The sequence below is a fragment of the Bradyrhizobium mercantei genome, assembly GCF_001982635.1.
GTDB classification, from domain to species: domain Bacteria; phylum Pseudomonadota; class Alphaproteobacteria; order Rhizobiales; family Xanthobacteraceae; genus Bradyrhizobium; species Bradyrhizobium mercantei.
Genome location: NZ_MKFI01000008.1, coordinates 55,576 through 281,771, shown reverse-complemented (window position 1 = coordinate 281,771; position 226,196 = coordinate 55,576). Strand labels below are relative to the sequence as shown.

Genomic DNA, 226,196 nt, shown 5'->3' with positions numbered 1-226,196 from the left:
ATGGCTTGGGGGTCCTTCAGATTGATCAGCCCGGACAGATCGGCGACCCAATCTGCACTGGCGACCGTCTTGACCTCAATCGGTCCCGGCTTGTCAATCAACGCCTCCATAGCCGACGCGCTGACCGGTTTGCCGAGGCTGGCAGACGTCGATGGATGGGACGTCTGTGCGCATGCGGAAAGCGCGATGACGGCAAGCGAACCAATGAAACACTGTCCTAACTTACGGAGCATGATCTTCCTCATTTCTGCTGCCGCTTTTTGCCGTGGACAGTGAGAATAGCAATCGTCTAAATTCCTATATGGCCATACATAAATGAATGGCCGGCCACGAGCCAAGGAGAGCGAATTTGGACCTTCAATGGGACGACTTGCGGATATTTCTCGCCGTAGCCGATGCCGGGAGTCTGAGCGCAGCGGCGCGTCACCTCAAGGCTAGCCAACCCACTCTGAGCCGGCGGATTGCAGAGATGGAGTACTCGCTCGGCGAGCCGCTTTTCGTTCGCAAGAATCAGGGCATCGCCTTGACGAAAACCGGAGCAAGGCTGCTTCCGGCAGCCCAAGGCATGGCGCAATGGGCGACTGAAGCCACTCGCGCGCTCGATGCGAAGAACTCGCCCGTGAGCGGCCGCGTGCGCATCACGGCGGCACCATCGTTCGCCTTCGATTTCCTGGCTCCAATGGCGGAAAAGCTCAAGAGAGGACATCCACAGATCACTCTCGAAGTTCTCGCCAGCACCGAACGGCTGAACCTCTCGCGCGGCGAAGCAGATATCGCGCTCAGGAGATATCCTTCGGATGATCCCGATCTCATCGCGGTCGATGAAGTTGTCGTTCCGATCGGCGCCTACGCGAGCAGGGACTACGCACGGAGATTGCCTGCGAAATATGATCTGCGAGACCTCGACTGGATCTCATGGGCCGGAGCGCTCGAGATGGTGAGCCCCAATCCGGAGTTCGCCGCCAGGATTCCGAATTTTCGTCCCGCCTTTGCGTCGGACGATTACAGCGTGCAGGTCGCCGCCTGCCAAGCCGGTGTCGGCGCGATGATCCTTCTGAAGACCTCCCATCGGCTCAAACGACCCGGCGAACTCGTGGAGCTGGAGGTTGCGCTTCCAACCTCACTACGCGCGGAACTCGCGATCATCTGCCACAAGCGTATGGTGGAGTTGCCCAAGGTCAGAACCGTCTTGGACCTGCTTCGGCAAGAGTTTGCTGATTTGAGAAAGCGCCAAGGCGCGCAGAAGCTCCGAGTGGCGACACTAACAATCCCAAGGAAGGCCAGAAAATAGCAAAGCAGCAGACTACGTGCGCGTCCCGTTACGGAACCAATATCGCAATCGATAAACTTCGATCTGCTCGGCAAGTCTTTCTTTGGAATGAGCCGATAAGACCTTCAGGCACGAAGGTTTACATTCATGTACTTCCTCGCCGCCTGTCTGATCGTGGTCGTCTTGAGTTTCCAGGTATCGTTTCGTCGATCCTGGAATCTGTCACGGAACTCTCGGATGGCTGCCCCGGCCCAGCGGCTCGCAGCGCGGCGGCGGGCACTTTGGCCCGCACTCTGCGCCATGATTTGTACGCTGCTGGTGCTGATCGGATTTGATCATGTTCAAGACAAGCTTGGACTCTCCGCAACGACCAATCTCATGATGCTGGGTGCCTCATTCTCCAGTGGCTGGTTTCTTGGCGTCATTGCCGGGATAGATTGGGATTGAAGCAGCGATCAACAGTTTGTCAGTCCCCGCTCCGGTCCCTCAGGACAGGTCGACCGGCGGATATGGCGTTCCCGGCGGCACGCCGAGATAAAGGTACTCCAGGCCGAATTTGGCGGCGAACGCCGAGGCCGTGTCATCGAGCAGGATCTGTCCCCCCGCATTGACGTGCAGCTCCGGCCGCGTGAAGCCATTGAGCGTGAACGCCGGCAGCGTCTTCTCGTTGATGAAGAGATCGTCGAATGTCTGCGACACATTGTCGAGGTCGGCGAGGTTGCCGGCGAGGTCGGTCACGACGGCACCGTTTGCATTGAAGCCGGTGATCGCCAGCGGCGACGTCGGCGGATCGCCGGCCGCCACGATGTGATCAAACACCAGCTTGCTGGCATCGCCGAGCAGGGCGGTGGCCGCGGCATCGAAGGTCGCGGTGCCGCCGTCGTTCAGCGAGAGCGTCGGCGATCCGCCCGCGAGTTGAACGGCCTCGTCGAAGTCGAGGGTGAATTGAATGAGCGACCCGGCGGTCTGCGTGCCGCTCGCGGGCGTTGCGGTGATGTCGGCCAGATGGGGCGCGATCGTGTCGATCTGCAGGATGCCGGCAGGGTTGCCGATCGCGCCGGCAAGGTCGGCGTCGTTGCCGGCCTGGTCCTTGATCGTGCCGCCGTTGAGGTTGGCGGCCGTCACGGCGAGATCGGCGGTGTTCTCGCCGGCTCCAACGGTATACTGATAGATCAGCGTGTTGCTGCCGCTGCCGCCGACATACTGCGCGATGCCGCCATCGTTGAGCGCCAGCGTCGGGGCGCCCGTGACATTGACGGCCTCATCGAATCCGAGCGTGAGCGTGATGAGCGATCCCGCCGCTTCGTGTCCGTCCGATGGCGTTGCCGCAACGCTGGTCGCGTGCGGCGCAAGGGTGTCGATCTGTAGCGTGCCGGCCGGATTGCCGATCGCGCCTGCAAGATCGGCGTCCTGATTGAACGCATCCTTCATGGTGCCGCCATTGAGGTCGGAACCGATGATGGCGAGGTCGGGCGTGTTTTCGCCGACGGCGACCGTGTACTGGTAGCTCAGCGTGTTGGTGCCGCTGCCGCTCACGAACGTCGCGATGCCGCCGTCGTTGAGCAGCAGATGCGGTTGACCGGTGACCGTGACGTTCTCGTCGAACGTCACCGTGAAGGTCACGACATGACCGGCATTCAAATCGCCGGACCCGGCCGTGATCCCGGTACCCGAGGTGGTCACCGCGGTCACGCTTGGTCCGCCGAAGATGAAATCGTCGGCGCTGAGGTCGGTCTTGGTTACGTTGTCCAGCGTCAGGACGTTGCCGCCGCCGAAATCGATGACCGTGTCGGTGCCGGCCTGCGTGGCCAGCGCGAGCACGGCCGCGAGATCGTGAATGCCGGCTGCCTTGAACGATCTGAGATCGACCTTGTCGTCGGTGCCCGCGCCGGCGATGAAGTCGGTGACGACGTCGGATCCGCCGCCGGCCTTGAAGACGTAGGTATCGTCGCCGGCTCCCAGGATGATCTGGTCATCGCCGGCGCTGCCGGTGATGACGTCGTCGCCCGCACCGCCGTCGATCACGAGCTTGATCGACGCGGCGCCGAGCCCGGAGGCGTCGATGACGTCGGCGCCGCCGAAGCCCTCGATCGTCAGCTCATCGTTGGCGGCTTCCTGTCCCAGGATCGCGACCTCGGCAGGCAGGCCGTCGACCAGAATGGTGCCGCCGCTTTGGGTCACCATGATCTGATCGACCCCGCCTGTGCCCTCAACCGTCACGGTATCGGCTGCGCCGTCGCCGGTGCCGCTGCCGGCGGTCGCCGAGAGGTCGACCAGAACCTGCTTGACGTCGGTGCCGGTCAGGTCATGGACGGTGACGTGATCCGCGCCGCCAAGGGCATGGAAGGCGATCTTCTCGATGCCGTTGAGGTCCATCGTGATGCTGGCGACGTCCCGGGTAAAGCGCACCCGTGCGCCGTTGGCCGAGATGTCGATGTTCTCGGCGATATTGGCGCCGTTGAATTGCAGCGTGTCGGTGCCCGCCTGTCCTTCGACCGTGTCGCTGCCGTCGCCGGGATTCCAGATGTAGGTGTCGTCACCGGCGCCGAGCAGCGCGACGTCGTTGCCTTGCCCGCCGGTCACCGTGTCATTGCCGGCGCTGCCGACGATGACGTCGTTTCCGGCGCCGCCATTGATGGCGAGCGCGATCGATCCGGCCGCGACAGCGGATGCGTTGATCTGGTCATCGCCGCCCTGTCCGTTGATCTGGAGCACGTCGGTTGCGTCCTGACCGTGCACCAGGATCTCAGCGGCTAGGCCGTTGACCAGGATGTCGTTGCCGTTCTGGGTCACGGTGATGGTGTCGGCGGCCGCGGTGCCGTTGGCGATCACCGTGTCGAGCGCGCCATCGGGGTTGCCGCCCGTGGCGGACAGGTCGATCAGAATCTGTTGCGCGTCGGTGCCGGTGAGGTCGTTGACCGTGATCGTGTCCGCGCCGCCGAGCGCGTGAATATCGATCTTCTCGACGCCATTGAGGTCCATCGTGATGTTGGCGACGTCGCGGGTCAGCCGGACGCGGGAGCCGTTGGCCGAGATATCGAACTTCTCACCGATATTGGCGCCGTTGAACAGCAGCGTGTCGGTGCCGGCCTGTCCTTCGACAATGTCGCTGCCGTCACCGGGATTCCAGATGTAGGTGTCGTCACCGGCGCCGAGCAGGGCGGTGTCGTCGCCGCGGCCGCCGGTCACGATGTCATTGCCGTCGCCGGCTACAATGAGGTCGGCGCCCTGGCTGCCGATGATCGTATCGTTGCCGTCACCGGCATCGATCGTGAGTGCGAGCTGTCCCGCGGGGAGCGCGGAGGCGTTGATGGTGTCGTCGCCGCCTGACGCATTGATCACCAGTGAATCATTGGCGCCTTCCTGCCCGATGATGGTGACGTCGGCAGTGAGGCCGCTCACGACGACGTTGGCGCCGACAAGCGCAACCGTGATCTGGTCCGCGTTGTTGGTGCCGTCGACGGTCACCGTGTCCGCGGCGCCGTCGCCGCCGCCTCCGCTGGCCTCCAGGTCGATCGTCACGTGCTTGACGTCGGTGCCGCTGAGGTCGTTGACGGTGACCTGGTCGGCGCCTCCAAGCGCCTTGAAATTGATGTTCTCGATGCCGTTGAGGTCCATCGTGATGTTGGCGACATCACGGGTGAAGCGTACGCGGGAGCCGTTGGCCGAGATGTCGATCTTCTCGGCAATGTTGGCGCCGTTGAACTGCAGCGTATCGTTGCCGGCTCCGCCCTCGACCGTGTCGCTGCCGTCGCCGGGATTCCAGATGTAGGTATCGTCGCCGTCGCCGAGCAGGGCGGTATCGGCGCCGCGTCCGCCGGTGACGACGTCGTTGCCGGCGCCGCCGATCAGGAGGTCGTCGCCATCGCCGCCGGTGATGGTGTCGTTGCCATCGCCGCCATCGAGCGTGAGCGAGATCAGCGCGGCCAGTCCGTTGCCGGCCGTGATGACGTCGTCACCGCCGCCGGCGTGAATCTCGAGCTTCTCCGTCGTGCTGAAGTCGACGGAGAACGGATCGGGGCTGGTCCGGTTGAGGCTGACGTGAGTGCCGTTGGCTGCAATGACGAAGACCTCGCCGGTGTCCTCACCGTCGATCACGGCGGTGTCGTTGCCCGTTCCTCCATCCAGCGTGACCGGCGGCAGCGCGCCCTGGCTTGCGTCGAGCGTGACGGTGTCGTTGCCGTCCTGGCCGAGGATGTTGATGGCTGTGGTGTTGGCCGTTGTCGCGGGGCCGCCGGTGATCGGAACTGCCCCGCCGTTGACTGCGATGACACCGGCTGCATTCCGGCTCGTGGTGATGAGGTTGTCGGCGGCGTCGCCGAGGACGGTGAGGACTCCCGCGGCGAGGTCGGCGGTAACGGCCATGAATGCACTCCCAGTAAAGATTGGCGTATCCGGGGCCGGACTCGCCGAACTGATGTGATCGGCTGCCTCAGGAAAAATTCCTGGATGCGAGCAACAGCAAATGAATGTGAAGCAGTTGGTTTTCGAACTCCTCGATCGCGGGGCGACAGACCGGTATTTCGCTAGGTCGCGTGGAACCGCGGATCGGTCGCGCGATCAGCATCATCAGCGGCAATTGGCCGCGCGATCAGCGTGACGCGATCACATGTTCAGTGTGACGCGATCGGATGTGGCGGACTGTAATGAGGATCACGTTGCGGCCCGCGTTCGGTGACGCGGGGGGCGATGATCCGGACGCTTCAGCGAAGCTGCAACACCACGTCCATCGCGCGCGCGAAACCGTCGTGCTCGTTGGTCTCGGTGACATGGGTGGCGCGCGCCTTCACGTCGTCGCTGGCATTGCCCATCGCAAACGAGACGCCGCTCTTCGCGAACATCGGCAGATCGTTCTGCATGTCGCCGATCGTGGCGACATTCTCGAGCGACACGCCAAGCCGTTTCGCGATGCCTTCGACGAAGGTGCCCTTGTCGTGGCCGGGCGGGGTGACGTCGAGATAGTAGGTCTGCGAGCGGACCGCGGTGGCATCGTGGCCGACCATCTGCTGCATCTCCTTTTCGCAGCGTTGCAGCAGGGGCGCATCCGAGCTCGCGCCGACGATCTTGCAGGCCTGGTCGAGATAGGGCGTGAAATCGTCGATGATGGTCGGATCGTGCTTGATCGTGTGCTGCTCGTGGGCGGTGTATTCGCCGTCCGGATTCCGCGTCAGCCAGCGGTCATTGGTGAACAGCCAGATGTCGACGCCGCGATCGCGGAGCAGATCGACGCAGCGCCTGGCCACGGCAGCGGGGATCAAATGCTGCTCGATCGGCTTGAACTGCGGATCGACGATCGAGGAGCCGTTGAAGGCGCCGATCGGCAGATTGATCGCGAGTGGCGGGACGAGGAAGCTCATTCCGATCGTCGGGCGGCTGGAAACGATGGTGAAGCCGATGCCGGCTTCATGCAGCTTGCGCACCGCAGCCCTGGCGCCGTCGGTCAGGGTCTTGTCCTTGGTGAGCAGCGTGCCGTCGACATCGGATACGACAAGGGCGATGCGGGTCGGGATACTGTTCATGGGCGGTCCAGCTTCAGTTGACTGACAATGTCTTCGATGATGCTGTCGACCGGACGGTCGATCGCAACGGTGATCGGGCGCTCGTCCGGGGTCGGCGGCTCCAGCGTCTTGAACTGGCTGGTGAGCAGGCCCGGCGGCATGAAGTGATCCCTGCGCGCGGCCAGCCGCGCCGCGATCAGCTCCTGCGTGCCGTCGAGGAAGACGATGCGGATATCGTCGCGGCCGTGCACCAGGATGTCGCGATAGGCGCGCTTCAGCGCGGAGCAGGCGATGACGGCACGCTGGCTGACGCCGCAGCTGCGGTCGATCTCGGCGGCGATCGCCCGCAGCCAGGGCCAGCGATCCTCGTCGGTGAGCGGCTGGCCCGAATGCATTTTCGCGACGTTGCTCGGCGGATGAAAGCTGTCGCCGTCCTCGAAGCGCCAGCCGATCCTGATCGCGAGGCGGTCGGCGATGGTGCTCTTGCCCGAACCGGAGACGCCCATCACGACCAGTGCGCAGGGGTTTTGCCCGTCACCCAAGAAAGTCACCCAAGATCCCCTTGTTTGAGCATGATCTCCGCGCAAACGCCTTTGGCGTTTGTCGCGAGAGAAAACCGGTTTCCACTTTTCCGGGTCATGCTCCAGCAAAATCCTCCGGCAGCGCGGCCTGGTCGATCAGCCAGACGGTCTCGCCCAGCGATCGTGCGCGGTTTGCCGGCAGGTTCTCGCCTGCGAATAGGCGCGTCAAGATCGCGCGCTTGTTTTCGCCCGCCACCTCGAACAGCATCTCGCGGCAGGAGGCGAGGGCAGGCAGCGTCAAGGAGACGCGCGGCACGAACGGCTCGACATTGGCCTTGGGCACCCCGACCACCCAGCGCCGGGTTTCCTCGACGGCGGGATAGCCGGGAAACAGCGAGGCGGTGTGGCCGTCGGGGCCGATGCCCATCAGCACCAGGTCGAACAGCGGCCGCTGCGAATCGAGCTGTTCGGCGCCGTAGAAGGCCATCAGCTCGTTCTCATACAGCGCCGCGCTGACGTCAGGATCCCTGAGGTCGGCGGTGTCAGTCGCGATCGGGTGGACATTGGCGGCCGGGGCGCAGCGGTCGAGGAAGGCCTGGCGCGCCATGCTCATGTTGTGCAGTGGGTCCTTGCGCGGCACCAGGCGCTCGTCGCCGATGAACCAGTCGATGCGGTCCCAGGGAATCCGCCGGCGATAGTCGGGCGTCGCCAGCAGCTGGTAGAGCGCCTTCGGGCTGGAGCCGCCGGTGAGGCAGATCGCGATCCGGCCGGGGTTCTCGTCGATCCTTGCGATCACCCGCTCGGCGGCCGCCTTCGCCAGCGCCGCCGGATCGGCGACCGTGATGATCTTGCGTTCGCCGCCCGCGGTCATGTCAGCCCAGCTTTCGCCAGCTGCGGCCGTCGCGCGTCAGCAACGCGTTGGCGGCCTCCGGGCCTTCGGTGCCCGCCTTGTAGGGTTGCAGGCCACGCCCGCCGGCATTCCTCCAGGCATCGAGAAAGGGCTGCACCGCTGTCCACCCGGCCTCGACGCTGTCGGCGCGCTGGAATAGCAGGTTGTCGCCGATCATGCAGTCGTAGATCAGCGTCTCGTAGCCGGTCGACGGCTCGGCCTTGAAGTAGTCCTTGTAGCGGAACTTCATCTCGACGCCGTCGATGTTGATGGCCGGGCCCGGCACCTTGGTGTTGAATTGCAGCTCGATGCCTTCGGTCGGCTCGGTGGAGATGACGAGGTAATTCTGCGACAGGCGGTCGACCGCGGTGTCGCGGAACATCGCGAACGGTGCCTGCTTGAACTTGATCGCGATCTCGGTGCGCTTGGTGGTCAGCGCCTTGCCGGTGCGCAAATAGAACGGCACGCCGGCCCAGCGCCAATTGTCGATGGTCAGCTTCAGCGCGGCATAGGTCTCGGTCCAGCTATCGGGCTTGACGTCCGGTGTCTTCAGATAGTCTTCGATCTCGTTGTCGCCGATCCGGCCGCCGCGATACTGGCCGCGCACCGAATTGGACAGCGCTTCCTGCTCGGTCTGGGTCTGGATCGCGCTCAGCACCTCGGCCTTTTCCGAACGCACCGCATGGGCATCGAACCGCGCCGGCGGCTCCATCGTCACCAGCGACAACAGTTGGAACAAATGGTTCGGCACCATGTCGCGCAGCGCGCCGGTGGCATCGTAGAAGCTGCCGCGATGGCCGACGCCGATCTTCTCGTCGACGGTGATCTGGACATGGTCGATGTGGTTGCGATTCCAGATCGGCTCGAACATGCCGTTGGCAAAGCGCAGCACCAGGATGTTCTGGACGGTTTCCTTGCCGAGGTAATGATCGATCCGGTAGATCTGGTGCTCGTCCATCAGCTTCAGCAGCGCTGAATTCAGCGCCCTGGCCGAAGGCAGATCGGTGCCGAACGGCTTTTCGACGATCAGCCGCCGCCAGGCGCCGTTCTCCTCCAGCATGCCGGTGCGTCCGAGCTGCTCGCTGATCGGCAGGAAGGCGCTCGGCGGGGTCGCGAGATAGAACAGGCGGTTGCCGCCGGTGCCGCGTGCCTGCTCGAGCTTGTCGAGCTGCTCGTTCATGGCATCGAACGACGCCGGATCGCGCGGGTCGGCCTCGATCGAGGTGACGCATTCGAACAGCCGCTTCGCGATTGCTTCATCCACCGGACGGGTGGCAAATTTGCGCAGGCCCTGCATCAGGCTGTCGGTCAGCTGCTCGCTCGAGATGCCCTTGCGGACAATGCCGACGACGCAGAATTTCTCCGGCAGCAGATTGCCGGCGGCAAGATTGTAGAGTGCCGGGACGACCAGCCGGTGCGTCAGATCACCGGTGGCGCCGAAGATGATGAAGGAGCATGGATCGGGTTTCTTCTGCACGTGACCTTCCGTGGTAAATTTCTCGACGCGTTCTTCACGCGAACCGGTGCCCACTTCGCTCGACAACGCTTTCAAGCCTTCTTCGGCGGCTCCTTGTGGCCGCCGAAACCTGCGCGCATCGCCGAGAGGATCTTCTCGGCGAAGGTGTGGTCCTTGCGCGAGCGGAAGCGGGTGTAGAGCGCGGCCGTCAGCACCTCGGCCGGCACCGCCTCGTCGACCGCGGCATTGACGGTCCAGCGGCCTTCGCCGGAATCCTCGACAAAGCCGGAGTAATTGTCGAGCGTGTGGTTCTGCGCCAGCGCCGAGGCGGTGAGGTCGAGCAGCCAGGACGGGATCACGCTGCCGCGCCGCCACACTTCCGCGATGTCGGCGATGTCGAGATCGAAGCGATGATCCGCCGGCAGCGCCTCGATATTGGCGTTCTTCAGGATGTCGAAGCCTTCGGCATAGGCCTGCATCAGGCCGTATTCGATGCCGTTGTGGATCATCTTGACGAAATGCCCGGCGCCTATTGGGCCGGCGTGGATGTAGCCCTGCTCGATGCGCGGATCGCGGCCGTCGCGGCCGGAGGTACGCGGGATGTCGCCGATCCCTGGCGCCAGCGTCTTGAAGATCGGGTCGAGCCGGTCGACGACGGGTTTGTCGCCGCCGATCATCATGCAGTAGCCGCGCTCGATGCCCCAGATGCCGCCGCTGGTGCCGACATCGACGTAGTGCAGCCCGCGCTCCCTCAGCGCCTTGCCGCGGCGGACGTCGTCCTGCCAGAAGGTGTTGCCGCCGTCGATGATGACGTCGCCGGGCTGCATCAGCTTCGACAGCGCCTCGATGGTGGCTTCGGTGATCTTGCCGGCCGGCAGCATCACCCAGGCGGTGCGCGGCGTCTCCAGCTTGAGGACGAAGTCCTCCAGCGACGCCGAACCGGTGGCGTTGTCGGCGACGAGCGCCGCGACTGCCTTCGGATCCTTGTCATAGACCACGGTGGTGTGGCCCTGGGTCATCAGGCGGCGGACGATGTTGCCGCCCATCCGCCCGAGGCCGATCATGCCGAGTTGCATCTTTGGCCTCCGTCAGTTCAACGCAGCCGAGATCGCGGCGTCGAGCGCCGCAAGCCCGGAGGTGAGATCGCCCTTGAGATGCACGCGCAGCGCCCGCCGGCCGCGCTCGGTGAGCACGTCGAAATCGCCGCGGGCCTGCGCCGCCTTGATCACGCCGAAGCTCGCCTTCTGGCCGGGCACCGCCAGGTCCTGGCTATCGTCGGTCGTGACCTGGAGGAACACGCCGCTGTCGGGCCCGCCCTTGTAGGCCTGCCCGGTCGAATGCAGGAAGCGCGGGCCGAACTCGGCGCAGGTCGCAAGGTGCTTGGCATCGCGGACCTTCAGCCGCATCGCCTGCATGGCGTCGATGGTGTCGCCGTCGCGCTCGATATAGGCGAGCAAGGCGACATAGTCGCCGCGGCCGGAGCGCGAGAGGTGCGCCTTGATCCAGGAATTGAGGTCGCCATTGGCGCCGGCCTTGCGCAGCTCCTCGGCGTTCTGCGCGTCGGTGTAGAGATCGACCCCGTCCGCCGACACGACAGGCTGTTCGGCGGGCAGCGAGCCGGTCTTCTCGAACGCCGCGGTGAGTTCCCGCGTCTTGATCTTGGCGGCCTCGACGTCGGGCTGGTTGAACGGATTGATGCCGAGGATCGAGCCCGCCACCGCGGTCGCGATCTCGAAGCGGAAGAACTCCTGGCCGATATGGTCGATCGACTTCATCACGATCCGGACCACGGGATGGCCGGCGGCCTCGAGCGCCGCGAGCTTTGCCTCATGCGCGGCGTCGTGCTCGCTCTCGGTGCGGAGGTCGATGAAGAAGCGGTCATTGCCGTAGACGGTGGCATCGCCGATCGTCTCGCCCTCGATCGGGATCAGGCCCTTGCCGTCCTTGCCGGTCGATTCCGCGATCAGCTGCTCGGCCCAGGCGCCGAAATCGGCCACCTCGGGCGAGGCGAAGATCGTCACCTTGTCGCGGCCTTCCAGCCCGGCGATGCCCATCGCGAGCCCGAGCTGGACGCCCGGGTTTTCCTGCGGCGGCACGTCGGCGCCGCAGGAGCGCACCATCGCGAGCGTGTGGCCGAGCAGGCTGCGGACGTCGATGCCCGCGGCCGCCGCCGGCACCAGGCCGAACGGCGACAGCACGGAATAGCGGCCGCCGATCGCAGGATCCCCGTAGAAGATGCGGGCAAAACCCTGCTTGATCGCGACCTTCTGCAGCGAGGAGCCCGGATCGGTCACCGCGATGAAGCGGTGGCCGGCCTTGTCCTTGCCGATCGCCTTGGCCACCCGGTCGAAGAAATAGTCCTTCATCACATTCGGCTCGGTGGTACCGCCGGATTTGGAGGAGACGATGAACAGCGTCTTCGAGATGTCGACATACTCCTCCATCGCGCGTACCTGCGCCGGATCGGTGGAGTCGAGCACATGCAGCCGCGGGAAGCCGGATTTGTGCGGGAAGGTCTGCGCCAGCACCTCCGGCCCGAGGCTCGATCCGCCCATGCCGAGCACGACGGCGTCGGTGAAGTTCTGCCCCTTCACGCGGCTGGCGAAATCCTCGTAGTCGGCGACGTCGGCGGAGGCGGCGCTGGTGAGCCAGCCCAGCCATTTGTCCTCGTCATCGCCGGTCCAGACCGACTTGTCCTTGTGCCAGAGCCTGCGGATCTTGGCGGAGGCGCGCCATTCCTCGGTGCTCTTCTCGACCGCCTTCTCGATGCCGGCGCCGAGCGCGAGCTTCTGGTGGTCGATGCCGCCGCCGAGCGAGGTGGCGCGCTTGTGGGCGACCGCGCCGTACAGCTTGTCGGCCGCGTCGGCGAACAGCTTGACGCCGTCCTTGACCAGCTCCTCGGTGATCGCGTCGAGCGAGATGCCGGACTTCTCCAGCTCCTCCAGCACGTGGCGGGCGTCCTCGACATTCTCCTCGAGGCTGTCGCGGACCTTGCCGTGGTCGCGGAATGCGTCGAGCGTTGCCGGCGGCACGGTGTTGACGGTGTCGGGGCCGATCAGCTCCTCGACATAGAGCACGTCGCTGTAATCCTTGTTCTTGGTGCCGGTCGACGCCCACAACAGCCGCTGCGGCTTGGCGCCCTTGGCGGTGAGCTTGTCCCAGCGCGCGCCCGCGAACAGCCGCTTGTAGTCCTGGTAGGCGAGTTTTGCGTTGGCGATCGCGACCTTGCCCTTCAGCGCGGCAAGCCGCTCCTTCTCTGAGGGGTCGTTGGCGCGCGCGATCTTCTCGTCGAGCTGCTTGTCGACGGCAGAATCGATGCGGCTGACGAAGAAGCTCGCGACGCTTGCGACATGGGAGGGATCGCCGCCCTTGGCGACGTACTTCTCCAGGCCCTTGAGATAGGCCTCGGCGACCTGGCGGTAGACCTTCTGCGAGAACAGCAGCGTGATGTTGATGCTGATGCCTTCGCCGATCAGATACTCGATCGCGGGCAATCCCTCCGGCGTCGCCGGCACCTTGACCATCAGGTTCTTGCGGTGGACGTCCTTCCAGAGCCGCTCGGCCTCCGCGATCGTGCCTTTGGTGTCCATGGCCAGATAGGGCGACACTTCGAGGCTGACGAAGCCGTCGCCGCCGTGGCTGTGGTCGTAGACCGGGCGCAGCACGTCGGCGGCATGCTGGATGTCCTCGACGGCAAGATGCTCGAACAGGTCGGCAACCGAGCGGTCGCCCTTCTTGAGGGCCTGGCCGATCGCCCCGTCATACTCGTCCGAGGAGCCGATCGCCTTCTCGAAGATCGAGGGGTTGGACGTCACGCCCTTGACGCCGTCGGTCTCGATCAGCCGCTTCAGGTCCCCGTTGGCGACGAAGCCGCGCGCGAGGAAGTCGAGCCAGACGGCCTGGCGGTGATTTTCGAGTGCTTTGACGGGGTTCATGGGTGCCTGTTCTCGTTCGATCGAGGGTCGATTTTTGGGTTCCCGGGCAGCTTTCGGGGACGGAGGCGGATTGTCAACATGACTGGGGGCCCGGGCGGAATATCAGCATTCCCAAGGGATAACGCCATTCACAACAGTTCGATCCCCTCGGAGCGCGGGTCCGAGCAGACCCCGATCTCAGCACATTTTTATGACGCGTCGCGGCGCAGCATGGCGCGTCAGGGTCGCAGGTAGAGATAGCCCCGGGATTGCAGCTCGGCGAGCCGCACAACGCCGCCGCGCTCGGCGACGACGAAGCCGGGGAGCAGGTCCTTCAGGCCGATGTTCTGCGATTTCATGGTGTTGGCGCAGGCGGCAAGCTCGATCCCGTCCCTGGAGAGCTGCCCGACATGCTTTGACAGGTCGGGATTGGCGGCTGCCGCATGAAACGCCTTCAGCGCCTGGCCATGCACCACCAGCGCGATCGTGACATTGCCGGGGCCGCCGACGCCGTCGAGATGGTTCTGGATGTTGCCGATCACGAAATTGACCTTGCCGAGGTCATCGAGGTGATAGACCACCTTCAGCTTCTGCGGCGGCGCCTCGGTGGCGGCGTTCGCCCGTGACGCCGCAAGTGCGGCGCCGATCGCCGAGAGACTGCCCCACAGGATGCTGCGTCGATGCATGGCGTCCCTCGCAACAATTATTGTTGACCCGGCGTTGGCGACCTGGGCGAGCCTATCACTTGTGGCGGAGGGCTGCGAGTTCCTTGCGGTCAGTCACAAGTTCGGCGCATTCGCGGGTGTCCGCGCGATCGACGCGGAAGATCTTGTCGTCGGCGCCGGCGATCAGCTCTTCGCTCGCGTCATCGTCGGGCTTGTTGCGATTCCACATCCTGATGCTGCTCAGGCGCGCGATCGCGGATTTGTCGTCCTTTGACAGCGCCACGCTGATACCGCCGCCTTCGCAATCCACGCCGCATTCGAAGCGGATTTCGTGTCCGGAGTCGGTCGCGATGGCGTGGTTGCAGAAGCCGCTGGAGTCGAAATTGCCGGAGCGGTGGCGGTAGGTGACGCCGAGCCGGAACGAGTAGTTGGTGGTCTTGTCCTCCGGCGCGTCTTCGGCTGTGACCAGAAGCTTCATCGCGCTGACCTTCTGCTTCGGGTGCTGCGCCAGATGATTTGCATCGTAGCGGCGCACGAAGCAGGCATAGGCTTTCGCGCCGGGCGGGCCTGCGAACATCCTGATGTCGAAGGCTGTGGCCCCGGCCTTGTCGACGCCGTCCTCCGCCTGGACGGTTACCGCCGCGCCGGCAGAGGCCGCGGCTGCGAGTGCGACAACAAGGAGCGTCTGCTTCATGACCGGCCTCGGGAATACCCCGCGCCTCCAGGTGTCATCTTTACAGCGCGGCAATGGTGCTGCGCGGAACTGCGCGGGCTCGTTGCCTTAGTCGCGGCGACAAGGTGGCACGTTCATCGGACATGAACGTTTGTTTATGCTGTCCGTAACCTTTGTTTATGCGGTTCGTGAAGTGCGCATCTTGACGCCAAGGCTGGACGGCCACACCTTTTAAGGGAAGCCCAACGTTCATCGCCGGACGGGGAAGTTGCCCCGTTCGGACGTCCACTTGGGAGGGCTCGGCCCCGGTAAACCACGGATGTGGCGGAGGGGTTACAGCCACCAAAAACAAGGGGATATTGATGAACCATTAAGCTTCCTGCCTGTTGATAAGGCAGAGGCTGCACGCGCCGTGCATTGCCGAAGTGAGTCGGTCGAGTGTCCAATGGACCCAGCGTGCCGACGCTGATTCGATCCTAGGACGCTCTTGTTACGACTCGTGTCAGTCGTGCGGCGATACATATCGTGGAGAGAGGGATCATGTACAACGATTCTTTGTTCAACGCCTTCGCAAGGTCGTTTGAAGCGCGAAGCCAGACCGACATGTCGATGGCCGAGTATCTGGAGTCGTGTCGAAGTGATCCGATGCGATATGCCAATGCGGCCGAGCGGTTATTAGCGGCAATCGGTGAGCCCCAGATGATCGACACGGCCAAGGACCCACGCCTTGGCCGTATCTTTTTGAACCGTACGATCAGGTCGTATCCGGCCTTCGCCGGCTTCTACGGCATGGAGGACACGATCGAGCGCCTGGTCGGCTTCTTCCGCCACGCCGCACAGGGCCTCGAAGAGCGCAAGCAGATCCTCTATCTGCTCGGACCGGTCGGCGGCGGCAAGTCATCGCTCGCCGAGCGCATCAAGGCGCTGATGGAAGTCCACCCGATCTACGTGCTGAAGGCCGGCGACGAGCTCTCGCCGGTGTTCGAGAGCCCGCTCGGCCTGTTCGATCCGGAAACGCTCGGGCCGATCATCGAGGAGAAGTACGGCATTCCGCGGCGGCGCTTGAGCGGGCTGATGTCTCCGTGGGCCTACAAGCGGCTTGAGGCTTTCGGCGGCGACATCTCGCAATTCCGCGTTGCTCGCATCCAGCCGTCGCGGCTGCGCCAGATCGCGGTTGCCAAGACCGAGCCCGGTGACGAGAACAACCAGGATATCTCCTCGCTGGTCGGCAAGGTCGACATCCGCAAGCTCGAGACCTACGCCCAGAACGACCCGGACGCCTACAGCTATTCCGGCGGCCTCAATCGCGCCAACCAGGGCGTGCTGGAGTTCGTCGAGATGTTCAAGGCGCCGATCAAGATGCTGCATCCGCTGCTGACCGCGACGCAGGAAGGAAACTACATCGGCACCGAGAATATCGGTGCGATCCCGTTCACCGGCATCATCCTCGCGCACTCCAACGAAGCCGAGTGGCAGAGCTTCAAGACCAACAAGAACAACGAGGCCTTCATCGACCGCATCTGCGTCATCAAGGTGCCGTACGTCCTGCGGGTGACCGAAGAGCAGAAGATCTACGAGAAGCTGATCCAGGGCTCCGAGCTCGCCGCCGCGCCCTGCGCGCCGGCCACGCTGGAGACGATGGCGCGCTTCTCGGTGATGTCGCGGCTGCGCAAGCACGAGAACTCGACGCTGTTCGGCAAGATGCGGGTCTATGACGGCGAAAGCCTGAAGGAATCCGATCCGAAGGCGCGCAGCGTCCAGGAATACAAGGATGCCGCCGGCGTCGACGAGGGCATGGACGGCGTCTCCACCCGCTTTGCCTTCAAGGTGCTGGCCTCGACCTTCAACCACGACACCACCGAGGTCGGCGCCGACGCGGTGCATCTGATGTATGTGCTGGAGCAGTCGATCCGCCGCGAGCAACTGCCTGACGAGACCGAGAAGCGCTATCTCGAATTCATCAAGGCCGATCTCGCGCCGCGCTATGCCGAATTCATCGGCAACGAGATCCAGAAGGCCTATCTGGAATCCTACTCCGACTACGGCCAGAACCTGTTCGACCGCTATGTCGATTATGCCGATGCATGGATCGAAGACCAGGACTTCAAGGATCCCGACACCGGCCAGCTGATGAACCGCGAGCTTTTGAATCAAGAGCTGACCAAGATCGAGAAGCCGGCAGGTATCGCCAACCCGAAGGATTTCCGCAACGAGGTCGTCAAGTTCTCGCTGCGCTCGCGGGCGCACAATAACGGCAAGAACCCGAGCTGGACCTCCTACGAAAAGGTTCGCGACGTGATCGAGAAGCGGATATTCTCGCAGGTCGAGGATCTGCTTCCGGTCATCTCGTTCGGCTCCAAGAAGGACGGCGAGACCGAGAAGAAGCACGGCGAGTTCGTCGAACGGATGGTGGAGCGCGGATATACCGAGCGCCAGGTCCGCCGGCTCGTCGAATGGTACATGCGGGTGAAGCAGGCCGGCTAGAGCATGATCCGGAAAGCCGGCACCGGCTTTCCGTCCCGTCGAAGAAAAATGCGATGCGACGTCACGATCGCATCCGGCGCGAGGCAGATGCAAAGTGGTCATGCATATCGTCGATCGGCGGCTGAACCCGGGTAGCAAGAGCCTGGAGAACCGCCAGCGCTTCCTGCGGCGCGCCAAGGCGCTGGTGCAGGGAGCCGTCAAGAAGTCGTCGCAGGACCGGGACATCAAGGATGTCCTGGAGGGCGGCGAAGTGACCATCCCGCTGGACGGCATGGATGAGCCGCGGTTCCGGCGCGAGGGCGGCACGCGTGACATGGTGCTGCCCGGCAACAAGAAGTTCGTCGAGGGCGACTGGCTGCAGCGTCCGAACCAGAGCGGCGGCAAGGGCTCCGGCGCAGGCGAGGGCGACAGCGAGGACGCCTTCCGCTTCGTGCTCAGCCGCGAGGAGTTCGTCGATCTTTTCCTCGACGATCTCGAACTGCCTGACCTTGCCAAGCGCAAGCTCGCGGAAACCGAGAGCGAGGGTCTCCAGCGCGCCGGTTATGCGACCTCGGGCTCGCCGGCCAACATCTCGATCAGCCGCACCGTGAGCCGGGCGCTGGCGCGTCGCGTAGCGTTGCGCCGGCCGCGCAAGGACGACTTCGAAGCGCTCGAGGCGGAGCTGGCGGAATGCGACGATCCCGCGCGCCGCCGCGAGCTGCTGGCGCTGCTCGAAGCGCTGAGGGCCAAGGCCAAGCGGATCCCGTTCATCGATCCGATCGACATCCGCTATCGCCGCTTCGAGACGGTGCCGAAGCCGGTGGCGCAGGCCGTGATGTTCTGCCTGATGGACGTCTCGGGCTCGATGTCCGAGCACATGAAGGATCTGGCGAAGCGGTTTTACATGCTGCTCTACGTCTTCCTGAAGCGGCGCTACAAGCACGTCGAGATCGTGTTCATCCGGCACACCGACCGCGCCGAGGAGGTGGACGAGGATACGTTCTTCCATGGGCCGGCTTCCGGCGGCACGCTGGTGTCGAGCGCGCTGGTCGCGATGAACGATATCGTCCGCACCCGCTTCCGTCCCGCCGACTGGAACATCTACGCCGCCCAGGCCTCGGACGGCGACAACATGACCTCCGACAGCGGGCTGACCGGGCTTCTGCTGACCGACAAGATCCTGCCGGTCTGCCAGTTCTTCGCCTATCTCGAGGTCGGCGAGGCCGCCAACTACACCTTCGACATGCCGGACTCCTCGCTCTGGACGCTCTACGAGCGCCTGCGCAACGACGGCGCGCCGTTGTCGATGCGCAAGGTGAGCGAGCGCGGCGAGATCTTCCCGGTGTTCCAGGACCTGTTCAAGCGCCGCACCAGTCAGGAAAGGGTATAGTTGATGGGATCTTCCGGCGAACGGCTGTTCGAGGGCGCCGATTGGGATTTCCAGACCTTGCAGCGGATTCACGACGCCTGCGAGGAGGTCGCGCGCAAGGAGCTCGGGCTCGACGTCTATCCCAACCAGATCGAGGTGATCACCGCCGAGCAGATGCTCGACGCCTACTCCTCGGTCGGCATGCCGCTGTTCTACAAGCACTGGTCGTTCGGCAAGCAGTTCGCCTTCCAGGAGGCGTCCTATCGCAAGGGCCTGATGGGCCTCGCCTATGAGATCGTGATCAATTCCTCGCCGTGCATCTCCTATCTGATGGAGGAGAACACGGCGACGATGCAGACGCTGGTGATCGCGCACGCGGCGTTCGGGCACAATCACTTCTTCAAGAACAACTATCTGTTCAAGCAGTGGACCGATGCCGACGGCATCCTCGACTATCTCGAATTCGCCAAGGGCTATATCGCGGTCTGCGAGGATCGTCATGGCCGCGAGACGGTGGAGCGGACCATCGATGCCGCGCATGCGCTGATGTCGCACGGCGTCGACCGCTATCCCGGAAAGAAGGCGCTCGACCTGCGCGCCGAGGAGAAGCGGGCCGGCGAGCGCCGGCAGCACGAGGAAGCCGTGTTCAACGATCTGTGGCGAACGGTGCCGAACACCAAGGCCAAGAGCAAGGCGACGCTGAGCGCCGAACGCCGCCGCGCGCTGCTCGGCCTGCCGCAGGAGAACATCCTCTACTTCCTCGAGAAGACCGCGCCGCGCCTTGCGCCGTGGCAGCGCGAGCTCATTCGCATCGTCCGCCACATCGCGCAGTACTTCTATCCGCAGGGCCAGACCAAGGTGATGAACGAGGGCACCGCGACCTACGTCCATTACCGCATCATGAGCCGGCTGCATCAGCAGGGCCGGATCACCGACGGCAATTTCCTCGAATTCCTGCAGTCGCACACCAATGTGGTGTTCCAGCCGGAGTTCGACGATCGCCGCTATTCCGGCTTCAATCCCTACGCGCTCGGCTTTGCCATGATGCAGGACATCGAGCGCATCGTGAAGAACCCCGAGGACGAGGACCGCGACTGGTTCCCCGACATCGCCGGCAAGGGCGACGTCGAGGGTGTGCTGCGCGAGATCTGGAGCAACTATCGCGACGAGAGCTTCATCAACCAGTTTCTCAGCCCGGCACTGATCCGGCGCTTCCGCATGTTCCACCTGCACGACGATCCCGCCGAAAGCCAGGGGATCAAGGTCGATGCGATCCATGACGAGCGTGGCTACCGGCGGGTGCGCCGCGAGCTGGCGCGGCAATACGATGTCGGTTTCGTCGACGCCAATATCGAGGTCATGGATGTCGATCTCGACGGCGATCGCCGCCTGTTGCTGCGTCACACCACCGTGAAGGGCGCGCAGCTCAACGAGACCGACGCACGGCGCGTGCTGCAGCATCTCGCCGATCTGTGGTCCTACGACGTTGTGCTGACCGAAGTCGACGGCACCGACAAGGTGCTGAAGGAATACGTGGTCAGCCCGCGCGCCGCTGCGGTCGCAGCCTGAGCATCACGTAATCGAGAACAGCAACGCGCGGCGGCCGCCGCGCGGAATGCGTGTCTCGCTCGGTGAACCTTCATGTCTATCGAAGGCTCACATCATGAACATCACGGCAACATTCGAGGCTCTCGAAGTCCATCATGTTCTGCTCGAACGTGATGGCCGGCATGCGGAGTGGTCTTGGTGATTGCCTGCGGGGGCGCGATTGATAAGGTGCGCCGCGTCAAGAAAACCAAGAAAAGGATATGCCCTTGTCAACTCGTTCTCGCCTGGCGGGCGTTCTCGCCTTCACCGCGCTGACGACCGCATCAATCTCAACGTCCGTTGCAGCGGACTCAGCGATCAAGATCGGCAACACCGCGCCCTATAGCGGCCCGGCGTCGGCCTACGGCACGATCGCGCGCGCCGAATCCGCGTATTTCCAGATGCTCAACGATCAGGGCGGCATCGACGGCCGCAAGATCGACTTCGAGAGTCTCGATGATGCCTATTCACCGTCGAAGACGGTGGAGCAGACCCGCAAGCTCGTCGAGCAGGACGAGGTGCTCGCGATCTTCAGCGCGGTCGGCACCGCGCCGAACATCTCGGTGCAGAAGTACCTGAACATCAAGAAGGTCCCCCAGCTGTTCGTGTCGTCAGGCGCGACGCGCTGGAACGACCCGAAGCAGTTTCCGTGGACCGTCGGTTTCAATCCGACCTACGAGCTCGAAGGACGGCTGTACGCAAAGTACATCCTGAAGACCAAGCCGGATGCGAAGATCGCGGTCATCACGCCGAACGAGGACGCCGGCAAGGACTATCTCAAGGGGTTCAAGGACGGGCTCGGCGAGCATGTCGGCCAGATCGTCGCGGAGACCACCTACCTCACGACCGACCCGACCATCGATTCCCAGATGGTGACGATGCGCGAGTCCGGTGCGGACGTGTTCTTCGCCGAGGCGACGCCGAAATTCGCGGCGCAGGCGCTACGCAAGGCGGCGAGCATGGGCTGGAAGCCGCTCACCATCCTGCCAACCGTCTCCAACTCCGTCTCCGCGGTGCTCGAGCCGGCCGGGCTCGAGAACGTCATCGGCGTCGTGACCGGGCTCTATCTGAAGGATCCGACCGATCCGCGCTGGGCCGACGATCCCGCGCAGAAGGAGTTTGCGGCCTGGATGAAGAAGTACCAGCCCAATGCGAGCGCGGGCGATCTGTTCAATGTGCAGGGCTACACGGTCGCGCAGGTGATGACGGCGGTGCTGAAGAACTGCAACGGCGATTACAGCCGCGCCAACATCATCAAGCAGGCGACCAACCTGAAAGCGCTCGAATTGCCGATGCTGCTGCCGGGCATCAAGGTGCAGACCGAGCCCGACAATGTGACGCCGATCCGCCAGATCCAGATGGCGCGGTTCGACGGCAAGTCCTGGGCGCTGTTCGGCGACGTCTTGAGCGACAAGTAGCCGTCACCGACTCCGCTGTCGTCCCTGCCTAGTGCGCAATTGCGCACGGGAGCAGGGACGACACAGAGGTCGTTGCGCATCCTTGCCGCGTCATTGCGACGGCAAGAATGAGTGCTCGGCTAAGCGACACCTGGCGGCCACCAATTCCGCTGTCGTCCCTGCGAAAGCAGGGACCCATACGCCGCGGCTGTTGTCGTGAACGGGACTCGTCGTTCGAGCGTAGCTCGACGATCTGCATCGGTGGTTATGGGTCCCTGCTTTCGCAGGGACGACACGGAGTCTGTTGCGCATCCTTGCCGCAACATTGCGACGGCGAGCATGAGTGCTCGGCTGAGCAACACCTAGCGGCCGCCAATTCCGCTGTCGTCCCTGCGAAAGCAGGGACCCATACGCCGCGGCTGTTGTCGTGAACGGGACTCGTCGTTCCAGCGTAGCTCGACAATCTGCATCGGTGGTTATGGGTCCCTGCTTTCGCACGGACGACACGGAGTCTGTTGCGCATCCTTGCCGCGCATCCGGCGAGAATGAGTGCTCAACGTAGGCTGGCGTTGATCTTGTCGAGCACGGCCGAACCGGGGCACAGCGCCTGCTCGTCCAGCGTGTTGAGCGGCGTCTCGACGGTGTCGAGATGGGTGTGCAGGTCCTCGGCGTCCGGATCAACGTAAAGCAGACCGGTGACGATCTGGCCCTTGGCCGCGTGCTTCTGCAGGAATGTCATCGCGCCGAGCCGGTCATGCGGATCGTAATCGGCATCGAGCTTGCGTAGTGCGAGCCTGGAGCCGTCATGCTGCTCGACCACCTGCACGGTGCCGGGCGCATAGTCGACGCTGATCGGCTCGCGGCCGACCAGCACGTCGAGCCGGTTCACCGCATCATTGTGCTCGCGAACATAATCGAAGCTTTTAGTCGAGCCGGCGTGGTTGTTGAAGGCGATGCAGGGGCTGATGACGTCGATGAAGGAGGCGCCCTTGTGCCGGATCGCAGCCGCGATCAGCGGCACCAACTGCGTCTTGTCCCCGGAGAAGGAGCGCGCCACGAAGGTGGCCCCGAGCTGCAACGCGATCGCAACCAGGTCGATCGCGTTGTCGGTGTTGGTGACGCCCTTCTTCGACTTCGAGCCGCGGTCGGCGGTCGCCGAGAACTGGCCCTTGGTCAGGCCGTACACGCCGTTGTTCTCGACAATGTAGGTCATGTTGACGGCGCGCCGGATCGAATGCGCGAACTGGCCGAAGCCGATCGAGGCTGAGTCGCCGTCGCCGGAGACGCCGAGATAGATCAGGTCGCGGTTGGCGAGGTTGGCGCCGGTCAGGACCGACGGCATCCGGCCGTGTACCGAGTTGAAGCCGTGCGAATTGCCGAGGAAATAGTCCGGGGTCTTCGACGAGCAGCCGATGCCGGAAATCTTCGCCACCCGGTGCGGCTCGATCGACAGCTCGTAGCAGGCCTCGATGATCGAGGCGGTGATCGAATCGTGGCCGCAGCCGGCGCACAGGGTCGAGATCTTGCCCTCGTAGTCGCGATGGGTATAGCCCAGCTCGTTCTTCTTCAGGCCGGGGTGATGAAACTTCGGCTTTGCAATGTAGGTCATGTCACGGCCTTGCGGAGAGGGGTCACCTTGAGGTGGTCCTGGTGGTCGCCGATCGCGTTGGCGATGAAGCGCGCGGTGATCGGCGTGCCGTCATAGTGCAGGATCGGCACAAGGCGGACGGGGTCGATGCCATTCTCGTTGACGATCAACTGGCGGAGCTGCGCATCGCGGTTCTGCTCGACCACGTAGACGAAATCGTGATCGGCGATGAAGCTCGCGACGCTGGAGTGGAACGGGAAGGCGCGGATGCGCATGCGGTCGAGCTGATGGCCGCGCGCCTCCAAAATCCCGATCGCCTCGTCCATCGCGGGCGAGGTCGAGCCGAAATACAGCACGCCGTACTTGGTCGGCTTCGCCGCATTGGCTTGCAGCGGGCGCGGCACCATGTCCTGCGCGGTCTCGAACTTGCGCACCAGGCGCTGCATGTTGTCGGCGTAGACGGCGCCTTCCTCGGAATAGCGCGCATAGCGGTCGCGCGAGGTGCCGCGGGTGAAGTAGGAGCCCTTGGTCGGATGCGTGCCCGGATAGGTGCGATAGGGGATGCCGTCGCCGTCGACGTCGAGATAGCGGCCGAAGTCGCGGCCTTCCTCGAGCATCTCCGCGGTCATCACCTTGCCGCGGTCATATTGCTTGGCATCGTCCCACTTCAGCGGGCGGCACAGCCGGTGGTTCATGCCGATGTCGAGATCGAGCATCAGGAAGATCGTGGTCTGCAGCCGCTCGGCGAGATCGAAGGCGGCGGCGGCGAACTCGAAGGCTTCCGCCGGATCTTCCGGGAACAGCAGCACGTGCTTGGTGTCGCCGTGCGAGGCATAGGCGCAGGCGATCACGTCGCATTGCTGGGTGCGGGTCGGCATGCCCGTCGAGGGGCCGGCGCGCTGGATGTTCATGATCACGGCCGGGATCTCGGCGAAATAGGACAGGCCGATGAACTCGGTCATCAGCGAGATGCCGGGGCCCGAGGTCGCGGTGAAGGCCCGCGCGCCGTTCCAGGAGGCGCCGATCACGATGCCGATCGAGGCCAGCTCGTCCTCGCCCTGCACGATGGCGTACTTCGCCTTGCCGGTCTCGGGATCGTGACGGTACTTCTTGCAGTGGCTGGTGAAGGCTTCCGCCACCGAGGATGACGGTGTGATCGGATACCAGGCGCAGACGGTGGCGCCGCCATAGACGGCGCCGAGCGCGGCGGCGCTGTTGCCCTCGATGAAGATACGGTCGCCGACCTTGTCGGACTTCTTCACCCGCAGCCCGAGCGGGCATTTCAGGTTCTGCAGCGCCCAGTCGCGGCCGAGATGCAGCGCGTGGACGTTGGAGGAGAGCAGCTTCTCCTTGCCCTTGTACTGCTCGCCGATCAGCTGCTCGACCAGCTTGGGATCGAGATCGAGCAGCGCGCAGAGCGCGCCGAGATAGATGATGTTCTTGAACAGCTGGCGCTGTCTCGGATCGGTGTAGGTCGAATTGGTGATTGCGGTCAGCGGCACGCCGATGACCGTGATGTCCTCGCGGAATTTCGACGTCGGCATCGGCTTGGTCGAGTCGTAGAACAGGTAGCCGCCGGGCTCGATCGAGGCGACATCCTTGTCCCAGGTCTGCGGGTTCATCGCCACCATCATGTCGACGCCGCCGCGGGCGCCGAGATGACCGTCCTCGGTGACGCGCACCTCATACCAGGTCGGCAGTCCCTGGATGTTGGAGGGGAAGATGTTGCGCGGCGAGACCGGCACGCCGTGGCGCAGGATCGAACGCGCGAACAGTTCGTTGGCGGAGGCCGAGCCCGAACCGTTGACGTTGGCGAAGCGGACGACGAAGTCGTTTACGCTGCTGATCGGGCTTTGGACTGACATGTTGATCCCGCTTGAACCATATCGATGAGGTACTTCTGCATGTCCCAGGCGCCGGTCGGGCAGCGCTCGGCACACAGTCCGCAATGCAGGCAGACGTCTTCGTCCTTCACCATGACGCGGCCGGTCTTCAGGTCGCCGGAGACGTAGAGCGCCTGGTCGTGATGCGGCGAGGGCGCCTTCAGGCGCTGCCGCAAATCATCCTCCTCGCCGTTCTCGGTGAAGCTGATGCAGTCCATCGGACAGATGTCGACGCAGGCGTCGCATTCGATGCAGAGCGGGGCTGCGAACACCGTCTGCACGTCGCAGTTCAGGCAGCGCTGCGCCTCGCCGAGCGCGAGCTTGAGGTCATAGCCGAGCTCGACCTCGGCGCGGATGTCCTTCAGCGCGACCACCTTGTCGCGATGCGGCACCTTGAAGCGCTTGTCGGCGGAGATGTCGTTGTCGTAGCTCCACTCGTGGATGCCCATCTTCTGCGAGGAGACGTGCACCTCGGGCAGCGGGCGCTCGTTGATGTCCTCGCCGGACAGCATCTTGTGAATGGAGAGCGCGGCATCGTGGCCGTGCGCCACCGCCCAGATGATGTTCTTCGGGCCGAACGCCGCGTCGCCGCCGAAGAACACCTTCGGATTGGTCGAGACGAACGTCTTGGGGTCGACCTTCGGCATGTGCCACTTGTCGAATTCGATGCCGCAATCGGCTTCGATCCAGGGGAACGCATTCTCCTGGCCTACCGCAACGAGCACATCGTCGCAGGGGATCGTCTCGTCCGGCTCGCCCGAGGGCACCAGATTGCGGCGGCCCTTTTCGTCATATTCGGCCCGCACCTTCTGGAAGATGACGCCGATCAGCTTGCCGGCGACAAGCTTGAAGGCCACCGGCACCATGTAGTTGAGGATCGGGATGTCCTCATGGATGGCGTCTTCCTTCTCCCACGGCGAGGCCTTCATTTCCTCGAAGCCGGAGCGAACCACCACCTTGACGCTCTCGCCGCCGAGGCGGCGCGCGGTGCGGCAGCAATCCATCGCGGTGTTGCCGCCGCCGAGCACGATGACGCGGCGACCGATCTTGTCGACATGGCCGAACGAGACGTTGGCGAGCCACTCGATGCCGATATGGATGTTGGCGGCGGCTTCCTTGCGGCCGGGAATGTCGAGTTCGCGGCCGCGCGGCGCGCCGCTGCCGACGAAGATCGCGTCGTAGTTCTCGGAGAGCAGTTGCTTCAGGCTGTCGACGCGCTGGCCGCCCTTGAACTCGACGCCGAGGTTGAGGATGTAGTCGGTCTCCTCGTCGATCACGCTGTCGGGCAGGCGGAATTTCGGAATCTGGCTGCGCATCATGCCGCCGGCCTTGGGATCGCCGTCGAACACGGTGCAGTGATAGCCGAGCGGCGCGAGATCGCGCGCCACGGCGAGCGAGGCAGGACCGCCGCCGACCAGCGCGATGCGCTTGCCGTTCTTCGGGCCCGGCTTCGGCAGCCGATGCTTGATGTCGTCCTTGAAGTCGGCCGCGACGCGCTTGAGGCGGCAGATCGCGACCGGATTGTCCTCGACGCGACCGCGGCGACAGGCCGGCTCGCATGGACGGTCACAGGTACGGCCCAGAATTCCCGGGAACACGTTGGACTGCCAATTGATCATGTAGGCGTCGCTGTAACGCCCGTCAGCAATCAACCGGATGTACTCGGGAACAGGGGTGTGTGCGGGACAGGCCCATTGGCAATCGACTACTTTATGAAAGTAATCCGGCGCCGAGATATCAGTCGGTTTCATTCCTACCTTTGACCCGCGCGAAAATGCCTACCCGCGCGGCCTTATCGTTGACGACGAACGCTCACGTGGCGTTGTTCTGGTTTTTGAATTGGATCATAGGTTTATCTTATTAGAGCCGTTCCAGAGAAGGCAAAGGCTAAATTGTCCGACCATCCGCTTTCGCGCGGCTGATGCGCGTGTAGCGTTAATCTCGATTGCGTTATGCGGCGGTGCAGCATGATCTGCATCGCCGCACTGCGCTGATGACACGTCACGCGCGCGGAAGATCGCTCTTCGCGATATCCCACAGCAGTCTGTAGACGCCGCTGGTGACCACGAGCGGCTTCAAGGCTGCATTGCCCGTGACGGCTGCCGCGGCGGCAGGGACCGCGCCAACGTCAGTGGCGTCGATCAGCACGAACCAGTCGCCGGCGCCGGGATCGGCCTTGTCGGCGTCCGGCGTCAGCGGCTTCGACAGGTCAGGGTCGTTCTCCAGCAGGTGCATCGAGATGATGCCGTCGCGCGCGGCTGGATCGAGTTGCTCCCGCAATGCAGCGCGGAGTTTGTCGGCGCCCTCGGCCGGCGGGCGCAGGCGGATGATGCCGAGCGCTGCACCTCGGCCGACGCCGCGGCTGATCGTGATGCGCGCCACGCCGCGGATCATGTTCTGAAAGCGCGCGATGTTGGCCTTCGACCAGTCGGTCTGGTTGGCGAGCGCCTTGCGGTAGGCCGGGCTCTCGAGCACCTTGAAGGTCGCGGTGGAGTAGAGGCTGAGATATTTCGGCTTGCCGTCACCACTTTTGCCGTCATGGGCGACATAGCGGCGGGCTTCCAGGAAGCCGTCGATGGCGACGCGTTCTTCGAGATGCTCGCGGTCGTACCAGCGATTGAATTCAGCCTCGTGTAAGCCGTCGATGTCCATCGATGTCAGCAACATGCCTTGTCCGGCGATCGGCATCGGGTGCTCCTTTTTTGTCAGTTTTATCCGCGCAATATCGCCTGATAGCGCGGGCCGGGGAAGCAAGTTCCACCGTGCCCGAGACCGGGCAAACCAAGGATTGCCACAATTGCCGTAATCCTGTTCAGCGCGGGTTCACAGAGGTAGCATTTCCATGCAACTCGCGAATTGCTGAAGAGAAAAGGACGACCGCTATGGCGCGCATTCTGTGGGCATTGATTGTCGCTCTGCTGTCGTTCGCATCGCTCCCCGTCCATGCGCAGGATCAGCAGGAGAAGCGCCTTGCCCTCGTCGTCGGCAATGGCGCCTACGAGGCCGGCGCGCTGCAGACCGCCGCCAACGATGCCGGGCTGATCGCACAGACCTTGCAGGCCGCCGGTTTCGACGTGATCGGCGCGCGCGATCTCGACGCCGAGACGCTGCGCAAGTCGTTCCGCGATTTCATCCAGAAGGTGCAGGACGCCGGGCCCAACGCCGTCGCCGTCGTCTATCTCGCCGGTTACGGCGTGCAGCTCATCGGCGAGAACTACTTCGTGCCGGTCGACGCCAAGATCGCCCGCGACACCGACGTGCCGGTCGAGGCGATCCGCATCTCGGACTACAGCCATCAGCTGTCGGCGCTGCCGATCAAGGCCGGCGTGATCGTGCTCGATGCGGCGCGCAGCAATCCCTTTGCCAAGGATGGCCAGCCGCTGGCCGGTGGCCTGGCGCTGGTCGATCCCGATCCCAAGATGCTGATCGCCTTCAACTCCGCGCCGGGCACCGTCGCGCCTGACGGGGCGCCGCCTTATGGGCCCTACGCGCAGGCCTTGGCGGAAATGATCCGCGCCGGCGGCCTGACCCTGCCCGAGGTGTTCGACCGCGTTCGCCTGCGCGTCAACGAGATGACCAAGGGCGCCGAGATCCCGTGGAACGCGCAGAAGGTCGACGCGCCCTTCATGTTCTTCGAGCGCAAGCCGGATGCGCCGCCGCAGCAGGTCGATGCCGGACTGCGCACCAAGCCGATCCGCGATTTCCCGGCGCAGGATGCCTACGCGGCGGCGCTGGAGCGCGACACGTTGCAGGGCTACGAGGACTACCTGCAGGCCTATCCGAACGATCCGCAGGCCAAGCGGGTGCGCGCGATCGTGGCGGCGCGGCGCGAGGCCATCACCTGGCGGCGCACCTACAACGCCGACTCGACCGATGCGTATTGGTCATATCTGCGGCGTTATCCGCACGGGCCGCATGCCTACGACGCAAGGCGCCGGCTCGCTTATCTGTCGGCCGCGCTGGAGCCGCCGGCACAGTTCACGGTGCTCGATTATGACGTGCCGCCGCCGCCGCCCGACGAGATCGTCTATGTCGACCGTCCGGTGCTCTACTACAGCGATCCGGTGTTCGCCTTCGCGCCGCCCCCGCCGCCGCCGGTTTTCTTCCTGCCGCCGCCGCCGCCGGACTTCGTCGTGCTGCCGCCACCGCCGCCGCCGATCGGCCTGTTCGTGCTGCCGACGCCGTTCTTCGTGGCGATGCCGGCCTATGTCGCAGCACCAGCCTATGTGGTGCCGCCGCAGAACAACATCGTGTTCAACAACATCCACAACACGACTGTCATCAACACGGTCATCAACAATCCCAACCCGACGCCGGCGCAACTCCATGCGGCCGGGGTGACGGCGGCGATGGGCGGCGCGCCGGTGACGGCGGCACCGCAACTGCCGGCCGCGGCGATGCAGCGCGCCAATCTGACGCGACCGGGCGCGCCGCAAGGCGTCACGCCTGCACAAGGCGCAGCCATGGGAGCTCCGGCTGCTGCACCGAACGCGGCCACGCCGAACGCGATGGGCGCGCCGGGTGCGCATACCTTGCCGGGCGCCAAGAATGGCCCGCCGCTGCCGCAGTCGGCGACCGCGCCGGCCAATGCCACGCCGCAGCATGGCGCCGTGCAGCCGGGCACCGCGCAGCCTGGTGCCGCGCAGCCCAATGCTGCCCAGCCTGGCGCAAAGCCGAATGCGGTGACGCCCGCCAAGCCGGCGACAGCCATGGCGCCGGCCAATGCGCAACCGGCCACTGCGGCCAAGCCGGGCGCTGCGCCTGCGACGAATGCACCGGCCGCGCCCGCGACCGCAGGCCGGCCGGGAAGACAACAGCTCAACCATGCCGCGACTGCGCCGACTGCAAACGTGAAGCCCGCAACGGCGCCGTCGCCGGCGAGCCGCGCGACCCCGGCCCGGCCGACGCCGGCTGCCCGGTCGGCGCCTGCGCGTGCCGCGGTGTCGCCGCCGCCGGTCTCTCGGCCCGCGCCGGCGCATGTTGCAGCGCCGCCGCCGCGCGCCGCAGCCGTTGCGCCGCGTCCGGCACCAGCGCCGGCTCCGCGCGCCGCGCCGCCGCCACGGCCGGCGATGCAGGCGCAGCGCGTGGCACCGCCGCCACGGCCGGCCGCTCCGCCAAGGCCCGCGCCGGCGCGGGCGGCGCCGGCATGCCCTCCCGGCAAATGCAAGCATTGAGGGCCTGACACCATGAGCCGAGCAGGTCAGCCTTCATGAGCATCACGGCCATACTCGGATCGCGGACAATCGCGAAACTCATCGTCGGTACGATCGCGGGGCTGGTGGCGTTGCACCAGCCGGTGCGGGCGGCCGAACTCGCGGCGCAGGACATCGCGCTGCTCGATCGCCTGACCTGGGGCGTCAACGCGTCCAGCGCGGCGCATCTGCGCGAGATCGGCACCGAGCGCTGGTTGCAGGAGCAACTGCATCCGGCTGGCGCCGCATTGCCGGCCGCGGTCCAGAAGCAGATCGAAGCGATGCCGGACGTGCATCGCTTCCCGTTCGACATCGCCGCCTCGTTCGACCAGCAGGGCAAATCCGCCAACCAGGTCGCCGATCCCGAGCAGAAAAAGGCGGCGCAACAGGTCTATCAGCAAGCCATGAACGACCGCGCCAGGCAGGCCGCGGCGCGCACCATCCTGCACGCGCTCTATGCGCCGGACCAATTGCGCGAGCGGCTGACCTGGTTCTGGTTCAACCACTTCAATGTCCACCAGTACAAGTCCAACATCCGCGTGCTGGTCGGCGACTACGAGGACCGCGCGATCCGCGCCAATGCGCTCGGCAAGTTCCGCAACCTGCTGTCGGCGACGCTGCATCATCCGGTGATGCTGCGCTATCTCGACAACGCCGATAACGCGGCCGGTCACCTCAACGAGAACTACGCCCGCGAGATCATGGAGCTGCACACCATGGGCGTCGGCTCCGGCTACACCCAGGCCGACGTCGAGGCACTGGCGCGGATCCTCACCGGTGTCGGCATCGACTTCAAATCGGAGGATCCGAAGCTGAAGCCCGAGCTGCAATCGCAGTTGGTCCGCGAGGGTGCGTTCGAGTTCAATCCGGCGCGCCATGATTTCGGCGACAAGACCTTGCTCGGCCATCAGATCAAGGGCCGTGGCCTCGCCGAGGTCGACGAGGCGCTCGACATCCTGTGCCGTCATCCTGCGACCGCCACGCATATCGCAAAGCAGCTGGCGACCTATTTCGTGTCGGACAATCCGCCGCCCGCGCTGGTGCAGCAGATGGCGCAGACCTTCCAGAAGACCGACGGCGATATCGCGGCCGTGATGTCGACGCTGGTTCATGCGCCGGAGTTCGCCGCGAGCCTGAAGGGCGGCGCCAAGTTCAAGGACCCGATGCTCTACGTGATGTCGTCGGTGCGGCTCGCCTACGACAACAAGGTCATCCTCAACACGCTGCCGATCCAGGGCTGGCTCAACCGGCTGTCCGAGGGTCTGTTCAACCACGAGACGCCGGACGGCTATTCGATGCTGTCGGCGGCCTGGAACGGTCCCGGGCAGATGATGCTGCGTTTCGAGATCGCGCGCGCGATCGGCTCGGGCTCGGCCGGGCTGTTCAAGCCGAACGAGCCCAATGCCGTCGACCAACCGGCGTTTCCGCTTGTGATGAACGGGCTCTATTTCAGCAACATCAGGCAGACGCTGAGCCCGACCACGCTCGCCGCGCTCGACCAGGCGGTCTCGCCGCAGGACTGGAACACGCTGTTTCTGTCGTCACCGGAGTTTATGCACTGAAAGGGAGGTTCGCCAATGAACCGCCGCGAACTGATCAAGGCCTTCGCCGCTTCCACCTCGCTCACGCTTGCCGGCCGGGTCTGGGCTGCGCCCGCGACCGACGCGCGCCTGCTCGTGGTGTTCCTGCGCGGCGCCTATGACGCCGCCAATGTGGTCGTGCCGGTCGGCAGCGAGTTCTATTACGCGTCGCGGCCGACGCTTGCGGTGGCGCGGCCCGACGCCGGCAATCCGAACGCGGCGCTGGCGCTCGACGCCGGATGGGGGCTGCATCCGGCGTTGCGCGACTCGATCTATCCGCTATGGGCCAGGCGCGAGATCGCCTTCGTTCCGTTCGCCGGCACCAGCGACGACCTCTCGCGCAGCCATTTCGAGACCCAGGACACGATCGAGCTCGGGCAGGCGGTCGGCGGCAGCCGCGACTATCGCTCCGGCTTCATGAGCCGGCTGGCGACCGAGCTGACGCGGGTGAAGCCGATCTCCTTCACCGATCAATTGCCGCTGATCTTCCGCGGCCAGACCCAGATTCCGAACATCGGCATCGCCAGCGTCAGCAAGCCGGGTGTCGACGACCGGCAGGCGCGGCTGATCCGGGAGATGTATGCGAAGGGCGATCTCGCCAATTCGGTGTCAGAAGGCTTTCGCGTCCGCGACGACGTCTACAAATCGGTCTCCGAGGAGATGATGGCGGCGAACCGCGGCGCGGTCTCGCCGCGCGGCTTCGAACTCTCGGCGCGGCGGATCGGCCGTCTGATGCGCGAGCAGTTCAACCTCGGCTTCGTCGACGTCGGCGGCTGGGACACCCATGTCAACCAAGGCGCGGCGACCGGCTATCTCGCCGACCGTCTCGGTGAACTGGGCAGGGGCCTTGCCGGCTTCTCCGAGGAGATCGGCCCGGCGATGTGGCGCGACACGGTCGTGGTCGTGATCTCCGAATTCGGCCGCACATTCCGCGAGAACGGCGACCGCGGCACCGATCATGGCCATGGCAGCGTCTATTGGGTGATGGGCGGCGGCGTCAACGGCGGACGCATGGCCGGCGAGCAGGTCCAGGTCGCACAGGCGACGCTGTTCCAGAACCGCGATTATCCCGTTCTGACCGACTACCGGGCGTTCTTCGCCGGCCTGATCCAGCACGTCTACGGCCTGCAGCAGGCGAGCCTCGAACGCATCTTCACCGGCATCAAGCCGAAGGATCTAAACCTGGTTTGAAGGGGCGCTGCCGAAATATCGAAAACAAACTCATGCAACGGAGCCGTCAGTTGCCGGTCTTCGACACGGCAACGTCAGGTCGGATTGTCGCATTTCCTCTCGTCGGTGCAAATTCCGACAACTCCGCGATCCCTCTGACCGCCGCAGGCAAATATCCGCAATTCAGGCACGTCTGTATTGGCCCATCGCGACATATCGCGCCGTGCACGAACTTGGTCGCTACAGGGGCAAAACAGACGTAACCTTGGTCGCGTCATAGGCCGGTTTATGGGTGCACGGCCTAGTTCCGGGCGCTGCTACCCTCGTTCTCCGCAGCGCCCGAGTTCAGTGAGCCAGGTAAATCGATACTCGTGGCTATGGGCCGACCTTGGTCACCTGCGGCACCTTCCAGCTCCCGTCAATGATCGAAGGCGGAGTGTCCTTCGGCCAGTACATTCGCAGCATCAGGACAAAATCGCCCTTCGGCGCCGGCAGCCAGTTCGATTCCTTGTCAGCACCCGGCGACTCGTTCTGGAAGTAGAGGGTCAGCGAGCCGTCCGGGTTGAACTTCGGATTGTCGCGCATGCTGACGGTGAACCTGTTCAGCGGATTGGGAACGAACCACCAGCCCTGGTCGATCATGTACATGGTGAACGACCAGAAGCCGTTGACAGGCGGTGTCGCATCCTTTGCGAATGTCAGCGTGTACTTGTTTGCACCGCTCAGTTTCTGTCCCGTCGAGTCCTTCTCCGTGTTCGGGTAGACCGCATCACGCTCTTGATTGGCGGGCCAACCGAAGGCCGCTACCACCGCTCGCTTCATGTAATCGGAGGGACCGTAGGTGCCGAGACCTTTCGTGATCGACCAGCCATCGACGATCCCGCCGAGGTTCTCCTTGTTGGCCTCGATCTTTTTCAGAGCTGTCTCGGGAATGTCCTTCAGCGCTGCCTGTACAGCCGGGTCGAGCTTGTTCATCTCGAACGGCTTGCCGGGCACGATGCCAATCTTCGCCATGCTCGCGAGCATCGGTGCGTCGGCCGCTGGCGCGGGCGCAGCCGCTGCCATGAGCTTGGCCATCAGGTTGAAGTATCCCTCCGTCCCCATGGCGAGAATGACCGTCTGCGGCTTGTCGGTCATGCTGAAGCCCGGATTGGGATTTACCGGCGGCGTAACTGGCGTGTACGCCTTGCCCCAGGCCGAAAGCGGCGTGATCTTGTATTGCGCCTGCAGCGCGTTAACGGTCTTGTAGTCAGCTTCGCTGCCGTCGGCGTAGGTGCGGCCGAGAATGACCATGTAGCGCGTCGCCATCGGGAAGTGCTTCATGTCCGCAGGCACTTCGCCTTTCCAGCCCGGGCCGGTGAAGAGGTAGTTGGCAGCCTTTCCACTGGCCGTGCGCTTGCTCGGCGAGTGCTCGGAATCCGACATCCAGAGATCAGTAATCTCGAAAAGATAGAAGCGGTCACCCATGTCGGGGTGGCTGAACACTTGCGGCTCGGTGAGATCGAGCCAGACAACGGAATACAGAGTGTCCGCGTTAGGTGCGGAAACGCCGCGATAATCCGCCGGCGGATAGCGGGGAACGTTGATGAACTGACCGGTGGGACTTGTGAATCCCTCTACCTTCGGCACGTTGCTCATCTGTACGCGGGTCACGTCAGTCGTGATCAACGAATAGCCGTAGACATAGGCATCGGTGGCAATCTGTTGCGCTTCCGCGGGCGATACGGATTGCGCCCTTGCCGGTGCAGCCGCTGTGAAGCAAGTCATTACGGCAAGGGCGACGGCGAGAAGGGAACGTCGATCAGTCACATTCATGAATGCACCTCTTTGCTTTTTGCCCGACTGGAAGCTCATGCCGGTAATTCGCTCCGCTGAAACCTGAAGCAAGTTAAGCGAACAACGGCGGAGACGAATGCCGATTGATTCAGATCAATGACGTTGGAGCCGCCATTGCGCTCGAAGCAGCCCCGGAACACCTGACGAGGATAGGCTCTCCGCGAAGAGAGCCCCTCGTCGCTCGACGCTAACCTGCCTCATGCGTCGGCTCTCTTCACTGCCGGAGGCTTCCAAGACCCGTTGATGATCGAAGGGTTCTTCTCGCTCGGCCAGTACAACCGCATCATCAGGATGAAATCGCCCGCCGGCGCAGGAAGCCAATTGGATTCCTTGTCCTTTCCGGGTGAGTCCTTCTGGATGTAGAGATCGGTCGAGCCGTCCGGATTCGTTTTCAGGTTTTCGCGTGCGCTGATCGAGTAACGGTTGATCGGGTTGGCCACGAAGAAATAGGAGGCATCGTACATGGTCACCGACCAGAAGCCCTGGGCCGGCGGCATCTGCCCCTTTGGGAAGTGCATGACGTATTTGCTACCACCGCTGTATTTGTGACCCTCGGCATCCTTCAGCGACGTCGGATAGACGGCGTCCTGCGGCCTGTTGGCGCCGAGTCCGATGGCGGTAACAAGTGCCCGCATCAGGTAGTCGGTACCGTAGATGCCGGTCTTGGTCGTGAAAGCCCAGCCGTTCTCGTCCTTCACGTCCTTGTTGATCTTGAACTGAAGCATGATCCGGTCAAAGCCGATTTCCGGAATCCGCTTGGCGAAATCCGCCTTGAGCTTGCTCGCATCGAAATCCTGCCCCGGCACGATTCCGATTCGGGCGAACTTGGCGAGCTGCGGTGCATCTGCCGCGGCGGGCGGATTGTCCTTCATGAGCTTGCAGAGCAGCGTGAAATAGGCCACCGCATCCATGCGGTTGACCTGATCGCGTACGGACGTCTTCATGTCCTGAGACGGATCGACCTTGCCCGGGGGCGGCGTGTAGGGTTTGCCAAAGGAGCTGAGCGGCACCAGCTTGCACTCGTCCTGCAGCTTGTGGACCGCGGCGTAATCCTCCGGCGTGCCGGTGCAATAGATGCGGCCGAGCAGCCACACGATGCTGGTCGGCGACTTGTATTCCTTCACGCCGGCCGGCAGCGTGCCTTTCCATCCAGGGCCCGTGATCGCATAGGTCTGCGCGCCGGTGCCGGTGGTCCGCTTGCCCGGCACCTGAAACACGGTGGTCCATCCGTCCAGCATCGGAAACAGGGCGTAGCGGCCCTTCATGTCGGGGATACTGAGTACCCACGGCTCCTTGCCGACGTCGAAGAACGACGTGGTGTAAAGCGTGTCGGCGTTCGGCGCCGTCACATCCCGGAATGACGCGTTGGGATATTGACGCAGCTTGATGATCTGGCCCATCGGCGCGCGCGTTCCCTCCGGCGCCGCAACGTTGGTGACGACCCTGCGCGTCATCTCCATCGTCACCAGCGGATAGCCGAAGATGTAGGCGTCGGTAGCGAGCGCGAAGTCCTCGAAGTCCTCACCGATGCCGAGAAGGTCACCGAACTCGGCCCGGCCCATTGTGCTCATGGAGGTGCTGGCGAGCAGACTGAGGCCGCCAATCGTTACGTTACGACGGGTGAGGTTCATGGGAACGATCTCCTTACATCTTGGTGGGGAAACGGTACTGAAACTGTACTGGTGTGATGTCGGGAAGCGATGGTCCTGGCAGGTCGGCGTGCCGATCGTCTTCGTGGTTGGCGGCGATGCCGCGTTTTGGGAAAGCGCTGCGTCAGTCCCGCAAAGCGGTGGTCAGCGCGAACAATCCGAAAATCTGATTCAATCTTGCGACGTGCATGGCATCGACTCCTTGTTCTTCGAGGAAGTTCGATCGTCGTCTTAGTACACTCGCTCCGATGCGAGAGATGGACGCGGAAATATGCAATATCGTGCAGTCAACGCGCAGGATGGTGTCGGCGGAGTCGAAAAGGGTCGCTGAAATCAAAGATCGTGGGGTTGCAGCCTAAGGTTGATATCGAAGGGGTGATGCTTCGGCTACCTCCGCGGGAAAGAGATTAGCACGAGCTAAAAATGGGGTCCAGCCGTCGATATATTCTGTGCCTCTACATCCTCGGGGTGTGATGCAGGTCTTCATATTTTGGAGTCGTTCAGTGGAGCTGCTGACCCGCGCATTCATTCCCGCGACATTGCTCGCGCTCTTACCCTCACGCAGTCGGACCGCGCGGCGGTAATCGGTAACGTCGTGGACGTGTCACTGACCGTGACATGACAAATTGTCGCAGTCTCGATCAAGCCGAACGTGCCGATGAAGAGGGACGTCGTGCTGTCTGCGATCGACCCGGCACCGTTCAGTACAGGGCCGCGAAGTCGCGATGAGGCAGCCGGCCCCCCGCTCTCCAGTCGCCGGCGCCGCGCTAGTCAGCCTATGATGTAACTCCAGCGCCACAACGTGGACCGATCTTTTCGGCGCGCTACTTTAGGGTGAGACGTCCTGAGGCACGCTAGTGTACCGTCGCAAGCGGACATGAAGGCAAGGGGGCGAGCAATGAAGCAGTGCATTGCGAAGCGGAAGTCTCGTCGTCGGCTGGTCTGCCCGGCCGTTGGAGTGATCCTGGCGATGTCCGCAACCTGGTCCGACTTCGCACGCGCCGATGAAGGCGGCGTTTCCTATTGGCTCCCCGGCCGCTTTGGCAGCCTCGCAGCAGCCCCCACGGTGCCGGGATGGTCGATGGCGGAGGTATACTATCACACCTCCGTATCGGCCTCAGGCGCTACTGCTGCGGCGAGAGAAATTACAATCGGCAAAATTCCCGCGAGCGTAAACGTCAACCTGAATCTGAACCTGAACGCGCAGGGCGATCTCGTAATTCTCAACCCTACCTACACATTTGCTTCTCCGGTGCTGGGCGGACAATTTGCGATCGGGCTGACCGGGTTGTTCGGCCGCTCGGCCGCCGACCTCAGCGGGACACTCACAAAGAGCCTGGGACCGGTCTTCATTACTCAAACTGGAAGTATCAGCGATTCCATCACCTCGGTCGGCGATCTCTATCCGCAAGCAACATTGAAGTGGAACGCCGGCGCCCACAATTTCATGACCTATGTGACCGGAGACGTTCCGGTCGGCGCCTATAGTCCGACACGCCTCGCCAATCTCGGGATCGGTCACGGCGCCATCGATGGCGGCGGTGGCTACACTTACTTCAATCCGGAGACTGGGCACGAATTTTCCGCGGTCGCGGGCTTCACCTACAATTTCAAGAATCCGGACACGCAGTATCAGAACGGTATCGACTTTCACCTCGACTGGGGTGCCTCGCAGTTTCTCTCAAAACAGCTCTTTGTCGGTCTAGTCGGATATGCGTATCAGCAGGTCACCGACGATTTCGGACAGAATCCTGTGCTGGGCGGTTTCCGCTCACGCGTCCTTGGTGTCGGTCCGCAAGTCGGATTCCTGTTTCCCGTCGGTGACATGCAGGGCTATTTGAACCTGAAAGGATACGGTGAATTCGATGCGGCCAATCGGCCATCCGGCTGGAATACTTGGTTGACGTTCTCGCTCTCTCCGGTGGCGCCGACCGGCACTGTGACACCAACACGGCGGATCGTGACGAAGTAGCAACGATCTATGAAGGGCTGCGAAGCGCCGTTCGCCGCTGTTGCATCAAATGATGGAGCCTTTGCGCGGCCAGGCCGAGGGCGGTCAATTCGCTGTTTTCGGCACCATCCCCGCTGGCGTTCCGGACAAGCTCCGCTTTCAGAATGTCGTCGATGCGCTTTTCAGTTTCGTCGAGCTCGGCCTCGCTCTTCGCATTCCTGATCTCATCGCCAAGCGCGTATAACGGCTCCAGCATGCTTTTCGATCCGCCCCCGGAATTCGCGAACCGCCATGCGGCCAGAACGATTGAGATCAGCGACCCCAGCAGGAGCGACGCGTAATAAAGCTTGTCGTCATATTTATCGAGGAAGCTCTGCTGGTTTCCGTTGTAATAGGTGGCTGCTCCCGGATGAATCGGAATCAAGGCGTTGGTATCTGTGCTGGGCGCGGCGGCTTGCGCCAGTATCGGGTATTGCGACAGCAGATCCCGCCGTACATCGACGAGGGACTGCGTCAGGTCGGTGATGGTGTCGGCGTCCACCGACTTGTTGGCGACCAGAAAGAATGACACCCGCAGCGACGTCAGGTCGTCAGATGGAACGGGCGGCGCTCCCCGCAAGGTGCCCTTGGGAATGTCATAGCTTTCATAATATTGCGCGACATTGGCGACCGCGCCGGCCGATTCGATTTCAATCAACCCGGGAGCGGCGCCTTTCGCGCCGGCCCCGCGGAAAAATTGCCGCGCCTTCGCCAGATATTTCTCGGTAACCGGCACGACGGCAAGGAGCGCCTGTACCTGTCCGGAAGATAGCGCCGCCGCGCCTTCTGTCACCGCAACATCATGGAAGCGAACCTTGGTGCGGTCGAATTGATAGACTTGCTTCAGCGCGTCGACGACTGGTCGATTGATCGGACCGCCGACAACTCCGATGGTGGCGTCGTGCAAATCGCCAAGATTATCGGCGCTTGCGTTCGAGGGCGCCATGATCAGAACGACGCCGTGCGTCAGCAGGAGGACGCTTCTTGCATCTGCGAGGCCTGCCGTGTCACCGCGGACCACCGCAAGATCCGCCTTACCCGAGGCCAATAGCTCCGATGCTCCGGCTGACGTCTGGCTGTCGACGACTTGCAACCGCGTGTGTGCGTTCGATGCCGCCAGGCGGGCTGCGATGGCAGAGATCAGCGACAGCGCCTCACCATCGACCGAGCCGGCGGCCACGGTGAGATGAACCGGCTTGGCGAAATAGCGATAGGCAAGCCATCCTCCGGTGATGCAGGCGGCGGTTGCGATCCCGATCAGGGCTATTCGCAGCGATCGGGGCCACAGATCGACGGCAAGGCTCGACATCGCGTTCCCCCTGGCGTTGAGCGAGCCGCCGCGTTCTCGCTGCTCCGATTTTACATAGGACATCGCGCAAAGCGAGCGTAAACTGCGAGCGACTACTCGGATGCCGAGGACGGCCGAACGGGAGGCCGATATGATACTGCCTAAAAATTGCGACGGGTCGCTAATCTCAGGTCGGAGCCAATGTTACCAGTCACTCCATCGGTCGGTCAGCTCTCGCACGTCATCTCGCAGGCAGCCGCTCCGGCGTTTCTTCTCGGAGCGTTGGCCGCCTTCATCGCCGTGCTGATATCTCGCATGAACAGGATCATCGACAGAACGATCTACCTGAACGGAATCCCCGACCAGGACGCGAGGTCAAGGCTCAAGACCGATCTGCCTCGTCTCATGCGACGCGCAGCCATGCTCAATCGCGCCATCTTCTGGTCAGTGCTGGCCAGCATTTCGATCGGCATCCTGATCGTCGTGGCGTTTGTGAGCGCGTTCTTTGAAATTCAGCACGAGCGTGGCGTTGCCATCCTCTTCATTGTCTCGGTGATCGCCTTCATCGTGTCGCTGGTTGATTTCGCGCGGGAGGTTCGAATTGCCCTGAGCGAATTCGACCATTACGGCTGATCTGCACCTGACGCGTTGGCTGGTACGCCAGTCTGATGCCGCATGTGTCCGCATCGGGTCGATTGCGTCGATCGTGCGGATGCTCGGTGGCGTCCGGTTTACCCTCGTGAGCCGACACGCGGAAGAATGCCGCGGTTCGACGATATGGGCCAAATGGGCGTGCGTTTTGCCGAGGAACGCCCTGGCGAATGCAGCGATAGGTCGGCAGCATTCAAGAGGAGAGTTCTCGCATTGTTCTCGGGCGAGCCTCACAAGGCCGTCTGTTGGTCAAGGTTTCGGCCTCGACCGACGAAGAACTTTTTCGCCACCTTCTTACTGTATGCCAAAGTCTTCTCCGGCCGCGCAACGGGATAAGGGAAAATCCGAAATCATGTTTATGGACCGTGGAATTGCCGACGCCGGCGCGATGGGTGAGGGGGCTCTGCCTGGTCATCGCTCGCGGCTTGTCAACCGCCGGGCGTTTCTGTTCGGCTCCGCTGCCGGTCTCGCCGCACTGAGCCTGGCTGGTTGCGCATCCGACTACATGACCCTTGCCGAGGCGGAGAAACTCTACGGGCCCGTGCCCGACGAGAAATTCCCGATCCCTGCGGTCGATGTTCGCAAGGTCGATCCGAAATATTTTCGCAAGACAGTGAAGTACGACAGCGATGAGGCGCCCGGTACGATCATCGTCGATCCCAGCAAGTACTATGTCTACCGCATCGAAGGTGAGGGAAACGCGACCCGCTATGGCGCCAATGTCGGCCGCGATGGGTTCCGGTGGAGCGGGGAGGCTTATGTCGGGCGGAAAGCCGAATGGCCGACCTGGACGCCACCCAAGGAGATGATCGCGCGCCAGCCGGAGGCGGGCAAATATGCTCGTGGCATGCCGGGCGGCCTCGACAATCCACTTGGTGCCCGCGTGCTCTACCTCTATCAAAACGGGGTGTACACGCTTTACACGATCTATAGCACCAGCGACCCCGAAACGATCGGGAACGGCATTACGAGCGGTTGTACCGGCCTCCTCAGCCAGGACATGCTCGACCTCTATTCGCGAACGCCGGTCAAGACGAAGGTGATCGTGCTGCCGGCATAGGCGGCGTCGGCCGGCGGTCCGGGCGCCGCCAGGCGGCGTTCAGCGGGCTGCCGTCTTGTTCGCTTGGAATTTCGCCCGCGCGGTCTCCATGGCGCGACGGTTGCGCTTGGCCCAGGCGGCGACCGTCTGCAACGGCGCGATCAGCGAGCGTCCGCGCCTGGTCAATTCATATTCGACCTTCGGCGGGATCGTCGGATAGACCGTCCGATTCACGAGCCCGTCCGCCTCCAGCGCGCGCAACGTCAATGTCAGCATGCGATGTGACGCGCCGATCAGGCGCTGGATGGCATTGAAGCGCATCGGCCCATCGGCCAGCGCGCCGACCACCATGACGGTCCATTTGTCGCCGATGCGGTCGAGCACCTGCAGCACGGCGCGGCAATCCTCCGGATCGTCCCATCCGGGTCTTGCCATTCCGGGCTGCAGCTTGGCGCGCTTCATCGCTGGTCCCATCATCGTCGCGGCACGATCAGATTTGTTCGTGGCGCACCTTATTGTGCATTCTTGCGAGGCTATCCGGTGCCGGCCATCTTGTAACGAACAAATTGTGCGTAACGATAGATGGGATATCGGAATGAAGATCGGCGTCAGTGGTGCAAGCGGTCATCTCGGCAAGGCCGTCGTGGCGGAATTGATGGCGCGAGGCGGTGGCCATGACATCGTCGGCATCTCTCGAACGCCGGAAGCCGTTCGGTCGGGCGCCGTGCGGCAGCATGGCGACTACGACCGGCCCGAGACGCTGGCGGAGGCCTATCGCGGCCTCGATCGCCTCCTGATCATCCCGAGTTCCGACACCAGGCCGGGCCTGCGCGACCGGCATTTCGTGACCGCGATCGATGCGGCGGTCGCCGCGGGCGTCGGCCAGATCGTGATGATGTCTTCGGCGGCGACCCGCGCCGTGGACGCAGCCGAGATGTTCGCGTCGTACTTCACCGGCGAGCAGCACCTGATGCGGACAGCGCCACGGTGGACCATCCTGCGGATGAACTATTACGCCGAGTCCTTTGCCCAGGTGGCGGCGATGTCGCTCGCGTCGGGAATCCTTGCGGGGCTCGGCGAGAGTCGTGTTGCCTTCGTGTCGCGGGATGACGTCGCGGTTGCGGCGGCGGGGATCCTGCTTGGCGAAGGGCATGCCGGCGCGATCTACGGTGCGACCGGGCCAGCCGTGGTGACCGGTGCGGAGCGCGCCGCGTTGCTGGCGGACATCGCAGGAAAGCCGATGCGTTTCGTCGTGCTCGACGAGGCCCAGCTGCGCCGCGGGATGGCGCAGGCCGGCGTGCCCCAGCAATACGTCCAGGCCATGATCGATATCGAGAAGCGCTTTGTGGCCGGCGATTTCGACGTCGTCACCGGCGATGTCGCTCGTCTCGCGGGCCGCTTCCCCCGTACGCTCAGCGACGTTCTGGCAAAGCAGTTGGCCGCTCTGGCGCCACGTTCCGTGCCGGTCTGATCAATCCTCGGTCAGGCGCGGGACGACGTGAAGTGTCAGCACCACCCCAAGCCGCTCGAGCATGCGCTGGAAATCGCTTGCCGTGTAGCGATCGTTCTCGGTGACCAATCCCAGAAGCTGGCCTTGTCCCTCGACAGCGACCGGGCCGATCGCACCTAGTGCACTCTCAAGCGGGTCGAGCAGCGGTCGCCCCGGCGCGGCGCGCTCGAGGAAGCTGCGCAGCCACGGAAGATGCGTGCTGGAGAGCGTCATCGCTCCGATATCGGCATGTTGCGAATCGAGTGCGGAGACGAACGCGTCGACCTGTCGTTGCACATCGGCCTGGTCGAAAATAAACGCGCCGCTCTCGACCAACTCCACCAGCGGAGAGGCGTTGACGAGGTGGACGCGATCGACGCCATCACCCGCCTCTGTCGCTGCGAAGGCGCGCATCTCCGCGCTTTCGACCAGCGACTTCACGCCGAGAACCGCGACGTGTCGTCCCTTCGCCTGTTGCAACGCGTCCCTCACCGGTGGACGCACCCCGAACACCGGCACGGCGATCATGTCTTTCAGATCGTCCAGAACGGTGATCGAAGGTGCATTGGATGCGACGAGGATCGCGGCGGGATCGAAGCGCGCCAGGAAGGCGAGGGTTCGCTTCATGGTATCGAGAAGCTCCTGCCGGTTCTTGCCGCCATAGGGAAAGCTTGCTCGATMGGCGAAATAGATGAGGTCCTGCTTCGGAAGCGCACGCTGCAAGGCAGCCACGGCCGCATAGCTGCCGATGCCGGCGTCGAACACGGCAACGGGCTTCCTCAGGATGGGAAAATCAGACATTTGATTCATTGGCTTTCGATGGAGTTGCCGGCTAGGCCTTGGCGGCGAGGTCGGCGATCGATTTCATCACGGAATTGCGGATGCCGGGATCGTAGAGGATGTGGCCCGCGCCATCGACGATGCGGACCTCGCTGCCCGGCCAGCGTGCGGCGAGCGCGTGCGACGTCGCGGGCGGGCACAAGAGATCGTAACGGCCCTGCACCAGGATGCCGGGAATTCCGGCGAGCTTGCCGGCTTCCTCCATCAGCTGGTGCGGCCGCATGAAGCAATCATTGGCGAAGTAGTGCGCCTCCATGAACGGCGTCGAGGGCAGGGCGCCTGATGCCTTTGGATCGAGCCGCGTCTGTTTCGGCGTGTGCTCCGATAGCACGCGCTCGGTGTCATGCCAGGCGCGTGCGGCCGGCGCATGCACGGCGGCGTCGGGATCGAGGATGCGGCGGTAGTAGGCCGCAAGCGGCGCCGCACGCTCGGGCTCGGGCAGGAAGTTGAGGAAGTCCTCCGAGAGGCCGGGGTAGAAGCGCGGCAAGGCGCGCAGGAACACGTCTTCCAGCTCCTCAGTCGTGCCGAGGAAGGTCGCGCGCAGCGCCAGCCCGCTGACCCGCTCGGGATGGGCCTGCGCATAGGCCAGCGCCAGCGTCGCGCCCCAGGAGCCGCCGACCACCATCCAGCGTGCGAAGCCGAAGCGTTCGCGGATCTTCTCCATGTCCGCGATCAAATGCTGCGTCGTGTTGTGGTCGCGGCTGCCCTTCGGCCGGCTGCGGCCGCAGCCGCGCTGGTCGAACAGCACCGCGTGAAACCGCTCGGGATCGAACAGCCGGCGATGATCGGGCTGGCAGCCGCTGCCCGGGCCGCCATGCAGATAGACGGCGGGGATGCCGCCCTCGCGCCCGACGCTCTCGACGTGCAAATTGTGACCGTCGCCGACATCGAGCCATTCCGATGTCAGCGGAGCGAAGGGATCGGCGCGCCTGGCAGCCTTGCCGGCGTCGGCGTCAGGCGCCATTGCGCTTGTCCTGGTGTTCGTCTGCTTCCAGCGTGCCGCCAGCGAAGTTGCGATAGAGGAAACGGTTCTGCGTGCCAGCGGATTCCCGCTCGGCCTGCTTGAAGATCTCCTCGTGCCGCGGCGACAGCGCGCAGGCCGGATCGGTATTCCCGGCATCGCCGGTCAGCGCAAAGGCCTGGCAGCGGCAGCCGCCGTAATCGACCTCGCGGAACTCGCAGCTCTTGCATGGCTCCGGCATCCAGCCCGTGCCGCGATAGCGGTTGAAGGCCTCCGAGTTCTGCCAGATCCAGGCGATCGAATGGTTCGAGCGCACCGACTCGAATTCGAGCCCGGTGATGCTTTCGGCGGCGTGGCACGGCAGCACCTTGCCGGCCGGCGAGATGTTGAAGAACTGGCGGCCCCAGCCGCCCATGCATTTCTTCGGCCGCAGCGCGTAATAGTCCGGCACCACATAGTCGATCGCGAGCGTGCCCTTCAGGCGCGCTTGCGCTTCCTCGACGATCCGGCTGGTCTCCTCGATCTGCTCGACCGTCGGCATCAGCGCGGCGCGGTTCTTCAGCGCCCAGCCGTAATACTGCACGTTGGCGACCTCGAGCCGGTCGGCGTCGAGATCGACCGCCATCTGGATGATGTCGGAGAGCTGATGCAGATTCTGCCGGTGCATCACGGCGTTCACGGTGAGCGGCATGTCGAGCTCGCGCGTCCATTTCGCGACCTCGAGCTTCTTCTTGTGCGCGTCCTTCAGGCCGGCGACACGGTCGGCAACTACGGGCTCGTTGCCCTGAAAACTGATCTGCACATGGCTCAGGCCGGCATCGGCCAGCGCCGAAAGCTTGTCCTTGGTCAGCAGCACCGCCGAGGTGATCAGGTTGGAATAGAGCCCGACATCGGACGCGTGCTGCACCAGTTCGACGATGTCCTTGCGCGCGGTCGGCTCGCCGCCGGAGAAATGGACCTGCAGCACGCCGAGCTCGGCGAGCTCGCTCAGCACCTTCTTCCACTCGTCGGTGGTAAGCTCGGTCGAGCCGCGGTCGAGCTCCACCGGGTTGGAGCAATACGGGCATTGCAGCGGGCAGCGGTGGGTGACCTCGAGCAGCACCGCGAGCGGGATGCCGTAGGTCTCGGCTGCCGAACGGGTTTGCTCCAGCACCGCGAGCCCATCCGTTGGGCCTGATGTCGTCGTCTTGTTGTCGGCGAGCGTGTCACTCATGCTGTGCTCTCGCGCGCTTCGGTGAGAAAGCCCTTGTCGGCCAGGTCCTGCAGCATCGCGATCACGTCGGTCGCGATCGCCTCGCGCGGGGCGGCGTATTTTTCCGCGAGCTGATCGACCATCTCGGCGACGCTGCGCACGCCGTCGCAGAGTTGCAGCACCTCGACCGCGATCTCGTCCGGCGCCAGCACGCGCTCCGGCGCCAGGATCACCCAGACCTGCCGCGTCTCGTCGAATTTCAGCTTGGTATGGCGCGGCAGTTTCGGCCGGCTGGTCTCGCTGACGCTGATGTTGCGGCTGGCCATGTTGTCTGTCTCTAACCTGTCTTCGGCACGAAGGCGCCGGGCGGAATCTGGCCGTCGACATAGGCATGATAGAGCGCGTCGAGCTGCACCCACAGCACGTTGGTCTTGAAGATCAGCGCGTTGCACACCGCCTCGCGCTCGGCGGGCGTCTTGGCATGCTGCTTGACGTAGTCGAGTGCAAAGCCGGCGTCGCGCGGCGCCTGGGTCAGGCGGCGGCTGAAATAGCTCATGATGTCGGGGTTGACGAAGTCGTAGTGCTTCAGCATCCCCGAGATGCGCTCCTCATGCAGGTTCGGCGCGAACAATTCGGTGAGCGAGGAGGCGATCGCCTCCAGCGGCGTGCGGTCGCGGCAGAAATGCACATAGGCTTCCACGGCGAAGCGCGTCGCCGGCAGAATGCCTTCGGTGGACTCCACATAGGCGGTGTCGAGGCCGAGGCCTTCGGTCAGCTTCAGCCAGCGCTCGATGCCGCCCTCATTGCCGAGGTCACCGTCATGATCCTCGATGCGATGGCGCCATTCGATCCGCGTGTTGCGGTCGCGGAAGCGCGAGATCACCATCGCGTCCTTCAGCGGGATCGTGCTCTGGTAGTAATAGCGGTTCAGCGCCCAGGCCTGGACCTGGCCCTTGTTGAGCTTGCCGCCGTGCAGCAGGCGGTGGAATGGGTGCAGGCTGTGATAGCGCGTCGCACCGATGGTGCGCAGCGTCGCCTCCATCTCCTCGGCGCTGTCGAGCGTGATGCCCTTGCCGATCGAGAGCGCGGTCATTCCGTTGGTAGGCACGACATTCACAGCACGATCTCCGTTCCGTCGGAGGGAATCTGCCAGCCCGCCTGTTCGGCCGCCTTGCGTTCGGCCGAGGTCCCAAGCAGCGCCGGGTTGGAGTTGTTGATATGCAAAAACACTTTTCGTCCGATGTCGAGCCCGGCGAGGCTGGCGATCGCACCCTGATCGCCCGACATCGCGATATGTCCCATGCCCTGGCCGGTCTTGTTGCCAAGGCCCGCCGCGATCAGTTCGTCGTCGCGCCACACCGTGCCGTCGAAGAACACCAGGGGCGCGCCCTTCAGCCGCGCCTTGAGGTCGTCGGTCACCCCTGCGCAGGCGGCTAGGAAATAGAAGTATTTGCCGCTGCGCTTGTCCGCAATACGCAGGCCGAGCGTATCGCCGACGCCGTCGGCGCCCGCCGGGTGCGCCTTGCCCTCCAGATACCAGGCACCCTTGCCGGGAACCTCGAACGGCAGCACCTCGAGCCCGGACGGCGATCCGTCGGGCAGGTCAGGTTCGAAGGCCCGGTCGACCGCGATCGGGCGGCGGGCGACGTTCTTCTCGCTCAGCACGTTGAAGATGCTGTTGGAGCGCAGGATCGCCAGCACCCGCTCATGCGCGTAGATCGCAAACGGCGAGCCCTCGCGCATCGACAGCAGCCCGGCGACCGCATCGATCTCGCCATTGGTGAGGATGACGCCCGCGATCGGGCTGTGGCGCAGGGCGCCAGGCTTCGGATGCAGTTGCGGCGCCGCGGTCACTTGCTGGCGCAGGTCGGGTGACGCGTTGACCAGGAACCAGTGTACGCCGTCGCCGCTGACGGCGATCGAGGCTTGCGTGCGCTGCAATTCGGGATGGTCGTTTCGCGCCGTCCTGCAGACGACACAGCCGCAGTTCCACTGCGGAACGCCGCCACCCGCCGCGGCACCCAGGACGACGACACGAAGCATGATCCGTCCCCTGGAGATGCTTAACTCGAAAGTCTGACTCGGACCCAAAAACGTCACGAGGTGAACCCCGGATTTGAAACACCCCCCCATGCTCGGGAGCGCGTTACGCCCGGATGTCCACCTGCGCTAAAACGCTAAACGTGTATAGGGCGCTGCCGCTTACTTGCGGGTGGCGCACATATACATGTTGATTTCCATGCCGACCGACACTTCGACGATCTTCGGTGCTTTCCAGGCCATTTGGCTCTCCTTGTTGCAACCGGACGAACTTTCCGCCCTGCAGGCTAAACTACTGCGGTTCGAAAAGTTCGCCACTTAAATTTTTCGCAAGGTGTCCCCGGGAACGGGCATGCTGCACTGCGGCGAGCGAATTTCGCCCACTCACAAATTTGTGCGCGCATTTCCCGTCAAAACCCGGTGCCATCAGACCTTTTTCCTGTTGTTCGCCACACAGCGAATGGTGATCTTGGATTAAAAGCAGGGGCCACGCGGTCCTCCGAAGGTCCTGGTGACGAGACTGTGCTTTCCCGCGAGGGGAGGCGACTAACCGAGCCGAGTTTCAGCCGATGCCACGCTATTTCTTCAATACCCGTATCGGCGACGAGCTGATCTCCGACCCCGACGGCGAAATCCTGCGCGATCCTGATCGTGCCTGGGAAATGGCGCGGGCGATGATTCGCGAACTGCTGAAGACCGAGGGCGCCGACGGCGCGCTGCTCAGCGCGGTCATCGAGGTGACCGACGACGAGGGCGAGATCGTGCTGGAGTTTCCATTCACCGAGGCGATCCTCGATCGCCCCGACCGCTCGATGACGCGGCACTGACGCACGCTGATCGGGCCGCGTGGCCACAACCATGCGTTGGCCGATGTCAGCATGTTTCCGATTGCAATTGTCCGGACAAATTCGCAAGACTATGAACGGAAAGCCTGAAGGCGCCGATCGACGTTAATGGCGCGATGAACAAAGGCTTCCACCCAGGGGAGATCATCATGAAAAAACACTCGTTCGCACCGCGCAGCCTGCTGCTCGCCGGTGCCATGCTGGGGGCGTTCACGCTCTCTGCTGCGGCGCAACAGCCGGCGGCCGCGCCGGCCGCGGGAGCCGCGCCTGCCGCCCAGCCGCTGCCGCCGGGCTCGCCCTTGATCGGCCGTCCGGACAATGAAGCCGCCGCCAAGCTTGCGCCGGTGGCGCCGCCGCCGCTGCCGTCCGCGCCCGACAAGCTGCCGCTCGCCAAGCTCAAGGTGCCGGCCGGCTTCAATGTCGAGGTCTATGCCGCCGGGATGGCCAATGCTCGCTCGCTGGCGCTCGGCGACAAGGGCACCGTGTTCGTCGGCAGCCGGCTTGTCGACAAGGTCTATGCAATCGTCAACAAGGACGGCAAGCGCTCGGTCAAGGTGATCGCCTCCGGCCTCTACCGCCCGAACGGCGTCGCCTTCAAGGACGGCACGCTCTACATCGCCGAGCTCTCGAAGGTCTCCAAGATCGACAAGATCGAGGACAATCTGGACAACCCGCCGAAGCCGACCGTCATCTACGACAAGCTGCCGAAGGACGAGGCGCATGGCTGGAAGTTCATCGCCATCGGTCCCGACAACAAGCTTTATGTTCCGGTCGGCCAGCCCGGCAACAACGTGCTGCACGACGCCGACCACGGCCAGATCCGCCGCATGAATCTCGACGGCTCCGGCGCCGAGGTCTACGCGCTCGGCGTGCGCAACTCGGTCGGCTTCGACTGGAATCCCGAGACCAAGCAGATGTACTTCACCGACAACGGCCGCGACTGGCTGTCGGAGACGGTGCCGGAAGACGAGCTCAACCGCGTCACCAAGGCGGGCGAGGATTTCGGCGCGCCGTTCTGCTACCAGGGCAACATCATCGACCAGGAGCTCGGCTGGGGCAAGAACTGCAAGGACTACACCGCGCCGGTCGGCCTGATGGGTCCGCATACCGCTTCGCTCGGCATGCGCTTCTACACCGGAAGCCAGTTCCCGAAGGGCTACAAGAACGCGATCTTCGTCGCGCGCCACGGCTCCTGGAACAAGTCGCAGAAGCAGGGCGGTGACGTCGTCGTCGTCAAGCTGAACAAGGACGGCACCGCGAAGTCGATGGAGCCGTTCCTGACCGGCTTCCTCGAGGACAACAAATATGTCGGCCGCCCGGTCGACGTGATGCTGCTGAAGGACGGCTCGCTGCTGGTCTCCGACGACTGGAACGGCGCGGTCTATCGCGTCAGCTACGGCAAGCCGAAGGTCGCCAACCAGTAAGCTGAAAGTCTAGTCACCGTCATTGCGAGCGAAGCGAAGCAATCCATTCCGCCACTTGCGGCATCAAGGATTGCTTCGTCGCTTCGCTCCTCGCAATGACGGCAATATGCCGGGAGCAGCCATGCATAAAACAATCATCGCAGCTTTGGCGCTCGCCGCTCTCAGCTTCTCCGCAGATGCCGAGACCATCCAGGAGCGCGCCGTGGCGTGCTTTGCCTGCCATGGCGAGCACGGCACCTCGGAAACCGAGAACACGCCTTCGCTCGGCGGCCAGCAGGCGCCCTATGCGTTGATCCAGCTGTTCATGTTCCGCGAGAAGCTCAGGGTGTTCGAGCCGATGAACGAGATGGCGAAGCCGATGACCGACGACGATCTGCGAACCTTCTCGGATTTCATCGCCACCCTGCCGAAGCCCACGCCGCCCACCGAGGCCGGCGATCCGGCGCGGATGGCGCGCGGCCAGGCGCTGGCGCAGCAGAACCGCTGCAACAGCTGCCACAACACCGATTTCTCCGGCAAGGACAACGTTCCCCGCATCGCCAACCAGCGCGAGGACTACCTCGCCAAGACGCTGGCCGAGTACAAGGACAACAGCCGCCACGGCTACGACGCCACCATGGCGGACGTGATGCAGACGGTCGCCAAGGAGCAGATCGGCGACCTTGCCTATTACGTCGCGCATTTCCGCTGACCGGCTACGCGGCGGACCGCTGGCCTTGTCCTTCGTGCGGCGCTAAAAACCTCCGTCACACGGAGTATCTCATGCAGGATCTTTGGCGTCTGTCGGCAACCGAGCTCGCCGGCCTCATCAAATCGAAGAAGGTATCGGCGAAGGAGGCGGCCGAGGCCGGGCTCGCCCGGCTCGACGCGGTCAACCCGAAGATCAACGCGGTGGTCGATCATCGGCCGGACGACGTGCTGGCGCAGGCCGCGAAGATCGATGCGGCAATTGCGCACGGCGATGCGGTGGGGCCGCTCGCCGGCGTGCCTGTTACGATCAAGGTCAATGTCGACCAGGAGGGCTACGCCACCACCAACGGGCTGAAGGCGCAGCGCGACCTCATCGCCAAGGCCGACAACCCGGTGGTCGCCAATCTGCGCAAGGCCGGCGCGGTGCTGCTCGGCCGCACCAACTGCCCGGCGGTCTCCTATCGCTGGTTCACCACCAACCTCATTCACGGCGACACCAAGAACCCGCGCGATCCCGGCATCACGCCCGGCGGCTCGTCGGGCGGCGCGGGCTCCGCGGTCGCGGCCGGCATCGGCCATATCGCGCATGGCACCGATATCGCCGGCTCGATCCGCTATCCGGCCTATGCCTGCGGTGTGCACGGCCTGCGGCCGAGCATGGGCCGCATCCCGGCCTTCAACGCCGCATTGCCGGAGCGTCCGATCGGCCCGCAGATCAGCGCGGTGTCGGGCCCGCTGGCGCGCACCGTCAACGATCTGCGCATCTCGCTCGCCGCGATGTCGGCGCCGGACTATCGCGATCCCTGGTACGCGCCGGTGCCGCTCGAGGGGCCGCCGCGCGAGAAGCGCGTCGCGATGTGCCTCAATCCCGATGGCCTCAATCCGGTGCCGGAAGTCGTCGCCGCGGTGGCCGATGCCGGCAAGCGGCTGCGAGATGCCGGCTGGATCGTCGAGGAAGTCGCCGACACGCCGTCCCTGCGCGAGGCGGCCGAGATCCAGACCCGACTTTGGCTCGGCGACGGCTATGAGGCGCAACTCGCCTTTGCCGAGCGCGAGGGCGATCCCGGCGCGCTGGCCTGCCTGCGCGGCGTCCGCGCGCGGGTGCACCCGTTCGACCTGTCGCAGGCGCTGACCCGCCGCGCGACATTGACGCGCGAATGGTTCGCCTTCCTCGACAAATATCCGGTGCTGCTGATGCCGGTGTCCGGCGAGCTGCCGTTCCCCGATCATCTCGACCGCAAGGACGAGGCGTCGTTCGCGCGGGTGTGGCACGCGCAGCTGCCGCAGATCGCGATCCCCTTCATGGGTCTGCCCGGGCTCGTCGTCTCAACGGGACTAGTCGGGCGGATTCCGGTCGGCGTGCAACTGGTGGCCGCGCGCTACCGCGAGGATCTCTGCCTTGCCGCGGGCGAAGCGGTCGAGGCCGGCGGCACGCCGTCGGCGGCCATTGATCCGGTGACTTGAGATGGCGACGGTCTACGATTTCATCGCCAAATCGCTCGCCGGCGAGGACCTGCCGCTGCGGCAGTTCGAGGGCCAGGTGCTGCTGATAGTCAACACGGCGAGCGCCTGCGGGTTCACGCCGCAATACAAGGGCCTGCAGGAGCTGCACGCCGGATTGTCGCCGCGCGGCTTTGCCGTGCTCGGCTTCCCCTGCAACCAGTTCGGTGCGCAGGAGCCTGGGACGGCCGAGCAGATCGCCACCTTCTGCGAGACCAACTACGCCGTGACGTTTCCGATGTTCGCCAAGATCGACGTCAACGGCAGTGGCGCGCATCCATTGTACGAACACCTGAAACGTGAGAAGTCGGGCCTGCTCGGGCCGGCGATCAAATGGAACTTCACCAAGTTCCTGGTCGATCGCGCCGGCAAGGTCGTGGCGCGGCATGCGCCGACCGCCCGGCCCGAAGGATTGAAGAAGGAGATCGAGGCGCTGCTATGAGCGACGACAACACCAACGACCAATTCCCCGACCGCCTGTCGGTCGATCCGAACAGCCCGTACTACAACGCGGAAATCCTCGCGCGCGATGTCGGCATCCGCTTCAAGGGCGCCGAGAAGACCAATGTCGAGGAGTACTGCATCAGCGAGGGCTGGGTGCGGGTCACCGCCGGCAATGCAAAGGACCGTTACGGCAATCCGCTGACCATCAAGGTGCACGGGCCGGTCGAGCCGTATTTCCGGGATAAGAAGTAAGTCCTGATCGGAAGTGTAAATCTCGCGCATCACACACCGTCATGCCCGGGCTTGGCCCGGGCATCCACGTCTTGACGGCACATCAGAAGAAAGACGTGGATGGCCGGGACAAGCCCGGCCATGACGAACACCAAGGGACCAAAGCAGCATGTCCGTCCGCATCGTCGACGTCCGCGAGATCACAAAGCCGATCTCCTCGCCGATCCGCAACGCCTATATCGACTTCACCAAGATGACCTCGAGCCTGGTGGCCGTGGTCACCGACGTGGTGCGCGACGGCAAGCGGGTGGTCGGCTATGGCTTCAACTCCAATGGCCGCTACGGGCAGGGCGGTCTGATCCGCGAGCGCTTTGCGCCGCGCCTCAAGGAGGCCGATCCGAAAGCGCTGCTCGATGCCACCGGCGAGAATCTCGATCCGGACAAGGTCTGGTCGACGCTGATGTCGAACGAGAAGCCGGGCGGTCACGGCGAGCGCTCGGTTGCGGTCGGCACCATCGACATGGCGGTGTGGGACGCGGTGGCGAAGATCGCCGGCAAGCCACTGTTCCGGCTGCTTGCCGAGCGCCACGGCGTGAGCGCCAATCCGCGCGTCTTCGTCTACGCTGCCGGCGGCTATTACTATCCGGGCAAGGATCTCGGCGCGCTGCGCAAGGAGATGCGCGGCTATCTCGACCGCGGCTACAACGTCGTGAAGATGAAGATCGGCGGCGCGCCGCTCACTGAAGACCGCGAGCGCATCGAGGCGGTGCTGAAGGAGATCGGCAGCGAGGCGCAGCTTGCGGTCGATGCCAACGGCCGGTTCGATCTGGAGACCGCGATCGCCTACGCCAAGATGCTGCGCGAGTATCCGCTGTTCTGGTACGAGGAGGCGGGCGATCCGCTCGACTACGCATTGCAGGCCGCGCTGGCCGAATTCTATCCCGGGCCGATGGCGACGGGGGAGAACCTGTTCAGCCACCAGGACGCGCGAAACCTGATCCGCTACGGCGGCATGCGGCCGGATCGCGACTGGCTGCAATTCGACTGCGCGCTGTCCTACGGGCTCTGCGAGTATCAGCGCACGCTCGAGGTGCTGAAGACCCACGGCTGGTCGCCGAGCCGCTGCATCCCGCATGGCGGCCATCAGATGTCGCTCAACATCGCGGCCGGCCTCGGGCTCGGCGGCAATGAAAGCTACCCCGATTTGTTCCAGCCCTATGGCGGTTTCCCGGACGGCGTGCGCGTCGAGGGTGGCCACATCGTGATGCCCGACCTTCCCGGCATCGGCTTCGAGGGCAAGTCGGATCTCTACAAGGAGATGAAGGCGCTGGCGGAGTAGGGAGCGCAGCCGTCGTTGCTACGCTCCCTGCTGTCACGGCGCGAGGTCTTGCGATCCTCGCCGTGACCGTCGCATCAATCGCAGACCCGCAGGGTGCGGATGCGCCAGCCGCGAGGGGTGTGCACCCGGCGCCGGACCAGATAGCAGCCGCCGCGATCGTAGGGATCGCCGTAATACGGATAGCCGCCGTAGTAGTAGCCGGCTCCAAAGTCGAACCCCGGTCCGAAACCCCAGCCATATCCGCGATAGAATCCGCCTCGGCCGAAGCCACCATGGAATCCGCCGCCGCCATGGAAACCGCGTGCCGAGGCCGTGTTGGTGGTGAGCATTCCGATCGACGCTATGGCGACAACGAGAATCGCTTGGCGCACCATTTTCAGATTCGGCATCCCTTGCAGTCTCCCCTGCAATCTCTCTTGCAGATCACGCGCTAGTACCCGATGCCCGGAGCGCCGAAGCGGTAGTTGATGCGCGCGGTGACGAGGTCGATGTCCTGGCTGATGTCTTCGTTGCGCGTGTTGACGCCGAGGTTGGCGGGAGCGACGCCGGTGAAGGCGACATTGCCGGTCCCCATGAAGAGGTGATCGTATTCGAGAGCCAGCGACCAGTTCGGTGCAAAGCCGTACTCGAAGCCGACGCCGACGGCGCCGCCCCAACGGGTGTCGTTGGCCGTGCCGAGTTCGATGCCGGTTGCGTTCGACCAGCCGGAATATTGATTGTCGGTAACGGCCGCACCGCCCTTCACATACAGCAGCGCATTGTTCCAGGCATAGCCGATCTGGCCGGTGAACAATCCGAATGCGTCGGTCTTGGTCTGGTTCGTGATGTTCGGAAACACCAGGCTCTGGCTGGATCCGGAGATGTCGGCCCAGTTGCCTTGCGCTTCGACGCCGTACACCCACGATGCGGACTGCCAGCGATAGCCGATCTGGCCGCCGACCGTGCCGCCTGAATTGCCGGCGCAACCTTCGCCGACGCTCGGGCTCACAGCCGTGCCGAACAGGCTGGTGTTATTCCAGCAATTCCGATCCCATCCGCCGCCCCCGTTGATACCGACATAGAAGCCGCTCCAATCGTAAGCGGGCGAGATCATCGGTGGCGCCTTGGTCGGTACGTATGTGCGCGGAGCGAGATCGGCTGCAAAGGCAGGCGTGCCGATTGCCGCGAGGCCGGCAATGCCGAGCAGAATTTTTTTCATGATGAAGTCCCCTGCGGTTTCACGACCAACCCCGCCGGCGAGCATAGGGAAAGCGCTGCCGATGTATCGTGAAATTGTCGCAAGCTCGATGAATGTCGGATTGTGAAACTGTTTCGCGCCGCGCGTGTTCGCGTTGTCAGCACGACGTCAGGAATCGACTTCGATGATTGCGATTGCTGTCGTGAATCCTGCGCACGTCGCCGGTTGCGTTGAGCTCAGTCGATCCGGCCGCCATCGTCAGCAGCAAAGTGCAATGTTCGAGACAAGTTTCGGACATGTGGGAGATAGCGAAGCGCGTTCGCGTTGACCCAAGTCGCATGTCGCGCAACCGACCTTCTTCGCTCTCGAACAACTTGTTGATCATGCGCGCGGCGATCATGTCCCCATTGTCGGGACACTCGTCGTGCCTCTCTCGCAAGATCGTCGAGGCGAATGCGGCAAGCGATGCGGGCCGGTTGGCGCAGGCCGATCGGACGTCCCGGTAACCGGGGCGCCCCCCAGTCGCGACTTGGCTGCGCTTCGGTCCCGGCGCGAGGGCGCCCCGAGGGACCGGTTCGATTGAATCGGCCGGTTCGCTCTCAAATATTTTGAGCGTCGCTCAATAATTTATTGAACGTTGCTCATATTTGCGTATACTCACGTGGGAAGGCGCCCATTCCCCAACCGTGGGGGAGGCGCGGAACCGGCCATAAGGGATAGCCGCATGCCATATTCAGCCAAGGATCTTCGGGAAGCCGCAGATGCGGGGGTGATCAGCGCCGCCGATCTGGAACGGCTGCTCGACTTTCTGAAGAGCAGCACCGGGCAGGACGTGGCCGCTGACGGCAGCCCGGCCGCCAAATTCGATGCCGCGCATGTGCTCTGGTACACCGGCGCGCTGATCGTGATCGGGGCCATGGGCCTGTTTTCGACGCTGGCCTTCACCCAGATGGGCGGGCGGGCGCTGACGGCCTGCGCGATCGCCTATGCGGTCGGCTTCAGCGTGGCGGGTCACTACCTCTGGCACGACAAGAATTTGCGCGTTCCCGGCGGCTTGCTGATCGCGATCGCGGTCTCGATGGCGCCGCTCGCGGTCTATGGCATCCAGGACGAACTCGGCTGGTGGGGCAAATTCGGCAAGCCCGGAACCGTGCATGACTTCTACGTCTGGGTGAAGGGCAGCTGGATATTCATGGAGATCGCAACGATTGCCGCCGGCATCGTCGCGCTGCGCTACTACCGCTTCGCCTTCATTATCGCGATTATGTCGGTGGCGCTGTGGTTCATGTCGATGGATCTGGCACCATGGTTCAGCGGCACGGCGCATGCCGACTTCGAGACGCAGCGCCGCGTGTCGGTCTGGTTCGGCCTTGCCGTCCTCGCGGTGGCCTGGATCGTGGACTATCGCAGCCGCAGCGGCGACTTTGCGTTCTGGCTGCATCTGTTCGGTCTGCTGGCGTTCTGGGGCGGGATCACCGCGTCCTCGAGCTCAACCGAACTCGGCAAGGCGGTCTACTGCCTGCTCAATATCGGTCTGGTTGCGATCGCCGTGATCCTGATGCGGCGTGCCTATGCGGTGTTCGGGGCGTTCGGCATCTGCATGTATCTCGGACATCTCGCCGACGTCGTGTTCAAGGACTCGCTGTGGTTTCCGTTCTCGCTGTCGCTGATCGGCATTGCCGTGATCGCCGCAGGCCTGCTCTACCATCGCAACGAGCGTGCGATCGCCAGTTGGATCGACACCCATCTGCCGAGGGGACTGCGGCCGCGATCGGCGACCGCGTGAGGAAGTGCTCGCTCGATAAGGGGTATCGTCATTGCGAGGAGCGAGGCGACGAAGCAATCCATCTATCCGCAAGTGGAGAAATGGATTGCTTCGCTTCGCTCGCAATGACGGGGTGGAAGCGGTGGCCTGCTAGGACAGCCGCATGTCCAGCAGCCGCCGGCCTTCGCCCTTCAAGAGCTTCTTCACCGCGCTCGAGGCGATCACCTCGCCGTTGTTGGCGTAGGCCTCGTGGTTCTTCTCGATGTCGTCGAGCCGGTAGAGATAGTTGACCATGATGCCGGCGGATTCGCGCAGGCCCTTGGGCGAGAGGTCGCCGAGCCAGTTGATCCGCTCCAGCCGTGCGCCGTTGCCGAGATGGAAGCGGGCGACCGAATCGATCAGCCGGCCCTTCGGCGTGCGCGCCTTCAGGAAGTAGTAGGCGGCGAGCGGCTCCAGCACGGCGCGGAGCTGCGCGGCGAGTTCGGCGTTCTCGAACCAGTCGGGCTTGCCGAGGCTTTCCAGCAGCTGGCGGTCTTCCTCGGTCAGCGGCACGTCGTCGGCCTGCTTGACCCACTGCATGAAGCCGGGCACCGGCGACAACGTCACGAAATTGTCGAGCTTGGGCAATTCGCGGCGCAGCTCCTCGACCACCTGCTTGATAAGGAAGCTGCCGAACGAGATGCCGCCGAGCCCGCGCTGGGTGTTGGAGATCGAATAGAACACCGCGGTGCGGGCGCGCTCGACCGGCACCGGCTCGCGCTCTTCCGCAAGCAGCGGCGCGATCGCGCCCGGGATCGCTTCGGTCAGTGCGACCTCGACGAAGATCAGCGGCTCGTCGGCGAGCGCCGGGTGGAAGAAGGCGTAGCAGCGGCGATCGATCGGATCGATGCGGCGGCGCAGATCGTCCCAGTCGCGGATCTCGTGCACGGCCTCATAGCGGATGATCTTCTCCAGAATATTGGCCGGCGACGACCAGTCTATCCTGCGCAGCACGAGGAATCCCCTGTTGAACCAGGACGAGAGCAGATGCACCACGTCGCGATCGAGCGCGGCGAGGTCCTTGTTGCCCTTCATCAATGAAAGCAGATCCGAGCGGATCGATACCAGCTCGCCGGTGCCGCCCGGCGCGCGATTGAGCCGGCGGATCAATTCCTGGCGGCGCGGCTCGGAGGCGAAATGCAGGTCGCTGGCGTCGTCGCCATTGGCTTTGGCGCGCCAGCTTTCGATCGCCTGCGCCAGCTTGGCGTGATCCGGTCCGAAATCGCGCGCCAGCGTCTGGAAGAACGACAGCCGGCCGGCCGCATCGAGGTGGTGGTAGCGGTCGAGCACCTCGCGCGCCATCGCGGTGCCGGAGGCTTCGCCCCGGCCGGACAGCAGCGCCTCGCACAATTCCAGCAGTTCGGACGCATCCTGCTTGTCGTTGGCCGGGCTGGCGCGGCCGAGCAGGACGCGGCCGCGTTCGGAAATCGTCGAGAGCAGATCAGAGAAGAAGGCGTTGGCCATTTACGATCGTATCCAGCGGGTCGTATCCAGTGAAGCCGGACCTTACACGGGATTTAAGGTCGGGAGCACTGCAATCAAGCGCATGGATCGTACGGAAATATGTCGCAGCGCGACAGCGGTATAATTCGTCATCGCTGCGCCCGGTGACAAACCCCGTTCACGTTTTCTCCGCGAACGCGGTCGGTGTCTTGCCGGTGACCTGGCGGAACGCATGGGAAAATGCCGGCACGCTGGCATAACCGAGGTCGGAGGCGACCTGCTTGACCGAAACGTTGGCGTTGGTCGACAGCCGCTCGATCGCCGCCGCGATACGGGCGCGCTGGCACCAGCTCTTGAAGGAGAGCTGCGTCTCCGCCGCGAACAGCCGCGACAGCGTCCGTGCCGAGGTGCCGACCGTGCGCGCCAGCGCGTCGATCTCGTGATCCCGGGTCGGATCGGCCAGCACGATGTCGGCGGCGCGGCGGCAGCGCGGCTCCTGCGGCAGCGGGATAAAGGTCGCGGAATCCTCGGCCTGGTGCAGCTCCAGCATCACGAGCCGGATCAGCAGGTCGGTGCGCTCGCGTCCGCAGGATGCGTCGAACAGCGCGAGGATCGCCTGGTGCACCAGCGGCGAGACCCGCACCACGAATTCGTGGTCGAGGCTGTCGCTGCGCTTCTCGCGCGCAAGCCAGGCCTGGTCGAAATACAGCGTGCGCATCTCGACGTCGGCGAGCACGTCGATCGCGTGCGGGAGCAGGGCGGGGACCCAGACCGCGCGGTCCGGCGGCACCAGCCAGCGGCCCTTCGGGGTCGTCACCTGCATGGTGCCGCTGGCGGCATAGACCAGCTGCGCCTCGCGGTGCATGTGCGGCTCGAGCCGGACGCCTTTCTCGTAGTTGCGCGCGACCATGTGCACGCCGTCGCCGGTGACGCGCCGGTCCTTGTGGAGGGCTCTGATTGGCGGTTCAGCGATAGTCATTGGCGACATCCCGTCAGGACAAGGACCTATAACCTATTTTCGAGCAATGGAAGAATCGCGTGAGAGACGTGTCCATGAACAGTCCAAAGAACAGTTCAAGCAACAGTCCGAGCCGGGTGATCAGCTTCGTCAACGCCGCCCATTTCATCGATCACTATGCGATGCTGATCTTCGCCGCCGCCGTCATCATCATGGGTCCGGCGCTCGGCATGGCCTATTCGGAACTATTGCCCTACGCGACGCCGGGCTTCATCGCTTTCGGCGCCGGTTCGCTGATCACGGGCTGGCTCGGCGACCGCTGGAGCCGCCGCCACATGATGGTGATCTTCTTCGTCGGCATCGGTCTGTCGATGATCTCGGTCGGCTTCGTGCAGACGCCGCTGCAACTCGGCGCCGCGCTGCTTTCAATCGGCGTCTTCGCCTCGATCTACCATCCGGTCGGCACCGCGATGATCGTGTCCTATGCCGAGAAGCTCGGCGCCCAGATGGGGATCAACGGCGTCTGGGGCAATCTCGGGGTCGCCTCCTCGGCTCTGGTCACCGGCGTGATCGGGCAGTATCTCGGCTGGCGCTGGGCCTTCATCGTGCCCGGCACGGTCACCGTGCTGATCGGCATCGCGTTTGCGATGACAGTGGTGCATGAGGACCGCAAGGGTTCCAAGCAGGCCGCAGCGCAGGTGCGGGTTGCCAAGCAAGACATGTGGCGCGTGGTGCTGTCGCTCCTGATCGTGGTGATCGCGATCTCGACCACCTTCAACGCGGTGACGGTGGCGCTGCCAAAGCTGTTTGCCGAACGGCTCGCCGATCTGACCAGGAGCCCGGCGCTGCTCGGCGTGATCGCGGCCGGGGTCTATGTGTTCGGCGCGATGACGCAGTATACGATCGGCAAGCTGCTCGACCGGCATTCGCTGAAGACGGTGGCGCTGCCGCTGTCGTTCCTGCTGGCGCCGTTTCTGTACCTCGCGGCAAGCCTGTCCAATCTGCCGCTGATCGTGGTCTCGATCGGCATCGTGATGGGCGCGTTCGGCCAGGTCACGGTGAACGACGCCATGGTCGGCAAGTACACGACCGAGGAATGGCGCTCCCGCGCCTATGCGGTGCGCTATTTCGTCGGCTTCACTGCGGCGGGCGCCTCCGTCGGCCTGGTGGCCTGGCTGTACGACCAGGGCGGCTTCTCGATGATGCTGCGTGCCTTCGCGGCGCTGTGCCTGCTGGCGATCGCGGCGGCGATCATCCTGCCGCGCGAGATCCGCACCCCGGCCACGCAGACGGGCTGACGCGGGGGCGTTCCTGCCGCCCGTTTGCCGTTGCGACGAGGCGCGTCCGCCCGACCGGCGGGCGGCTCGGCCAGCTGTGCAATCCGTGACATGGTCACGCTTGGTGAACTTTGTTCCAACCCGCAGGTGTGGTAGGTTTAAGCGGGCCTCGGGGACGAAGGCGCCGGTTGCGCCGCCAGCACGCATTTGGAGCAGCCGGAGCGCCATGGGAGAAATTCGCGACTTCAAGTCAGGCCGGTCACAGCCCGACAATCCGCAGCCTCCCGGCAACTCAATTCCGCGGCGGCTCGCCGCGATCGTTGCCGGCGACATCGCCGGCTATAGCCGGCTGATGCAGCTTGACGAAGAGGGCACCCATACCCGCGTCAAGCGGACGGTGCGCGATCTCATCGAGCCCACCATTGGCGAGCACCATGGCAAGCTGGTTAAGACCACCGGCGACGGCTTCATCGCGATGTTCGATAGCCCGGTCGAGGCCGTCCGTTGCAGCATCGTGATCCAGCAGAACATGATCGGCCGCAACGCGGCGATCGCGAGGGATCACTGGATCGAGTACCGGATCGGCGTCAATCTCGGCGACGTCATCATCGAGCCCGACGATATCTATGGCGACGGCGTCAACGTGGCCTCGCGCCTGGAGGGGATTGCGGCGCCGGGTGATGTCTTCATCTCGGGCGGCATCTACGAGCAGATCAAGCACAAGATGGTCTGCGGTTACGAATCGCTCGGCGACAAGAAGGTCAAGAACATCACCGATCCGGTCCGGGTCTACCGCGTGCTGCCGGATGCGGCCGCCTACCAAAGGACGCGCCGGCGTCGCGAGTCGATTCTGCTCACGCTGCTCGGATTGGCGATCACCATCATCGCGGGGGGCGTGCTGTGGTACCTGCTCGCGCAACCGCGCAGCAAGCCGGCCGATGTGGCGCAGGCGCCTCCGTCACCGGCGGCGTCGCCTGCCGTTCCGCAGCCGGCGCCGAGCCCGGCTCCGGCGCCAGGCCAGGCTGCAAGTCTGGTCCCAAGTGCCGCGCCGACGCAGCAGGCGTCGCCTCAGGCCGCCCCCTCGGCAAGTCCGGCCGTGTCGATGCCGCAGCCCGAAATGGTCTCGCTGCAAGGCGGCAGCTTCTCGATGGGAAGCAATGACGATCCCTCGGAGCGGCCGATCCGCAAGGTGACAGTCAAGCCGTTCGCCATGGGCAAATATCCGGTCAGCGTGCGGGAATGGAATGCCTGTGCGGCGGCCAAGGCCTGTGGCTTCACGGCCAGCGGCAAGGACGACGCGCCGGTCACCAATGCGAGCTGGAGCGATGCGAAGCAATATGTGACCTGGCTCGCCGAGCAAACGAAGAAGGCTTACCGGCTGCCGAGCGAAGCCGAATGGGAATATGCCGCGCGCGGCGGAACGCAATCGAAGTATTGGTGGGGCGACCAGGTGCAACCGGGCCACGCCGGCTGCAAGGATTGTGGCGGTGACGCTGCCGCCGAACAGCCGGTCAAGGTCGGCAGTTTCAAGCCGAACCCGTTCGGCCTCTACGACATGGGCGGCGGGGTCGATCAGTGGGTCGAGGATTGCTGGCACCGGAACTACCAGGGCGCGCCGGCCGACGGTGCGGTCTGGTCCGGCGGTGACTGCGCCTCCCATGTCATCCGCTCCGGCTCCTGGAAGAATGACGCGCGCTATGTGCGTCCGGCCAATCGCGACAATTACGACACCAATGTTCGTTACCCGACTCACGGTTTCCGGGTCGCGCTGTCGCCCTGAGAGATCGCCTGTGATCGCCAGGTTTCATGGAGGGGCTATGAAAAGTGCAGGCTTGATCATGCTCGCTGCGGCAGTGGCGCTGCTTGCGAGTCCGGCCGTCGCGCAGAACAAGCCGGCCGGCAAGGACACCAAGCTTTATTTCATCTGGCCGCACGACCGAACGACTCTCAGGAGCCCGTTCACGTGCCGCTTCGGGTTGCGCAACATGGGCGTCACCCATGCCGGCGACGACTACCCGAACAGCGGCCATCACCATCTTCTGATCGACGTGAGCGAGCCGTTGAACCCGAATGAGCCGATCCCGTCGGACAAGACTCATTTGCACTTCGGTGCCGGGCAGACCGAGACGCAGCTTGATCTGGCGCCCGGCAAGCACACCCTGCAGCTGGTGCTGGGCGACGCCAAGCACTATCCCTTCAACCCGCCGGTCGTCTCCGAGAAAATCACCATCCGGGTCAGATAGGCTGATACGGATAGCTCCCTTGCGCGAACCGGCGCTTGCACAAGCGCGCGCCGTGCGGTTTGTTGCGCGCCGCCGGGCGCAGATCCGGCGTGGAGGAGGTCCGATGTCGTCTCGACTGCTGCGTCTGGCTGGCCTCGTTCTGGGAGTGATTGTCATGGCCGCATCAGCCAACGCCGACGCCTTGAAGGATCAGATCGCGCCGACCGGAAAGCTCCGGGTCGCGATTGCGATCAGCCCGGCGGGCGGTGCGTTCTGGTCGACCAGGACCGGGAACGGCTATGCCGGCGTTCCCGTCGATCTCGGCCGCGAGATGGCCGCGCAGCTCGGCGTCCCCGTCGAATATGTCGTGCACCAGAACTCCGGTCAGATCACCGATAGCGCGGCCAGGAACACGTGGGACGTCACCTTCCTGCCCAAGGATCCCGAGCGCGAGACCAGGATGACCTTCGGGCCGATCTACGAGGTGGCCGACGCCACCTACATCGTCAGGCCGGGCTCGAAGATCACGAATTTCGGCGGCCTCGACCAGGACGGCGTCAAGGTCGCCGCCGTCAACAACACCACGACCATGCGCGGCGCGATCGCGCATCTCAAGCACGCCAAGGTCACCGGCTATCAGACCTATGACGAGATCTTCCATCTGCTGGAGAACGGCGAGGTGGATGCCTTCGCGCTGTCGCGCGACCAGCTGATGGCGATGGCGAAGAAGATCCCGGGCACCTGCGTGCTGGACGAGACCTTCAAGCAGACCGTGACCGCGGTCGCGGTGCCGCTCGACCGTCCGCTGGCTGCGGCCTTCGTCACCAAGTTCATGACGGAGGCGATCGCCAACGGCACGCTGCGCAAGGCCTATGACAACAATGGCCTGAAGGACACGCCGGTCCGCACCGAGGTGAAATAACTGCATCCTCCTGTCCGTCACCCTGAGGAGCGCGCACTTGCGCGCGTCTCGAAGGGTCGACGGCCACCAGCCTGGCCGTGCATCCTTCGAGACGCGCTTCGCGCTCCTCCAGCGACAACGGCGAAGCCGTTGCGAGGGGATGACGGGGATGGAGAGGGGCGTCCGGCGTGGGCGACATCTGTGCAAGCTGCATAAATCGGCGCCATCGCGCCGGCCGGCTCCTGTGTGGGCTAATTAACTCATTGTATCGAAAGAGATTTTAAGCCCGGCGCCGGGCGTCGCCGGTTGGCATATCCATTGCTTTTGATTGCATCAGTCAACGACGACTGCCGTCCTCCGGATTGCCGAAGCCAGTGCCGGCCGAGGCAAGGGGATCCAGCCGCCCCGCCCGGGCGTCTCGAGCGATCGTTGAACCCCGATTCCCCGGACGGACGAGCATTTCAATCAACCCGCGTCGCTTCCGGCAGGCAACCGGCGCGGCCGAATTGCGCAAGGGGACTTTACGAATGGCCTATCTCGCACCGTCCGAATTCGTCACCAAGATGGTGGACGCCGGCGAATCCAAGATCTTCATGTCGACGCGCGACACCGTGATCCGCGCCTACATGGCCGGCGCGATCCTCACGCTCGGCGCCTGGTTCGCCGTGACCATCAACGTGAACACGGGGCAGCCGCTGATCGGAGCGCTGTTGTTTCCAGCCGGCTTCGTCATGCTTTATCTGTTGGGTTTCGACCTGTTGACGGGCGTGTTCGTCCTTTCGCCGCTGGCGCTGCTCGACAAGCGTCCAGGCGTCACGCTCGGCGGCGTGCTGCGCAATTGGGGGCTCGTGTTTGTCGGCAACTTCCTCGGTGCGCTCACCGTGGCGTTCATGATGGCCTTTGTCACGACGTTCGGCTTCACGCAGGAGCCCGACAAGGTCGGCATGACCATCGGCAACATCGGCGAGAGCCGGACGCTCGGCTATGCCGCGCATGGCGCCGCCGGCATGGCGACGCTGTTCATCCGCGGCATGCTGTGCAACTGGATGGTCTCGACCGGTGTCGTCGGCGCCATGATCTCGACGACGGTCCCCGGCAAGGTGATCGCGATGTGGATGCCGATCATGGTGTTCTTCTACATGGTGTTTGAGCATTCCGTGGTGAACATGTTCCTGTTCCCGTCCGGCTTGATGCTCCACGCGAAGTTTTCGATCGTGGATTACCTGGTCTGGAACGAGATCCCGACGGTGCTCGGTAATCTGGTCGGCGGCCTCGCCTTTACCGGGCTCACGCTCTACACCACGCATGTGAAGACGGCGCCGAAGCGCCAGCGTCTCGCGGCTTGATCCAGGCCAGCTTATGGGGCTCTCCTGTCTTGGAGGGCCCCATTCGCATTGGGACGGTCGATGCCGCGCGCGCTGAAATTATCGGTCGGGCAATTCTCTGATCAGGGCCGCAAGGACACCAATCAGGATTTCCACGGCGTCTTGATCCCCGATGAGCCGCTGCTCGGCCTGAAGGGCATCGCCGTGGTGCTCGCCGACGGCATCTCCTCGAGCAGCGTCAGCCGCATCGCCGCCGAGTCCGTGGTCAAGAGCTTTCTGACCGACTACTACTGCACCTCGGAATCCTGGTCGGTGAAGAGCTCGGCGCAGCGGGTGCTGGCGGCGACCAATTCCTGGCTCCATGCGCAGACCAGACGCAGCCAGAACCCCTACGACAAGGACAAGGGTTACGTCTGCACGCTGAGCGCGCTGGTGATCCGGTCGACCACGGCGCACCTGTTCCATGTCGGCGACAGCAGGATCTACCGCGTCGCCGGCAATAGCCTGGAGCAATTGACCAACGACCATCGTGTCGTGATCTCCTCGCAGCAGAGCTATCTCGGCCGCGCGCTCGGCGTGAACCCGCAGCTCGAGATCGACTACCAGAATCTCCCGCTCGAGCGCGGCGATACCTTCCTGCTCGTGACCGACGGCATCTACGAGCATGTCCCGGCGCGGCAGCTGGCGAAGACGATCAAGGACGGCGCCGCCGATCTCGATGCTGCCGCGAAATCGATCGTCGCGCAGGCCTATGAGAACGGCAGCCCGGACAATCTCACCGCGCAGATCGTCCGGATCGACGAACTGCCCGACGGCGACGCCAGCGAGGTGTTCGGCCAGCCCACCGCGCTGCCGCTGCCGCCGCTGCTCGATGCACGGATGCTGTTCGACGGCTATCGCGTCGTGCGCGAGCTGCATGCCTCGCACCGCAGCCATATCTATCTCGCGGTCGACGAGGACAGCGGCACCACGGTCACGATCAAGATCCCCTCGATCGATCTGCGTGACGACGGCGCCTATCTGAAACGCTTCATGATGGAGGAGTGGGTCGCCAAGCGGATCGACAGCCCGCATGTGCTGAAGCCGTTTCTGCCGCAGCGCAAGCGCAACTTCCTCTATGTCACGATGGAGTATATCGACGGCCAGACCCTGACGCAGTGGATCACCGACAATCCCGCGCCTGCGCTCGAGACGGTGCGCGACATCACCGAGCAAATTGCCAAAGGGCTGCGCGCGTTCCACCGCAAGGAGATGCTGCACCAGGACGTCAGGCCCGACAACATCATGATCGACAGCACCGGAACGGTGAAGATCATCGATTTCGGCTCGACGCGGATCTCTGGAGTCGCCGAGGCGGTGCCGGCGGGGGTCGAGGATATTCTCGGCACCCAGCAATACACCGCGCCGGAGTATTTCCTGGGCGAGGGCGGCACCGCGCGCTCCGACCTGTTCTCGCTCGGCGTCATCACCTATCAGATGCTGACGGGACGCTTGCCCTATGGCGCGCAGATCGCCCGCGCGCGCACGCGATCCGATTTCAACCGGCTGGTCTACCGTCCGGCCGCGCATGGCGGCCGCGAGGTCCCGAACTGGGTCGACGGCGCGCTGGAGCGCGCCGTGCACGCCAATCCACTCAAGCGCTACGACAGCTTTTCCGAATTCCTGTTCGACCTGCGCAATCCCAACGCAAAATACCTGACGAATTCATCGACGCCGCTGATCGAGCGCAATCCGGTGCTGTTCTGGAAGTCGACCACGCTGGTGCTGGCAGTCGTCGTGGTGCTGTTGCTGGCCTACGGCGCGCATCACTGGCGGTAGCTTCTTCAGCGAGTCTCCATCCCCGTCATCCCGAGGTGCGAGCCTTGCGGGCGCACTTGCGCCGCTGGGCGAGCCTCGAAGGATGAATCGGCCCCCAGCCGGGCCGTGCATCCTTCGAGACGCGCTACGCGCTCCTCAGGATGACGGGAAGAGAATTTGGACGTCGCTAATGCGTCCCGCCGGCGGCGATCGGATCCAGCCCGCTCTTGACCAGCGCGTCGCGCGCATCCGATGAGGCGAGGAAGCTGATCAGCGCCTTGCCGGCCTCACGCTCCTTCGAGACGGTGGCGATCCCGGCCGAGAACACCGTGATCTTCTGCAGCGGCTCCGGTAGCGGACCGACGATGTCGATGCCGGCGACAGGCTTCAGCTCCGAGATCTGCTGCAGGCCGATCTGGGCCTCGCCCTTGGCGACGATCTCGCCGACCGGGGTCGCGGGGATCATCCGCGCCTTGTCCTTCATCTGATCGGCGATGCCGAGCTTCTGGAACATTTCGGTCGAGACATAGACGCCGCTGGCGCTGTCGGAATAGGCGACTGATTTCGCCGCCAGCAGCGCCTGCTTGACGGTGTCGGCGGAGCTGATGTCCGGCCTCAGTGCGCCTGATTTGACCGCGATGCCGATCGGCGACTTCACGAGGTCGACGCGGCTGTCGGCCACGACCTTTCCCTGCTTGATGAGGTCGCCGAGCGCATAGCCGACCATGATCAGGACGTCGGCGGGCTCGCCGCGCTCCAGCCGCACCGGAATGGCGTTGGTGGTCGTCCCCATCGATGGCCCAAAGGCGGTCACCACCTTGTGCCCGGTCTTGCGCTCGAACTCCGGCACCAGCGCCTTGTAGGCCGCGGTCAACCCGCCCGAGATCATGACATGGACCTCCGCGGCGGACGCGGCTGCCGTGAAGGCGAGGGCGCCGATGACGGCAAGCGTGAGGGCACGAAAGGCGGTGGCTGGTCGCATGGAGTTTCTCCCTGGACGATTCTTGGGGGCGGGTCGTCGTGGTGGGGGTTTTAGCTTGCCAATGCGGGCGCGGCTAGGGCCGCAAACGTCCGTCATTGCGAGCAAAGCGAAGCAGTCCATCGTTCCACAAACGCGGAGCCATGGATTGCTTCGTCGCTGCGCTCCTCGCAATGACGGGGAGGGAGCGTCGTCGTGCCGTCACGAATTCACATGCACGAAGTCGCGCAGCAGGGGGTAGATCTCGTTGTTCCAGCGCTTGCCGGAGAACACACCGTAATGGCCGACGCCGGCCTGCATGTGATGGACCTTGCGATAGGTGCGCACGCCGGTGCAGAGGTCCTGGGCGGCGAGCGTCTGGCCGATCGAGCAGATGTCGTCCTTCTCGCCTTCCACCGTCATCAGGCCCATGCGCCGGATCGCCGCCGGGTTCACCGCCCGGCCGCGATGCATCAGCATGCCCTGCGGCAACAGGTGCTCCTGAAACACGTCGCGCACCGTCTCGATATAGAATTCCGCCGGCAGGTCCATGACCGCGAAATACTCGTCGTAGAAGGTCTTGATCACCTCGGCCTTGTCGGTCTCACCCTTGGCGAGATGATCGGCGAGATCGATGTGCTGCTTGATGTGGCGCTCCAGGTTCATCGACACGAACGCGGTGAGCTGCACGAAGCCGGGATAGACCTGACGCAGCGCGCCCTTGCACTGCATCGGCACGTAGTTGATCAGATTGTCCTCGAACCATTTGATCGGCTTGCTCTTGGCGAATTCGTTCACCTTGGTCGGCTGGATCCGCGTGTCGATCGGCCCGGCCATCAGGGTCATCGACGCCGGCCGCGCCGGATGATTGTCCTCCGACATGATCGCGGCCGCCGCCAGCGCCGACACCGAGGGCTGGCAGATCGCCACCATATGCGCGCGCGGGCCGAGCTGGCCGAGGAAGTCGATCAGATGGTCGGTGTAATCCTCGAGCCCGAAGCGGCCCTCGCTGCGCGGGATGTCGCGCGGATTGTGCCAATCGGTGATGTAGACGTCGTGGTCCTGCAGCAGCGTCTTCACGGTGCCGCGGAGCAGCGTGGCGAAATGACCGGACATCGGCGCCACCAGCAACAGCCGCGGCTGCTCCGGGCCGTCCACCTTCCTGAAATGCAGGAGCGAGCCGAACGGCGTCGCGTAGGCGACCTCCTCGGTCACCTCCAAGTCCCGGTTGCCGACGGTCACATTGCCGATGCCGTAGTCGGGGCGGGCGTAACTCAGGCTCGAGCGCGAGATCAGCTCGAGGGCGGCGGCGAGCCGGCCGAAGGTCCGGCCGGACGTCCCCCGCGGCACCAGATTGAGATAGCGCAGCGCCGCCGCGGCGCCGGTCCGCCATGGCGCCGTGAGGTCCATATGGTTCTGATAGGCTTGGTACAGCATTGACATCATACGCATCCACCCGTGGCCCGGCTTGCCATGCAATATCGACGCCAGCGGCGGGCCGGCTGCCCGGCAAATTGGCACGTGGCTTGCTGCAAAAACGAACGGCCCCGGGGGGATCCGGGAGCTAAGGACGCGTTCAGGCGTGAGGGACCGATATGGCGAAGGCGACACTCACCATCAGCAGCAAGAACTATTCGTCCTGGTCGCTGCGCGGCTGGCTGCTGGCGAAATTCGCCGGGCTGGAGTTCGAGGAGGTGGTCACCGCGCCCGATGACCCCTCGGCACGGGCCGAGCTGCTGCTGCTGTCGGCGTCGATCCTGGTGCCCTGCCTGCGCCACGAGGGCGCGACCGTCTGGGATACGCTGGCGATCGGCGAGTATCTCAACGAGATCATGCCGCATGCCGGGCTGCTGCCTGAGGACCGGATCCAGCGCGCCCACTGCCGCTCGATCTCGGGCGAAATCCATTCAGGCTTCACCACGCTACGGTCCTCGCTGCCGGTCAATCTCAAGGGGCATTTCCCCGGCTTCAAGATCTGGTCGCGGGCGCAGGCCGATATCGACCGCGTCTGCACCATCTGGCGCGATTGCCTTGGCATGTCGGGCGGTCCGTTCCTGTTCGGTGAACGCCGCACCATGGCGGACGCGATGTATGCGCCGGTCGTGACCCGCTTTATGACCTATGACGTGAAGCTCGACCCTCTGCCGGCGGCCTATGCCAGCACCATCATGGCGATGCCCGAAATGCAGGAGTGGATCGAGGCCGCGAAGGCGGAGCCCGCCGACGTCGAGGAGCTCGAGGTCGAATATTAGGCAAGCCGCACGCCCGGCCTGCCTGTGCCGGCGGCTCAAGGTCCAGGCAAGCCTTGCTCAATGGACGTGCCGTCGGCGTCAGGCATTGGCGCCGCTCGGCGGATGCGCCCAGGGGACGCCGAACCCAAATATGTGCCTCGCTCCAAATGCTTCCGCTGCGATGGCGGCGCCTGACGAGACCGATCGCCGCAGCGCAACCGGGCTGGCAAGGATTTCGCATAGTCATGACCGAGCTGTGACCGCGACGATGCGACGCTGCCGAAAATTTGGACGCTGAGCCGCGCCGCGATCTCGCGAACACGAGAACCGTGGAGGCTTGAAATGAACCAGCATGCCGTCGTCAGCAAATTCTCCCACGTCAAACCCGGTGACACCGAGTTCAAGGGCGGAGGTCTGCGCGACTTCTTCCTGTATCGCGATCTCGGCATTGCCGATGCCACCAGCGGGCAGGTGATCTGCCATCTGGTCAAGGCCAATCCCGACATGCCGCCGGAAGAGGGCACCGGCTGGCACAAGCATCTGTGCGATTTTCAGATCGTCATCATGACCAAGGGCTGGGCGCGCTTCATGTACGAGGACAAGGAGACGCTGGTCGAGGCCGGCGACGTCATCCACCAGCGCCCCGGCATCACCCACTATCTGTTCGATTACTCGAAGGACATGGAATACCTCGAGATCGTCAGCCCCGCCGATTTCAAGACCGTCGATGTGCCGCCGGCGACCGAGACCGTGCCGCCGATCACGCCGTGGAAATGATCGCCGAGGAGATCAGAGAGGAGGGCTCGCAAATGTCGTCTGCTGAGGAATTAACCTTTGTTGTCGGCCGCTGGCTGCGGCCGATCGTCATGCTTCTGTATGTGGTGCGCCGCATCGGGCTGATGGCCACATCTAGCCGTGAACAACGGAGTACGTTGCTCAATCAGTGATTCGGACGCGGTTCGTTCCATCCGCGTTCCAAATCTTAAAACACGCCCGCGCGCGCGTCGCGTTTTGAAACAGCGCGCGCCAATGAGCGCTCAAGCCATTCCCGCCTGTTTGACGCGCGGCATCCGCCAGGCAATGACGTTGGCTTCCAGCGCACCACCGGTCGCGTCATTGCGCCACTGGCCGTCGATGAAGCGGCAGGCGAACGGCAGCTGATACGTTCCGCTGTGATCCTCGCAAAGCACTTCCACGCGTTGTTCCGGCGAAGGTTCGCCATTGCCATCGAATTGCGCCAGCCGTTTTTCGCGCGTTGCCATGCGATCTGTCTCCACTGCCCAAGGTCGAGCCAAAAAGGGGTCGAACCAAACAAGTTCCGAAGGCCCCCGTCCCCACGAGTAGTCCCCGTAATGGGTAGAGCACACCGCTCGAATACGGTTTCAGTGTGGTATGTCTGCCTTGCTTTCAGCGTCGCGAGCACAAAACTGTGAATGACGCTTTTGATGGGGACGCCGATGATCGCTCGTTTCGCTGTTGTCTTGCTCGTGCCGCTTGTGCTCGGCGTCGTCGGAACCGCGCATGCGCAGGACGTCCCCGGCATCGAGATCTGCACCGTCGAGAAAACCATGGAGCGGCGCACGAGCTGCCTGCAGAGCAATGTCGATTTCCTGCAGAAGACCATCACCAAGCTTACGACGGATCATCAGCAGAAGCTCGACGCCGCCAACCGGCAGATCGCGAGTTTGCAGAACGCGGCTGCAAATCTGCAAAAGCTCGTTGCCGATCTGCAGGCGGCGCAGGCCAAGCTGACTGAGGACATGAAGAAGAAAGCTGACGCGCCGCCGGCGAAGGATGCGGCGCCGGGTGCGAAGGATGGGAAGTAGCGATCGTCATTGCGAGCCAACGGGTCGCGCGAACGCGCGCCCGATGACAGGCTCCGCGAAGCAATCCATTGCGCCGCGGACGCGGATCGATGGATTGCTTCGTCGCTTCGCTCCTCGCAATGACGGCGGAAGGAGCTGGGCTCGTCACGCCACCCGATACTTCTCCATCACATCGCGATCCGGTTCGTAGCCGAGCCCGGGGCCCTGCGGCACGGCGACATGGCCGTTGGCGTCGACATCGATGCGGTCGCCCCACAGGCAGGCGGGGCGCTTCATGAAGAATACCTCGATCAGGCCCGCGTCGCGGATCGCCATCAGATGCAGCGTGGCGAGGAAGCCCGGTCCGAAATAGGGCGAGTGCGGAATCACCTGGACGCCGAACTCGTCGGCGAGCACGGCGACCCTCAGGAATTCGGTGACGCCGCCGACCTTGATCACCGACGGCTGCGCGTGGCTGACGGCACCCGCCGCCATCATCTGGCGGAATTGATGTACCGTGCAGGCGTTCTCGCCGGCCGCAATATCGAGCCGGCCTTCTCTGCGCACCTCCGCGAGCGTCGCGAAATCCTCCGGCGGCCAGACCGGCTCCTCCAGGAACATCGGCGCGGCCTGCTTGCAGTCGCGGGCGAATTGTATCGCCGCCGGCCCATCCAGCGGGCAGTTCATGTCGACCATCAGCGGCACGGTGGGGCCGATCGCCTCGCGCGCGGCGGCAACCGCAGGCACGGTGGTCTCGTGCAGCTTGATCGCTGAGTAGCCGAGCTTGATCGCCTTCTTGCATTCGGCGGCAATGTGGGCCGGATTGCCGATCCGCATCAGGCTCGCATAGGCCGGGATCGTGCTGCGCTTCGCGCCGCCGATCAGTTGATGCAGCGGCTCGTCCTTCACCTTGCCGGCGAGGTCCCACAGCGCGATGTCGAGCGCGGAGATCGCAAACATCGTGATGCCGTAGCGGCCGAACAGATGCAAATTGCGCTGGATCTGCTCCATCGCAGCGGGGATCCGGGCGGCGTCGGGCACCTCGAGGCCGCGTGCCTGCGGCGCGATCATCTCGGTCACCGCCATGCAGCTCGTCTTCGGGCAGACATAGGCGAAGGCGTCGCCCCAGCCGGTCAGGCCGGCATCGGTGGAAACCTCGACCAGCACCATGTCGAGCGCGGAGATCGCGGACGCTCCCTGGCGGAAGCTCGCAGGGCCAGCGTCATAGGGAATGCGGATGTGGTGGGCGCGGACGTCGGTGATTTTCATTGTTGTTGTCCTTCCGATCGCAGGATGTGCCTGGAGGGCCTGGTGGCGGACACCTTAGCCTGAATACGGCGAGGGTGGGTACGGCATCGCTTCGGTTCGCCTGGGTTCCGGCCGCTCTCACAAGCCGTCTTCTCACAAGTCGTGCTTGTGAAAAGCTTGCGCGTGAATCGTGTCGAAGACGTGGATGCCCGGCGCAGGGCCGGGCATCATGAAGCCCAAAGTTGTGGGAGGAAGGGCTCCTAGCTGCTCTTCTCGCCGCTCATGATCGGGCCGAACCGCTCCCAGCTCTCGCCCTTGAAGCGCATCATCTGCAACTGCTCGATCGGTGCATAATCGTCCGCCCCGGTCTTGATCTTGGTGCCGGGCAGGTAGATGCCGATCTCGAAGTTGAGGCTGGCCGCCTGCTTCATCAGGTTCTCACGGGTGAGGTTGTCGCCGCATTGCCGCAACACCTGCTCCAGCCCCTTGGCGACGCCATAGCCGAACACGGTCGAGGCGTCGTTCTGGTCGCCCTCGGGATACCACTTGGTCATGAAGGCGCGCCACTCGTTCATGGCCGGATCGTTCTTCCACTCGTGGTCCGCGGGATCTTTCAGATACTGGGTCGACAGGATGTCCTGGCTTGCCTCATAGCCGGCCGGCTTCATCACGCCGCCGATCGAGACGGAAACGTTGGTCAGAAACTGGACCGGATGCCAGTCGAGTTCGGCGGCCTTCTTGATCGCTTGCGCCGCGAATTTCGGCGTTGCGATGTTGACGAAGATGTCGGGGTTGGCGCCCTTGATCTGCACGATCTGCGAATCCACCGTCGGCGACGAGGTCTCGTAGGAGGATTCGACGATGATCAGTTTCTTGGCCTGATCGCCGAGCCCGTCATGCAGGCCGATCAGATAGTCCTTGCCGAAATCGTCGTTCTGGTAGAGCACGCCGATGGTCTTGCCGGGATATTTCTGCAGGATGTATTTGGCATAGATGCGCGCTTCGACCTGGTAGCTCGGCTGCCAGCCCATGGTCCACGGAAAATTCTTCGGATCGTTCCACTTGGCGGCGCCGGTGGAGACGAACAGCTGCGGCACCTTCTTGGCGTTCATGTATTTCTGGATCGCGGTGTTGCCCGGCGTGCCCAGCGGATTGAAGATCAAGAGCACCTCGTCGCTCTCGACCAGCTTGCGGGCCTGCTCGACCATCTTCGGCGGGCTGTAGGCGTCATCGTAGGAGATGAAGTTGACCTTGCGGCCGTTGATGCCGCCCTCGCTGTTGAGCTTGTTGAAATAGGCAGCTTCGGTCTTGCCGATCGTGGCGTAGGCCGATGCCGGCCCCGAATAGGGCATGATGTTGCCGACCTTGATCTCGGTGTCGGTCGCGCCCGGATCGTATTTCTTCTGCGCGTTGGCGGCGGTCGCCACGGCGATCGTCAACAGCGCCGCAAGCGCCGCAGATTTGACGCCGTGGGCATAGCTCAAGCGTTGGTGGTGCATCATTGTCCTCCCTGACATGCTGGCCGCGGCTCGTGCAGTCTTGATTTTCAGGCAGCTTGATGAGCCGTCGGATCGATGCAACTGCGAGTATGCACGATTGCGACGGTGTTGCCAGCGACGGCTTTGGGCTAAAATTTCGCTGAGCGGAACCACGGTTTCGCCGCTGCGCAGCAAGGACTGTCAAATGCCGCGCGTCGCATCCGTGCATGATGCCCGCGCTTTGCAGGAAGGCCGTCGTCCATGAATCCAGCCCAGAAGGCGCTCTGGTACATCGAAAGCCACCTGCGGAGGTCGCTGACGCTCGATGACATCGCCGTCGTCGCCGGAGTCTCGCGCTTCCATCTGGTGCGGGCTTTTGCGGAAGCCACTGGCTTCTCGGTGATGCGCTACGTGCGGGCGCGCCGTCTCAGCGAGGCCGCGCGCGAGCTCGCGGCCGGTGCGCCCGATATTCTCAGTCTCGCGCTGGACGCGGATTACGGCTCCCACGAAGCATTCACCCGCGCGTTTCGCGACCATTTCGGCGTCACGCCGGAGACGGTGCGCGCGACGACGTGCCTGACGAAGCTCAAGCTCCAGGAGCCGATCACCATGATCTCGACCGCTCTCGATCACATCGATCCGCCGCGCATCGCGACCGGCAAGGCCTTTCTCGTCGCCGGCGTCGGCGAGCGCTACAACCACGCCAATGACAGCACGGCCGGCATTCCGAACCAGTGGCATGGCTTCCACCAGCAATGCGCGCATATTCCCCGTCGGGTCGGTAATCTCGCCTACGGCGTCTGCTGCAACGGCGACGACGCCGGCAATTTCGACTACATCGCCGGTGTCGAGGTTGCCGATTTCTCCGACCTGCCGCGCGAGTTCGCGCGGGTGCGGATCCCGGCGCAGAAATACCTGGTGTTCACCCACGCCGACCACATCTCCACCATCCGCCGCACCGTCAACACGATCTGGAATCGCTGGCTGCCGCAATCCGGCATGAAGGTCGCGGACGCGCCGAACTTCGAGCGCTACGACGAGACATTCGACAAGAACACCGGCAATGGCGGGCTGGAGATCTGGGTGCCGGTGGAGGGGTAGTTCTCAGCGCCATCCGAGCCGCAACGAGATGTCGTCCCTGCGAAAGCAGGGACCCATACGCCGCGGCAAGACTTGTAGGTGGGACTCGTCGTTCTAACGTCGCGCAATCATCAGCATTTGTGGTTATGGGTCCCTGCTTTCGCAGGGACGACGCTGATGATGCGGCTGCGGGCTTGCCTTGCTAACTCAGTGCGACCTTGCCAGGCAGAACGCGACGACCTCTTCCAGCGCCGTCTTCATCGGCGAAGGCGGGAACAGCGCCAGCGCGTCGACCGCCATCGCGCCGTAGTGCTGGGCGCGGCTGATCGTGTCTTCCAGCGCGCGGTGCTTGGTCATCAGCCCGATCGCGTGGTCGAGATCGGCGGCGCCGATCTCGCCGCGCTCGAGCGCGCGGATCCAGAACTTGCGCTCGGTGTCGTTGCCGCGGCGGAACGCGAGCACGACGGGGAGCGTGATCTTGCCTTCGCGGAAATCGTCGCCGACATTCTTGCCGAGTTTTGCGGATTTGCCGCCATAGTCGAGCACGTCGTCGACGAGCTGGAAGGCGATGCCGAGATTCATGCCGACCGAGCGGCACGCGGTCTGCTCGGCCTTCGGCCGGTTGGCGATCACGGGGCCGACCTCGCAGGCGGCGGCGAACAGCTCCGCGGTCTTGCCGCGGATCACGGCGAGATATTCGTCCTCGGTGGTCGCGGTGTTCTTGGCGGCGGCAAGCTGCATCACCTCGCCCTCGGCGATGGTGGCGGCGGCCGCGGACAGGATGTCGAGCGCGCGCAGCGAGCCGACCTCGACCATCATCCGGAATGCCTGGCCGAGCAGGAAGTCGCCGACCAGCACGCTGGCCTCGTTGCCCCACAGCATCCGCGCGGACAATTTGCCGCGGCGCAGCTCGCTCTCGTCGACCACGTCGTCATGCAGCAGGGTCGCGGTGTGCATGAACTCGACCGCGGCGGCGAGCTTGATATGGCCGTCGCCGGAGTAGTCGGCGAGCTGGGCCATCGCCAGGGTCAGCATCGGGCGCAACCGTTTGCCCCCGGAGGAGATCAGGTGGTTGGCGACCTCGGGGATCATGGTGACCTCGGAGCCGGTCCGCGAGATGATGGTCGCGTTGACGCGCTCCATGTCGGCGGCGACCAGTCCCACCAGCCCGTCGATCGAAGCATTGGACGGGCTTTCGAAGGGTACAATAACCGCCACGCTGGTCTCCAATTTTGCCGAATACGCACTATGCTCAGCTATAACAATAGAAACTGCGCGGTGCAGCGGCAAGGCCTCGAAGTTGTTGACATGTGACGCATTCGCTGCACTGCCGGGGCGACAGGAGAGCGTATTTTGCGGGAATTGGTACGGACCAATGACATTGTGCTGGTCTCGGCCGTCGGCGCGCTGCTCGACAGCGCTAACATCCACCATTTGGTGCTCGACCAGAACATGAGCGTCGTCGAGGGCTCGCTCGGCATGCTGCCGCGGCGGATCCTGGTGCATGAGGACGACAACCAGGAGGCCCGCCAGCTCCTGACCGATGCCGGCCTCGGCCATGAATTGCGGGCCGATGATTAAAGCGTTTTCAAGCGAAGTGGACCCCGGTTCGCGTGAAGAAAGCGCGTCAAAAAAGCAGCCTGCGGCCGCCGAGATCACCGAGGACGGATTCCTTGGTGGCCAATTGCGCCTGCGGCAGCCCAAGAGCGGCCACCGTGCCGGCCATGACGCGATCCTGCTCGCCGCGGCAACGCCGGCGCGATCGGGCGACCGCGTCGTCGATCTCGGCTCAGGCGTCGGCGCGGCCGGGCTTGCGGTGGCGCGGCGGGTGAGGGGGATCGATCTCGTCCTGGTCGAAATCGACCCTGACCTGGCCGAGCTGGCCCGGAATAACGCCGCTGCCAACGCGATCAAGGCCGAGGTGGTCATCCTCGATGTCGAGGCCGGCGCAGCCGCCTTCGATGATGCCGGGCTTGCGCCCGACAGTGCCGACGTCGTGCTGATGAACCCGCCGTTCAACGATCCGTCGCGGCATCGTGCCTCGCCGGACGGCGTGCGCCAGCGTGCCCATGTCGCGACCGCGACCACGCTCGCGGCCTGGGTTCATGTCGCGCGGCGGATTCTCAGGTCGAACGGGCAGCTTGCGTTGATCTGGCGGGCCGACGGGATTGCCGAAGTGCTGGCCGCGCTGGACCGCGGCTTCGGCAGTCTCGAGATCCTGCCGGTTCACGGCGACGCCACGGCGCCGGCGATCCGGATTCTGGTGCGGGCCGTCAAGGGCGGCCGGGCGCCGACGCGGCTGCATGCCGCACTGCTGCTCAATGAAGAGTCAGGTGTGCCCAATAAATGGGTGCAGGAGGTTTTGGCTGGAAAGGGAGAATTGCCGCTGGCGCGGCGCTGACGGGCGGGGAAGCCCGCGTCGTCACTGGCACTAAATTACTGCGAAGCCGTTTCCGACTGGCGTTCCGGCGTCGACGTGAAGCGGATCGCCGTCAGGAGCGTACCGATCAGCATAATCAGCAGATAGATCTTCATGAGTCCCTCTCCGCCGCGAATTGCAACCCCAATGACAAAATGCAAAACGCGTTCCACGGAATCCAATGACAGTGGCGTGATAAAAAGTGGTTAATTCGAGGTAACGGCATGAGTGAACAAATAAGTGATCGCCAAGGACATCCTGGAGCACATTCCGGAGGACGTTCGGCATTGCTCGATCGCGTGCAGGGAATGTTGCCGGCACGTTTCCGGCGCGGCACGGCGGTGGTGCCGGTCGTGCGGTTGTCAGGCGTGATCGGTGCGGTGACGCCGCTGCGGCCCGGCATGACGCTCTCGGGTGTCGCCAAGATGCTGGAGCGCGCCTTTGGCACGCGTAATGCCAAGGCGGTGGCGCTGGTGATCAATTCACCGGGCGGCTCGCCGGTGCAGTCGCGCCAGATCTATCTGCGCATCCGCCAGCTGGCGGCGGAGAAGAAGCTGCCGGTGCTGGTGTTCGTAGAGGACGTCGCGGCTTCCGGCGGCTACATGATCGCGTGCGCGGGCGACGAGATCTATTGCGACCCGTCCTCGATCCTGGGGTCGATCGGCGTGGTCGGCGGCAGCTTCGGCCTGGAGGGGCTGATCAAGAAGATCGGGGTCGAGCGCAGGCTCTATACGGCGGGCAGCCACAAGGCGATGCTCGATCCGTTCCTCCCCGAAAACCCCGACGACGTCGCCCGGCTGAAATCGATCCAGCGCGAGATCCATGCGATCTTCATCGCGCTGGTGAGGCAGAGCCGCGGCAGCCGCCTGAAGGGCGCCGACGATGTGCTGTTCACCGGCGAATACTGGGCGGGCGAGACCGCGATCGGGCTTGGGCTCGCCGACGGGATCGGCGACCTGCGCGCGACGCTGCGGGCCCGCTATGGCGAGAAGGTGCTGACGCCGGTGATTGCGCCCGCGAGCGGGATGCTGTCCGGTCTGCTCGGCCGCAGGGCGGCGGGGGCGGGCTCGCTGGCGGCGCTCGATGGGCTGGCCGGCCTGCCGGATGATCTGATCTCGGCGGTGGAAACACGGGCAATTTGGGCCAGATTCGGGCTCTGAACACGGGGATGTGAGCGCGCCATTTAGCCCCAAAACCGTGATTGCGGCGCAGGCCGCCTTGCGCAAGAATGAGGGCATTGGGGGCCTGACAGACGTGAACGACAAGGATCGACCGATGCCGCCGCTGATTGCATTCGCAGGCGTCCTGGGTGGCCTGGCCGTGGTCCGCTGGGCTTACAAGACGGCCGTCCGGATCAACCAGGAACTTGAAGAGGCGCGATTGTCACGCGTGGCCGAAGCCTCGCGCGCGAGCGAAATCAAGACCCTGCGCCGCGACCCCGTGACCGGGGCCTATCGCCCGGGCTAGCCAGCTCTCAAAAACCGCAAGAAGGCGGTGCCGGATTTCCGGCATCGCCTTGATTCCATTGGCTGCCGCCGATACGGTCCCGCGCGTTTTCACACCCCCTCGCGAGATCGATTCCAACGATGGACGCCCTGCCTGACCACATGCGCCCGGAACGTTCGTTCCAGGGCTTCATCCTGGCTCTCCAGCGGTTCTGGGCCGAGCAGGGTTGCGTCATCCTGCAGCCCTACGACATGGAAATGGGCGCCGGCACCTTCCATCCCGCGACCACGCTGCGCGCGCTCGGACCAAAGCCCTGGAACGCGGCCTATGTGCAGCCCTCGCGGCGGCCCAAGGACGGCCGCTACGGCGAAAATCCCAACCGGCTGCAGCACTACTACCAGTTCCAGGTGATCATGAAGCCGTCGCCACCGAACCTTCAGGAGCTGTACCTGAAGTCGCTGGCCGCGATCGGCATCGATTCGGCCATCCACGACATCCGCTTCGTCGAGGACGATTGGGAAAGCCCGACGCTCGGCGCCTGGGGGCTCGGGTGGGAATGCTGGTGCGACGGCATGGAGGTGTCGCAGTTCACCTACTTCCAGCAGGTCGCCGGCGTCGAATGCGCGCCGGTCGCGGGCGAACTCACCTACGGGCTCGAGCGGCTCGCGATGTATGTGCAGGGCGTCGACCGCGTCTACGATCTCAACTTCAACGGCCGCGAAGGCGCCGAGAAGGTCACCTATGGCGACGTCTTCCTGCAGGCCGAGCAGGAATATTCCAGGCACAATTTCGAAGTTGCCGACACCGCGATGCTGTTCGAGCAGTTCAAGATGGCGGAAGAGGCCTGCCGCAAATATCTCGCCGCCGGCTGGCGTGACGGCGGCAACAGTAAGGAACATCTGATGGCCTTGCCGGCCTACGACCAGTGCATCAAGGCGAGCCACGTGTTCAATCTGCTCGACGCCCGCGGCGTCATCTCCGTGACGGAGCGGCAGAGCTATATCGGGCGCGTGCGCGATCTGGCGAAGGCCTGCGGCGAGGCATGGATCCACACTGAAACGGGCAGGGCGGTCTGATGCCCGATCTTCTCCTCGAACTGTTCTCCGAAGAAATCCCCGCCCGCATGCAGGCCAAGGCGGCGGACGATCTGCGCCGCATGGTGACCGACAAGCTGGTCGCCGAAGGCCTGGTCTATGAAGGCGCCAAGGCGTTCGCGACCCCGCGCCGCCTTGCGCTGACCGTGCACGGCATTCCGGCGCACCAGCCCGACCTGAAGACCGAACGGCGCGGCCCGAAGATCGGCGCCCCCGACGCGGCGGTGCAGGGCTTTCTGAAAGCGACCGGCCTCACGTCGCTGGATGAAGCAAAGATCCAGAAGGATGCGAAGGGCGATTTCTACATCGCGCTGATCGAAAAGCCGGGCCGCGCCGCGATCGACGTCATCGCCGAAATCCTGCCGGTCATCATCCGCACCTTCCCTTGGCCGAAATCGATGCGCTGGGGCGCGCGCTCGGCCAAGTCGGGCTCGCTGACCTGGGTGCGGCCGCTGCACGCCATCACCGCGACCTTCGGTCTGGAGACCGAGGAGCCCGATGTCGTGAAATTCTCGGTCGACGGCATCGAGGCCGGGCAGACCACCTACGGCCATCGCTTCATGGCACCTAGCGCAATCTCGGTGCGCCGCTTCGAGGATTACGAGGCCAAGCTGAAGGCCGCGAAGGTGATCCTCGATCCGCAGGCCCGCAAGGACATCATCCTCGAGGACGCCAAGGAGCTGGCGTTCGCGCAAGGCCTCGAGCTGGTCGAGGACCAGGTGCTGGTCGACGAGGTCTCGGGCCTCGTCGAATGGCCTGTGGTGATGATGGGATCGTTCGAGAAGGAATTTTTGTCGATCCCGGACGAGGTGATCCGCGCCACCATCCGCAACAACCAGAAGTGCTTCGTGGTCAGGGACCCCAAGACGGGGAAATTGACCAACAAGTTCGTGCTGACAGCCAATATCGAGGCGCCCGACGGCGGCAAGACCATCGTCGCCGGCAATGAGCGCGTGATCCGCCCGCGGCTGTCGGACGCAAAATTCTTCTACGAGACGGACCTGAAGACCAGGCTCGAGGACCGGCTGCCGAAGTTCGAGCAGATCGTGTTCCACGAGAAGCTCGGCACCCAGGCAGAGCGGATCAAGCGGATCGAGCGTCTCGCCGCCGAGATCGCACCGCTGGTCGGTGCCGACGTCGAGAAGACCAAGCGCGCCGCGCGTCTGGCGAAAGCGGATTTGCTGACCGAAGTGGTCGGCGAATTCCCCGAGCTACAGGGCCTGATGGGCAAGTACTACGCGCTGGCACAGGGCGAGGATGCTTCGGTCGCCGCTGCGAGCGAGGAGCATTGGAAACCGCAGGGTCCGACCGATCGCGTGCCGACTGACCCGGTGAGCGTTGCGGTGGCGCTCGCGGACAAGCTCGACACGCTGGCGGGCTTCTGGGCGATCGACGAGAAGCCGACGGGATCGAAGGACCCGTACGCGCTGCGCCGTGCGGCGCTCGGCGCGATCAGGCTGATTGTCGAGAATACGTTGCGCTTGCCGATCCTGAAGGCCGCCAAATCCGCGTTGCTCGGACTGTCGGTCAAGGCCGATGCCGAAACGCTGCCGAACGATCTGCTCGCCTTCTTCGCCGACCGCCTCAAGGTCCAGCTGCGCGACCAGGGCGCGCGTCACGATCTCGTCGATGCCGTGTTCTCGCTCGGCGGCCAGGATGATCTGCTGCTCGTGGTTCGTCGCGTCGAGGCGCTCGGCAAATTCCTCGACAGCGACGACGGCAAGAACCTGCTCGCGGGCACCAAGCGCGCCAGCAACATCCTCGCGATCGAGGAGAAGAAGGACAAGCGGACCTTCGATGGCGCCCCCGACGCCGCGCTCTACAGGCTCGACGAAGAGAAGGCGCTGGCGGCGGCGATCGACCAGGTGAAGGCAGAGGCCTCGGCTGCGGTCGCCAAGGAAGACTTCGCCGCCGCGATGAGTGCGATGGCCAAGCTGCGTCCGGCGGTCGATGCGTTCTTCGACAAGGTCAAGGTCAATGACGATGACCCGAAGGTGCGCGAAAATCGCCTGAAGCTGCTCAACGAGATCCGCGCCGCGACCCGTGCGGTTGCGGATTTCTCCAGGATCGAAGGCTGATCGATGGACCGCGCAACGCTCGCCGCTTACGACAAGGAAGCGGCGGCGTTTGCGCAGGACTGGCACGACCAGCCGGCCCCCGTCGATCTGCAGGAGATCGTCGGGCAATTCTTCATCAAGGGCGGGGCGACCGCCGATATCGGCTGCGGCAGCGGCCGCGAGGTCGCCTGGCTGAACGCCGATGGTTTTCCGGCCGAAGGTTATGACGCCTCAGAGGGCCTGCTTAACGAGGCCCGCGCCCGCTATCCGGCGCTGCGCTTCGCGCGCGCCGAGCTGCCCGAACTCCCGGACATCGCGGCCAACAGCTTCGACAATTTGCTGTGCGAAACCGTGATCATGCATCTCGATCATGCGCTGATCGCGCCGTCGGTCCGCCGCATGTTCGAGCTCGTGAAGCCGGGCGGCATCTTCTATCTGAGCTGGCGCGTCACCAGGGGCGACGACGCGCGCGATACGCACGGTCGGCTCTATGCCGCCTTCGATACCGCGCTGGTGCGGACCGAACTGGCCGCGGCCGAATTGCTGCTCGACGAGGAGGTCGTCAGTGCGTCGTCCGGCAAGGTCATTCACCGTATTGTGGCGCGGAAGTGCGGCTGATCGGGCCTTTCGGAAATATTTGGACACAATTTGCGATTTGTTAACCATGCCCTGCGAAGGTCCTGCCGGATCAACGATTTCTTAAGAAATCGCCCTTTGCGCCAATGCAGGGACCTCCCCGTTGACCTCGATCGGCACCACGCCCAATCCCTACGCCCAATATGGTTCGGCCTATGCGCGGGCCGCCGCGACGCCCTCCCTGGCGGCGACCTTGTCGGGCGACGGCACGGCTGGTGACCTCTCGGCGTCCTCGACGTCTACGGCTGCAACCAATCTCACGCTGTCGGATGCCGCGCGGGCGCAGCTCGCCAAGGCGCCGCTGCCGGATTTCGCTGCTGTCACCAGTGACGCGCGCACGACGCTTGACCGGCTCTACACCGTGGCAGGCGTCAAGGCGCCGATCGTCGACGGCAAGACCACGATCGATCTCTCGACGCTGGACCGCCGCTCGCTGTTTGCGATCTCGACCAACAATGGCGGCAAGTTCACGCCGGACGAGCAGGCGGTTGCCGCCACCGAGCTGAAGCAGCGCTTCGACAAGGCGTTGGCGCCGTCGCTTGCGACCACGCGGCTGACCGGTGACTACAGCGTCAGCTACAAGGCGGCGCTCGACTATCTCGATGGCGCGAGCGACGAGGAGAAGGCAACCGCGACCTGGGCCAGCCAGCGCGCCGCGGTATCGAAGGGCTATCAGGCGACGCAGCAGGATCCGAACACGGCGCCGACGGGTATTTCCGGCGATCCGATCGCGGCGGCGCTGGCGGGAGCCACGACGCCCACGAATGGAAGCACGCGCGACTTCTCTAGCGTGGCGAGCGACGTGCGCGCCTTCCTCGATCGGCAGAAGAGCGAGGCGGCGAAGAGCGGCAAGGAACTGGTCTATGATGCCAGGCGCAAGACCGGGCAGCTCGCCGATTTGTCCTCGCTGGACAACCGCTCGCTGTCGGCAATCTCGCTGAACCAGGACAAGAAGTTTTCAGGTGAGGAGATCTTCGCGGCCAAGCAGGAACTCAACACGCGGACGCGGCTTGCCGTGCTCGACGCGCTGAAGCAGAGCCAGTCTGCCGGCGATCCGCGCCAGTTCTCACTCGGCATCCTCAAGCAATATTCATCGATGAGCGCGGAGGAGCGCCAGGCGGCCAACTGGACGCAGGATTTCCAGGACGCCGCGATCAAGAGCTACAAGTCGACCTCGACGCTGCTCTCGATCCTGAAATCGTAAGCCGGCGCCAGACCAGAGGAAGATGAGTTTGGATCGAATCGGTTCGACCACTCACTTGCTTCACCTCTCCCCATCGGGGAGAGGTCGATTTGCGAAGCAAATCGGGTGAGGGGCCGCAACTCCGACGAGGGACCGGAACCCCTCACCCGGCGCTACGCGCCGACCTCTCCCAAGGGAGAGGTGAACCTCCGCTGTCGATCCAGCTCAACCATCACGTTGCCAGAATTCATCGCATCACAACAGAAAAGCCCCGCCTGGAGGGGAGGCCGGGCGGGGCTTTCTGGTCCGGTCGATCTTCGCGCACATCCGCTTGCACGGCGCCCGGACTGTTCGTTCAGGCCATCGCGCTGACGTTGCTCTAATCGACCACCTGAACGATCCGTCGCGAACGCGGCTCGACCAGAACGGTCTCGCCATTCACGACGGTGTAACGATAGGGCGTCGCGCCGAACCGCTGCGGCACGTCGTATGTGGTCACGCCGGCGTCCGGCAGTATGGTGCCGACCACGACGCGATCCGGAACGGTGTAGTTCGGCACGCGCTCGCGCACGATGTATTCGCGGAACGCCGGGCGCTGCTCGACCGCAATGCCCTCGTCATCATCGACTGCCACCGGCGGGCCACCGCGGACAACGCCAACGGTCTGGGCCTGTGCGGCAACAGCCGGCACCGTGATCGCAGCAGCAATGGCTGCAACGGCAAGTATTCTGTTTCGCATGGCTCGCTCCATTCTTTATGGCGCGCGCCGGCCTTCGCCGATGCGCACGTCGGGCCAATGCATCGGCTGCGGTGATGTTCCGGAAAAACCGCCGCCACATACGCGGCAATTTGGAGCAATTTTCATGAGTCGCGGGAACTCTCGGGCCGTGCAGGCGTCTTGATGTGGGAACCTCCTCAGCGGATAAACTGCCGCTCGATTCGCACCTCCAAAAACTCCCGGAGAACACTTCAATGACCATCACCGCTGGGCATCTGCCTGCCATCGTCGCATTGGTCGCAGGCGTCCTGATCCTGATCATGCCGCGGCTCCTCAACTACATCGTCGCGATCTACCTGATCTTCGTCGGGCTCGTGGGGATGGGTCTGCTGCGCTGGCTGCACCTGTAGCGGGAAAGCGGGGTTTCGCGGCTTGCGCGGAACCCCCCAAAATGGTGTAAGGCGCGCATCTTCGACCCCTCCTTCCGGATTGTTGTCTGACATGGCCAAAGCCGTCGCGAAGTCCAAGAAACCTGCTGCGAAAACTGCCGAGAAAACAGCAGCGAAATCAAAGCCCTCCGCCGCAGCCCGCAAGGCCGTTCCGGCGCGCAAGGCGCTGAAGAAGAGCGCCCCGAAGGCGGCGCCGAAAGCTGCCCCCAAATCGTCGGCAAAGCCGGCCGCAAAGCCCGCCAGCAAGGCGCCGGCGAAGGCCGTAGCGAAAAAGGCGGCCCCGGCTGCGATCAAGGCCGGCAAGTGGGTCTATACGTTCGGCGACGGCAAGGCCGAGGGCCAGGCGACCCTGCGCAATCTGCTCGGCGGCAAGGGCGCCAACCTCGCGGAAATGGCCAATCTCGGCCTGCCGGTGCCTCCCGGCTTCACGATTCCGACCTCGGTCTGCACCTATTTCTACGAGCACGACAAGACGTATCCGAAGGAATTGAAAGCACAGGTTGAGAAGGCGCTCGACTATGTCGGCAAGCTGACCGGCAAGACCTTCGGCGACGCCAAGAACCCGCTGCTGGTCTCGGTGCGCTCGGGCGCGCGCGCCTCGATGCCGGGCATGATGGACACCGTGCTCAATCTCGGCCTCAACGACCGCACGGTCGAGGCACTCGCCGAGCTCTCCGGAGATCGTCGCTTCGCCTATGACAGCTATCGCCGTTTCATCACGATGTATTCGGACGTGGTGCTGGGTTTCGAGCATCATCACTTCGAGGACATCCTCGACACCTTCAAGGACGGCCAGGGCTACTCGCTCGACACCGACCTCACCGGCGACGACTGGGTCGAGCTGGTCGGCAAGTACAAGGAAGCGGTCGCCAAGGAGACCGGCCACGACTTCCCGCAGGATCCGCACGACCAGCTGTGGGGCGCGATCGGTGCGGTGTTCTCATCCTGGATGAACGCGCGCGCGGTGACCTATCGTAAGCTGCACGACATTCCGGAATCCTGGGGCACCGCCGTCAACGTCCAGGCGATGGTGTTCGGCAACATGGGCGAGACCTCGGCGACCGGCGTCGCGTTCACCCGCAACCCCTCGACCGGCGAGAGCAAGCTGTACGGCGAGTTCCTGATCAACGCGCAGGGCGAGGACGTCGTCGCCGGCATCCGTACGCCGCAGGACATCACCGAGGAAGCGCGCCAGGAGTCCGGTTCCGACAAGCTGTCGATGGAAGCCGCGATGCCGGCCGCGTTCAAGGAGCTGACGCGGATCTACACGCTGCTCGAGAAGCACTACCGCGACATGCAGGACATGGAGTTCACGGTCGAGCAGGGCAAGCTGTGGATGCTGCAGACCCGCGGCGGCAAGCGTACCGCGAAGGCGGCGCTGCGTATCGCGGTCGAGCTCGCCAATGAGGGCCTGATCTCGCGCAAGGACGCGGTGACGCGGATCGATCCGGCGTCGCTGGACCAGCTGCTGCATCCGACCATCGATCCGGCCGCCAAGCGCGACGTGATCGCGACCGGCCTGCCGGCATCGCCCGGCGCGGCCTCGGGCGAGATCGTGTTCTCGTCGGACGAAGCCGCCAAGCTGCAGGCCGACGGACGTAAGGTCATTCTGGTCCGCATCGAGACCAGCCCGGAAGACATCCACGGCATGCATGCCGCCGAAGGCATTCTCACCACCCGCGGCGGCATGACCTCGCACGCGGCGGTGGTCGCGCGCGGCATGGGCAAGCCCTGCGTCTCCGGCTGCGGCACCATCCGCGTCGACTACGGCCGCGGCACCATGAGCGTCGGTTCGCGCACCTACAAGACCGGCGACGTCATCACCATCGACGGCTCGGTCGGCCAGGTGCTGGCCGGCCGCATGCCGATGATCGAGCCGGAACTGTCCGGCGAGTTCGGCACGCTGATGGGCTGGGCCGACGAGGTCCGCAAGCTCGGCGTCCGCGTCAACGGCGATACGCCCGATGACGCGCGCACTGCGGTGAAGTTCGGCGCCGAGGGCATCGGCCTCTGCCGCACCGAGCACATGTTCTTCGAGGAGACCCGCATCCGCACCGTGCGCGAGATGATCCTCTCCGAGGACGAGCAGTCGCGCCGCGCCGCGCTGTCGAAGCTGCTGCCGATGCAGCGCGCCGACTTCGTCGAGCTGTTCGAGATCATGAAGGGCCTGCCCGTCACGATCCGCTTGCTCGATCCGCCGCTGCACGAGTTCCTGCCGCACACCCAGGCCGAGATCGAGGAAGTGGCGCGCGCCATGAACACCGATCCGCGCAAGCTCGCCGACCGCGCCCGCGAACTGTCCGAGTTCAATCCGATGCTCGGCTTCCGCGGCTGCCGTCTCGCGATCGCCTATCCGGAGATCGCCGAGATGCAGGCGCGCGCGATCTTCGAGGCGGCCGTCGAAGCCGGCAAGCGTACCGGCAAGCCGGTCGGTCTCGAAGTGATGGTGCCGCTGATCGCGACCAAGGCCGAGTTCGATCTGGTCAAGGCGCGGATCGACGCGACCGCCGGCGCAGTGATGAAGGAAACCGGCGCCAAGCTGACCTACCAGGTCGGCACCATGATCGAGCTGCCGCGCGCCTGCCTGATGGCCGGCGAGGTGGCGGAGACCGCGGAATTCTTCTCCTTCGGCACCAACGACCTGACGCAGACCACCTACGGCATCAGCCGCGACGATGCCGCGAGCTTCCTCGGCACCTACGTCGCCAAGGGCATCCTCGAGATCGACCCGTTCATCTCGGTCGATCGCGACGGCGTCGGCGAGCTCGTCAAGATCGGCGTGACGCGCGGCCGCAAGACCCGGCCGAGCCTCAAGGTCGGCATCTGCGGCGAGCACGGCGGCGATCCCGCCTCGGTCGCGTTCTGTCACGAGGTCGGGCTCGACTACGTCTCGTGCTCGCCCTATCGCGTGCCGATCGCGCGTCTCGCCGCCGCGCAGGCCGCGCTCGGCAAGGAGATCGCGAGCCAGGCGTAAGCAATCGCGCAGTACAGAATGTGCAATGGCCGGGACCAAGTCCCGGCCATTTTTGTTGAGTGCCGTCGGCAGCCGCCGTCATTGCGAGCGAAGCGAAGCAATCCATCTCACGGCATATGCGGAGCGATGGATTGCTTCGTCCCAAGTGCTCCTCGCAATGACGGTTGAGGGACGCGTAACTCTTCGTTCACCATCCTCGTTGACCCCGTGTTTACGGCTTTCATGCGCCGCGCATTTACCAAGGCGCGCGATCTGCCGCGCGAAGACATTGGGATCGCTTGAGTGTAGCGCGCGGGCAACGCCGATTAACTCCGCGGCAACCTAAACAAGTTAGCAACGGGAAAGGTCGAATTGCGCGGATGTACCGCGTTCGATTGCACTCAGTAAGCGTTGCGTGAGCGTACGATGTTTGTGTCGCGTAACCAGCCGAAGGGCGCACGTCTCGCGCTCTTCGGTCTCGGTCTCAGCATCTTCGCCTTGATGCCGACCGAGCTCGGATATCAGGATATTGCTTCGCTCCTGGCCCGGCAGCCCGGCGTCGCCGAGCGCTGGCAGAAGCGCGTGTTCGCATCCGCGGTCGGCTCGATCCAGGTTGCGACCTACAGCTTCGGCCGCCCGATCGGAACCTCCGCACCGCAGGATCCGCAAATCCTGCTCGCAAGGCTCGACAGTTCGAGCGTCGACATCACCGGCACCGTGACGCGCAATCCGATCGCCGCACCGCCGCCGCGTTATGCGGCATCCGATTTTCCCAAGGTCGATCGCACGTTAAAGGGCGATCGCCTCGTCGTCAGGCGCCCCGACCAGGTTGATCCCGCGCAGCCGGCGAACACCGCGCCGGCGAACGAGGATCCCGCGACATCGAATTCGTCGGTCAAGGGCATGAAGACCGCGACGGCGCCGGCCGACAACGCGCCGCTCGATCCCGAATTGCAGGAGGCGCTGCGCGCGCCGCCCTTGCCGCAATATGCCAAGCCGTCGCCGCAGCAATACGACGTGTCGCTGTCGCTCGAGGCCAACCCGCTCGACGACTTGAAGCCCGCGCCCGCGAAGCCTGCGGCTGCGCCGGCCGATGCGGCGCGCGAGCGCGACCCGTTTGCATTCAAGACCGCGAGCCTGTTCTTCGGCTCGTCGCTCGGCACGCCCGAAAATCTCGAGCGCTGGCAGCCCGGCGAGGCGCCGGTCGTCGTGCTGCCGGCGGCAGCACAGCCCGATCCCGACATGAAGGTGATGGCGTCACTGCCGGTCGATGCCGACGGACCGGTCAAGGCCGGCGAGATGGGCGAGAGCATCGCGCCGAAGGGCGAGGTCAACGCCGACGACCAGCACAGCAAGACGCCGGCGGAGCGCCTCGGCCTGTTCGACGAGAAGTCGCGCGCCAAGTCGGAGAAGTGCCTCGCGGAAGCCGTGTATTTCGAAGCGCGCGGCGAAGCGGTGCGCGGCCAGATCGCGGTCGCCCAGGTGGTGCTGAACCGCGCCTTCTCCGGCAAATATCCGGAGACGGTGTGCGGCGTGGTCTACCAGAACAAGAACCGCCATTACGCCTGTCAGTTCACCTTCGCCTGCGACAACATCCCCGACGTCGTCCGCGAGCCCGACATGTGGGACCGCGCCAAGAAGATCGCGAAGGCGATGCTCGACGGCGAATTGTGGCTACCGGAAGTCGATCGCTCGACCCACTACCATGCCTATTGGGTAAGGCCGTCCTGGGTCAGCGAGATGAAGAAGATGTACAAGTTCGGCGTCCACACCTTCTATCGCCCGCGCGCCTGGGGCGACGGCAGCGACGCGCCGAGCTGGGGCAACCCGGCCGAGACCGCCAAGATCTCGGCGCAGCTCGCCGAGGCCGCCCAGAGCTCGGCCGAGCAGGCCAGCGCCAAACGATAGCACCGGCAGCCTCTTATTCCGGAGCCGCCATGCCCCGGAATGACGCCCATCATCCTCTCGGATTCTGCAGGGCAGCCCTGCGGGCGAATAATTTTCTCCGCCGCCTCTTGGGCTCTTCATGCAGATGCATTAATTCCCCGTAATGTTCGGCGGGGCGTGTTCCCCGCGCAGCGGTTGCGGGGGAAGAGACAGATGGCCGTTACGACAGGGGATCTTCGACCGACATCGGGCACCTGGCGCACGCCGCTCGTGATCATCGTCTGCGGCTGCGCGATCGCGCTGCTGAGCTTCGGTCCGCGCTCCAGCCTCGGCTTCTTCGTGCAGCCGATGAGCCATGAATTCGCCTGGGGCCGCAACGTGTTCGGCCTGGCGCTCGCGCTGCAGAACCTGCTGTGGGGTCTCGGCCAGCCGATCGCGGGTGCGATTGCCGACCGCTTCGGGCTGTTGCGCGTGATGGTCGTCGGCGCGCTGCTCTACGCCGCGGGGCTCTTGCTGATGCGCTATTCGACAACGCCGCTGTCGCTCGACATCGGCGCCGGCGTGCTGATCGGCTTCGGCCTGTCGGGCTCCTCGTTCAATCTGGTGCTGTCGGCATTCAGCAAGCTGCTGCCGCCTGGGCAGCGCGGCATTGCGCTCGGCGCCGGCACCGCCGCGGGCTCGTTCGGCCAGTTCTTGTTCGCGCCGTTCGGCGTCGCGATGATCGACAATTTCGGCTGGCAGACCGCGCTCCTGGTGTTCGGCGCGCTGATGCTGTTGATCCTGCCGCTGTCGCTGGCGCTCGCGACGCCGCCGGCGGAGACGAAGGATGCCGCGCCCGCGGACCAGCAATCGTTCAAGACCGCGCTTGCGGAAGCCTTCGGCCATCGCTCCTACGTGCTGCTGGTGCTCGGTTTCTTCACCTGCGGCTTCCAGCTCGCCTTCATCACCGTGCATCTGCCGGCCTATCTCGCCGACCGCGGCATTCCGGCCTCGACCGGCGGCTGGGTGATCGCGGCGATCGGCCTGTTCAACATCATCGGCTCGCTCAGCGTCGGCTGGCTGCAGAACATCTTCCCGAAGCGCTACATCCTCTCGGTGATCTATTTCACCCGCGCGCTGTCGATCATCGCCTTCATCTCGTTCCCGATCACGACCTTCTCGGCGATCGCGTTCGGCGCGATCTCGGGCCTGACCTGGCTCTCCACGGTGCCGCCGACCTCGGCGCTGGTGGCGCTGATGTTCGGCACGCGCTGGTTTGCGACGCTTTATGGCTTCGCCTTCGTCAGCCATCAGGTTGGCGGCTTCCTCGGGGTCTGGCTCGGCGGCATCGTGTTCGAGCAATATGGTTCCTATACGCCGATCTGGTGGCTGTCCGTGCTGTTCGGCGTGCTGTCGGCGCTGATCAACCTGCCGATCGTCGAGAAGCCCGTCGTGCGCCCGGTTGCGCAGCCCGCCTGATGGGTTAAACACTTCCCGAAACCAAAATCACGGGGAGTGCGCATCATGGCGACGTTCAAGGCAATCAGGATCGACAAGGCGGACAAGGGTACCACCGCCGCGCTCACCCAGTTCGACGAAGCCGAGCTGATGGACGGCGACGTCACTGTCCGCGTCGAATGGTCGACGCTGAACTACAAGGACGGCCTGGCGCTGACCGGCAAGGCGCCGGTGGTGCGCCGCTTCCCGATGATCGCCGGCATCGATTTCGCCGGCACCGTCGAGCAATCCAGTCATCCCGGCTGGAAAGCGGGCGACAAGGTCGTCTGCAACGGCTGGGGCATGGGCGAGACCCATCTCGGCGCCTATGCCGAGAAGGCCCGCGTCAAGGGCGACTGGCTGGTGCGGCTGCCCGACGGTATCTCGGCGCGCGACGCGATGGCGGTCGGCACCGCCGGCTATACCGCGATGCTGTCGGTGCTGGCGCTGGAGAAGCACGGTCTCACTCCGAAGAGCGGTCCGATCGTGGTGACCGGCGCCGCCGGCGGCGTCGGCTCGGTCGCGATCGCCGTGCTGTCGAAGCTCGGCTACCACGTCATTGCCTCGACCGGGCGGATGTCGGAGGCCGACTATCTCAAGGGGCTCGGCGCCACCGAGGTGATCGACCGCGCCGAACTGTCAGGTGCCCCCAAGGCGCTTGCGAAGGAGCGCTGGGCCGGCGGCGTCGACAGCGTCGGGTCGACCACGCTCGCCAATCTGCTGTCGATGACCAAGTACGGCGGGGCGATCGCGGCCTGCGGTCTGGCGGCCGGTATGGACCTGCCGTCGTCGGTCGCGCCCTTCATTTTGCGGGGTGTGTGCCTTCTCGGCATCGATTCCGTGATGTGCCCGATCGAGCTTCGAAGGACCGCCTGGCAGCGCCTTGCCAGCGATCTGGATAAGGCAAAACTGGCTGATATCACTCATGAAATCGCCTTGGACGATGTCATGGGTTACGGTGCGAAAATCCTCGGCGGCCAGGTCCGCGGCCGCATCGTGGTAAAAATAGTCTGAGGACGTTCAGACTTTACCAACCAAGCTGCTCCAATGTTGCCACTGTTGGTATGGTAAGCAGCGGGTAAAGAGGCTTGCAGCATGAATCCGGGGGGCCCGGTTTCCTCGCGCAGACGCCGAGAAGCGTTGGTGCGGGGATCATGCTCAACAAGGAGCGGGTGCCCGCGCTCGTAAGTGGAGTAGCTCATGCTTGCGCGTTTGGTGTTGGGGGCCGTCACGGCCGGAGCGATGGTCGTGCCGGCATTCGCAGGCATGATGAACGCAGATGAGGCCCGCAGGTTCGTCGCCGGAAAGGTGTTCGCGTTCACCTGTTTCGATGGCACCCGTGGCGCCGGCCGGATCCTCGACGATCTCGGCGCGGCAGGCTCGGTCCAGTTCTCCGGCTCAGGTCCGATCCGCCACGTGCGTCTGCCGGGCAATACGCTGCAGATCCGTGGTCAGAGCGTTTGCGCCTCGCTGAAGGGGATTCCGTTCGAGCCCTGCTTCAACCTCGAAAAACAGGACGAGCGCTCGTTCCGCGGCTCGGTCTCGGGCATGGGCTTCGCCTATTGCGAGTTTCGTCACCAGGGCGGCCAGCAGATGCTGATGGCGCGCGCGGTGGCACGTCCGCGCTCGCTGCATCCGCGCACGCGATCGGCGGATGCGTCGCAGACCGAAGTGTCGCGCGTTGAGACACCGCAGGTCGGCAGCGCGAAGCTCGAGCCGGTCAAGGCCGAGCCCGCGAAGGTCGAGAGCGCGCCGGAATTGCGCCGCTCCACCGACTAATTTCTCATCTGCGCGCTAACGGGAATACCGGCCAAGCCGTAGTCATACGGATGGCGGTGTCCACGCGTTGATCGCTACTCAATAGCCTAGCGTTTCGCCGAGACGCGAGATGGTGGGGACACCGATTTGAGTAGTGATATGGCGCAATATTTTTTCCGCATCAGCGATGGCGATTACGCCGGTGCATCCGATCACGCGACCGAGTTCGAGAGCCGCGACGTGGCCTGGGCCGAGATGACCAAGGTCTGCGGCAACTTCCTCGGCAGCATTTCGCGCAACATGAAGCAGAACAGCGAATGGCACATGGAGCTGCTCGACGAGGGCAGAAAGCCGGTGTTCAGGATTCGCCTGGTCGCTGAATCCGTCGACTGAGGCCCTCGCTTTCAGGATACGAGCTCTAAGCCTCAGTCTGCGGCACGGGCGGAGCAGCCCGCCTGCGAAACAGGATGCGCTGATACAGCCAGCCGATCGCAACCAGCACGATGCCGAGGCACATGAACGACAGTGCCCGGTAGACACCCGTGAGTGTCGACATATCGACCATGAACGCCTTCAAAATCGTCAAGCCGATCACCGCAGCGGAGGCGAGCCGCGCCCGCTCCGAGTTGACCACGATGCCGATGCCGAGGAGCGCGACGCCGAACATCAGCCACGCGATCGAGTAGGTGTATTGCTCGGCGCCCGTGGTCTCGCCGCGCGTCAGCACCGGTCCATGATAGAGCCTGCGGATTTCGAACGTGACATAGGCGAGCGCAAGCACCAGCGCGCCGGCCGCGATCGTGTTGGCGTAGCTTGCCGGACGATGGCCAGCCACCGCGTAGGACAGCAGCAGCGCCAGCACGGCGGGCAGTGCATAGCCGAGCAGCAGCAGGTTGATGAAGCTGCCGCCGACGTCCTGCCACCACAATATCGGGTTCTCCAGCCCCAGCAGCCCGAATAGGCTGGCAAGTCCGGCGAATGCGGTGAGCAGGACCGCGCCGACATTGTGCACGATGCTGCCGCTGCGCAGCCGCAGCCGCTCCAGTCCGATCGCCATCGCGAGCGTCACGTCGACTTGCAGCGCGACCTCGGTCAGTCCGGCGCTGGCGTAATAGACATCGCCGCTATTGACCGCGTGGCGGATCTCCACGAAGGCGAGCAATACCGTGAACAGGATCGCGGCGGACTCGACCGCGCGCAGCGGCACGTCGTCGCCGTTGCGGCGCAGGAAATGGCCTCCCACCCAGAATGACAGCGCCGGAATGCCATAGCCCCACAGCAGCCAGTTGAAGATCGGTGTGGTGCCGACGGCGTCGCCCGCGATCCGCGGCTCGTAGCCGATGCGCAGCACCACGATGCCGGCGAGGATCGCGGCGAGCCAGCGCAGGAACGGGATCGGCCGCTGCACCGACAGCCATGCCGTGCCCATCGACACCAGCGCCAGCGCGATGGTGAGCCATCCCCTGTCGAGTGCGAAGGTCAACGCAAGCGCCAGCGATGCGAGGGCGCCGGTCGCCGACAATGCAATCGATGGCGACAGTTCCGGCCGCTCGCCGCGCCGGGTCAGCGCTTCGGTCGCTGCCGCATAGGCGGCGGCCAGCAGCACGGCGAGGATCGCGAACGGGATCGAGCGATCGAGATGCGCAATCCGCGCATAGAGCGCGACCAAGAGCGCGACCGGCGTGAACACGGCTGCCGCGGCCCAGGTCACCGTGACCTTGGTCGTGGCAAAACGGAATTGCGCGAGGAAACCGGAGATGCCGAACGCGGCTGCGAACAGCGCCGCGGTGACGAGATGCAGCGACACCGAGCCGTCGGTCGCGGACGGGCCGATGCCTGGGATCGCGCCGCCCGGCAGCACCAGCATGTCGACGTTGCGGCGGACGGCCCATTCGCCGAACACGATGAAAACGAACGCCGACGCGGCGCCGATCACGCCAGTCGCGGCGGGGGCGCGCCAGGCGACGAAAAGGCTGCCTGCCGTCAGCAGCGCGAAGCCGATCATCGCGACGTCGGCATGGGCGCTGTTGAGCACGATCAGCATCGCGCCGAGCAGATAGGCCGCAAGCGAGCCGGAGGAGATCGGCTCGATCTCCTCGCCATCGCCGTCGGGGCCGAACATGAAGCCGCAGACCACGAGCAGCGCCGCCAGCACGAAGCCTGCGATGACGTGGAAGACGTGCGGCGCGATCATCTCCGGGCCGCATTGCAGGCAGGGGAAGGTCCACAGCAGTGCGAAGGCGATCGTCGTGACGGCGAGCCAGCGCCACAGCCGGATGCGGGCGAGGCCGAACGCCGCCGCCGTGACGATGGCGAGGTAGATGTAGAGCGACCAGAAGTCGGGCTTGTCGGAGGAGACCAGGATCGGCGTGACGAAGGCGCCGACGATGCCGAGCCCCGCAAGTGCCGGCCCATGCAGCAACGCGGCCGCGAGCGTGCCGAGCGCGACCATGCCGAGCAGGATGAAGGCGGTTGCCGGCGCGAGGAAGTCGTACAGCGCGTAGGCGGCGTAGACGGTCGCGAACGCCACCGCGGTGCCGGCCGCGGTGAGGATCGCCGGAATATTGGCGATCGGCAGCGCCGCGATATTGGAGATGCTTTCCTGGCGCCGGGTCCATTCGCCGGCGCCGAGCAGTGCCAGCGCGAACAATCCGCCGAGCATCGTGCGCACGCCGGGGCCGAGCAGCCCGGCCTCGATCGAATAGCGCACCATGAAGAAGCCGCCGAGCGCGAGCGTCAGGCCACCGATCCACACCACCCAGCGCGTGCCGAGCGTCTCCTCGAAACCGGGCGCCGGCTGCGGCAGGGCCGGCGGTTCTGGCAGGGGTGGTGGCGCGGCGGCGCTTGCCGCGGCCGCGATGGGCTCCGCCTGCGCCTCCGGCGCGCTGGGAGCGGTCTCCGGGAGTGGAGGCGGTACGATGGGAGGCGCTGTCGGGAGCGTCTGCTCGAATTCCTGGAGCGGCACCAGCGGCGGCGGCATCGCCGTCCGCGCCGCGCTTACGCCTGCGGCCTCGAGTGCATCCAGCCGGCGCTGCAGCAACGAGATCTGGCCCAGCGCTTTGCGCGCGAAGATGATCGCGACAATGGCGATGACGAGCGTCAGGAAATCGAACGGCGAATCGAACATTGGGCCTCCGGCAGGACGCGCCGGACCATCGGCCAGCCGGTGCCCCGTCGCAACCTAGTAGTGCAGTTGAGGGGACTGGAAGTTCAAGCGATCGGACGCGGCGGGTTCGCGCTATTCCAGATCGATGTGGAAAGGTCGGCCTTCGACGCTCATGCTGCCGGGGCCCATCGCATCGAGCGCGCGCAGCATGCGGCCCTCGCGTCCCAGCGCCTTGTCGGCGAGGCTGACGATCAGGCGGTTGGGGGCTGCGATCGGCGAGGCCGCGCGGATCAGCCGGGCGATGGACATTTCGTCGCGGTGCGGATTGAGCGCACAGACGGTGGCAAATGCGCTCGCGGTCGAGCGGCTGATGCCGGCGTAGCAATGAACCACCATCGGCGCGCGGCGATCCCAGCCGCGCACGAAGTCCAGCACGCGCTCGATATGCGTCTCGTTCGGCGCCACGAACCCGTCCATCTGTTCGACGATGTCGTCCATCGACACCTTCAGATGGTTGGCCGGAAGCACGGAGGGCGGCCGCTGCACCTGGTCGACATTGGCCATCACCGTCAGCACATGGCTGGCGCCGGTGGCACGAACCGTGTCGGAGAGCGCGGCAAGTGAGCAAACGTGAAGCATGATGGTCCTTGGGCGTCGGGTGCCCCGATTATAACGGCTGCTCCCGGGTGGGCAAAGGCGCGCGGCGCCATGCCTGGTGTTCGTTTTGCGGCGCAACCGCGGCACGGCGCGCGGTGTCGCGCCTATGACGCGTGTAGTGCGTTGAAGCGTTCGAGGAACTGCTTTTCGGCCCGCGCCGCGGTCCATGGCGTCAGATAGTCGCGCTCGGTCGCTTCGGGCAATTCCGGATCGCGGCCGAACAGCCGCTTGGCTTCGGCTTGCGAAAATCCCGCCAGATGCGTGGCCTCGAGATAGGCCGCGCCGCGGTCGGCGGCCTTGATCTGCTGGGTGATCTCGTCCGCCAGCACCGCGGGCAGGCCGAAGCGGATATGGATCGCCGACAGCAGCCGCCTCTCCACGGTCTTGTATTCGCCTGACAACACCGCCTTGAACGGCGAGATCATGTCGCCGATGACGTATTCCGGCGCGTCATGCAGCAGGGCCGCGAGCCGATGGCTGATGTCGACGCGCGGCGTCTGCTGGCGCATCACGGCCTCGACCAGCAGCGTGTGCTGGGCCACCGAGAAGATGTGCGCGCCCGAGGTCTGGCCGTTCCAGCGCGCGACCCGCGCCAGCCCATGCGCGATGTCGACGATTTCGATATCGAGCGGCGAGGGGTCGAGCAGGTCCAGCCGGCGCCCGGACAACATCCGCTGCCAGGCGCGGACCGCCACGTCCGGTTTGCGTGCCGTCATTTCTTCTTGAGCCGCGGCGTGCGCAGCTTGCCGCTGCAAGACTCGTGGCAGAAGCAGGTGACGAGGTGATCGTTGACCATGCCGGTCGCCTGCATGAAGGCGTAGACGATGGTGGGGCCGACGAACTTGAAGCCGCGCGCGCCGAGCTCCTTCGAGACCTTGATCGAGACCGGCGTCGAGGCCGGCACGCTCGCGGTGGTCTTGAACTGATTGACCTTCGGCTTGCCGTCGACGAAGTCCCACAGGAATTTCGAGAAGCCCGGGCCCTTTTCCATGATCTCGAGATAGCCCTTCGCGCTCAAAATCGCGCCTTCGATCTTGGCGCGGTTGCGGACGATGCCGGCGTCGTTCATCAGCGCATGCACCTTCTTGTCGGTGTAGCGCGCTATTTTCTCGGGCTGGAAATCGTCGAAGGCTTTGCGGAAGTTCTCCCGCTTGCGCAGGATCGTGATCCAGGACAGGCCGGCCTGGAAGCCGTCGAGGATCAGCTTTTCATAGAGCGCGCGGTCGTCATATTCCGGCACGCCCCATTCATTGTCGTGATAGGCGACGTAGAACGCATCCTCGCCCGGCCACGGGCAGCGTGTCTTGCCGTCCGGATGCAGTTTTGCGGTGCGGCTCATGCGACGGTCTGCTTGGGCGGGATGCGGACAACGTTGGGGTCGGCGAGATGCAGCGACAGCCCGCCCGCGGTCAGCGCCAGGCCCGCGTCGAGCGCATCGGCGACGCGGTCGATGCGCACCAGCGCGAGGCCGTTTTGTCCCGCGGTCGAGCCGACGGTGCCGACCTGCTTGTCGCCGGCGAGGATGGTCGCGCCCGCCTCGGGCGACGGACCGTCGAGAATGATCTTCACGGTGCGGGTGCGCGCGGTGCCGCGATGCTGCATGCGCGACACCACTTCCTGGCCGACATAGCAGCCCTTGTCGAAGTCGACGCCATGCAGGTGATCCATGTTGGTCTCGTGCGGGAAGGCGTCGCCATACATGAAGTCGAGCCCGCCGCGCGGCACGCCCGTCGCGATCCGGTGCGCTTCATAGGCGCTGGCGTCGACGAGATCGGCGCCGATCAGATCAGCAAGCTTCTGCTTCAGATCTTCCGGGATCAGGACGCGCCAGCCGAGCGCTGCGTTGCGCGGATCGACGAAAGCAAGATCGGGCGTCGCCGCTGGCTCGCCATCCCAGGCGGCGAGCACGCCGAGGCTGTCGGAGAGGTTTTCGACCACGACCTTGGCGCGCAGCTTGTAGAAGCCGAGCTTGTCGGCGAGCCCCTTGGCGAGCGCGCGCGGCGCGTCGATCAGGAAGCCGCCGCCATGGCCTGATGGCACCTCGGTGATCAGGAAATCGACGATGATCTTGCCCTGCGGCGTCAGCAGCGCGCCAAACCGGGCCTGGCCCGGCTGCAACTGTTCGACGTCGGTCGTAATGAGGCCGTTGAGGAAGTTGCGGGCGTCCTCGCCAGAGACCTTGACCACGCCCCGATCTGGAAGAAACGCTGCTTTCATTCGCAAAATTGGCTCTTTTTCCAAGTTCTTCCAAGTTCCTTGGGAAACGCGCCGCTCGCGCATATCCCCTGCCAAGCTAAGGCGCTAGAGTGCGCTGAACAAGGCCCGTACGACTGTGGAAAGCGGGCGTCGAGGACCGATGAATCAGCATTTTGACACCATTCTAAAATCCGGCACCGTGGTCAATCAGGACGGCGAGGGCGTCCGCGATATCGGCATCGTGGGTGGCCGCATCGCTGCGATCGGCTCGCTCGGCCAGGCCTCGGCCGGTGAGGTGATCGACTGCAAGGGCCTGCACATCCTGCCCGGCGTGATGGACACCCAGGTGCATTTCCGCGAGCCCGGCCTGACGCAGAAGGAAGATCTCGAGACCGGCTCGCGCAGCGCCGTGATGGGCGGGGTCACCGCCGTGTTCGAGATGCCGAACACCAACCCGCTGACGGTCACCGAAGAGGCGTTCACCGACAAGATCAAGCGCGCTCATCATCGCATGCATTGCGATTTCGCGTTCTTCATCGGCGGCACCCGCGAGAACGTGCAGGATCTGCCGGAGTTCGAGCGCGCGCCGGGCTGCGCCGGCGTCAAGGTGTTCATCGGCTCCTCCACCGGCGCGCTGCTGGTCGAGGACGACGAGAGCCTGCGGCGGATCTTCCAGGTGATCCGGCGCCGCGCCGCGTTCCATGCCGAGGACGAATACCGCCTCAACGAGCGTAAGCCGCTGCGCATCGAGGGCGATCCGCGCTCGCATCCGGTGTGGCGCGACGAGACCGCCGCGCTGATGGCGACCGAGCGCCTGGTCAATCTCGCGCGCGAGACCGGCAAGCGCATCCACGTGCTGCACATCTCGACCAAGGAAGAGATCCTGTATCTGCGCGACCACAAGGACGTCGCCTCCTGCGAGGCGACGCCGCATCACCTCACCATGGCCGCGCCCGAATGCTACGAGCGGCTCGGCACGCTGGCGCAGATGAACCCGCCGGTGCGCTCGGCCGATCACCGTGCCGGCATCTGGTACGGCATCGAGCAGGGCATCATCGACGTGCTCGGCTCGGATCACGCGCCGCATACGCTGGAGGAGAAGTCGAAGACCTATCCGGCTTCGCCCTCGGGCATGACCGGCGTGCAGACGCTGGTGCCCTTGATGCTCGATCACGTCAACGCCGGGCGGCTGTCGCTGGCGCGGTTCGTCGATCTCACCAGCGCTGGTCCGGCGCGGCTGTTCAACATGGCCTGCAAGGGCCGCATCGCGGCGGGCTATGACGCCGACTTCACCATCGTCGATCTCAAGCGCAGCGAGACCATCACCAACAAATGGATCGCCTCGCGCGCGGCGTGGACGCCCTATGACGGCGTGCGCGTGCAGGGCTGGCCGGTCGGCACCTTCGTGCGCGGCAGGCGGGTGATGTGGCAGGGCGAAGTCACAACGCCGTCGACCGGCGAACCGGTTCGGTTCCTCGAGACGCTGAAGCCCTAGCGCACTGCGTGCGCTAGATTCTTGTTTGACGCGTTTTCTTCACGCGAACCGGTGCCCGCTTAGCTCGAAAACGCTTTGGGATTACTGCCTGGCGAGCGCCAGCGAGAACTCACCGTTGCGCACGCGCGCGGCGAGGCCCTCGGCGAACTTCGCCACCGCGTCCTCGCCATAGGTACCGACGAGCTCGGCGAGCGCGGCAAACAGGCTCGCCTGCGCGAGGCAGTCGCCATCGACGCCGTCGTGACGCGCCTCAGCCCAGGCCTCGTTCAAATAGCCCAGCGCGGCCTGTTTCTGCTCGTGGTCGGGACGGGGGTCTTCTTGGTGATGGGGGAAGGACGCTGGATGGCGCATGAAACTCTGCAATATGAATGCGCGCGGTCCGAGGAGCGAACCACTGCGACGCGTGAGATGTATCACGCATGCGGATACCGCCTAGCCCACATCTTTCGAAAAGGTTAACGGCCGTCTCGGCATTTGAAGGGGAATTCCTGATATCCCCGCCGCGGTCAGCCAAATGAGCTGTGGATATGGTCCAGCACCGCGCGCGGCGAGGCGCAGAGATGGCTGGCGCCGGCCTCGGTCAGTTCCTCCGCCGTGCCGTAGCCATAGGTGACGCCGACCGCGCGGATGCCGTTGCGGGTCGCGCCGATCACGTCGTGGCTGCGGTCCCCGATCATCAGAGCGTTCCCCGGATCGGCGCCGGTCTGTTCCAGCGCATAGGCCAGCAGGTCGACCTTGTTGACCCGGGTTCCGTCGAACTCCGAGCCGAACACGTGGTCGAAATAACCGTCGAGGCCAAAATGCGCGATGATCCGGGTCGCGAACACGTGCGGCTTCGAGGTCGCTACGAACATGCGGCCCGGCCGCCCGCGCAGCTCGGCCAGCACCTCCGCGATATCGGGATAGACGGCATTCTCGAACAGCCCGACGTCGCCGAACCGCTCGCGGTACAGCTCGACCGCGCGGTCGGCGAGCTCCTCGCCGCCGAGCAGCATGGCAAAGCTCGCCCGCAGCGGCGGCCCGATGCACCAGGTCAGCTCGTCCTGCGAGGGAACCGGCCAGCCGAGCTTTTCCAGCGCATACTGGATCGAGCCGGTGATACCGGGCTTCGGGTCGGTCAGGGTGCCGTCGAGGTCGAAGAAGATCGCGCGGTCAGTTGGCATAGCGGGCCGTCAGGTCGCGCGAGATTTTCGAGCCTTCCTCGATGTAGCGGCGGATCGCGACGCTCGCGGCCGGCGTGCAGGTCCGGTAGGTCTGCTGGAAGCCGTTGTAGCCGCGGTTGAAGCCGGCGACCATGCGGGCGCGGCGGTCGCCGGAGGGGGTTTCGGCGTCGATCAGCGCCTGCATCTCGTTGCGCCATTTGGCGCCCTCATTGGCGTTGCAGATGCCGCGCAGGTAGTGCAGGGCGCCGAGGATCTCGGCCAGCCGCTGCAGATCGCCGTCGAACGGCGCGGCCGCGTCCTGCGCCCGGGCGGGCGTCGCAAGGCAAGCCGACATCAGAATCACAACGGCGAGAAAGGCTTTGATCATCAGGGGTTCCGGAATGGCCGTGGTATGCCCCCTCAATGCGCCCGAGGCAAGGCGGAGAACGCCCCCAAAGCCCCCGAAAAGGCGTCTCAAACCAGCCGCCGGGCGGCCGCAATCACCTCGTGCAGGCCGCCGGTGACCTTGAGGTCGCCAATCGCCTCCGGGGCCAGCCATTTGAAATCGTCGTGCTCGTCGTTCAGCACGGGCTCGCGGGAGGCCCACTTCGCCGCGAACGTCATGATCAGGTAATGCCCGGTGCCGGGGCCGGTCGGCAGCACCTCGCGCCAGCCGGCAAGGCCCAGGATATCGACCCTGAGCCCGGTCTCCTCGTCGATCTCGCGATGCAGGGCGACGTGCAGGGTTTCGCCGAACTCGACCCGGCCGCCGGGCAGCGAATAGAAGCCCTTGCCCGGCGAGCGGGCGCGGCGGACCAGCAGCACCTTGCGGTCGCGGAAGATCACGCCGGAGACGGCTAGCTGGGGGCGGATCGGAGCAGGTTCGGGAGAGGTCAAGGCAGCAACCAGTTTTGAGCACGATCCGGAAAAGTGGGCGCCGGTTTTCCAAAAAAGATCATGCTCGATAGAGAGATACAACCATGCCTGATAAATCAGGCGCCCGCCATGATGCTGTCGACATCGGCCTCGGCGGCGCCGTTGATGACACCGGCGGTCTGCATCACCAGCGGCTTGACCCAGACGATCGCCTGCTCGGCGAGCGCGACCCGGCTCTTGTCCTGCTGCAATTGCCGCATCGCCGCCCCGACCTCGGTCAGGATCCTGGTCATGCTGTCGGTCAGTTGGTCGAATTCGGCCCGGATACTGGCGTTCGCCATCTCATAGGCCTCGATCGCGAGGTCGCGGGCCTTGAAGTTGGACGCGGTGAAATGCTCGGCATAGGACAGGGGTTGCCATTCCAGGAAATCGTCGGCGCATTCCGGCAGGTCAGGCACCATCTCGAGCAGCATGATGGCTTCGTTGAAGTGATTGAGGTAGTCGGTCGCAAGCCCGGTGCGGGGATTGATGTTGGCGGCGCGCAACTGCGCCGCCCGCGCCTCGTCGGGGTACGTCGGTCGCGGAGAAGAGCCCGCTATGGCGGCCGTTGAGGTCATTGGCGGCAGTCTTTAACGGTCTGAGTTAAGGCTGAATAAACGGATACCACTCTGGACGGGATATGTGCGGACGCTTTGTCATAACCTCGCCGCCGGCGGCCTTGCGTGAGATGTTCGGCTATATCGAGCAGCCGAATTTTCCGCCACGGTACAATGTTGCGCCGACCCAGCCAATCCCGGTGGTGCTGCTGCAGAATGGCGGCCGGCATTTTCAATTGATGCGCTGGGGCCTGATCCCGTCCTGGGTCGAGGACCCCCGGACCTTCTCGCTGCTGATCAACGCCCGCTCCGAGACGGTGCGGGAGAAGCCGGCTTTCAAGAATGCGATCAAGCGGCGCCGCGCGCTGATCCCGGCCGACGGCTATTACGAATGGCAGGATGCCGGCGGGCGCAAGCGGCCGTTCTTCATCCATCGCCGCGACGGCCATCCGCTCGCCTTCGCAGCCCTCGCCGAGACCTGGATGGGCCCGAACGGCGAGGAGCAGGACACGGTCGCGATCGTCACCGCGCCGGCGAGCGCGGACCTTGCGCAGCTGCATCACCGCGTCCCCGTCACGATCCGCCCCGAGCAATTCGCGCGCTGGCTCGATTGCCTGCCCAACGACGTCGACGACGTGATGCCGATGCTGAAGGGCCCCGACGTCGGCGAGTTCGCCTGGCACCAGGTGACGATGCGCGTCAACGCCGTCGCCAACGACGACGCGCAATTGCTGCTGCCGATGACCGCGGAAGAGATCGCGGCGGAAGATGTGCCGGCGGCGAAGAAGGCCGCCCCGCGCAAGGTGACGCCGCGGGAGGATGACGGGCAGGGGTCGCTGTTCTAGGGGCTGGCTGAAGCCGCGTGATGCACAGCCAGTTTGTTCGCACCGTTCTCTCCACGTCGTCGTCCCTGCGAAAGCAGGGACCCATAACCACAGGGCTGTGTTTTTGAAACACGCTGTGGCTCCAGCTCGCAAACCAATTGGCATTTGTGGTTATGGGTCCCGGTCGCGCTGCGCTTGCCCGGGGCGACATCGAGTTTGTGGGTTCGCGATTGGGGATGTCAAACACGCGGTGTCATCACCCGCGAAAGCGAAAGCGGGGGATCCAGTATTCCAGAGACAGCAGTGCTCGAACCGAGAGGCCGCGGCGTGCTGGATCGCCCGGTCGAGCCGGGCGATGACAGGTGAGTATGAGGATGTAACCTCGCATTCTCACCTCTCGTCATTCCGGGGCTCGCCAACGGGTCGCGCGAACGCGCACCCGATGACAGGCTCCGCGAGAACCCGGAATCCATCAAGCCGCATCACGTGCGGTGAAGTGGATTCCGGGAATGACGAAGGGACTTTCACCCCTTCACGTGTGCCACGCCCTCGATCTCGATCAGCATCTTCGGATTGGGCAGCGCTACCACGACGCAGGTGGTGCGCGCGGGATAGGGCGCAGGGCCGAACGCGCCGGCATAGAGTGCGTTCATCGCGGCGACGTCGCTGGCGCGGGTCAGCAGTACGTTGACCTTGACGAGATCGCGCGTCGTCGCGCCCGCCTCACTCAGCACGCGCTTGAAATTGGTGACGACATTGGCGAACTGCGCCTCGAAGCTGTCGGGCAGCTCGCGGTTGGCGTCGAAGCCGGGAATGCCCGAGATGAACAGGAGATCGCCGACGCGGGCGCCGAACGAAAGTGGCGGCGCCTGGACGCCGGGCGGAGGAGGGAAGTGCTTGATCGCTGTCATGAGATCACCCGTCTGCGCGAGATGGAAGGGGAGAGGTTTCGATGGCGCGCGGCGCGGCTGCACGCCGACGCCAAAGATTCTTGTCGAAGACGTTCTGGCCGATCATCCCTACCAGCATCGCTGCGACGAAGACCACGATCGGCAGCGAGAGGCCGGCGAGGTTGACCAGCGCGGGACCGGGGCAGATGCCGGCGAGGCCCCAGCCGATGCCGAACAGGATTGCGCCGCCAACCAGCGGCGCATCGATGTCGTTGCGGTCGGGCCAGAGGAAGCGCGCCGCGAAGGCCGGCGCCGCGCGCCGCCGCGCGATCGCAAAGCCTGACGCTGCGACCGCAACCGCGCCCGCCATCACGAAGGCGAGCGTCGCATCCCAGGCGCCGAACAGATCGAGGAAGCCGAGCACCTTCTGCGGATCGGTCATGCCTGAGATCAGGAGTCCCGCGCCGAAGATCAGGCCGCAGACGAAGCTGGCGAGCACCGGCATGGCTAAAGCGCGATGAGGTTGACTGGTCATCGCGCTTTAGCTCCTTGTTTGAGCATGATCTTTTCGGAAAACCGCTTCGCACTTTTCCGGATCATGCTTAGCCTCCGATTCCGTGCCGGACGATCGCAACCGTTGCGACCGCCGTTGTCATGAAGATGAACGTGGCCACGATCGAGCGGCCGGACAGCCGCGCGAAGCCGCAGACGCCGTGACCCGAGGTGCAGCCATTGCCCGTCCGTGTGCCGAACCCGACCAGCACGCCCGCGATCGCGATCACGACGAGGCTCGCATTCATCGCCGGCCGCGGCAGCGGCGCGCCGAACAGCGCCGCAATCAGGGGCGCCGCGATCAGTCCCGCGATGAACGCGATGCGCCAAGAACGGTCGGCAGTGCGGCCGGTGGTATCGGGCTGGAGCAGGCCGCCGACGATTCCGGTGACGCCGGCGATCCGCCCGGTCAGCAGCATCAGGAGCGCCGCGGCGAGCCCGATCAGCGCGCCGCCGGCGAGGCCGGAAATCGGGGTGAAATCATGCATCGATGCAGATCCCTGTTGCGCAAACTCCTCAGCGATGGCGCAAAGCGTGGGCGCGCATGGGCCAATGGTCGCGTGGCTGCGGAGGCGATGATAGACTTCGCGGCATCAGGAACAAGCGCAATCCCGCATGTTTCGCGGCATTTCAACGGTGCCGCCCGTCGGCTGGATTGCAGCGATTTGCGTCTCACTTCGTCCGGAGAATTTCCCATGAGATTGTCGTCCGTCGCCCGCGCCGCGCTCCTCGCGCTGGCGATGCTCACCGGAACGTCCGCCGCCCTGGCTGACGAGGGCGCGGTGACGCTCGTGATCTTCAAGGGCGGCTGGATCTTCGGCGGCTCCGCCGGCAAGGGCGTGCTGACGTTCCACGGGCAGACCTATGGGCTGACGGCCGGCGGGCTGGACTATGGCCTCGTGTTCGGCGGCTCGCAGACCACGTTGCAGGGGCGGGTGCGCAACATCCGCCGCGCCCAGGATATCGCCGGCGTCTATGCCGCGGCAGGCGTGGGCGTTGCGCTCGGTGCCGGTGTGCGCGGCATCGTGCTGACCAACCAGAACGGCGCGGTGCTCGAACTGAGCGGCAAGCAGGTCGGCCTGATGGCCAATGTCGACCTCAGCGGGCTTGCGATCACGTTGAAGGAGTAGCGGGGCGCGGTTGAGTTGGTAGGGTGGGTTAGCGAAGCGTAACCCACCGGCTCGTATCCGCGATTGAAGATGGCGGGTTACGCCTTCCGCCTTCGCTCGTTGAGCTACGGCGGACGTAGTCGGCTAACCCACCCTACAATTCTGCAATCCACTGCGCGAGCTCGTGCCATGGCTGCAACGTCCAATGTCCGGACGCTGCGCCCGATGGCGACGGCAGCACGAACACGTCAGGAAATCCGCTCATCGGCGGTTGGCGGCCGAGCGCAAGCGTGCCGGTCGGCCTGTTGTAAAACAGGCTCGCCGCCTTCTTGCTGGTGAAGGCGATGGTCTTCGGCCGAAACGTTTCGACCTTCGTCCTGAAGCCCACGACATCGAACGACTGCCTGATGATCTCGTGATCCATCCCGGCGCCGGTCTTGGAGAGATCGGTGAATCCGATGCCGAGTTCGAGCAGGGCTGCGAACTCGTCCGGCCGATAGCGCCGCGGCGTGATGCCGGCCTCATGCAGCGCGCGCCAGAAGCGGTTGCCGGGATGCGCATAGTAATGCCCGACCGCGGCTGAGCGCGTGCTGGCCGCAGTGCCGACGAACACCAGGCGCAGGTCGGCGCGGAGCTGGTCGGGGAGTCGGTGGGTTTTACTCAAGGAGCGGCAAAGCCTCATCGTAGATTGGCGCGCAGTTCGCGGACGCCGCGGCCCAACCGTTCGCGCAGCAGCGTCCGCAGCGTGGCGCCGTCCTCGTAGCCGACTTCGGCCGCGATCGCCTCGATGTCGAGGCCGCTGCCATGCAGCAGCGACTGCGCGCGCTCGACGCGGAGATCCTGAAAGTAAGACAGCGGCGACTTGCCGAGCACGGCTTCGCAGCGGCGTTGCAGGGTCCGCGGGCTGGTCGCAAGTGCCTCGGCCGCATCCTGTAGCGAGAAGCCTCTTCTGAGGTGCTCGCGCGCCCAGCGTTCGAAGCGCTGGATCAAGGGGTCGGCCTGCGCCAGATGGTTGGGGATGATGAAGACCGATTGCGAGGAGCGCAGGTCGGCCAGCAGATAGCGCGAGACGACGGAGGCCAATTCCGGGCTCGCCTGCCGGATCAGCCACAGCGCGAGATCGAGATGGCCCATCGCTGCACCCGCGGTGACGCCGATGCCGGACGGCACCAGCATGCGCGTCTCGTCGAGCCGGACGTTCGGGTAGCGCTGCCGGAACAGCGGGGCGAGCCACCACGTCGTCGTCGCCTCCTGATGATCGAGCAACCCGGTCTCCGCGACGATGAATGAGCCGATGCAGGAGGCGGCAATCCGCGCGCCGCCGGCATGCCATTGCTTAAGCTGCTCTCGCGCCTGCCGCACGTCGCGTCGCTCCAGCGCGGGCACCAGTTGCTCCGGCAGTCCGGTGTTGAGCGCAGGCACGATCACCCAATCCGGGCTGCTGTTTGCCGTGATGGGCTTGACCGGAATGCCGAGGCCCTGGCCGGATCGCACGCGCTTGCGCAGGCCATAGACCGAGACGTCGAAGCGGACCGTTCCGCCCATCTGCAGCCTGGAAAACTTGTCGGCGAGGGAGAGGGCGTCGAGTATCGCCGTGAGCCCGGTGTCCCAAAGTCCCTCGAGCGCGAGGATCGCAATCTTCATTGGCGCAAATGCCTTCAAAGTTGTCGTTTGCGACAATCGTCGCCGGACCGGAAGCGGGCTAAGTCTCTTCCCGCGAGCGAGCTGAACGATGCCGCAGGCGATCGGAAAAGCCTCCTAAATTACTGATGGAACGTGGTTTCCGTCAATGATTGGTGGTCGTGCATATGGCGTAAATGGCATCAATATTGTCATTTTCGCCTTTCGCTCCGTGCGGATGCGGCGTCGGTTCGGTCGCGCCAACCCTCGACCCAACAGGAGAACAGTCATGAAAGTCTTCGCCATCGGATCGGCCCTCAAGCCCATCACCGACGAGCAGCGCAAGGAGATCATGCCGAAGGAAGTCCCGGATACGCTGCGGCTCTACCTCGACGGCAAGATCGAGCAATTCTGGTTCCGCGACGACAAGCCCGGCGTGGTGTTCCTGATGAATGTCGACTCGGTCGAGCAGGCCAAGGCGACCATCAACGCGCTGCCGCTCGCCGCCGGCGGCATTTTGGGATTTGAGATGATCCCGGTCGGTCCGCTCAAGCCGCTCGGGCTGCTGCTGCAGGGCAGGTGAGCGGCGCACGCTCGCAGGTTTGAAGAACACCGGGCGGCCCTCGCGGCCGCTCGGCCTCGCCTTGTGCAGCGACGTCATTGAACGGCTGCGATGCGATCGCTCCGGCTACCATCGCGGCCGCCGCCGTCCTATACCTCGGCGATGACCCGCGACGAATTGGTTGCCGCCTATACGGCGGCAGGCCGCCACTATCACAACCTCGCGCATATCGAGGACTGCCTCGCGGCGCTCGCGCGCGTCGACGGCCTCTCGGCGGCCGAGCGCGAGATCCTGTCGGAAGCGATCTGGTGGCACGACGTCGTCTACGATCCGACCCGGCCGGACAATGAAGAGCGCAGCGCGCAGCTTGCCGAGCGGCATGTCCGTGCCGATATCAGCCGCGAGGTCGGCCGCCTGATCCGTCTGACCAAGACCCACGACGTGCAGGCTGATGATCGTCTCGGCGCGATCCTGATCTCGATCGATCTCAGCATTCTCGGCGCCGAGCCCGCGCGCTACGAGGCCTATGCGGCTGCGATCCGGCAGGAGTTCATTCATGTCGGCGATGCCGACTACCGCGCCGGCCGTGGCCGCGTGCTCCGCCACTTTGCCGCTCGCCCGGTGATCTACCCCGACACCGGTTTTGCCGCGACATATGATCGCCGTGCCCGCGACAACCTCGCGCGTGAACTGGCGGCGCTGGGCTGAACTCGCGCGGCTGCGCGCGATCAGCGCTACCGCACCGGCTCCTTGATCTCGTCTTCGGCCGCAACCGCCTGCGCAGGCCCCGTCGACCGCACCATCAGGAACGTTCCCGAGAACCGTGTGCCGCGGATGCTCCAGCGGCCGTCGATCTCGGTCGCGTCGGCATTGACCGCGCCTTCATAATGCACGGTGTCATAGCCATAGCCCGGCGGCTCGTAGCGTTTGACGAAGGTGACCGAGCTGCCGGAGCGATGTCCGGCAAGCGAGGCATTGTGGGTGCTGAGCGGGCAGCCCGGCATCATGCAGGGCTCGGTCACGCTACCGCCGAGCGCGCCGCCGGCGTCGATCAGCGTCGCCAGGAAGGTGACCATGCCGCTGGGCTGAACATAGCTGCCGTCCCAGACGCCGGTGAGATTGTCGGTCATGCTGCTCGTCCGGATTGCGCGTGTCGAATCGCAACGATCGATGTGGTGCAGGCAGCGCCTCAACGCAAGTTGCGCGCAGCACGCCCGGTTGCCTGACCGGACAAAAGGGTCTGTAATCCCGCCCAACAGATCAAGAAGAATTTTGGGAGCTGATATGACGGGAGAGGCGAAAACCCATTTCGAGGTGATTGTCGTCGGCGCCGGCGTCGCGGGCATCTACCAGATCAAGCGGCTCGCCGATCTCGGCATCGACGCCACCGTGCTGGAAGCCGCGCCCGATCTCGGCGGCACCTGGTACTGGAACCGCTATCCAGGCTGCCGTTTTGACTCGGAGAGCTACACCTACGGCTTCTCGTTCTCGCGCGAACTGCTCGACGAGTGGCACTGGAAGGAGCGCTTTTCCGGCCAGCCCGAAAATTTGCGTTACCTGAATTACGTCGCCGACAAGTTCGATTTGCGCCGGCACATGCAGTTCAACTGCAAGGTCGAAACCATGCAGTTCGACGAGACGCGTGACGTCTGGCAATTAAAGCTCGGTGACGGCCGCGCGCTGACCTGCCGCTTCGTCGTGCTCGCGATCGGGCTATTGTCCGCGCCGACGATGCCGCGCGTGCCCGGGATCGAAGACTTCAAGGGCCGCTCGTTCCACACCTATTACTGGCCGCACGAGCCGGTCGATCTTGCCGGCAAGAAGGTCGCCGTGATCGGCACCGGCGCGACCGGCATTCAGGTCATCGGCGAGATTGCCGACAAGGTAGGCCAGCTCACGGTGTTCCAGCGCCGGCCGAACTGGAGCGCGCCGCTGAACAACAGCGAGATCTCGGAAGAAGAAATGGCCGACATCCGCGCCCGCTATGACGAGATCTTCGCTGCCTGCGCGCTGACGCCGGGCAGTTTTGTCCACGGCCCCGACAAGCGCGGCTTCTACGAGGTGAGCCGCGATGAGCGGCTGGCGCTGTGGGACAGGCTCTACGACGAGCCCGGCTTCGGCATCTGGCTCGCGAACTTCCGCGAGATCTTCATGGATGAGGCCGCCAATGCAGAGCTGTCGGAATATATTGCAGGCCGCATCCGCGGCCGCGTCAACGATCCCAGGGTCGCCGAAAAGCTGATCCCGCGGGATCACGGTTTTGGCGTGCAGCGCCTGCCGCTGGAGACGAAGTATTTCGAGGCTTACAACCGCGACAATGTGCACCTCGTCGATCTCTCCGAGACGCCGCTGGTCCGCGTCACGGAGACAGGCCTGCGCACCACCGCGCGCGACTACGAGTTCGACATCATCGTCTACGCCACCGGCTTCGACGCCATCACCGGCGCCTACGATCTGATCGACATCAGGGGCATCGGCGGAGCGCGTCTCGCCGACAAATGGAAGCAGGCGCCGTCGACCTTCCTCGGCATGCTCGTGCACGGCTTCCCGAACCTGTTGATGCCGACCGGCCCGCAAAGCGCCTCCGCGTCCACGAACTTTCCGCGCGGCATCGAGAACGGCGTCAACTGGTGCACCAACCTGCTGCAATACATGTGGGCCCGCGGCCTGACCCGCGCCGACGCGACGCTCGAAGCGCAGCAGCGCTGGACCGCGCATGTCGTCAAGATGTACGAGATCATGCTGATGCGCAAAGCCAAGTCGTGGTTCACCGGCTACAACTCCAACGTCCCTGGCCACGAAGAGGGGACGGTGCGCTACTTCGTCTACAACGGCGGCACGCCGAAGTTCTTGGGGATCATCAACGGCGTGGCCAACGGTGGGTATCAGGAGATCAAGTTCGAGGCGGGAGCGCGCGGTGATGCGCAGACGGCGGCGGTTGGTGCGTCGGCATAAGCATCGAACAGTCTGATAATTCGCATGAGGTTCGGCGCCTCTTGCGGGCGCGCGATAGTAAGGACATTAGTCTCTTATCCGCTGCACGTTTGTCGAAGACTAGAGATTAGCATCTCGAGAACCTCGATTGTATTGCGGTCTGGAACGCCCGCAAAGCCTTTGACGTCAGTGAGGGCTTGCCGAGCGACGCTTAGTAAGTTCTCTCTCTCTTGGGCAGTGGCGCAAATGTTTGCATAGCTCTGTAACGCGAGCGCCGCATGATAGAATAGAAAGGGTTGTTCGCTAGTGAAGCGATTTGCCAACCAAGTAAGGTCCGCGACACGCGGGACCATCTGCATCATTGCTATAGCAGCCAGTCGACTTCCAGGCGATTCGGAGCCCTTATAGACGCCCAGGTAATCGACGAGGCTCGGGGCTAAGGAGCGCATCTTGACGACCACTCGAGTCATAGCTCGAGTACGTTCTTCGCCCGATCGAAGCGAACGCCTTAGGCCGTCGTATTCCAAGCAAAGCTTGTCGAGTTCTCTCAGAACGGCCTGCTGGCCAATGTCTTGGGCCTGAATGGCTATTCGCGATGCGGCTTCGATCTGTCCAGGAGATATTTTCCCGCTCTTGTTTGCTCCATCTGCAGCTTCGGCATCAGCGACACGATCCAGCTCCACCGCAATCCCTGGAAGTGAAGCCTTTTTCACTCGTTCGAGCAGGGTTGGAACCTTACCGAGCGCCAACCGCAACTCCCTACGGAAAATAAAGACGATCAGAAGGATGGCGATGGGCCACGCAATGGCTCCAACGAGTGCGGCAATACTCGTGAGCAATTTTGCAAAATCTTCCATTCTTCTACCAATTAAGGTACATGTCCCCGCCTTCGAATTCGAGTAGGAGCGCTATCCTAGGTAGAAAGGCGAGCTAAGCAAGCCCTTTGCCACCATATACAAAAAGGCCGGGTTCTCGCCCTGCCTGTCCATTCCGTGGATGCCCCGGGTCAAGCCCGAGCAAGACGAGCGGTGAGGTGATGCCTCACAACACCCGATTGCTCTCCTTCACTTTCTCCGCGTCGAGTTACACGCTCTCGCCCGTTTCCTTGAACTGGCGCTCATCTGCGCCATGCCCTGCTGCTTGAGCTTCACGCCATAGTCGCGGGCGTCCTGGATCTTCATCAAGCAGAATTTCGGCCCGCACGTCGAGCAGAAATACGCGGCCTTGTGGGCTTTCTTCGGCAGGGTCTCGTCGTGGAAGTTCTTCGCGGTGTCCGGATCGAGGCCGAGGTTGAACTGGTTCTCCCGGCGGAAGTCGAAGCGGCATCGGTGGCTTACGCCTTTGGCTAAACCACCCAGCCGTTGCCACCGACGTCACATCGAGCAGCGAACATACGGCGTCTCCATTGGCACCGGTTCCTTGGAGCTGAGCGTGATCCTGTTCTCTCCAGTGGGTTTCACCTCGAATGTGACGTCTGATATCGCGACACCATCCGAGCACGACGCAATCATCCGTACACTCTGCCCGTCGTCGTGCAACGATTTGACGGTGCACTTTTGAAACGTGCCGGTGATCTGCTTTCCCTGCACGATCAGGCCGCCCGCGTTGAGATCGGCATCTGGCTTGAACGCGAGCTTATTGTTCTCCTTGGTGAACACCTTGTCGCAGGCCGCGGTATCGATCGTCCAGGCTCCGTTCAAATCCGCAGCCCGTGTCGAGGTCGATTGCGCAATGAGAAATACCAAAAGCACCGCATTGAAGGTTCTCATGAAACTCTCCAAACTAAAGGGCTATCGGGCTACCGACCCTTCGCGAACCGGATGTGGAATGGTTGCTTTTGAGCATCATAGCATGTGATGAGATGGAAGATATTCCGTTGATCCAAGTCAATGGTTCTGCGGACCATTTGGCATGGCCAACCCTCGACCATGGGCCGGTTGCTGTCGTGATCGGTCCTGTACGATCCGCGCACACACGATGGATTACGAGTACGCGCCCTCGAAGCAAAAAGACCGGGCTTTCGCCCGGTCTTTTGTTTTCCTATGGATGCCGGGGTCATCCAGCGCGAAGACGCGCTTCGCGCTTTTGCCCGGGCATGACGAGCAGTGAGGGTCACAACACCCGATTGCTCTCCTTCACCTTCTCCGCGTCGAGATACAGGCTCTCGCCCATCTCCTTGAACTTGGCGCTCATCTGCGCCATGCCGTCCTCGATGGTGCCTGACATCGATGCGCCGACGCCCGTCGGGTCGTTGAGCGTCGCGGCGTAGTCGCGGACGTCCTGGGTGATCTTCATCGAGCAGAATTTCGGGCCGCACATCGAGCAGAAATGCGCGACCTTGTGGGCTTCCTTCGGCAGGGTCTCGTCGTGGAAGTTCTTCGCGGTCTCGGGGTCGAGGCCGAGGTTGAACTGGTCCTGCCAGCGGAAGTCGAAGCGAGCGCGCGACAGCGCATCGTCGCGGAGCTGCGCGGCGGGGTGGCCTTTGGCGAGATCGGCGGCGTGGGCTGCGATCTTGTAGGTGATGACGCCGACCTTGACGTCGTTGCGATCCGGGAGGCCCAGATGCTCCTTCGGCGTGACGTAGCACAGCATCGCGCAGCCGAACCAGCCGATCATCGCGGCACCGATGCCCGAGGTGATGTGGTCATAGCCCGGCGCGATATCGGTGGTCAGCGGCCCGAGGGTGTAGAACGGCGCCTCGCCGCATTCCTTGAGCTGCTTGTCCATGTTGATCTTGATCTTGTGCATCGGCACGTGGCCGGGGCCCTCGATCATGACCTGGCAGCCCTTGTCCCACGCGATCTTGGTCAATTCGCCGAGCGTCTCCAGCTCGGCAAATTGCGCGCGGTCGTTGGCGTCCGCGATCGAGCCCGGGCGCAGGCCGTCGCCGAGCGAGAACGAGACGTCATACTTGCGCATGAGGTCGCAGATCTCGTCGAAATGCGTATAGAGGAAGCTCTCCTTGTGATGCGCCAGGCACCACTTGGCCATGATCGAGCCGCCGCGCGAGACGATGCCGGTGACGCGGTTCGCCGTGAGGTGGATGTAGGGGAGCCGGACGCCGGCGTGGATCGTGAAATAGTCGACGCCTTGTTCGCACTGCTCGATCAGGGTGTCCTTGTAGAGCTCCCAGGTCAGCTTGACGGGGTCGCCGTCGCACTTCTCCAGCGCCTGGTAGATCGGCACGGTGCCGATCGGCACCGGCGAGTTGCGCAAAATCCATTCGCGGGTGGTGTGGATGTTGCGCCCCGTGGAGAGGTCCATCACGGTGTCGGCGCCCCAGCGGATCGCCCACACCATCTTGTCGACCTCTTCCTCGACCGACGACGTCACCGCCGAGTTGCCGATATTGGCGTTGATCTTGGTCAGGAAGTTGCGGCCGATGATCATCGGCTCGAGCTCGGCATGGTTGATGTTGGAGGGGATGATGGCGCGGCCGCGCGCGATCTCGTCGCGGACGAATTCCGGCGTGATGAAGGCCGGCACCGACGCGCCGAAGCTCTCGCCGTCGGCCAACGCGGCTTCGGCGCGCTCGAGCTGCTGCTTGCGGCCGAGATTCTCGCGCTCGGCGACGTAGATCATCTCCTTGGTGATGATGCCGGCGCGGGCGAATTCGAGCTGCGTGATCTTGTGGCCGTCGAGGCCGCGCAGCGGCGTGTGATGCGCGGTGAACGCCTTGGCGGCATGCGCTGCGCCGACGTTGCCGTTGTCCTCCGGCTTGATGGTGCGGCCCTCATATTCCTCGACGCCGCCGCGCTCCCTGACCCAGGCGAGGCGATTGCGCGGCAGGCCGGCGTTGACGTCGATCGTGACGTCGGGATCGGTGTAGGGGCCCGAGGTGTCATAGACCGGCAGGTTCGGCTCGCCGGCGCCCTCCGACAGGATGATCTCGCGCAACGGCACGCGAACATCGGGTGCAGCCTCCGGCGTTGCAAAGATCTTGCGCGAGGCGGGCAGCGAGCCGGTGGTGACGGCGGGGCGGGTGGTGTCGGGGTTCGAGCGGATGTTCATGAGGGATCCTCCTTTTTAATTCGTGCGAAAGTCTTTGTTCTCGTCATCCTGAGGTGCTCGCGAAGCGAGCCTCGAAGGATGCACGAGCCGGGCCGTCGCCCTTCGAGGGCCGCCGAAGTGGCGGCCACCTCAGGGTGACGGGATGGATAGTGTGCGATGCCCAGCATCACGCGGCCTCCGCACGGATGCCGAGCCACTGCCGCACCCGCGCGTCGGGGTCGGCGTTCTGGGTGACGTCACTGACGACGGCGATTGAATCAGCGCCGGCGGCGAAGATCTCGGCGGCGTGCTCGAACTTGATGCCGCCGATCGCGACAAGGGGGATCGAGCCGATCCGCTTCTTCCACTCGGTGATCTTTGGAATGCCCTGCGGCTCGAACCGCATCGACTTCAGCGTGGTGAAGAAGATCGGGCCGAGCGCGACATAGTCGGGCCTGGCGGCAAGCGCGGTGGCGAGCTCGGCGTCGTCATGGGTGGAGACGCCGAGCGTCAGCTTGGCTTTGCGGATTTCGGCGAGGTCGGCCTCGGCGAGATCTTCCTGGCCGAGATGCAGATGCTCGGCGCCGGCGACGATCGCCGCGCGCCAGTAGTCGTTGACGACGAGTTTTGTCGGCGTGCCCCTGGTCACCGCGAGCGCGTCGCTGACGATCTGCAACGCCTCGGCGTCGTCGAGCTCCTTGGCGCGCAGCTGGATCGTGCCGACGCCGAGTTTTGTCAGTCGCTCGACCCATTTGACGCTGTCGACGACGGGATAGAATGGATCAGGATACGGCATGCCAGAACGGGGTCCCAACGACAGGGGTGGAGGGGGAGGCGAAGTCGCGGGCTTCCATCAGCCCGGCTTGATAGGCGGTGCGGCCGGCCTCGACGCCGAGGCGGAAGGCGTTGGCCATGGCGACGGGATCTGCGGCTTTGGCCACCGCGGTGTTGAGCAGCACGGCGTCATAGCCGAGCTCGAGCGCCTCGGCCGCGTGCGACGGCGCGCCGAGCCCGGCGTCGACCACCAGCGTGATGTCGGGCAGGCGGTCGCGCAACAGCTTCAGGGCGTCGCGGTTGGTGATGCCTTTGGCACTTCCGATCGGCGCGGCCCACGGCATCACCACCTTGCACCCTGCTTCGACCAGCCGCGCGGCGACCGAGAAATCCTCGGTGCAATAGGGGAACACCTCGAAACCGTCCTTGATCAGGATCGCGGCCGCCTCGACCAGGCCGACCACGTCGGGCTGCAGCGTGTCGTTGTCGGCGATCACTTCGAGCTTGATCCAGGGCGTGCCGAACAATTCGCGCGCGAGCTTTGCGGTGGTCACCGCCTCCTTCACGCTGCGGCAGCCCGCGGTGTTCGGCAGCACGGTGACGCCGAGCTCGCGGATCAAGGACCAGAATGCATCGCCGGTCTTGCCGCCCGCGGCCTCGCGCCGCAGCGACACCGTGACGATGCTGGCGCCGGACGCGCGGATCGCGTTCTGCATGATCGCAGGCGAGGGATACAGCGCCGTGCCGATCAGCAGGCGTGAGGGGAAGGATTTGCCGTAGAAGGTGACCATATCGTCTATGCCTCGTGGTCGTGTTCGCTGCCGCGCATACAACTCGTCATCCCCGCGAAAGCGGGGATCCAGTATTCCAGAGGCCGCGCTGTGATACGGAGAAGCCGCGGCGTACTGGATCGCCCGGTCCCGTCTACGCCAAGGCTTCGACGAGGCCATGGCTCCCTGGCGCGCCGAAGCTTTAGCGAAGGCGGCAAGCCGGGCGATGACACCGGAGTATGCGGAATGCGCATATTCATCATTATCACCCTCCCTGCCGCGGCGTGATGATCTCGATCTCGTCGCCGGCTTGTAGCCGCGTCTCGGCCCAGCGGCCCTTCGGCACCACGTCGAAATTCACGGCGATCGCGAAATGCGTGCCCTCGTAGTCGAGCTCGGCCAGCAGCGCGTCGACGCTGGCTGCGTTGATCTCCCGCTGCTCGCCGTTGACGATCACGCGCATTGCATCACCTCGTTGTCGATTTCACCGCGCGCGAGATAGGCGAGCGTCAGCTCGGCCAGCGCCGGCGCCAGCAGGAAGCCGTGACGGTAGAGTCCGTTCACCGTGATGCGTTCCTGCTCGATCCTGATTTTCGGCAGATTGTCGGGGAAGGCCGGGCGCAGACCGGCGCCGAATTCGACGATGCGCGCCTCGCCGAACGCCGGATGCACGACATAGGCCGCGCCCAAGAGCTCGAGCGCCGAGCGCACGCTGACGCCGTTGTCCTCGGCCTCGATCGAGGTCGCGCCCAGCATGAAGCGGCCGTCGCCGCGCGGGATCACGTAGAGCGGCCAGCGCGGATGGATCAGCCGCACCGGGCGCGACAGCTCGACCTCCGATGTCTCGATGATGATCATCTCGCCCTTGACGCCGCGCAGGCTCGGCTCGCGGTCGCGTGCGGCCAGTCCCCGGCAGTCGATCACGAGGCCGTCGAGATCATCCGCCTCGGCGTCGCTGCCGAACTTGATGGCGCCGCCGGCCTTGGCGATCGCGGCGTGCAGCCGCGGCAGCACGCGGCGTGGCTCGACATGGCCCTCGTCGGGATAGAACAGCCCCTCGCGGAAGCGGCCCTCGAGCGACGGCTCGAGCGCGCGGACGCCCTCGGCATCGAGCCTGTGGTGATTGGTGGTGAGGCGGGCAAAGCGCTCGAAATCGGCGCGGTCGCGCGGATGCGTCACCACCAGCGAGCCGTTGAACGCCGTTTCCGGAACATGCTGCCGCCACAGGTCGAGCGAGCGGATGCCTAGGCGCGTGATCAGGGGCTCGGAGGCTTCCTCCTCGCACCAGGGCGCCAGCATTCCGCCGGCCCAGTGGCTCGTGGATTCCGTCATCCCAGCGTCACTGCGCTCATGCAGGGTGACGGCACGTCCGGCCTCTGCGAGCAGCAACGCATGCCAGGCGCCGGCTATGCCTGCGCCGATGATGGAGACGGGGGAATCCCCCCGCGGTCTTGACGTCTGATACATCCCTGTCCCTTCGCCGGCATGACCCGGATCAGGTTCAAAGGGTCACCGCGGTCCCGGACTCTTTGCCTACTGGCGAAGTCCAAGCTTGCGGTATCTCAGCTCCTCCTTCGGAGCACCCCTCGGAACGCCCCTAATGTAGGCGGATGAGCTTGCGTGTCAACTTGTATGCCACGGGCCGCGCCACCGCGTGCGCAGAGCGCTCTTGCCCGGAACGCAGCGCAGCGCGACTGAGGTGCGTTGCTGAGCCGGGGCCTACCACCTGTCGGACAGGGGTCCCGGCTCTGCGGGGCAACGCTGCACGTTGCGCCACGTCCGCGACATGAAAGCACTTATTTGGAAGCTTGTTCCGGCTTCGGCTCGGCGGTATCGGCGGTGATTTGGTCCTGCTTGGCGAGCTCCTTCGGCGGTGCACCGGCGCCGCCATTCTTCGCCTCTTTCAGGTGATCGCCGCGCTGGCGCTTTGCGACGTAGTAATACCCGCCCGCGAAATAACGCACGGCTCGATCGAAATCGCCATGGGCGGCGCGATAGGCGCCGGCGAGGTATTTGACGCCGTATCGGAGGTTGGTCGCGGCGTCGCGCAGGCCCTCGGCGGTACCGGTGTAGCCGACCCCGCGGGCGGTCGCGAGCTTGATCTGCATCATCCCGATGGCGCCGCCGCGCCCGATCAAATGCGGCTGATACTTGCTCTCGCGTACGATGACGCGATGCACCAGCTCTTCCGGCACCAGATTGGCCTGGGCCTCGGCCGCGACCATCGCCTCATATTGCGCCCGCGATTGTGCGCTCGCGCCGGCGCAGGACGCAAGCCACGCAATGGCGGCAAGGCAGCTAAGGGTCTGAACGGTCTTCATCTCGGGTCGCTCGGAGTGATCAACGCGCGTCGGTTCTGCGGTCTCATTGGTACGGCGAGCGGGCAGGAATGTGGCAAAACCTTCGCATCAGCGAACGATCTGCGTCCATGATTTGTCGGGCTGTCGATGACCGCAGGGCGCGATTGCAGAACGCATGCTTCAAATTGTTCGCATCAATCGTCGCAGCTGAAAATTGTCGTCGGCTCTGATTTGGCCGCTCACTTCCTCGATCGATCTTGCCGCACGCGATCCACAACAGTTTTTCGTGCAAACGACTCAGCGAAGGTTTACACTCCATCTCACGGCAGAGTGGGGGCGTTCAGTCAACATATCTGTCCAGTCCAAAGCACGCAAAAAACAACATCACTCGGGAGATGCGCCATGGTCCGTCAGGACAAGGGCTATATGCCTCGCGAAAATCCCTGTGCGCAATGCGGCAAGCCGATCGCTCGCCCGGATTGGGTGGAGCACAGCGAGGGGCGCACGTCCTATCTGTGGAATTGCCGCGCCTGCAATTACCGCTTCGAGGCTATCGCGATCTATGAGGAAGCGGAGCTTATTACGCCGCTCGCCGCCTGACGCCGATCAGCTTCTCGTCGATCAAGTCAGATCCGCCTGATCAGGCCGCTGATTTGCGCAACGGCTGCTGCCGCGCCGGCAATTCGATCCGGACCACGAGCCCATGCGGCTTGCGATCGTGCAGCGACAGCGTGCCGGCATGCGCGAGCACGATGGCGTTGGCGATCGACAGGCCGAGGCCGAAGCCTTCGGCCTCGTCCATGTTGCGCGCCTGGTCGCCGCGCACGAACGGCTCCAGCACGCTGGCCTTGTGCGCGTCGGAAATGCCGGGGCCGTCGTCCTCGATGTCGACCACGAGGCGATCGGGCTTGACGTCGAGGCGGACGGTCACTTCGCCGCCGAAGCGGGCGGCATTATCGACCAGATTGGTGATGCAGCGATGCAGGTCGGCAGGCCGCGCGGTCGCCATCGCGTGCTGCGGGCCCTCGTAGTTGACCTTGTGCCCCATGTCGACGAACTGGTCGGTGACGAGGTGCAGCGTGCTCGCGATATCGACCAGCGTCATCTCCTCGAGCTTGCGGTCGTTGCGCAGGAACGACAGCACCGATTCCAGCATCGAGCGCATCTGGTCGAGGTCGCGCAGCATGCGGTGACGATTGGTCTCGTCCTCGATGAATTCGGCGCGTAGCCGCATCCGCGTGATCGGTGTGCGCAGATCGTGGCTGATCGCAGCGAGCATCTTGGTGCGATCGTCGATCAATGCGGTGATGCGCTCGCGCATCCGGTTGAGCGCCTTGGCCAGCGAGCGGATCTCCTCGGGGCCGCGCTCGGGTAGCGGGGCTGCGGCGCCGTTCAGGCTGAAGGTCTCGGCGGCCTTGACGAAGGACGACAGCGGCGCCGTCAGCGCCCATGCCGCCCACAGGCCGAGCAGGGTGACGCTGATGACGGCGAACAGCACCGTCATCATCCACGGCCCACCCCAGAACGGCCGCATGTGCTGATCCGGCATCAGGTTGGCGGCGAACATCGCGCCGTCGGGCAGCCGGATCGCGACACGGCGGATCTCGTTGTCACGCGGCGTCGTGCCCGCCTCGCGCGGCAGGGAATAGACGTGATAGCCGGCGCCGAGCCGGCGCAGCGCATGCAGGCTCGGCGGGTCGGTCTCGGTGAGCGCGCCGGCATCGGAGTTGAAGTCGCCGATCGCAAGCTGCGGGAAGGCGCGGGCGATGTCGGCCTGGAGCCGCGGCCGCTCCGATGCCGGGGTATGCCCGAGCAGCTGTGCCGTGGCGGCGAGCTGGGTGTGCCAGCGATCCGAAGGCTCGAGCCTGTCAGGGCGATGGATCAGGAAGGTGGCGGTGATGATCAGGTGCAGCGCGATGATCGAGACGACGACCAGCGCCGCCATCTGGGCGCCGATCCCCCGCAGACTCAGCACGCGCAGCAGCTTCATCGTCAGTTGCTCGTGGCGGCAACCGCCTCCACCCTCGGAGTGAACACATAGCCGCCGGAACGCACCGTCTTGATCATGGTGGCTTCCTGCGGGTCGGGCTCGATCTTGCGTCGGATACGGCTGACCAGCACGTCGATCGACCGCTCGAACGAGCCGGCGCTGCGGCCCTGCGTCAGGTCGAGCAGGCTGTCGCGCGACAGCACGCGGCCGGGCCGCTCGCAGAAGGTGCGCAGCAGGTCGAACTCGGCGCTGGTCATGGCGACGCGCGCGCCCTCCGGGTTACGCAGCTCGCGCAGGCGGATGTCGATGCGCCAGCCGAGGAAGGTCAGCGTGGTCGCGCCCTCGATCGCGCTGGCGTTGCGCGCGGCCGCCTGCCGGCGCAGCACCGCGTTGATCCGCGCCAGCAGCTCGCGCGGGTTGAACGGCTTTGCCAGGTAATCGTCGGCGCCCATCTCGAGGCCGAGGATGCGGTCGACGTCCTCGCCGCGCGCGGTGAGCATGATGATCGGCGTCTGCGACTCCGCGCGCACCTTGCGGCACAGGCTGAGGCCGTCCTCGCCGGGCAGCATGACGTCGAGCACCAGGAGGTCGACGCGGTGGTCGGTCATGGCCTTCGCCATCTCGCGGCCGTCGGAGGCGGTCGTGACATGGCAGGAATTGGTACGGAGATATTTTGCGATGAGGGACCGCGTCTCGCGGTCGTCCTCGACGACAAGGATATTGGGCGCAACCTGGGTCATACCGATCTTTTGTCCGTGATTCGGGGGAAGCGGCTGAGGAATTTTGTTTCAGTGTATTTCTGAAATCTTGCCCGGCAGAACGGGTTAACAGGTCGTCGCCGCCGAGAAAAGTTATCGTTCTGTCATCAAGCTAATGCGTTGAAATTCAGGCCGATCCCTCCCGGCCGGGGCGCCGGATCGCGACGGCGGGAAAGGGAAGGTTGGCTGTCATACCCGACCCGGGAACCGGTTTCCCCGGCGCCGCGTTGTTTCCCTTTCACGCCAGGAGGGAGAGATGGCTGTCGACGTCAGGACCAGACCGCATCAGCTCATTGCGAGCGACCGGGTCGAGGGGACGGCGGTGCGCCGGCCCAATGGCGACATGATCGGCCACATCGAGCGGCTGATGATCGACAAGATCTCGGGCAAGGTGTCCTACGCGGTGCTGAGCTTCGGCGGCTTCCTCGGCATCGGGACCAATTTGATCCCGCTGCCGTGGGGCCGGCTGCACTACAATACGAAGTTCGAGGCCTATGAGCTCGACATCGAGGATGACGAGCTGAAGCGCGCGCCGTCGTTCCGCGCCGACAAGGATTTCGACTGGGGCGACCGCTCGCAGGAAGTCGAGCTGCATCGCTTCTACGGCGTGCCGCCCTATTGGGGCGGCTTCTGATCGCGCGGTGATGCGCGCGCACGATCGACGCGTATCGATCAATGATGTGGTCGCGGGGCGGGCGCCGGCCTGTGTAGCGCGGTTCGCCGGACGACTTAGTGAGCCAAACATCGTCACATCAGGGACTGCGCATCCGGCGCAGTCGTGAGGCTCAACCGCAACTTGCTTGAGAGGCGACGATCGCTTCCGTCAAGCATCGCAAACGTTCCCAGCGTCGGATAGTCCACACGCTCAGATTGCTGCATCGCGTGTTCGGCGCTGCCACAAACGAAGCGGCGTTTGATCGCAGTTCCGTTAGGAACGGTTGCGGAGATGACGGGTTCTCCATGCATCGATTTTGCGAAATGAGGAGAGCCATCATGTTGGTCAAATCCATCATCGCCGGCGCCGCCGGTACCGCGCTGCTTGCAACCGTCGCCTTTGCGCAGGCACCCGCCGACAAGGGTGACAAGATGTCTCCCGCGGCGTCGCCGGCTCCTGCGGCATCGACGTCCGCCACATCGCCGACCGAGTTCAAGGGCAACTGGCGCGCGTCGAAGGTCGTCGGCCTCAGCGTGTACAACGACAAGAACGAGAGCGTCGGCTCGATCAACGATCTGCTGATGGAGAAGGGCGGCACCATCAAGGCTGTCGTCATCGGTGTCGGCGGCTTCCTTGGCGTCGGCGAGCATCTGGTCGCCGTGCCGCTCGACAAGGTGAAATTCTCGAGCGAGCCGATCGCCTATACCGGCGCCTCGAACACCGGCGCCGGCGCCAGCAGCACCAGCAAGACGACGACCACGGGCGCGGCGCCCGCGGCGACAACGTCAAAGCCCAATCCCTGGTATCCGGACCACGCCGTGTTCAACGCCACCAAGGATGAGCTGAAGGCGATGCCCGAATTCAAGTACTCGACCGACTAACGCGTATCGCATCCTGTGAAAGACGAACGCGCCCGGCAATGCCGGGCGCGTTTTGTTGTGCCTTGCATGAAACCCCCGGTTCGGCTGTCTTGCGAGACAACGCCACCGTTTCATACAGGACATTGCGCAAACCTCGGCCTGGTTCATACTGCCGCCAATCCCTTCCTCGAGGGGACCTCGACTTCACGATCCAATGGTCGAGGAACAATTGTCCGAAGCCTGCAAGAGGTGACGACCATGGACGTCGACAAGGCCACCGCGGTGATTTCCGCAGCCGGTATTGAGCTGACCGATCGGCGCCGGAACGGCACGGATGATGGCTGGTCCCTCAGTTTCTCCAATGGCGCCGTCCTGGAGATCAGGGACAATGGGGAAGTCTCCGCCTCCGGCAAGGGGGCCGAGGCGGTCACAAGCCTTCTCGGGTTGCCCAACAGATCTGCCTGAAGTGAGGCCACGACCCGGCGCAGGCGCCTGGCTCGGTGTGAGCCTTCACTTGGTGTGCTGATATCCGTCGGTCAATGTCCCGAGAAAGGAGACGACATCGTCGATCTCGGTCGCCGTCAGGGCTGGCGCGTCACCAGCCTTGCGGTCAAATGGCGGATCCAGGCAGACGTTGGCGCGTGGCCTGTCGGGCAGATCGTCATATTTGTCGATGCTACCGTCGGCCTTTCGCGGGTACCAAAGCTCGGGCCGGGTTTCCCGTTCGACATAGAACCGCACCGCGTCGCGCAGGGAATGCACCGCGCCGTTGTGAAAGAAGGTCTGGCGCAGCGCGATATTGCGGAGTGTCGGGGTACGGAAGAGGCCGCAATAGTCCTCGCGCTTCAGGAAATCCGTGCGCAGGGGTCCGCAGAGGCCGAGGTCGAAATAGGCTGGGTCCTTGTTGGCGGGAATGTCAGGATTGCGCGGCACCCCAAGTGCAATCAGCCCGTAATCGGTGAACTGGGGCGGGGTGCCATCATTGCCCCGGCGGCTGATATGGCAGGAGGCGCAATTGCCCTTGTTCGGTGCATTGAACAGGTCCAGCCCCCGCGTTTCCGCGGGCGTGAGTTCGGCCTTGCCGGCCAGCACGGCGTCATATTTGCTCGAATAGGGATAAAAGGTCCGGTAGTCCTGTTGGTACACTTCGAGCGCCTTGAGGGCCGTCTTGTAAACGGTGGCGGGATCGGCGGCTTTCTTGGGCCCGGTGATGGCAGCGATCTTCTTGCCGTGGCCTGCGGCAAGCACCTGTCGGGCCACGCTGGCCTCGTCCCGATTGCCCATCTCGAAATCCGAGAGCAGCGGAATCCTGGCCTGGTCGGCGCCACGGTCGACCCGCCCATCCCAGGTGAGGCCACCCGTCGGGCCGTTGTCGATGCTCTCGTCGGCCTCGTCCTCGGAGTCGTGGAAATGTTCCGTGAAGGGTGGCACCACCTGCAGATATTTCAGGGAGGGGACGGCACGCACCCCCGACTGGCGCAGGTCGCCACCTCCGAGTTGGACCGCCAGGGCATTGGCCGGGCCGAAACCGTGGGCCGGATCGTGGCAGGTTGAACAGGCAAGCTTGCCGGAAGGCGAGAGGGACGGATCGAAAAACAGGGCCTGGCCGAGCGCGCTGAGCCGCTCGGCCAGCCGGCGCGCCTCGGCACGTGACATATCCTGCCTCGCCCGGCTGGAACAAACGGTCAAAGCCAGCAGGACGATCGCGGACGCAAAAGCCGAATGCTTAATCCGCATGTTGCGAGCCGGGCCTATGGTGGGACGTCGTCATGGCGATCCGAAGGTGCCTTTGCTAAACGTCTGGGCTATGAGGGAGACCTAACGGAACGGCAGCAGCAGTCCGGTGAGTGCAGGGGGCTCGAATGCGAACGAAATCGGCGATTGTCCTTTTTGCATCGGGTTTCTTCATCTGTGTGTGCGGTCCCGCGCCGGCAGCCGCTGATAGTCCAGGCCTCAGGAAGGATGCAGCCGGCGATCTGGCGCTGATCGAAACGGTCGTGGTCATCTATGCGGAGAACCGCAGCTTCGACAATCTCTATGGCAGCTTTCCGCGCGCCAATGGCGTGGCGAAGGCGCCCGCCTCGACGCAGCTCCAGCGCGATCGCGACGGCAAGCCGTTCCGTGAGTTGCCGCCGATCTGGGAAGGCTTGACCGCCAAGGGCGTCACGCCGCCGATCACCCAGGCCGAGACCGAGCATCTGCCTAATCGCCCTTTCTATGCCGACGACCCGAAGGGCTTCAGGCTCAGCTACGGCACCATCACGCGCGACCTCTGGCACCGCTTCTACCAGAACCAGATGCAGATCAACGGCGGGCGCAACGACAAATTCGTCGCCCATGCCGACTCGGGCGCCCTCGCGATGAGCCTCTGGGACGGATCGAAATTGGCGATGTGGAAGCTGGCCGAGAAATATGTGCTGGCCGACAATTTCTTCATGGGAGCCTTCGGCGGCTCCTTCCTCAACCATCAATGGCTGGTCTGCGCGTGCGTGCCCTACTATCCAAATGCCGACACCAACCCCGCCAAGCCGTCGATCTCCGTTGTCGAGCGCGACGGCGTGACGTTGAAGGAGGCCGCCAACTCACCGAAATCGGCTATGGACGGCATTCCGAAATATGCCGGCGACGGCAATCTCACGCCGGATTTCTACGCCGTGAACACCATGCAGCCGCCCTATCAGCCGAGCGGCAACGATCCCGCGAAGGATGGCGACAAGGCCTATGCAGATCCGAACAACGCGACGACGCTGCCGCCGCAGATCGAACCGACCATCGGAGATTTGCTCAGCCTCAAGCACGTGACATGGGCCTGGTATAGCGGGGCGTGGCAAGATGTGCTCGACCATGGCAACCGGTCGCCGGTGCCAAACTTCCAGTATCACCACCAGCCTCTCAACTACTATGCCAGCTTCGCCCCGGGCACCGCAGCCCGCGCCGAGCATCTGCGCGACGGCGGCCTGACCGGCAAGGAGTTCATCAAAGCGATCGATGACGGCAAGCTGCCGCAGGTTTCCTTCTACAAGCCGCAGGGCGACCTCAACGAGCATTCGGGCTATGCCGATATCCAGGCCGGCGATAACCATATCGCCGATGTGGTCGCGCATCTCGAGAAGAGCCCGCAATGGCCGCATATGCTGGTCGTCATCACCCATGACGAGAATGGCGGCCTGTGGGATCACGTGGCGCCTCCCAAGGGCGACCGTTGGGGCCCTGGCTCACGCATTCCGGCCATCATCGTCTCTCCCTATGCACGCCGCGGCTATGTTGATCATACGCCGATGGACACGACCTCGATCCTGCGCTTCATCACGCGTCGGTTCGCGCTGCCGACGCTGCACGGCATCACCGTGCGCGATGCTGCGATCGCCGCTCACGGTCAGAAGCCGCTCGGCGACTTGACCAGCGCGCTGGTGCTCAAGGGGCAGTGAGGGGGCTGTGCATCTGAACTATGCCCTTCGCGTTGCCGGCGTCACCAGCCGAGTTCGCGCAGGTAGGCGGCGCGGGCGGCAACGCCGGTGTGGGTGAAATCGGTGAAGACGCCGTCCACGCCGAGACGGAAGAACTTCAGATACTCTTGGGCCGGGTCGCCGCGATAGTCGGCGGCCAGGTATTTCTTCTCGTTCCGGAACGTGAAGATGTGCACGAACAGGCCGAGCTTGTGGGCATCGGCAATGACGCTGGTTGCGTCCTGCGTCGAGGCCTCCGCCGTCGATCCCTTGTAGGGCTTGCCGTCGGCGCCGGCGTCCTTCCAGGGCGAGACCTTGTACGGCACGATATAGGCCTTCCACGGACCGATGCCGTCGGCATAGGTCTTGATCTCTGCGAGCCCCTCGGGCGTCAGCATCGCATCGAAGGTGCGGCCATCACCCGCAACCGTCCAGTCGTAGGGGCGGGAATTGGCGATGTTGTTGAGCAGCACCTTGCCGGTCTTGAAGTCGACGCCGTTGCCGTCGATGAGCTGGACCTGCCGGGTCTCCAGCCCATGGCCGCGCATGTATTTCAGGCTGCCGGGCTCGAAGCTCTGGACGATGATCGGCGCCTCCTTCGTGTTGAGGCCGTTCTCCTTGATGATCTTGATCAGGGCATCCTCGAGCGGGCGGCTGCCGGGCGCGCCGCAGCCATTGGCGATCGCCTGGGCATTGTTCCAGGTCGGATTCTTGGTTTCCGGATAGACCGAGATCGTGCGCCCCGTCGCCTTGCTCTTGGCCTTGGCGATGTCGATGATGTCCTGGAAGCTGATGATCGGAAACTTGCCGTTGAACAGCTTTGGCCGTTCGTTGGCCGCATCATAGGTGGTGCCGGCGATCCACTGCCTCAGCTCGGCCATGGTGAAATCGGTGATCGACCAGTCGTTGGTGTGGTCGTCGCCGTCGACGATCAGCGCTTTCAGCACCGATTTGGGATCGGCCGGATCGATCAGATCGGCGGGATATTCAGCGGGCCCGCTGGTCGGGGTCTGCGCCCATTTCACCTTGACCGGGACGCCCGGCGCCGTGCGCTTGCGGGCCGCGACTTCCGCGTTGGCCTTCGCCACTTCGGCGACGTTGGTGTTGTCGCCGAGCCACGGATTGTGCCGCGCCACCAGCACGCAATCCTTGGTCAGATGCAGGTCCTCTTCGAGCGAGTCCGTGCCGAGGTCGGCGGCGAGCTCGTACGATGCCTCGGTCTCCTCGGGCACCAGGCCCGGCACGCCGCGATGGCCGATCACGAGCGGCTGCTTGCCGTCGACGGTCAGGAAGGGTTTTGCACCTGATGGCGCCGGGCCTGATTGCGCCGACGCCAGCGACGGTGCGAGGACGACCAGGGCCGCCGCACCGAGCAGCATCGCTCCAACATGTAGTTTCCGTCGTGAACGATTCTGCTTCACGGCCAAGGCTCCATTTTTGTGCAGTCACGGGTCGAGTGCGCGGGCAGAGCCGGATCACGCCGGCCCCGCTGCCTTCTTAGTCTCAATCTCCTGACAGGGGGATGACTGCCGCGTGGTGTGCGCTTCAACGCTCGATCCGGACCGCCATGCCGGGTTCGAGACCTTCCGCGGCGCCGGCGGGATCGAGACGCAGGCGAAGCGTATTGCGGTCGTGATCGCCGATCACCCGCTCGGCCTGCCAGGTGGCGAACACCCCAAGCGGCCGCAGCTCGGTGACGAGCGCCTTGGTCGCGCCGCCGATGGCATTCCGCATCACGTTCACGGTGTTTCCGATCGCAAGACCGTTGAGATGGTCCTCGCGCACATTGAACGAGAGCCATTGCTTGCCGGCTGCCGCGACCGCCATGACCGGCTGACCCGCGCGAACGTTCTCGCCCACTTCCGCCGCGACGACACTGACCACGCCGTCGACCGGCGCATGCAGCACCATCTTGTCGAGACGGCGCTCGAGCACCGCGACGGTGGCCGCCGCGGCCTGCACCTGCGCGTCGGCGATGGCGCGCTCCTCCTTGGTCGGCCCCGCCACCGCGGCATCGTAATTCGCCTGGGCCGCGGCCACGCCGGCGCGCGCCGCGGCGACATCGTTCTGGGCCTGGTCGAGAGCCTGCTGGGTTTCGAAATTCTGTCCGGCCAGCGTGCTGATCCTGCCGAACTGGGTCTGCACGTATTCGAGGCGCGAATTGGCCTTGGAGATCGCCGCCTTCAGGGAATCGACCTGCTCGCGGCGAACGCCGGCATAGATATTGTTGCGGCTCGCCACCGCGGCGGCCAGCGCTGCCCGCGCCTGGTCGGCCTGCGCGGTCAGTTCGACTGCGGAGAGCCTGGCAACGACGTCGCCGGCGCGCACCTGGGCGCCTTTCCCGACTGCGATCGACACCAGCTGGCCGTTGACCTCCGGCTCGATCCTGACCTCGGTCGAGCGGACGACGCCGACGATTGCGGGCGCCGGCGTCGCGCGGCTCCCGGCATAGATCAGCGCGCCCGCGACGAGCACCAGCGGGATCGCGATCATGGCGACGCGGCTAGCGTTGGGCATGCTGCGCTCCTCTCCTGAACACCAGCGCGGAGATCACGGCGAGCACGAAATAGCCGAGCGCAAGACACCACAGCCAGAGCCAGTCGTGTCCGACCTCCCAAATGCTTGCGCCGAGCTGGTTGATGCGTACGAGGCCGTCGATCGCGGAGTCGGCCGGGAACAGCCGCCCCAGTGCCTTGGCCGCGTCGGGAATGGCCTCGCGCGGCCACGCGAAGCCGGCGGTGAAGAATTGCGGCAGGCTGGTTGCCAGCAGCAGGATGGTGGCGTTCTCCGGCCGCGTGAACCAGGCGCCGATCGCCTGTCCGAGGAAGCTCGTCGCCAGGATGAAGACGGTCGCGAGTGCGAACAGTTGCGGCAAATGCCCAAGCGCGGAAAAACCATACAGCCGCGGCAGCACGATCAGATAGAGCGCGAGCGCCGGCAAATAGATGGTCAGATGGGCGATGCCGCGCCCGAACACGCCTGACAACGCGCCGCCGGCGCCTGCCAGCGCCGTGCCGGTCAGCATCGCCGCGCCGATCAGCAGTGTCTGCTGCAGGATCAAGATGAAGGCGGCCGGGACGATGTAGCTCGCATAGCCGCCGACCGGATTGAAGATCGGTTGCAGCAGAACGTTGCCCGGGCTGAGGCTCGCCAGCTTCGCCTTGACGAGACTTCCTTCGGAACGCCCACCCCGCGAGGCCAGCTCCGATGTCAGGGTACCGATCGCGGTGGCGACGCTGCTTGCGGTCGATCTGAACACGAACAGATAGGTGGCGTCGGCGTAGACCGGGATGTGGGCGGTGATGCCCTTCAGCACGTCGCGCTCGGTGCCGGACGGAATCTGGACCGCGGCAAACGCGTCGCCGCGATCGATCGCGGTGCGCGCCTCGGCCAGCGTGCGGGCGCGCACCGTCACGCTCAGCGTGCCGCTCGCATCGAGCGTCTCGACGATCTGGCGGGAGAGTTCGCTCAGATCATTGTCGACGACCGCAATCGGCAGCTTGCGGAGGATCTGGTTCAGATAGGGTTGCGGATAATAGATGCCGTAGATCAGCGGAGCCAGGAACAGCAAGGTGAAGGCGCTGCGCGTTCCGAGCACACGTCGCCATTCCGCCAGGAAGGCGCCGCCGACGCCCGGCGGTGTGGCTTCATTCGCCGCCTCTTCGGCGGGCCGCGCCATCTCGAACCATCCCCTGCGCGTGAGGCTCGCCATGCGCAGCCATGCGAGGCCGGCGAACAGCAATGTGAGGCCCGCGAGTGCCGCAAAGGGAGGCGCGGATTCCGCGACCGGCAAGCCGCGCGCTGCCTGTCCCATCAGGACCGCCATGTACCAGCGCAGCGGCAGGATCGCGCTCCAGACCTGCGCAAACGTGTTCATGCCGATGGTCGGAAAGCCGACGCCCGCATAACCGAAGGCGGGGGAGGCGATCAGGCCGGCGAGTCCCAACCCGGTCGCGAGGTCGCCGACCAGAAGCTGCAACAGCGCGCCGATCGACAAATAGGCAATGATCAGGAGCGCGCCGGCGGCGATCATCAGCAGCGCATCACCCCTGAAGGGGATCTGCAGCACACCTTCCAGCGCAAGCGTCACCGCCAGCATGATCACCACGAAGATGCAGAACAGCGGCGCCAGCTTGCCGGCCAGCGCGGCGACCGGATCGCCGCCGGCGCTTGCGAGCCACTCCCTTGCGTTGCGGCGGCGGAATTCGGAGCCGACCGAATAGCCTGCGGCGAGCGTGATCACGACATGGATGATGGTCGGCAGCAGCGCGCGCAACAGGAATTGCGCGTAGTTCTTCTGCGGATTGACCAGCGCGATGGTCTCCGCGCTCAGCGTGCCGATCGAGGCCGGCGCCGGCGCGGCGCGCCTGGCCGGCGCGGCCGCGTTCGCCGCGGCGGTCAGCGCATCGCTCAAGCCCGAGGACGCGATCCCGGCCGCCGTCAGGAATTGCTGGTTGTAGAAGCCGACCACCTGCGGACGGCGATCGGCCTTCAGGTCGCGTTCGAAATTCGGCGGGATGAAGATCGCCGAAATCGCCTTGCCGGACCGGATGTCCTGCACGGCGGTCGACAGCGACCCGGAGTCGTCGACGATGCGCAGGCTCGGCGATGCCGCCACGAGCTGGGTCAGCGCGCGCGAGGCATCCGACCTGTCGGCATCGACGATCGTGACGCCGAGCCCGCGGATCACCGGCTGGCTGAACACCGTGGTGAGCACCACGAACGCAAACAGCGGCACGCCGAAGATCAGGAGCAACGCGACGCGATCGCGCAGCAGCCAGCGGCACTCGCGCTGTGCGACCCGCCAGAATCCCGGCTTCGCTGCCAGTCTCATTGCCGCGACTTCCAGTCGAGATAGGCGCTCATGCCCGGTCGCAGCTCGGGCACCGGCTGAACCGGATAGGCGCGGATCGAGAATGTCCGCAAGTCGAAATCGCCGGTGGCGCGCGTGGCCCGCCAGCTCGCATATTCGCCCTTGGTTGCGATCAGCTTGACCTCGACCGTGACGTGGCGATCATCGAGCGCGGGAATGCGGACGTCGAACTTGTCGCCGACCTTCAGGCCCTTGACCAGATCCTCGCGCAGATCGAAGTGGATCCACAGATCGGCGAGATCGATCAACGTCACCAGCGGCACGCCCGGCGATACATATTCGCCCGGCTCGACGTTGCGCTGATAGACCTGCGCCGCGACCGGCGCGTAGACCGCGAGCTGATCGACGACCGATTGGACGCTTTGAATGTCTGCCTCGGCCTTCTCGACATTCGCCTTCGCGATCGCGCGCTCCTCCTTGGTGTAGCCGTTGACCGCCTGCTCATAGGCCGATTTGGCCTGATCGAGGCCGCGCTCGGCCTCATGCAGGGCGTCGGTGCTCTGGTCGAGGCGGGCCTGTGGCGCGTTGCCTTGCTCGGTCAATGTCTTGGTGCGATCGAACGTCTTCTGCGCCAGCACCTGCGCCGCCTCGGCACGCTCCATTTCCGCCTTCCGCGCGGCAATGGTTTCGACCCGTGTCCCGACCAGCACATTGGCGAGCTGTGCATCGGCGACCGCCTTCGCGGCGCGCATCTGGTCCTGCTTGGCAAGCGTTTCCGGGTTGTCGATGCGCACCAGGACGGCGCCCGCCGTCACGTTCTGTCCGCGCTCGACCGGGATGTCCTTGACCCGTCCGTCGACGCGCGCCGCGATATCGAGCCGCGTCGCATCGACCTCGCCCTGCACGAGCAGGGGCTCCGGCCGCAGCAGATAGTAGACGGACAACGCAATGATGATTGCCGCAACGATGCCGACAATGATCGCCGGTGTGCGTGTTGCGGCGTGCACATTCTCCTGGCGCGCTGCCTGTGTCGGTCGCGACGTGCTTTGGTTCTCGCTACCGGAAGGAGACACGTCCATAGCTGACCCCGCGTTGGCTCACGACCAGGATAGTCATCCACTATGGCGCGGATGTTAAATCCTGCCAACCTCGGCAGCCTGTCCGATCCAGCTCGAATTTGACCGCTTCGGAAGCGCGCGCATCCGGAGCCGGCGAGGCCGCCTCATTTCAATGTTTCGCATCGACCGGCCGTTACGATCACCAGCGCGCCGGCTGACACGCCAGCGGCGCTCCGCGAACAGAGCGGCCTTGCCGGCCGCGCATGGCCGCGCGGACCACACGGATATTTGAAGCCCCGCACTCGAATAAATCGCATCCGATTAAATCGGGATACTTGAAGACCGGCCGCGCCGCGCCTTTATCAAGCGCGAACGAATTAATCGTACGCGATATAAATCGCAGGAGCGTTACCATGACCACCAGGATGTCCCATTTCGCACGCCCGTTCAAAGCCATCGCGCTGGCCGCGGCGCTGTCCGCCATTGCCGCGACGGCGGCATCGGCCCAGGCCGCGATCTCCGAGCCGGCCGCCTACCAGGCGCTCTATCCCTATCGCGACGTGCTCAACAACGGCGCGCCGACGCCGGCGGCCAGGCTCGTGCTGGAACCGCCCGCGGTGCTGCAGGCGCTCCAGGCGCAGGAGAGCGGCATCGGCACCGTTCACGTGGCGCGCCACCGCGCGCATCGCGCCGGCCGTTGAAGCTCGCGCGCCTGTGATTGAATGATCATTATCATGCTATTGACCGCAGGCGCGCCTCGACTACGTCGAAAGACAGTGACTTCCCCGACGACGGAGACGTACCATGACCAAGCAGATCGACGACCTCTCGAGGTACTATCGCTATGAGCTCGTGCACGGCGACCATGCCGATTTCATCGCCTATCAACGCAATCTCGGCGATGGCGTCTGGCAGACCTATGCGACCTGGATGATCCCGGGCGCGAACGGCGACTAGAGCAGATCCGGAAAACCGTGAAGCTGTTTTCCGAAAAGATCACGCTCGGACAGACAGCTGGCGCGCGATGACGATTCGAAGTGAACTCATCATCGCGCTCCGGCGCCGGCGGACAAGGAAAGCCGTCGACGACATGCATGCCCGATGACGGGCTTGAAATGCCCGCCCTTCGCAGATCGCAGCCGATTGGTGCGGCGCATCCTATCGGGAGGGAAATCCCGATGTTAGGCTGATCGCGGCGGGCGCGCTTGCGGCCCGCCTTGCAACATCGGGAGGACGACATGGCTGAGAGCGTCTACAAGGTGATCGAGCTGATCGGTACCAGCAAGGACTCCTGGGAAAAGGCGGCCGCAGCGGCGGTCAGCAGGGCCGGAGAGTCCCTGCGCGATTTGCGTGTTGCCGAGGTTGTTGAACTCGATCTGCAACTGGACGCCGCCGGCAAGGTCGAAGCCTACCGTGCCAAGCTGAAGGTCTCGTTCAAGTTCGAAGGTTCGTAGGCACAGGCGCGCTTCACGCGTTCGCGCAGAGCACACCACGCGACGACGCAACACGTCAGCCCTCTCCCGCAAGCGGGAGAGGGAACGCAGTCTCTTTGGCTGCAGCCAACGGAATCTCTACCCGCGTCAGTTCGACTTCACCAGCGGGCAGCCGCCCTTGTCGAGCGGGCGGAAAGCCTCGTCGCCGGGCACGGTGGCGATCAGATTGTAGAGGTCCCACTCGTTCTTGGATTGCTCGGGCTTCTTGGTCTCGAACAGGTACATGTCGTGCACCATGCGGCCGTCGATCCGGATATGGCCGTTCTTGGCGAAGAAGTCGTTGACCGGCGTCTTGCGCATCTGCTCCATCACCTTCGGCGCCTCGTCGGTGCCGATGGCCTCGATCGCCTTCAGGTAATGCATGGTCGCCGAATAGAGGCCGGCCTGGATCATGGTCGGCATGTGGCCGACCTTCTCGTTGAAGCGCTTCGAGAAGGCGCGGGTCTCGTCGTTCATGTCCCAGTAGAAGGCGTCGGTGACGATCAGGCCCTGCGTCGCCTTCAGGCCGAGGGCATGGGTGTCGGTGATTTCCATCAGCAGCGCGATCAGCTTCTGGCCGCCCTGGGTGAGGCCGAATTCGGCGGCCTGCTTCAGCGCGGTGGTGGTGTCGCCGCCGGCATTGGCCAGCGCCACGACCTTCGCCTTGGAGGCCTGCGCCTGCAGCAGGAAGGACGAGAAGTCCGACGAGTTGAGCGGGTGACGGACTTCGCCCAGCACCTTGCCGCCGCTTTCCTTGACGACGTTGGCGGCATCGCGCTGCAGCGCCATGCCGAAGGCGTAGTCGGCGGTGACGAAGAACCAGGTGTCCTCACCGCGCTTGACCATCGCCTTGCCGGCGACGTTCGACAGCGCATAGGTATCGTAGGTCCAGTGCACCGTGTTCGGCGAGCAGGCGGTGCCGGTGATGTCGGAGGAGCCGCCGCCGGAATTGATGTGGATCTTGTTCTTCTCGCGCGTCAATGCGGAGATCGGCAATGCGACCGACGAGGTCGGCACGTCGAGGATCGCGTCGACCTTGTCGTTGTCGTACCAGTTGCGCGCGATGCTGACGCCGACGTCGGGCTTGTTCTGGTGATCGGCCACGACGACCTGGATCGGCTTGCCCTTCACCTTGCCGCCGTAATCGGCGACCGCCATCTCGACGGCGGCGACCGACCCCTTGCCGGTGGCGTCCGCATAGAGGCTCGACATGTCGGTGAGCACGCCGAGCTTGACGACATCGTCGGAGATCTGGGCGTTCGCCGCGGTACCGGAGGCCGCGAGCGCGAGGCCGGCCGCCGCTGCGGCCAAGAGCGATTTCATCGTATATCTCTCCCTGACTTTTCGTTGGTTGCTTCCACGGGGCACCTTCTATCCGGTGCGGCAAGCTGTCGCAAAGACGACTTTTTGGGCATGCCTGGAGGGGCGCGGCGGCGCGGACGGGAACGCCTCGATCGAGCGGTGCGCGCCGCGATCTCCCGGCTAACGACTGCAAAGCCGGTAATCCGGAACGGAGCGCCCGGCCCGGCACTCGACTTCGGTTGCGGATCGGTTATAAATCTCTGGTTATCGTGTGGATTATATTCACTCTGAAATAGTATTTTTGCCGTCGCCATCATGGCGATCGGCCGGCACAGGCGAAAGCTTCGATTTCTGATCTTCAGTTCGTCGTTCCGACCGCGCCAATGCCGATCAAACGTCGTCTGGATAGGAGTAGCCAATGCTGATGCGCTTGTTGATCATCATGTTCGCGTTGGGAGCACTTGACGTCGGGGCAGGGGCTGCGGACCGCTGCGATCTGCCTGCCGCCACACTGGCTGGATTCGACGATGGCGCGCTGCTGGCACAGAACGACGCGGGCGACTGGCTTCTGTTCACCGGGTTCGAGAACCTCAAGAAGCCGACGCCCTTTTCGTTTGCGTTCGTCGTGAAGGACGGGATGGAGCGGGCGGGAGTGGTGGTCGTCAAGACCGCGCGCTGGGGATCGCGGCAGAGTGCCTCGCGATCCGGCCTGGTGAAGCTGGCGCGCGAAAATTCGTACCCCGATCGGCAGTGCTCGAGCCCCCCATTCAAATCAAGGAGCGTGACGGCGCGCGCCTATGAGGACTATCATGGCAGAGGATTCCTCGAATCGAGGGCGCTGGATTCAAGTCCCGATCCCGCCTCGCCCGAGACCAGCCGGCAGGTCATCGAGAGCTTTCATTCGAAATATCCGGGGGGAGGGAGCTGCCGTTCGAGCGACAGCACGGACTATGCCGGGTTCGAATATCGCAACAATCGCTCGCAATTTTCCTACGACATGACCGTGGTCGACAACGGCTGGAGCTACGCCACCGTCAATATCGCCCGCAGTTTGATCCCCGAGGCGCTGGCCGCGCCGTCCCGGCTGCAGCAGCAGCGCACAGAAATCTTCCACTACAAGGTGGCCCCAAACCGCCCGACATGCATCATGTTCAGCTTGGATTCGGCCGCGGCCGATCAGGTCCTCCGCGTCAACGACATCGAGAACAGGACGACGCTTTGGCGCGCCGGAGAAAAGAGGTGGCAACCGCTTGAGGTCAGATGACGGATAGCGAGTCCGGGCAAGACCCGAGAAGTGAGACCGGGCAAGCCGCACGCAGGCGCGGGGCGTCGGCCGGCTGGCTCGCCGTCATTGCCGCCGGGTGCACGCTGTTCCTGTTTGCCCGCGCGGTTCGCTGGACCGAGGGAGTGACGATCGACGATTCGATGACGCTGCTGCTGGGCGTCCTGCCGTTCGTGTTTTTCTACTTCTTCGGTTCGGTGGCGGGGCGTGACCGCGACAGCCTGTTTCCGATCTTCTCGCTGGCATGGATCATGACGCTGACCGTGTTCCTGGTGGTGAGGTTGACCCCGTTGGCCTACACGATGGATGCGTCGCTCCGTCTGGTCACGGCTCGCCCCGAGCTGGGGCGGCTGATCAGCTCGATATGCTTCTCGCTGCTCGGCACGTGCATCGCGATCGTGTTCTACCGAACCCGGTTGTGGCGGGATCGCTCCGCGGCAATGGTGCATCTGGGCGCCATGTGGGCGTTCAATGCGCTCTATGTGTGGACCTTCGTCTACATCCTGCCGCCGGCTTGACGGTCAACGGGCTGCCTTGGCCGCGGCCTAAGGCGAAGGCTTGGTCGGCACGCTCAGCTGCATCGCCGCAAAAACCGTGTCCAGTAGTTTCTTGCCGTCCAGCTTGAAGTGGTCGATCATCGCGGAGGCGCACACATGGCCCAATTCGCGGTAGGCTTCGAACTGCGCCGCATCGAAGAACTGGTCCGCCGTCGGCTGGTTCGGAAACTCCGCATTTGCGGCCCGATAGCCGCGAACGGTAAATCCCAGTCCCTCCACCATGCTCGCCTTGATGTAGAGCAGCGCCGCGGACTTGCGGTCCGGTGCGGGGTATTGGACCTTGCAGCAGAAGAACGGCTGCTGCGCAAACTTTGCGCCGAGCGGATAGCCGTTGCGCTCCTTCGCATACAGGATATCTGCAGCGTTCCCGATCTCGATCTCGGTGCCGAAGTCCTCGCGAATCCGCTGGCAGGCGGACACAAGGGCCTTCATCGCGGTGGAGGGATCCTCCTCCGCATCGATGATGATCATCAGGTCGGCGCGCCTGCGGACGAGCTCATAAAGGCCCAGATTGTCGAAGTGCCCGCCGTCGGAAAGCTCGACGAAGCGGCTGGTTCGCCGATACCCCCAGCGAAATATGCCGTGGGTCAGCGCCGGCCGGAAATGATTGGGTCGACCGGGGCGTCCGCTCGGCGAGCCGATCCAGATACCCAGCCTCATGTTCAGCATCATCATCAGCGCGGAGACGATCCGGTCCCGTGTGATGCCTGAGCCGATATAGGCCGCATTGGCGTTCGCGGCTGCCCCGGACCCGGCCATTGCCGATGCCAGGGTCAAGGGGCCATGCTGCTTGATGTGATCGGATGTGGTCTGCCAGCCGGTGGCGGAGGATCCCACCAGCAATGGGCTCAGGATGAAATTGTCGCCGCCGCGAATCTGGAATTTGAGCTCGGGGTCGTTGACCAGAATGACATTGGCATTGATCAGCGGATAGGGCCGCAGCGGCTTCGATTTTGCTTCCGTCGGGTCCGGCCAGATTTCCGACAGGGTGGTGCCTTCGGCATCCGTGAACAGCGACCGTTTGCCCTTGTCGTCATAGGTCGGCATGAACGCCTCCATCAGCCGGTCGCGATAGAAGCGATGCAGTCCAAGATGGTTCAGGTTGGAGAACCAGCCAAACACGAGCGCAAAGACGATCGAGCCGCAGACGACGACCAGCGCCTGGTAATACCAGTGAACGAGGGTCGGAAACGGACGAACGATCAGTGAAAGGGTGAACGTGTCGGCTGTGAGGAAATCCGCGACGATATAGGCGATGATCGCGAGCAGATAGAGAAAGGCGCCGGCGGCCGCGGCGGCGAGCCAGCGGCCGATCGGGCTGTCCAGCGCGCGTTGCGCCTGCACCAGGTGACCGTAAAGACCGGAGACGACGCCGCTCAGCACGGTGGCGGTCGCGGCAAGGGTCGTCGTCTTCTGATATTCGGCTCCCGCGGCGACGATGGCTCCGGCCACGAACGGAATGGATCCGATCAGGGCGGCGGTCGCGGAGAGGATCAGCGCGCTGCCGGCGTGGCTATCGAAGGACCTCCTCAGCAGGTAGTTCAGCCCGACCGGCAGTTTGCCGAGCAACTGCAGCAGCGTGATGAAGATCGTTGCCGCTGCAAGCAGTCCGACCAGGAAGACGGCGAGGTTCGAGAATACGGATTCGACCAGGCCTGCGTAGTCGGGAACGACCTTGGAATATTGACGACCGAAAAGTGCGATCCCAAACAGGACGACGCTGACAAGCGCACAGGTCACACCGCGCCTCAATCGTTCCTTCGCGTTGTCGCGGGTTTCAGGCGGGATGAGGATCGAGGTCCAGGCCAGCAGCACCCCGAATATCAGCAGAAGGCCGACCATCAGCGCGGCGAGGTACAGAAACACCATGAATGCCCGTGGATAGGCGATGTAGCCAAAATCGGCATTCCACGGAATGATCGGGTATGTGCCGGACACGACGAGCTTGGGCAGTCCGACAAGCGCGATCAGCGTGAGCACGAGAAGCGGAAACCAGACCGCCATGTTGAGAAATATCGTTCGCAATACGACGGCGATCCCGGACCAGAACGTGATGCCGTCGCCCGGCGTGAGGTAGCTGCCATGGTTGCGCAGGGACCGGAGGCGCCAGCTGTCGCTCCGCAGTTCGACGCCATAGGGAAACGCCGTGCCGGCGTTGGTCTTTCCATCGCGATGCCACCACCACTGCAGCGATGAACCGGTGTAACCGCCGCCGGATACGGTGGACAGATAATCTGCTTGCTCCAGCAGCCCCGCGCCGGCGAGCCGCTGAAGCGCCCCCAGACAGAACGTTGCCGACCTGATGCCTCCACCCGAACAGCCTATGCCGATCCATGACTCGATTTTCTTTTTGCGGCTGGCTCTGAGGCTGCAGCGCTCGATCTCGAGTGCCTCCGCCTCGGTGAGAGTGCCCGCGGGCACATTGAGCTTCACGGGCTCCGAGCTATCCGTTCGGGTGGCTCTGAGGTTGCGGCGCTCGATCTCGAGTGCCTCCGCCTCGGTCAGAGTGCCTGCGGGCACGTTGAGCTTTGCGGGCTCCGAGCTATCCGCGTGACCTTGGGCCGGATTCGGGCCCGCACCTGGAATTGCAGATTGCATGGCGATGCCACCCCGAAAATATCACGTCGCTCAAAATCGGTCGTAGTGAAACAATCGTCAATTTTAGATTGTATTTGCTGCCGCGCAAGGGTTTGTTACCAGAGGCTCGTCACAGCGCCGGCAATGCCGTCACGGCGGCCTTGATGGTGCCGTCGGTTTCCACGATCACCCGCAGCGTCTTCGAATCGAACGCGATGTCGGCGAGGCGGATGCTGTTGACGTCGGCGTCGACGCGGATGCCTTCCTCGTTCTTCTGCAGGTCGGCGATCGCGGCGGCGATCTTGCGCTGCGCGTTGGCCGCGAACGGCTTCAGGTCGACGACCAGGTGGTCGCTGAGGGCTTGCTGCATGTGCGGGATCGCGGCCCGCGCGGCGGCACCGAGCAGGCCGAACGCGGCTTCGGATTCGACCGCGAGCTCGACGTCGGCCAGCCGCAGCGTCTGCGCCTGCTGGTCGAGCCGCGGCCGGCCCCAGATGTGCACGGTCGCTTCGGCGCCCAAGCCGAAGAAGCTCTTCTTCTCCTTGGCGTGCACCAGCAGCGAGATCAAGAGCCGGTCGCCGGAGGCGGCGATGCTCGCGCTCTTGACGGTCACGTCGACCGGGCCGGAGCCGTCCTCAGGGAAGGTCTTGCCCTTCAGCTGCGCCTCGACGAGCTGCGTCAGCGTGGTGAAGGACATGTCGACCGGCAGGCCGATCGCGATCTGGCTCGACATCGGCGGCACGATCGAGAGCTTGTCGGGGAACGGGCAGTTCGGGGTGGTCTGCGCCTCGGTGATCCGCGTCTCGGCCTCGATTCCCATCGTCAGGATCACCGACGATCCATCGACCTTGGGCTGCGCTGCGATCGCGCGGATCGGCCGCAGCTCGAGCCACATCGGCGGCATCGACGAGGTGCCGCCGGTGCCCTGCAGCGGCATCGAGCGGCAGGCTTTGGCCCATTGTGCCCGGGCGTTGTTCTGGAACACCGGGTCGTTGCGCAACCGCGCCTCGACCGCGGAAATCTGGTCGGCGACCGCCTTGTCGATGACCGGCTTGACCTGGGCCGGCACGTTGATGCGGACGCCGGCCGCCGACAGGCTGGTGTCGCCGAGATTGACCTGCGCCTGCAGGTTCGGCTCGATCCGCCAGGACGCGCCGAGCTTGGGCCGCGCGGTCAGCGTGACGCTGCCCTTGATGTCGGCATTGGCGTTGATGTTCTTGATATTCACGGAGCCGATCTGCTTGGCGACATTGCCGCCGAGCAGGTTGCCAAGCGCGCTGGTGACGGCGCCGGTCGCCTTGTCCGACAGCGAGCCGGTGACCTTGAGCGTGCCGTTGATCGGGGTCGTCAGCGTCAGCACGTCCTGCGCGCCGGTGGCCGCGATCGGCCCGCGCGATGCGGTCCAGCCGATGTCGGCATTTTGCAGGATCTGCTGCACCGGATTGTCGGCCTTGCCGCCAAAGGTCTTCGGTGCGCCGCGTTCGGCGGCGTCACGGATCGCTGATAGCGCGACCGAGACCTGCGCCACGACCGTCGAGGAGCGCGGCGCCTGCGGCAGCGGCGGCAGCTCGGCGAGCTGCGGCTTCTGCAGCGTGACGCTCGGCGCGAGCCAGTCCATGGCTTTGAGGCTGATCACGAACGAGATCACCACCACAGTGAGCGCGAGCGCGATCGTCCTTGGATGCATCGGTAGACGCATCGTCCCCCCGGATGAAAATCAACTTGACGGGTTGTACAGGCCCCCCGACGAGGGCGCCAGTGTGGCGGGATCAAGCTGCTTCAGGGGCGGAAGCAGGCCGCACGTCCGGGGTCACCTGGACGTTAACGATTGTGAACGCGACAACGGCCCCGGCGGGGTGCCGGAGCCGTTGTCTGAGCCTTGGAGGAGGCTTGGGGAAGTCGGGTTTTCGTTAGCGGACGGCCGAGCCGAGGTCGGCGCGGCGGTCGGTCATCGGCAGCACGATCACCTTGGTGCCGACGCTGACCCGCGAATACAGGTCGGTGACGTCCTCATTGGTGAGGCGCAGGCAGCCGGACGACACGCGGGTGCCGATCGTCTCCGGCGCGTTGGTGCCGTGGATGCGGTAGATGGTGCCGCCGAGATACATGGCGCGGGCGCCGAGCGGGTTGCCGGGGCCGCCGGCCATTTGGCGCGGCAGATAGGGCTGGCGGGCAATCATTTCCGGTGGCGGGGTCCAATCCGGCCACTCCGCCTTCTTGGTGATGGTCTGGGTGCCCGACCAGGTGAAGCCCTCGCGGCCGACGCCGATGCCGTAGCGCATCGCCTGACCATTGCCGAGCACGAGATAAAGATAGGTGTGCGGGGTATCGATGATGATGGTGCCGGGCGCTTCGCGGGTCGGATAGGCGACGACCTGGCGGCGGAGCCGGGCGGGCAGCTCAACGGAGCGGTCTTCCTCCTGCGCCTGCGGCATCGACTGCACCGGGGGCTGCACGGCCTCGGTCGGCGGCGTCAGGATGAAGGGGAACATCGGCAGCGGAGCGGCCGCGGCGGAGTTCGAGAAAGCGACTGATCCAATCGCCAGCGCACCGAAGGCGGCGGCAGCGAGACGTGCGTTCAGCTTGATGGAATTGAACATTGTCGACCCCTGTTGTTTGCGCCCTGCGCGCCAGTTCCGGCGCGTCGTTGGGTCAAACCAGTACAGTTGAGGCGTTTCAGGACGTTTGCACGAAATCGCCAAAATGGTTTCGTGCCGTTAGGGAATTGTTTCGTCGGTGTTTCGTCGCAGGGTTAAGGGGGCGTTGCCGGGCGAGGGGGGCCCTCCCTAAGACATCTTTCCTGGCACGGCGCTTGCTGTCCCAACGCATTGTTTCGAAATGGAGTAGAAATGATGCAGGGTCGCTCGATCGGCAGCATGCTGGATCGGCAGAAGGGCTTTGGTCCGGGGTTCAATTTTCTCCGCATCGCGCTGGCGATTTCCGTCGTCGCCGCCCACGCGCCCTACGTCGCAAGCGGCGGCAGTGGCGGCGAGCAGGCGTGGATCGCCTGGTTTCCGCATTACGCCATTCTCGTGATGTTCTTCGCGTTGAGCGGATTTCTCATCGCGGCGAGCGGACTGCGGCTGAGCCTGAAGGAGTTCCTCACCAATCGCGGCATGCGCATCATTCCGGCGCTCGCGGTCGAGATCGTGCTCTCGGCGCTGATCCTCGGGCCGATCTTCACCGCGCTGCCGCTGTGGGACTACTTCACCAATTCCGGCACCTACAAATATTTCACCAACATCGTAGGCCTGGTGAACTACGTGCTGCCGGGCGTGTTCAGCGGCAACCCCGCGCCGGAGGTCAACAGCTCGCTGTGGACGGTGCCGTTCGAATATGGCTGCTACGCGCTGATGACGGTGTTCATCCTGCTCGGACTGTTGCGCAAACCGGCGCTCATCGTGGTCGGTGCCGTGGTGCTGGTCGGGATCGGCCTTGCGCTGTCATTCACCGGGCACATGGCGCAACCGTCGCAACTGCCGGCAGGTGTTGCCGGCACGCTGCAAGAAAGAATCTTCAGCACGGCGCCGTTCCTCGGACGCGGCGCGAAACTGCCGGTCGCCTTCATGCTCGGCATCGCGATCTTTCTCTATCGCGACCGTATTCCCTATGACGGGCGCGTCCTTGCCGCCTGCTGCGCGCTTTGCGCCGGCGCTGCGCTGCTCGGGCCGGCCGACTGGATGAGCCAGCCGGTGCTCAACGCCGTCGTTGCGCCGGCGCTGGTCTACATCACCGCCTATCTCGGCGTATCGAAGCTGCCGCGGCTGCCGCTGTTCTCGCGCGGCGACTATTCCTACGGCATCTATCTCTACGGATTTCCGGTGCAGCAGGTCGTGCGGGTCTGGCTGCCGCAGGTGCCTGTCATCGTGCAGTTCGCGGTCGCGCTGCTGCTGATCACCCTGTTCGCGGCGTTCTCCTGGCACTGGATCGAGAAGCCGATCCTGAAGCTGCGCAGCCGCTTCTCGTTCGTGGCACGCAAGCGCCTCGCGCCGGACGACACGGTCAGGGTGCCCGACGGGATCACGCCGCTTGCCGTGACGGCGAGCGGCCCGCGCAGCAGGCGATCCTCCTGACGACGCCCTACGCGCGCATCCGCGACAGGCCCGGCCGGTCGCCGGCGATCACGGCGCGGCGGTCGGAGACGGCGTGGTGGAACTGCTCGAGCGTCAGCCCGATCACCGCGAGATCGCCTTCCTCGATCGCGCCGTCGTCGTAGCAATCGAGCGCCTCGCGGAGCAGCGCATCGGCGTCGCCCTGCATCGCCGCGAGCTGTTCCGCCGTCTCGGCGCCGCGCACCCGCGAGATCAGCGTCAGCAGATTGTCGCGATGGGTGATGTAGTGCTCGCGCTCGTCGCGCTTCATGTAGTGGCGCAGCCAGGCGCCCGCCGAGCCGAGCCCGGAGATCAGCAGGATGCCGCCCCAGATGTAGTCGGAGTATTTTTCCAGGAAGGTGCGCTCGGTGCCGTCGATATAGGCGGCGGCGCCCTGATGTGCCGGCAGTGCAGCGTCCTTGTCGGTGTCGGGCTTCTCGATCTTGGCCGCCGCCGGCAGGTCGCGCGCGACCTGGAGCCGCAGCGTGAACAATTGCCGGTCGAGCGCGCCGACGGTCGCGTCGTCGAGCTTGTGTTGCGCGATCACGAGATGATTGACGCCGACGGTTTCGACCTTGTCCTCCGGTCGCGCCGGCGACGACGAGAAGATGCTGCCGGCGATCTCCTCGGACTCGTAGCGCGGATGTTTCTGCGCGATCGCTTCCGAGACGTCGACCGGAAGGAACACCGGCTCGCCGCGCGCGGCCGCCGTCGCCGTGATCGCCTCCGCGGTCACCTTGCTGTCGAGCGGGCCGACGGTCATGTAGGCGTCGAGCGAGGGATCGCGCGCGAGATCGGCAATCTGGTTGACCTTGAACTGGCTGACCGCGACCTTGTCGGGGTTGACGCCGGACTCGGTCAGGATCACGCGCAGCAACGTGACATTGGCCTGGGTGCTGCCGACCACGCCGACCTTGTGCCCGGCGAGATCGTCGATGGTCTTGATCTTGGCGGACCGCCGCTTGCCCTTGGCACCCGACGGCGCCCACAGCACGACGACATTCTTGCGCAGGATCGCAACCGACTCGGCGCTCGCGGGCAGATCGAGGTCGCCGCGCACGACGGCGAGGTCGACCTTGTTGGCGGTGAACAGCGCGATGCTCTCGGCCGAGCCCTGCGTCGGCACCGGCTTCAGCCGCACCGAACTGCCGTCGTGCGCAAAGGTCTGGGCGAAGCCCTGGATCAGCTTGACGTCCTCGCTGCCGGTCGGGCCGACCGCGATCGAGAGCGTCACCGGACGCAGCGCATAGAACAGCGCGCCGGCGGCGAGACCGAACACGAGCATTCCGGTCGCAAGGATCAGCAGCGACGAGTTTCGCCGTCTCAGCCTGCGGCGCGTGGTGCCGGGATTTTCGCTCTGCTCTGACATCTGGTTGTCATCTTACACGAGAAACCGGCGGTTTGCCGTGAAAAACAACCTAACATTTCGATGACGTCATACGTTTGAAACATCCATGTCAGAACGTCATGCGAGCAGAATCAAGATTAACGATTTGGATCTCCTGCAATGCGCATACTCGTTGCGACCGATGCCTGGCATCCGCAAGTCAATGGCGTGGTCCGGACGCTGACGTCGCTTGCGCGCAGCGCCGCGACCCTCGGCGCCGAGATCGAATTCCTCACGCCCGACGGTTTCCGTTCGGTCGGCGTGCCGACCTATCCGGGCCTGCGCATGGCGCTGCCGAACCGCCGCGAGATCGCGCGCCGGATCGAGGAGGCCGCGCCCGAGGCGATCCACATCGCAACCGAAGGACCGATCGGCTGGGCGGTGCGCGGCTATTGCCAGCGCAACAAGCTCGCCTTCACCACGTCCTATACAACGCGCTTCCCGGAATATGTTTCGGTCCGCACCGGCATTCCCGACAGCGTCGGCTATGCGGTGCTGCGCCACTTTCACGCCGCCGGATCGATGACCATGGTCGCGACCGACTCGCTGCGGTCAGAGCTTGCCGAGCGCGGCTTCCGCAGGCTCGGCTTCTGGACCCGCGGCGTCGACACCAAAATCTTCAATCCGGATCAGCCGGCGCTGCTCGATCTGCCGCGGCCGATCTTCATGACGATGGGCCGCGTCGCGGTGGAGAAGAATCTCGACGCCTTCCTGTCGCTGGACCTGCCGGGCTCCAAGGTCGTGGTCGGCGACGGCCCGCAAAGGGCGGCGCTGGAACAGAAATATCCCGACGCGATCTTCCTTGGCGAGAAGAAGGGCCAGGATTTGACCTCGCACCTCGCTGCCGCCGACGTCTTCGTGTTCCCGAGCCTGACCGACACGTTCGGCGTCGTGCAGCTCGAGGCTCTGGCCTGCGGCACGCCGGTCGCGGCGTTCCCGGTGACCGGCCCGAAGGACGTGATCGCGGATCATCCGATCGGCGCGATCGACAACGATCTGCGCAGCGCCTGCCTGCGCGCGCTGAACATGTCGCGCGCCGACTGCCGCAATTTTGCGTTGGAGCGTTCCTGGGAAAACAGTGCGCGTCAGTTCATCGGCAATCTGGCCACGTTGCAGCCGAGCCGCGCGCCGCGGCCCGCCCGTCGCGTCGCCGGCCGCAGTGCGGTTCCAAATTAACAGCTCAATCGAACGAAAGACGAGAGACTCTCTATGGCTGAAATCATCAAGCTGGGCGCCGACCGTTCCATGGACTTCGACCGCGAAACGGTCGAGCAGGCCTATGACCGCTGGGCCCCGATCTACGACCTCGTGTTCGGCGGTGTGTTCAGCAAGGGCCGGCAGGCCGCGATCCAGGCCACCAACAAGATCGGCGGCCGGGTGCTCGAAGTCGGCGTCGGCACCGGCATCTCGCTGCCGCTCTATAGCCAGAACGTGCGCATCTTCGGCACCGACATCTCCGAGGCGATGCTGGAGAAGGCCAAGAAGCGGGTGGCCGAGCAGGGCCTGAAGAATGTCGAGGGCCTCGCGGTGATGGACGCCGAGAAGCTCGAATTCCCCGACAATTCGTTCGACGTGGTGATGGCGCAGTACGTGCTCTCGGCCGTGCCGAACCCGGAAGCCGCCCTCGACGAGTTCGCCCGCGTGGTGCGCCCGGGCGGTGAGCTGATCATCCTGACCCGCGTCAGCGCCGATGCCGGCGTCCGCCGCTTCATCGAGCAGAAGCTGCAGCCGGTGGTGCGCCCGCTCGGGTTCCGGACCGCCGAATTCGCCTGGTCGCGCTACACCAAATGGCTCGCCGGCGCGCGCGGCATGGAGCTCGCTGAGCGCCGCCTGATCCCGCCGCTCGGCCATTTCTCGCTGGTCCGCTTCCGCAAGGCGGACGTTGCCAAGGCCGCCTGAAGCGGCTGCCTGAGGCCGCCCAGGCCTCACACCCCCAGGTGAGGTGGCGCACAGCGCGCCCCGAACCCGGAGGCTACGATCTCCTCCGCCTCATCCCCGCAAATCTCCGGGTGAGGCGAGACCCTTCTCCGGTAAGCGTCAAGGTGTCGCTCCGCATTGTCATATGTCATTATGATGATGTCACACGCGATACATCGAATCCCTGTAGATCCTGTCCCGAAAGATGTTGGGGGAACCAATGATCAAGAACTTTCTGCAAGAGCTGCGTACTCAGCGCTGGGATGACCATCGCTTCTACCATCACAGCCGGATCAACCAGAGCCTGCACTTCGTCAGCGCGCTGAGCTTCCTGTTCGCCTATGTGATGCTGTTCTTCGATCCGGTCGTGTCGGCGCTGGTCGGCTGGCTGGTCTCGATGACCTCGCGCCAGGCCGGTCACTTCTTCTTCGAGCCGAAGGGCTATGACCACGTCAACCAGGCGACCCACGAGCACAAGGAAGATATCAAGGTCGGCTACAATTTGCAGCGCAAGGTCGTGCTGATGGCGATCTGGGCACTGTCGCCGATGGTGCTGTACTTCGATCCGACCCTGTTCGGCCTGTTCAAGCCCTGGGTCACGATGGGTGACTTCACCCGTCAGGTCGCCAAGATCTGGCTCGTGGTCGGCGTCGGCGGTCTCTTGTTCCGCACCATCCACCTGTTCTTCATCCGCGACGTCGAAACCGGCCTCGTCTGGATGACCAAGATCATCACCGACCCCTTCCACGACCTGAAGCTCTATCACAAGGCGCCGCTGTTCCTGATGAAGGGCGAGCTTATCGATCCGGGTCTCGAGAAGCACGTCAAGCACGCCTGATCGTTGCTCCCAGCGTCTTCAAACTGCGTCATGCCCGGGCTTGTCCCGGGCATCTACGTTCTTAGGGCTAGGGCGGATACACTTTTGTTGAGCCACCTCGACCGCATTCCGACTTCACCTCGCCCCGCCTGCGGGGAGAGGCACAGGCCGCCTTTGGCGGCCGTCCGAAGTGACGCCGAAGCGAAGCTTCGGCTACGTTGCATCGCAGATGCGATCCGGGTGAGGGGGACTCTCGGCGAGTCCGTCTGTCAGTGTGATTGTGGAGAGTCCCCCTCTCCCCGCAAGCGGGGCGAGGGGGGGAGAGAGCAGGGCCGGCCGTCAGCGGCCGAACCGCACGGCGACCATCTCTTTCAGGATCTGCCGCTTGATGTTCTTGTTGGTGAGGCCTTCCTTGTGCCACCACCAGCCGTCGCGCTTCATCTTCTCGGCTGCCGCGACGAAGCGGTCGCTGACCTCGGCGAAATCGGCGTCGGTGTAGTTCAGCGTGAAGATCAGCCGGCCGGTGCCGACCCAGCTCAGCGCCAGGCCTTCGGCCCGCAGATAGTATTGCAGCATCCAGTTGTAGCGGGACGGCTCGGTGTAATAGACGGTCCAGATCGACGAGATGTTGCCGACGCGAACCGGAAGTCCCGCGGCGGCGAGCCGGTCGTTGAGCGACTTGGCGCGGCCGTTCCAGGTCTCGTCGAGCCCGTTATAGATCGAGCGGAAGTTCGGGCTGGCAAGCCGGCTCAGGAACTCGTCCATCGCCGTCATCACGTAGGGATGCGAGTTGAAGGTGCCGCGGGCGAAGCAGATGTCGGCCGGACGGTCGTCGCGGAAGCGGCGCATCAGGTCCTTGCGGCCGCACACCACGCCGATCGGAAGCCCGCCGGCAAGGCTCTTGCCGTAGGTCGCCATGTCGGCCTTGACGCCGAAATATTCCTGGGCGCCGCCGGCCGCGAGGCGGAAGCCGACGAACACCTCGTCGAAGATCAGCACGATGCCGCGCTCGGTGCAGACTTCGCGCAGCTTCTTCAGCCATTCGGTGTAGGCGGCGCGGTCGTACTTCGAGGAGCGCGAGGAATCGACCAGCGCGGAATCGCCGGGCGCATTGGAATTCGGATGCAGCGCCTGCAGCGGATTGACCAGCACGCAGGCGATGTCCTTGCGGGTGCGCAGCACGTGCAGCGTCTTCTCCGACATGTCGGCGAGCGTGTAGGTCTCGTGCGGCGATACCGGATTGCCGACGCCGGGCTGCACCTCGCCCCACCAGCCGTGATAGCTGCCGGCGAAACGCACGAGATGCGTCCGCTTGGTGTGGTAGCGCGCGAGCCGCACCGCCTGCATCACGGCTTCGGTGCCGGACATGTGGAACGAGACCTCGTCGAGGCCGGAGAGCTCGCAGAGCCGCTTCACATTGTCGGCAATGATCGGGTGGTAGGGGCCGAGCACGGGGCCGAGCGCATGCGCGCGCTTCTCACCCTCGGCGATGCACTCCTTGTAGAAGTCGTTGCCGAAGATGTTGACACCGTAGGAGCCCGTCAGGTCGTAGGCCACATTGCCGTCGACATCGGTGACGGTGACGCCGCTCGAGGCCTGCACGAAGGACGAGGTGCCGAGATGCTCGCGCACCAGGCGGCTGTACTGGAACGGCACGCGGTAGGTTTCGGTGAACTGCAGGTCGGAGATGCGCTCCGTCACCTCGGCGGTGAGGGCGCGGCCCTTGGGGTAGCGATCCGCGTAGAGGCCGGCGAGGCGGAAGAAGCCGTCCTGCCGCTGCATCGCGATGTCCTTCGGCGCTCCGTCGGAGCAGAAGAACTCGTCGATGTCGAATTCGTAGCGCGGGACCATGCGCGCGACCATCTTGGACATCTTGGAATGTCCGGTCAGCGAGCGGTGCTTGGCACGCGACAGCGCGATGCGGGCCTGAATTTTGGGGAAAGCTGCGGCGGCGCCGGCAAGGGCGGCGGCGGACAGCGAGAGAATCGGAAGGGATGTTTCCATGACAGAAGCGCTAGCCTCAGCACCTAACAGATTCATGACAATCAAGGGCCTGATCTCGGCATTCACCCAGCAGGAAGACCTCAATTTCCTGCTAACCAACCGGATTCCGCGGGCGGCGCTGACCCGCTTCATGGGCCGGTTCTCCAAGGTCGAGAATCCGCTGGTGCGCGACGCCTCGATCGCCTGCTGGAAGCTGTTCTCCGACCTCGATCTGTCGGAAGCGAAGAAGACCGAGTTCAAGAGCCTGCACGACTGCTTTACCCGCGAGCTCAAGCCCGGCCTGCGCCCGGCGGCGGCCGATCCCGCCATCATCGCCAGCCCATCGGACGCCATCATCGGCGCGCATGGCCGGATCGAGGACGGGCAATTGTTCCAGGTCAAGGGCGCGCCGTATTCGCTGCTCGATCTGGTCGGCGATCCCGCGCTGGTGGAGCAGCACCGGAACGGCCACTTCGTCACGCTGCGGCTGACCTCGAGCATGTATCACCGCTTCCACGCGCCCTATGACCTTGCGATCGACAAGGTCACGTTCATCCACGGCGACGTCTGGAACGTCAATCCGATCGCGCTGAAGCGGATCGAGCGGCTGTTCTGCAAGAACGAGCGCGCGGTATTGCGCGCAAAACTGCCGACCGGCGAGGCGCTGACGCTGGTTCCGGTCGCCGCCATCCTGGTCGCCAGCCTGCGCCTGCATTTCCTCGACGTCACACTGAATGCGCAGTCGCGCGGTCCGGTGGACTTCCCATGTGACGCGCGTGTGAAGAAGGGCGATGAGCTCGGCTGGTTCGAGCACGGTTCGACCATCATCGTGCTCGCGCCCGGCAATTTCGAGTTCTGCGACAATGTCGCTGAGGGAACGCGGATCAAATGCGGCGAGCCGCTGTTGCGAAAGCCTTCATAGCGCTGTCGAGCAAAGCGGGCATCGGTTCGCGTGAAGAAAGCGCGTCAAAATATAAGCTTTGAGCGTGCTTTTTTCTTTGTGTGTCATTGTTTGAGCACGATGTGCCCGCAAAACCGGTTTCCACTTTTCCAGATCATGCTTTAGAATGACTGCGATCGTCGTGCGACGATCCTAAATCGCAAACCTTTGGGACACGAGATGGCGCGGACGCCTGTTCTGGCGGCGGGAGGCATTGTGCTGCGGCGGGAGACACCGCCGCGCTTTGCCGTCGTGCGCCTGCGCAAGCGCAATGAGTGGGTATTGCCGAAGGGCAAGCTCGACGACGGCGAGACGGCGCGCGCCGCGGCCGAGCGCGAGGTGCTGGAGGAAACCGGCCACGACGTCGACGTGCATGAGTTCCTGGGCACGCTGGTCTATGATTCAGGCGGGCGCTCGAAGGTGGTGCATTACTGGCGCATGGATGCCGGCGGCAAGCCGGTGCGCGAGTTGATGAGTGACATCAGGGAAGTCGACTGGCTGCCGCTCGACGCCGCGCTCGAGCGGCTGTCGCGCGGCTATGAGCGTGCGTTCCTGGAGAATGTCGGCCCGATCGCGTTGCAGGCCGCGGCGAATGCCGAGCGCGAGCGGCGCGCGCGTCTGCGGGCTGCGGCCGCCGAGCGCCGCCGCGCGCGCCTGGCTGTTGAAGAGCCCGTCGTTGACACGCCTGCGATCGCTGAAGTGCCGGTTGACGCCGAGGTGCCGGTGGTCGCTGAGGCGCCCGTGGTCGCTGAGGCGCCCGTGGTCGCTGAGGCGCCCGTGGTCGCTGAGGCGCCGGTGGTCGCTGAGGCGCCCGTGGTTGCCGACGCACCCGTGGTCGCTGAAGCGCCCGTGGTCGCTGAAGCGCCCGTGGACGCCGAGGCCGAGACGCCGATCGTCGTTGACGCATCGGCGCCTGTTGCGGGGCCGGTCATGGCGGAGCCATCGGATATCGCGGCGACGCACGCGGATGCCGAGCCGGATCAGCCGGCCATGGTGCCGGAGCATGAAGCTGCGGATGCCGGCGAAGTGGTCGAGACCAAGCATGCCGTGGCGGCTTCGGAATCCGAAGCGCCGCATTCATCCGCGCGCGAGATCGAACCCGTTGTCACGGCCGTCCAGCCGATCCCGCGCAAGAACCTGATCGAGCGCGTGCGCGATTGGCTGCGCCGCGCAGCGTGATCAGCGGCACACGACCTGACGTCGCTCGGCCCGAGGCGTGGCTTGCTGCGAAGCGTCGATGTCGTGGCGCAAGGCAGTGCAATCGGCAACGAGCTTGGGCGAACCCAATTCACCCGCCACGAGCTGCGCCGCATGAACTTCGGCCGTGGCGCCGCGAACGTCGCCATGCTCGAGCTGAAGACTGGCAATCTGCAGCCTCAGCCTTACGATCTGGACCCGTCCGTCGATGCTGGACCACAGCTGGCGGGCGAGATGGAGATGCCGCATGGTCGCTTCGTGATCCTGCCGGGACAGGGCCAGGATCGCCTGCGCCTCGTTGGTGAGCGCGCGGATCGAGGGCACTGGCCAGCGATCCGGACTTCCCGAAAGTTCGCAGATCAATGCCTTTGCCTTGGCGGCCCGTCGCGTGTGGGCCGCAACCAGCGCCAGATGCGCAAGCAGGATTCCCCGCCGTTGCAGTGTCCACCAGGTCTTGCCGATCAAACTGCGTTCGAGGCTTGCATAGGCGGCTTCCGCTTCGCCTCTTGCGAGCAACAGCATGGCGCGGCCTGGCTCCGGGCACCAGCCCAGCGTGTAGGCCCTGTCGTAGGCTTCAAACGCTGCGTCGTCATGGCCGATCGCAGCCAGGATATCGCCCAGCACCCGGTTGGCATCGCCCATCGACCATGGCGCATCGCTCGTCAGGCGCGCGAGCGCGTCCTGAATGCGAGCCAGCGCCTCGTCGAGCGAGCCCCTGATGCCGAGCACCTCGGAGCGATGCAGCTGACACGAACCCGTCAATTCCATGCCGCTGCTCGAACAGAAATTCTGGTAGCTGCGCGTCCACTGGTCGGCCCGCGCCCAATCTCCGAACATCCGCGCTGCCCAGAGAATGTTGCAGTAGAGGCTACCGCCCGTGATCGGGTCCAGATTGTTGCTGGACAGTGCGACCGCGGCGGCGTGGTCCTGATCGGCCAGTCCGCCGTGCGTGTCGCCGAGGCATAGCCGATAGAAGCCGCGATAGGCCAGGCTCAGCGCTTCGATGTTGAGCGCATCCTTGTATTTGACGGCGGTGTAGGCCGCGTCGGCCAATGCGAGCGCCTGTTCCGGCTCGCCATCGAACGCAGCCAGTTTCGACTTCATCCACAACAGCAGGGCGGTCGTCGGAGGATCGTCGAGCCGTGAGGCCCAATCTTCCGCGCGCGCGAGCCAGCCCTTTCCGATCGCGGCCTGACCGGTCTCGAAATGCAGGCCCGAGAGCGCGATCGCGTCGACCGCAGCCCCGGCCGCATCGCCGGTTTCGCTGCGCGCAGCGACCGCGCGGACCAGTATCGGAATGGCGGCCGTGGCCCGGCCGAGGCATTGCAGGGCAAGTGCCCAATTGTGCAGATCTTCGGCGTTCAGCTTGCCGTCGTCATTGGCGCTCTCGAACAGGGTTGCCGCCTGCAGCCATAATTGCGCGGCCGCCGCGCGGCGGGCGAGACCGATGGTGCCGTCGGATTGCTTTTGGACAATACGTTCCGGCTGCCTGTTCTCGGAATCGACGAAGAAGCGATATCCCTTGCCCGGCAGGTTTCGGATCGCGCCGTCCATGTCGCCCTGGCGGAGCGCGGCGCGCAACGAGCTCACCGCCCGCTGCAGCGAGTTGTCGGTGACCGTGACGTCGGGCCACACGGCTTCGAGGAGTTCGTCCTTGGAGATGACGCGGTCGCGGTGTCGAACAAGGTAGACCAGCAAATCGAACACGCGCGGCTGCAATGGGATCTCTTGGCGCGCGCACAGCAGCACGCGTCCAGCTTCATCAAGCTCGAACAGTCCAAATGAGAATGCCATGTGTATAGGTCCGGGGCCGCCGGAAAAGGTTCAGGCAAAGATCAGACAATGATCAGCCCGCGGTAAGGACAGTTGGCGTTGACGACGTCTATAGCTGACCATGGCCGCGATCATCGCAGCCTGCTGTTCAACTGTCGCACCTCAGGAGATTTCGATGGAACTCTATGTCATTCGCCGTCCAAGCGCTTGGGCGAACATGGGCGAACTGGAACTCGCCGGCGCAACGTCCGCCAGGATCGGCGACGAGCAGATGCCGGACCGGGTCCGCTGGATCCGCAGCTATGTGGTGCATGAGGCGGATGGTCGCATTGGCACGTTCTGCATATACGAAGCGCGTGACGGTGACGCGATCCGCGAGCATGCGCGCTGCGTCGGCATGCCGGGCGAGGAATTCTACAAGGTCGCGACAACCGTGGTGGTGCGTGGTGATCCCGTCGAACCGCCCATTGCAGCCGAATGACGCCCAGCGAGGCGTCGCATGGCGCAATCACGGTCAAGTGAATCACGGCCAAGTGATTTTTCCGGTGCGCCATCACTACTCGATCAAGGAAACGATTATGCCGATTTCATTCATGGAGTCTGTTTCAGGTCCGGCGCGAAGGCATTTTTCCTTTCTGCTTTTGCGCTTCCGTCGAATCGTCAATCGATCGGTGGCGGGCATGCTCGCACACCGCGAGCGGCAAGCCATCAGCTTGCTGCCGCGTGAGCCCGGCGGCCGGCAGTCGAAGGCCGCCGGCATCCGCTGGTCTCGACCGATCATTCGAACCGCCGTCCTCGGGCTGATGATCGCGGGTCTGTCCTCACCCGTGTTCACGCGGGCGGAGGAGCCTGTCGTTCGAGAGCATCGTGCAGCTCTGACGCAGCACGCCGCCGCGCCTCAGCGCAGCAGTCACGGCTGCAGGCATCGCTCGGATTGGAGCATTGTTACCGCAGCTCATATCCCGGTCCTTCTCGACCGTCGCACCTAGCGCGCAGCACATTTGAGGTCATTGCATTGCACGACGCGCGTTAGCGCAACTTGCAGATATTCGGCGACGGCTGTGGCCTCGCACGACACTTTCAAAGGAGAAGCACATGAACGTTCAGACCGAAATGCCGACCGTGGACCTCGCCGCCGTCAAGGCGCGACAGCAAGCCACCTGGAGTTCGGGCGACTATGCGATCGTCGGCACCACGCTTCAGATCGTCGGCGAAATGCTCTGCGAGGCCGTCGACTTGCGCAGCAATCAGATGGTGCTCGACGTCGCCGCCGGCAACGGCAACGCGACACTGGCCGCGGCGCGGCGCTTTGCCGACGTGATCTCGACCGATTACGTCGCGTCGTTGCTCGAGCGTGGCCGCGAGCGGGCGGCCGCCGAGCGTCTCGCCGTCACGTTCCAGGAAGCGGACGCGGAGAAGCTGCCGTTTGCCGACGCGAGCTTCGACGTCGTTCTGTCGACATTCGGTGTCATGTTCACTGCCGACCAGCAGCAGGCCGCGAATGAACTGCGCCGGGTCTGCCGCATCGGCGGCAAGATCGGCCTTGCGAGCTGGACGCCGGAAGGATTCATCGGCCAGCTGTTCAAGACCATCGGGAAATATGTGCCGCCGGCGCCGGGCGTGAAATCTCCCGCGCTGTGGGGCACCGAGGCGCATCTCGGCGCCCTGTTCGGCCCGCAGGTGACGGTTGATGCCAAGCGTAGGCACTTCAGTTTCCGCTACAGGTCGCGTGAGCATTTCCTCGAGGTCTTTCGCACCTATTACGGTCCGGTGCTGAAGGCCTTCGGGGCGATCGATGCGGTCAAGCAGCAATTGCTCGCGACCGACATGTTCGGCCTGATGGACAAGTTCAATGTCGCCAAAGACGGCACGCTGGTCATCCCAAGCGAATATCTGGAGGCTGTGATCACCAGGCAGCACTGATCTGCCGCTCGCTCATCGTCGATCTGGGCGTGGCGCCGGCGTTCTCGCCGGCGCCACATTCGTTGGTTTGATCGCAGAAGTTGGTGCGATCGCTCAGTTGTGACGCTTGTCCTTGGGCTGCGGCCTCGCCACGCGCGGCGGTGCTGCGCGCCGTTGCTGGAAGCCGGGTCGCGCCTGCACTGCGGGTCGTTGCATGCCGGGGCGGACGCCCGGTGCCGCCTGCTGAATGCCGGGTCGCACCTGGCCGGGTGCCTGCGGCACCGGCTGAGCCGTGCCTTGTCGCGGCACATCCGGCTGTCCCGGTTGAGTTGCCGGCTGTCCTGGCTGACGCACGCCGCCCGGCGGCTGTGTGCGTCCGGGCTGCAGGCCGCCTTGACGCGCAGCCGGTTGCTGTCCGCCGGGCTGCGTCGTGCCGCCCTGACGTCCGGGCTGTTGTCCCGCGGGCTGCTGTCCGGCCGGCGTCTGGACGCCGGGCGCGTGCGGCAGCGTCGCGCCGCCGGGTTGGCCGGGCAGCGCATGCTGTGCGCCGCCTTGCTGCTGCGTACCCGGCTGCTGCGCGCCTGGCTGTTGTGCACCTTGCCGGCCGGGCGTGCCCGGTCGCTGCGGCTGGCCGGGACGGTTCGGCTGGCCGGGCTGCTGCAACTGGCCCGGACGGTTCTGCTGACCCGGTTGCTGCGGCGCGTTGCGGTTCTGGCCCGGCAGGCCGTTCTGCCGCTGCGGGTTCGGCTGCACCGGCTGGCCGCGGTTCGGATAGGGCGCCGCCGGATTGGCGCGGCGGAAATCGGGATTGGCGCGACGGAAGTCGCGCTGCTCGGTCACGACCTGACGGCCCAGCGTCTGCGCGGAATGCACCGCGCGCACGAAACCCTGGTCGCGCGTGATCTGCTGCGGCGAGATCGTCAGCGGCACCGCGGCGAAGCGGGCGCCGCCGGTGCCGGGGCGAATCGCAAAGCCGCTCGCGCCGCGCGTCAGCACGCCGAGCGAGGCACCACTGCGGTCGTTGACCTCGATGCGGCCGACATGCCCGTCGGCGTCGGGATAGAGCTTGATGCCGACATTGTTGCTGGTCGCATTCGCGCCCTCAGGCACTTCGACCAAGCCGGTGGTGCCGCGAATGCCCAGCGTTGCGGTCGGCGTCGAGATCTTCATGTCGCCGGTCTTGGCCACCGCAGCGGCGACGAAGGCCGCCGTTCCCTTGGCGACGTTGAACAGCGCGCTGTTCTGCGCGCCGCCGTCTTCGTAGACGTAGTTGTCGATCGTGATCCTGGCGTTGGCGCGCAGGTTGAAGGTGGTGGCGTCGTTGAAGGTGATGCCGAGCGAGGAGGTCGCCGATGTCGCGACGTCGTCATTGGCAAAGATGTCGTCGCGGATCTGCAGCGGCGTCGTGGTGTTGTTGCGCGTGACGGTCGCGGTTCCGGTCAATGTTGCGACGTTGCCGATCGGCTCGGGCGCCGCGGGCTGCGCACTCGCGGCCGGCGCTGCAGGTGTTGCAGGAGCAGGTGTGGCAGGAGCAGGCGTTGCCGGTGTCGCACTCGGCGCCGGGGCGGGTGAGGGCGCCTGCGCAGGCTGCGCTTGCGCGAGTTGCGTCAGCTCCGGCGCCGCATTGGCTGCTGGTTGCCAACCCATGGTGACGCCAGCTCCAAGCAGGAGCGCAAAGAGAAAGGTGCGGCGCATCACCATCGATTCCCGGGAGGCATTGGGGACCGGCAATTGAGCCGCGTCAGGCTGAATGCCGAATGAACGGACCCGCCTTGTTGTCATGGCGGACCGAAACGATCAAGCACCGCGCTCCGTTGCCGGAAGCGCGGTGCCTGGTCGCCGTTGGGGTTTTGGTTAGCCGCGCTTGTGGGGAGTGATGTTGAGTGGCTTCGCAGGCTTGGCTGCGGGTGAATAGCTCGCGGGCTGCGCGGTGGCGGCGGGCGGCACGTAGTGGAACACTGCCTTGCAACCGTCGCTGAGCAGCGCGCGCTGGCGGACCATGCAGGCGGTGACGCGATCGACGTCGGGAATTTCCGAGCTGCACAGCCGCATCGCGTCGCCGGTGCACATCTGCTGCTGCTCGTCGGTGTAGGCATGGGACGCCGAGGTCAAGAGACCAAGCGTGAATGCGGTTGCCGCCAGCAGTTTGCCGTGACGCAGCGCGGAAGCGGTGAAAGCCATGATGTCCCCCTTGTGATCGCGCCGAAGCAGCGCGTTGCCGGACGCATCACTAGGGGAGCTTGGTTTCGCCAATTCTTCGTCCGCACGGCAAAATGGTTTCGTCGCGCGCCGGTTTGTTTCGTCAACCACAGGCGGCCGGCCCACCCTGACGCCTACGGCGTCGCCGTCGCTGGCGCCGCCTCGAGGGCGAGCACGGCCTCGCGCTGGGCCTCGGGCATCGCGCGGATGCGGCGCCGGGCGGTGAGGCGCATCGCGGCAAAGCCCCCGACGAACACCACGATCTTGCTCACGATGCCGTAGATCGGCATCACGACGGCCCATGTCGTGATCTCGCAGGTCAGCGCGACGAAGGCGTTCACCGCGGCGGAGACGAACATCAGGGCTGCCCAGGCGTAGCCGACCATGATCGCGACATCGGGCACGACGTTCTGCGCGATCTCGGGCAGATAGCGGTTCAGCCAGCCGGGCTTCAGCATCACGACGCCGACGATGGCGTAGATCACGCTCGGCTTGAACAGCACGAAGCGCGGGTCGTGGGTCAAGAGCGTCGCGGTACCGGCGGCGAGGACCAGGAACAGGCTCAGCCATTCCATGGTGTCGATCCGCCTGCCGCGCACGATCTGGATGCCGATCTGCACGACCCCGAAGGCGATGCCGAGGCCGACCGCGAGCGCGGTGTTGTGCGTCAGCAGGAACAGGACAAGAAAGACCAGGGTCGATGCCAGGTCGAGGGCCAGCAGCCTTGCCGCGGTGAGGAAATGCTTCATCCTTGATTGAGCTCCGCTTTCGTTTGCTGCCGCATGACGATCAAGAGAACGTGCCGGGATACAGCGCGGGCGCGGTCTGTTTGATCAGCGGCAGGATCAGGACTGGCTGTGCGTTGAACAGGAAATGGGTGAGCCACGCCGGCGTGAGCGAGTTGTATCGCAGGCGGATCGCGAACAAGATCGCGCCGAGCCCGACCATCACGATGCCCCAGACGAGACCGAGCGGGAGGATGTGATTGGCTCCAAACAGCAGGCTGCCTGTCAGCCAGATCGTCGGATCGCCGAAGCCCGCGCGACGAAGCCAGACGACCAGCAGCCCGCGATAGAGGATCTCCTCGCATAGCGGAGAGGTGATCATAAACAGCAGGACGTAGACTGCGGTTGCATGCGCGGTGTGGAAGTCGATCCGCGCTTGCCCTGGGCCGCCGCCACCGGTGATATGCGACAACCAGTGTGTCGCAACAGGTGCGCCATACATCGCGATCACGAACCCCAAAAGGCTCGCGGCGAGGGCAGGCCAGGTCAGCCCGCGAAAGATGAAGACGTCGCGGCGCAATCCCCGGCGCGACGACCAGAACCACGCCGCCGCGACACTGATCCAGCTGCCGGCGACGTAGAACGCCATCCCGGGCAACTGGAACTCGGCGCGTGACGGCATGTCGACGGGCAGGCCATTGACGATCTGCCAGCCTGCGATCGCGAAGCCGACTGCCGTGGTCAGGATGAACGCCAATCCGACGGGCGCCAGGACGATGGCGAGAGCGAGAATTCCCTCGCGCCAGCCGGCTGTTGCCGCGCCGACTTGAAAAGCGCGGGATTCGATCGTCGCGGTCGCGTGGTCGGGCGTGATCCTGCTCATCTGCGATGTCCGGAAAAACGGCGTCGTGACCCCAGCAAACCCGATTCAGCGGCCGCAGGCCTATCGATTTCCGAAATCGAGGAGCGAAATGTCAGCTTGAACGGGCGATTTCCACGTCCTCAGCCGCATTTTGCCCGGCAATCGCCTGCCGGCGAAACTCGCTCGGCGTCAGCCCGGTGTCGGCCTTGAAGGCGCGGTTGAACGGCGCCAACGATTGAAACCCGGCGTCGAGGGCGATCGTGAGCACCGGCACCTCGGCCTGATCGGGATCGCCGAGCGCAGCCTTGGCCTCGTCGAGCCGGTAGCGGTTGACGAAGGCATTGAAGTTGCGGTGGCCGAGCCCGTCATTGATCAGCGTGCGCAACCGGTATTCCGGAATGCCGAGCCTGGCCGCGAGCAGGCCGATCGTCAGCCCTTCCTCCCGATAGGCCCGCTCGGTCGTCATCAGATGCTTGAGGCGATGCAGCGACGCACGGTCCGGAGCCGAAAGGTCGGCCGGCGCCGGCTCAGCGGCGACTCGGCCGGCCTGGCCGCCGGCGTCCGGCCCCGCCACGGCCGGCTGGCTCTCGGGCGGATCGAACAGCATCATCCAGATTGACAGCAGCCCGAATGCACCAAGGGCGAGCGCGCCGCTGAGGCCGATGGCTCGGGCCGGAATTGCGGCGAGCCCCGCCACGGCGGCGAGCATCATCTGGACGCCGATGCCGATCACCAGTGCGGTCAGGATCCGGCCGCGCGCCGTTGTCACCGCGACACGCCATCCCCTGGAAATTTGGCTGATCCCGAGCACGGCGAAGGCGATCGTCGCTAGCCCCAGCATGCGGCCGCAGGTCCGGGCGACATCGGGCCAGATCATCCAGCCGTTGTAGCTCACGAGGCCGAGGCCGGCGAGAAGCGTCCAGGCCGCCGCATGCCAGGGCCGCACGGCAAAGCGCTCGTTGAATATGGCGCCCGCCCACAGCCAGAAAATCACCGGCGAGCCCATTGCGAAGGCGACGAAGGGAGAGCTCCAGCCGAATGATGATGCGGGAAAGAACGGTGCGGTCGAGATCGCGTAGGCTGCGCCCGCGACACCCATGGCGGCGCCGAGATACGCGGCGCGATGCACCGCCGTGTAGCGCAGCAGCAGCACCGCGCAAACCACCAGGAACAGGGCGACCACCGCGCCGCGGAGACCGAGTTCAAGAGCCGTCATCGCCATCGCAAGCCGTCCGCAGGTTCAGATCAACCCTGCGACGCTTATAGCGCGTCCGGCGATCCGCATGAAGCGATCGTCGGACCATGAACCAGTTGTCTTGTCACGCCCGGCCTTGTGCCGGGCATCCACGTCTCTGTTTCAATTCAGCAGGAAAGACGTGGATGGCCGGGACAGGCCCGGCCATGACCGAAGTGATGGACGCCCTTAGCTGACCCGTTTCCAGGTCTGGCCGCCGCAGAACATCCCGCCGAAGGCGCAGCCCTGCACGCGCATCGCATTCGGGCCCTTCATCGCGATCGTCGAGTCGTAGTTGCGGCCGGAGTCGGGATCATGGATGCGGCCGCTCCATTTGCTGCCGTCGGGCTTCATGTTGATCAGGATGCGCTCGTTGGTCTTCTCGGAATAGCCGCAGAGATTGGCGCCGCAGGCTTCGACGCGGACATTGCCCTTGTTCTCCTCGGTGGCCCAGACGCCGATCGGTCCGGTCGGCGTGGCGGTCGGCGCGGCGGCCATTGGGGCGGCCTGCGGCTGCGGCGCAGGCGGTGCGGCGACCGGAGCCGGTGCAGCGGGCGCGGCGTCAACAGGCGCAGGGGCCGTGGTGGCAACAGTTGCCGGCGGGGCAGGGGGCGGAGGCGGTGCCGGGACCGCGGCGGCGATCGGTGCGGCCGGCTGCGGCGCCGTGGCCTGAACCGGCGCGGGCGCCGGCGGTGGCGCGGGGGGCGGCGAGTTCGCGGGAGCAACATAGTCATCATCGTCGGACTTCGAGCCGAGATTCTTGCTGATGCCGCCGATCGTGCCGTTATAGCCCGGCGCCGAGATGCGGATGCAGGACAGCGCGCTGCAATTGCGCGGCGCCTCGACATGGATGCGCTGGCCGTCGATCTGGAAGGTGATGCCGGTGCCGCCGGCATGCGCCGATGTGGTGGCCATCAGCAGCGCGGCGATCGCAACGAGCTTCTTCATCTGGGTCTCCGTGGGCGTTGGGCGGGGTTGCATCGATTGGTCCGGACGCTATGCGGCCTCGGGGGCGGATTCTGTGATGCACATCACGCTGGCCGATGCGGCCGAACGGCCCGCCACGGTGACCGAGATCACTGCGCCGTGAGCTCCACACCCTTAAGCCTCACCGGATGTCCTGGAGGCTTCCATGAAGCGCTGCTGCCTGCTCGTTGCGCTGCTGCTGTTCACGCCGTTCGCGCATGCCGGCGAGGGCGGCATCTCGTTTTCGATCGGTGGCCACCGCGTGCATCTCGAGTCCACGCGGTGCCGCACGCTGTCCTGTGTCTCGGTGTCCGATCGATCCAGGCGCGATGACGGCGGTGATAATGGCCGCACGTTGAAGCCGGTGCCTGCGCCGGTGACGACGGCGGCGATATCAGCTGCTCCGGCCGCAAGCACGCCGCCCGCGCCGCCGATTGCATCTCCCGCGCCGCCGCCGGTCATTGTGTACAAGCCCGCTCCGGCCGCGCCGCCGGCCGCCGCACCACAACCCTCCGTACCCCCGCCGCCGCGCGTCATGACGGTGCCGCCGGCGCCGGTCGTCGCCGCTCCGCCGCCGCCTGCGCGTCCTGCTCCGCCGGCGGTGCCCGTCTCGCGCGAGACCGACGAACCGGACGATGGTCCGATCGGCGATTGGCAGACCGAGTCCGGCAGCCTGGTGCGCGTTCGTCTCTGCGGCAACGCATTCTGCGGCTATGCGCTCGACAAGACCACGCGCGATCTCGGCGAGGCGGTGTTGATCAACATGAAGCCAAACAAGGACGCGCGCTGGAGCGGCAGCGTCTATCGCCAGGACAGCGGCAGCGTCCGTTACGGCACGATCGAATTGAAGGGCGCGGACAGGATGCGTGTCGAAACCTGCGTGTTCGGTCGCGTCTATTGCGCCGGCGTCGACTGGATCCGCGTCTCGCACTCACGGGCGCGCGTGATCACGCAAGGGCAGCTCCAGCGCGAGCCGCGCTCCTGAAGGCGCGGATGTCCAATTTGTAACCGAACGGCGTCGAACCAGGCGCCCCGTCGCGCGCGACCGATAGAGGTCAACGCTCTCTTTTCAAGCGATGGAGGCCGACATGAAACGCCTGAGCCTGGTCGCGCTGCTGCTCGCCGGCAGCGTCGCCGCCGCCCATGCCGACAACGATATCTACACCAACATGCTGAAGCAGCGGCGCGGCGACGACGCGCTGCATGCCGACGCGGCGTTCTGCGATGCGCAGTTCGGTGCGCCGCAGAACGGCACGCCGACCTCGCGGCGATACAAGAGCTGCATGCGCGCCCGCGGCTGGCGCTTCAGCCACACCATCCGCGAGCCGCGCCGTCGCGACGACGGCTATCCCGATCCCGATAATCCCGGTCTCGTCTGCCACGATTTCACGATCGGCGGCGTCACCGGCTCGAGTTGTTCGAATTTTTGAGATGCGCAATTGCATCTACGTCATTGCGAGCGAAGCGAAGCAATCCATCGCGCCGCATATGCGGATATGTGGATTGCTTCGTCACTGACGTTCCTCGCAATGACGTGGATGGAGCGGCGACCAACCAACAAAGCGCCCGGCGGGGGCGGCCGCCGGGCGCTGAACTCATTGCCTGTCGAATGGTCTAGAACACGCCGAGAATGATGGCGCCGACAAAGGCGAACGCGATGTACGCGGCCACAATGCTCAGCTTGCTCAGCAGAGGACTCGCGAAATCCATTGGGAAACTCCCTCGGTTCACAACGCTGCCCGCATTAACGCCAAAGCTAGCAAGTGGTTCCCGGCCGAAAAAGTCAGTCGTGCTGTCGGGCTCGATGTTCCCGGGCGATGCGGCATTGCGATGCGCGGCTCAAACAGACGGCAAATCAAGGCGTTGAAACGACCGCAAATATATTCCGCGGCGCCGCCGGTTCCGGACGCCGCATAACAATACCTTGCAATAGTCCGCCAGGTTGCTCTCGCGTCGTGCTGCACGCATCGCGTGGCTGTGTCGTTGCGCCGCAAGGCCGCGCGGTGATTTGTTGCAAGCCTGTTACAAACCACACCCAGATTGCCGCCCGCAATGACCGGGGCTCACCCCCGGTAATAAGTACTTGGGGGCGTTACGTGAAATCTGAGTTTCTAAGCCGCGCAAGCCGGCTTGCGCTGGCTATTTCTGCGACTTCTTTGGGGTTTTCCGGTTCGGCACTTGCAGCAAGTTTCAGCACGCCGCCGAACAGCACGACGGCGCAGAGCGTCTCCAATAATGACACCGGCTCCGTTGCCGCGGGCAGCAGCCTGTCGGTGACCGGCACGGCGATCAGCTGGGTGACCGGCCTTGCATCGCCCGGCGTGGTCATCACCAACAACGGCACCATCTCGGCGACGTCGCGCGGCATCGATACGTCCGGCAGCGCGATAAGCGGCAATCTCACGCTGATCAACAATGCGGGTGCGGTGTTCACCTCGGCCAATGATGCGTTCCGGATCAATGGCGGGCTGGCGAGCGGCTCGGTCACGGTCGACAACGCCGGCACGATCCAGGCGACCGGCAGCGGCCGGGTGTTCGATTTCGTCAATGCGACCTCGAACAGCACCGTGTTCTCGATCACCAACCGGAGCGGCGGCACCATCAAGTCATCGGGCAGCGACGTGATGCGGATCGGCGGCGGCACCACCACGATCACCAATTCCGGCCTGATCGACGCGACGACGACGGCAGGCTCCCGCGCGATCCGCGCCACCACCAACCTCAACAACGTGATCGCGCTGTCGATCGTCAACAATGCCGGCGCGACGATCCAGTCGGCGGACGACGCCATCCAGATCAACGGCTCGGGCTCGACCAACACCACCACGGCCGGCAAATTCTCGGTCGACAATGCCGGCACGATCAAATCGGCGACCGGCCAGGCGATCGACTTCGACAATCTCACCTCGACGGCTGCGAGCGTTCACATCACCAACCGCGCCACCGGCCTGATCACGACGGCCAACGCCGATGCGATCCGTCCCGGCGAGAACTTCACGATCGACAATTACGGCCAGATCATCGCCAATGGCACGATCGACCCGGTAACCGGCCGGCCGAGCGCCGACGCCATTGATCTCCAGGGCGGCCACAACGGCACCGTCAACAATTATGCCGGGGGACTGATCTCGGGCGCGAAGAACGGCACCGCGGGCGATGCCGGCACCATCACCGTCAACAACTACGCCGGCGCGACCATTATCGGCCGCAACGGTGCGGGCGTCGGCGGCGGCAACGCCATCGTCACCAATTACGGCACCATCACCGGTGCGATCGACGGCGTCTCGACGCGCAGCGACGGCATCGATGTCGACTTCGTGCTGACGCTGACCAACTACGGCGTCGTCCAGGGCACTGGCGCCACCGGCGCCGACGACGGCGGACGCTTCAACAACAGCGAAGGCCTTGCGATCGGCGGCGGTACCATCCGCAACTATGGCACGATCAGCGGCGCCGCGGCCGGCATCGTCGTCAGCAACGATTCCAATCCGGACAATTCGCGCAGCGGATCGGCGGCGCTCGACCTCGTCAATTATGCCGGCGCCACCATCGTCGGCAACAACAGCTATGCGATCCGCTCCGAGAACAAGACCGGCACCGCCGCCGACAACGACAGGATCGTCAACTACGGCACCATCATCGGCAACGGCACGATCCCCGATCCGAACGGCGTCACGCTGCTGCAGAACGGCACGCCGGATCCCGGCTCGGTCGGCACGCTCAACGGCGTGACCTACACCGGCACCGGCGCGACCCGCTTCATCCGCGGCGACGGCGCGGCGATCCAGACCGGCGAGGGCGCCGACGTGCTGTCGAACTACGGCACCATCATCGGCAATTCCGGCCGCGCCGTCAGCATGGAAGGCGGCGACGACACGCTCAACCTCTATGGCGGCTCGTCGATCACCGGGCGGATCGACGGCGGCGTCGGCACCGACACGATCAATCTGTTCGGTCCGGGCACGGGCACGCTCTCGAATGTGATCAATTTCGAGGCGCTCAACGTGCAGGGCGGCGTCTGGACCGTGACCGACGCGCAGAGCTACCAGAACGGCGCCACCGTCGGCTCCGGCGCAACGCTGCTGGTCAACGGGGCGCTAAGCAATGCCGTGACCGTCAATGCCGGAGGCACGCTCGGCGGCAACGGCAGCGTCGGCAATGTCCTGATCAATGGCGGCACGCTGTCGCCGGGCAATTCGATCGGCACGCTGACGGTGCAGGGCAGCCTGACCTTCACCGCTGCGTCGAGCTATCTGGTCGAAGTGTCGGCCACGGCGTCCGATCGCACCAATGTCACGGGCGCGGCCACGCTCGGCGGCGCCACCGTCAATGCGTCCTTCACCGGCAACACGTTCCAGAAGCAGTACACGATCCTCAATGCAGCCGGCGGCGTCAGCGGCAGCTTTGCCGGTCCGGTCAACAGCAATTTGCCGTCGAACTTCACATCGAGCCTGAGCTACGACGCCAGTAACGTCTATCTCAATCTCGCGCTGAATTTCGCCGGCAGCTCCGGGCTCAACGGCAACCAGGCCGCGGTCGGCAATGCGATTGCCAATGCCTTCAACAGCGCCGGCAGCATAGGTGCGGCGTTCGGTGCGCTGACGCCGGCCGGGCTGACGCAGGCCTCGGGCGAGCTCGGCGCCGGCTCGCAGCAGACCACGTTCGATGCGATGAACATGTTCCTCGGCGTCATGACCGATCCCTTCATGGAAGGCCGCGGCGGCATGGCTGCCACCGGCGGTGCAGCGCAATTCGCGGGCGACGCCATGAGCTACGCATCGACCGGCATGTCGCGTGCCAAGGATGCGCGCGATGCCTATGCCGGGATTTATCGCAAAGCGCCGCCGCAGCAGACATTCGAGCAGCGCTGGAGCGTCTGGGCGGCCGGCTTCGGCGGCGGGCAGAGCACCGATGGCAGCGTGATCGCTGGAACGAATTCGACCACCAGCCGCATCTTCGGCGTGGCCGTCGGCGCCGACTACCGGATCTCGCCCGACACGATCGCGGGCTTCGCGCTCGCCGGCGGCGGCACCAATTTCACCGTCGCCAATGCGCTCGGCGGCGGACGTTCCGACCTGTTCCAGGCCGGTGCGTTCGTTCGTCATGGTTTCGGTCCGGCCTATCTGTCGGGTGCGCTCGCCTATGGCTGGCAGGACATCACCACCGATCGCACCGTGACGATTGCCGGCATCGACCGGCTGCGCGCGCAGTTCAATGCCAATGCGGTGTCGGGGCGCATCGAAGGCGGCTATCGCGTCGTCACGCCGCGGCAACTCGCGCTGACGCCTTACGCAGCCGGACAGTTCACGACCTACGATCTGCCTTCCTATGCCGAGCAGGTGCTGTCGGGCTCGGGCGCCTTCGCGTTGGCCTATGGTGCCAAGACCGTCACCGCGACACGCAGCGAGCTCGGCGTGCGCAGCGACCGGTCGATCGCGTTGCAGGATGGCATTCTCAGTCTGCGCGGCCGCCTTGCCTGGGCGCACGACTTCAATACCGATCGCGGCGTCGCCGCGACATTCCAGACGCTGCCCGGCGCGTCGTTTGTCGTCAACGGCGCGGCGCCTGCGAGCGATGCGGTGCTGACCACGGCAACCGCTGCGATGAACTGGACCAGCGGCTGGTCGGCGGCGCTCACTTTCGAAGGCGAGTTCTCCGACGTCACGTCGTCCTACGGCGGCAAGGGCGTCGTTCGCTACACGTGGTGATGAAAACAAAATCCCGGCAGCGTGCGATGCTCTGCCGGGTTCCAACGCATGGTTAAAAACGCCTGAAATCATTCAGTCGAAATGCGTTGAAGAGTCTTTAATCAAATTCGCAGAACCTCCGCGCCATGACGCGTGGAGTTCGTTTGTATCTCGTCGGCTCCCTTGTCCTTGTGTCGCTTGCTGGTTGCGGCCGCGGTCTGTTCCAGACTGCCGAGCGTGAACCGTGGCGCGCCGAGGCCGAGGCCGCATGCCTGAAATCGGGCGCGGTCAAGGAAGGACCTGACCTCGTCCGCATCGATCCGATCTCGGGTCCCGGTGTTTGCGGCGCCGAGTTCCCGCTCAAGGTCGCCGCACTCGGCGAAGCCAGTTCCGCTTACGGGTTTGCCGACGACAGCCTGCGTCCGCCGGCGTCGGTCGGCAACGGCCAGCCGCGTTGGCCGATCAACCGGCAGCCGAGCCCGCTGCCCGCGCAGGCACCCTATTCCGATCAGGCCGTCGGACAGCCGAACTATGGCAGCCAGCCGAGCGGGCCGGTGTCGCTGTCGGCGCCCGGCGTTCCGCCGCAACAGGACGAGATCGACCTGCCGCCGGAAGGCTCGCCCGACGCACGCGGCGAGCGACCTTATTATCCGGGCCTGCCGGGCAATCCGCAGCGCGAGGGCGCGGCCGCGCCTTATTCACCTGCGCCTTATTCCCAGCAGCCGCGCGAGGCGCCGCCGCCGCCGCTCGGTCCGTCGAGCGGCAATCCTGTCATGACGGTCGGCCCGGTCGCGGTGAAGCCGGCGGCGACGCTGGCGTGCCCGATCGTCTCGGTGCTCGAGCGCTGGCTCGCCGATTCCGTGCAGCCGGCGGCGCAGCGCTGGTTCGGCGCGCGCGTCGTCGAGATCAAGCAGATCTCGGCCTATTCCTGCCGCGGCATGAACGGCAATTCGCACGCGCATATCTCCGAGCACGCCTTCGGCAACGCGCTCGATATCGCAGCCTTCACGCTCGCCGACGGCCGCCGCATCTCGGTGAAGGATGGCTGGAAGGGACTGCCGGAAGAGCAGGGCTTCCTGCGCGACGTCCAGGCCGCCGCCTGCCAGCAATTCACCACGGTGCTGGCGCCGGGGTCCAACGTCTATCACTACGACCATATCCATGTGGACCTGATGCGCCGGGCCAGCCGGCGCCTGATCTGCCAGCCCGCCGCCGTCTCCGGCGAGGAGGTCGCGGCGCGCGCCGGCGGCCGTAACCCCTATGCAACGCGCGAACCTTATGTCACAGGATCGCTTGGCGGCAGAAAGCCGGCCCCGCGGGGTAAAGCGGGGGTCAACGAAGAAGACGAATTCGCCGACGAATAGAACGCGTCTGATACCCGTATTTTTACTGGGTGACACCGTGCAAACGGTAGCCACTTTTGCTGCATATGTTCGCGGAGCCGGGCGCACCCGGCTGATTTCCGGGGGATAGCTTTGCAAGACGTGCCGATCATTCTCGTCATCGAAGACGATCGTGATCTTCAGATGATGGTGGAAGACGCCCTGAGGGACGGCGGCTATGAGCCGGCGATCGCAGGCTCGGGTGAGGAAGCACTGACGCTGCTGAAGGCGTTCCGCACCAAATACAGTGCACTGGTCACCGACATTCGCCTGCTCGGCCGGCTCGACGGCTGGCGTGTGGCGCGCGGCGCCCGCGAGATCGATCCGTCATTTCCGGTGCTCTACATCACCGGCGGTGGCGGCGACGAGTGGCCGACCCGGGGCGTGCCGGACAGCGTGCTGCTCAACAAGCCGTTCTCGCCCGACGAACTGGTCGCGGCGGTGGCCAAGCTGGTCAGGGGCGGCGCGCAGGCGTGAGCGAGTGACCGCTCCCGCAAGGTTGGTGATGCCGGCATGGTGCGGGAACAAGACGTGGCTTCCAGGCCGGCATGAATGACTTCGCACAGTCGATCACGGCGGCCGCTTCTCTGATAGCCGGTCGCGATCCGGTCCTGCTCGGGATCGTCGCATTGTCGTTGCGCGTCAGCCTGTTCGCGAGCCTGCTCGCGCTGCTGATCGGTGCGCCGATCGGCGGCTGGCTTGCGATCTCGAAATTTCGTGGCCGGCAGGTGGTGATCGTGCTCGCCAATGCCTGTCTCGGCCTGCCGCCGGTCGTGGTCGGGCTCGGGCTTTATCTCCTGCTGTCGCGATCGGGACCGCTGGGCTTTGCCGGCCTGCTGTTCACGCCGACGGCGATGGTCGTGGCGCAGGTCATCCTGGCCACGCCGATCGTGGTTGCGTTGGTGCATCGTCCGGTCGCGCTGCTGTGGGCGGAGTATGCCGATTTGATCCGCACCGACGGCCTGTCCCGGCTGCGCAGCCTCGCGCTGGTGTTCTCGCTCGGCCGTGCCTCGCTGCTCACCGCGTTCCTGGCCGCTTTCGGCCGCGCCATCGCGGAGGTCGGCGCCATCATCATCGTGGGCGGCAATATCAGCGGCTACACGCGAACGATGACCACCGCGATCGCGCTCGAGACCAGCAAGGGCGAGCTGGCGCTCGGTCTCGGCCTCGGTGTGATCCTGCTTGCGCTGAGCATCAGCGTCAGCACGATCGCGTTTCTGCTAGTGCGCGGCGTTGGGGAAAAATAGCTGCTCGCCGCCGACCTTGTAGCCGGCGATGGCCGACTGCCCGGCTTGTGAGACCAGCCAGTCGATGAAGGCCTGTCCGTCCGCCGCCTTCATCGCCGGATGCTTCGCCGGATTGACCAGCATCACGCCGTACTGATTGAACAGCCGCCGGTCGCCTTCGGTCAGCACGGCGAGCTCGCCGCGATTCTTGAACGACAGCCAGGTCCCGCGGTCGGACAGCACATAGGCATTCGATGCCGCCGCCATGTTGAGCGCCGGACCCATGCCCTGTCCGATCTCGCGATACCACTGGCCCTTTGCGGAGCCGAGATCGACACCGGCATCTTTCCAGAGCCGCAACTCGGCCTCGTGCGTACCGGAGTGGTCGCCGCGAGAAATGAAGGCCGATTTCGTCGCAGCGATCTTGCGCAAGGCGTCCGCGACATCCTTGTCCCCGGCGATATGCGCCGGATCGGTTTTCGGACCGACGATGACGAAATCATTGTACATCACGTCGTGTCGCCTGGTCGCAAAGCCCTCGGTCAGGAATTTGTCCTCGGCCACGCGATCATGCACGAACACGACATCGGCATCGCCGCGCCGTCCGATGTCGAGCGCCTGTCCGGTGCCGACCGCAACCACCTTCACATCGATGCCAGATGCCTGCGTGAAGCGCGGCAGGAGATAGCCGAACAGGCCGGACTGCTCGGTCGATGTGGTCGAGGCAACGATGATGGAACGGGTCTGCGCAAGGGCCGGACCGGCGAACAGCAGCACGGCGGCGATGAGGAGGTTTCGAAGGAAGGATGTCATGTGAACAGCAAGCGATGGAGGAATGGCGGTCACCATGCCTCAATTGATCAGGTGACGCAAAGCGACCGGACAGCGCGGCATCCGTGGCCCGGCGGCACTTATTCCGTCTTTACACCAAGCCCTCGCATCCCCCCTCGAATTCATACGGCCGCCCGGCCATTTTCCGGCCGCGCAAGCTTGCAGGACATGGAGGCAAGGATGACGACCTATCGCGCCTATATCGTTGGGCAGCACAGCCGATCGATCGGCGTGGTCAACATGGATTGCGCCGATGACGATCAGGCGATCACATCGGCCAGCCGTCTTGTCGATCACCACGATATCGAGCTGTGGCAGTTGGATCGGCCGGTCGCCAGGTTCGACGCCGTGTCGAAGCAGGTATTCCGGAAGTAGTGCGACATCGCGCGACAGGACGGCTGTCGCCTCCTGCGATCCCTGATGATAGACCTTGCGTCGGCTTCGTCATCAACAGGGATATCAGGTCATGGCTTTGGAGAAGGTCGCACTCGTCACCGCAGGCGGCAGCGGCATGGGAGCGGCGGCGGCGCGGCGGTTGGCCGCCGATGGCTTTCGCGTGGCTATCCTGTCGTCGTCGGGCAAGGGCGAGGCGCTCGCCGCCGAGCTCGGCGGCCTCGGCTTCACCGGCTCGAACCGCTCGAACGATGATCTGAAGCGCGCCGTCGACGGCGTGATGGCGCGCTGGGGCCGCATCGATGCGCTGGTCAATAGCGCCGGCCACGGCCCGCGCGCCGGCGTGCTGGAACTGACCGACGAGCAGTGGCACACCGGCCTCGACGTCTATCTGATGAACGTGATCCGCCCGACGCGTCTGGTCGCACCTCACATGCAGGCACAGAAGTCGGGCGCGATCGTCAACATCTCGACCGCCTGGGCCTTCGAGCCCAGCGCGATGTTCCCGACATCAGCTGTGTTCCGCGCCGGGCTTGCCGCGTTCACCAAATTGTTCACCGACAGCTGCGCGGCGAGCAATGTCCGCATGAACAATGTGCTGCCGGGCTGGATCGACAGCCTGCCGGCAACCGACGAGCGCCGCGACAGCGTGCCGATGAAGCGCTACGGCAAGGCGGAGGAGATCGCCGCAACCATCGCCTTCCTCGTCTCCGACGGCGCCGGCTACATCACCGGCCAGAACATCCGCGTCGATGGCGGCCTGATGCGCTCGATCTGAGGCTTTCACGCGCGACTGGGTCGGCGTTAACGACGCTTGATGATTTCCTGCCCGAGCGAAATCGGTTCGAAGTTTGTTAAAATCTGCTGGGTACCTCCTCCGGGCATGGCAATCCGGGGAAAGACATGGGTAAGCGGGCCAAACGTGGAAAGACAGAAGCGCTCGCACTACCGGTGGCAGGAAGAGTCGCAGTTGGCGTCATCGCCGCTGCTGCTTTGGGGTACGGTTTGCTGTCTCGCCCGGCGAGCGTTCAACCGATACGCAAGCCGTCTGCGCAGCAAGTCCAGGCACCGTCAACGCCACCTCACACATCAACTCCAGTTCGTGTCGCAACGCCGGCTGCGACTGCAATCCCGGCCCCAGCTCCGGCTCCGGTCTCGGCCCCGGCGCCTCTGGTCGAACCACCCAAAGCCGCCGATGGTCCCGGCAGAAATGTTCGGCAGGTGGTCGACTATGCCAGTCACCAAGCGCCAGGCACCGTCGTGATCGATACCGGAAGCACATTCCTCTATCTCGTTCTGAACGACAGGCAGGCGATGCGCTACGGCATCGGTGTTGGCCGCGAAGGTTTCACATGGTCCGGCGAACAGACCGTGGCCCGCAAGACGGAATGGCCGGATTGGCGTCCGCCTGCAGAGATGCTTGTGCGTCAGCCTTATCTGCCGCGGTTCATGGCGGGCGGTCCCGGCAATCGGCTCGGCGCTCGGGCAATGTATCTGGGCGATACTGAATATAGAATTCACGGCACCAACAAGCCCGATACGATCGGGAAGCGGGTTTCGTCCGGCTGCATCCGGTTGACCAATGACGACGTCGTGGATCTGTATGAGCGCGTGAAAGTCGGAGCGAAAGTGATCGTGCTTCCGGCAAGCGCAGCCCATCGACCATCCCAGACAACGCCCGACGCCGCCTCTCGATCGCCAGACCCGGCATCGCTGTCGAGCCGGCCCGCGGCAACCAACGCGCAGATGCCGTCATCCGGACAGAAGGTGGCCGAGGTCCAGTGACTCGAACCTTCTGTCCGCGGTTTGCAATTGAGGACCAGCAGACATCTCGCGCGCGTTTGGCTCGCGACAAGCCAGTTGCGTCTACGCGCTGCGCATCCTGCTCCAGACTGCGGGCGTCACGATTGCGGCGACCTCAGATTGCGTTTGTCGTGATGACAAACTGAAAGCGCAGGGCTAGCCTTCCGTCAAATCAAAACATACGGGAGGAATGGCATGCCAGACGCAGCAGTTGCAGCACGCGCTTCGGACTCCACGCACAGCGGAACCACGCAGCAAGTCGACGTCGCGGTCGTCGGCGCCGGTTTCGCCGGTCTCTATCTGCTGCATCGGCTGCGCAAGGCGGGCTTCTCGGCGGTTGCGCTCGAAGAGGGCGCCGATGTCGGCGGCACCTGGTACTGGAACCGGTATCCCGGCGCGCGCTGCGACATCCAGACCATCGATTACAGCTACACCTTCGATCCCGAGCTCGATCAGGCATGGACCTGGTCGGAGAAATACGCCACCCAGCCGGAAATCCTGCGCTATCTCGGCTTCGTCGCCGACCGCTACGATCTGCGTCGCGATATCAGGTTCGGCACCAAGGTCACGCAGGCGACCTGGGACGATGCGACATCGCGCTGGCTGATCTCGACCAACAACGGCGCCAATGTCTCGTGCCGCCACTACATCATGGCGACCGGCTGCCTGTCGTCGCCGAAGCCGCCGGAGATCGACGGCGTCAAGGACTTCAAGGGCGAGATCTATTTCACCGGCCGCTGGCCGCATCAGGGCGTCGATCTGAAGGGCAAGCGCGTCGCCGTGATCGGCACCGGATCGTCGGGCATCCAGTCGATCCCGTTGATCGCCGAGCAGGCCGCGCAACTCACCGTGTTCCAGCGCACGCCGAACTTCGCCTTGCCTGCCGGCAACGGCCCGGCGCCGGAGGATCGCAGGACCTATTTCGAAACCGACCGCGCCGCCTATCGCGAGCAGGCGCGCTGGTCGATGGCCGGCGTGCCGTATCCGCAACAGACCGTGGTGAGCTGGCAATTGAGCGATGCGGAACGCCGCGAGCGCTTCGAGAAGGCGTGGGCGGCGGGCGATCTCGTCCACATCCTGACCCAGCTCTGGGCGGACCAGGCGGTCGACGTCGACGGCAATAAGGTGGTCGCCGATCTGATCCGCGAGAAGATCGGCGCCGTGGTCAAGGATCCGGAGATCGCCGCGGCGCTCGCCCCGCATGATCATCCGTTCGGCGCCAAGCGTCCCTGCCTCGATACCAATTACTATGCGACCTACAACCGTCCGAACGTGACGCTGGTGAACCTGCGGCAGGAGCCGATCAAGGCGATCACCAGTGGCGGCATCTCGACCGACAAGCGCAGCTTCGATGTCGACGTCATCGTGTTCGCCACTGGTTTCGACGCGATGACCGGCGCCATCATGGCGGTGCATCCGATCACAGGCCGTGGCGGCAAGTCGCTGTCGGACGTCTGGGCGCATGGACCGCAGACCTATCTCGGCGTCACCGTCGCGGGCTTCCCCAATCTGTTCATGATCACCGGTCCGGGCAGCCCGTCGGTGCTGTCGAACATGGCGGTCTCGATCGAGCAGCATGTCGACTGGGTGGTCGAACGCATCGCCGCGCTGCGCGACGCCGGCTTCACCACGATGGAGGCGACCGAGACCGCGCAGGCCGGCTGGGAGCGGCACATGGCCGATTGCGCGACGCTGACGCTGCATCGGCTCGCCAACACCTGGTACACGGGCGCCAATGTGCCCGGCAAGCCGCAGGGCGTGATGCCCTATACCGGCGGCGTCGGGCCGTATCGCAGCATCTGCAACGAGGTGGTCGGCCGCGGCATGCTCGGCTTCAAGCTCTCGGGTCCAGGCGTTGCCGAGCAGTGTAATGACGGCGAGATCGTGCGCCTGCAGCCGGACGTGCGGCTGGTGTTGAATTTGCTGGGCGAGATGAACCTGCCGCCGCTCGAGACGATGGGGGCGCAGGGCGCGCGCGACTTCCTCACCGAGTTCAACAAGGGCCGTCCGGCCGGCCGCCCGGTCGGCGAGGTCGGCACCGGCATGTTGCAGGGGGCGGACGGTCCGCTGCCCTACAAGCTCTACCGGCCGGCGACGCCGGGGCCGCATCCGGTCGTGGTGTACTTCCACGGCGGCGGCTGGGTGCTCGGCGACGAGATGTCGGACGACCCGTTCTGCCGCGACCTGTGCCGGCGCACCGGCATGATCATCGTCAGCGTCGGCTATCGCCACGCGCCCGAGCATCGCTTCCCGGCTGCGGCCGAGGACGGCTACGCGGCGACGCGCTGGATCGCAGCCCACACCGCCGAGCTCGGCGGCAAAGCAGGTCCGCTCTTGGTTGCGGGCTGGAGCGCCGGCGGCAACATCGCGGCCGTCACCTGCCAGCTCGCGCGCGATCGCGGCGGGCCGGAGATCGCCGGCCAGCTCCTGATCTGCCCGGTCACCGACTCCTCGTTCGACCGCCAGTCCTATGTCGACAACGCGGCCGGCTACTTCCTGACGCGTGGCCTGATGTTCTGGTTCTGGGACCGGTACTGCTCGCCGGCCGACCGCACCGATCCGCGCGTCGCGCCGCTGCGCGGCAAGCTCGAAGGCCTGCCGCCGGCGTTCATCGCGACCGCGGAGTTCGATCCGCTGCGCGACGAGGGGAATGCCTATGGCGACGCGCTCGCCAAGGCCGGCGTCAAGGTCGAGCAGCTCAAGGCGCAGGGCCACTTCCACTCGTCGTTCGTGATGGTCGACGTCATCATGACCGGCGTCAGCGGCCGCGTGAAGATGGCGAAGGCGCTCAGGCGTTTCGCCGGACTGCCGGAGGAGATCGAGCAGGACAACGCGGCGCGGCCGGAGGTCAACGCTGCGGCGAACTAGATCGGCAGTGATCGGAAGCTGCAAAGGGATGCGCTCCCTCCCCCGCTTGCGGGGGAGGCGCGTTGCGAAAATATCGAAAACAACCCCATGCAAAGGAGCCGGCGACGGCCGGCGCTCCGCCATGCCACTTGACAGGTCGGGCAACTCAGGGATATTCTTCTAATATTCCGAAATTGCGCAGGCGCACGCCCGCCCCAGGCGGCACATGGCACTTGCGTGCTGCTGTAGCCGACGTTTCGACGTCGTCATCGCTGACAGCCATCTGCGATAGCCCTCCGCCTGCGGGGGAGGTGCAGCAGTCAGCCGCGAGAACGTGTCAGCCTGCTACATCTTGCTCTAGCCGAGCTCGAACGTCGTGACGCCGAACACGCGATCGATCCGCAATGGCGGAATCGCGCCGGTGTACATCCGCGCGGTCTCGAACACAGGTGAAAGTCCGAGGCCTTGCGCCAGCGCGACGGCGTCGCGGTTGACCGCCGGGACATCGAGGAAGATCTCGCCGCCACCTGCGCTCGCGAGCAATGCCGAAAGGATCGTCTCGGCGCCGGCGCGGTCATCGGCGACAAGCGGGCCGATCTTGCGGCCGGTGCGGCACGGACGGATCACGCCCCAGCCGGCCAGCTTACCGTCGCGCATCAGTGCGCATCCGAGATGTCCTAGTGTGTTGATCCAGGCGCGCAGGAAGGCCGGGCGCCGCGCCGGAAATACGGTGGCGTCGTCGGCCTCGATCAGCGCCATAGGCACGTCGCTCAGCGCGACGATGCCGCCGCTCGGCGCCGGCGGAGCCGCCACGCTGCCGCCGTAGCGCACATTGGCGTAAGCGAGCGCGAAGCCGGACTTTTGGTAGTTCGCCCGCTGCGCCACCACGCCATCGAGCCCGATCACGCGCGGGTGCGCATGCGCGATGGCCGCATTCCAGATCTTCAGGCCATGGCCGCGGCCGCGCAGATCCGGACGCACGATGTAGAAGCCGAGAAAGGAAAACTGCGCACCGTAATTGACGCAGGAGATCACCGCGGCCGGTTCGCCATCAAGCTCGCCGATGAAAAATCCCTGCGGGTCCTCGGCGGCAAAGCAGGGCGCATCGGCGAGACCGGGATTCCACCCTTCGGCAGCAGCCCAGTCCACCGCGAGTGCGATCTCGTCCGGCCGCATGTGTCGTATGGTGAGGTCGTTCATGGCGGATGATTACCTCGCATCGGCGTCGCAATGGCCATCGTAGCGCGCCAATGCGTCCCCGTCATTGCGAGGAGCGCAGCGACGAAGCAATCCATCTCTGCGCCTATCGAAGCATGGATTGCTTCGCAGAGCCTGTCATCGGGCGCGCGTTCGCGCGACCCGTTGGCTCGCAACGACGAAGGGAGAGTCCGCCGGCTACTTCGGCCGGTATGCGGCGAAGAACACGCGGGTCGCACTGTCGACCACGGTTGCGATCCGCTCGGGCGAGGGCGACGGCCTGGCCTGGAAGATGAACGCCTGGAACAGCGTCGCCTGGCACATCTGCATGAATTGCCAGGCCGCGAGCTGGTAATCGTCGATCACGAGCTCGCCGAGCGCGGCACGCGCCTCGAGATAGGCGGCGAAGCGGTTAACTGTATGGGCGATCACGTTGGTATAGAATCGGCTGCCGAGTTCGGGCATCCGCTCGGCGATCGCCATCACGGTGCGCATCGCGGAGCCGCCGCCGGGCCGGCACAGCACCGCGACATAGGCGCGGCCGAACTCGGGGAGGGTGGTGTCGACGTCGCGCGCGGGATCGAAGTTGAAGGCGACCTTGCCCTGCTCGAGCTTTTCCTCCTCGACGATCGCCGCGAACAGCCCGGCCTTGTCCGGGAAATACACGTAGAGCGTGCCCTTGGAGACCGCGGCGGCGCGGGCGATCTCGCCCATGCTGGCGCCGTCGAAACCGAGTTCCAGGAATACCTTGCGGGCGCCGTCCAGGATCTGGCGGCGTTTCGACGATTCCTCCTCGCCGGCGACCGGCTGGAGCGAGGTTCGGGGGACTGCAACCATTGATTTAGCTTCTCGCGAAAGAACTCAACCCGGAATCGGAAAGGGGAGAATCGAAGCCTTATAAACTGCTACGCGGAATGTAGATTGACCGAACGGTTCGGTCAATGGTACTGATGGAGTGACGATGCGCCGCACGGCCCTTTTTCCGCCATTGCGGGCGTCAAGATTTTTTCTGGGGAGCCTCGGCTATGGCCGCAGCACGAGATCAGGCTGCACGCATTGTTCGTTCCGAGCCTGAGATGGCCGGGGACGCGATGGCGCGCGACGCATCCGCCGATCTCGGCGAGCAGGCGAGGGCCGAGGAAGCCAAGGGTCCTGAATCCAAGGGTCCTGAATCCAAAGGTCCCGGCGACAAGCGTCCCGCTGAGGCGCCGCCCGCTTCCGCGCCCGCGCAGCCAGCGGCTTCGCCCGCCACAGCAGCGCCGAAATCAGGCAAGCGCAGATTCGTGTTGATGGGCATTGTCGGCCTGCTCGCGCTCGCGGCCGCGAGCTACGCCGCTTACTACCTGATGATCGGGCGCTTCTACGTCTCGACCGACGACGCCTATGTCCGCGCCAACAACACCATGCTCGGCGCCCGCGTCGCGGGCCATATCGCGGCGATCCTGCCCGGCGACAATTCGCTGGTGCGTGCCGGCGACGTGATCTTCCGGATCGATGACGGCGACTATCGCATCGCGGTCGACGCCGCGCGGACCCGGATCGGGACCCAGCAGGCGACCATCGAGCGCATCGGCCGCCAGGTCGCGGCGGCGGTGAGTTCGGTCGAGCAGGCGCAGGCGCAGCTCGTCTCCGCGCAGGCCGGCCTGAAGCGCGCCGATCTCGACTACGATCGTCAGCAGGCGCTGAGCACCAAGGGCTTTGCCTCGCGCGCCACCTTCGAAGTCTCGGAAGCCGGCCGCGACCAGGGCGCCGCAAGTGTGCGCTCGGCGCAGGCGGCCTATGATGCCGCCAAGGACAATGTCGAGGTCACCAAGGCGCAGCAGGCCGAGGCCCGTGCCCAGCTCGCCGAATTGCAGACCCAGCTCGCCAAGGCAGAGCGCGATCTCGAATTCACCAATGTCCGCGCGCCGGTCGACGGCACCTTCTCCAACCGCCTGGTCAACACCGGCGACTACATCACGGTCGGCCAGCGGCTCGGCAATGTGGTGCCGCTCGACGGCGTCTTCATCGACGCCAACTACAAAGAGACCCAGCTCAAGCGCATCCGCACCGGGCAGCGGGTGACGATCAAGGTCGACGCCTACGGCTTCCGCAAGTTCAGCGGCATCGTCGACAGCATTTCGCCGGCGGCGGGCTCGGTGTTCACGCTGCTGCCGCCCGACAACGCCACCGGCAACTTCACCAAGATCGTGCAGCGCCTGCCGGTGCGCATCCGCGTGCCTGCCAGTGTCGCCAAGCAGGGCCTGCTGCGCGCCGGCATGTCGGTCTACACCACCGTCGACACCCGCGAGGGCGCAGCCGATGCCGACGCCGATACCGACCTCGACGCGCCGATGATGATCCATCCGCAGTGACGTCTTGAGGCTTCGGACTCGGTCCGGAGCTCGGAGCCGATGAGCCCATGGCCGACGCGACCACAGCTTCGCCTTCGATGATGACCGGCGCTTCGGAGTCCGAGCGGCTCCAGCCCAAGCGGGTGGTCGCCTTCATCATCATGGTGTTCGGCATGTTCATGTCGATCCTGGACATCCAGATCGTGTCGGCCTCGCTGTCCGAGATCCAGGCCGGCCTGTCGGCATCCTCGACCGAAGTGTCCTGGGTGCAGACCGCCTATCTGATCGCCGAGGTGATCGCGATCCCGCTGTCGGGATTCCTGTCGCGCGCGCTCGGCACGCGGCTGCTGTTTGCGATCTCGGCGTTCGGCTTTACCGCGTCGAGCCTGCTGTGCGGCTTCGCGTCCTCGATCGAGCAGATGATCCTGTGGCGCGCGCTGCAGGGCTTTCTCGGTGCCGGCATGATCCCGACCGTGTTTGCTTCGGCCTACACGATCTTCCCGCGCTCCAAATTCTACATCGTGGCGCCGATCATCGGCCTGGTCGCGACACTGGCGCCGACCGTGGGTCCGACCGTCGGCGGCTACATTACCGATTTGATGTCGTGGCACTGGCTTTTCTTCATCAACATCGTGCCCGGCGTGATCATCACCATCGGCGTGCTGTGGCTGATCGATTTCGACCAGCCGAACTTCGCGTTGCTCGAGCGCTTCGACTGGTGGGGCCTGATCTTCATGGGCGGCTTCCTCGGCTCGCTCGAATATGTGCTCGAGGAAGGCCCGCAATACGAATGGCTGCAGGACACCTCGGTCGCGGTCTGCGCCGCGATCGGCTTCGTCTCGGCGGTCGCCTTCTTCTGGCGGGTGTTGACCGCGGACGAGCCGATCGTCGATCTCTATGCCTTCAAGAACCGCAACTTCGCGGTCGGCTGCGTGCTGCAGTTCTGCATCGGCATCGGGCTCTACGGCCTGACCTACGTCTATCCGCGCTATCTCGCCGAGATCCGCGGCTACAGCGCGCTGATGATCGGCGAGACCATGTTCGTCTCCGGCGTCACCATGTTCTTCATGGCGCCGGTGGTCGGCCGGCTGATGCAGAAGGTCGACCTGCGCTACATCATCGCCTTCGGCCTCGTCACCTTCGCGCTCGGCTCCTGGCAGATGACCTGGATCACCCGCGACTATGATTTCTACGAGCTGCTGCTGCCGCAGATCCTGCGCGGCATCGGCATGATGTGTGCGATGGTGCCGACCAACAACATCGCGCTCGCCACGCTGCCGCAGGATCGCGTCAAGAACGCCTCCGGCCTGTTCAACCTGATGCGCAACCTCGGCGGTGCGGTCGGGCTCGCCGTGATCAACGAAGTGCTCAACGACCGCACCGACCTGCACATCTCCCGCCTGCAGGACCGCGTGACCTGGGGCAACACCACCGCGGTCGAGACCCTCAACATGCTGACCCAGCGCATGCAGGGCATGGGCGATTCCGCCATCATGGCGATGAAGCAGCTGTCGCAGATCGTGCACCGGCAGGCCGCGGTGATGGGCTATGGCGACGCCTTCGTCATGCTGTCGCTGTTCTACGTCGCGCTCAGCCTGCTCGTGCTGTTGGTCAACAAGCCGCCGTCGATGACCGCAGCCGGCGGCGACGCGCATTGAAGGCATCGCGTCTCCACCGTGTGCACCCGTTCGCGTGAACAGCGTTGCCCGACCGACACATTGACGCACTCACGCGCTTGTCATCTTGCCATTCGCGCGTGGTGCATTTATAAGCAGCGCATCGTTTCACGAACCGGGGAGATGCACATGATGTCGTTTGTTTCGCAGACCGTGCGCCCGCGTTCGATTCTGCTGGGCGCCCTCGCGCACTAGGTCCCAGCGCTGATCGGGCCGAAGTCCCGATCATCCAAACTTCCCAACAAGTTACCGATTGTTCTCAGCGACATCAGCGGCCGGATTCCGCCCGCACGTCGCCTCAGATGGAGCCGGCCGGCGCGACAGACGCGTGGCCGGAATGTGCCATGAGCTCTCTCACGACCAAGCGACCGGCCGCGATCCGGATCGTGCTGCCTTTCGTCTTCCGCCATTGGCTGGAGCAGCCGCTCCGCGCCTCGGCGGTCACGGCCGGATTCCTCGGCGCGACCGCGGCCGACCTGTTCATGCCGGTGTTTTCCGGCCATCTGGTCGACGCGCTGACCGCGGGAGCGACGGACGCCGCCGCGCGCCATGCGGCGCTGCTCGCATTCGGCGCCATCGTCGGCCTCGGCGCGCTGTCGCTGCTGCTGCGGCTGGTCGGTATCCAGACCATCGTGCCGTTCACGCTGAAGACGATGTCCGATGTCGGGCAGCAGGCCTTCATGCGCGTGCAGCGCTTCTCGACCGACTGGCACGCCAATTCGTTCGCCGGCTCCACCGTGCGCAAGATCACGCGCGGCATGTGGGCGCTCGATCTGCTGAACGACACCATCCTGATGGCGCTGCTGCCGTCGGTCGTGGTGCTGCTCGGCTCGATGATCCTGCTCGGCGTGCATTGGCCGCAGCTCGGCGCGGTGATTGCCGTAGGTTCGGTGATCTATGTCGCGATGACCATGGTGTTCCAGGTGCGCTACGTCGCGCCTGCCGCGCGGGTCTCCAATGCGTGGGACACCAAGGTCGGCGGCACGCTGGCCGACGCCTTGACCTGCAACGCGGTGGTGAAGTCGTTCGGCGCCGAGACGCGCGAGGATGTCAGGCTCGACGGCGTCATCAGCCGCTGGCGGCGGCGGGTGCGGCGGACCTGGCTGCGCTACAACCACACCTCGACGGCGCAGCTATTGGTGCTGCTGTGCTTCCGCGCGTCGGTGATCGGCGGCGCCATCCTGCTGTGGGCGGCCGGCCGCGCCACGCCGGGCGACGTCACCTATGTCTTGACCAGCTACTACATCATCCACGCCTACCTGCGGGATGTCGGCATGCACATCAACAATCTGCAGCGCTCGGTGAACGACATGGAGGAGCTGGTGCAGATCCACGGCGAGCCGCTCGGCATTGTCGACGCTGACAATGCGAGGCCGATCGACATCGAGGGCGGCCGCATCGTGTTCGACGACGTCACGTTCCACTATGGCGGCCATCGCCGGCCGCTCTATGACGGACTGTCGGTCGACATCGACGCCGGCGAGCGTGTCGGCCTGGTCGGGCGCTCCGGCTCCGGCAAGACGACCTTCGTCAAGCTGGTGCAGCGGCTCTACGACGTCACCGGTGGCACAATCCTGATCGACGGTCAGGACATCGCCAAGGCGACGCAGCAATCGCTCCGCAGCCAGATCGCGATCGTGCAGCAGGAGCCGATCCTGTTCCACCGCACGCTGGCGGAGAACATCGCCTACGGCCGGCCGGGCGCCAGCGGGGATGCGATCGAGCAGGCGGCGCGGCTTGCAAATGCGCACGACTTCATCATGCGGCTGCCGAAGGACTACGGCACGCTGGTGGGCGAGCGCGGCGTCAAGCTGTCCGGCGGCGAGCGGCAGCGCGTGGCGCTGGCGCGCGCCTTCCTGGCCGATGCGCCGATCCTGATCCTGGACGAGGCGACCTCGAGCCTGGATTCGGAATCCGAGGCGCTGATCCAGCAGGCGATGGAGCGGCTGATGAAGGGCCGCACCTCGATCGTGATCGCACACCGGCTGTCGACCGTGCGCAGCATGGATCGCATCCTGGTGTTCGATCGCGGCGAGGTCGTCGAGCAGGGGGCGCATGAGGTGCTCGCCGCGCGTCCGGGCGGCATCTATCGCGGGCTGTTCGAGCGTCAGGCGACCGAGTTCGGTCAGGCCGCGGCGGAGTAAAGCGATGGCGCGTGGTTGACAGATGATCTCTGGCAGCCACGCGTCGACGCGTCATTTCGGAGCCAGCCCGTTCCACACCAGCGCCACGCCGGAGAGGAACAGCAGCACCAGCACGACGTCGGAGAAATTGCGGTCGCTGAGCGCGTGATAGAGCCGGGCGCCGATCCAGGCGCCGAGCAGCGTTCCCGGAAATGCGCAGGCCACGAGCCAGATCAGTTCGGGTTTCACCAGGCCGCTTGCGATCTGGACCAGAAGTGCGGCCGCCAGGATCGTGAAGTTGAAGATCTGGAACACGCCGCGGCGCTGCTGCTTGCCCCAGCCGCGCACGCTCGCCCACAGGATCGGCAGCGGGCCGGACAGTCCGGCGAGGCCGCCGAGGATGCCGCCGGCAAATCCGATCGCGCCGTCGGCCCATTTGCCGCCGAACGAAATCGACATCGGCTTGCGTTGCAGGAACAGCAGGGTTGGAAACAACAACAGGAAAACGCCGACCGTCAGCTTGAAGACCTCGGGGTCGGCTCGCGCGATCAGCAGGATGCCGATCGGCACGCCGGCGAGGCCGCCGATGACGAATGGCCAGACCAGGCGGAAATCGATGCTCTTCCAGATCGACGGCAGCGTCGAAACCTGCGCGATGACCGAGCAGACCAGCACCAGCGGTACCGCCAGCGTCGGCGGCAGCACATAGAGCCAGATGCCGAGCGCCATCAGCGCGGTGCCGAAGCCGGCGAGCCCGGAGACGAAACCGCCGGCAAGCGCGCCGAAGAACAGGATGGCGTAGCTCGCCGGGTTCATTCCTCATCTCGTTGTTTTTGATCGTTGCCGCGACGTTTACACGACGCTGGCTGTGGGTACACTTCAAAATCGCGGCTCATCAACGATAATCGGAATGGAAGCATCCCCATGACTGCGAGTTCATCCAAGACATTTCTGGTCTGTCACGGCGCCTGGTCGGCAGGATGGGCGTGGAAGAAGATGCATCCCCTGATGCAGGCCGCCGGGCACCGGCTGATCACGCCGAGCTACACCGGGCTCGGCGAGCGCGCGCATCTCGCGCATCGGGAGCTCGACCTCGAAGCGCATATCCAGGACATGCTCGGTGTCATTTCCTATGAGGATCTGCGCGACATCGTGCTGGTCGGCCATTCCTACGGCGGCATGGTCGCGACCGGCGTTGCCGACCGGGCGCGCGAGCGGATCGCGCAGCTGATCTATATCGACGCCTTCGTGCCGCGCGACGGCCAGTCGCTGTTCGACCTCAACGAAGTCGCGATCACGAGCATGCGCGAAGCGGCGCGCAGCGGCGACGGCTGGCGCATCCCGCCGATGGCGACGCCGCCGGATACGTCTCCCGCCGACGTCGAATGGCTGAGTGCGCGCCGCGTCGCCATGCCGATCAAGTGCTTCGAGCAAAAATTGCATTTGAAACACGGCGAGACGCGCCTGCCGCGCAGCTACATCTACGCCACCCGTGCCACGCAAGCCGACACGTTCGCGCAGTTTGCGAAACGCACGAAGAACGAAGCCGGCTGGCGCCATCTCGAGATCGACGCCAGCCACTCGCCGAACGTCACCGCGCCGGAGGCGCTGATGGCGATGCTGCAGGAGATCGCGGCCTGACGCGCCGGAACGGATCAGGCGCGATCGTTTGTGTCAGGCACCGCGCGCGTCGCGCACGGCCTGAGCGACTTTCGTCGCCTGCGACACCCGTCCGATCTTGGCGCCTGCAATGATCTTTCTCCGGCGTTCGCTCGGCTTCGGCGCCATGCCTTCGCCCGCGGTGGCTCCGGCCGCGGGACGGGTCGTGAAGTTCGCGGCCCGGTGCAGTGCGAGGGCCTTTCGCGCCGCGTCGATATGTGCGGTCCGGGCCGCCAGATTGTGCTGACGCCTGAGCTCGGTGTTGACCCGCTTCAGCGCCGCCGCGAACACCTGCTTCCGTTCCGATGCATGCTTGGCGGTTCCCGGAAAGCTCGTCCCGCGCGGCTCGGCCTTGCCGCGGCTTTCGCGCTGCTTGTGGCGGCCGACCGTTCGCTCCTTGTCGCGCATCTTGCGCAAGCGCGGTCGCATCGCCTCGAGTTCAGCCACCTCGACGCCGTAGATGGCGGGGTGATGCGTCGGGCGGATGGCCTCGTATTCCTCGTGGCTGAGAATGCTGCGCTCGAACTTGCAGGCGACCGACATTACCATTCCTCCGTTTGATTGCTTGAATCTCGGGCAGAAAGACACGTCCAGTTCCACGCGTAGTCCTTACTTCTCTGCTTCGTCGTCCTTGAGTCGAATGCCCTCGGCGCGCAGAGCCGTAAAGAGGGCCGCGATGTCTTCGGGCTGCATATTGTTGGGACACATCCCGTTGAGCTGTTCGGCAGTGATGGTGCCGCTGCTCTTGGCGACGTCTCGTGCCTTCGCCATGATCTTCTGAAGGTCCATCTGCGATCCTCCGCGCGAGGCAGTTTAGCAAATGGGATGCATTGGTGGCGGCCAAAATGGCGAGGGGCCCGGCGTGTTGCGCCGAGCCCCTCATACTCCATCTTCAAGACGCGTTTTCTTCACGCGAACCGGAAATCCACTTCGCTCGAAAACGCTTTAGAGTATCAGCCGGCCTGTAAGCCGGGTTCTGTAGGGCACCATTCTCGCGAATGGTACGCGACGGCCATTCCTCTGGGGCAAGGCTTGCACCTTGCCTCGGGCAACCTACCCGGACGGCGGGCCTGACATCGCCCTGCGGTGTTATCGCGCGTGCGCGAACTAACCGCGTTGCCGTCCCTATTCGGTCTTGCTCCCGGTGTGGTTTGCCATGCCGTTTCCGTTGCCGGAGACGCGGTGCGCTCTTACCGCACCTTTTCACCCTTACTTCCTCCGAGGAGGAAGCGGTTCGTTCTCTGTGGCACTTTCCCTGGGGTCACCCCCGCCGGATGTTATCCGGCACCGCATGTCGATGGAGCCCGGACTTTCCTCCCCCGCGGCCTTTCGGCGCTTGCGGGAGCGGCCGTCCGGCCGACTGACGCCCATGGCATGGGGGTTTCGGCCGGTCCCGTCAAGCGGATTACGGCCGCCAAGGCGGCCAAAATAAATTATCCTGAAGATGTCGTTTGGCCTGTCGCCTGTTCGACTGGGTGTCGGCGATCCAGCCGATCAAGAGGAGAGATGAGATGCAATACCTGTTGCTGATCTACCGGAGCGACGCGGAATATGGCCGTATGAATGCCGACGACCGCAAGGCATTGTCGGCCGAGTACGGCGTCTACACCCAGTCCATCATCCAGAGCGGGCACTTCAAGGCGGGCGACGGGCTGCAGCCGGTGTCGACCGCCACCACCGTGCGGGTCCGCGAGGGCAAGACGCTGACGACCGACGGGCCGTTCGCGGAAACCCGCGAGCAGCTCGGTGGCTACTATCTGGTCGACGCCAAGGACCTCGACACCGCGCTCGGCCTCGCTGCCCGGATTCCCGGCGCCAAGACCGGCTCTATCGAAGTCAGGCCGGTGATGATCTACGATAATCCGTGATGGCGCCGTCAGCCTGATGGACCGAGCGGCTGCGCCGGTTGCGCAGCCGCAAACGTGATCGATCGTCATGACCCCGAGCCAGATCGAAAAAGTGTTTCGCGACGAGGCGGGCCGGGCGCTCGCAACGCTGATCCGGCTCGTCGGCGATTTCGATCTCGCCGAGGATGCGCTTCAGGATGCCTTCGCGGTGGCGCTGCAACGCTGGCCGATCGGTGAATTCCCCGCCAATCCGCGCGCCTGGCTGGTCAATGTCGGCCGCAACAAGGCGATCGACCGGGTCCGCCGCGCCGCGACATTTCGCGGCAAGCAGCCGGAACTGACGCATCAAATCCTGCTCGATGCGCAAGCGCCCGAGCCGGCCGATGCGACGCTCGACGACGACATGCTGCGGCTGATCTTCACCTGCTGCCATCCGTCGTTTGCCGCGGAGGTCCAGGTCGCGCTGACCTTGCGCACGGTGTGTGGGCTGACGACCGTGCAGGTCGCGCGCGCGTTTCTGGCGAGCGAGGACGCGATGGCGCAGCGCCTGCTGCGCGCCAAGCAGAAGATCAAGCTAGCGGGCATTCCCTATGAGGTGCCGCAGCGCGAGGCGCTGGAGCCGCGTCTCGCCGGCGTGCTTGCGGTGATCTACCTCGTCTTCACCGAAGGCTATGCCGCGACTGCCGGCGAGGATTTGATGCGGCCGGATCTGGCGCGCGAGGCGATCCGGCTGGCGCGGCTGCTCGATGCGCTGATACCGGCGCGCGGCGAGATCAAGGGCCTCTTGGCGCTGATGCTGCTGCATGATGCGCGCCGCGCCGGCCGCCAGACCGCCGGCGGCGATATCGTGCTGCTCGAGGAGCAGGACCGGTCGTCGTGGGATGGCAACCAGATCGCCGAAGGCCTGCGTTTGGTCGAGCAGGCGCTGCAGATGCCGGGCCGGCCGCAATCCTATGCCGTGCAGGCCGCGATCGCCGCGCTGCATGCGCGTGCGCCGAGCTTTGAGGATACCGACTGGCCGCAGATCGCCGGGCTCTATGAGGTGCTGCTGCGCATCAGCCCGTCGCCGGTGATCGAGCTCAACCACGCCGCCGCGGTGTCGATGGTCGACGGTCCGGCGCGCGCGCTCGATCTGATCGATGCGCTGGATGCGCGCGGCACGTTGAAGGGATACGACCAGCTGCCCGCGGTGCGCGCCGATCTGCTGCGCCGCCTCGGCCGCAAGGACGAGGCGCGGCAGGCCTATCTCGCCGCAACCGCCGCGACGCAGCTCGAGCCGCTGCGCCGGCTCTATGCACGCCGGATCGCCGAGATGGGGTGACGTCACCTCATCTCGGGCGTGGTCCTCGAGGGCACGCCTCTCACATCAACGATGGTCGGCGTGCCGCGCGGCGTTGAACGTGCTCAGTACCCTGTCTTTGCCTTGGCGCCGCCGGTCGACTTGTCGGTCGTCTTTCCAGTCGACATGCCGGTCGTGGTGCCAGGTGCCATCTTCTTCTGCGCATGATGGACTTTATGGGTCTTGTGCATCGTCGACATGGACTTGTCCTGGGTCGACATGGCGCCTGCGGCTACCGGAGCGACGATGAGGCCGATGGCGGCAGCTCCCGCGATGAGTGCTTTGAACATGGACGAATCTCCACTCGGACCGCCCCAAGTAAGAAGGCGGCGCGCGGTGAAAGGTTCCATTTCGCGCAGGCGTATTTGGCGGGATAGTGCGAGAAAGCGCTACTTCGCCTTCGCCGCGACCACCGCATCCGGCGGCAGGCTCTCGAGCAGCGCGTGCAGCGTCGCCATGGTGGAACGGTCGGCGATCCCGTCGACGCGCTCGGGGCGGAAGTGGCGCTGGAACGCGGTGACGACCTCCATGGTCGGGCCGTCGAACTTGCCGTTGGTCGGGATGTTGTAGCCGTAGCGGCGGAACGCGGCCTGCATGTTGGACACGCTGTCGCTGATCGCGCCGAGCTGCAGCGCATCGCCGCGCACGATCGGCGCCGGCTGCACCCAGTGCCCGACACCGGAATTGGCCAGCGAGTGCCACGGGAATTTCTCGCCGGGATCCTTCTTGCGTCCCGGCGCGACGTCGGAATGGCCGAGCACGCGATGCGAGGCGACGTTGCGGCGAAGCATGATGCCGCGGCACAGCGCGATCACCGCCGCGATCTGGCGTAGTGGGAAATCGGGATAGCCCCAATCGTGACCGCGGTTGACGATCTCGACGCCGATCGAGCAGGAATTGATGTCGTCTTCACCGGCCCAGGCGGACACGCCGGCGTGCCAGGCGCGCTTGCTCTCCGGCACGCACTGCACGATGCGACCGTCCTCGAGCACGATGTAATGCGCCGAGACCTCGGTGCCGGCAGTGCAAAGCTGGGCGATCGCGCCCTCGACGTCGGGCATGCCGGTATAGTGCAGCACGATCATGTCGGGCTGCCGGTTATTCGCGCGGTCGCCGAAATTCACCGACGGGATTACGTCGGAGGCAACAGAGGAATCCGGCGTGAACGTCCTCAGGTCGGCCACGCCCTTCGGCACAGGAAGGACGCGACGCTTTGAATCAGCGTTGCCGGATGAGGACGAACCAGAAGCCATACGAATCACTCAAACCCGAACCAGGAGAAAGCATTTTGACATATGGATAAACAAATTGGCGTTTACTATTCCTTTACCCTGCAGGGCCGCGCAATCGGCCTATCGGTTCCAACCTTTGCAAGGTGCACCGCGCAAAACGCCCGGAGCGGGCGTCAAGCCTATCACTTGAATGTGGATCAAAGTCGCGCGATTCCGCTAACCGATCATCAACGTTTTCTTAACGTTAAGTGCCGTTACTGAGAGGTGAAGTGCCGAACCGGTTTCGGGGGACGGCCCAAGGTCGCTGAGCCCCGCTGTTGCGCGAAATCCCATGGAAACCCTCCCAATTCCGGTCGGATATCAGGTTTTGCGGCCGAGGACGGGAGTTGGCGCTGGTATCGCGCAGCGGCTTTTTCGCCGGAATGGAAGGCGCGAGGATTCGAGACGCAATGAGTCGGCGCGCAGCCAGCTTGCATGCCAATTACGCGGCCCTGCCCGGGGACCGCGCATGACCGAGCGTGCGCCGCGTCACATTTCGGTGCTGGGCCGCGAGGCGGTCGCCTATCTCGAGCCGCGCGCCGGCGGCATCTATGTCGACGCGACCTTCGGCGCCGGCGGCTATAGCCGGATGATTCTCGACACTGCCGAGACGCGCGTCATCGGCATCGACCGCGACCGCACCGCGATCACGGGCGGCTTCGATCTGGTCGACGGCGCGGGCGGCCGCCTGACGCTGGTCGAGGGCCGCTTCTCTGATCTCGCCGAGGTCTGCGCCGCGCAAGGCGTCGATGCGGTCGACGGCGTCGTGATGGATGTCGGCGTCTCCTCGATGCAGCTCGACCAGGCCGAGCGCGGCTTCTCCTTCCGCTTGGGAGGCCCGCTCGACATGCGGATGGCACAGAGCGGCCCGACCGCGGCCGACGTGGTCGCGACCGCATCCGAGAAACAGCTCGCCGACATCATCTATATCTTCGGCGAGGAGCGGCATTCGCGCGGCGTCGCCCGCGCCATTGTTGCCGCGCGCAAGGACGCGCCGATCACGACGACCGGGGCGCTCGCCGACATCGTCGCAAAGGTCGTGCGCGCCAAGCCGAACGAGATCCATCCGGCGACGCGCACCTTCCAGGCGCTGCGCATCTTCGTCAATGAAGAGCTCGACGAGCTGCATCAGGCGCTCGCGGCGGCCGAGCTCGTGCTGAAGCCGGGTGGCCGGCTCGCCGTGGTCTCGTTCCATTCGCTGGAAGACCGCATCGTCAAGAATTTCCTCAGCGAGCGCGGCAAGGTTTCCGCCGGATCGCGGCATCTGCCGGAGGTCGCACAGGCCGCGCCGAGCTTTCAGATCCTGACCAAGCGCCCGCTGGTGCCCGGCGAGGCCGAGATATCGGCCAATCCGCGCGCGCGATCGGCCAAGCTGCGGGCCGCTGAACGCACCGCGTCGCCCGCGCATGCCGACGACGAGCTGCCGTCATGGCCGCGGCTGGCCGACCTGAAGCGGGGAGGCTGACGATGCGCCTTCTCCATCTCCTCGTCATCGGCATGCTGATCTTCGCGGCCTCTTACGTCTATCGCATCAAGATGGAATCGACCGCGCGCGTCGAACGCGTGCTGCAGCTCAATGCCGAGATCCGCGAGCAGCGCAACGCGATTGCATCGTTGCGCGCCCAATGGGCCAAGCTCGATGCGCCGCTCCGGCTACAGGGACTCGCCGAACGCCATCTGCCGCTGAAGCCGCTCAACGCCAACCAGTACGATTCCCTGAAGAACCTGCCGGAACGGCCGCCGAGCTTCACGCGGCCCGGTTCGCGCGATCCGATCGGCGCGATGATCGACACCATCGAGGCCGCCGCGGCGCCCGACAGCACCACCGGCTCGATCGATAAGGCGGCGACCGACCAGCCGGCCGCCGACCAGCCTGTGTCCGAAGAGTCCGGGCAGGGCGGGGGAGAGCAGCAATGACGGGACCAGCCATGACCGATCCGGCACCCGCCAACAAACCGGCCGGGAAATCCGCTGAGTCCTGGAACCAGCGGCTGATCCGCACGCTGCTGTACGGGAGCAATGTCGACCGCGCCGCAAAGGCGCGCGCGCGCGTCGGTCTTGCGATCCTGGCGTTCGCCGCGGTCTATTGCGTGCTGGCTGGACGTCTGGTGCTGTTCGCCATCGGCGCCGACAGCCATGGCGCGCGGCGCACCGCTTCGCAGGACGCGATCGCAACCGCGCGGCCCGACATCACCGACCGCAACGGCGAAATTCTCGCAACCGACGTCAAGGCGCCGAGCCTGTTCGCCGAGCCGCGCCGCCTGATCGACAAGGACGAGGCGATCGAGCTTTTGACCGGGGCCTTGCCCGATCTCGACACCTCAGAGGTGCGCGACCGCCTGTCGTCGCGCAAGGGCTTCGTCTGGCTGAAGCGCGAGATCACGCCGAAACAGCAACAGGACATCCATCGCCTCGGTCTTCCCGGCGTCGGCTTCCTGCGCGAGAACAAGCGCGTCTATCCGACCGGCAACGAGGTCGCCCACCTGATCGGCCTGGTCAATATCGACAACCAGGGCATCGCCGGCATGGAGAAGTGGCTGGACAACAATGGTCTGGCCGACCTGCATCGCGCGGGCTTCGCCACCGACCGGCTGCAGAAGCCGGTTGAGCTGTCGGTCGACCTCCGCGTCGAGCACGCGCTGCGCGACGAACTGATCAAGGCGAAGGAGAAGTTCAAGGCCAAGGCCGCCTCGGGCCTCGTCTCCAACGTGCGCACCGGCGAGATCGTGGCGATGGTGTCGCTGCCGGATTTCGATCCGAACAATCCGAAGGAGGCGCACGATCCCGATCGCATCAACCGCCTGACCACCGGCGTCTACGAGATGGGTTCGACCTTCAAGGCGTTCACGCTGGCGATGGCGCTGGATAGCGGCCGGTTCGACCTCAACTCGATGTGGGATGCGCGGGGCCCGCTGCATTACGGCAAGTTCGCGATCCATGACGATCACAATATGGGCCGCATGATCAACATGAAGGAGGTGTTCTACTATTCCTCCAACATCGGCGCCGGGCGCATTGCGCTGGCGATGGGCGTCGACGCGCACAAGGCCTTCCTGCGCAAGATGGGGCAGCTCGAGCGGCTGCGCACCGAACTGCCGGAGAGCGCCTCGCCGATCGTGCCGAAGAAGTGGGGCGAACTGAACACCGTCACGATCTCGTTCGGCCACGGCATCGCGGTGGCGCCGTTGCAGGCGGTGATGGGCATCGACGCGCTGGTCAATGGCGGCTATTTGATCCCGCCAACCTTCCTGAAGCGCACCGAGCAGGAGGCGATGGCGCTGGCCAAGCGCGTGATCAAGCCGGAGACCTCGGACAAGATGCGCTATCTGATGCGGCTCAACGCCGAGGTCGGCACCGCCAAGAAGGCCGACGTCAAGGGCTACTATATCGGCGGCAAGACCGGCACCGCCGAGAAGGTGATCAACGGCCGCTACGCTAAGAAGCGCGTGCTGAACGCCTTCACCGCGATCCTGCCCGCCGACAATCCGAAATATCAGCTGCTGATCATGCTCGACGAGCCGCAGCCGCTGAAAGAGACCTATGGTTTCATCACCTCGGGCTGGAACGCGGTGCCGACCGGCGGCAACGTGATCGCCCGAATTGCGCCGCTTTTGGGCGTTGAACCGCGCTTCGACCTGCCGCCGTCCGACCGCCTTATTCTTGCGGCATCGAGAGCAACCCAGTAAGGCGTATATTCACGGCATGATCCGGACCGGGACGGCCGCGCTAGCGCAAAGTGCGCAGCGGTTTTCCGGGTAGATCATGCCCAAGCGACGGCGCCAGAACGGCGCCGGCCAGACTGGAAGATCATGAGACTTCGCGACCTCTTCAGCGCCGATGCCACGATCGATCCAAGTGCCGACCCTGTCGTCGTCGGCGGGCTTGCGGTCGACAGCCGCGCGGTGAAGCCGGGCGACCTGTTCTTCGCGCTGGCCGGCAGCAGGACCGACGGCACGCGCTTTGTCGACGCGGCGATTGCCGCCGGTGCGGTCGCAGTCGCCAGCGACCATCTGCCGCAAGGTCACGCGCGTGTTCCCTTCGTCATCACGCCCAATCCGCGCCGCGCGCTGGCGCTCGCCGCCGCCAAATTCTTTTCCCGCCAGCCCGCGACGATCGCGGCGGTGACCGGCACCAGCGGCAAGACCTCGGTCGCAGCCTTCACGCGCCAGATCTGGCAACGGCTCGGTCACTCCTCCGCGAGCATCGGCACCATCGGCCTCGTTTCGGACAAGCGCACCGTCTACGGCTCGCTGACCACGCCGGATCCGATCGCGCTGCATCGCCAGCTCGACGAGATCGCAAGCGACGGCGTCACCCACCTCGCGTTCGAGGCGTCCTCGCACGGCCTCGACCAGTATCGTCTCGACGGTGTGCGCATCGCGGCCGGCGGCTTCACCAATCTGTCGCGCGACCACATGGATTATCATCCCGACGTCGCGCATTACCTCAACGCAAAGCTCCGGCTGTTCCGCGATCTCGTCGCCGACGGCGGCGCGGCGGTGATCTCGGCCGATCATGATTGCTCGGGCGAGGTGATCGATGCGGCGCGCGCGCGCGGCTTGCGCATCATCGCGGTCGGTCGCAACGCCGACGCAAGCGAGGGCATCCGGCTCACCGACGCCGCCATCGAAGGTTTTGCGCAGAAGCTCGTGATCGAGCATCACGGCCGCCAATACGCGATCCGGCTGCCGCTGGTCGGCGAATTCCAGATCGAGAATGCGCTGGTCGCGGCCGGCCTTGCGATCGGCACCGGCAGCGCCGCCGATGACGTGTTCGGCTGCCTCGAACACCTTGAGGGGGCAAAAGGCCGGCTGGAATTCGTCGGCGAGCACAATGGCGCGCCGATCTTCGTCGACTACGCCCATAAGCCCGACGCGCTCGCCAAGGCGTTGCAGGCGCTCCGGCCCTATGCGAGGCGCAGGCTGGTCGTGATCTTCGGTGCCGGCGGCGACCGCGACGCCGGCAAGCGCCCGATCATGGGCGCGATCGCCGCCGAGAATGCCGATCAAATCATCGTCACCGACGACAATCCACGCAGCGAGAAGCCGGAGGCGATCCGCGCTGCGATCATGGCCACCGCAAAGGGTGCGCGCGAGATCGGCGATCGCGCCGCCGCGATCCGCGCCGGCATTGCCGGCCTCGCGCCGGGCGATGCGCTGGTGGTCGCCGGCAAAGGCCACGAGGTCGGGCAGATCGTCGGCAACACGACGCTGCCGTTCAGCGACCATGAAGCGGTTGCTGCCGCGTTAGCTGCGGAGGGCGCATGAGCACATTGTTATGGACTTCAGATGCGATGGCGACCGCGATGCGTGCCGTCACGCAGGGCGCGCTGCCGGAAGGCGTCACCGGGCTCTCGATCGACAGCCGCACCATCGCGCCGGGCGAGGCGTATTTCGCGATCAAGGGCGACGTCCATGACGGCCATGCCTTTGTCGAGACGGCGCTGAAGGCCGGCGCCGGGCTTGCCGTGGTCGAGGCCGCGCAACGCAACAAGTTTCCCGCCGACGCGCCGCTCTTGGTGGTCGACGACGTGCTCGCCGGTCTCGTCGAACTCGCGCATGCCTCACGCGCGCGGCTCAATGCGCAGATCATCGCGGTAACCGGCTCGGTCGGCAAGACCTCGACCAAGGAGGCACTGCGCCGCGTGCTGTCGGCGCAGGGCGAGACCCATGCGTCGGTCGCGTCCTTCAACAATCACTGGGGCGTGCCGCTGTCGCTGGCGCGCTGCCCGGCGAGCACGCGCTTCGCAGTGTTCGAGATCGGCATGAACCATGCCGGCGAGATCACGCCGCTGGTGAAGATGGTGCGGCCGCATGTCGCCGTCATCACCACGATCGAGCCGGTGCATCTGGAGTTCTTCGCCGGCATCGAGGCGATCGCCGACGCCAAGGCGGAGATCTTCGCAGGGCTCGAGCCCAATGGCGCGGTCGTGCTCAATCGCGACAACGGACAATTCGCCCGGCTGCAGAAGCAGGCCAAGAAGGCCGGCATCTCGCGCATCGTCTCGTTCGGCACCGACAAGCGCGCCGAGGCGCGGCTGATCGACCTCTCGCTGCACGCGACCTGCTCGGCGGTGCATGCCGATATCCTGGATCACGACATCACCTACAAGATCGGCATGCCCGGCCGCCACATGGCGATGAACTCGCTCGCGGTGCTCGCCGGCGCCGCGCTGCTCGGCGCCGATATCGCACGTGCGGCGCTGTCGCTGTCGCAGCTCGAGGCGCCGACCGGCCGCGGCTTCCGCCGCACGCTGGAGGTCGGCCATGGCGAGGCGACGCTGATCGACGAGAGCTACAACGCCAATCCGGCCTCGATGGGTGCCGCGCTCAACGTGCTCGGCCAGGCCCGGACCGGGGCGCATGGCCGCCGCATCGCCGTGCTCGGCGACATGCTCGAACTCGGGCCGACCGGGCCCGATCTGCACCGCGGCCTCAACGAGGCCGTGACCGCCAACCGCATCGACCTCGTATATTGTTGTGGTCCGCTGATGCGGAATCTGTGGGATGCCCTTTCCACCGGCAAGCGGGGAGGCTATGCCGAGAGCTCGGCGGCGCTCGAAGCGCAGGCGGTCGCCGCGGTCCGTGCCGGTGACGTGATCATGGTGAAGGGCTCGCTGGGATCGAAGATGAAGCTCATTGTCAGCGCGCTGGAAAAACGCTTCCCCGACAAGGCCGCACACGAAGAAGCGGTATAGGACCCTTTGAATGTTCTACTGGTTGATCGAACTGTCCAACACCGTTCCGGGGTTTGGGGCATTCCGCAGCGGCCTGAACGTGTTCCGCTACATCACCTTCCGCACCGGCGGCGCGATGGTGACCGGCGCGCTGTTCGTGTTCCTGTTCGGGCCCTGGATCATCGATCATCTGCGGCTGCGGCAGGGCAAGGGCCAGCCGATCCGCACTGATGGTCCGCAGTCGCATTTGATCTCGAAGAAGGGCACGCCCACCATGGGCGGGCTGATGATCCTGTCCGGGCTCGTGGTGTCGACGCTGCTGTGGGCCAATCCGCTCAATCCCTATGTCTGGATCGTGCTGGCCGTAACGCTCGGCTTCGGCTTCGTCGGCTTCTATGATGATTATTTGAAGGTCACAAAGCAGTCACACTCTGGCTTCGCCGGCAAGCTCAGGCTGCTGATCGAGGCGGTGATCGGGCTCGCCGCCACCTACGCGCTGGTCCGGCTCGGGCGCGACGTGTCCTCGACCTCGCTCGCGATTCCCTTCTTCAAGGACATCGTGATCAACTTCGGCTGGTTCTTCGTGATCTTCGGCACCTTCGTGATGGTCGGTGCCGGCAATGCGGTGAACCTGACCGACGGCCTCGACGGCCTTGCGATCGTGCCTGTCATGATCGCGGCCGCGAGCTTCGGCATGATCTCCTATCTCACCGGCAACGCGGTGTTCTCGGATTACCTGCAGATCAATTACGTCGCCGGCACCGGCGAACTGGCGGTGCTGTGCGGCGCGGTGTTGGGCGCGGGCCTCGGCTTCCTCTGGTTCAACGCGCCGCCGGCCTCGATCTTCATGGGCGACACCGGCTCGCTCGCGCTCGGCGGCATGCTTGGCGCCACCGCGGTTGCCGTGAAGCACGAGATCGTGCTCGCCGTGATCGGCGGCCTGTTCGTGCTGGAAGCGGTCTCGGTGATCGTGCAGGTCACCTCGTTCAAGCTCACGGGCAAGCGCGTGTTCCGGATGGCGCCGCTGCACCATCATTTCGAGCAGAAGGGCTGGACCGAGCCGCAGATCGTGATCCGGTTCTGGATCATCTCGGTGATGCTGGCGCTCGCCGGCCTCTCCACCCTCAAGCTGCGCTGAGCGCCGCCATGATCCCGGTCACCTCCTTCGCCGGCAAGACGGTCGCAGTGTTCGGGCTCGGCGGCTCCGGGCTTGCGAGCTGCCATGCGCTGAAGGCCGGTGGCGCCGAGGTGATCGCAGCCGACGACAATGCCGACAACGTCGTCAAGGCGGCGCAGGCCGGCTTCACCACTGCCGACCTGCGTACCGTGTCGTGGGCGAATTTCGCCGCGCTGATCCTGACCCCCGGCGCGCCGCTGACCCATCCGGCGCCGCATTGGAGCGTGCTGAAGGCGCGCGAGGCCGGCGTCGAGGTGATCGGCGACGTCGAACTGTTCTGCCGCGAGCGGCGCCGTCACGCGCCGAACGCGCCGTTCGTCGCGATCACCGGCACCAACGGCAAGTCGACCACGACGGCGCTGATCGCGCATCTGATGAAGGTCGCCGGCTACGACACCCAGATGGGCGGCAATATCGGCACCGCGATCCTGTCGCTGGAGCCGCCGCGGATGGGCCGCGTCCATGTGATCGAGATGTCGTCCTACCAGATCGACCTCGCGCCGTCGCTCGATCCCTCGGTCGGCATCCTGATCAACATCAGCGAAGACCACATCGATCGCCACGGCACGCTGGAGCACTACGCCGCGGTGAAGGAGCGGCTGGTCGCGGGCGTGCAGCCGGGCGGCACCGCCATCACAGGCGTCGATGACATCTGGTGCCGCAACATCGCCGACCGGCTCGACCGTGCCGGCAGGAGCGTGGTCCGCATTTCGGTGAAGAATCCGCTGCCCGACGGGCTCTATGTCGAGCACGAGACCATCGTGCGCGCATCGGGCGCGGCGCGCAGCGAGATCGCGCGCCTCGGCGGCATCGGTTCGCTGCGCGGCCTGCACAATGCGCAGAACGCCGCCTGCGCCTCGGCCTGCGCGCTGGCGATCGGCGTCGCGCCCGATGTGCTGCAGAACGGCCTGCGCAGCTTTCCGGGTCTCGCACACCGCATGGAGCAAGTCGGCCGCCGCGGCAACGTACTGTTCGTCAACGATTCAAAGGGCACCAACGCCGATGCGGCCGCGCATGCGCTGTCGTCCTTCGCCGACATCTACTGGATCGCGGGCGGCAAGCCGAAGGCCGGCGGCATCACGGGGCTATCAGAATATTTCCCGCGCATCCGCAAGGCCTATCTGATCGGCGAGGCGGCGGCCGAGTTTGCCGGCACGCTCGGCGAGCGCGTGCCGCACGACATGTCCGGCACGCTCGACGTCGCCATCGCCAGCGCCGCGCGCGATGCGGAGGCGTCGGGCCTCGCGGAAGCCGTCGTGCTGCTGTCGCCGGCCTGCGCCTCGTTCGACCAGTACCGCAATTTCGAAATCCGCGGCACCGCCTTCCGCGACATCGTCCAGGCGCTGCCGGGCGTCAAGCCGGTGGTGTGACGACCGCCAAATCCTGGGATGGGGTTTCGCTGCACTCTACCCATCCGCAGCCAAAGCCGCCCCGCATTCTCAGCGTCGTCCCTGCCTAGTGCGCAATTGCGCACGGGAGCAGGGACCCATAACCACGAACGGTTGTTGGTGAGCGATGCTGGGACGACCGAGTCCCTTCAACAATATCCGCCGCGGAGTGTGGGTCCCTGCTTTCGCAGGGACGACGCGCGGAAAGAGCCGCACCATCGTCGTCCTGGCGAAAGCCAGGACCCATTACCCCAAATGTCCGTTGTTGCGCGATGCCGGGACCGCGATCCCGTTCACAATCAAATTCGGTGGTTATGGGTCCTGGCTTTCGCCAGGACGACAGCAGTGGTTGGGGCGCGCAATCCACCTCCCTCAAAAGTTACCCAACCCGTTAACCCCTTGGAAACCATCCTGCGCCACGAATGGACGTTATCTCTGCCATCTGGGGACGCCCATGCTTGCCCGTGACCAACGCACCCCGTTCTCGGACTGGTGGTGGACCGTCGACAAGTTGCTGCTTGTCGCGATCGCCGCGTTGATGCTGGCCGGGGTCATCCTGTCGCTGGCGGCGAGCCCGCCGGTCGCGACTCGGATCGGGCTCGATCCGTTCCACTTCTTCAATCGCCACGTCATGTTCCTGGCGCCGTCGCTGATCGTGCTGATCGGCGTCTCGTTCATGACGCCGCGGCAGATCCGGCGCACCGCGCTGATCGTGTTCGCGGTGTCGATTGCGCTGATCGTGCTGACGCTGCTGGTCGGGCCCGAGGTCAAGGGCTCGCGGCGCTGGATCACGCTGCTCGGCGTCAACATCCAGGCCTCCGAAGCCGCCAAGCCCGCCTTCGTGATCGTCGCGGCCTGGCTGTTTGCGGAATCGACCAAGCGGCCGGAGATGCCGGCGACCTCGATGGCACTGGTGCTGCTGCTGACGCTGGTGACGCTTTTGGTGATGGAGCCTGACTTCGGTCAGACCATGCTGATCCTCACCGTGTGGGGGGCGCTGTTCTTCATCGCGGGCATGCGGATGATCTGGGTGTTCGGGCTCGCCGGCGCCGCCGGCGCGGGCCTGTTCGGCGCCTATCTGTTGGTGCCGCACGTCGCCGGCCGCATCAAGCGCTTCATGAATCCGGCCTCCGGCGACACCTTCCAGGTCGACACCGCGATGGAGGCGTTCTGGAACGGCGGCTGGTTCGGGCTCGGGCCGGGTGAGGGCATCGCCAAACGCAGCCTGCCGGACAGCCACACCGACTTCGTGTTCGCGGTCGCGGCGGAAGAATTCGGCATCATCCTCTGTTTGATGCTGGTCGCGCTGTTCGGCTTCATCGTGATCCGCACGCTGACCCGCGCCTATGCCACCGAGGACATGTTCTCGCGCTTCGCGGCGTCGGGGCTTGCGATCCTGTTCGGCGTGCAGGCGACGATCAACATGGCGGTCAATCTGCAATTGATCCCGGCCAAGGGCATGACGCTGCCGTTCATCTCCTACGGCGGATCCTCGTTCGTCTCGCTCGCCTATGGCGTCGGCATGATGCTGGCGCTGACGCGGCAGCGGCCGCGCACCGAGATCGAATCGATGGAAGGCGCCAGCGCGCAGCGCGCCTACGCGTAGGTGACTGTGACTGCGGCCTCGGCTATCTGGAAAACATGGACAACGCGCCCCTGATTCTGCTGGCGGCCGGCGGCACCGGCGGCCACCTGTTCCCGGCCGAAGCGCTCGCCGTGGAATTGGTCAGGCGTGGCCTGCGCGTCCGGCTTGCGACCGACGGCCGCGCGCTGCGCTATTCCGGACTGTTTGGCCGGGAGAGCATCGACCTGGTGCCGAGCGCGACCGTGCGCAGCCGCAACCCGATCTCGCTGGCGCAGACCGTGCTGATGCTCGGCTACGGCACGCTGGTTGCCGCCAACCTGGTGCGCCGGCTGAAGCCCGCGGCCGTGGTCGGCTTCGGCGGCTACCCGACGTTGCCGCCCTTGATGGCGGCGCGGCTGCTCGGGGTTCCCGGCATCATCCACGATGCCAATGCGGTGCTCGGCCGCGCCAACCGCTTCCTCTCCGGCCGCGTCAACGCGATCGCGACCTCGCTGCCCGGCGTGCTCGACCGCGATCCCGCGCTCGCCGGCAAGGCGACCACCGTCGGCACGCCGATGCGGCCTGCGATCCTTGCGGCAGCCGCGGTGACGTACACGCCGCCCGAGGTGAACGGGCCGCTGCGCCTGCTCGTCGTCGGCGGCAGCCAGGGCGCGCGGGTGATGAGCGACATCGTGCCGCCGGCGATTGAGAAGCTTGATCCCGCGCTGTGGAGCCGGCTCATCATCACCCAGCAGGTGCGCGAAGAGGATATGGCGCGGGTGCGCGAGGTCTACGACCGGCTCAAGATCAATGCCGAGCTCGCGCCGTTCTTCGCCGATCTGCCGGCGCGGCTGGCCTCGAGCCAGCTCGTGATCTCGCGTTCCGGCGCCGGCACGGTTGCCGAGCTCGCCGCGATCGGCCGCCCCTCGATCCTGGTGCCGCTGCCGGGCGCGATCGACCAGGATCAGTTCGCCAATGCCGGCGTGCTGTCGCAGGCGAACGGCGCGCTGCGCATCGCGCAGAGCGACTTCACGCCGGAGCGGCTCGCGGCTGAAATTGCGGCCTTCGCCGCCGAGCCCGCGAAATTGACTGCGATGGCGGCGGCTGCGCGCGGTGTCGGCCGGCTCGATGCCGCCGAGCGGCTGGCCGATCTGGTTGCCAAGGTGGCCGGGATTTGATGCGCCAATCCGGCAGGATGCCGGGGGAGAGTTAGATCATGACGGGTCTGTTGATCCACTCCGTCTCGGAATTCTCGGACCTGATCCTGGAAGGCCTGCGCCTGGCGGATGCACGCGACATCGTCGAGATCGGCGCCGAATATGGCGGGATGTCCGCGTTGCTTGCAGAACACTGCAATGGGCGCGGCGGCCAGCTCACCAGCGTCGATCCGGCGCCGAAGCGTGAATTCCTCGATTGGGTTTCCGCAAATCCCAATGTGCGTCATGTTGCGAAGACCAGCCTCGACGCGTTCGGCGAGCTTGATGCGGCCGATGCCTGGATCGTCGATGGCGACCACAATTGGTACACCGTCTATCACGAGCTGCGGCAGATCAACGCGATCAGCCGCCGCGCCGGCAAGCCGGTTCTGGTCTTCCTGCACGATGTCGGCTGGCCCTGCGGGCGCCGCGACATGTACTACGCGCCCGAGCAGATTCCCGCCGCGTATCGCCATCCGCACAGCTACCACGCCGGCGCCACGCTGGATCGGCCGGTGCTGGTCGAGGGGCGTGGATTTCGCGGCGCCGGCCTCGCCGCATTCGCCAACACCTCCGGCGGCGCGCGCAACGGCGTGATGACCGCGATCGATGACTTCCTGGCCGAAGAGCTGGCGCAGGGCAGGGAGTTCGGCTTCGCCGAGATCCCCGCGGTGTTCGGCTTAGGGGTGCTGTTCGATATGGATGCCGCCTGGAGCGCGCAGCTTGCCGAGCTCGTGCTGCCCTACCACCAGAACAAGCTGCTGCGTACGCTCGAAACCAACCGGCTGCGCAACTATCTTCGCGTCATCGAGATGCAGGACGAGTTCGCGGCGCGCGCCGTGCGGCCGGGAGCGGCGTAGCCGCCGGGCCGGGATGGAGATACCCGCGACGTCAGATCGCCAGCACTGGCCGGTAGCCGGCAACAGCGGCATTTCCACGGCCGCGGAGTGGAAAAAGCCCTTGTCACGCCGGGGAAAAGCGGGGCATCCAGTAGTCCGCGCCATAGCTACCAGGCGCACAGAGAAGCCAAATCGTCCGCTCCGCAGCGCAGCTCGCACAGGACGGATGATGATGTCAGGAACCGGATCATGAGACTGCCGCGCGAGATCGGACCCATTCACTTCGTCGGGATCGGCGGCATCGGCATGAGCGGCATCGCCGAGGTGCTGATCAATCTCGGCTACACCGTGCAGGGCTCCGACGCGTCGGACAATTACAATCTCGACCGGCTGCGCAAGAAGGGCGCCAAGGTCTCGGTCGGCCACGCCGCCGAGAATGTCGATGGCGCCGATGTCGTCGTGGTCTCGACCGCGATCAAGCGCGACAATCCCGAACTGATGGCGGCACGTGAGCGGCGCATCCCGGTGGTGCGGCGCGCCGAGATGCTGGCGGAATTGATGCGGCTGAAGAGCTGCGTCGCGATCGCCGGCACCCATGGCAAGACCACCACGACCACGATGGTCGCGACCTTGCTCGATGCCGGCGGGCTCGACCCGACCGTGATCAACGGCGGCATCATCAATGCGTATGGCTCCAATGCGCGGCTCGGCGCGGGCGACTGGATGGTGGTCGAGGCCGACGAGAGCGACGGCACCTTCCTCAAGCTGCCGTCCGACGTCGTCATCGTCACCAACATCGATCCCGAGCATCTCGATCACTTCAAGACCTTCGAGGCGATCCAGGACGCGTTCCGCAATTTCGTCGAGAACGTTCCATTCTACGGCTTTGCCGTGATGTGCACCGATCACCCCGTGGTGCAAACGCTGGTCGGCAAGATCGAGGATCGCCGCATCATCACCTACGGTCAGAACCCGCAGGCCGACGCGCAGCTCAAGGATCTGACGCCGATGGGCGGCGGCTCGAAATTCACCGTCGCGATCCGCGATCGCAAGTCCGGCGCGGTCCATGAGATCGCCGACATCATGCTGCCGATGCCGGGGCGCCACAACGCGTCGAATGCGACGGCAGCGATTGCGGTAGCGCATCAGCTCGGCGTGTCCGACGATGTCATCCGCCAGGCGATGGCCGGCTTCGGCGGCGTCAAGCGGCGCTTCACCAAGACCGGCGAATGGAACGGCGTCACCGTGATCGACGACTACGGCCATCATCCGGTGGAGATCGCAGCCGTGCTGAAGGCGGCGCGGGAATCCACCAACGGCAAGATCATCGCCGTGGTGCAGCCGCATCGCTACAGCCGCCTGCAGTCGCTGTTCGAGGAATTCTGCACCTGCTTCAACGATGCCGATGCGGTCGTCGTCGCCGAGGTCTATCCGGCCGGCGAGGCGCCGATCCCAGGCATCGACCGCGATCATTTCGCCGCCGGCCTGCGCGCCCACGGCCATCGCAACGTGGTGCCGCTGCCGAATGCCGGCGAGCTCGCGACGATCGTGCACGGCCTCGCCAAGTCCGGCGATCTCGTCGTCTGCCTCGGCGCCGGCAACATCACGCAATGGGCGTATGCATTGCCCGGCGAACTGAAGGCGCTGGAGTGATGATGTTCATCGCGAGCGACGAACACCGCCCGTTCGGCTCACCCCTCTCCCTAACCCTCCCCCGCAAGGGGGGAGGGAACCCACCCGCCGGTGCCCTCCTGACTCCTTCAAGGGGGCAGAGCACAGTCGTGACTCGCGGTAAGGTGAGCACGCTCGTCAGGCTCCCTCCCCCCTTGCGGGGGAGGGTTGGGGAGAGGGGTAAGCCCCGGGCGCTGACAGAAATCGTAGCACGCTACGATCTCGATCAAGTTCGTGCATCGATCGACGCGCCATGACCTTCCCCGACATCACGCCCGATCTCAAAGCCGCGATGCCGGAGCTGCGCGGGCGGCTGCTTGCGAACCAGCGGCTTGCGGAGCTGACCTGGTTTCGCGTCGGCGGTCCGGCGCAGGTGCTGTTCACGCCGGCCGACGAGGATGATCTCGCCTACTTCCTGAAGCGCCTGCCGCAGGAGTTGCCGGTCTATGTCGTCGGCGTCGGCTCCAACCTGATCGTGCGCGACGGCGGCATGCCTGGCGTCGTGATCCGGCTCGCGCCGCGCGCGTTCGGCGAGACGAGTGCCGAGGGCGATGTCGTCACCGCGGGCGCTGCGGCGCTCGACAAGCGCGTCGCCGAGACGGCGGCGGCCGCCAATATCGGCGGCATGGAATTCTTCTTCGGCATTCCCGGCACGGTCGGCGGTGCGCTGCGCATGAATGCCGGCGCCAACGGCGGCGAGACCAAGGATGTGCTGATCGAGGCCACCGGCATCGGCCGCGACGGAACGAAGCACACATTCGGTAATGCCGACATGAAGTTCGTCTATCGCAACAGCGGCGTCGATCCGTCCATCGTCTTCACCTCGGCGCGCTTCCGCGGCACGATCACCGATGCCGAGGCGATCCGGGCTCGCATGAACGAGGTGCAGACCCATCGCGAGACCGCGCAACCGATCCGCGAGAAGACCGGCGGCTCGACCTTCAAGAATCCGCCCGGCAACAGCGCCTGGAAGCTGATCGACGCCGCCGGTTGCCGCGGCCTCAAGGTCGGCGGCGCGCAGGTATCGGAGATGCACTGCAATTTCCTGATCAACACCGGCAACGCCACCGGGCACGACATCGAGACGCTCGGCGAGACGGTGCGCGAACGGGTGAAGCAAGCCAGCGGAATCGAGCTACACTGGGAAATCAAGCGGATCGGGAAAAGCTGATGCAGGTGACCATTCTGTTCGGCGGCACCAACAAGGAGCGGCTGGTCTCGGTCGCAAGCACGCAGGCGCTGCATCGCGCGCTGCCTGACGCGGATCTATGGTTCTGGGATGTCGACGATACCGTGCATGCGGTGACGTCGGAAAAACTGCTCGGCCATGCGCGTCCCTTCGAGGTCGATTTCAAGCCCGACGGGCGCGGCATCCCGCTCGACCAGGCACTCGACAAAGCGGGCGCCGAGCAGCGCGTGCTGGTGTTCGGTCTGCACGGCGGCCGCGCCGAGAATGGCGAATTGCAGGCGATGTGCGAGATGCGCGGCGTGGCGTTCACCGGCTCCGGCTCGGCGTCGTCGCATCTTGCGTTCGACAAGCCGTCGGCGAAGCGCTTCGCCGCGATCGCGGGCCTCAATGCGCCACAGGGCATCAGCGTCGAACAGATCGACGACGCCTTCGCGAAACACGGCAAGCTGATCGCAAAGCCCGCCAAGGACGGATCGAGCTACGGGCTGATCTTCGTCAACGCCAAGCAGGACCTCGTCGCGGTCCGCAACGCGGCGCAGCACGAGGAGTATCTGATCGAGCCGTTCGTATCGGGCGTGGAGGCGACCTGCGGCGTGCTCGAGCAATCCGACGGCAGCGTGTTCGCGTTGCCGCCGATCGAGATCGTGCCGGGGGAAGGGGCCTTCGACTACACCGCCAAATACCTCCTGAAATCGACCCAGGAGATCTGTCCCGGCCGCTTCGCGCCGGAGGTGACTGCCGCGATCATGGATCACGCGTTGCGTGCGCACCGCGCGCTGTCCTGCGCCGGCTACTCGCGCAGCGATTTCATCGTCTCGGCCAATGGCCCGGTCTACCTCGAGACCAACACGCTGCCCGGCCTGACCGCGGCATCACTGTACCCTAAGGCCTTGAAAGCACAGGGCATCGCCTTTGCAGACTTCCTCAATGACCAGGTCGAGCTCGCCCGGCGCCGCGTTCGTGGTTAAGGCCGGTCGGGCGGGAACCCGCCCGACTCGGCCGGATGGAACCCGGGCGCTGTTGCTAAAATGCTAACGGGTTCGCGGCAAAGTACTCATAGCGTTGATCAAAACACGCTCCAGGCCGAACTCATTTACTGTTTGTTTACCAGGAAGCCCGAAGGTTAACGCTGGCGGCGCATGTAGCGCTTGGCTGCCGGGGCGTGAGCTGTCGCGGATTACCGCTTCGAGGATCGCAACCAGGGAACAGGGGGCCACTCTAATCCCAACCGGTTTGCCGAGACGTGACCTGTGCCGGGACCCGCGGGGTTTGCGGGCACAACATGTGACGAGCTCGTGCAATGGATGGTGCAGGACGCCTCACTCGATCGCTGCGATCGCTGGGGCCTCAAGCTGACCTGAGAGCAGCCGCTATTGGAGCGGCGGTGCTGCTGCGCGAGTATCTCGCCGCCCATTTCGCTCGCCGCCGCCGGGCGCCCGCCAGGCGTCCGCAGGTGATCGATCGCGAGCCGCCCAACCGCTACATCCTGCTGGTCGAAACCTATCTGCCGCGCCGCATCGGCCTGGTCGCGACGCTCGCGATCCTGTTCGGCAGCCTGGGCTTCGGCATCGTCAAGGGCGGCCATGTCGAGGAATTCACCACCGCGCTCAGCGACACGCGCAACGCGCTGGCCAATTCCGCAGGCTTCCGCATCACCACCGTCGGCATCAACGGCCGCAAGCAGCTGAGCCAGGACGAGGTGCTTGCGATCGGCGGCGTCAACGGCCGCTCCTCGCTGCTGTTCCTCGATGCCGATACCGTGCGCGCCAAGTTGAAGGCCAATCCCTGGATCGCGGATGCCACGATCCTGAAACTCTATCCGGGCCGGCTGCAGATCGACATCGTCGAGCGCACCGCCTTCGCGCTGTGGCAGCAGAACGGCCGCCTGTCCGTGATCGCCTCCGACGGCGCGGTGCTCGAGCCCTATGTCTCGCGCCGCTTCCTCAATTTGCCGCTGGTGGTGGGCAAGGGCGCCGATACGCGCGCCCAGGATTTCCTGGCGCTGCTCGACCGCTATCCGCAGGTGCGCTCGGTGACCAAGGCCGCGATCTTCGTCGGCGAGCGGCGCTGGAACCTGCGCCTCAAGGACGGCCTCGACGTCCGCCTGCCCGAGAACGACGTCGGCAACGCGCTGGCCGCGCTCTCCAGGCTCGACAAGGACGAGAAGCTGTTCTCGCGCGACATCGTCGCCGTCGACATGCGGCTGCCCGATCGGCTGATCGTGCAATTGTCGGAGGAAGCCGGCAAGGCGCGCGACGAACTGTTCAAGGACAAGAAGTCCAAGAAGAAGGCCGGTGACTCCGCATGACCGGCCTCGATCGCAATCTGACCCCGAAGACCCGCCCGATGCAGAAGCGCACCGCGATGGTGGCTTCGCTCGACGTCGGTTCCAGCAAGATCGCCTGCATGATCGCGCGGCTCAGGCCGTCGCCGCCGAACGAGGCGTTGCGCGGCCGCACCCACGCGGTCGAACTGATCGGCTACAGCCAGATCCAGTCGCGCGGCGTCAAGGCCGGCTCCGTCGTCGATCTCGCCGAATGCGAGAAGGCGGTGCGCCATGCCGTGGCGCTGGCCGAGCGCATGGCCAAGGTCCGCGTCGAATCCGTCCTGCTGTCGGTCTCCGGCGGCAGGCAGCATGGCCAGCTGGTCGAAGCCGCGGCCGATATCCGCGGCGGCTCGGTGACCTCGGACGATATCAGCCGTGTCACCTCCGCCGGCATGCGCCACGCCGCCGGCGCCGGCCGCACCGTGCTGCACGCGCTGCCGGTCGGTTACGCGCTCGACGGCGTCAAGGGCATCCGCGATCCCAAGGGGATGGTGGCGCGCCAGTTCGGCGTCGACATGAACGTCGTGACGTCGGATGCGACGGTCGCCAAGAACCTGATGCTGGTGGTCGAGCGCTGCCATCTCAACGTCGAAGCCATGGCATCGAGCCCCTATGTCGCGGGCCTGTCGGTCCTGACCGATGACGAGGCCGACCTCGGCGCCGCCGTGGTCGAGATGGGCGCGGGCTCGACGACGATCGCGACCTATTCCGGCGGCCGCCTCGTGCATGCATCCGGATTTGCGCTCGGCGGGCAACATATCACGATGGATCTTGCGCGCGGCATCGGCGCATGCATTGCGGATGCCGAGCGAATCAAGACCTTATACGGCACGGTGCTGACCGGCGGTTCGGACTCGCGCGAGCTGATGTCCGTCCCCACTGCAGGCGATGATCGGGAGACTCCGCAGATCGTGTCTCGCGCCACGATTGCGAACATTGTCCGGCATCGCGCCGAGGAGATTTTCGAAATGGTCCGTGACCGGCTCGCGGATTCCCCCTTTGCGGCAGAGCCGAGGGCGCGCGTCGTGTTGAGCGGCGGCGCGTCGCAGCTCACCGGCACCGTCGAGCTCGCCGCCCGTATCCTGAACCGCCAGGTCCGCATCGGCCGCCCGCTCGGCTTCGGCCGGCTGCCGAACGAGGCGAAGGGCGCCTCGTTCTCGGTGCCGACGGGCCTCCTGGTCTATCCGCAATACGCACATCTTGAACATGTCGAACCGCGGCGCACGCGGCAGCTCAGGACAGGGACAGACGGTTACTTCGGAAAGGTCGGACGATGGCTTCGCGAGGGCTTCTGATGACCGCACCCCGGCTCATTGCATTTTCACCAGCTCCCGTGGCCAGCGGCCGGGACGAACCAACGCGCGCATAATCGAGAGAGGCAACCATGGCACTCAATCTGACACCCCCTGACATCAGCGAGCTGAAACCGCGGATCACCGTCTTCGGCGTCGGCGGCGCGGGTGGTAATGCCGTCAACAACATGATCACCGCCGGGTTGCAGGGCGTCGACTTCGTCGTCGCCAACACCGACGCGCAGGCGCTGACCATGTCGAAGGCGCAGCGCATCATCCAGATGGGCACCCAGGTCACCCAGGGCCTCGGCGCCGGTTCGCAGCCCGATGTCGGCGCTGCGGCCGCGCAGGAGGTGATGGACGAGCTGCGCGATCATCTCACCGGCGCCAACATGGTGTTCGTCACCGCCGGCATGGGCGGCGGCACCGGCACGGGCGCTGCACCCGTGATCGCCAAGGCCGCCCGCGAAATGGGAATCCTCACCGTCGGCGTGGTGACGAAGCCGTTCCACTTCGAAGGTCAGCGCCGCATGCGCACCGCCGAGCACGGCATTTCCGAGCTCCACAAGGTGGTCGACACGCTGCTGATCATCCCGAACCAGAACCTGTTCCGGGTCGCCAACGAGAAGACCACCTTCGCCGACGCCTTCGCGATGGCCGACCAGGTGCTGTATTCGGGCGTCGCCTGCATCACCGACCTGATGGTCAAGGAAGGCCTCATCAACCTCGACTTCGCCGACGTCCGCGCCGTGATGCGTGAGATGGGCAAGGCGATGATGGGCACCGGCGAGGCAACCGGCGAGAAGCGCGCGCTGACCGCCGCCGAAGCTGCGATCGCCAATCCGCTGATCGACGACTCGTCGATGAAGGGCGCCCGCGGCCTGTTGATCTCGATCACGGGCGGCAAGGACCTGACCCTGTTCGAGGTCGACGAAGCCGCAACCCGCATCCGCGAAGAGGTCGATGCCGACGCCAACATCATCGTCGGCGCCACCTTCGACGAATCGCTCGACGGCGTCATTCGCGTCTCGGTGGTCGCAACCGGCATCGAGCAGGCCGCGATCGCGTCCCGCGCCCAGGCTCCCGCGCAGCAGCCGGGTGGTTCGCCGGAGAGCCGGCTGGCCGATCTGACCGCCCGCCTGCGTGCCGACAATCAGCGCATGGCCGAGCGCGCCCAGAAGCTGGAACCGCCGACCGGCGTGACCGTCGCTCCGATTGCACCGCAGGCCGCCGCGCCCCGTCCGGCCGTCGAGCGTGCGGCGCTCGCGGCGATCGCCGCCGCGGTGGCCCCGGACAGCGCACCGGCTGCCCAGGCGCCGATGCAGCCGGCCTCCTACGGTGACGTCACCGTGCGGCCGATCGCCCAGAAGCCCTCGCTGTTCCCGGACCATGAGGCGGCCAAGGCCGAGCATCACGAGCCGATGCCGCCCGAGACCTTCATCCCGCAGGCGGCGGAGCGGTCGCCGGTCCGTGCCCCGCGGATGCCGAAGTTCGAGGATCTGCCGATGCCGGCCCAGGCCGAGATCCGCCAGGCCAGCGGTGACGGCGAGGCGGAACACCCGCAGAAGACCCGGCTGTCGCTGCTGCAGCGGCTCGCCAATGTCGGCCTCGGCCGCCGCGACGAAGAGACCGAGCCGCCGATCGCGGCCCGCGCCTCCGGTCCGGCCATGCCCACGATGCCGCCGCTGCCCGAGCGCAAGCCCGCCCGCAGCGTCGCCCAGCAGATCTCGGCGAACGAATCGCCGGTATCGGAATATGCGAAGCGCCCCGCGCCGCAGGGCCTGGACGCTCATGGCCGCCAGGCGCCTGTTGCCCCGGCGCCACAGGGCGACGACCATCTTGATATCCCGGCCTTCCTGCGCCGGCAGGCAAACTGAAGTTTGTTACAACCTTGGCCACGAACAAGGCCTCGGCGGGGAACCGCCGGGGCCTTTTCCTTGCTGTGGGCAGGCGATTGTGCCGGACAAACAAGCAACTGATTTTGAATGATTAATTATTCTTTCGGTGGTTGGATGGCGGCCCGCCGAGAGCCGTTTTCGCTGCCGCAATTTGGTTAACCTTGGGCGCGAATGCGGCAGAGATGGGGTAACAATCGGTAAAGAAGCGTGAGTTGTGCGGTTTAGGGCAGTGACTATGGTCTGCCGTGACTTGGGGAGCTCAAGCGAGTCGGCCTTGGGGAAGTTTGGCCACTTGAATTGAGCGAAGTCGGGTAGTGGGCATTATCGAATGAAGTTCAGCCGTCAGACAACGCTTCGGTCGCAAGCCACCGTGACTGGCGTAGGCGTTCATTCCGGTCTTCCTGTCAGTCTCACGCTGGGACCTGCGCCTGTCGACGCGGGTTTTATTTTTGTCCGCACCGGTCTCGACGGCGCCGACCGTGAAGTCACCGCCACCGCCGACGCTGTGATCGCTACCGAATTTTCGACGGTGCTCGGTGACCGCGAAGGGCCGCTGGTCTCCACCGCCGAACACGTGCTCGCTGCGCTGCGCGGCATGGGCGTCGACAACGCCACGATCGAGGTCGACGGACCCGAAGTTCCGATCATGGACGGCAGCTCGGCCGCGTTCGTCGCCGCCATCGATCAGGCCGGCATCGTCACCCAGCCCGCCGTTCGCCGCTTCATCCAGGTGGTGAAGCCGGTGCAGGTGAAGATCGGCGAGGCCGTCGGTGAGCTGCGCCCGTTCGCCGGCGGGTTCCGGGCCGAGGTCGAGATCGATTTCGCCAATCCGGTGATCGGCCGTCAGAGCTTCTCCTTCGACCTGTCGCCGGAAAGCTTCCGCCGCGACGTCGCGCGGGCCCGTACCTTCGGCTGCATCAGCGACACCGCGCGGCTCTGGAGCGCCGGTTTCGCGCTCGGCGCGTCGTTCGACAACACGGTGGTGTTCGACGAGACCCGGCTGCTCAACACCGAAGGCCTGCGCTACAGCGACGAGTGCGTCCGCCACAAGGTCTTGGACGTGATCGGCGATCTCTCGCTGGCCGGCCTGCCTCTGCTCGGCATCTATCGTTCGAAGCGGGGCGGTCACAAGCTCAACAATGCGGTGCTGAAGGCGCTGCTCGCTGATCGCAGCGCCTGGCGCGTGGTCGAAGCGGAGACCGCCCGGCGGCCGGTCCGCGGCCATGTCGAAGCCGGTGCAGGCACCGTGGGCGGTCTGGTCGCCCCGGCCTACGGCCCGGACGTGTCCTGATCGCGGCAGGCGGTCGGGCCCAATTTCCGTAATAACCACAGCAGGCTGTGAGCTTCGTCGGGTCGCCTTATTCCCGGCGGATTGGCTTCGTATTCGGTTGGTCCACGGTCATTTTTCGGTTAAACAGGCCTGCGGTTGCGAGTGACGGCAGCCAATGGCACGGGAATTATTGCATCCATGACCGCGGTTCATGGGTGGAGTGGGGTCGCCGTTAACCGCATCAAAGGCGTCAGGTTTTAAAATTCATGTCGGCAATGCGTATGGCGCTCGAACCACGCGATTCTTCTGACGTCTCCGGCCTGACCAAGGCCGCGCGCACGCTGCGTTTCGCGGCGGGCCTGATCGTGCTGGCCCTGCCGCTCTCAGGCTGCGGCACCGGCGCGCTGTGGGACAAGTTCATGGCCAAGGACGACACGTTCGTCGATGAGCCCGCGGACAAGCTCTACAATGAGGGCTTGTACATGATGAACGAGAAGAAGGACCTGAAGGCCGCCTCGAAGAAGTTCGAGGAAGTCGACCGGCAGCATCCCTATTCGGACTGGGCCCGAAAGTCGCTGCTGATGTCGGCCTATTCGTATTACCAGGCCGGCGACTATGACAGCTGCATCGGCTCCGCCACCCGCTACGTCACGCTGCATCCCGGCAGCCCGGACGCCGCCTACGCCCAGTACCTGATCGCGGCATCGCATTTCGACCAGATCCCGGACATCTCGCGCGACCAGGGCCGAACCGAGAAGGCGATCGCGGCGCTCGAAGAGGTGGTGCGCAAATATCCGACCTCCGAATACGCCACCCAGGCCAAGAACAAGATCCAGGCCGCGCGCGACCAGCTCGCCGGCAAGGAGATGGCGGTCGGGCGCTATTACATCGAGAAGCGCGACTTCACCGCCGCGATCAATCGCTTCAAGACCGTGGTCACGCAGTATCAGACCACCCGTCACGTCGAAGAGGCGCTCTACCGGCTCACCGAAGCCTATATGGCGATCGGCATCGCCGGCGAGGCGCAGACCGCCGCCGCGGTGCTCGGCCACAATTTTCCGGACAGCCGCTGGTACAAGGACGCGTATAATCTAGTAAAGTCCGGCGGTCTCGAGCCGAGCGAGAATCAGGGTTCCTGGATCAGCAGGACCTTCAAGAAAATAGGTCTCGGCTAGGAATTGTCCTCGCATGCTGGCCCGTCTGTCGATCCGTGACATCGTCCTGATCGAACGGCTTGATATCGAATTTTCCCGTGGCTTGGCGGTGCTGACCGGCGAAACCGGCGCCGGCAAATCGATCCTGCTCGATGCTTTTGCGCTGGCGCTTGGCGGCCGCGGCGATGCCGGCCTCGTGCGCCACGGCGCCGAGCAGGGGCAGGTCACCGCCATGTTCGATGTCCCGAAGGGGCATCCGGCGGCCAGGATCCTTGCCGAGAACGGCCTCGACGACACCGGTGAGATGATTCTGCGCCGCGTGCAGCTCGCCGACGGCCGCACCCGCGCCTTCATCAACGATCAGGCGATCAGCGTGCAGACGCTGAAGGCGGTCGGCGCCGTGCTGGTCGAGATCCACGGCCAGCACGACGAGCGCGCGCTGGTCGACGCCTCCACTCACCGCCGGCTGCTCGACGCCTTCGCCGGCCACGAGAAGGACGTCGCGGCGCTGGAAGCGCTGTGGGACGTCAGGCGGACCGCCGGCACCGCGCTCGACGAGCATCGCGCCGGCATGGAGCGCGCCGCGCGCGAGGCCGACTATCTGCGCCATGCCTCGCAGGAATTGAAGACGCTGGCGCCGAAGGACGGCGAGGAGACCGAGCTCGCCAACCGCCGCACCACCATGATGCAGGGCGAGAAGGTCGCGACCGATCTGCGCGAGGCGCAGGAGGCGATCGGCGGCTCGCATTCGCCGGTGTCGGCGCTGTCGGCCGCGGTACGCCGGCTGGAGCGGCGCGCCGCCAATGCGCCCGCGCTGATCGAGCCGGCGGTCAAGGCGATCGACATTGCGATCAACGCGCTGGAGGAGGCCGACCAGCACCTCAACGCTGCGCTGGCGGCAACCGATTTCGATCCGGCCGAGCTCGAACGCATCGAGGAGCGGCTGTTCGCGCTGCGCGCCGCCTCGCGCAAATATTCGACGCCGGTGGATTTATTGGCCGCGCTGGCGGCGCAATACGCCGGCGACGTCGCGCTGATCGATGCCGGCGCCGACCGGCTGAAGAAGCTGGAAGCCGCCGCCGCCGAAGCCGACCAGCGTTATGCGGCCGCGGCTGCAAAGCTGTCGGCGGCGCGCAGCAAGGCGGCCGAGAAGCTCAACAAGGCGGTCAATGCCGAGCTCGCGCCGCTCAAGCTCGAGCGCGCGAAATTCATGACGCAGGTCGAGGCCAATGCCGCCTCGCCGGGGCCGGAGGGCATCGACCGTGTCGAGTTCTGGGTCCAGACCAATCCGGGCACCAAGCCTGGACCGATGATGAAGGTCGCCTCCGGCGGCGAGCTGTCGCGCTTCCTGCTGGCATTGAAGGTCGTGCTGGCCGATCGCGGCTCGGCGCCGACCTTGGTGTTCGACGAAATCGACACCGGCGTCGGCGGCGCGGTGGCTGACGCGATCGGCTCGCGGCTGGCACGTCTCGCCGGCAAGGTGCAGGTGATGGCGGTGACGCATGCGCCGCAGGTCGCGGCCCGCGCCAGCCAGCATCTTCTGATCTCCAAGGACGCGCTCGACAAGGGCAAGCGCGTCGCCACCCGCGTCAACGCGCTCGCAGCCGACCATCGCCGCGAGGAGATCGCGCGCATGCTGGCCGGCGCCGAGATCACGGCCGAGGCGCGGGCCGCCGCGGAACGCCTGCTGCGGGCGGCGAGTTAGCTCGTCCATGGCCACCAAAGCGAAGAAAGCGCTGGTCGACGTCGACAAGCTTACCAAGGCGCAGGCCAAGGTCGAGCACATGCGGCTTGCACTCGAGCTCGAGGGCCACGACAAGCGCTACTATCAGGACGACGCGCCCAGCGTTACCGATGCCGAGTACGACGCGCTGCGGCAGCGTTACAACGCGATCGAGAAGCGCTTTCCTGAATTCGTCACCGCGGAATCGCCGTCGCAGAAGGTCGGTGCCGCGCCGTCGGGACGCTTCAGGAAGGTCCGCCATTCGCTGCCGATGCTGTCGCTCGACAACGCGTTTGCGGAAGCTGACGTGGTCGACTTCGTCGGACGCATCACGCGCTTTTTGAAACTGCCTGACGACAAGATCGATTTCTCGGCCGAGCCGAAGATCGACGGGCTCTCGATGTCGCTGCGCTATGAAGGCGGCGAGCTCGTCACCGCGGCAACCCGCGGCGACGGCGCCGAGGGCGAGGACGTCACCGCCAACATCCGCACGCTGGAAGACGTCCCGCAGAAACTGAAGGGCCGCAACGTGCCCGAGATCTGCGAGGTGCGCGGCGAGGTCTACATGACCAAGAAGGCGTTCCTCGCGCTCAACGAGCGGCAGAAGGTCGCCGGCGATACCATTTTCGCCAATCCGCGCAACTCCGCAGCAGGCTCGCTGCGCCAGAAGGATCCCGGTATCACCGCCTCGCGGCCGCTCGGTTTCTTTGCATATGCCTGGGGCGAGATGAGCGCGATGCCGGAAGAGACCCAGACCGGCATGATCCACTGGTTCGAACGCTGCGGCTTCAAGACCAATCCGCTGACCAGGCTATGCCATTCGGTCGAGGAGCTGATCGTCTTCCATCGCAAGATCGAGGAGCAGCGCGCCGAGCTCGACTACGACATCGACGGCGTCGTCTACAAGGTCGACCGCATCGACTGGCAGGAGCGGCTCGGCTTCGTGTCGCGCACGCCGCGCTGGGCGATCGCGCACAAATTCCCGGCCGAGCGCGCCATGACCGTGCTGCGCGACATCGAGATCCAGGTCGGGCGCACCGGCTCGTTCACGCCGGTCGGCAAGCTCGAGCCGGTCGGTGTCGGCGGCGTGATCGTGCAGAACGTCACGCTGCACAACGAGGATTACATCAAGGGCATCGGCAACAAGGGCGAGGTGCTGCGCGAGGGACGCGATATCCGGATCGGCGACACCGTGGTGATCCAGCGCGCCGGCGACGTGATCCCGCAGGTGGTCGATGTCGTGATCGACAAGCGGCCGAAGAGCGCCAAGGAATTCCATTTCCCGAAGAAGTGCCCATGCCCGCTGCACACCGACGTGGTGCGCGAGGAGACCGCGACCGGCGAGGAAGGCTCGCGGCTGCGCTGCAGCGGCGAGTTCGCCTGTCCGTTCCAGAAGGTCGAGCACCTCATTCTGTTCGTCTCGCGACGGGCCTTCGACATCGACGGCCTCGGCGTGAAGCAGCTGCAATATTTCTTCGACGAGGGCTGGGTCAAAGAACCCGCCGACATCTTCACGCTGCCGAAGCGCAACGCGAAGCTGAAGCTGGAGGACATCGAGGGCTACGGCGAAACCTCGGTGCGCAACCTGTTTGCCGCGATCGACAGCCGGCGCAGGATCGGGCTGGAGCGCTTCATCTATGCGCTCGGCATGCGCCATGTCGGCGAGACCACCGCGCTGGCGCTGGCGCGCGGCTACGGCTCATGGGATGCGTTCCACGAGGCCTGCCTCAAGGTCGCCAAGGGCGACGAGGAGGCCATCGCCGAGATGGATGCGCTCGACCAGATCGGCGACACCGTGATCAAGAGCATCGCCGACTATTTCGGCGAGAGCCACAATCGCGGCATCGTCGAGCGGCTCACCGCTGAACTCGACGAGATCATCGACGCCGAGAGGCCGAAGAGCAATTCGGCGATCTCCGGGAAAACCGTGGTTTTCAGTGGGTCGCTGGAAAAGATGACGCGTGACGAGGCCAAAGCTAACGCCGAAAGGCTAGGTGCGAAGGCCGCTAGCTCGGTATCAAAGAAGACAGACTACCTAATTGCAGGACCTGGCGCGGGCTCGAAATTGACGGATGCCCAGAAGCACGGCGTCACCGTGCTCACCGAAGACGAGTGGCTGAAGCTGATCGGGGAATAGGGCGCGGCGCCTCCGCACTCACCGCTGTCGTCCTCCGCGACCCGTCTTCGCCAAGGCTTCGCCGGGGTAAAGGGGCTGGGCTCGCCGAAGCTCTAGCAAAGGCGGCAAGCGGGGGACCCAGTATTCCAGAGGCAATCGTTGTTGAGCGGATAGGCCGCGGCGTACTGGATCCCCCGCTCTCGCGGGGGATGACGAGTTGAGCGTGGGGGCGCGAGCGCCGCTCCTCACATCATCCCCGTCTCATCCTCCTCGGCCTGCGCGATCAGCTCTTCGCTCACCACCACGTTCCGCCGCGGCACCACGAAGATCATGGTGCAGGCGCAGGCGATCGAGATCGCAAAGATCGCCGATGTCAGCGGCAGCGTCGTGGTCGAATGGCCGCCGAGATAGGCGCCGAACTGCGAGATCAGCGAGCCGATGCCCTGCTGCAGGAAGCCCATCGCGCCGGAGGCGGTGCCGGCGGCCTCGGGGCGGATGCTGATGGCGCCGGCGGCGGAATTGGCCATCACGAAGGCGTTGGCGATCATCACGATCATCTGGGTGCCGAACAGCCAGAGCGGGGCCTGGTTCAGCCCGGTGAAACTCCAGATCAGGTTCAACAGGCTGCCGCCGAGCTGAAGTGCGAGGCCGAACCAGATCAGCTTCTCGAGGGAATGCCGCGGCGCGAACCGCACGCAGAGCAAATTGCCGACGAAGTAGCCGAACCCGGTCATCGCGAACCACGCGCCGTATTCGGCGCTGCTGCGGCCCATCTGGGTCACCACGATGTAGGGGCCGCCGCCGGCGAAGGCGAAGATGATCTGCGACGCCAGCACCTGGCACAACAGATAGCCGACGAAGGCGCGGCTTCGCAGCAGCTTGCCGAGATCGCCGCGAAAGCTCGAGCTCTCGGCGCGGTCGCGGCGGGTTTCGGGCAGCGCCAGTGCGATGAAGATGGTGACGGCGAGCGACGCCGCGGTGATGAAATAGAGGATCGCGCGCCAGCCGAACGTCGTCTCCAGCAGACCGCCGGTCAGCGGGCTCACCATCTGCGCGATCATCAGCGCGGCGACGACCAGGCTGATCATGGCGCCGACCCGCTCGCGCGGATAGAGGTCGCGGATGATGGCGCGGCTGATCACCATGCCGCTGGCGCCGCCAAGCGCCTGGAAGAAGCGCGCGGCGATCAGCTGCGGCAGGGTCTCGGCAAACACCGAGCCGATGCCGGCCGTCACCATCAGCCCGAGGCCAGCGAGCAGCACCGGGCGGCGGCCGAACTTGTCGGACAGCGGCCCCATGATCAGCTGCGACAGCGCGATGCCGACCATGTAGAGCGACACCGTCATCTGCGCGATCGAAATGTCGCGGCCGAACGTCGTCGCCAGCACCGGCAGCGCCGGGACCAGCATGTAGAGCGAGATCGGCGCCACGCCCGTCATCACGACGAGCATCAGCAGCATGACCTTCGATGTCGCGATGTTGTTGTCGTTGGTGTTGTCTTGGGCCGCGCCGGGCGGCTTGCCCATCACGCCGTGCATTCAGGTCCGATCCAGCATTGTGGAACGACTGTAGCGCGCCCGTTCGCGCCGAATACGCGTGTTTCGGCATACGCCCATGCGATTTCAGGCGACGCCGCGGCGATGTTTCGTCTCGCGCAATTACCTCACCGCCGTTGGCCGCGAATTCCACTGTCGTCCTCCGCGAAAGCGGGGGACCCAGTATTCCAGAGGCAGTAGTTTTAATCCGATGGGCCGCGGCGTACTGGATCCCCCGCTTGCCGCCTTCGCTAAAGCTACGGCGAGCCCAACGCCTTTACCCCGGCGAAGCCTTGGCGAAGACGGGTCGCGGGGGATGACACCGAGTATGAGGAGAGGGTGAACGTAAACTCGACGCCGCTACGTCAGCGCCGCCGTCGCCTCGTCGAGCCACAGCTTGGTGGGGTTGTCGTCGAGATGCGGGCGCACCGTGCGCGCGACGCGGGCGTGGTAGTCGTTGAGCCAGGCCAGCTCGGCCTCGCTCAGCATGCCGACCACGATCAGGCGGCGATCGATCGGCGCCAGGGTCAGCGTCTCGAAGGCGTTGACCGGCTTCTCGGCGCCGGCGATGTCGGTGCCGATCACGAGCTCGAGGTTCTCGATCCGGATGCCGTAGGCGTCGGTCTTGTAGTAGCCCGGCTCGTTGGACAGGATCATGCCGCGCTTCAGCGGCGTGGTGCCGAGCTTCGAGATCCGCGCCGGCCCTTCATGGACGCTGAGATAGCTGCCGACGCCGTGGCCGGTGCCGTGCTCGAAATCGATCCCGGCCTGCCAGAGATATTGCCGCGCCAGCGTGTCGAGCTGCGCGCCGGTGGTGCCGTCGGGGAAGATCGCGCGGGCGATCGCGATATGGCCGCGCAGCACGCGGGTGAAGCGGTCGCGCATCTCGTCGGTCGGATTGCCGATCGCGATGGTGCGGGTGACGTCGGTGGTGCCGTCCTGATATTGCGCGCCGGAATCGATCAGCAGCAGGTCGCCGGGCTCGATGCGGCGGTTGCTCTTGCGCGTCACGCGGTAATGCACGATGGCGCCGTTCGGTCCGGTGCCGGCGATGGTCGGGAACGAGACGTCCTTCAGCGCACCGGTTTGGCGGCGGAAGGTTTCCAGCGCCTCGACGGTGTCGATCTCGGTGAGGTGGCCCGAGGGCGCCTCGCGGTCGATCCAGGCGAGGAAGCGCGTCAGCGCCACCGCGTCGCGCTGATGCGCTGATCGCGTGCCCTCGATCTCGGTGATGTTCTTGACCGCCTTCAGCAGGCTGACCGGATCGCTGCCGCGCACCGGCTTGCCGCCGGCAGTCGCGATCAGGCGGCTCAGGGCGTCGGCTGCGGTTGCGCTGTCGAGCGCGATCGAGGCGCCGCGCTTGGCGAGCTCGGTGAGCTTTGGCGCCAGCGCCGCCGGCTCCTCGACATCGGCGGACTGCTCGAGATGGTCGCGGGTCGCGTTGGACAGCTTGCGGTGATCGATGAACACCACCGGCCGGCCGTCCTTCGGCACCAGCGCGTAGGACAGCGGCAGCGGCGTGTGCGAGACGTCGGCGCCGCGGATGTTGAAGGTCCAGGCCACCGCGTGGCTGTCGGAGAGCACCAGCGCGTCGACGCCGAGCTTGTTGATCTCGAGCCGGATGCGCTTCAGCTTCTCGGCCTCGATCTCGCCGGAAAACTGCGTGCCGTGGATCGTGACCGGGCCGAGCGGCGGCGCCGGTCGTTCGTGCCAGATCGTATCGACCGGATTGCTGTCGACGGCGACCAGCTCGGCGCCGGCCTTGGCGCAGGCCGCCGCCAGCCGTTCGGCTGCCGCAGAAGTGTGCAGCCAGGGGTCAAATCCTAGGCGGTCGCCGGCGGCCAGATGCCGGGTCAGCCAGTGCTCCGGCGGCGGCTCGACCAGCGGCTCGACCTGCCAGGCCTTGCGGTCGACCTGCTTGGCGGCCTGCAGCGTGTAGCGGCCGTCGACGAACAGGGCGGCTTCCTTGCCCAGCACGATCGCGAGCCCGGCCGATCCGGTGAAGCCGGTCAGCCAGGCGAGCCGCTCCTCGGAGGCCGCAACATACTCATTCTGCTGTTGGTCGGCGCGCGGAACCACAAATCCCGTCAGCTTGCGCCGCGCCAGCTCCTCGCGCAGCGCGCTCAGCCGCGCAGTCAGCGCCACGCCGCCTTCGGGCTCTTCGAACGTCTGGAAATGGGCTTCGAACATCGCCTTCACACTCTCTTCGGGCCGAGCATGATCTCCGCACAAGCGCAGTCAAGCGTGACCATATTTTTGGCATAACTTATGCTTGAATCATGGCATAGTAGAACTGACCGGACGGTGTCCACAGCACGTCATCGGTCATGCGTACGGGGAGTGTCCAGGAGTGTCTCAACTCAACGGTGAGGAGATGCACGATGCCTGCATTCACGTTTGAGAAGATCTCGCCGCCGGTGCCCCCCGGCCCGATCGCTCCGGTCGAGCAGAAGCAGCGTGGCGTCATCGTTCAGATGCTGGATCGCTTCACCGAGGCGCGTGCCAGGCGCGCAGCAAGTCATGGCCGCGCCGCCGGTCAGGACAAGGCCGAGACGGCCGGCCGCGATTCCGACGCGCCGAAATAACCAACCCGCAGATCGCATTCACGGATCGAGCTCAGTCGCCTTCACGACGGTCACGTTGACGACCTTGGTGCCGTCGAGTTCACGCACTATCCGCTCATCGGGGCCGACGATACCGAGATCGAATTCGCGCTCCGGCGTCAGCAGCGTCATGCGCTGACCGGCGATGATGACGACGGTCATGTCGAGCGTCTCGCCGGATATCGCCCATTCCCTGAGCTCGTTGCGATACGGCTCCCTGCGCCAGGCGTCGGGGAAGCCCGGATCGCATCGGACCTCGAGACCGTCGTCGGAGGTGGTCAGGACGAGCTTCGAGCGAGAGGGCTTCCAGTGCTCTTCCAGGAGCTCGTTGACCAGCCAGACGCAGCTGAACGAGCGGCATTCCGCCGGCCGGCTCGGGTAGATCCGGCAGCCGCGGCCCGGCCTGCAATGCGGACACCACGCGTTGGCGGGCTTCGCCAGCTCCTCGATCGCCATCACCTTGCAGCAGAGCGTGCAGTCGCCGCACTGTCTGCCGGTCGAGGTCATTTAGAGCATGATCCGGAAAAGTGGAAACCGGTTTTCCGAGAGGATCATGCTCCAGCGAAGACATGAGATCATGATGCGATTTCCTCGCATCATGATCTTGACCGCAACAACAGGCTGCTCCAGCCCTCGATCTTGAGGTGCCGCAGCGGCACCAGCCCGCGGGCGCGATAGGCGGCGATCACCGCCGGCGCCTGGTGCGTCAGCAGGCCGGAGAGAATGACCTGCGCCGACGAGGCGAGGTGGCGCGCCATCGGCCCGGCGAGCTGCCGCAGCGGATTGGCGAGGATGTTGGCGAGCACCAGGTCGAACGGCCCGTCCTCGGCAAAGCGCGGCGACGCAAAGCCTGTGGCGCGGATCACGTCCACCAGATGGCCTGCGCCGTTCAGCCGGGCATTCTCCTCGGCGACCCGCACCGAGGGCGGATCGATGTCGCTGGCCAGCAGCCTGCCGTGCAGCGCCTTGGCGGCGGCAATCCCCAGCACGCCGGTCCCGGTGCCGAGATCGAGCACGCGGCGGGGCTGATAGGCCTTCAGCACGTGGTCGAGCAACAGCAGGCAGCCGCGCGTGGTGCCATGATGGCCGGTGCCGAAGGCGAGGGCCGCCTCGATCTCGATCCCGAGCTTGTTCGAGGGTATCCTGTGCCGGTCATGTTGGCCGTGGACGATGAAGCGGCCGGCCGCGACCGGGACCAGGTCCTCCAGGCTGGCCTTGACCCAGTCCTTGGCCTCCACGGTGTCAAAAACTAAAGTCGATGCGACATTCTGTCGCACCACCTGTCCGACCAGGTCGCGCAGCAAGGTTTGATCCGGCGGCTCGGCAAAATGGACGGTGACGTCCCAGCGGCCATCCGGTCGCTCGAAGGCTGCAAAAGCCGCCTGATCCTCGAAAAACATCTCGGAAAGCGCGTCTACCACGCGCTTTGCGGTCTGTTCGTCGGAAAGGGTGATGCTGGCGCGATGTGTCGACGGGGTCATCGGAGGCCGGTAGCGCGCTTTTTGTTAAAATTTCAAGCCGGATTCAATCGAATATCGCGAGAATTGATAGGTTCCCGATTCAGACAACCTTAGATACCGCCGTACTACTACGGTGGCGGAACTCGGGAACACCCTTCGTTCCAAGGCATCACAACCAAGGGCAGGGCTGCAATGAAGGCTATTTTCGTTAAGTTTTTGCGGAATGAATCCGGCGCGACCGCCATCGAATACGGACTGATCGCGACCGGCATCGCCATCGCCATCATCGCTGCGGTGAACGGTGTCGGCACGTCGCTGAGCGGCACGTTCAGCACGATTGCCGGTTCGCTGAAGTAAGATCTAGCAGACGGCGTTCTCGAGCAGGCACCGGGCAACGACGCCCGGTGTTTTCTTTTTGACCGGTTGCCCACAGCGCCCCACGCAGCTTGTCAACACGACATCAACTGGGTTGTCCCCGGGGTTGTCGGCACTCGCACCACAGGCAGTCCACCGGGATACTCACCGGCTTTGCTGCCAGGGGACACCAGGTCCTTCCACCGTAGTCCCACAGCTTCTCAACAGACCTGTCCACAGCTTGCCGCGCCATGACCGCGGCGCGTGGTGCGTCGTCCAAGCTATGCAAACAGCGCGCGATGGTCCGACAGGATGGCCCGCGCGGCGTTGTGGCCGGGGGCGCCGGTGACGCCGCCGCCGGGATGGGCGCCGGAACCGCAATGGTAGAGACCGCGGAGCGGTCCGCGGTAGTCGGCATGGCCGAGCATCGGCCGCGCCGAGAACAGCTGGTTCAGCGTCAGTGCGCCGTGGAAGATGTCGCCGCCGAGCAGGCCGAATTGCCGCTCGAGGTCGAGCGGCGACAGGATCTGGCGGCCGACCACAGCGCTTGCGAAGCCGGGGGCGTAGCGGTCGACGGTTGCGACCATCAGGTCGGCGACCTCCTCGCGATGGTCGTCCCACGATCTGCCGTCAGGCAGTTGCGGCGCGACGTGCTGGCAGAACAGGCTCGCGACATGCTGGCCGGGCGGGCTCAGGCTGTCGTCGAGCGTCGAGGGGATCAGCACCTCGACGACGGGCGCGCGGCTCCAGCCGAATTCGCGCGCATCGCGCCAGGCGCGATCCATGTAGCCGAGGCTTGGAGCGATGATGATTCCAGCGGTGAGGTGATCGCCGGGGCCGGGCAGCGCGCTGAACGAGGGCAGGGCGCTCAGCGCCACGTTCATCCTGAACGTGCCGGACCCATTCTGCCATCGTGAGATGCGCGCGAGGAATTCGCCTGCCAGCGCGCCCTCGGGCACCAGGCGCGTGTACAGCAGTTTCGGATTGACGTTCGAGACGAGATATCTGGCGCGGATGGTCTTGCCATTGTCGAGGATGACGCCAGAGGCGCGATCCTTCTCGACGATCACCTCGCGGACACCAGCATCGGTCGCGATCTCGACGCCATGGCTGCGCGCGGCGCTCGCCATCGCCTGGGTGATCGCGCCCATGCCGCCGATCGCATGGCCCCAGACGCCCTTTTTGCCGTTCACCTCGCCGAACGCATGATGCAGCATCACGTAGGCCGAGCCCGCCGCGTAGGGACTGGCGTAATTGCCGACGATGGCATCGAAGCCGAACAGCGCCTTGACGAGGTCGTTCTCGAAACGCTCGTCGAGCATCTCGCCGGCCGATCGCGTGAACAGGTCGAGCAGATCGCGCTGCTGTTCCAGCGACAGCCGCCGCAGGATGTTGGCGGTGCCGAGCGCGTTGATGGCCTCGCTCATTGCGCCGATGCCGAACCCTTCGACGAGGTTCGGCGGCGCGCGCAGCACGAATTGGCGCAGCACGTCGGCGATGGCTTCGAGTTCGCCGGAAAACACGCCGATCGCCGCAGCGTCGCGCGGGCTGAGCTTTGCGACCGACTGCTCGGTGCGGCCCTCGCCGGTCAGCAGATAACTGCCGTCGGGCGCGGGCAGAAAATTCTGGGCGCGCCGCTCGACGATCCGCAG

The 226,196-nt window shown here is 65.0% G+C and carries 206 protein-coding genes, 1 other RNA gene, 2 pseudogenes and 1 riboswitch (2 of these 210 only partly in view); of the genes and pseudogenes, 112 read left to right on the top strand and 97 right to left on the bottom strand.

Annotated elements, in window-relative coordinates:
• Positions 1-245: the 5' end (the start) of an MBL fold metallo-hydrolase gene (locus tag BI327_RS34150; protein ID WP_245335015.1), read on the bottom strand. It extends 706 nt beyond the left edge of the window; only the first 245 of its 951 coding nucleotides appear in the window; the start codon lies at positions 243-245; its stop codon lies off the left edge, out of view.
• A gap of 104 nt (positions 246-349) precedes the next feature.
• Here BI327_RS34150 and BI327_RS34145 point away from each other — a divergent pair, with 104 nt between their 5' ends.
• Together BI327_RS34145 and BI327_RS34140 are read left to right on the top strand one after the other, a co-directional pair.
• Positions 350-1,291, top strand: coding sequence for a LysR family transcriptional regulator (locus tag BI327_RS34145; protein ID WP_076865898.1), 942 nt, complete (start codon positions 350-352; stop codon positions 1,289-1,291).
• A 126-nt stretch (positions 1,292-1,417) separates the two neighbouring features.
• Positions 1,418-1,717 carry a hypothetical protein gene (locus BI327_RS34140; RefSeq protein WP_076865759.1) on the top strand — a complete coding sequence of 100 codons (300 nt, stop codon included), beginning with the start codon at positions 1,418-1,420 and terminating at the stop codon, positions 1,715-1,717.
• A 39-nt stretch (positions 1,718-1,756) separates the two neighbouring features.
• Here BI327_RS34140 and BI327_RS34135 read toward each other — a convergent pair whose 3' ends face one another.
• The 9 genes from BI327_RS34135 to BI327_RS34095 all read right to left on the bottom strand — a co-directional run bounded on the left by BI327_RS34135 (position 1,757) and on the right by BI327_RS34095 (position 14,907).
• On the bottom strand, positions 1,757-5,635 hold the full coding sequence (locus BI327_RS34135) for a beta strand repeat-containing protein (protein ID WP_076865758.1): 3,879 nt from the start codon (positions 5,633-5,635) through the stop codon (positions 1,757-1,759).
• Positions 5,636-5,973: 338 nt separating this feature from the next.
• Entirely contained in the window at positions 5,974-6,789 is an 816-nt protein-coding gene (locus tag BI327_RS34130) for a Cof-type HAD-IIB family hydrolase (RefSeq protein ID WP_076865757.1), read from the bottom strand.
• Complete coding sequence (locus BI327_RS34125) at positions 6,786-7,274, bottom strand: gluconokinase (protein ID WP_076865756.1); 489 nt, start codon at positions 7,272-7,274, stop codon at positions 6,786-6,788. The genes BI327_RS34130 and BI327_RS34125 overlap by 4 nt, the downstream gene beginning before the upstream one ends.
• Before the next feature lie 130 nt (positions 7,275-7,404).
• Entirely contained in the window at positions 7,405-8,160 is a 756-nt protein-coding gene (gene pgl / locus BI327_RS34120) for a 6-phosphogluconolactonase (protein WP_076865755.1), read from the bottom strand.
• Position 8,161: 1 nt separating this feature from the next.
• Entirely contained in the window at positions 8,162-9,655 is a 1,494-nt protein-coding gene (gene zwf / locus BI327_RS34115) for a glucose-6-phosphate dehydrogenase (RefSeq protein ID WP_076865754.1), read from the bottom strand.
• 71 nt (positions 9,656-9,726) lie between these two features.
• Positions 9,727-10,710, bottom strand: a complete 984-nt coding sequence (gene gnd, locus BI327_RS34110; RefSeq protein WP_076865753.1) for a phosphogluconate dehydrogenase (NAD(+)-dependent, decarboxylating) — start codon at positions 10,708-10,710, stop codon at positions 9,727-9,729.
• Positions 10,711-10,722: 12 nt separating this feature from the next.
• Positions 10,723-13,569, bottom strand: coding sequence for a bifunctional transaldolase/phosoglucose isomerase (locus BI327_RS34105; RefSeq protein ID WP_076865752.1), 2,847 nt, complete (start codon positions 13,567-13,569; stop codon positions 10,723-10,725).
• Between the two features lie 218 nt (positions 13,570-13,787).
• On the bottom strand, positions 13,788-14,234 hold the full coding sequence (locus tag BI327_RS34100) for a DsrE family protein (RefSeq protein WP_076865751.1): 447 nt from the start codon (positions 14,232-14,234) through the stop codon (positions 13,788-13,790).
• A gap of 55 nt (positions 14,235-14,289) precedes the next feature.
• Positions 14,290-14,907, bottom strand: a complete 618-nt coding sequence (locus BI327_RS34095; protein WP_076865750.1) for a hypothetical protein — start codon at positions 14,905-14,907, stop codon at positions 14,290-14,292.
• 519 nt (positions 14,908-15,426) lie between these two features.
• Between BI327_RS34095 and BI327_RS34090 the strand changes: the two genes are divergently transcribed.
• The 4 genes from BI327_RS34090 to BI327_RS34075 all read left to right on the top strand — a co-directional run bounded on the left by BI327_RS34090 (position 15,427) and on the right by BI327_RS34075 (position 21,723).
• Entirely contained in the window at positions 15,427-17,370 is a 1,944-nt protein-coding gene (locus BI327_RS34090; protein WP_076865749.1) for a PrkA family serine protein kinase, read from the top strand.
• A gap of 100 nt (positions 17,371-17,470) precedes the next feature.
• Complete coding sequence (locus tag BI327_RS34085; protein ID WP_076865748.1) at positions 17,471-18,739, top strand: YeaH/YhbH family protein; 1,269 nt, start codon at positions 17,471-17,473, stop codon at positions 18,737-18,739.
• Between the two features lie 3 nt (positions 18,740-18,742).
• A complete protein-coding gene (locus tag BI327_RS34080; protein WP_076865747.1) occupies positions 18,743-20,287 on the top strand; it encodes a SpoVR family protein in 1,545 nt (514 codons plus the stop codon).
• Positions 20,288-20,532: 245 nt separating this feature from the next.
• Positions 20,533-21,723, top strand: coding sequence for an ABC transporter substrate-binding protein (locus tag BI327_RS34075; protein WP_083742321.1), 1,191 nt, complete (start codon positions 20,533-20,535; stop codon positions 21,721-21,723).
• Positions 21,724-22,255: 532 nt separating this feature from the next.
• Here the strand turns inward: BI327_RS34075 and BI327_RS34070 are convergent.
• The 4 genes from BI327_RS34070 to BI327_RS34055 all read right to left on the bottom strand — a co-directional run bounded on the left by BI327_RS34070 (position 22,256) and on the right by BI327_RS34055 (position 27,861).
• Positions 22,256-23,311, bottom strand: a complete 1,056-nt coding sequence (locus BI327_RS34070) for a 2-oxoacid:ferredoxin oxidoreductase subunit beta (RefSeq protein WP_076865745.1) — start codon at positions 23,309-23,311, stop codon at positions 22,256-22,258.
• Positions 23,308-25,155 carry a 2-oxoacid:acceptor oxidoreductase subunit alpha gene (locus BI327_RS34065; RefSeq protein ID WP_076865744.1) on the bottom strand — a complete coding sequence of 616 codons (1,848 nt, stop codon included), beginning with the start codon at positions 25,153-25,155 and terminating at the stop codon, positions 23,308-23,310. Before BI327_RS34065 ends, BI327_RS34070 begins: the two co-directional genes overlap by 4 nt.
• A complete protein-coding gene (locus BI327_RS34060) occupies positions 25,125-26,924 on the bottom strand; it encodes an FAD-dependent oxidoreductase (RefSeq protein WP_076865743.1) in 1,800 nt (599 codons plus the stop codon). The genes BI327_RS34065 and BI327_RS34060 overlap by 31 nt, the downstream gene beginning before the upstream one ends.
• 250 nt (positions 26,925-27,174) lie before the next feature.
• A complete protein-coding gene (locus BI327_RS34055; RefSeq protein WP_076865742.1) occupies positions 27,175-27,861 on the bottom strand; it encodes a DUF4286 family protein in 687 nt (228 codons plus the stop codon).
• Between the two features lie 194 nt (positions 27,862-28,055).
• Here BI327_RS34055 and BI327_RS34050 point away from each other — a divergent pair, with 194 nt between their 5' ends.
• Genes BI327_RS34050 through BI327_RS34040 form a run of 3 tightly spaced genes read left to right on the top strand, consistent with a single transcriptional unit; the run spans position 28,056 to position 33,136 of the window.
• Positions 28,056-30,347 carry a caspase family protein gene (locus BI327_RS34050; protein ID WP_076865741.1) on the top strand — a complete coding sequence of 764 codons (2,292 nt, stop codon included), beginning with the start codon at positions 28,056-28,058 and terminating at the stop codon, positions 30,345-30,347.
• A gap of 35 nt (positions 30,348-30,382) precedes the next feature.
• The gene (locus BI327_RS34045; RefSeq protein WP_076865740.1) at positions 30,383-31,927 is read left to right on the top strand and encodes a DUF1800 domain-containing protein; all 1,545 of its coding nucleotides are present in this window, start codon (positions 30,383-30,385) and stop codon (positions 31,925-31,927) included.
• 15 nt (positions 31,928-31,942) lie between these two features.
• Positions 31,943-33,136: a DUF1501 domain-containing protein gene (locus tag BI327_RS34040; RefSeq protein ID WP_076865739.1), complete on the top strand. Its 1,194-nt coding sequence runs from the start codon at positions 31,943-31,945 to the stop codon at positions 33,134-33,136.
• A 354-nt stretch (positions 33,137-33,490) separates the two neighbouring features.
• Here the strand turns inward: BI327_RS34040 and BI327_RS34035 are convergent, their stop codons facing one another.
• Together BI327_RS34035 and BI327_RS34030 are read right to left on the bottom strand one after the other, a co-directional pair.
• Complete coding sequence (locus tag BI327_RS34035) at positions 33,491-34,930, bottom strand: DUF1254 domain-containing protein (RefSeq protein ID WP_076865897.1); 1,440 nt, start codon at positions 34,928-34,930, stop codon at positions 33,491-33,493.
• 218 nt (positions 34,931-35,148) lie between these two features.
• A complete protein-coding gene (locus BI327_RS34030) occupies positions 35,149-36,582 on the bottom strand; it encodes a DUF1254 domain-containing protein (protein WP_076865738.1) in 1,434 nt (477 codons plus the stop codon).
• On the opposite strand from BI327_RS34030, the gene BI327_RS42010 reads away from it, so the two are divergent.
• Both BI327_RS42010 and BI327_RS34025 read left to right on the top strand, forming a co-directional pair.
• A complete protein-coding gene (locus BI327_RS42010; protein ID WP_143271737.1) occupies positions 36,581-36,835 on the top strand; it encodes a hypothetical protein in 255 nt (84 codons plus the stop codon). The two genes, BI327_RS34030 and BI327_RS42010, sit on opposite strands and share 2 nt — an antisense overlap.
• Positions 36,836-37,570: 735 nt before the next feature.
• Positions 37,571-38,572 (top strand): SphA family protein, encoded by a 1,002-nt coding sequence (locus tag BI327_RS34025; RefSeq protein ID WP_245335021.1) that lies wholly within the window; start codon positions 37,571-37,573, stop codon positions 38,570-38,572.
• A 7-nt stretch (positions 38,573-38,579) separates the two neighbouring features.
• Here the strand turns inward: BI327_RS34025 and BI327_RS34020 are convergent, their stop codons facing one another.
• The gene (locus BI327_RS34020; protein ID WP_076865736.1) at positions 38,580-39,899 is read right to left on the bottom strand and encodes a TAXI family TRAP transporter solute-binding subunit; all 1,320 of its coding nucleotides are present in this window, start codon (positions 39,897-39,899) and stop codon (positions 38,580-38,582) included.
• 180 nt (positions 39,900-40,079) lie between these two features.
• Here BI327_RS34020 and BI327_RS34015 point away from each other — a divergent pair, with 180 nt between their 5' ends.
• Both BI327_RS34015 and BI327_RS34010 read left to right on the top strand, forming a co-directional pair.
• Complete coding sequence (locus tag BI327_RS34015; RefSeq protein WP_076865735.1) at positions 40,080-40,511, top strand: DUF2721 domain-containing protein; 432 nt, start codon at positions 40,080-40,082, stop codon at positions 40,509-40,511.
• A gap of 370 nt (positions 40,512-40,881) precedes the next feature.
• Positions 40,882-41,589, top strand: a complete 708-nt coding sequence (locus BI327_RS34010) for a L,D-transpeptidase (protein WP_076865734.1) — start codon at positions 40,882-40,884, stop codon at positions 41,587-41,589.
• A 39-nt stretch (positions 41,590-41,628) separates the two neighbouring features.
• Here the strand turns inward: BI327_RS34010 and BI327_RS34005 are convergent, their stop codons facing one another.
• Positions 41,629-42,003, bottom strand: a complete 375-nt coding sequence (locus tag BI327_RS34005; protein WP_245335014.1) for a winged helix-turn-helix transcriptional regulator — start codon at positions 42,001-42,003, stop codon at positions 41,629-41,631.
• Positions 42,004-42,163: 160 nt separating this feature from the next.
• Between BI327_RS34005 and BI327_RS34000 the strand changes: the two genes are divergently transcribed.
• On the top strand, positions 42,164-43,039 hold the full coding sequence (locus BI327_RS34000) for an SDR family oxidoreductase (RefSeq protein WP_076865732.1): 876 nt from the start codon (positions 42,164-42,166) through the stop codon (positions 43,037-43,039).
• Here the strand turns inward: BI327_RS34000 and BI327_RS33995 are convergent, their stop codons facing one another.
• The 7 genes from BI327_RS33995 to pqqA all read right to left on the bottom strand — a co-directional run bounded on the left by BI327_RS33995 (position 43,040) and on the right by pqqA (position 48,333).
• A complete protein-coding gene (locus BI327_RS33995) occupies positions 43,040-43,858 on the bottom strand; it encodes a glutamate racemase (RefSeq protein ID WP_245335013.1) in 819 nt (272 codons plus the stop codon). It abuts the gene before it with no gap.
• Between the two features lie 31 nt (positions 43,859-43,889).
• Positions 43,890-44,861 (bottom strand): prolyl aminopeptidase, encoded by a 972-nt coding sequence (pip, locus tag BI327_RS33990; RefSeq protein ID WP_076865730.1) that lies wholly within the window; start codon positions 44,859-44,861, stop codon positions 43,890-43,892.
• A complete protein-coding gene (pqqE, locus tag BI327_RS33985; protein WP_076865729.1) occupies positions 44,851-46,071 on the bottom strand; it encodes a pyrroloquinoline quinone biosynthesis protein PqqE in 1,221 nt (406 codons plus the stop codon). The genes pip and pqqE overlap by 11 nt, the downstream gene beginning before the upstream one ends.
• A complete protein-coding gene (gene pqqD, locus BI327_RS33980) occupies positions 46,068-46,376 on the bottom strand; it encodes a pyrroloquinoline quinone biosynthesis peptide chaperone PqqD (protein WP_076865728.1) in 309 nt (102 codons plus the stop codon). Before pqqD ends, pqqE begins: the two co-directional genes overlap by 4 nt.
• Before the next feature lie 11 nt (positions 46,377-46,387).
• Entirely contained in the window at positions 46,388-47,143 is a 756-nt protein-coding gene (gene pqqC, locus BI327_RS33975) for a pyrroloquinoline-quinone synthase PqqC (RefSeq protein ID WP_076865727.1), read from the bottom strand.
• A 20-nt stretch (positions 47,144-47,163) separates the two neighbouring features.
• Positions 47,164-48,093, bottom strand: a complete 930-nt coding sequence (gene pqqB / locus BI327_RS33970) for a pyrroloquinoline quinone biosynthesis protein PqqB (protein WP_076865726.1) — start codon at positions 48,091-48,093, stop codon at positions 47,164-47,166.
• Positions 48,094-48,252: 159 nt separating this feature from the next.
• Positions 48,253-48,333 carry a pyrroloquinoline quinone precursor peptide PqqA gene (gene pqqA / locus BI327_RS33965; protein ID WP_035635412.1) on the bottom strand — a complete coding sequence of 27 codons (81 nt, stop codon included), beginning with the start codon at positions 48,331-48,333 and terminating at the stop codon, positions 48,253-48,255.
• Positions 48,334-48,659: 326 nt separating this feature from the next.
• Here pqqA and BI327_RS33960 point away from each other — a divergent pair, with 326 nt between their 5' ends.
• The 7 genes from BI327_RS33960 (at position 48,660) to BI327_RS33930 (ending at position 54,563) form a co-directional block, all read left to right on the top strand.
• Positions 48,660-48,917 carry a DUF6894 family protein gene (locus BI327_RS33960; RefSeq protein WP_016839844.1) on the top strand — a complete coding sequence of 86 codons (258 nt, stop codon included), beginning with the start codon at positions 48,660-48,662 and terminating at the stop codon, positions 48,915-48,917.
• Between the two features lie 167 nt (positions 48,918-49,084).
• On the top strand, positions 49,085-50,359 hold the full coding sequence (locus BI327_RS33955) for a PQQ-dependent sugar dehydrogenase (RefSeq protein WP_089025674.1): 1,275 nt from the start codon (positions 49,085-49,087) through the stop codon (positions 50,357-50,359).
• A 121-nt stretch (positions 50,360-50,480) separates the two neighbouring features.
• The gene (locus BI327_RS33950) at positions 50,481-51,050 is read left to right on the top strand and encodes a c-type cytochrome (protein WP_076865725.1); all 570 of its coding nucleotides are present in this window, start codon (positions 50,481-50,483) and stop codon (positions 51,048-51,050) included.
• A gap of 71 nt (positions 51,051-51,121) precedes the next feature.
• Entirely contained in the window at positions 51,122-52,513 is a 1,392-nt protein-coding gene (locus tag BI327_RS33945) for an amidase family protein (protein WP_076865724.1), read from the top strand.
• 1 nt (position 52,514) lies between these two features.
• The gene (locus BI327_RS33940; protein ID WP_076865723.1) at positions 52,515-52,991 is read left to right on the top strand and encodes a glutathione peroxidase; all 477 of its coding nucleotides are present in this window, start codon (positions 52,515-52,517) and stop codon (positions 52,989-52,991) included.
• A complete protein-coding gene (locus BI327_RS33935) occupies positions 52,988-53,245 on the top strand; it encodes a DUF3297 family protein (protein ID WP_076865722.1) in 258 nt (85 codons plus the stop codon). The genes BI327_RS33940 and BI327_RS33935 overlap by 4 nt, the downstream gene beginning before the upstream one ends.
• A 148-nt stretch (positions 53,246-53,393) precedes the next feature.
• Entirely contained in the window at positions 53,394-54,563 is a 1,170-nt protein-coding gene (locus BI327_RS33930; protein WP_076865721.1) for a mandelate racemase/muconate lactonizing enzyme family protein, read from the top strand.
• A 74-nt stretch (positions 54,564-54,637) separates the two neighbouring features.
• Here the strand turns inward: BI327_RS33930 and BI327_RS33925 are convergent, their stop codons facing one another.
• From BI327_RS33925 to BI327_RS33915, 3 genes are all read right to left on the bottom strand, one after another.
• Complete coding sequence (locus BI327_RS33925; RefSeq protein ID WP_245335012.1) at positions 54,638-54,952, bottom strand: hypothetical protein; 315 nt, start codon at positions 54,950-54,952, stop codon at positions 54,638-54,640.
• A 41-nt stretch (positions 54,953-54,993) separates the two neighbouring features.
• Complete coding sequence (locus BI327_RS33920) at positions 54,994-55,761, bottom strand: outer membrane protein (protein ID WP_083742320.1); 768 nt, start codon at positions 55,759-55,761, stop codon at positions 54,994-54,996.
• Positions 55,762-55,897: 136 nt separating this feature from the next.
• A complete protein-coding gene (locus BI327_RS33915; RefSeq protein WP_076865720.1) occupies positions 55,898-56,140 on the bottom strand; it encodes a hypothetical protein in 243 nt (80 codons plus the stop codon).
• 324 nt (positions 56,141-56,464) lie between these two features.
• Between BI327_RS33915 and BI327_RS33910 the strand changes: the two genes are divergently transcribed.
• Entirely contained in the window at positions 56,465-57,526 is a 1,062-nt protein-coding gene (locus tag BI327_RS33910; protein ID WP_076865719.1) for a hypothetical protein, read from the top strand.
• Positions 57,527-57,655: 129 nt separating this feature from the next.
• On the opposite strand, the gene BI327_RS33905 is transcribed toward BI327_RS33910, so the two are convergent.
• Positions 57,656-59,008 (bottom strand): malonyl-CoA decarboxylase, encoded by a 1,353-nt coding sequence (locus BI327_RS33905; RefSeq protein ID WP_076865718.1) that lies wholly within the window; start codon positions 59,006-59,008, stop codon positions 57,656-57,658.
• Positions 59,009-59,165: 157 nt separating this feature from the next.
• Entirely contained in the window at positions 59,166-59,966 is an 801-nt protein-coding gene (locus tag BI327_RS33900) for an AraC family transcriptional regulator (RefSeq protein WP_076865893.1), read from the bottom strand.
• 74 nt (positions 59,967-60,040) lie between these two features.
• Here BI327_RS33900 and BI327_RS33895 point away from each other — a divergent pair, with 74 nt between their 5' ends.
• The 6 genes from BI327_RS33895 to BI327_RS33870 all read left to right on the top strand — a co-directional run bounded on the left by BI327_RS33895 (position 60,041) and on the right by BI327_RS33870 (position 67,488).
• Positions 60,041-61,243, top strand: coding sequence for an MFS transporter (locus BI327_RS33895; protein ID WP_076865717.1), 1,203 nt, complete (start codon positions 60,041-60,043; stop codon positions 61,241-61,243).
• Between the two features lie 205 nt (positions 61,244-61,448).
• Positions 61,449-63,002 (top strand): SUMF1/EgtB/PvdO family nonheme iron enzyme, encoded by a 1,554-nt coding sequence (locus BI327_RS33890; RefSeq protein WP_076865716.1) that lies wholly within the window; start codon positions 61,449-61,451, stop codon positions 63,000-63,002.
• 37 nt (positions 63,003-63,039) lie between these two features.
• A complete protein-coding gene (locus BI327_RS33885; RefSeq protein ID WP_076865715.1) occupies positions 63,040-63,465 on the top strand; it encodes a DUF4399 domain-containing protein in 426 nt (141 codons plus the stop codon).
• 154 nt (positions 63,466-63,619) lie between these two features.
• A complete protein-coding gene (locus tag BI327_RS33880) occupies positions 63,620-64,366 on the top strand; it encodes a transporter substrate-binding domain-containing protein (protein WP_083742307.1) in 747 nt (248 codons plus the stop codon).
• Positions 64,367-64,872: 506 nt separating this feature from the next.
• Positions 64,873-65,691, top strand: a complete 819-nt coding sequence (locus BI327_RS33875) for a formate/nitrite transporter family protein (protein WP_076865713.1) — start codon at positions 64,873-64,875, stop codon at positions 65,689-65,691.
• A 60-nt stretch (positions 65,692-65,751) separates the two neighbouring features.
• Entirely contained in the window at positions 65,752-67,488 is a 1,737-nt protein-coding gene (locus BI327_RS33870) for a bifunctional protein-serine/threonine kinase/phosphatase (protein WP_076865712.1), read from the top strand.
• Between the two features lie 166 nt (positions 67,489-67,654).
• Here BI327_RS33870 and BI327_RS33865 read toward each other — a convergent pair whose 3' ends face one another.
• Entirely contained in the window at positions 67,655-68,449 is a 795-nt protein-coding gene (locus tag BI327_RS33865; protein ID WP_076865711.1) for a substrate-binding domain-containing protein, read from the bottom strand.
• Positions 68,450-68,647: 198 nt separating this feature from the next.
• Positions 68,648-69,871 carry a polyhydroxyalkanoate depolymerase gene (locus tag BI327_RS33860; protein ID WP_089025672.1) on the bottom strand — a complete coding sequence of 408 codons (1,224 nt, stop codon included), beginning with the start codon at positions 69,869-69,871 and terminating at the stop codon, positions 68,648-68,650.
• 149 nt (positions 69,872-70,020) lie between these two features.
• Here BI327_RS33860 and BI327_RS33855 point away from each other — a divergent pair, with 149 nt between their 5' ends.
• From BI327_RS33855 to BI327_RS42000, 3 genes are all read left to right on the top strand, one after another.
• Positions 70,021-70,677, top strand: coding sequence for a glutathione S-transferase family protein (locus BI327_RS33855; protein WP_076865710.1), 657 nt, complete (start codon positions 70,021-70,023; stop codon positions 70,675-70,677).
• Positions 70,678-70,998: 321 nt separating this feature from the next.
• Positions 70,999-71,433 (top strand): cupin domain-containing protein, encoded by a 435-nt coding sequence (locus BI327_RS33850; protein WP_076865709.1) that lies wholly within the window; start codon positions 70,999-71,001, stop codon positions 71,431-71,433.
• Positions 71,424-71,603: a hypothetical protein gene (locus BI327_RS42000; RefSeq protein ID WP_143271735.1), complete on the top strand. Its 180-nt coding sequence runs from the start codon at positions 71,424-71,426 to the stop codon at positions 71,601-71,603. Before BI327_RS33850 ends, BI327_RS42000 begins: the two co-directional genes overlap by 10 nt.
• A gap of 90 nt (positions 71,604-71,693) precedes the next feature.
• Here BI327_RS42000 and BI327_RS33845 read toward each other — a convergent pair whose 3' ends face one another.
• A complete protein-coding gene (locus BI327_RS33845) occupies positions 71,694-71,918 on the bottom strand; it encodes a hypothetical protein (protein WP_076865708.1) in 225 nt (74 codons plus the stop codon).
• 195 nt (positions 71,919-72,113) lie between these two features.
• On the opposite strand from BI327_RS33845, the gene BI327_RS33840 reads away from it, so the two are divergent.
• Complete coding sequence (locus tag BI327_RS33840; protein ID WP_076865891.1) at positions 72,114-72,482, top strand: hypothetical protein; 369 nt, start codon at positions 72,114-72,116, stop codon at positions 72,480-72,482.
• 144 nt (positions 72,483-72,626) lie between these two features.
• Here BI327_RS33840 and BI327_RS33835 read toward each other — a convergent pair whose 3' ends face one another.
• Positions 72,627-73,730, bottom strand: coding sequence for a mandelate racemase/muconate lactonizing enzyme family protein (locus BI327_RS33835; RefSeq protein ID WP_076865707.1), 1,104 nt, complete (start codon positions 73,728-73,730; stop codon positions 72,627-72,629).
• Positions 73,731-73,969: 239 nt separating this feature from the next.
• Positions 73,970-75,211, bottom strand: coding sequence for an ABC transporter substrate-binding protein (locus BI327_RS33830; protein ID WP_076865706.1), 1,242 nt, complete (start codon positions 75,209-75,211; stop codon positions 73,970-73,972).
• Between the two features lie 237 nt (positions 75,212-75,448).
• Between BI327_RS33830 and BI327_RS33825 the strand changes: the two genes are divergently transcribed.
• Complete coding sequence (locus BI327_RS33825) at positions 75,449-76,288, top strand: AraC family transcriptional regulator (RefSeq protein WP_076865705.1); 840 nt, start codon at positions 75,449-75,451, stop codon at positions 76,286-76,288.
• Positions 76,289-76,474: 186 nt separating this feature from the next.
• Here BI327_RS33825 and BI327_RS33820 read toward each other — a convergent pair whose 3' ends face one another.
• Positions 76,475-77,485, bottom strand: a complete 1,011-nt coding sequence (locus BI327_RS33820) for a polyprenyl synthetase family protein (RefSeq protein WP_076865704.1) — start codon at positions 77,483-77,485, stop codon at positions 76,475-76,477.
• Between the two features lie 135 nt (positions 77,486-77,620).
• Between BI327_RS33820 and BI327_RS33815 the strand changes: the two genes are divergently transcribed.
• The 8 genes from BI327_RS33815 (at position 77,621) to BI327_RS33780 (ending at position 85,123) form a co-directional block, all read left to right on the top strand.
• The gene (locus tag BI327_RS33815; RefSeq protein WP_076865703.1) at positions 77,621-77,848 is read left to right on the top strand and encodes a putative signal transducing protein; all 228 of its coding nucleotides are present in this window, start codon (positions 77,621-77,623) and stop codon (positions 77,846-77,848) included.
• Positions 77,841-78,668 (top strand): tRNA1(Val) (adenine(37)-N6)-methyltransferase, encoded by an 828-nt coding sequence (locus BI327_RS33810; RefSeq protein WP_245335011.1) that lies wholly within the window; start codon positions 77,841-77,843, stop codon positions 78,666-78,668. Before BI327_RS33815 ends, BI327_RS33810 begins: the two co-directional genes overlap by 8 nt.
• A gap of 242 nt (positions 78,669-78,910) precedes the next feature.
• Positions 78,911-79,846, top strand: coding sequence for a S49 family peptidase (locus BI327_RS33805; protein WP_076865701.1), 936 nt, complete (start codon positions 78,911-78,913; stop codon positions 79,844-79,846).
• Positions 79,847-79,961: 115 nt separating this feature from the next.
• Positions 79,962-80,153: a hypothetical protein gene (locus tag BI327_RS33800; RefSeq protein ID WP_021080015.1), complete on the top strand. Its 192-nt coding sequence runs from the start codon at positions 79,962-79,964 to the stop codon at positions 80,151-80,153.
• Between the two features lie 119 nt (positions 80,154-80,272).
• Positions 80,273-81,208: a glycine--tRNA ligase subunit alpha gene (locus BI327_RS33795; RefSeq protein WP_076865700.1), complete on the top strand. Its 936-nt coding sequence runs from the start codon at positions 80,273-80,275 to the stop codon at positions 81,206-81,208.
• A complete protein-coding gene (glyS, locus tag BI327_RS33790; protein WP_076865699.1) occupies positions 81,208-83,304 on the top strand; it encodes a glycine--tRNA ligase subunit beta in 2,097 nt (698 codons plus the stop codon). Before BI327_RS33795 ends, glyS begins: the two co-directional genes overlap by 1 nt.
• Before the next feature lie 3 nt (positions 83,305-83,307).
• Entirely contained in the window at positions 83,308-83,901 is a 594-nt protein-coding gene (locus tag BI327_RS33785) for a class I SAM-dependent methyltransferase (protein WP_076865698.1), read from the top strand.
• Between the two features lie 121 nt (positions 83,902-84,022).
• A complete protein-coding gene (locus BI327_RS33780) occupies positions 84,023-85,123 on the top strand; it encodes a hypothetical protein (protein ID WP_076865697.1) in 1,101 nt (366 codons plus the stop codon).
• A 358-nt stretch (positions 85,124-85,481) separates the two neighbouring features.
• On the opposite strand, the gene BI327_RS33775 is transcribed toward BI327_RS33780, so the two are convergent.
• Positions 85,482-85,841 (bottom strand): DUF1236 domain-containing protein, encoded by a 360-nt coding sequence (locus tag BI327_RS33775; protein WP_076865696.1) that lies wholly within the window; start codon positions 85,839-85,841, stop codon positions 85,482-85,484.
• Positions 85,842-86,074: 233 nt separating this feature from the next.
• Between BI327_RS33775 and BI327_RS33770 the strand changes: the two genes are divergently transcribed.
• From BI327_RS33770 to BI327_RS33740, 7 genes are all read left to right on the top strand, one after another.
• Positions 86,075-86,230 carry a DUF3096 domain-containing protein gene (locus BI327_RS33770; protein ID WP_076865695.1) on the top strand — a complete coding sequence of 52 codons (156 nt, stop codon included), beginning with the start codon at positions 86,075-86,077 and terminating at the stop codon, positions 86,228-86,230.
• Between the two features lie 91 nt (positions 86,231-86,321).
• A complete protein-coding gene (gene ppdK, locus BI327_RS33765) occupies positions 86,322-89,243 on the top strand; it encodes a pyruvate, phosphate dikinase (protein WP_076865694.1) in 2,922 nt (973 codons plus the stop codon).
• Between the two features lie 405 nt (positions 89,244-89,648).
• Positions 89,649-91,130 (top strand): cell wall hydrolase, encoded by a 1,482-nt coding sequence (locus tag BI327_RS33760; RefSeq protein WP_076865693.1) that lies wholly within the window; start codon positions 89,649-89,651, stop codon positions 91,128-91,130.
• 192 nt (positions 91,131-91,322) lie between these two features.
• Positions 91,323-92,567: an MFS transporter gene (locus tag BI327_RS33755; protein ID WP_076865692.1), complete on the top strand. Its 1,245-nt coding sequence runs from the start codon at positions 91,323-91,325 to the stop codon at positions 92,565-92,567.
• A gap of 45 nt (positions 92,568-92,612) precedes the next feature.
• A complete protein-coding gene (gene acuI / locus BI327_RS33750; protein ID WP_076865691.1) occupies positions 92,613-93,599 on the top strand; it encodes an acrylyl-CoA reductase (NADPH) in 987 nt (328 codons plus the stop codon).
• Between the two features lie 186 nt (positions 93,600-93,785).
• Positions 93,786-94,364 (top strand): hypothetical protein, encoded by a 579-nt coding sequence (locus tag BI327_RS33745; RefSeq protein WP_076865690.1) that lies wholly within the window; start codon positions 93,786-93,788, stop codon positions 94,362-94,364.
• Positions 94,365-94,502: 138 nt separating this feature from the next.
• Entirely contained in the window at positions 94,503-94,736 is a 234-nt protein-coding gene (locus tag BI327_RS33740) for a DUF6894 family protein (protein ID WP_024579958.1), read from the top strand.
• A gap of 25 nt (positions 94,737-94,761) precedes the next feature.
• Here BI327_RS33740 and BI327_RS33735 read toward each other — a convergent pair whose 3' ends face one another.
• The 5 genes from BI327_RS33735 to ygfZ form a co-directional block, all read right to left on the bottom strand.
• On the bottom strand, positions 94,762-97,470 hold the full coding sequence (locus tag BI327_RS33735) for a DUF2339 domain-containing protein (RefSeq protein ID WP_076865689.1): 2,709 nt from the start codon (positions 97,468-97,470) through the stop codon (positions 94,762-94,764).
• A gap of 111 nt (positions 97,471-97,581) precedes the next feature.
• The gene (locus BI327_RS33730; RefSeq protein WP_076865688.1) at positions 97,582-98,088 is read right to left on the bottom strand and encodes a tyrosine phosphatase family protein; all 507 of its coding nucleotides are present in this window, start codon (positions 98,086-98,088) and stop codon (positions 97,582-97,584) included.
• A 122-nt stretch (positions 98,089-98,210) separates the two neighbouring features.
• Positions 98,211-98,822 carry a YfbR-like 5'-deoxynucleotidase gene (locus BI327_RS33725; RefSeq protein ID WP_076865687.1) on the bottom strand — a complete coding sequence of 204 codons (612 nt, stop codon included), beginning with the start codon at positions 98,820-98,822 and terminating at the stop codon, positions 98,211-98,213.
• Positions 98,819-99,445: a DNA-3-methyladenine glycosylase I gene (locus BI327_RS33720; RefSeq protein WP_076865686.1), complete on the bottom strand. Its 627-nt coding sequence runs from the start codon at positions 99,443-99,445 to the stop codon at positions 98,819-98,821. Before BI327_RS33720 ends, BI327_RS33725 begins: the two co-directional genes overlap by 4 nt.
• Complete coding sequence (gene ygfZ / locus BI327_RS33715) at positions 99,442-100,323, bottom strand: CAF17-like 4Fe-4S cluster assembly/insertion protein YgfZ (protein ID WP_076865685.1); 882 nt, start codon at positions 100,321-100,323, stop codon at positions 99,442-99,444. Before ygfZ ends, BI327_RS33720 begins: the two co-directional genes overlap by 4 nt.
• 139 nt (positions 100,324-100,462) lie before the next feature.
• Here ygfZ and BI327_RS33710 point away from each other — a divergent pair, with 139 nt between their 5' ends.
• On the top strand, positions 100,463-101,797 hold the full coding sequence (locus BI327_RS33710; protein ID WP_076865684.1) for a dihydroorotase: 1,335 nt from the start codon (positions 100,463-100,465) through the stop codon (positions 101,795-101,797).
• Between the two features lie 81 nt (positions 101,798-101,878).
• Here the strand turns inward: BI327_RS33710 and BI327_RS33705 are convergent, their stop codons facing one another.
• From BI327_RS33705 to BI327_RS33685, 5 genes are all read right to left on the bottom strand, one after another.
• On the bottom strand, positions 101,879-102,148 hold the full coding sequence (locus BI327_RS33705) for a hypothetical protein (RefSeq protein WP_076865683.1): 270 nt from the start codon (positions 102,146-102,148) through the stop codon (positions 101,879-101,881).
• Positions 102,149-102,303: 155 nt separating this feature from the next.
• Positions 102,304-102,960, bottom strand: a complete 657-nt coding sequence (locus BI327_RS33700; RefSeq protein ID WP_076865682.1) for an HAD family hydrolase — start codon at positions 102,958-102,960, stop codon at positions 102,304-102,306.
• Positions 102,950-103,327, bottom strand: coding sequence for a TIGR02301 family protein (locus BI327_RS33695; RefSeq protein WP_076865681.1), 378 nt, complete (start codon positions 103,325-103,327; stop codon positions 102,950-102,952). The genes BI327_RS33700 and BI327_RS33695 overlap by 11 nt, the downstream gene beginning before the upstream one ends.
• An 86-nt stretch (positions 103,328-103,413) precedes the next feature.
• A complete protein-coding gene (locus tag BI327_RS33690; RefSeq protein WP_076865680.1) occupies positions 103,414-103,836 on the bottom strand; it encodes an NUDIX hydrolase in 423 nt (140 codons plus the stop codon).
• Between the two features lie 95 nt (positions 103,837-103,931).
• Positions 103,932-104,432 carry a hypothetical protein gene (locus BI327_RS33685; protein ID WP_076865679.1) on the bottom strand — a complete coding sequence of 167 codons (501 nt, stop codon included), beginning with the start codon at positions 104,430-104,432 and terminating at the stop codon, positions 103,932-103,934.
• Positions 104,433-104,494: 62 nt separating this feature from the next.
• Between BI327_RS33685 and BI327_RS33680 the strand changes: the two genes are divergently transcribed.
• Positions 104,495-105,256: an SOS response-associated peptidase gene (locus tag BI327_RS33680; protein WP_076865678.1), complete on the top strand. Its 762-nt coding sequence runs from the start codon at positions 104,495-104,497 to the stop codon at positions 105,254-105,256.
• Between the two features lie 503 nt (positions 105,257-105,759).
• Here the strand turns inward: BI327_RS33680 and BI327_RS33675 are convergent.
• From BI327_RS33675 to BI327_RS33665, 3 genes are all read right to left on the bottom strand, one after another.
• Entirely contained in the window at positions 105,760-106,146 is a 387-nt protein-coding gene (locus tag BI327_RS33675) for a RidA family protein (protein WP_076865677.1), read from the bottom strand.
• A gap of 4 nt (positions 106,147-106,150) precedes the next feature.
• The gene (locus BI327_RS33670) at positions 106,151-106,630 is read right to left on the bottom strand and encodes a DUF6691 family protein (RefSeq protein ID WP_076865676.1); all 480 of its coding nucleotides are present in this window, start codon (positions 106,628-106,630) and stop codon (positions 106,151-106,153) included.
• A gap of 97 nt (positions 106,631-106,727) precedes the next feature.
• Positions 106,728-107,165, bottom strand: coding sequence for a YeeE/YedE family protein (locus tag BI327_RS33665; RefSeq protein ID WP_076865675.1), 438 nt, complete (start codon positions 107,163-107,165; stop codon positions 106,728-106,730).
• 207 nt (positions 107,166-107,372) lie between these two features.
• On the opposite strand from BI327_RS33665, the gene BI327_RS33660 reads away from it, so the two are divergent.
• Complete coding sequence (locus BI327_RS33660) at positions 107,373-107,807, top strand: hypothetical protein (protein WP_076865674.1); 435 nt, start codon at positions 107,373-107,375, stop codon at positions 107,805-107,807.
• A 133-nt stretch (positions 107,808-107,940) separates the two neighbouring features.
• Here the strand turns inward: BI327_RS33660 and BI327_RS33655 are convergent, their stop codons facing one another.
• On the bottom strand, positions 107,941-108,468 hold the full coding sequence (locus tag BI327_RS33655; RefSeq protein ID WP_076865673.1) for a mismatch-specific DNA-glycosylase: 528 nt from the start codon (positions 108,466-108,468) through the stop codon (positions 107,941-107,943).
• Entirely contained in the window at positions 108,465-109,430 is a 966-nt protein-coding gene (locus BI327_RS33650) for a GlxA family transcriptional regulator (RefSeq protein WP_076865672.1), read from the bottom strand. The genes BI327_RS33655 and BI327_RS33650 overlap by 4 nt, the downstream gene beginning before the upstream one ends.
• Positions 109,431-109,695: 265 nt before the next feature.
• On the opposite strand from BI327_RS33650, the gene BI327_RS33645 reads away from it, so the two are divergent.
• Positions 109,696-109,989: a hypothetical protein gene (locus BI327_RS33645; protein WP_076865671.1), complete on the top strand. Its 294-nt coding sequence runs from the start codon at positions 109,696-109,698 to the stop codon at positions 109,987-109,989.
• A 141-nt stretch (positions 109,990-110,130) separates the two neighbouring features.
• The gene (locus tag BI327_RS33640; RefSeq protein WP_076865670.1) at positions 110,131-110,676 is read left to right on the top strand and encodes an HD domain-containing protein; all 546 of its coding nucleotides are present in this window, start codon (positions 110,131-110,133) and stop codon (positions 110,674-110,676) included.
• A 26-nt stretch (positions 110,677-110,702) separates the two neighbouring features.
• Here BI327_RS33640 and BI327_RS33635 read toward each other — a convergent pair whose 3' ends face one another.
• Complete coding sequence (locus BI327_RS33635; RefSeq protein WP_076865669.1) at positions 110,703-111,098, bottom strand: hypothetical protein; 396 nt, start codon at positions 111,096-111,098, stop codon at positions 110,703-110,705.
• Between the two features lie 154 nt (positions 111,099-111,252).
• Here BI327_RS33635 and BI327_RS33630 point away from each other — a divergent pair, with 154 nt between their 5' ends.
• On the top strand, positions 111,253-112,923 hold the full coding sequence (locus BI327_RS33630) for a flavin-containing monooxygenase (protein ID WP_076865668.1): 1,671 nt from the start codon (positions 111,253-111,255) through the stop codon (positions 112,921-112,923).
• Between the two features lie 74 nt (positions 112,924-112,997).
• On the opposite strand, the gene BI327_RS33625 is transcribed toward BI327_RS33630, so the two are convergent.
• From BI327_RS33625 to BI327_RS33585, 9 genes and pseudogenes are all read right to left on the bottom strand, one after another.
• On the bottom strand, positions 112,998-113,759 hold the full coding sequence (locus tag BI327_RS33625) for a hypothetical protein (protein WP_076865667.1): 762 nt from the start codon (positions 113,757-113,759) through the stop codon (positions 112,998-113,000).
• 226 nt (positions 113,760-113,985) lie between these two features.
• Positions 113,986-114,230: pseudogene (locus BI327_RS41395) on the bottom strand (phosphomethylpyrimidine synthase ThiC); the annotation flags it as partial.
• Between the two features lie 45 nt (positions 114,231-114,275).
• A complete protein-coding gene (locus BI327_RS33615) occupies positions 114,276-114,671 on the bottom strand; it encodes a hypothetical protein (protein WP_076865666.1) in 396 nt (131 codons plus the stop codon).
• 343 nt (positions 114,672-115,014) lie between these two features.
• The gene (gene thiC, locus BI327_RS33610) at positions 115,015-116,913 is read right to left on the bottom strand and encodes a phosphomethylpyrimidine synthase ThiC (RefSeq protein ID WP_076865665.1); all 1,899 of its coding nucleotides are present in this window, start codon (positions 116,911-116,913) and stop codon (positions 115,015-115,017) included.
• Positions 116,914-117,079: 166 nt separating this feature from the next.
• A complete protein-coding gene (locus BI327_RS33605; protein ID WP_076865664.1) occupies positions 117,080-117,688 on the bottom strand; it encodes a thiamine phosphate synthase in 609 nt (202 codons plus the stop codon).
• Complete coding sequence (locus tag BI327_RS33600; RefSeq protein ID WP_076865663.1) at positions 117,675-118,457, bottom strand: thiazole synthase; 783 nt, start codon at positions 118,455-118,457, stop codon at positions 117,675-117,677. Before BI327_RS33600 ends, BI327_RS33605 begins: the two co-directional genes overlap by 14 nt.
• Before the next feature lie 244 nt (positions 118,458-118,701).
• Positions 118,702-118,899, bottom strand: coding sequence for a sulfur carrier protein ThiS (gene thiS, locus BI327_RS33595; protein ID WP_076865662.1), 198 nt, complete (start codon positions 118,897-118,899; stop codon positions 118,702-118,704).
• Positions 118,890-119,903 carry an FAD-dependent oxidoreductase gene (locus tag BI327_RS33590; protein ID WP_076865661.1) on the bottom strand — a complete coding sequence of 338 codons (1,014 nt, stop codon included), beginning with the start codon at positions 119,901-119,903 and terminating at the stop codon, positions 118,890-118,892. The genes thiS and BI327_RS33590 overlap by 10 nt, the downstream gene beginning before the upstream one ends.
• Positions 119,891-120,033: riboswitch (TPP riboswitch) on the bottom strand. Its footprint overlaps the gene before it by 13 nt.
• Before the next feature lie 199 nt (positions 120,034-120,232).
• Positions 120,233-120,757: a lytic transglycosylase domain-containing protein gene (locus BI327_RS33585; RefSeq protein WP_076865660.1), complete on the bottom strand. Its 525-nt coding sequence runs from the start codon at positions 120,755-120,757 to the stop codon at positions 120,233-120,235.
• A 381-nt stretch (positions 120,758-121,138) separates the two neighbouring features.
• On the opposite strand from BI327_RS33585, the gene BI327_RS33580 reads away from it, so the two are divergent.
• Complete coding sequence (locus BI327_RS33580; RefSeq protein ID WP_076865659.1) at positions 121,139-121,336, top strand: hypothetical protein; 198 nt, start codon at positions 121,139-121,141, stop codon at positions 121,334-121,336.
• 40 nt (positions 121,337-121,376) lie between these two features.
• Here the strand turns inward: BI327_RS33580 and BI327_RS33575 are convergent, their stop codons facing one another.
• Together BI327_RS33575 and BI327_RS33570 are read right to left on the bottom strand one after the other, a co-directional pair.
• A complete protein-coding gene (locus BI327_RS33575) occupies positions 121,377-122,726 on the bottom strand; it encodes an ATP-binding protein (RefSeq protein WP_076865658.1) in 1,350 nt (449 codons plus the stop codon).
• A 2-nt stretch (positions 122,727-122,728) separates the two neighbouring features.
• Positions 122,729-123,466: a response regulator gene (locus tag BI327_RS33570; protein WP_076865657.1), complete on the bottom strand. Its 738-nt coding sequence runs from the start codon at positions 123,464-123,466 to the stop codon at positions 122,729-122,731.
• A gap of 274 nt (positions 123,467-123,740) precedes the next feature.
• Between BI327_RS33570 and BI327_RS33565 the strand changes: the two genes are divergently transcribed.
• The 3 genes from BI327_RS33565 (at position 123,741) to BI327_RS33550 (ending at position 125,464) form a co-directional block, all read left to right on the top strand.
• Positions 123,741-124,118 carry a PRC-barrel domain-containing protein gene (locus tag BI327_RS33565; protein WP_076865656.1) on the top strand — a complete coding sequence of 126 codons (378 nt, stop codon included), beginning with the start codon at positions 123,741-123,743 and terminating at the stop codon, positions 124,116-124,118.
• Positions 124,119-124,477: 359 nt separating this feature from the next.
• A complete protein-coding gene (locus BI327_RS33555; protein ID WP_076865654.1) occupies positions 124,478-125,020 on the top strand; it encodes a PRC-barrel domain-containing protein in 543 nt (180 codons plus the stop codon).
• 237 nt (positions 125,021-125,257) lie between these two features.
• Complete coding sequence (locus tag BI327_RS33550; RefSeq protein WP_076865653.1) at positions 125,258-125,464, top strand: hypothetical protein; 207 nt, start codon at positions 125,258-125,260, stop codon at positions 125,462-125,464.
• Between the two features lie 45 nt (positions 125,465-125,509).
• On the opposite strand, the gene BI327_RS33545 is transcribed toward BI327_RS33550, so the two are convergent.
• The gene (locus BI327_RS33545; RefSeq protein WP_245335009.1) at positions 125,510-126,655 is read right to left on the bottom strand and encodes a cytochrome-c peroxidase; all 1,146 of its coding nucleotides are present in this window, start codon (positions 126,653-126,655) and stop codon (positions 125,510-125,512) included.
• A gap of 206 nt (positions 126,656-126,861) precedes the next feature.
• Between BI327_RS33545 and BI327_RS33540 the strand changes: the two genes are divergently transcribed.
• Positions 126,862-128,427 (top strand): acid phosphatase, encoded by a 1,566-nt coding sequence (locus BI327_RS33540; RefSeq protein WP_076865651.1) that lies wholly within the window; start codon positions 126,862-126,864, stop codon positions 128,425-128,427.
• Between the two features lie 41 nt (positions 128,428-128,468).
• Here the strand turns inward: BI327_RS33540 and BI327_RS33535 are convergent, their stop codons facing one another.
• From BI327_RS33535 to BI327_RS33520, 4 genes are all read right to left on the bottom strand, one after another.
• Positions 128,469-129,866, bottom strand: coding sequence for a glycerophosphodiester phosphodiesterase family protein (locus BI327_RS33535; RefSeq protein WP_245335008.1), 1,398 nt, complete (start codon positions 129,864-129,866; stop codon positions 128,469-128,471).
• Between the two features lie 124 nt (positions 129,867-129,990).
• Complete coding sequence (locus tag BI327_RS33530; RefSeq protein ID WP_076865649.1) at positions 129,991-130,962, bottom strand: HlyD family secretion protein; 972 nt, start codon at positions 130,960-130,962, stop codon at positions 129,991-129,993.
• Positions 130,949-133,279, bottom strand: a complete 2,331-nt coding sequence (locus BI327_RS33525; protein ID WP_076865648.1) for an ABC transporter permease — start codon at positions 133,277-133,279, stop codon at positions 130,949-130,951. Before BI327_RS33525 ends, BI327_RS33530 begins: the two co-directional genes overlap by 14 nt.
• On the bottom strand, positions 133,276-134,265 hold the full coding sequence (locus tag BI327_RS33520) for an HlyD family secretion protein (protein WP_076865647.1): 990 nt from the start codon (positions 134,263-134,265) through the stop codon (positions 133,276-133,278). Before BI327_RS33520 ends, BI327_RS33525 begins: the two co-directional genes overlap by 4 nt.
• Before the next feature lie 464 nt (positions 134,266-134,729).
• Here BI327_RS33520 and BI327_RS33515 point away from each other — a divergent pair, with 464 nt between their 5' ends.
• The 3 genes from BI327_RS33515 (at position 134,730) to BI327_RS33510 (ending at position 135,770) form a co-directional block, all read left to right on the top strand.
• A complete protein-coding gene (locus tag BI327_RS33515; RefSeq protein WP_245335007.1) occupies positions 134,730-135,017 on the top strand; it encodes a hypothetical protein in 288 nt (95 codons plus the stop codon).
• Positions 135,018-135,120: 103 nt separating this feature from the next.
• The gene (locus BI327_RS42825; RefSeq protein WP_089025671.1) at positions 135,121-135,273 is read left to right on the top strand and encodes a hypothetical protein; all 153 of its coding nucleotides are present in this window, start codon (positions 135,121-135,123) and stop codon (positions 135,271-135,273) included.
• A gap of 281 nt (positions 135,274-135,554) precedes the next feature.
• Complete coding sequence (locus BI327_RS33510; RefSeq protein ID WP_076865646.1) at positions 135,555-135,770, top strand: dodecin family protein; 216 nt, start codon at positions 135,555-135,557, stop codon at positions 135,768-135,770.
• Between the two features lie 126 nt (positions 135,771-135,896).
• Here the strand turns inward: BI327_RS33510 and BI327_RS33505 are convergent, their stop codons facing one another.
• Positions 135,897-137,111 carry an ABC transporter substrate-binding protein gene (locus BI327_RS33505; RefSeq protein WP_076865645.1) on the bottom strand — a complete coding sequence of 405 codons (1,215 nt, stop codon included), beginning with the start codon at positions 137,109-137,111 and terminating at the stop codon, positions 135,897-135,899.
• Positions 137,112-137,508: 397 nt separating this feature from the next.
• On the opposite strand from BI327_RS33505, the gene BI327_RS33500 reads away from it, so the two are divergent.
• A complete protein-coding gene (locus BI327_RS33500; protein ID WP_076865644.1) occupies positions 137,509-138,354 on the top strand; it encodes a hypothetical protein in 846 nt (281 codons plus the stop codon).
• Entirely contained in the window at positions 138,351-138,890 is a 540-nt protein-coding gene (locus BI327_RS33495) for a hypothetical protein (protein WP_076865643.1), read from the top strand. The genes BI327_RS33500 and BI327_RS33495 overlap by 4 nt, the downstream gene beginning before the upstream one ends.
• Positions 138,891-138,917: 27 nt before the next feature.
• Here BI327_RS33495 and BI327_RS33490 read toward each other — a convergent pair whose 3' ends face one another.
• The 3 genes from BI327_RS33490 to BI327_RS33480 form a co-directional block, all read right to left on the bottom strand.
• Positions 138,918-141,527 (bottom strand): hypothetical protein, encoded by a 2,610-nt coding sequence (locus BI327_RS33490; protein ID WP_076865642.1) that lies wholly within the window; start codon positions 141,525-141,527, stop codon positions 138,918-138,920.
• 109 nt (positions 141,528-141,636) lie between these two features.
• Positions 141,637-143,205, bottom strand: a complete 1,569-nt coding sequence (locus BI327_RS33485) for a DUF4403 family protein (protein ID WP_076865641.1) — start codon at positions 143,203-143,205, stop codon at positions 141,637-141,639.
• A gap of 211 nt (positions 143,206-143,416) precedes the next feature.
• Positions 143,417-144,106, bottom strand: a complete 690-nt coding sequence (locus BI327_RS33480) for a L,D-transpeptidase (RefSeq protein ID WP_076865640.1) — start codon at positions 144,104-144,106, stop codon at positions 143,417-143,419.
• Between the two features lie 249 nt (positions 144,107-144,355).
• On the opposite strand from BI327_RS33480, the gene BI327_RS33475 reads away from it, so the two are divergent.
• Positions 144,356-145,579: an acyltransferase family protein gene (locus BI327_RS33475; RefSeq protein WP_076865639.1), complete on the top strand. Its 1,224-nt coding sequence runs from the start codon at positions 144,356-144,358 to the stop codon at positions 145,577-145,579.
• A 7-nt stretch (positions 145,580-145,586) separates the two neighbouring features.
• Here the strand turns inward: BI327_RS33475 and BI327_RS33470 are convergent, their stop codons facing one another.
• On the bottom strand, positions 145,587-146,966 hold the full coding sequence (locus BI327_RS33470; RefSeq protein ID WP_076865638.1) for a TAXI family TRAP transporter solute-binding subunit: 1,380 nt from the start codon (positions 146,964-146,966) through the stop codon (positions 145,587-145,589).
• 138 nt (positions 146,967-147,104) lie between these two features.
• Between BI327_RS33470 and BI327_RS33465 the strand changes: the two genes are divergently transcribed.
• From BI327_RS33465 to BI327_RS33455, 3 genes are all read left to right on the top strand, one after another.
• Complete coding sequence (locus BI327_RS33465; RefSeq protein ID WP_076865637.1) at positions 147,105-148,160, top strand: glycosyltransferase family 4 protein; 1,056 nt, start codon at positions 147,105-147,107, stop codon at positions 148,158-148,160.
• 33 nt (positions 148,161-148,193) lie between these two features.
• Positions 148,194-148,883: a class I SAM-dependent methyltransferase gene (locus BI327_RS33460; protein WP_038383049.1), complete on the top strand. Its 690-nt coding sequence runs from the start codon at positions 148,194-148,196 to the stop codon at positions 148,881-148,883.
• Positions 148,884-149,121: 238 nt separating this feature from the next.
• Positions 149,122-149,739, top strand: coding sequence for a hypothetical protein (locus BI327_RS33455; protein WP_076865636.1), 618 nt, complete (start codon positions 149,122-149,124; stop codon positions 149,737-149,739).
• A gap of 318 nt (positions 149,740-150,057) precedes the next feature.
• On the opposite strand, the gene BI327_RS33450 is transcribed toward BI327_RS33455, so the two are convergent.
• Entirely contained in the window at positions 150,058-151,722 is a 1,665-nt protein-coding gene (locus BI327_RS33450; protein WP_076865635.1) for an aminotransferase class III-fold pyridoxal phosphate-dependent enzyme, read from the bottom strand.
• Positions 151,723-151,756: 34 nt separating this feature from the next.
• Between BI327_RS33450 and asd the strand changes: the two genes are divergently transcribed.
• Positions 151,757-152,623, top strand: coding sequence for an archaetidylserine decarboxylase (gene asd / locus BI327_RS33445; protein WP_076865634.1), 867 nt, complete (start codon positions 151,757-151,759; stop codon positions 152,621-152,623).
• Between the two features lie 198 nt (positions 152,624-152,821).
• Positions 152,822-153,820 (top strand): NUDIX hydrolase, encoded by a 999-nt coding sequence (locus BI327_RS43800; RefSeq protein ID WP_076865633.1) that lies wholly within the window; start codon positions 152,822-152,824, stop codon positions 153,818-153,820.
• Here BI327_RS43800 and BI327_RS33435 read toward each other — a convergent pair whose 3' ends face one another.
• The gene (locus BI327_RS33435; RefSeq protein ID WP_076865632.1) at positions 153,821-155,632 is read right to left on the bottom strand and encodes a winged helix-turn-helix domain-containing protein; all 1,812 of its coding nucleotides are present in this window, start codon (positions 155,630-155,632) and stop codon (positions 153,821-153,823) included. It lies immediately after the preceding gene.
• A 154-nt stretch (positions 155,633-155,786) separates the two neighbouring features.
• Here BI327_RS33435 and BI327_RS33430 point away from each other — a divergent pair, with 154 nt between their 5' ends.
• The 3 genes from BI327_RS33430 to BI327_RS33420 all read left to right on the top strand — a co-directional run bounded on the left by BI327_RS33430 (position 155,787) and on the right by BI327_RS33420 (position 157,534).
• Positions 155,787-156,092 carry a nickel-binding protein gene (locus BI327_RS33430; RefSeq protein ID WP_076865631.1) on the top strand — a complete coding sequence of 102 codons (306 nt, stop codon included), beginning with the start codon at positions 155,787-155,789 and terminating at the stop codon, positions 156,090-156,092.
• Complete coding sequence (locus tag BI327_RS41990) at positions 156,079-156,600, top strand: hypothetical protein (RefSeq protein WP_143271734.1); 522 nt, start codon at positions 156,079-156,081, stop codon at positions 156,598-156,600. Before BI327_RS33430 ends, BI327_RS41990 begins: the two co-directional genes overlap by 14 nt.
• A 106-nt stretch (positions 156,601-156,706) precedes the next feature.
• Positions 156,707-157,534, top strand: a complete 828-nt coding sequence (locus tag BI327_RS33420) for a class I SAM-dependent methyltransferase (protein WP_076865629.1) — start codon at positions 156,707-156,709, stop codon at positions 157,532-157,534.
• A gap of 93 nt (positions 157,535-157,627) precedes the next feature.
• Here BI327_RS33420 and BI327_RS33415 read toward each other — a convergent pair whose 3' ends face one another.
• The 6 genes from BI327_RS33415 to BI327_RS33390 form a co-directional block, all read right to left on the bottom strand.
• Positions 157,628-159,214, bottom strand: a complete 1,587-nt coding sequence (locus tag BI327_RS33415) for a FecR domain-containing protein (RefSeq protein ID WP_076865628.1) — start codon at positions 159,212-159,214, stop codon at positions 157,628-157,630.
• A 153-nt stretch (positions 159,215-159,367) separates the two neighbouring features.
• Positions 159,368-159,694: a hypothetical protein gene (locus BI327_RS33410; protein WP_245335006.1), complete on the bottom strand. Its 327-nt coding sequence runs from the start codon at positions 159,692-159,694 to the stop codon at positions 159,368-159,370.
• A gap of 152 nt (positions 159,695-159,846) precedes the next feature.
• The gene (locus BI327_RS33405; protein ID WP_076865626.1) at positions 159,847-160,461 is read right to left on the bottom strand and encodes an inner membrane-spanning protein YciB; all 615 of its coding nucleotides are present in this window, start codon (positions 160,459-160,461) and stop codon (positions 159,847-159,849) included.
• A 40-nt stretch (positions 160,462-160,501) separates the two neighbouring features.
• Positions 160,502-161,320 (bottom strand): CPBP family intramembrane glutamic endopeptidase, encoded by an 819-nt coding sequence (locus BI327_RS33400; RefSeq protein ID WP_076865625.1) that lies wholly within the window; start codon positions 161,318-161,320, stop codon positions 160,502-160,504.
• Between the two features lie 91 nt (positions 161,321-161,411).
• Positions 161,412-162,515 (bottom strand): AraC family transcriptional regulator, encoded by a 1,104-nt coding sequence (locus BI327_RS33395; protein ID WP_159450504.1) that lies wholly within the window; start codon positions 162,513-162,515, stop codon positions 161,412-161,414.
• A gap of 207 nt (positions 162,516-162,722) precedes the next feature.
• Positions 162,723-163,481, bottom strand: coding sequence for a DUF2147 domain-containing protein (locus tag BI327_RS33390; protein ID WP_076865623.1), 759 nt, complete (start codon positions 163,479-163,481; stop codon positions 162,723-162,725).
• 184 nt (positions 163,482-163,665) lie between these two features.
• Here BI327_RS33390 and BI327_RS33385 point away from each other — a divergent pair, with 184 nt between their 5' ends.
• Together BI327_RS33385 and BI327_RS33380 are read left to right on the top strand one after the other, a co-directional pair.
• Positions 163,666-164,484 (top strand): DUF2147 domain-containing protein, encoded by an 819-nt coding sequence (locus BI327_RS33385; RefSeq protein WP_076865622.1) that lies wholly within the window; start codon positions 163,666-163,668, stop codon positions 164,482-164,484.
• A gap of 103 nt (positions 164,485-164,587) precedes the next feature.
• On the top strand, positions 164,588-164,929 hold the full coding sequence (locus tag BI327_RS33380; RefSeq protein WP_143271733.1) for a hypothetical protein: 342 nt from the start codon (positions 164,588-164,590) through the stop codon (positions 164,927-164,929).
• Positions 164,930-165,591: 662 nt separating this feature from the next.
• Here the strand turns inward: BI327_RS33380 and BI327_RS42480 are convergent.
• On the bottom strand, positions 165,592-165,783 hold the full coding sequence (locus BI327_RS42480) for a hypothetical protein (protein ID WP_210191242.1): 192 nt from the start codon (positions 165,781-165,783) through the stop codon (positions 165,592-165,594).
• Between BI327_RS42480 and BI327_RS33370 the strand changes: the two genes are divergently transcribed.
• The 4 genes from BI327_RS33370 (at position 165,773) to BI327_RS33355 (ending at position 171,815) form a co-directional block, all read left to right on the top strand.
• Complete coding sequence (locus BI327_RS33370; protein WP_210191241.1) at positions 165,773-169,207, top strand: autotransporter domain-containing protein; 3,435 nt, start codon at positions 165,773-165,775, stop codon at positions 169,205-169,207. The genes BI327_RS42480 and BI327_RS33370 overlap by 11 nt on opposite strands.
• Positions 169,208-169,332: 125 nt before the next feature.
• A complete protein-coding gene (locus BI327_RS33365) occupies positions 169,333-170,550 on the top strand; it encodes an extensin-like domain-containing protein (RefSeq protein WP_076865618.1) in 1,218 nt (405 codons plus the stop codon).
• Positions 170,551-170,661: 111 nt separating this feature from the next.
• Positions 170,662-171,045 carry a response regulator gene (locus BI327_RS33360; RefSeq protein WP_076865617.1) on the top strand — a complete coding sequence of 128 codons (384 nt, stop codon included), beginning with the start codon at positions 170,662-170,664 and terminating at the stop codon, positions 171,043-171,045.
• A 71-nt stretch (positions 171,046-171,116) separates the two neighbouring features.
• Complete coding sequence (locus BI327_RS33355; protein ID WP_076865616.1) at positions 171,117-171,815, top strand: ABC transporter permease; 699 nt, start codon at positions 171,117-171,119, stop codon at positions 171,813-171,815.
• Here the strand turns inward: BI327_RS33355 and BI327_RS33350 are convergent.
• Positions 171,789-172,607, bottom strand: coding sequence for an extracellular solute-binding protein (locus BI327_RS33350; RefSeq protein WP_076865615.1), 819 nt, complete (start codon positions 172,605-172,607; stop codon positions 171,789-171,791). The two genes, BI327_RS33355 and BI327_RS33350, sit on opposite strands and share 27 nt — an antisense overlap.
• Before the next feature lie 198 nt (positions 172,608-172,805).
• On the opposite strand from BI327_RS33350, the gene BI327_RS33345 reads away from it, so the two are divergent.
• From BI327_RS33345 to BI327_RS33330, 4 genes are all read left to right on the top strand, one after another.
• Complete coding sequence (locus tag BI327_RS33345; protein ID WP_076865889.1) at positions 172,806-173,000, top strand: hypothetical protein; 195 nt, start codon at positions 172,806-172,808, stop codon at positions 172,998-173,000.
• A 91-nt stretch (positions 173,001-173,091) separates the two neighbouring features.
• A complete protein-coding gene (locus BI327_RS33340) occupies positions 173,092-173,796 on the top strand; it encodes an SDR family oxidoreductase (protein WP_076865614.1) in 705 nt (234 codons plus the stop codon).
• 125 nt (positions 173,797-173,921) lie between these two features.
• A complete protein-coding gene (locus tag BI327_RS33335) occupies positions 173,922-174,803 on the top strand; it encodes a L,D-transpeptidase (RefSeq protein ID WP_076865613.1) in 882 nt (293 codons plus the stop codon).
• Positions 174,804-175,016: 213 nt separating this feature from the next.
• Positions 175,017-177,689, top strand: a complete 2,673-nt coding sequence (locus BI327_RS33330) for a flavin-containing monooxygenase (protein ID WP_076865612.1) — start codon at positions 175,017-175,019, stop codon at positions 177,687-177,689.
• Positions 177,690-178,025: 336 nt separating this feature from the next.
• Here BI327_RS33330 and BI327_RS33325 read toward each other — a convergent pair whose 3' ends face one another.
• A complete protein-coding gene (locus tag BI327_RS33325; protein WP_076865611.1) occupies positions 178,026-178,868 on the bottom strand; it encodes a GNAT family N-acetyltransferase in 843 nt (280 codons plus the stop codon).
• 195 nt (positions 178,869-179,063) lie between these two features.
• Positions 179,064-179,702 carry a TetR/AcrR family transcriptional regulator gene (locus BI327_RS33320; RefSeq protein WP_076865610.1) on the bottom strand — a complete coding sequence of 213 codons (639 nt, stop codon included), beginning with the start codon at positions 179,700-179,702 and terminating at the stop codon, positions 179,064-179,066.
• A gap of 188 nt (positions 179,703-179,890) precedes the next feature.
• On the opposite strand from BI327_RS33320, the gene BI327_RS33315 reads away from it, so the two are divergent.
• The 3 genes from BI327_RS33315 to BI327_RS33305 all read left to right on the top strand — a co-directional run bounded on the left by BI327_RS33315 (position 179,891) and on the right by BI327_RS33305 (position 185,018).
• Complete coding sequence (locus tag BI327_RS33315; RefSeq protein ID WP_076865609.1) at positions 179,891-181,219, top strand: HlyD family secretion protein; 1,329 nt, start codon at positions 179,891-179,893, stop codon at positions 181,217-181,219.
• Positions 181,220-181,266: 47 nt separating this feature from the next.
• Entirely contained in the window at positions 181,267-182,856 is a 1,590-nt protein-coding gene (locus BI327_RS33310; RefSeq protein ID WP_076865608.1) for a DHA2 family efflux MFS transporter permease subunit, read from the top strand.
• A 362-nt stretch (positions 182,857-183,218) separates the two neighbouring features.
• The gene (locus BI327_RS33305; protein ID WP_076865888.1) at positions 183,219-185,018 is read left to right on the top strand and encodes an ABC transporter ATP-binding protein; all 1,800 of its coding nucleotides are present in this window, start codon (positions 183,219-183,221) and stop codon (positions 185,016-185,018) included.
• Between the two features lie 51 nt (positions 185,019-185,069).
• On the opposite strand, the gene BI327_RS33300 is transcribed toward BI327_RS33305, so the two are convergent.
• On the bottom strand, positions 185,070-185,813 hold the full coding sequence (locus BI327_RS33300; RefSeq protein WP_076865607.1) for a sulfite exporter TauE/SafE family protein: 744 nt from the start codon (positions 185,811-185,813) through the stop codon (positions 185,070-185,072).
• 108 nt (positions 185,814-185,921) lie between these two features.
• On the opposite strand from BI327_RS33300, the gene BI327_RS33295 reads away from it, so the two are divergent.
• Positions 185,922-186,638: an alpha/beta fold hydrolase gene (locus BI327_RS33295; protein WP_076865606.1), complete on the top strand. Its 717-nt coding sequence runs from the start codon at positions 185,922-185,924 to the stop codon at positions 186,636-186,638.
• Positions 186,639-186,671: 33 nt separating this feature from the next.
• Here BI327_RS33295 and BI327_RS33290 read toward each other — a convergent pair whose 3' ends face one another.
• The 3 genes from BI327_RS33290 to rnpB form a co-directional block, all read right to left on the bottom strand.
• Positions 186,672-187,199 (bottom strand): hypothetical protein, encoded by a 528-nt coding sequence (locus tag BI327_RS33290; RefSeq protein ID WP_076865605.1) that lies wholly within the window; start codon positions 187,197-187,199, stop codon positions 186,672-186,674.
• 66 nt (positions 187,200-187,265) lie between these two features.
• Entirely contained in the window at positions 187,266-187,445 is a 180-nt protein-coding gene (locus BI327_RS33285) for a hypothetical protein (RefSeq protein ID WP_076865604.1), read from the bottom strand.
• 160 nt (positions 187,446-187,605) lie between these two features.
• An RNA gene (gene rnpB, locus BI327_RS33280) (RNase P RNA component class A) lies at positions 187,606-188,020 on the bottom strand.
• A gap of 147 nt (positions 188,021-188,167) precedes the next feature.
• Between rnpB and BI327_RS33275 the strand changes: the two genes are divergently transcribed.
• A complete protein-coding gene (locus tag BI327_RS33275) occupies positions 188,168-188,524 on the top strand; it encodes a YciI family protein (protein ID WP_076865887.1) in 357 nt (118 codons plus the stop codon).
• A gap of 67 nt (positions 188,525-188,591) precedes the next feature.
• Positions 188,592-189,824 (top strand): RNA polymerase sigma factor, encoded by a 1,233-nt coding sequence (locus BI327_RS33270; RefSeq protein ID WP_076865603.1) that lies wholly within the window; start codon positions 188,592-188,594, stop codon positions 189,822-189,824.
• Positions 189,825-189,907: 83 nt separating this feature from the next.
• Here BI327_RS33270 and BI327_RS33265 read toward each other — a convergent pair whose 3' ends face one another.
• Positions 189,908-190,132, bottom strand: a complete 225-nt coding sequence (locus BI327_RS33265) for a hypothetical protein (protein WP_076865602.1) — start codon at positions 190,130-190,132, stop codon at positions 189,908-189,910.
• Between the two features lie 99 nt (positions 190,133-190,231).
• Positions 190,232-191,095: an N-acetylmuramoyl-L-alanine amidase gene (locus BI327_RS33260; protein ID WP_076865601.1), complete on the bottom strand. Its 864-nt coding sequence runs from the start codon at positions 191,093-191,095 to the stop codon at positions 190,232-190,234.
• A 487-nt stretch (positions 191,096-191,582) separates the two neighbouring features.
• Here BI327_RS33260 and rsmH point away from each other — a divergent pair, with 487 nt between their 5' ends.
• From rsmH to ligA, 21 genes and pseudogenes are all read left to right on the top strand, one after another.
• A complete protein-coding gene (rsmH, locus tag BI327_RS33255; RefSeq protein WP_076865600.1) occupies positions 191,583-192,578 on the top strand; it encodes a 16S rRNA (cytosine(1402)-N(4))-methyltransferase RsmH in 996 nt (331 codons plus the stop codon).
• Positions 192,579-192,580: 2 nt separating this feature from the next.
• A complete protein-coding gene (gene ftsL, locus BI327_RS33250; protein WP_076865599.1) occupies positions 192,581-193,030 on the top strand; it encodes a cell division protein FtsL in 450 nt (149 codons plus the stop codon).
• Positions 193,031-193,041: 11 nt separating this feature from the next.
• Positions 193,042-194,799, top strand: coding sequence for a peptidoglycan D,D-transpeptidase FtsI family protein (locus tag BI327_RS33245; protein ID WP_076865598.1), 1,758 nt, complete (start codon positions 193,042-193,044; stop codon positions 194,797-194,799).
• 123 nt (positions 194,800-194,922) lie between these two features.
• Entirely contained in the window at positions 194,923-196,380 is a 1,458-nt protein-coding gene (locus tag BI327_RS33240; protein WP_076865597.1) for a UDP-N-acetylmuramoyl-L-alanyl-D-glutamate--2,6-diaminopimelate ligase, read from the top strand.
• Complete coding sequence (locus BI327_RS33235; RefSeq protein ID WP_076865596.1) at positions 196,377-197,810, top strand: UDP-N-acetylmuramoylalanyl-D-glutamyl-2,6-diaminopimelate--D-alanyl-D-alanine ligase; 1,434 nt, start codon at positions 196,377-196,379, stop codon at positions 197,808-197,810. The genes BI327_RS33240 and BI327_RS33235 overlap by 4 nt, the downstream gene beginning before the upstream one ends.
• 10 nt (positions 197,811-197,820) lie before the next feature.
• Positions 197,821-198,927 carry a phospho-N-acetylmuramoyl-pentapeptide-transferase gene (mraY, locus tag BI327_RS33230; protein WP_076865595.1) on the top strand — a complete coding sequence of 369 codons (1,107 nt, stop codon included), beginning with the start codon at positions 197,821-197,823 and terminating at the stop codon, positions 198,925-198,927.
• 8 nt (positions 198,928-198,935) lie between these two features.
• On the top strand, positions 198,936-200,336 hold the full coding sequence (murD, locus tag BI327_RS33225) for a UDP-N-acetylmuramoyl-L-alanine--D-glutamate ligase (RefSeq protein WP_076865594.1): 1,401 nt from the start codon (positions 198,936-198,938) through the stop codon (positions 200,334-200,336).
• Positions 200,337-200,808: 472 nt separating this feature from the next.
• Positions 200,809-201,960 (top strand): putative lipid II flippase FtsW, encoded by a 1,152-nt coding sequence (gene ftsW / locus BI327_RS33220; RefSeq protein ID WP_076865593.1) that lies wholly within the window; start codon positions 200,809-200,811, stop codon positions 201,958-201,960.
• Between the two features lie 35 nt (positions 201,961-201,995).
• On the top strand, positions 201,996-203,096 hold the full coding sequence (gene murG / locus BI327_RS33215; RefSeq protein ID WP_076865592.1) for an undecaprenyldiphospho-muramoylpentapeptide beta-N-acetylglucosaminyltransferase: 1,101 nt from the start codon (positions 201,996-201,998) through the stop codon (positions 203,094-203,096).
• 38 nt (positions 203,097-203,134) lie between these two features.
• Positions 203,135-203,974, top strand: coding sequence for a class I SAM-dependent methyltransferase (locus tag BI327_RS33210; RefSeq protein WP_076865591.1), 840 nt, complete (start codon positions 203,135-203,137; stop codon positions 203,972-203,974).
• 228 nt (positions 203,975-204,202) lie between these two features.
• A complete protein-coding gene (gene murC / locus BI327_RS33205; protein WP_076865590.1) occupies positions 204,203-205,606 on the top strand; it encodes a UDP-N-acetylmuramate--L-alanine ligase in 1,404 nt (467 codons plus the stop codon).
• Between the two features lie 271 nt (positions 205,607-205,877).
• The gene (murB, locus tag BI327_RS33200) at positions 205,878-206,795 is read left to right on the top strand and encodes a UDP-N-acetylmuramate dehydrogenase (RefSeq protein WP_076865589.1); all 918 of its coding nucleotides are present in this window, start codon (positions 205,878-205,880) and stop codon (positions 206,793-206,795) included.
• Positions 206,795-207,781 carry a D-alanine--D-alanine ligase family protein gene (locus BI327_RS33195; RefSeq protein WP_076865588.1) on the top strand — a complete coding sequence of 329 codons (987 nt, stop codon included), beginning with the start codon at positions 206,795-206,797 and terminating at the stop codon, positions 207,779-207,781. Before murB ends, BI327_RS33195 begins: the two co-directional genes overlap by 1 nt.
• A gap of 98 nt (positions 207,782-207,879) precedes the next feature.
• A pseudogene (locus tag BI327_RS43350) lies at positions 207,880-208,174 on the top strand (D-alanine--D-alanine ligase); the annotation flags it as partial.
• Positions 208,114-209,121, top strand: coding sequence for a cell division protein FtsQ/DivIB (locus tag BI327_RS33190; RefSeq protein WP_076865587.1), 1,008 nt, complete (start codon positions 208,114-208,116; stop codon positions 209,119-209,121). The pseudogene BI327_RS43350 and the gene BI327_RS33190, both read left to right, overlap by 61 nt.
• Positions 209,118-210,434, top strand: coding sequence for a cell division protein FtsA (gene ftsA / locus BI327_RS33185; protein WP_076865586.1), 1,317 nt, complete (start codon positions 209,118-209,120; stop codon positions 210,432-210,434). The genes BI327_RS33190 and ftsA overlap by 4 nt, the downstream gene beginning before the upstream one ends.
• Before the next feature lie 89 nt (positions 210,435-210,523).
• A complete protein-coding gene (gene ftsZ / locus BI327_RS33180; protein WP_076865585.1) occupies positions 210,524-212,308 on the top strand; it encodes a cell division protein FtsZ in 1,785 nt (594 codons plus the stop codon).
• Between the two features lie 349 nt (positions 212,309-212,657).
• Positions 212,658-213,620 (top strand): UDP-3-O-acyl-N-acetylglucosamine deacetylase, encoded by a 963-nt coding sequence (gene lpxC / locus BI327_RS33175; RefSeq protein ID WP_076865584.1) that lies wholly within the window; start codon positions 212,658-212,660, stop codon positions 213,618-213,620.
• Positions 213,621-213,865: 245 nt separating this feature from the next.
• On the top strand, positions 213,866-214,774 hold the full coding sequence (locus BI327_RS33170) for an outer membrane protein assembly factor BamD (RefSeq protein WP_076865583.1): 909 nt from the start codon (positions 213,866-213,868) through the stop codon (positions 214,772-214,774).
• 13 nt (positions 214,775-214,787) lie between these two features.
• Positions 214,788-216,458, top strand: coding sequence for a DNA repair protein RecN (gene recN, locus BI327_RS33165; protein WP_076865582.1), 1,671 nt, complete (start codon positions 214,788-214,790; stop codon positions 216,456-216,458).
• Between the two features lie 7 nt (positions 216,459-216,465).
• Positions 216,466-218,613 (top strand): NAD-dependent DNA ligase LigA, encoded by a 2,148-nt coding sequence (gene ligA, locus BI327_RS33160; RefSeq protein ID WP_076865581.1) that lies wholly within the window; start codon positions 216,466-216,468, stop codon positions 218,611-218,613.
• A 224-nt stretch (positions 218,614-218,837) separates the two neighbouring features.
• On the opposite strand, the gene BI327_RS33155 is transcribed toward ligA, so the two are convergent.
• Positions 218,838-220,130 (bottom strand): multidrug effflux MFS transporter, encoded by a 1,293-nt coding sequence (locus BI327_RS33155; protein WP_076865580.1) that lies wholly within the window; start codon positions 220,128-220,130, stop codon positions 218,838-218,840.
• A gap of 357 nt (positions 220,131-220,487) precedes the next feature.
• Positions 220,488-222,317 (bottom strand): aminopeptidase P family protein, encoded by a 1,830-nt coding sequence (locus BI327_RS33150; RefSeq protein ID WP_076865886.1) that lies wholly within the window; start codon positions 222,315-222,317, stop codon positions 220,488-220,490.
• A gap of 191 nt (positions 222,318-222,508) precedes the next feature.
• Here BI327_RS33150 and BI327_RS33145 point away from each other — a divergent pair, with 191 nt between their 5' ends.
• On the top strand, positions 222,509-222,712 hold the full coding sequence (locus tag BI327_RS33145) for a hypothetical protein (protein WP_076865579.1): 204 nt from the start codon (positions 222,509-222,511) through the stop codon (positions 222,710-222,712).
• 18 nt (positions 222,713-222,730) lie between these two features.
• Here BI327_RS33145 and BI327_RS33140 read toward each other — a convergent pair whose 3' ends face one another.
• Positions 222,731-223,237 (bottom strand): hypothetical protein, encoded by a 507-nt coding sequence (locus BI327_RS33140; RefSeq protein WP_076865578.1) that lies wholly within the window; start codon positions 223,235-223,237, stop codon positions 222,731-222,733.
• An 89-nt stretch (positions 223,238-223,326) separates the two neighbouring features.
• A complete protein-coding gene (locus tag BI327_RS33135) occupies positions 223,327-224,211 on the bottom strand; it encodes a 50S ribosomal protein L11 methyltransferase (RefSeq protein WP_076865577.1) in 885 nt (294 codons plus the stop codon).
• Between the two features lie 171 nt (positions 224,212-224,382).
• Here BI327_RS33135 and BI327_RS33130 point away from each other — a divergent pair, with 171 nt between their 5' ends.
• A complete protein-coding gene (locus tag BI327_RS33130) occupies positions 224,383-224,547 on the top strand; it encodes a Flp family type IVb pilin (RefSeq protein WP_076865576.1) in 165 nt (54 codons plus the stop codon).
• A 278-nt stretch (positions 224,548-224,825) separates the two neighbouring features.
• Here BI327_RS33130 and BI327_RS33125 read toward each other — a convergent pair whose 3' ends face one another.
• Positions 224,826-226,196 carry the 3' portion of a phytoene desaturase family protein gene (locus tag BI327_RS33125; protein WP_076865575.1) on the bottom strand. The gene runs 231 nt beyond the window's last position, so only the last 1,371 of its 1,602 coding nucleotides appear in the window; the start codon falls outside the window, past its right edge; its stop codon occupies positions 224,826-224,828.

What these genes read in the sequence shown, in the direction of transcription:
- BI327_RS34140 (WP_076865759.1), top strand. Translation starts at nt 1,418, where the DNA reads ATGTACTTCCTCGCCGCCTGTCTGATCGTGGTCGTCTTGAGTTTCCAG.
- BI327_RS34135 (WP_076865758.1), bottom strand. Translation starts at nt 5,635, where the DNA reads ATGGCCGTTACCGCCGACCTCGCCGCGGGAGTCCTCACCGTCCTCGGC.
- BI327_RS34130 (WP_076865757.1), bottom strand. Translation starts at nt 6,789, where the DNA reads ATGAACAGTATCCCGACCCGCATCGCCCTTGTCGTATCCGATGTCGAC.
- BI327_RS34125 (WP_076865756.1), bottom strand. Translation starts at nt 7,274, where the DNA reads ATGGGCGTCTCCGGTTCGGGCAAGAGCACCATCGCCGACCGCCTCGCG.
- pgl (WP_076865755.1), bottom strand. Translation starts at nt 8,160, where the DNA reads ATGACCGCGGGCGGCGAACGCAAGATCATCACGGTCGCCGATCCGGCG.
- gnd (WP_076865753.1), bottom strand. Translation starts at nt 10,710, where the DNA reads ATGCAACTCGGCATGATCGGCCTCGGGCGGATGGGCGGCAACATCGTC.
- BI327_RS34105 (WP_076865752.1), bottom strand. Translation starts at nt 13,569, where the DNA reads ATGAACCCCGTCAAAGCACTCGAAAATCACCGCCAGGCCGTCTGGCTC.
- BI327_RS34100 (WP_076865751.1), bottom strand. Translation starts at nt 14,234, where the DNA reads ATGCATCGACGCAGCATCCTGTGGGGCAGTCTCTCGGCGATCGGCGCC.
- BI327_RS34095 (WP_076865750.1), bottom strand. Translation starts at nt 14,907, where the DNA reads ATGAAGCAGACGCTCCTTGTTGTCGCACTCGCAGCCGCGGCCTCTGCC.
- BI327_RS34090 (WP_076865749.1), top strand. Translation starts at nt 15,427, where the DNA reads ATGTACAACGATTCTTTGTTCAACGCCTTCGCAAGGTCGTTTGAAGCG.
- BI327_RS34085 (WP_076865748.1), top strand. Translation starts at nt 17,471, where the DNA reads ATGCATATCGTCGATCGGCGGCTGAACCCGGGTAGCAAGAGCCTGGAG.
- BI327_RS34080 (WP_076865747.1), top strand. Translation starts at nt 18,743, where the DNA reads ATGGGATCTTCCGGCGAACGGCTGTTCGAGGGCGCCGATTGGGATTTC.
- BI327_RS34070 (WP_076865745.1), bottom strand. Translation starts at nt 23,311, where the DNA reads ATGACCTACATTGCAAAGCCGAAGTTTCATCACCCCGGCCTGAAGAAG.
- BI327_RS34065 (WP_076865744.1), bottom strand. Translation starts at nt 25,155, where the DNA reads ATGTCAGTCCAAAGCCCGATCAGCAGCGTAAACGACTTCGTCGTCCGC.
- BI327_RS34060 (WP_076865743.1), bottom strand. Translation starts at nt 26,924, where the DNA reads ATGAAACCGACTGATATCTCGGCGCCGGATTACTTTCATAAAGTAGTC.
- BI327_RS34055 (WP_076865742.1), bottom strand. Translation starts at nt 27,861, where the DNA reads ATGCCGATCGCCGGACAAGGCATGTTGCTGACATCGATGGACATCGAC.
- BI327_RS34050 (WP_076865741.1), top strand. Translation starts at nt 28,056, where the DNA reads ATGGCGCGCATTCTGTGGGCATTGATTGTCGCTCTGCTGTCGTTCGCA.
- BI327_RS34045 (WP_076865740.1), top strand. Translation starts at nt 30,383, where the DNA reads ATGAGCATCACGGCCATACTCGGATCGCGGACAATCGCGAAACTCATC.
- BI327_RS34040 (WP_076865739.1), top strand. Translation starts at nt 31,943, where the DNA reads ATGAACCGCCGCGAACTGATCAAGGCCTTCGCCGCTTCCACCTCGCTC.
- BI327_RS34035 (WP_076865897.1), bottom strand. Translation starts at nt 34,930, where the DNA reads ATGAATGTGACTGATCGACGTTCCCTTCTCGCCGTCGCCCTTGCCGTA.
- BI327_RS42010 (WP_143271737.1), top strand. Translation starts at nt 36,581, where the DNA reads ATGGGAACGATCTCCTTACATCTTGGTGGGGAAACGGTACTGAAACTG.
- BI327_RS34030 (WP_076865738.1), bottom strand. Translation starts at nt 36,582, where the DNA reads ATGAACCTCACCCGTCGTAACGTAACGATTGGCGGCCTCAGTCTGCTC.
- BI327_RS34025 (WP_245335021.1), top strand. Translation starts at nt 37,571, where the DNA reads ATGTCCGCAACCTGGTCCGACTTCGCACGCGCCGATGAAGGCGGCGTT.
- BI327_RS34020 (WP_076865736.1), bottom strand. Translation starts at nt 39,899, where the DNA reads ATGTCGAGCCTTGCCGTCGATCTGTGGCCCCGATCGCTGCGAATAGCC.
- BI327_RS34015 (WP_076865735.1), top strand. Translation starts at nt 40,080, where the DNA reads ATGTTACCAGTCACTCCATCGGTCGGTCAGCTCTCGCACGTCATCTCG.
- BI327_RS34010 (WP_076865734.1), top strand. Translation starts at nt 40,882, where the DNA reads ATGTTTATGGACCGTGGAATTGCCGACGCCGGCGCGATGGGTGAGGGG.
- BI327_RS34005 (WP_245335014.1), bottom strand. Translation starts at nt 42,003, where the DNA reads ATGGCAAGACCCGGATGGGACGATCCGGAGGATTGCCGCGCCGTGCTG.
- BI327_RS34000 (WP_076865732.1), top strand. Translation starts at nt 42,164, where the DNA reads ATGAAGATCGGCGTCAGTGGTGCAAGCGGTCATCTCGGCAAGGCCGTC.
- pip (WP_076865730.1), bottom strand. Translation starts at nt 44,861, where the DNA reads ATGGCGCCTGACGCCGACGCCGGCAAGGCTGCCAGGCGCGCCGATCCC.
- pqqE (WP_076865729.1), bottom strand. Translation starts at nt 46,071, where the DNA reads ATGAGTGACACGCTCGCCGACAACAAGACGACGACATCAGGCCCAACG.
- pqqD (WP_076865728.1), bottom strand. Translation starts at nt 46,376, where the DNA reads ATGGCCAGCCGCAACATCAGCGTCAGCGAGACCAGCCGGCCGAAACTG.
- pqqC (WP_076865727.1), bottom strand. Translation starts at nt 47,143, where the DNA reads ATGACCGCGCTCTCGATCGGCAAGGGCATCACGCTCGACAGCGCCGAG.
- pqqB (WP_076865726.1), bottom strand. Translation starts at nt 48,093, where the DNA reads ATGCTTCGTGTCGTCGTCCTGGGTGCCGCGGCGGGTGGCGGCGTTCCG.
- pqqA (WP_035635412.1), bottom strand. Translation starts at nt 48,333, where the DNA reads ATGGCCTGGAAAGCACCGAAGATCGTCGAAGTGTCGGTCGGCATGGAA.
- BI327_RS33960 (WP_016839844.1), top strand. Translation starts at nt 48,660, where the DNA reads ATGCCACGCTATTTCTTCAATACCCGTATCGGCGACGAGCTGATCTCC.
- BI327_RS33955 (WP_089025674.1), top strand. Translation starts at nt 49,085, where the DNA reads ATGAAAAAACACTCGTTCGCACCGCGCAGCCTGCTGCTCGCCGGTGCC.
- BI327_RS33950 (WP_076865725.1), top strand. Translation starts at nt 50,481, where the DNA reads ATGCATAAAACAATCATCGCAGCTTTGGCGCTCGCCGCTCTCAGCTTC.
- BI327_RS33945 (WP_076865724.1), top strand. Translation starts at nt 51,122, where the DNA reads ATGCAGGATCTTTGGCGTCTGTCGGCAACCGAGCTCGCCGGCCTCATC.
- BI327_RS33940 (WP_076865723.1), top strand. Translation starts at nt 52,515, where the DNA reads ATGGCGACGGTCTACGATTTCATCGCCAAATCGCTCGCCGGCGAGGAC.
- BI327_RS33935 (WP_076865722.1), top strand. Translation starts at nt 52,988, where the DNA reads ATGAGCGACGACAACACCAACGACCAATTCCCCGACCGCCTGTCGGTC.
- BI327_RS33930 (WP_076865721.1), top strand. Translation starts at nt 53,394, where the DNA reads ATGTCCGTCCGCATCGTCGACGTCCGCGAGATCACAAAGCCGATCTCC.
- BI327_RS33925 (WP_245335012.1), bottom strand. Translation starts at nt 54,952, where the DNA reads ATGCCGAATCTGAAAATGGTGCGCCAAGCGATTCTCGTTGTCGCCATA.
- BI327_RS33920 (WP_083742320.1), bottom strand. Translation starts at nt 55,761, where the DNA reads ATGAAAAAAATTCTGCTCGGCATTGCCGGCCTCGCGGCAATCGGCACG.
- BI327_RS33915 (WP_076865720.1), bottom strand. Translation starts at nt 56,140, where the DNA reads ATGATCGCCGCGCGCATGATCAACAAGTTGTTCGAGAGCGAAGAAGGT.
- BI327_RS33910 (WP_076865719.1), top strand. Translation starts at nt 56,465, where the DNA reads ATGCCATATTCAGCCAAGGATCTTCGGGAAGCCGCAGATGCGGGGGTG.
- BI327_RS33905 (WP_076865718.1), bottom strand. Translation starts at nt 59,008, where the DNA reads ATGGCCAACGCCTTCTTCTCTGATCTGCTCTCGACGATTTCCGAACGC.
- BI327_RS33900 (WP_076865893.1), bottom strand. Translation starts at nt 59,966, where the DNA reads ATGACTATCGCTGAACCGCCAATCAGAGCCCTCCACAAGGACCGGCGC.
- BI327_RS33895 (WP_076865717.1), top strand. Translation starts at nt 60,041, where the DNA reads ATGAACAGTCCAAAGAACAGTTCAAGCAACAGTCCGAGCCGGGTGATC.
- BI327_RS33890 (WP_076865716.1), top strand. Translation starts at nt 61,449, where the DNA reads ATGGGAGAAATTCGCGACTTCAAGTCAGGCCGGTCACAGCCCGACAAT.
- BI327_RS33885 (WP_076865715.1), top strand. Translation starts at nt 63,040, where the DNA reads ATGAAAAGTGCAGGCTTGATCATGCTCGCTGCGGCAGTGGCGCTGCTT.
- BI327_RS33880 (WP_083742307.1), top strand. Translation starts at nt 63,620, where the DNA reads ATGGCCGCATCAGCCAACGCCGACGCCTTGAAGGATCAGATCGCGCCG.
- BI327_RS33875 (WP_076865713.1), top strand. Translation starts at nt 64,873, where the DNA reads ATGGCCTATCTCGCACCGTCCGAATTCGTCACCAAGATGGTGGACGCC.
- BI327_RS33870 (WP_076865712.1), top strand. Translation starts at nt 65,752, where the DNA reads ATGCCGCGCGCGCTGAAATTATCGGTCGGGCAATTCTCTGATCAGGGC.
- BI327_RS33865 (WP_076865711.1), bottom strand. Translation starts at nt 68,449, where the DNA reads ATGCGACCAGCCACCGCCTTTCGTGCCCTCACGCTTGCCGTCATCGGC.
- BI327_RS33860 (WP_089025672.1), bottom strand. Translation starts at nt 69,871, where the DNA reads ATGATGTCAATGCTGTACCAAGCCTATCAGAACCATATGGACCTCACG.
- BI327_RS33855 (WP_076865710.1), top strand. Translation starts at nt 70,021, where the DNA reads ATGGCGAAGGCGACACTCACCATCAGCAGCAAGAACTATTCGTCCTGG.
- BI327_RS33850 (WP_076865709.1), top strand. Translation starts at nt 70,999, where the DNA reads ATGAACCAGCATGCCGTCGTCAGCAAATTCTCCCACGTCAAACCCGGT.
- BI327_RS33845 (WP_076865708.1), bottom strand. Translation starts at nt 71,918, where the DNA reads ATGGCAACGCGCGAAAAACGGCTGGCGCAATTCGATGGCAATGGCGAA.
- BI327_RS33840 (WP_076865891.1), top strand. Translation starts at nt 72,114, where the DNA reads ATGATCGCTCGTTTCGCTGTTGTCTTGCTCGTGCCGCTTGTGCTCGGC.
- BI327_RS33835 (WP_076865707.1), bottom strand. Translation starts at nt 73,730, where the DNA reads ATGAAAATCACCGACGTCCGCGCCCACCACATCCGCATTCCCTATGAC.
- BI327_RS33830 (WP_076865706.1), bottom strand. Translation starts at nt 75,211, where the DNA reads ATGATGCACCACCAACGCTTGAGCTATGCCCACGGCGTCAAATCTGCG.
- BI327_RS33825 (WP_076865705.1), top strand. Translation starts at nt 75,449, where the DNA reads ATGAATCCAGCCCAGAAGGCGCTCTGGTACATCGAAAGCCACCTGCGG.
- BI327_RS33810 (WP_245335011.1), top strand. Translation starts at nt 77,841, where the DNA reads ATGATTAAAGCGTTTTCAAGCGAAGTGGACCCCGGTTCGCGTGAAGAA.
- BI327_RS33805 (WP_076865701.1), top strand. Translation starts at nt 78,911, where the DNA reads ATGAGTGAACAAATAAGTGATCGCCAAGGACATCCTGGAGCACATTCC.
- BI327_RS33800 (WP_021080015.1), top strand. Translation starts at nt 79,962, where the DNA reads ATGCCGCCGCTGATTGCATTCGCAGGCGTCCTGGGTGGCCTGGCCGTG.
- BI327_RS33795 (WP_076865700.1), top strand. Translation starts at nt 80,273, where the DNA reads ATGGACGCCCTGCCTGACCACATGCGCCCGGAACGTTCGTTCCAGGGC.
- glyS (WP_076865699.1), top strand. Translation starts at nt 81,208, where the DNA reads ATGCCCGATCTTCTCCTCGAACTGTTCTCCGAAGAAATCCCCGCCCGC.
- BI327_RS33785 (WP_076865698.1), top strand. Translation starts at nt 83,308, where the DNA reads ATGGACCGCGCAACGCTCGCCGCTTACGACAAGGAAGCGGCGGCGTTT.
- BI327_RS33775 (WP_076865696.1), bottom strand. Translation starts at nt 85,841, where the DNA reads ATGCGAAACAGAATACTTGCCGTTGCAGCCATTGCTGCTGCGATCACG.
- BI327_RS33770 (WP_076865695.1), top strand. Translation starts at nt 86,075, where the DNA reads ATGACCATCACCGCTGGGCATCTGCCTGCCATCGTCGCATTGGTCGCA.
- ppdK (WP_076865694.1), top strand. Translation starts at nt 86,322, where the DNA reads ATGGCCAAAGCCGTCGCGAAGTCCAAGAAACCTGCTGCGAAAACTGCC.
- BI327_RS33760 (WP_076865693.1), top strand. Translation starts at nt 89,649, where the DNA reads ATGTTTGTGTCGCGTAACCAGCCGAAGGGCGCACGTCTCGCGCTCTTC.
- BI327_RS33755 (WP_076865692.1), top strand. Translation starts at nt 91,323, where the DNA reads ATGGCCGTTACGACAGGGGATCTTCGACCGACATCGGGCACCTGGCGC.
- acuI (WP_076865691.1), top strand. Translation starts at nt 92,613, where the DNA reads ATGGCGACGTTCAAGGCAATCAGGATCGACAAGGCGGACAAGGGTACC.
- BI327_RS33745 (WP_076865690.1), top strand. Translation starts at nt 93,786, where the DNA reads ATGCTTGCGCGTTTGGTGTTGGGGGCCGTCACGGCCGGAGCGATGGTC.
- BI327_RS33740 (WP_024579958.1), top strand. Translation starts at nt 94,503, where the DNA reads ATGGCGCAATATTTTTTCCGCATCAGCGATGGCGATTACGCCGGTGCA.
- BI327_RS33735 (WP_076865689.1), bottom strand. Translation starts at nt 97,470, where the DNA reads ATGTTCGATTCGCCGTTCGATTTCCTGACGCTCGTCATCGCCATTGTC.
- BI327_RS33730 (WP_076865688.1), bottom strand. Translation starts at nt 98,088, where the DNA reads ATGCTTCACGTTTGCTCACTTGCCGCGCTCTCCGACACGGTTCGTGCC.
- BI327_RS33725 (WP_076865687.1), bottom strand. Translation starts at nt 98,822, where the DNA reads ATGACGGCACGCAAACCGGACGTGGCGGTCCGCGCCTGGCAGCGGATG.
- BI327_RS33720 (WP_076865686.1), bottom strand. Translation starts at nt 99,445, where the DNA reads ATGAGCCGCACCGCAAAACTGCATCCGGACGGCAAGACACGCTGCCCG.
- ygfZ (WP_076865685.1), bottom strand. Translation starts at nt 100,323, where the DNA reads ATGAAAGCAGCGTTTCTTCCAGATCGGGGCGTGGTCAAGGTCTCTGGC.
- BI327_RS33710 (WP_076865684.1), top strand. Translation starts at nt 100,463, where the DNA reads ATGAATCAGCATTTTGACACCATTCTAAAATCCGGCACCGTGGTCAAT.
- BI327_RS33705 (WP_076865683.1), bottom strand. Translation starts at nt 102,148, where the DNA reads ATGCGCCATCCAGCGTCCTTCCCCCATCACCAAGAAGACCCCCGTCCC.
- BI327_RS33700 (WP_076865682.1), bottom strand. Translation starts at nt 102,960, where the DNA reads ATGCCAACTGACCGCGCGATCTTCTTCGACCTCGACGGCACCCTGACC.
- BI327_RS33695 (WP_076865681.1), bottom strand. Translation starts at nt 103,327, where the DNA reads ATGATCAAAGCCTTTCTCGCCGTTGTGATTCTGATGTCGGCTTGCCTT.
- BI327_RS33685 (WP_076865679.1), bottom strand. Translation starts at nt 104,432, where the DNA reads ATGACCTCAACGGCCGCCATAGCGGGCTCTTCTCCGCGACCGACGTAC.
- BI327_RS33680 (WP_076865678.1), top strand. Translation starts at nt 104,495, where the DNA reads ATGTGCGGACGCTTTGTCATAACCTCGCCGCCGGCGGCCTTGCGTGAG.
- BI327_RS33675 (WP_076865677.1), bottom strand. Translation starts at nt 106,146, where the DNA reads ATGACAGCGATCAAGCACTTCCCTCCTCCGCCCGGCGTCCAGGCGCCG.
- BI327_RS33670 (WP_076865676.1), bottom strand. Translation starts at nt 106,630, where the DNA reads ATGCCGGTGCTCGCCAGCTTCGTCTGCGGCCTGATCTTCGGCGCGGGA.
- BI327_RS33665 (WP_076865675.1), bottom strand. Translation starts at nt 107,165, where the DNA reads ATGCATGATTTCACCCCGATTTCCGGCCTCGCCGGCGGCGCGCTGATC.
- BI327_RS33660 (WP_076865674.1), top strand. Translation starts at nt 107,373, where the DNA reads ATGAGATTGTCGTCCGTCGCCCGCGCCGCGCTCCTCGCGCTGGCGATG.
- BI327_RS33655 (WP_076865673.1), bottom strand. Translation starts at nt 108,468, where the DNA reads ATGAGGCTTTGCCGCTCCTTGAGTAAAACCCACCGACTCCCCGACCAG.
- BI327_RS33650 (WP_076865672.1), bottom strand. Translation starts at nt 109,430, where the DNA reads ATGAAGATTGCGATCCTCGCGCTCGAGGGACTTTGGGACACCGGGCTC.
- BI327_RS33645 (WP_076865671.1), top strand. Translation starts at nt 109,696, where the DNA reads ATGAAAGTCTTCGCCATCGGATCGGCCCTCAAGCCCATCACCGACGAG.
- BI327_RS33640 (WP_076865670.1), top strand. Translation starts at nt 110,131, where the DNA reads ATGACCCGCGACGAATTGGTTGCCGCCTATACGGCGGCAGGCCGCCAC.
- BI327_RS33635 (WP_076865669.1), bottom strand. Translation starts at nt 111,098, where the DNA reads ATGACCGACAATCTCACCGGCGTCTGGGACGGCAGCTATGTTCAGCCC.
- BI327_RS33630 (WP_076865668.1), top strand. Translation starts at nt 111,253, where the DNA reads ATGACGGGAGAGGCGAAAACCCATTTCGAGGTGATTGTCGTCGGCGCC.
- BI327_RS33625 (WP_076865667.1), bottom strand. Translation starts at nt 113,759, where the DNA reads ATGGAAGATTTTGCAAAATTGCTCACGAGTATTGCCGCACTCGTTGGA.
- BI327_RS33615 (WP_076865666.1), bottom strand. Translation starts at nt 114,671, where the DNA reads ATGAGAACCTTCAATGCGGTGCTTTTGGTATTTCTCATTGCGCAATCG.
- thiC (WP_076865665.1), bottom strand. Translation starts at nt 116,913, where the DNA reads ATGAACATCCGCTCGAACCCCGACACCACCCGCCCCGCCGTCACCACC.
- BI327_RS33605 (WP_076865664.1), bottom strand. Translation starts at nt 117,688, where the DNA reads ATGCCGTATCCTGATCCATTCTATCCCGTCGTCGACAGCGTCAAATGG.
- BI327_RS33600 (WP_076865663.1), bottom strand. Translation starts at nt 118,457, where the DNA reads ATGGTCACCTTCTACGGCAAATCCTTCCCCTCACGCCTGCTGATCGGC.
- thiS (WP_076865662.1), bottom strand. Translation starts at nt 118,899, where the DNA reads ATGCGCGTGATCGTCAACGGCGAGCAGCGGGAGATCAACGCAGCCAGC.
- BI327_RS33590 (WP_076865661.1), bottom strand. Translation starts at nt 119,903, where the DNA reads ATGTATCAGACGTCAAGACCGCGGGGGGATTCCCCCGTCTCCATCATC.
- BI327_RS33585 (WP_076865660.1), bottom strand. Translation starts at nt 120,757, where the DNA reads ATGAAGACCGTTCAGACCCTTAGCTGCCTTGCCGCCATTGCGTGGCTT.
- BI327_RS33580 (WP_076865659.1), top strand. Translation starts at nt 121,139, where the DNA reads ATGGTCCGTCAGGACAAGGGCTATATGCCTCGCGAAAATCCCTGTGCG.
- BI327_RS33575 (WP_076865658.1), bottom strand. Translation starts at nt 122,726, where the DNA reads ATGAAGCTGCTGCGCGTGCTGAGTCTGCGGGGGATCGGCGCCCAGATG.
- BI327_RS33570 (WP_076865657.1), bottom strand. Translation starts at nt 123,466, where the DNA reads ATGACCCAGGTTGCGCCCAATATCCTTGTCGTCGAGGACGACCGCGAG.
- BI327_RS33565 (WP_076865656.1), top strand. Translation starts at nt 123,741, where the DNA reads ATGGCTGTCGACGTCAGGACCAGACCGCATCAGCTCATTGCGAGCGAC.
- BI327_RS33555 (WP_076865654.1), top strand. Translation starts at nt 124,478, where the DNA reads ATGTTGGTCAAATCCATCATCGCCGGCGCCGCCGGTACCGCGCTGCTT.
- BI327_RS33550 (WP_076865653.1), top strand. Translation starts at nt 125,258, where the DNA reads ATGGACGTCGACAAGGCCACCGCGGTGATTTCCGCAGCCGGTATTGAG.
- BI327_RS33545 (WP_245335009.1), bottom strand. Translation starts at nt 126,655, where the DNA reads ATGTCACGTGCCGAGGCGCGCCGGCTGGCCGAGCGGCTCAGCGCGCTC.
- BI327_RS33540 (WP_076865651.1), top strand. Translation starts at nt 126,862, where the DNA reads ATGCGAACGAAATCGGCGATTGTCCTTTTTGCATCGGGTTTCTTCATC.
- BI327_RS33530 (WP_076865649.1), bottom strand. Translation starts at nt 130,962, where the DNA reads ATGCCCAACGCTAGCCGCGTCGCCATGATCGCGATCCCGCTGGTGCTC.
- BI327_RS33525 (WP_076865648.1), bottom strand. Translation starts at nt 133,279, where the DNA reads ATGAGACTGGCAGCGAAGCCGGGATTCTGGCGGGTCGCACAGCGCGAG.
- BI327_RS33515 (WP_245335007.1), top strand. Translation starts at nt 134,730, where the DNA reads ATGACCACCAGGATGTCCCATTTCGCACGCCCGTTCAAAGCCATCGCG.
- BI327_RS42825 (WP_089025671.1), top strand. Translation starts at nt 135,121, where the DNA reads ATGACCAAGCAGATCGACGACCTCTCGAGGTACTATCGCTATGAGCTC.
- BI327_RS33510 (WP_076865646.1), top strand. Translation starts at nt 135,555, where the DNA reads ATGGCTGAGAGCGTCTACAAGGTGATCGAGCTGATCGGTACCAGCAAG.
- BI327_RS33505 (WP_076865645.1), bottom strand. Translation starts at nt 137,111, where the DNA reads ATGAAATCGCTCTTGGCCGCAGCGGCGGCCGGCCTCGCGCTCGCGGCC.
- BI327_RS33500 (WP_076865644.1), top strand. Translation starts at nt 137,509, where the DNA reads ATGCTGATGCGCTTGTTGATCATCATGTTCGCGTTGGGAGCACTTGAC.
- BI327_RS33495 (WP_076865643.1), top strand. Translation starts at nt 138,351, where the DNA reads ATGACGGATAGCGAGTCCGGGCAAGACCCGAGAAGTGAGACCGGGCAA.
- BI327_RS33490 (WP_076865642.1), bottom strand. Translation starts at nt 141,527, where the DNA reads ATGCAATCTGCAATTCCAGGTGCGGGCCCGAATCCGGCCCAAGGTCAC.
- BI327_RS33485 (WP_076865641.1), bottom strand. Translation starts at nt 143,205, where the DNA reads ATGCGTCTACCGATGCATCCAAGGACGATCGCGCTCGCGCTCACTGTG.
- BI327_RS33480 (WP_076865640.1), bottom strand. Translation starts at nt 144,106, where the DNA reads ATGTTCAATTCCATCAAGCTGAACGCACGTCTCGCTGCCGCCGCCTTC.
- BI327_RS33475 (WP_076865639.1), top strand. Translation starts at nt 144,356, where the DNA reads ATGATGCAGGGTCGCTCGATCGGCAGCATGCTGGATCGGCAGAAGGGC.
- BI327_RS33470 (WP_076865638.1), bottom strand. Translation starts at nt 146,966, where the DNA reads ATGTCAGAGCAGAGCGAAAATCCCGGCACCACGCGCCGCAGGCTGAGA.
- BI327_RS33465 (WP_076865637.1), top strand. Translation starts at nt 147,105, where the DNA reads ATGCGCATACTCGTTGCGACCGATGCCTGGCATCCGCAAGTCAATGGC.
- BI327_RS33460 (WP_038383049.1), top strand. Translation starts at nt 148,194, where the DNA reads ATGGCTGAAATCATCAAGCTGGGCGCCGACCGTTCCATGGACTTCGAC.
- BI327_RS33455 (WP_076865636.1), top strand. Translation starts at nt 149,122, where the DNA reads ATGATCAAGAACTTTCTGCAAGAGCTGCGTACTCAGCGCTGGGATGAC.
- BI327_RS33450 (WP_076865635.1), bottom strand. Translation starts at nt 151,722, where the DNA reads ATGGAAACATCCCTTCCGATTCTCTCGCTGTCCGCCGCCGCCCTTGCC.
- asd (WP_076865634.1), top strand. Translation starts at nt 151,757, where the DNA reads ATGACAATCAAGGGCCTGATCTCGGCATTCACCCAGCAGGAAGACCTC.
- BI327_RS43800 (WP_076865633.1), top strand. Translation starts at nt 152,822, where the DNA reads ATGGCGCGGACGCCTGTTCTGGCGGCGGGAGGCATTGTGCTGCGGCGG.
- BI327_RS33435 (WP_076865632.1), bottom strand. Translation starts at nt 155,632, where the DNA reads ATGGCATTCTCATTTGGACTGTTCGAGCTTGATGAAGCTGGACGCGTG.
- BI327_RS33430 (WP_076865631.1), top strand. Translation starts at nt 155,787, where the DNA reads ATGGAACTCTATGTCATTCGCCGTCCAAGCGCTTGGGCGAACATGGGC.
- BI327_RS33420 (WP_076865629.1), top strand. Translation starts at nt 156,707, where the DNA reads ATGAACGTTCAGACCGAAATGCCGACCGTGGACCTCGCCGCCGTCAAG.
- BI327_RS33415 (WP_076865628.1), bottom strand. Translation starts at nt 159,214, where the DNA reads ATGGTGATGCGCCGCACCTTTCTCTTTGCGCTCCTGCTTGGAGCTGGC.
- BI327_RS33410 (WP_245335006.1), bottom strand. Translation starts at nt 159,694, where the DNA reads ATGGCTTTCACCGCTTCCGCGCTGCGTCACGGCAAACTGCTGGCGGCA.
- BI327_RS33405 (WP_076865626.1), bottom strand. Translation starts at nt 160,461, where the DNA reads ATGAAGCATTTCCTCACCGCGGCAAGGCTGCTGGCCCTCGACCTGGCA.
- BI327_RS33400 (WP_076865625.1), bottom strand. Translation starts at nt 161,320, where the DNA reads ATGAGCAGGATCACGCCCGACCACGCGACCGCGACGATCGAATCCCGC.
- BI327_RS33395 (WP_159450504.1), bottom strand. Translation starts at nt 162,515, where the DNA reads ATGACGGCTCTTGAACTCGGTCTCCGCGGCGCGGTGGTCGCCCTGTTC.
- BI327_RS33390 (WP_076865623.1), bottom strand. Translation starts at nt 163,481, where the DNA reads ATGAAGAAGCTCGTTGCGATCGCCGCGCTGCTGATGGCCACCACATCG.
- BI327_RS33385 (WP_076865622.1), top strand. Translation starts at nt 163,666, where the DNA reads ATGAAGCGCTGCTGCCTGCTCGTTGCGCTGCTGCTGTTCACGCCGTTC.
- BI327_RS33380 (WP_143271733.1), top strand. Translation starts at nt 164,588, where the DNA reads ATGAAACGCCTGAGCCTGGTCGCGCTGCTGCTCGCCGGCAGCGTCGCC.
- BI327_RS33365 (WP_076865618.1), top strand. Translation starts at nt 169,333, where the DNA reads ATGACGCGTGGAGTTCGTTTGTATCTCGTCGGCTCCCTTGTCCTTGTG.
- BI327_RS33355 (WP_076865616.1), top strand. Translation starts at nt 171,117, where the DNA reads ATGAATGACTTCGCACAGTCGATCACGGCGGCCGCTTCTCTGATAGCC.
- BI327_RS33350 (WP_076865615.1), bottom strand. Translation starts at nt 172,607, where the DNA reads ATGACATCCTTCCTTCGAAACCTCCTCATCGCCGCCGTGCTGCTGTTC.
- BI327_RS33345 (WP_076865889.1), top strand. Translation starts at nt 172,806, where the DNA reads ATGACGACCTATCGCGCCTATATCGTTGGGCAGCACAGCCGATCGATC.
- BI327_RS33340 (WP_076865614.1), top strand. Translation starts at nt 173,092, where the DNA reads ATGGCTTTGGAGAAGGTCGCACTCGTCACCGCAGGCGGCAGCGGCATG.
- BI327_RS33335 (WP_076865613.1), top strand. Translation starts at nt 173,922, where the DNA reads ATGGGTAAGCGGGCCAAACGTGGAAAGACAGAAGCGCTCGCACTACCG.
- BI327_RS33330 (WP_076865612.1), top strand. Translation starts at nt 175,017, where the DNA reads ATGCCAGACGCAGCAGTTGCAGCACGCGCTTCGGACTCCACGCACAGC.
- BI327_RS33325 (WP_076865611.1), bottom strand. Translation starts at nt 178,868, where the DNA reads ATGAACGACCTCACCATACGACACATGCGGCCGGACGAGATCGCACTC.
- BI327_RS33320 (WP_076865610.1), bottom strand. Translation starts at nt 179,702, where the DNA reads ATGGTTGCAGTCCCCCGAACCTCGCTCCAGCCGGTCGCCGGCGAGGAG.
- BI327_RS33315 (WP_076865609.1), top strand. Translation starts at nt 179,891, where the DNA reads ATGGCCGCAGCACGAGATCAGGCTGCACGCATTGTTCGTTCCGAGCCT.
- BI327_RS33310 (WP_076865608.1), top strand. Translation starts at nt 181,267, where the DNA reads ATGGCCGACGCGACCACAGCTTCGCCTTCGATGATGACCGGCGCTTCG.
- BI327_RS33305 (WP_076865888.1), top strand. Translation starts at nt 183,219, where the DNA reads ATGAGCTCTCTCACGACCAAGCGACCGGCCGCGATCCGGATCGTGCTG.
- BI327_RS33300 (WP_076865607.1), bottom strand. Translation starts at nt 185,813, where the DNA reads ATGAACCCGGCGAGCTACGCCATCCTGTTCTTCGGCGCGCTTGCCGGC.
- BI327_RS33295 (WP_076865606.1), top strand. Translation starts at nt 185,922, where the DNA reads ATGACTGCGAGTTCATCCAAGACATTTCTGGTCTGTCACGGCGCCTGG.
- BI327_RS33290 (WP_076865605.1), bottom strand. Translation starts at nt 187,199, where the DNA reads ATGTCGGTCGCCTGCAAGTTCGAGCGCAGCATTCTCAGCCACGAGGAA.
- BI327_RS33285 (WP_076865604.1), bottom strand. Translation starts at nt 187,445, where the DNA reads ATGGACCTTCAGAAGATCATGGCGAAGGCACGAGACGTCGCCAAGAGC.
- BI327_RS33275 (WP_076865887.1), top strand. Translation starts at nt 188,168, where the DNA reads ATGCAATACCTGTTGCTGATCTACCGGAGCGACGCGGAATATGGCCGT.
- BI327_RS33270 (WP_076865603.1), top strand. Translation starts at nt 188,592, where the DNA reads ATGACCCCGAGCCAGATCGAAAAAGTGTTTCGCGACGAGGCGGGCCGG.
- BI327_RS33265 (WP_076865602.1), bottom strand. Translation starts at nt 190,132, where the DNA reads ATGTTCAAAGCACTCATCGCGGGAGCTGCCGCCATCGGCCTCATCGTC.
- BI327_RS33260 (WP_076865601.1), bottom strand. Translation starts at nt 191,095, where the DNA reads ATGGCTTCTGGTTCGTCCTCATCCGGCAACGCTGATTCAAAGCGTCGC.
- rsmH (WP_076865600.1), top strand. Translation starts at nt 191,583, where the DNA reads ATGACCGAGCGTGCGCCGCGTCACATTTCGGTGCTGGGCCGCGAGGCG.
- ftsL (WP_076865599.1), top strand. Translation starts at nt 192,581, where the DNA reads ATGCGCCTTCTCCATCTCCTCGTCATCGGCATGCTGATCTTCGCGGCC.
- BI327_RS33245 (WP_076865598.1), top strand. Translation starts at nt 193,042, where the DNA reads ATGACCGATCCGGCACCCGCCAACAAACCGGCCGGGAAATCCGCTGAG.
- BI327_RS33240 (WP_076865597.1), top strand. Translation starts at nt 194,923, where the DNA reads ATGAGACTTCGCGACCTCTTCAGCGCCGATGCCACGATCGATCCAAGT.
- BI327_RS33235 (WP_076865596.1), top strand. Translation starts at nt 196,377, where the DNA reads ATGAGCACATTGTTATGGACTTCAGATGCGATGGCGACCGCGATGCGT.
- mraY (WP_076865595.1), top strand. Translation starts at nt 197,821, where the DNA reads ATGTTCTACTGGTTGATCGAACTGTCCAACACCGTTCCGGGGTTTGGG.
- murD (WP_076865594.1), top strand. Translation starts at nt 198,936, where the DNA reads ATGATCCCGGTCACCTCCTTCGCCGGCAAGACGGTCGCAGTGTTCGGG.
- ftsW (WP_076865593.1), top strand. Translation starts at nt 200,809, where the DNA reads ATGCTTGCCCGTGACCAACGCACCCCGTTCTCGGACTGGTGGTGGACC.
- murG (WP_076865592.1), top strand. Translation starts at nt 201,996, where the DNA reads ATGGACAACGCGCCCCTGATTCTGCTGGCGGCCGGCGGCACCGGCGGC.
- BI327_RS33210 (WP_076865591.1), top strand. Translation starts at nt 203,135, where the DNA reads ATGACGGGTCTGTTGATCCACTCCGTCTCGGAATTCTCGGACCTGATC.
- murC (WP_076865590.1), top strand. Translation starts at nt 204,203, where the DNA reads ATGAGACTGCCGCGCGAGATCGGACCCATTCACTTCGTCGGGATCGGC.
- murB (WP_076865589.1), top strand. Translation starts at nt 205,878, where the DNA reads ATGACCTTCCCCGACATCACGCCCGATCTCAAAGCCGCGATGCCGGAG.
- BI327_RS33195 (WP_076865588.1), top strand. Translation starts at nt 206,795, where the DNA reads ATGCAGGTGACCATTCTGTTCGGCGGCACCAACAAGGAGCGGCTGGTC.
- BI327_RS33190 (WP_076865587.1), top strand. Translation starts at nt 208,114, where the DNA reads ATGGATGGTGCAGGACGCCTCACTCGATCGCTGCGATCGCTGGGGCCT.
- ftsA (WP_076865586.1), top strand. Translation starts at nt 209,118, where the DNA reads ATGACCGGCCTCGATCGCAATCTGACCCCGAAGACCCGCCCGATGCAG.
- ftsZ (WP_076865585.1), top strand. Translation starts at nt 210,524, where the DNA reads ATGGCACTCAATCTGACACCCCCTGACATCAGCGAGCTGAAACCGCGG.
- lpxC (WP_076865584.1), top strand. Translation starts at nt 212,658, where the DNA reads ATGAAGTTCAGCCGTCAGACAACGCTTCGGTCGCAAGCCACCGTGACT.
- BI327_RS33170 (WP_076865583.1), top strand. Translation starts at nt 213,866, where the DNA reads ATGTCGGCAATGCGTATGGCGCTCGAACCACGCGATTCTTCTGACGTC.
- recN (WP_076865582.1), top strand. Translation starts at nt 214,788, where the DNA reads ATGCTGGCCCGTCTGTCGATCCGTGACATCGTCCTGATCGAACGGCTT.
- ligA (WP_076865581.1), top strand. Translation starts at nt 216,466, where the DNA reads ATGGCCACCAAAGCGAAGAAAGCGCTGGTCGACGTCGACAAGCTTACC.
- BI327_RS33155 (WP_076865580.1), bottom strand. Translation starts at nt 220,130, where the DNA reads ATGCACGGCGTGATGGGCAAGCCGCCCGGCGCGGCCCAAGACAACACC.
- BI327_RS33150 (WP_076865886.1), bottom strand. Translation starts at nt 222,317, where the DNA reads ATGTTCGAAGCCCATTTCCAGACGTTCGAAGAGCCCGAAGGCGGCGTG.
- BI327_RS33145 (WP_076865579.1), top strand. Translation starts at nt 222,509, where the DNA reads ATGCCTGCATTCACGTTTGAGAAGATCTCGCCGCCGGTGCCCCCCGGC.
- BI327_RS33140 (WP_076865578.1), bottom strand. Translation starts at nt 223,237, where the DNA reads ATGACCTCGACCGGCAGACAGTGCGGCGACTGCACGCTCTGCTGCAAG.
- BI327_RS33135 (WP_076865577.1), bottom strand. Translation starts at nt 224,211, where the DNA reads ATGACCCCGTCGACACATCGCGCCAGCATCACCCTTTCCGACGAACAG.
- BI327_RS33130 (WP_076865576.1), top strand. Translation starts at nt 224,383, where the DNA reads ATGAAGGCTATTTTCGTTAAGTTTTTGCGGAATGAATCCGGCGCGACC.